General features: G+C 66.9%; 217 protein-coding genes, 2 tRNA genes and 5 pseudogenes (2 of these 224 only partly in view). 114 read left to right on the top strand and 110 right to left on the bottom strand.

What is annotated here, in order from left to right:
- From P1K32_RS04095 to P1K32_RS04115, 5 genes are all read left to right on the top strand, one after another.
- Positions 1–1,384, top strand: the 3' portion of a protein-coding gene (locus tag P1K32_RS04095; protein ID WP_276251442.1) for a beta-CASP ribonuclease aCPSF1. Its footprint begins 521 nt before the window's first position; the window shows 1,384 of its 1,905 coding nt (coding positions 522–1,905); its start codon lies beyond the left edge, outside the window; its stop codon occupies positions 1,382–1,384.
- A 253-nt stretch (positions 1,385–1,637) separates the two neighbouring features.
- Positions 1,638–2,054, top strand: a complete 417-nt coding sequence (locus P1K32_RS04100; RefSeq protein WP_379691352.1) for a disulfide bond formation protein B — start codon at positions 1,638–1,640, stop codon at positions 2,052–2,054.
- Positions 2,055–2,109: 55 nt separating this feature from the next.
- Entirely contained in the window at positions 2,110–3,141 is a 1,032-nt protein-coding gene (locus P1K32_RS04105) for an aldo/keto reductase (protein WP_276251444.1), read from the top strand.
- A 181-nt stretch (positions 3,142–3,322) separates the two neighbouring features.
- Complete coding sequence (locus P1K32_RS04110; RefSeq protein WP_276251445.1) at positions 3,323–3,991, top strand: helix-turn-helix domain-containing protein; 669 nt, start codon at positions 3,323–3,325, stop codon at positions 3,989–3,991.
- Positions 3,992–4,034: 43 nt separating this feature from the next.
- Positions 4,035–4,385: a HalOD1 output domain-containing protein gene (locus P1K32_RS04115; RefSeq protein ID WP_276251446.1), complete on the top strand. Its 351-nt coding sequence runs from the start codon at positions 4,035–4,037 to the stop codon at positions 4,383–4,385.
- 45 nt (positions 4,386–4,430) lie between these two features.
- Here P1K32_RS04115 and P1K32_RS04120 read toward each other — a convergent pair whose 3' ends face one another.
- Genes P1K32_RS04120 through P1K32_RS04130 form a run of 3 tightly spaced genes read right to left on the bottom strand, consistent with a single transcriptional unit; the run spans position 4,431 to position 5,899 of the window.
- Complete coding sequence (locus P1K32_RS04120; RefSeq protein ID WP_276251447.1) at positions 4,431–5,237, bottom strand: endonuclease III domain-containing protein; 807 nt, start codon at positions 5,235–5,237, stop codon at positions 4,431–4,433.
- 32 nt (positions 5,238–5,269) lie between these two features.
- On the bottom strand, positions 5,270–5,692 hold the full coding sequence (locus tag P1K32_RS04125; protein WP_276251448.1) for a DUF371 domain-containing protein: 423 nt from the start codon (positions 5,690–5,692) through the stop codon (positions 5,270–5,272).
- A gap of 39 nt (positions 5,693–5,731) precedes the next feature.
- On the bottom strand, positions 5,732–5,899 hold the full coding sequence (locus tag P1K32_RS04130) for a hypothetical protein (protein ID WP_276251449.1): 168 nt from the start codon (positions 5,897–5,899) through the stop codon (positions 5,732–5,734).
- A gap of 143 nt (positions 5,900–6,042) precedes the next feature.
- On the opposite strand from P1K32_RS04130, the gene P1K32_RS04135 reads away from it, so the two are divergent.
- The 3 genes from P1K32_RS04135 (at position 6,043) to P1K32_RS04145 (ending at position 9,774) form a co-directional block, all read left to right on the top strand.
- Entirely contained in the window at positions 6,043–7,887 is a 1,845-nt protein-coding gene (locus tag P1K32_RS04135; RefSeq protein ID WP_276251450.1) for a glycoside hydrolase family 2 protein, read from the top strand.
- Between the two features lie 246 nt (positions 7,888–8,133).
- A complete protein-coding gene (locus P1K32_RS04140) occupies positions 8,134–9,024 on the top strand; it encodes a coiled-coil protein (RefSeq protein ID WP_276251451.1) in 891 nt (296 codons plus the stop codon).
- A 39-nt stretch (positions 9,025–9,063) separates the two neighbouring features.
- Entirely contained in the window at positions 9,064–9,774 is a 711-nt protein-coding gene (locus tag P1K32_RS04145; protein ID WP_276251452.1) for a LysE family translocator, read from the top strand.
- Here the strand turns inward: P1K32_RS04145 and P1K32_RS04150 are convergent, their stop codons facing one another.
- Positions 9,775–10,491, bottom strand: a complete 717-nt coding sequence (locus P1K32_RS04150) for an HD domain-containing protein (RefSeq protein ID WP_276251453.1) — start codon at positions 10,489–10,491, stop codon at positions 9,775–9,777.
- Between the two features lie 452 nt (positions 10,492–10,943).
- Between P1K32_RS04150 and P1K32_RS04155 the strand changes: the two genes are divergently transcribed.
- Complete coding sequence (locus tag P1K32_RS04155) at positions 10,944–11,672, top strand: GNAT family N-acetyltransferase (protein WP_276251454.1); 729 nt, start codon at positions 10,944–10,946, stop codon at positions 11,670–11,672.
- Positions 11,673–11,758: 86 nt separating this feature from the next.
- On the opposite strand, the gene P1K32_RS04160 is transcribed toward P1K32_RS04155, so the two are convergent.
- From P1K32_RS04160 to P1K32_RS04195, 8 genes are all read right to left on the bottom strand, one after another.
- A tRNA-Gln gene (locus P1K32_RS04160) sits at positions 11,759–11,831 on the bottom strand.
- Between the two features lie 27 nt (positions 11,832–11,858).
- Positions 11,859–12,614 (bottom strand): HNH endonuclease, encoded by a 756-nt coding sequence (locus P1K32_RS04165; RefSeq protein WP_276251455.1) that lies wholly within the window; start codon positions 12,612–12,614, stop codon positions 11,859–11,861.
- Between the two features lie 57 nt (positions 12,615–12,671).
- Entirely contained in the window at positions 12,672–13,106 is a 435-nt protein-coding gene (locus tag P1K32_RS04170) for a metal-dependent transcriptional regulator (protein ID WP_276251456.1), read from the bottom strand.
- Entirely contained in the window at positions 13,103–13,585 is a 483-nt protein-coding gene (locus P1K32_RS04175) for a ferritin-like domain-containing protein (protein WP_276251457.1), read from the bottom strand. The genes P1K32_RS04170 and P1K32_RS04175 overlap by 4 nt, the downstream gene beginning before the upstream one ends.
- A gap of 366 nt (positions 13,586–13,951) precedes the next feature.
- Positions 13,952–15,163 (bottom strand): Fe-S cluster assembly protein SufD, encoded by a 1,212-nt coding sequence (gene sufD / locus P1K32_RS04180; RefSeq protein WP_276251458.1) that lies wholly within the window; start codon positions 15,161–15,163, stop codon positions 13,952–13,954.
- 2 nt (positions 15,164–15,165) lie between these two features.
- Positions 15,166–16,596 (bottom strand): Fe-S cluster assembly protein SufB, encoded by a 1,431-nt coding sequence (gene sufB, locus P1K32_RS04185; protein ID WP_276251459.1) that lies wholly within the window; start codon positions 16,594–16,596, stop codon positions 15,166–15,168.
- Between the two features lie 35 nt (positions 16,597–16,631).
- Entirely contained in the window at positions 16,632–17,564 is a 933-nt protein-coding gene (locus P1K32_RS04190) for an ABC transporter ATP-binding protein (RefSeq protein WP_276251460.1), read from the bottom strand.
- 124 nt (positions 17,565–17,688) lie between these two features.
- Positions 17,689–20,490, bottom strand: coding sequence for a DNA-directed DNA polymerase (locus P1K32_RS04195; protein WP_276251461.1), 2,802 nt, complete (start codon positions 20,488–20,490; stop codon positions 17,689–17,691).
- A 109-nt stretch (positions 20,491–20,599) separates the two neighbouring features.
- Here P1K32_RS04195 and P1K32_RS04200 point away from each other — a divergent pair, with 109 nt between their 5' ends.
- Genes P1K32_RS04200 through P1K32_RS04210 form a run of 3 tightly spaced genes read left to right on the top strand, consistent with a single transcriptional unit; the run spans position 20,600 to position 21,667 of the window.
- The gene (locus P1K32_RS04200; RefSeq protein WP_276251462.1) at positions 20,600–20,791 is read left to right on the top strand and encodes a DUF7331 family protein; all 192 of its coding nucleotides are present in this window, start codon (positions 20,600–20,602) and stop codon (positions 20,789–20,791) included.
- Positions 20,792–20,829: 38 nt separating this feature from the next.
- Positions 20,830–21,219: a DUF7322 domain-containing protein gene (locus P1K32_RS04205; RefSeq protein WP_276251463.1), complete on the top strand. Its 390-nt coding sequence runs from the start codon at positions 20,830–20,832 to the stop codon at positions 21,217–21,219.
- A 25-nt stretch (positions 21,220–21,244) separates the two neighbouring features.
- Positions 21,245–21,667 carry a DUF7346 family protein gene (locus tag P1K32_RS04210; protein WP_276251464.1) on the top strand — a complete coding sequence of 141 codons (423 nt, stop codon included), beginning with the start codon at positions 21,245–21,247 and terminating at the stop codon, positions 21,665–21,667.
- Here the strand turns inward: P1K32_RS04210 and rad50 are convergent.
- From rad50 to P1K32_RS04225, 3 genes are all read right to left on the bottom strand, one after another.
- Positions 21,664–24,345 carry a DNA double-strand break repair ATPase Rad50 gene (gene rad50 / locus P1K32_RS04215; RefSeq protein WP_276251465.1) on the bottom strand — a complete coding sequence of 894 codons (2,682 nt, stop codon included), beginning with the start codon at positions 24,343–24,345 and terminating at the stop codon, positions 21,664–21,666. The genes P1K32_RS04210 and rad50 overlap by 4 nt on opposite strands.
- A 10-nt stretch (positions 24,346–24,355) precedes the next feature.
- On the bottom strand, positions 24,356–25,660 hold the full coding sequence (gene mre11 / locus P1K32_RS04220; RefSeq protein ID WP_276251466.1) for a DNA double-strand break repair protein Mre11: 1,305 nt from the start codon (positions 25,658–25,660) through the stop codon (positions 24,356–24,358).
- Positions 25,661–25,721: 61 nt separating this feature from the next.
- The gene (locus P1K32_RS04225) at positions 25,722–25,979 is read right to left on the bottom strand and encodes a DUF7966 family protein (protein ID WP_276251467.1); all 258 of its coding nucleotides are present in this window, start codon (positions 25,977–25,979) and stop codon (positions 25,722–25,724) included.
- Positions 25,980–26,239: 260 nt separating this feature from the next.
- Between P1K32_RS04225 and P1K32_RS04230 the strand changes: the two genes are divergently transcribed.
- From P1K32_RS04230 to P1K32_RS04285, 12 genes and pseudogenes are all read left to right on the top strand, one after another.
- On the top strand, positions 26,240–26,758 hold the full coding sequence (locus P1K32_RS04230) for a DUF7310 family coiled-coil domain-containing protein (RefSeq protein WP_276251468.1): 519 nt from the start codon (positions 26,240–26,242) through the stop codon (positions 26,756–26,758).
- A complete protein-coding gene (locus P1K32_RS04235; protein WP_276251469.1) occupies positions 26,755–27,219 on the top strand; it encodes a DUF7311 family protein in 465 nt (154 codons plus the stop codon). Before P1K32_RS04230 ends, P1K32_RS04235 begins: the two co-directional genes overlap by 4 nt.
- Positions 27,212–29,048, top strand: a pseudogene (locus tag P1K32_RS04240) (ATPase, T2SS/T4P/T4SS family). The gene P1K32_RS04235 and the pseudogene P1K32_RS04240 overlap by 8 nt, the downstream one beginning before the upstream one ends.
- 546 nt (positions 29,049–29,594) lie before the next feature.
- On the top strand, positions 29,595–30,752 hold the full coding sequence (locus tag P1K32_RS04245) for a type II secretion system F family protein (protein WP_276251470.1): 1,158 nt from the start codon (positions 29,595–29,597) through the stop codon (positions 30,750–30,752).
- Positions 30,753–30,786: 34 nt separating this feature from the next.
- Positions 30,787–31,248: a DUF7283 family protein gene (locus P1K32_RS04250; RefSeq protein ID WP_276251471.1), complete on the top strand. Its 462-nt coding sequence runs from the start codon at positions 30,787–30,789 to the stop codon at positions 31,246–31,248.
- Positions 31,229–31,618: a DUF7285 family protein gene (locus tag P1K32_RS04255; protein ID WP_276251472.1), complete on the top strand. Its 390-nt coding sequence runs from the start codon at positions 31,229–31,231 to the stop codon at positions 31,616–31,618. Before P1K32_RS04250 ends, P1K32_RS04255 begins: the two co-directional genes overlap by 20 nt.
- Positions 31,615–32,487 (top strand): DUF7284 family protein, encoded by an 873-nt coding sequence (locus P1K32_RS04260; protein WP_276251473.1) that lies wholly within the window; start codon positions 31,615–31,617, stop codon positions 32,485–32,487. The genes P1K32_RS04255 and P1K32_RS04260 overlap by 4 nt, the downstream gene beginning before the upstream one ends.
- Entirely contained in the window at positions 32,484–35,492 is a 3,009-nt protein-coding gene (locus P1K32_RS04265) for a DUF7286 family protein (RefSeq protein WP_276251474.1), read from the top strand. The genes P1K32_RS04260 and P1K32_RS04265 overlap by 4 nt, the downstream gene beginning before the upstream one ends.
- Positions 35,493–35,606: 114 nt before the next feature.
- Entirely contained in the window at positions 35,607–36,035 is a 429-nt protein-coding gene (locus tag P1K32_RS04270) for a DUF5791 family protein (protein ID WP_276251475.1), read from the top strand.
- Positions 36,032–36,916, top strand: coding sequence for an SDR family oxidoreductase (locus P1K32_RS04275; protein WP_276251476.1), 885 nt, complete (start codon positions 36,032–36,034; stop codon positions 36,914–36,916). Before P1K32_RS04270 ends, P1K32_RS04275 begins: the two co-directional genes overlap by 4 nt.
- A gap of 48 nt (positions 36,917–36,964) precedes the next feature.
- On the top strand, positions 36,965–38,158 hold the full coding sequence (locus P1K32_RS04280) for a DHH family phosphoesterase (protein ID WP_276252162.1): 1,194 nt from the start codon (positions 36,965–36,967) through the stop codon (positions 38,156–38,158).
- 423 nt (positions 38,159–38,581) lie between these two features.
- The gene (locus P1K32_RS04285) at positions 38,582–39,670 is read left to right on the top strand and encodes an aldo/keto reductase (protein ID WP_276251477.1); all 1,089 of its coding nucleotides are present in this window, start codon (positions 38,582–38,584) and stop codon (positions 39,668–39,670) included.
- Here the strand turns inward: P1K32_RS04285 and P1K32_RS04290 are convergent.
- Both P1K32_RS04290 and P1K32_RS04295 read right to left on the bottom strand, forming a co-directional pair.
- Positions 39,667–39,837 carry an HVO_0758 family zinc finger protein gene (locus P1K32_RS04290; RefSeq protein ID WP_276251478.1) on the bottom strand — a complete coding sequence of 57 codons (171 nt, stop codon included), beginning with the start codon at positions 39,835–39,837 and terminating at the stop codon, positions 39,667–39,669. The two genes, P1K32_RS04285 and P1K32_RS04290, sit on opposite strands and share 4 nt — an antisense overlap.
- A 224-nt stretch (positions 39,838–40,061) precedes the next feature.
- Positions 40,062–41,609: a hypothetical protein gene (locus tag P1K32_RS04295; protein ID WP_276251479.1), complete on the bottom strand. Its 1,548-nt coding sequence runs from the start codon at positions 41,607–41,609 to the stop codon at positions 40,062–40,064.
- A gap of 850 nt (positions 41,610–42,459) precedes the next feature.
- On the opposite strand from P1K32_RS04295, the gene P1K32_RS04300 reads away from it, so the two are divergent.
- Genes P1K32_RS04300 through P1K32_RS04310 form a run of 3 tightly spaced genes read left to right on the top strand, consistent with a single transcriptional unit; the run spans position 42,460 to position 44,781 of the window.
- Positions 42,460–42,990 carry a DUF7109 family protein gene (locus P1K32_RS04300; protein WP_276251480.1) on the top strand — a complete coding sequence of 177 codons (531 nt, stop codon included), beginning with the start codon at positions 42,460–42,462 and terminating at the stop codon, positions 42,988–42,990.
- 25 nt (positions 42,991–43,015) lie between these two features.
- Positions 43,016–43,636, top strand: coding sequence for an NUDIX hydrolase (locus P1K32_RS04305; RefSeq protein ID WP_276251481.1), 621 nt, complete (start codon positions 43,016–43,018; stop codon positions 43,634–43,636).
- A 44-nt stretch (positions 43,637–43,680) separates the two neighbouring features.
- Entirely contained in the window at positions 43,681–44,781 is a 1,101-nt protein-coding gene (locus P1K32_RS04310; protein ID WP_276251482.1) for an NAD(P)/FAD-dependent oxidoreductase, read from the top strand.
- A gap of 33 nt (positions 44,782–44,814) precedes the next feature.
- On the opposite strand, the gene P1K32_RS04315 is transcribed toward P1K32_RS04310, so the two are convergent.
- Together P1K32_RS04315 and P1K32_RS04320 are read right to left on the bottom strand one after the other, a co-directional pair.
- Positions 44,815–45,291 carry an Hsp20/alpha crystallin family protein gene (locus tag P1K32_RS04315; RefSeq protein WP_276251483.1) on the bottom strand — a complete coding sequence of 159 codons (477 nt, stop codon included), beginning with the start codon at positions 45,289–45,291 and terminating at the stop codon, positions 44,815–44,817.
- Complete coding sequence (locus tag P1K32_RS04320) at positions 45,288–45,446, bottom strand: DUF7559 family protein (RefSeq protein WP_276251484.1); 159 nt, start codon at positions 45,444–45,446, stop codon at positions 45,288–45,290. The genes P1K32_RS04315 and P1K32_RS04320 overlap by 4 nt, the downstream gene beginning before the upstream one ends.
- 132 nt (positions 45,447–45,578) lie before the next feature.
- On the opposite strand from P1K32_RS04320, the gene P1K32_RS04325 reads away from it, so the two are divergent.
- The 5 genes from P1K32_RS04325 to P1K32_RS04345 all read left to right on the top strand — a co-directional run bounded on the left by P1K32_RS04325 (position 45,579) and on the right by P1K32_RS04345 (position 53,584).
- A complete protein-coding gene (locus P1K32_RS04325; protein ID WP_276251485.1) occupies positions 45,579–46,379 on the top strand; it encodes a DUF429 domain-containing protein in 801 nt (266 codons plus the stop codon).
- Positions 46,380–46,442: 63 nt separating this feature from the next.
- Positions 46,443–48,344 carry an ABC transporter ATP-binding protein gene (locus P1K32_RS04330; RefSeq protein ID WP_276251486.1) on the top strand — a complete coding sequence of 634 codons (1,902 nt, stop codon included), beginning with the start codon at positions 46,443–46,445 and terminating at the stop codon, positions 48,342–48,344.
- A gap of 129 nt (positions 48,345–48,473) precedes the next feature.
- Positions 48,474–49,856 carry a TIGR00341 family protein gene (locus P1K32_RS04335; RefSeq protein WP_276251487.1) on the top strand — a complete coding sequence of 461 codons (1,383 nt, stop codon included), beginning with the start codon at positions 48,474–48,476 and terminating at the stop codon, positions 49,854–49,856.
- A 48-nt stretch (positions 49,857–49,904) separates the two neighbouring features.
- Positions 49,905–51,620, top strand: a complete 1,716-nt coding sequence (locus P1K32_RS04340; RefSeq protein WP_276251488.1) for a radical SAM protein — start codon at positions 49,905–49,907, stop codon at positions 51,618–51,620.
- Positions 51,621–51,766: 146 nt separating this feature from the next.
- Complete coding sequence (locus tag P1K32_RS04345; protein WP_276251489.1) at positions 51,767–53,584, top strand: flippase-like domain-containing protein; 1,818 nt, start codon at positions 51,767–51,769, stop codon at positions 53,582–53,584.
- 259 nt (positions 53,585–53,843) lie between these two features.
- On the opposite strand, the gene yjjX is transcribed toward P1K32_RS04345, so the two are convergent.
- Positions 53,844–54,347 (bottom strand): inosine/xanthosine triphosphatase, encoded by a 504-nt coding sequence (yjjX, locus tag P1K32_RS04350; RefSeq protein ID WP_276251490.1) that lies wholly within the window; start codon positions 54,345–54,347, stop codon positions 53,844–53,846.
- Between the two features lie 209 nt (positions 54,348–54,556).
- On the opposite strand from yjjX, the gene P1K32_RS04355 reads away from it, so the two are divergent.
- The 3 genes from P1K32_RS04355 to P1K32_RS04365 all read left to right on the top strand — a co-directional run bounded on the left by P1K32_RS04355 (position 54,557) and on the right by P1K32_RS04365 (position 57,555).
- Positions 54,557–55,522, top strand: a complete 966-nt coding sequence (locus tag P1K32_RS04355; RefSeq protein ID WP_276251491.1) for a transcription initiation factor IIB — start codon at positions 54,557–54,559, stop codon at positions 55,520–55,522.
- Positions 55,523–55,608: 86 nt separating this feature from the next.
- Positions 55,609–56,496 (top strand): methyl-accepting chemotaxis protein, encoded by an 888-nt coding sequence (locus tag P1K32_RS04360; protein ID WP_276251492.1) that lies wholly within the window; start codon positions 55,609–55,611, stop codon positions 56,494–56,496.
- Between the two features lie 30 nt (positions 56,497–56,526).
- Complete coding sequence (locus P1K32_RS04365; RefSeq protein WP_276251493.1) at positions 56,527–57,555, top strand: DNA-methyltransferase; 1,029 nt, start codon at positions 56,527–56,529, stop codon at positions 57,553–57,555.
- On the opposite strand, the gene P1K32_RS04370 is transcribed toward P1K32_RS04365, so the two are convergent.
- Entirely contained in the window at positions 57,556–61,158 is a 3,603-nt protein-coding gene (locus P1K32_RS04370) for a right-handed parallel beta-helix repeat-containing protein (RefSeq protein ID WP_276251494.1), read from the bottom strand.
- Positions 61,159–61,411: 253 nt separating this feature from the next.
- Here P1K32_RS04370 and P1K32_RS04375 point away from each other — a divergent pair, with 253 nt between their 5' ends.
- The 4 genes from P1K32_RS04375 to P1K32_RS04390 all read left to right on the top strand — a co-directional run bounded on the left by P1K32_RS04375 (position 61,412) and on the right by P1K32_RS04390 (position 63,375).
- Positions 61,412–62,098: a type I 3-dehydroquinate dehydratase gene (locus P1K32_RS04375; RefSeq protein ID WP_276251495.1), complete on the top strand. Its 687-nt coding sequence runs from the start codon at positions 61,412–61,414 to the stop codon at positions 62,096–62,098.
- Positions 62,099–62,155: 57 nt separating this feature from the next.
- Positions 62,156–62,485, top strand: coding sequence for a DUF6517 family protein (locus P1K32_RS04380; RefSeq protein ID WP_276251496.1), 330 nt, complete (start codon positions 62,156–62,158; stop codon positions 62,483–62,485).
- Positions 62,422–62,823, top strand: coding sequence for a DUF6517 family protein (locus tag P1K32_RS04385; protein WP_473092379.1), 402 nt, complete (start codon positions 62,422–62,424; stop codon positions 62,821–62,823). The genes P1K32_RS04380 and P1K32_RS04385 overlap by 64 nt, the downstream gene beginning before the upstream one ends.
- Before the next feature lie 126 nt (positions 62,824–62,949).
- Entirely contained in the window at positions 62,950–63,375 is a 426-nt protein-coding gene (locus P1K32_RS04390) for a DUF7575 domain-containing protein (RefSeq protein ID WP_276251498.1), read from the top strand.
- A gap of 24 nt (positions 63,376–63,399) precedes the next feature.
- Here the strand turns inward: P1K32_RS04390 and P1K32_RS04395 are convergent, their stop codons facing one another.
- Positions 63,400–64,572 (bottom strand): 3-dehydroquinate synthase II, encoded by a 1,173-nt coding sequence (locus tag P1K32_RS04395; protein ID WP_276251499.1) that lies wholly within the window; start codon positions 64,570–64,572, stop codon positions 63,400–63,402.
- 55 nt (positions 64,573–64,627) lie between these two features.
- Entirely contained in the window at positions 64,628–64,894 is a 267-nt protein-coding gene (locus tag P1K32_RS04400) for a hypothetical protein (protein ID WP_276251500.1), read from the bottom strand.
- Between the two features lie 209 nt (positions 64,895–65,103).
- Between P1K32_RS04400 and P1K32_RS04405 the strand changes: the two genes are divergently transcribed.
- Positions 65,104–65,265, top strand: coding sequence for a hypothetical protein (locus tag P1K32_RS04405; RefSeq protein ID WP_276251501.1), 162 nt, complete (start codon positions 65,104–65,106; stop codon positions 65,263–65,265).
- Between the two features lie 26 nt (positions 65,266–65,291).
- On the opposite strand, the gene P1K32_RS04410 is transcribed toward P1K32_RS04405, so the two are convergent.
- From P1K32_RS04410 to trpC, 4 genes are read right to left on the bottom strand one after another with little or no spacing between them, the layout of a single operon-like run.
- The gene (locus P1K32_RS04410) at positions 65,292–66,095 is read right to left on the bottom strand and encodes a 2-amino-3,7-dideoxy-D-threo-hept-6-ulosonate synthase (protein ID WP_276251502.1); all 804 of its coding nucleotides are present in this window, start codon (positions 66,093–66,095) and stop codon (positions 65,292–65,294) included.
- A gap of 26 nt (positions 66,096–66,121) precedes the next feature.
- Positions 66,122–66,952 carry a tryptophan synthase subunit alpha gene (gene trpA, locus P1K32_RS04415; RefSeq protein ID WP_276251503.1) on the bottom strand — a complete coding sequence of 277 codons (831 nt, stop codon included), beginning with the start codon at positions 66,950–66,952 and terminating at the stop codon, positions 66,122–66,124.
- On the bottom strand, positions 66,952–68,214 hold the full coding sequence (trpB, locus tag P1K32_RS04420; RefSeq protein ID WP_276251504.1) for a tryptophan synthase subunit beta: 1,263 nt from the start codon (positions 68,212–68,214) through the stop codon (positions 66,952–66,954). The genes trpA and trpB (P1K32_RS04420) overlap by 1 nt, the downstream gene beginning before the upstream one ends.
- Positions 68,211–69,011, bottom strand: coding sequence for an indole-3-glycerol phosphate synthase (gene trpC / locus P1K32_RS04425; RefSeq protein WP_276251505.1), 801 nt, complete (start codon positions 69,009–69,011; stop codon positions 68,211–68,213). The genes trpB (P1K32_RS04420) and trpC overlap by 4 nt, the downstream gene beginning before the upstream one ends.
- A 137-nt stretch (positions 69,012–69,148) precedes the next feature.
- On the opposite strand from trpC, the gene P1K32_RS04430 reads away from it, so the two are divergent.
- Together P1K32_RS04430 and P1K32_RS04435 are read left to right on the top strand one after the other, a co-directional pair.
- Positions 69,149–69,502, top strand: a complete 354-nt coding sequence (locus P1K32_RS04430) for a hypothetical protein (protein ID WP_276251506.1) — start codon at positions 69,149–69,151, stop codon at positions 69,500–69,502.
- Between the two features lie 34 nt (positions 69,503–69,536).
- The gene (locus P1K32_RS04435) at positions 69,537–70,007 is read left to right on the top strand and encodes an MGMT family protein (protein WP_276251507.1); all 471 of its coding nucleotides are present in this window, start codon (positions 69,537–69,539) and stop codon (positions 70,005–70,007) included.
- On the opposite strand, the gene P1K32_RS04440 is transcribed toward P1K32_RS04435, so the two are convergent.
- Together P1K32_RS04440 and lonB are read right to left on the bottom strand one after the other, a co-directional pair.
- Entirely contained in the window at positions 70,008–70,844 is an 837-nt protein-coding gene (locus P1K32_RS04440; RefSeq protein ID WP_276251508.1) for a CPBP family intramembrane glutamic endopeptidase, read from the bottom strand.
- Positions 70,845–72,953: an ATP-dependent protease LonB gene (lonB, locus tag P1K32_RS04445; protein ID WP_276251509.1), complete on the bottom strand. Its 2,109-nt coding sequence runs from the start codon at positions 72,951–72,953 to the stop codon at positions 70,845–70,847.
- Positions 72,954–73,124: 171 nt separating this feature from the next.
- Here lonB and P1K32_RS04450 point away from each other — a divergent pair, with 171 nt between their 5' ends.
- The gene (locus P1K32_RS04450; protein ID WP_276251510.1) at positions 73,125–73,688 is read left to right on the top strand and encodes a nicotinamide-nucleotide adenylyltransferase; all 564 of its coding nucleotides are present in this window, start codon (positions 73,125–73,127) and stop codon (positions 73,686–73,688) included.
- Positions 73,688–74,443, top strand: coding sequence for an SAM hydrolase/SAM-dependent halogenase family protein (locus tag P1K32_RS04455; RefSeq protein WP_276251511.1), 756 nt, complete (start codon positions 73,688–73,690; stop codon positions 74,441–74,443). Before P1K32_RS04450 ends, P1K32_RS04455 begins: the two co-directional genes overlap by 1 nt.
- A gap of 683 nt (positions 74,444–75,126) precedes the next feature.
- On the opposite strand, the gene thsA is transcribed toward P1K32_RS04455, so the two are convergent.
- The gene (gene thsA, locus P1K32_RS04460; RefSeq protein ID WP_276252163.1) at positions 75,127–76,686 is read right to left on the bottom strand and encodes a thermosome subunit alpha; all 1,560 of its coding nucleotides are present in this window, start codon (positions 76,684–76,686) and stop codon (positions 75,127–75,129) included.
- A gap of 185 nt (positions 76,687–76,871) precedes the next feature.
- On the opposite strand from thsA, the gene P1K32_RS04465 reads away from it, so the two are divergent.
- The gene (locus tag P1K32_RS04465) at positions 76,872–77,690 is read left to right on the top strand and encodes an amidohydrolase family protein (RefSeq protein ID WP_276251512.1); all 819 of its coding nucleotides are present in this window, start codon (positions 76,872–76,874) and stop codon (positions 77,688–77,690) included.
- Here P1K32_RS04465 and P1K32_RS04470 read toward each other — a convergent pair.
- On the bottom strand, positions 77,687–78,580 hold the full coding sequence (locus P1K32_RS04470) for a glycosyltransferase family 2 protein (RefSeq protein ID WP_276251513.1): 894 nt from the start codon (positions 78,578–78,580) through the stop codon (positions 77,687–77,689). The genes P1K32_RS04465 and P1K32_RS04470 overlap by 4 nt on opposite strands.
- A 136-nt stretch (positions 78,581–78,716) precedes the next feature.
- Positions 78,717–79,430: a class I SAM-dependent methyltransferase gene (locus P1K32_RS04475; RefSeq protein ID WP_276251514.1), complete on the bottom strand. Its 714-nt coding sequence runs from the start codon at positions 79,428–79,430 to the stop codon at positions 78,717–78,719.
- Positions 79,431–79,631: 201 nt separating this feature from the next.
- On the opposite strand from P1K32_RS04475, the gene P1K32_RS04480 reads away from it, so the two are divergent.
- The 4 genes from P1K32_RS04480 (at position 79,632) to P1K32_RS04495 (ending at position 82,719) form a co-directional block, all read left to right on the top strand.
- A complete protein-coding gene (locus P1K32_RS04480) occupies positions 79,632–79,901 on the top strand; it encodes a MarR family transcriptional regulator (protein WP_220586596.1) in 270 nt (89 codons plus the stop codon).
- 113 nt (positions 79,902–80,014) lie between these two features.
- Positions 80,015–80,803 carry an MBL fold metallo-hydrolase gene (locus tag P1K32_RS04485; RefSeq protein ID WP_276251515.1) on the top strand — a complete coding sequence of 263 codons (789 nt, stop codon included), beginning with the start codon at positions 80,015–80,017 and terminating at the stop codon, positions 80,801–80,803.
- Positions 80,804–80,876: 73 nt separating this feature from the next.
- Positions 80,877–81,989 (top strand): hypothetical protein, encoded by a 1,113-nt coding sequence (locus tag P1K32_RS04490; protein ID WP_276251516.1) that lies wholly within the window; start codon positions 80,877–80,879, stop codon positions 81,987–81,989.
- 22 nt (positions 81,990–82,011) lie between these two features.
- The gene (locus P1K32_RS04495) at positions 82,012–82,719 is read left to right on the top strand and encodes a YkgJ family cysteine cluster protein (RefSeq protein ID WP_276251517.1); all 708 of its coding nucleotides are present in this window, start codon (positions 82,012–82,014) and stop codon (positions 82,717–82,719) included.
- Here the strand turns inward: P1K32_RS04495 and P1K32_RS04500 are convergent.
- Positions 82,716–83,117: a TRAM domain-containing protein gene (locus P1K32_RS04500; RefSeq protein WP_276251518.1), complete on the bottom strand. Its 402-nt coding sequence runs from the start codon at positions 83,115–83,117 to the stop codon at positions 82,716–82,718. The two genes, P1K32_RS04495 and P1K32_RS04500, sit on opposite strands and share 4 nt — an antisense overlap.
- Positions 83,118–83,349: 232 nt before the next feature.
- Between P1K32_RS04500 and P1K32_RS04505 the strand changes: the two genes are divergently transcribed.
- Positions 83,350–83,592, top strand: a complete 243-nt coding sequence (locus P1K32_RS04505; protein ID WP_220586591.1) for a DUF7123 family protein — start codon at positions 83,350–83,352, stop codon at positions 83,590–83,592.
- A gap of 91 nt (positions 83,593–83,683) precedes the next feature.
- Here P1K32_RS04505 and P1K32_RS04510 read toward each other — a convergent pair whose 3' ends face one another.
- The 5 genes from P1K32_RS04510 to metG form a co-directional block, all read right to left on the bottom strand.
- Positions 83,684–84,289: a winged helix-turn-helix transcriptional regulator gene (locus P1K32_RS04510; protein WP_276251519.1), complete on the bottom strand. Its 606-nt coding sequence runs from the start codon at positions 84,287–84,289 to the stop codon at positions 83,684–83,686.
- Positions 84,290–84,335: 46 nt separating this feature from the next.
- Positions 84,336–85,538, bottom strand: coding sequence for an SPFH domain-containing protein (locus P1K32_RS04515; protein ID WP_276251520.1), 1,203 nt, complete (start codon positions 85,536–85,538; stop codon positions 84,336–84,338).
- 159 nt (positions 85,539–85,697) lie between these two features.
- The gene (locus tag P1K32_RS04520; protein ID WP_276251521.1) at positions 85,698–86,297 is read right to left on the bottom strand and encodes an NfeD family protein; all 600 of its coding nucleotides are present in this window, start codon (positions 86,295–86,297) and stop codon (positions 85,698–85,700) included.
- A 25-nt stretch (positions 86,298–86,322) separates the two neighbouring features.
- Positions 86,323–86,679 carry a DUF7312 domain-containing protein gene (locus tag P1K32_RS04525; RefSeq protein ID WP_276251522.1) on the bottom strand — a complete coding sequence of 119 codons (357 nt, stop codon included), beginning with the start codon at positions 86,677–86,679 and terminating at the stop codon, positions 86,323–86,325.
- Between the two features lie 820 nt (positions 86,680–87,499).
- A complete protein-coding gene (gene metG, locus P1K32_RS04530; protein WP_276251523.1) occupies positions 87,500–89,611 on the bottom strand; it encodes a methionine--tRNA ligase in 2,112 nt (703 codons plus the stop codon).
- Between the two features lie 129 nt (positions 89,612–89,740).
- Between metG and P1K32_RS04535 the strand changes: the two genes are divergently transcribed.
- Positions 89,741–90,466 (top strand): helix-turn-helix domain-containing protein, encoded by a 726-nt coding sequence (locus P1K32_RS04535; RefSeq protein ID WP_276251524.1) that lies wholly within the window; start codon positions 89,741–89,743, stop codon positions 90,464–90,466.
- Positions 90,467–90,505: 39 nt separating this feature from the next.
- Positions 90,506–90,940 carry a DUF7344 domain-containing protein gene (locus P1K32_RS04540; RefSeq protein ID WP_276251525.1) on the top strand — a complete coding sequence of 145 codons (435 nt, stop codon included), beginning with the start codon at positions 90,506–90,508 and terminating at the stop codon, positions 90,938–90,940.
- A gap of 64 nt (positions 90,941–91,004) precedes the next feature.
- On the opposite strand, the gene P1K32_RS04545 is transcribed toward P1K32_RS04540, so the two are convergent.
- From P1K32_RS04545 to P1K32_RS04570, 6 genes are all read right to left on the bottom strand, one after another.
- Complete coding sequence (locus tag P1K32_RS04545; RefSeq protein WP_276251526.1) at positions 91,005–92,363, bottom strand: aryl-sulfate sulfotransferase; 1,359 nt, start codon at positions 92,361–92,363, stop codon at positions 91,005–91,007.
- A gap of 91 nt (positions 92,364–92,454) precedes the next feature.
- A complete protein-coding gene (locus P1K32_RS04550) occupies positions 92,455–93,033 on the bottom strand; it encodes a YqaA family protein (protein ID WP_379691362.1) in 579 nt (192 codons plus the stop codon).
- A gap of 286 nt (positions 93,034–93,319) precedes the next feature.
- The gene (gene mfnA, locus P1K32_RS04555; RefSeq protein WP_276251527.1) at positions 93,320–94,372 is read right to left on the bottom strand and encodes a tyrosine decarboxylase MfnA; all 1,053 of its coding nucleotides are present in this window, start codon (positions 94,370–94,372) and stop codon (positions 93,320–93,322) included.
- A 184-nt stretch (positions 94,373–94,556) separates the two neighbouring features.
- A complete protein-coding gene (locus P1K32_RS04560; protein ID WP_276251528.1) occupies positions 94,557–95,036 on the bottom strand; it encodes a redoxin domain-containing protein in 480 nt (159 codons plus the stop codon).
- Between the two features lie 94 nt (positions 95,037–95,130).
- A complete protein-coding gene (gene ppsA, locus P1K32_RS04565) occupies positions 95,131–97,440 on the bottom strand; it encodes a phosphoenolpyruvate synthase (RefSeq protein WP_276251529.1) in 2,310 nt (769 codons plus the stop codon).
- A 66-nt stretch (positions 97,441–97,506) separates the two neighbouring features.
- Entirely contained in the window at positions 97,507–98,412 is a 906-nt protein-coding gene (locus tag P1K32_RS04570; RefSeq protein WP_276251530.1) for a PhzF family phenazine biosynthesis protein, read from the bottom strand.
- A 129-nt stretch (positions 98,413–98,541) separates the two neighbouring features.
- Between P1K32_RS04570 and P1K32_RS04575 the strand changes: the two genes are divergently transcribed.
- A complete protein-coding gene (locus tag P1K32_RS04575) occupies positions 98,542–99,237 on the top strand; it encodes a phosphoribosyltransferase (RefSeq protein ID WP_276251531.1) in 696 nt (231 codons plus the stop codon).
- Between the two features lie 283 nt (positions 99,238–99,520).
- On the opposite strand, the gene P1K32_RS04580 is transcribed toward P1K32_RS04575, so the two are convergent.
- From P1K32_RS04580 to P1K32_RS04605, 6 genes are all read right to left on the bottom strand, one after another.
- Positions 99,521–99,793: a hypothetical protein gene (locus P1K32_RS04580; protein ID WP_276251532.1), complete on the bottom strand. Its 273-nt coding sequence runs from the start codon at positions 99,791–99,793 to the stop codon at positions 99,521–99,523.
- A 48-nt stretch (positions 99,794–99,841) separates the two neighbouring features.
- Positions 99,842–101,176: an FG-GAP repeat protein gene (locus P1K32_RS04585; RefSeq protein ID WP_276251533.1), complete on the bottom strand. Its 1,335-nt coding sequence runs from the start codon at positions 101,174–101,176 to the stop codon at positions 99,842–99,844.
- A gap of 81 nt (positions 101,177–101,257) precedes the next feature.
- Entirely contained in the window at positions 101,258–102,358 is a 1,101-nt protein-coding gene (locus P1K32_RS04590) for a site-2 protease family protein (RefSeq protein ID WP_276251534.1), read from the bottom strand.
- A gap of 135 nt (positions 102,359–102,493) precedes the next feature.
- A complete protein-coding gene (locus tag P1K32_RS04595; RefSeq protein WP_276251535.1) occupies positions 102,494–103,549 on the bottom strand; it encodes a segregation/condensation protein A in 1,056 nt (351 codons plus the stop codon).
- Between the two features lie 6 nt (positions 103,550–103,555).
- On the bottom strand, positions 103,556–107,140 hold the full coding sequence (gene smc / locus P1K32_RS04600; protein ID WP_276251536.1) for a chromosome segregation protein SMC: 3,585 nt from the start codon (positions 107,138–107,140) through the stop codon (positions 103,556–103,558).
- 20 nt (positions 107,141–107,160) lie between these two features.
- Positions 107,161–107,556: a DUF7518 family protein gene (locus tag P1K32_RS04605; RefSeq protein WP_276251537.1), complete on the bottom strand. Its 396-nt coding sequence runs from the start codon at positions 107,554–107,556 to the stop codon at positions 107,161–107,163.
- A 540-nt stretch (positions 107,557–108,096) separates the two neighbouring features.
- Between P1K32_RS04605 and gatB the strand changes: the two genes are divergently transcribed.
- The 4 genes from gatB to P1K32_RS04625 all read left to right on the top strand — a co-directional run bounded on the left by gatB (position 108,097) and on the right by P1K32_RS04625 (position 112,794).
- Positions 108,097–109,611 carry an Asp-tRNA(Asn)/Glu-tRNA(Gln) amidotransferase subunit GatB gene (gatB, locus tag P1K32_RS04610; protein ID WP_276251538.1) on the top strand — a complete coding sequence of 505 codons (1,515 nt, stop codon included), beginning with the start codon at positions 108,097–108,099 and terminating at the stop codon, positions 109,609–109,611.
- A gap of 106 nt (positions 109,612–109,717) precedes the next feature.
- On the top strand, positions 109,718–111,595 hold the full coding sequence (locus P1K32_RS04615) for a PAS domain S-box protein (protein ID WP_276251539.1): 1,878 nt from the start codon (positions 109,718–109,720) through the stop codon (positions 111,593–111,595).
- Positions 111,596–111,696: 101 nt separating this feature from the next.
- Complete coding sequence (locus P1K32_RS04620; protein WP_276251540.1) at positions 111,697–112,050, top strand: DUF7344 domain-containing protein; 354 nt, start codon at positions 111,697–111,699, stop codon at positions 112,048–112,050.
- Positions 112,051–112,062: 12 nt separating this feature from the next.
- Positions 112,063–112,794: a DICT sensory domain-containing protein gene (locus P1K32_RS04625; RefSeq protein WP_276251541.1), complete on the top strand. Its 732-nt coding sequence runs from the start codon at positions 112,063–112,065 to the stop codon at positions 112,792–112,794.
- An 11-nt stretch (positions 112,795–112,805) separates the two neighbouring features.
- On the opposite strand, the gene P1K32_RS04630 is transcribed toward P1K32_RS04625, so the two are convergent.
- Together P1K32_RS04630 and P1K32_RS04635 are read right to left on the bottom strand one after the other, a co-directional pair.
- Positions 112,806–113,342: a hypothetical protein gene (locus P1K32_RS04630; protein WP_276251542.1), complete on the bottom strand. Its 537-nt coding sequence runs from the start codon at positions 113,340–113,342 to the stop codon at positions 112,806–112,808.
- Positions 113,343–113,413: 71 nt separating this feature from the next.
- Positions 113,414–114,484 carry a pyridoxamine 5'-phosphate oxidase family protein gene (locus tag P1K32_RS04635; protein WP_276251543.1) on the bottom strand — a complete coding sequence of 357 codons (1,071 nt, stop codon included), beginning with the start codon at positions 114,482–114,484 and terminating at the stop codon, positions 113,414–113,416.
- A gap of 226 nt (positions 114,485–114,710) precedes the next feature.
- On the opposite strand from P1K32_RS04635, the gene P1K32_RS04640 reads away from it, so the two are divergent.
- Positions 114,711–117,194 carry a DNA topoisomerase I gene (locus P1K32_RS04640; protein WP_276251544.1) on the top strand — a complete coding sequence of 828 codons (2,484 nt, stop codon included), beginning with the start codon at positions 114,711–114,713 and terminating at the stop codon, positions 117,192–117,194.
- Here P1K32_RS04640 and P1K32_RS04645 read toward each other — a convergent pair.
- Together P1K32_RS04645 and P1K32_RS04650 are read right to left on the bottom strand one after the other, a co-directional pair.
- Positions 117,191–117,394, bottom strand: a complete 204-nt coding sequence (locus tag P1K32_RS04645) for a hypothetical protein (RefSeq protein WP_276251545.1) — start codon at positions 117,392–117,394, stop codon at positions 117,191–117,193. The two genes, P1K32_RS04640 and P1K32_RS04645, sit on opposite strands and share 4 nt — an antisense overlap.
- 258 nt (positions 117,395–117,652) lie before the next feature.
- Positions 117,653–118,015: a Rieske (2Fe-2S) protein gene (locus tag P1K32_RS04650; RefSeq protein WP_276251546.1), complete on the bottom strand. Its 363-nt coding sequence runs from the start codon at positions 118,013–118,015 to the stop codon at positions 117,653–117,655.
- An 85-nt stretch (positions 118,016–118,100) separates the two neighbouring features.
- Here P1K32_RS04650 and P1K32_RS04655 point away from each other — a divergent pair, with 85 nt between their 5' ends.
- Together P1K32_RS04655 and P1K32_RS04660 are read left to right on the top strand one after the other, a co-directional pair.
- Positions 118,101–120,554 carry a GAF domain-containing protein gene (locus tag P1K32_RS04655; protein WP_276251547.1) on the top strand — a complete coding sequence of 818 codons (2,454 nt, stop codon included), beginning with the start codon at positions 118,101–118,103 and terminating at the stop codon, positions 120,552–120,554.
- Between the two features lie 284 nt (positions 120,555–120,838).
- Positions 120,839–121,180 (top strand): DUF7344 domain-containing protein, encoded by a 342-nt coding sequence (locus P1K32_RS04660; protein ID WP_276251548.1) that lies wholly within the window; start codon positions 120,839–120,841, stop codon positions 121,178–121,180.
- A 27-nt stretch (positions 121,181–121,207) separates the two neighbouring features.
- Here the strand turns inward: P1K32_RS04660 and P1K32_RS04665 are convergent, their stop codons facing one another.
- On the bottom strand, positions 121,208–121,924 hold the full coding sequence (locus P1K32_RS04665; RefSeq protein ID WP_276251549.1) for a DUF547 domain-containing protein: 717 nt from the start codon (positions 121,922–121,924) through the stop codon (positions 121,208–121,210).
- A 150-nt stretch (positions 121,925–122,074) separates the two neighbouring features.
- Here P1K32_RS04665 and P1K32_RS04670 point away from each other — a divergent pair, with 150 nt between their 5' ends.
- The 3 genes from P1K32_RS04670 (at position 122,075) to aspS (ending at position 124,764) form a co-directional block, all read left to right on the top strand.
- Complete coding sequence (locus P1K32_RS04670) at positions 122,075–122,794, top strand: phosphoglycerol geranylgeranyltransferase (protein WP_276251550.1); 720 nt, start codon at positions 122,075–122,077, stop codon at positions 122,792–122,794.
- 21 nt (positions 122,795–122,815) lie between these two features.
- On the top strand, positions 122,816–123,148 hold the full coding sequence (locus tag P1K32_RS17765; RefSeq protein ID WP_379690839.1) for a hypothetical protein: 333 nt from the start codon (positions 122,816–122,818) through the stop codon (positions 123,146–123,148).
- A gap of 311 nt (positions 123,149–123,459) precedes the next feature.
- Complete coding sequence (aspS, locus tag P1K32_RS04685) at positions 123,460–124,764, top strand: aspartate--tRNA(Asn) ligase (RefSeq protein WP_276251552.1); 1,305 nt, start codon at positions 123,460–123,462, stop codon at positions 124,762–124,764.
- 413 nt (positions 124,765–125,177) lie between these two features.
- Here the strand turns inward: aspS and P1K32_RS04690 are convergent, their stop codons facing one another.
- The 7 genes from P1K32_RS04690 to P1K32_RS04720 all read right to left on the bottom strand — a co-directional run bounded on the left by P1K32_RS04690 (position 125,178) and on the right by P1K32_RS04720 (position 131,762).
- On the bottom strand, positions 125,178–126,017 hold the full coding sequence (locus P1K32_RS04690) for a bacteriorhodopsin (RefSeq protein ID WP_276251553.1): 840 nt from the start codon (positions 126,015–126,017) through the stop codon (positions 125,178–125,180).
- 84 nt (positions 126,018–126,101) lie between these two features.
- Positions 126,102–126,857 (bottom strand): aldo/keto reductase, encoded by a 756-nt coding sequence (locus P1K32_RS04695; protein WP_276251554.1) that lies wholly within the window; start codon positions 126,855–126,857, stop codon positions 126,102–126,104.
- Positions 126,858–126,899: 42 nt separating this feature from the next.
- Positions 126,900–127,304, bottom strand: a complete 405-nt coding sequence (locus tag P1K32_RS04700) for a DUF7344 domain-containing protein (protein ID WP_276251555.1) — start codon at positions 127,302–127,304, stop codon at positions 126,900–126,902.
- Between the two features lie 96 nt (positions 127,305–127,400).
- Positions 127,401–130,901, bottom strand: coding sequence for a PAS domain S-box protein (locus tag P1K32_RS04705; RefSeq protein WP_276251556.1), 3,501 nt, complete (start codon positions 130,899–130,901; stop codon positions 127,401–127,403).
- A gap of 134 nt (positions 130,902–131,035) precedes the next feature.
- Positions 131,036–131,296, bottom strand: a complete 261-nt coding sequence (locus P1K32_RS04710) for a KEOPS complex subunit Pcc1 (protein WP_379690843.1) — start codon at positions 131,294–131,296, stop codon at positions 131,036–131,038.
- Positions 131,293–131,427, bottom strand: coding sequence for a DNA-directed RNA polymerase subunit P (locus P1K32_RS04715; protein WP_166968497.1), 135 nt, complete (start codon positions 131,425–131,427; stop codon positions 131,293–131,295). The genes P1K32_RS04710 and P1K32_RS04715 overlap by 4 nt, the downstream gene beginning before the upstream one ends.
- Positions 131,428–131,450: 23 nt before the next feature.
- Positions 131,451–131,762 (bottom strand): 50S ribosomal protein L37ae, encoded by a 312-nt coding sequence (locus P1K32_RS04720; RefSeq protein ID WP_276252166.1) that lies wholly within the window; start codon positions 131,760–131,762, stop codon positions 131,451–131,453.
- Between the two features lie 81 nt (positions 131,763–131,843).
- On the opposite strand from P1K32_RS04720, the gene P1K32_RS04725 reads away from it, so the two are divergent.
- The 3 genes from P1K32_RS04725 (at position 131,844) to P1K32_RS04735 (ending at position 132,990) form a co-directional block, all read left to right on the top strand.
- On the top strand, positions 131,844–132,068 hold the full coding sequence (locus tag P1K32_RS04725) for a hypothetical protein (protein WP_276251557.1): 225 nt from the start codon (positions 131,844–131,846) through the stop codon (positions 132,066–132,068).
- A gap of 61 nt (positions 132,069–132,129) precedes the next feature.
- A complete protein-coding gene (locus tag P1K32_RS04730) occupies positions 132,130–132,771 on the top strand; it encodes a hypothetical protein (RefSeq protein WP_276251558.1) in 642 nt (213 codons plus the stop codon).
- A gap of 51 nt (positions 132,772–132,822) precedes the next feature.
- Complete coding sequence (locus P1K32_RS04735) at positions 132,823–132,990, top strand: hypothetical protein (protein ID WP_276251559.1); 168 nt, start codon at positions 132,823–132,825, stop codon at positions 132,988–132,990.
- A 1-nt stretch (position 132,991) separates the two neighbouring features.
- Here the strand turns inward: P1K32_RS04735 and P1K32_RS04740 are convergent, their stop codons facing one another.
- On the bottom strand, positions 132,992–133,723 hold the full coding sequence (locus P1K32_RS04740) for a DUF2103 domain-containing protein (protein ID WP_276251560.1): 732 nt from the start codon (positions 133,721–133,723) through the stop codon (positions 132,992–132,994).
- A gap of 328 nt (positions 133,724–134,051) precedes the next feature.
- Positions 134,052–135,413, bottom strand: coding sequence for a tRNA pseudouridine(13) synthase TruD (truD, locus tag P1K32_RS04745; RefSeq protein WP_276251561.1), 1,362 nt, complete (start codon positions 135,411–135,413; stop codon positions 134,052–134,054).
- Positions 135,414–135,640: 227 nt separating this feature from the next.
- On the opposite strand from truD, the gene P1K32_RS04750 reads away from it, so the two are divergent.
- On the top strand, positions 135,641–136,366 hold the full coding sequence (locus P1K32_RS04750) for a CPBP family intramembrane glutamic endopeptidase (protein ID WP_276251562.1): 726 nt from the start codon (positions 135,641–135,643) through the stop codon (positions 136,364–136,366).
- A 65-nt stretch (positions 136,367–136,431) separates the two neighbouring features.
- Here the strand turns inward: P1K32_RS04750 and P1K32_RS04755 are convergent, their stop codons facing one another.
- Positions 136,432–137,778, bottom strand: a complete 1,347-nt coding sequence (locus P1K32_RS04755) for an MFS transporter (protein WP_276251563.1) — start codon at positions 137,776–137,778, stop codon at positions 136,432–136,434.
- Positions 137,779–137,934: 156 nt separating this feature from the next.
- Between P1K32_RS04755 and P1K32_RS04760 the strand changes: the two genes are divergently transcribed.
- On the top strand, positions 137,935–138,093 hold the full coding sequence (locus tag P1K32_RS04760; protein WP_276251564.1) for a hypothetical protein: 159 nt from the start codon (positions 137,935–137,937) through the stop codon (positions 138,091–138,093).
- A 25-nt stretch (positions 138,094–138,118) separates the two neighbouring features.
- Here the strand turns inward: P1K32_RS04760 and psmB are convergent, their stop codons facing one another.
- From psmB to pth2, 3 genes are all read right to left on the bottom strand, one after another.
- On the bottom strand, positions 138,119–138,811 hold the full coding sequence (gene psmB / locus P1K32_RS04765) for an archaeal proteasome endopeptidase complex subunit beta (protein WP_276252167.1): 693 nt from the start codon (positions 138,809–138,811) through the stop codon (positions 138,119–138,121).
- Positions 138,811–139,545, bottom strand: a complete 735-nt coding sequence (gene psmA, locus P1K32_RS04770) for an archaeal proteasome endopeptidase complex subunit alpha (protein WP_276251565.1) — start codon at positions 139,543–139,545, stop codon at positions 138,811–138,813. The genes psmB and psmA overlap by 1 nt, the downstream gene beginning before the upstream one ends.
- Positions 139,546–139,615: 70 nt before the next feature.
- Complete coding sequence (gene pth2 / locus P1K32_RS04775) at positions 139,616–139,954, bottom strand: peptidyl-tRNA hydrolase Pth2 (protein WP_276251566.1); 339 nt, start codon at positions 139,952–139,954, stop codon at positions 139,616–139,618.
- Between the two features lie 199 nt (positions 139,955–140,153).
- Here pth2 and dcd point away from each other — a divergent pair, with 199 nt between their 5' ends.
- Genes dcd through P1K32_RS04795 form a run of 4 tightly spaced genes read left to right on the top strand, consistent with a single transcriptional unit; the run spans position 140,154 to position 143,208 of the window.
- On the top strand, positions 140,154–140,741 hold the full coding sequence (gene dcd / locus P1K32_RS04780; protein WP_276251567.1) for a dCTP deaminase: 588 nt from the start codon (positions 140,154–140,156) through the stop codon (positions 140,739–140,741).
- Positions 140,742–140,762: 21 nt separating this feature from the next.
- A complete protein-coding gene (locus P1K32_RS04785) occupies positions 140,763–141,659 on the top strand; it encodes a thiamine-phosphate synthase family protein (protein WP_276251568.1) in 897 nt (298 codons plus the stop codon).
- Positions 141,656–142,312, top strand: coding sequence for a class I SAM-dependent methyltransferase (locus tag P1K32_RS04790; protein WP_276251569.1), 657 nt, complete (start codon positions 141,656–141,658; stop codon positions 142,310–142,312). Before P1K32_RS04785 ends, P1K32_RS04790 begins: the two co-directional genes overlap by 4 nt.
- Before the next feature lie 35 nt (positions 142,313–142,347).
- Positions 142,348–143,208: a hypothetical protein gene (locus P1K32_RS04795; protein WP_276251570.1), complete on the top strand. Its 861-nt coding sequence runs from the start codon at positions 142,348–142,350 to the stop codon at positions 143,206–143,208.
- Here P1K32_RS04795 and P1K32_RS04800 read toward each other — a convergent pair.
- The gene (locus P1K32_RS04800) at positions 143,205–143,717 is read right to left on the bottom strand and encodes an HTH domain-containing protein (RefSeq protein WP_276251571.1); all 513 of its coding nucleotides are present in this window, start codon (positions 143,715–143,717) and stop codon (positions 143,205–143,207) included. The two genes, P1K32_RS04795 and P1K32_RS04800, sit on opposite strands and share 4 nt — an antisense overlap.
- A 222-nt stretch (positions 143,718–143,939) precedes the next feature.
- Here P1K32_RS04800 and P1K32_RS04805 point away from each other — a divergent pair, with 222 nt between their 5' ends.
- On the top strand, positions 143,940–144,101 hold the full coding sequence (locus P1K32_RS04805) for a hypothetical protein (protein WP_276251572.1): 162 nt from the start codon (positions 143,940–143,942) through the stop codon (positions 144,099–144,101).
- 195 nt (positions 144,102–144,296) lie between these two features.
- On the opposite strand, the gene P1K32_RS04810 is transcribed toward P1K32_RS04805, so the two are convergent.
- On the bottom strand, positions 144,297–145,220 hold the full coding sequence (locus tag P1K32_RS04810) for a sulfide-dependent adenosine diphosphate thiazole synthase (RefSeq protein WP_276251573.1): 924 nt from the start codon (positions 145,218–145,220) through the stop codon (positions 144,297–144,299).
- A gap of 103 nt (positions 145,221–145,323) precedes the next feature.
- Positions 145,324–146,118: a hypothetical protein gene (locus P1K32_RS04815; protein ID WP_276251574.1), complete on the bottom strand. Its 795-nt coding sequence runs from the start codon at positions 146,116–146,118 to the stop codon at positions 145,324–145,326.
- A gap of 84 nt (positions 146,119–146,202) precedes the next feature.
- Here P1K32_RS04815 and P1K32_RS04820 point away from each other — a divergent pair, with 84 nt between their 5' ends.
- Entirely contained in the window at positions 146,203–146,514 is a 312-nt protein-coding gene (locus tag P1K32_RS04820) for a hypothetical protein (protein WP_276251575.1), read from the top strand.
- An 8-nt stretch (positions 146,515–146,522) separates the two neighbouring features.
- Here the strand turns inward: P1K32_RS04820 and P1K32_RS04825 are convergent, their stop codons facing one another.
- Positions 146,523–147,197, bottom strand: coding sequence for a class I SAM-dependent methyltransferase (locus P1K32_RS04825; protein WP_276251576.1), 675 nt, complete (start codon positions 147,195–147,197; stop codon positions 146,523–146,525).
- A gap of 78 nt (positions 147,198–147,275) precedes the next feature.
- Here P1K32_RS04825 and P1K32_RS04830 point away from each other — a divergent pair, with 78 nt between their 5' ends.
- From P1K32_RS04830 to P1K32_RS04845, 4 genes are read left to right on the top strand one after another with little or no spacing between them, the layout of a single operon-like run.
- Positions 147,276–147,452 carry a hypothetical protein gene (locus P1K32_RS04830; RefSeq protein WP_276251577.1) on the top strand — a complete coding sequence of 59 codons (177 nt, stop codon included), beginning with the start codon at positions 147,276–147,278 and terminating at the stop codon, positions 147,450–147,452.
- A 43-nt stretch (positions 147,453–147,495) separates the two neighbouring features.
- Positions 147,496–148,545, top strand: coding sequence for an ABC transporter ATP-binding protein (locus P1K32_RS04835; protein WP_276251578.1), 1,050 nt, complete (start codon positions 147,496–147,498; stop codon positions 148,543–148,545).
- The gene (locus P1K32_RS04840; protein WP_276251579.1) at positions 148,542–149,372 is read left to right on the top strand and encodes an ABC transporter permease; all 831 of its coding nucleotides are present in this window, start codon (positions 148,542–148,544) and stop codon (positions 149,370–149,372) included. Before P1K32_RS04835 ends, P1K32_RS04840 begins: the two co-directional genes overlap by 4 nt.
- A gap of 60 nt (positions 149,373–149,432) precedes the next feature.
- A complete protein-coding gene (locus P1K32_RS04845) occupies positions 149,433–149,642 on the top strand; it encodes a hypothetical protein (protein WP_276251580.1) in 210 nt (69 codons plus the stop codon).
- Here the strand turns inward: P1K32_RS04845 and P1K32_RS04850 are convergent.
- The 5 genes from P1K32_RS04850 to P1K32_RS04870 form a co-directional block, all read right to left on the bottom strand.
- Positions 149,625–151,292, bottom strand: a complete 1,668-nt coding sequence (locus P1K32_RS04850; RefSeq protein WP_276251581.1) for an AAA family ATPase — start codon at positions 151,290–151,292, stop codon at positions 149,625–149,627. The genes P1K32_RS04845 and P1K32_RS04850 overlap by 18 nt on opposite strands.
- Positions 151,229–152,188, bottom strand: a complete 960-nt coding sequence (locus P1K32_RS04855) for a hypothetical protein (protein ID WP_276251582.1) — start codon at positions 152,186–152,188, stop codon at positions 151,229–151,231. Before P1K32_RS04855 ends, P1K32_RS04850 begins: the two co-directional genes overlap by 64 nt.
- A 1-nt stretch (position 152,189) precedes the next feature.
- Positions 152,190–152,933 carry a 4-phosphopantoate--beta-alanine ligase gene (locus P1K32_RS04860; RefSeq protein WP_276251583.1) on the bottom strand — a complete coding sequence of 248 codons (744 nt, stop codon included), beginning with the start codon at positions 152,931–152,933 and terminating at the stop codon, positions 152,190–152,192.
- 236 nt (positions 152,934–153,169) lie between these two features.
- A complete protein-coding gene (locus tag P1K32_RS04865; RefSeq protein ID WP_276251584.1) occupies positions 153,170–154,000 on the bottom strand; it encodes a pantoate kinase in 831 nt (276 codons plus the stop codon).
- Between the two features lie 79 nt (positions 154,001–154,079).
- A complete protein-coding gene (locus P1K32_RS04870; RefSeq protein WP_276251585.1) occupies positions 154,080–154,217 on the bottom strand; it encodes a hypothetical protein in 138 nt (45 codons plus the stop codon).
- A 225-nt stretch (positions 154,218–154,442) separates the two neighbouring features.
- Between P1K32_RS04870 and P1K32_RS04875 the strand changes: the two genes are divergently transcribed.
- The 5 genes from P1K32_RS04875 to P1K32_RS04895 all read left to right on the top strand — a co-directional run bounded on the left by P1K32_RS04875 (position 154,443) and on the right by P1K32_RS04895 (position 157,192).
- The gene (locus tag P1K32_RS04875; RefSeq protein ID WP_276251586.1) at positions 154,443–154,745 is read left to right on the top strand and encodes a UPF0175 family protein; all 303 of its coding nucleotides are present in this window, start codon (positions 154,443–154,445) and stop codon (positions 154,743–154,745) included.
- The gene (locus P1K32_RS04880; protein ID WP_220586518.1) at positions 154,742–155,254 is read left to right on the top strand and encodes a PIN domain-containing protein; all 513 of its coding nucleotides are present in this window, start codon (positions 154,742–154,744) and stop codon (positions 155,252–155,254) included. The genes P1K32_RS04875 and P1K32_RS04880 overlap by 4 nt, the downstream gene beginning before the upstream one ends.
- 109 nt (positions 155,255–155,363) lie before the next feature.
- Positions 155,364–156,401, top strand: coding sequence for a DUF4352 domain-containing protein (locus P1K32_RS04885; protein ID WP_276251587.1), 1,038 nt, complete (start codon positions 155,364–155,366; stop codon positions 156,399–156,401).
- A gap of 92 nt (positions 156,402–156,493) precedes the next feature.
- Positions 156,494–156,868, top strand: a complete 375-nt coding sequence (locus tag P1K32_RS04890; protein ID WP_276251588.1) for a prefoldin subunit beta — start codon at positions 156,494–156,496, stop codon at positions 156,866–156,868.
- An 87-nt stretch (positions 156,869–156,955) separates the two neighbouring features.
- On the top strand, positions 156,956–157,192 hold the full coding sequence (locus P1K32_RS04895; protein ID WP_276251589.1) for a DUF3194 domain-containing protein: 237 nt from the start codon (positions 156,956–156,958) through the stop codon (positions 157,190–157,192).
- A gap of 2 nt (positions 157,193–157,194) precedes the next feature.
- Here the strand turns inward: P1K32_RS04895 and P1K32_RS04900 are convergent, their stop codons facing one another.
- The 3 genes from P1K32_RS04900 to P1K32_RS04910 form a co-directional block, all read right to left on the bottom strand.
- Complete coding sequence (locus tag P1K32_RS04900) at positions 157,195–157,473, bottom strand: DUF8142 family protein (protein WP_276251590.1); 279 nt, start codon at positions 157,471–157,473, stop codon at positions 157,195–157,197.
- Positions 157,474–157,539: 66 nt separating this feature from the next.
- Complete coding sequence (locus P1K32_RS04905) at positions 157,540–157,971, bottom strand: hypothetical protein (RefSeq protein ID WP_276251591.1); 432 nt, start codon at positions 157,969–157,971, stop codon at positions 157,540–157,542.
- Between the two features lie 106 nt (positions 157,972–158,077).
- The gene (locus P1K32_RS04910) at positions 158,078–158,386 is read right to left on the bottom strand and encodes a DUF8081 domain-containing protein (RefSeq protein WP_276251592.1); all 309 of its coding nucleotides are present in this window, start codon (positions 158,384–158,386) and stop codon (positions 158,078–158,080) included.
- Between the two features lie 75 nt (positions 158,387–158,461).
- Between P1K32_RS04910 and P1K32_RS04915 the strand changes: the two genes are divergently transcribed.
- From P1K32_RS04915 to P1K32_RS04925, 3 genes are all read left to right on the top strand, one after another.
- On the top strand, positions 158,462–158,905 hold the full coding sequence (locus P1K32_RS04915; RefSeq protein WP_276251593.1) for a bifunctional nuclease family protein: 444 nt from the start codon (positions 158,462–158,464) through the stop codon (positions 158,903–158,905).
- A 101-nt stretch (positions 158,906–159,006) separates the two neighbouring features.
- Positions 159,007–161,073 carry a bacterio-opsin activator domain-containing protein gene (locus tag P1K32_RS04920; protein WP_276251594.1) on the top strand — a complete coding sequence of 689 codons (2,067 nt, stop codon included), beginning with the start codon at positions 159,007–159,009 and terminating at the stop codon, positions 161,071–161,073.
- A gap of 115 nt (positions 161,074–161,188) precedes the next feature.
- Positions 161,189–161,479 carry a HalOD1 output domain-containing protein gene (locus tag P1K32_RS04925; RefSeq protein ID WP_276251595.1) on the top strand — a complete coding sequence of 97 codons (291 nt, stop codon included), beginning with the start codon at positions 161,189–161,191 and terminating at the stop codon, positions 161,477–161,479.
- A 37-nt stretch (positions 161,480–161,516) separates the two neighbouring features.
- Here the strand turns inward: P1K32_RS04925 and P1K32_RS04930 are convergent, their stop codons facing one another.
- Both P1K32_RS04930 and P1K32_RS04935 read right to left on the bottom strand, forming a co-directional pair.
- On the bottom strand, positions 161,517–163,061 hold the full coding sequence (locus P1K32_RS04930) for a (R)-citramalate synthase (protein ID WP_379690850.1): 1,545 nt from the start codon (positions 163,059–163,061) through the stop codon (positions 161,517–161,519).
- Positions 163,062–163,201: 140 nt separating this feature from the next.
- Positions 163,202–163,567 carry a DUF192 domain-containing protein gene (locus P1K32_RS04935; protein WP_276251596.1) on the bottom strand — a complete coding sequence of 122 codons (366 nt, stop codon included), beginning with the start codon at positions 163,565–163,567 and terminating at the stop codon, positions 163,202–163,204.
- A gap of 135 nt (positions 163,568–163,702) precedes the next feature.
- Here P1K32_RS04935 and P1K32_RS04940 point away from each other — a divergent pair, with 135 nt between their 5' ends.
- The 4 genes from P1K32_RS04940 to P1K32_RS04955 all read left to right on the top strand — a co-directional run bounded on the left by P1K32_RS04940 (position 163,703) and on the right by P1K32_RS04955 (position 167,696).
- Entirely contained in the window at positions 163,703–164,404 is a 702-nt protein-coding gene (locus P1K32_RS04940; protein WP_276251597.1) for a DUF2270 domain-containing protein, read from the top strand.
- A 138-nt stretch (positions 164,405–164,542) separates the two neighbouring features.
- Positions 164,543–165,094 carry a DUF7097 family protein gene (locus P1K32_RS04945; protein ID WP_276251598.1) on the top strand — a complete coding sequence of 184 codons (552 nt, stop codon included), beginning with the start codon at positions 164,543–164,545 and terminating at the stop codon, positions 165,092–165,094.
- Between the two features lie 89 nt (positions 165,095–165,183).
- On the top strand, positions 165,184–165,753 hold the full coding sequence (locus P1K32_RS04950; protein ID WP_276251599.1) for a GMP synthase subunit A: 570 nt from the start codon (positions 165,184–165,186) through the stop codon (positions 165,751–165,753).
- A gap of 80 nt (positions 165,754–165,833) precedes the next feature.
- Entirely contained in the window at positions 165,834–167,696 is a 1,863-nt protein-coding gene (locus P1K32_RS04955) for a DUF2070 family protein (protein ID WP_276251600.1), read from the top strand.
- A gap of 324 nt (positions 167,697–168,020) precedes the next feature.
- Here the strand turns inward: P1K32_RS04955 and P1K32_RS04960 are convergent.
- The 9 genes and pseudogenes from P1K32_RS04960 to P1K32_RS04995 form a co-directional block, all read right to left on the bottom strand.
- Positions 168,021–168,105 (bottom strand) — tRNA-Ser (locus tag P1K32_RS04960).
- 73 nt (positions 168,106–168,178) lie between these two features.
- A pseudogene (locus P1K32_RS04965) lies at positions 168,179–169,812 on the bottom strand (hydantoinase B/oxoprolinase family protein).
- On the bottom strand, positions 169,809–169,946 hold the full coding sequence (locus P1K32_RS17655) for a hypothetical protein (protein ID WP_349682128.1): 138 nt from the start codon (positions 169,944–169,946) through the stop codon (positions 169,809–169,811). Before P1K32_RS17655 ends, P1K32_RS04965 begins: the two are co-directional and overlap by 4 nt.
- Before the next feature lie 461 nt (positions 169,947–170,407).
- Positions 170,408–171,792: pseudogene (locus P1K32_RS17665) on the bottom strand (hydantoinase/oxoprolinase family protein); the annotation flags it as partial.
- A 32-nt stretch (positions 171,793–171,824) separates the two neighbouring features.
- Complete coding sequence (locus tag P1K32_RS04975) at positions 171,825–172,235, bottom strand: GtrA family protein (RefSeq protein ID WP_276251601.1); 411 nt, start codon at positions 172,233–172,235, stop codon at positions 171,825–171,827.
- 6 nt (positions 172,236–172,241) lie between these two features.
- Positions 172,242–173,657, bottom strand: a complete 1,416-nt coding sequence (locus tag P1K32_RS04980) for a sulfatase family protein (RefSeq protein ID WP_276251602.1) — start codon at positions 173,655–173,657, stop codon at positions 172,242–172,244.
- A 215-nt stretch (positions 173,658–173,872) separates the two neighbouring features.
- Entirely contained in the window at positions 173,873–174,775 is a 903-nt protein-coding gene (locus tag P1K32_RS04985; protein ID WP_276251603.1) for a diacylglycerol/lipid kinase family protein, read from the bottom strand.
- Between the two features lie 55 nt (positions 174,776–174,830).
- A complete protein-coding gene (locus P1K32_RS04990) occupies positions 174,831–175,298 on the bottom strand; it encodes a ribonuclease H family protein (RefSeq protein ID WP_276251604.1) in 468 nt (155 codons plus the stop codon).
- A gap of 36 nt (positions 175,299–175,334) precedes the next feature.
- Positions 175,335–175,880, bottom strand: coding sequence for a PAS domain-containing protein (locus tag P1K32_RS04995; protein ID WP_276251605.1), 546 nt, complete (start codon positions 175,878–175,880; stop codon positions 175,335–175,337).
- Positions 175,881–176,075: 195 nt separating this feature from the next.
- On the opposite strand from P1K32_RS04995, the gene P1K32_RS05000 reads away from it, so the two are divergent.
- Positions 176,076–177,311: a PQQ-binding-like beta-propeller repeat protein gene (locus P1K32_RS05000; protein WP_276251606.1), complete on the top strand. Its 1,236-nt coding sequence runs from the start codon at positions 176,076–176,078 to the stop codon at positions 177,309–177,311.
- Between the two features lie 16 nt (positions 177,312–177,327).
- Here the strand turns inward: P1K32_RS05000 and P1K32_RS05005 are convergent, their stop codons facing one another.
- The gene (locus P1K32_RS05005; RefSeq protein ID WP_276251607.1) at positions 177,328–177,750 is read right to left on the bottom strand and encodes a universal stress protein; all 423 of its coding nucleotides are present in this window, start codon (positions 177,748–177,750) and stop codon (positions 177,328–177,330) included.
- Positions 177,751–177,970: 220 nt separating this feature from the next.
- Between P1K32_RS05005 and P1K32_RS05010 the strand changes: the two genes are divergently transcribed.
- The 3 genes from P1K32_RS05010 to P1K32_RS05020 all read left to right on the top strand — a co-directional run bounded on the left by P1K32_RS05010 (position 177,971) and on the right by P1K32_RS05020 (position 180,778).
- Positions 177,971–178,393 carry a DUF2267 domain-containing protein gene (locus P1K32_RS05010; RefSeq protein ID WP_276251608.1) on the top strand — a complete coding sequence of 141 codons (423 nt, stop codon included), beginning with the start codon at positions 177,971–177,973 and terminating at the stop codon, positions 178,391–178,393.
- 51 nt (positions 178,394–178,444) lie between these two features.
- The gene (locus tag P1K32_RS05015) at positions 178,445–179,677 is read left to right on the top strand and encodes a PQQ-binding-like beta-propeller repeat protein (RefSeq protein WP_276251609.1); all 1,233 of its coding nucleotides are present in this window, start codon (positions 178,445–178,447) and stop codon (positions 179,675–179,677) included.
- 81 nt (positions 179,678–179,758) lie between these two features.
- Positions 179,759–180,778: an NADP-dependent oxidoreductase gene (locus tag P1K32_RS05020; protein WP_276251610.1), complete on the top strand. Its 1,020-nt coding sequence runs from the start codon at positions 179,759–179,761 to the stop codon at positions 180,776–180,778.
- Between the two features lie 53 nt (positions 180,779–180,831).
- Here P1K32_RS05020 and P1K32_RS05025 read toward each other — a convergent pair whose 3' ends face one another.
- The 6 genes from P1K32_RS05025 to P1K32_RS05050 form a co-directional block, all read right to left on the bottom strand.
- Positions 180,832–181,593 carry a GTP cyclohydrolase III gene (locus P1K32_RS05025; protein WP_276251611.1) on the bottom strand — a complete coding sequence of 254 codons (762 nt, stop codon included), beginning with the start codon at positions 181,591–181,593 and terminating at the stop codon, positions 180,832–180,834.
- A 63-nt stretch (positions 181,594–181,656) separates the two neighbouring features.
- Entirely contained in the window at positions 181,657–182,589 is a 933-nt protein-coding gene (locus tag P1K32_RS05030) for a hypothetical protein (RefSeq protein ID WP_276251612.1), read from the bottom strand.
- Positions 182,586–183,656, bottom strand: a complete 1,071-nt coding sequence (locus P1K32_RS05035; protein ID WP_276251613.1) for a glycosyltransferase family 4 protein — start codon at positions 183,654–183,656, stop codon at positions 182,586–182,588. The genes P1K32_RS05030 and P1K32_RS05035 overlap by 4 nt, the downstream gene beginning before the upstream one ends.
- 79 nt (positions 183,657–183,735) lie before the next feature.
- Positions 183,736–184,113: a 6-pyruvoyl trahydropterin synthase family protein gene (locus P1K32_RS05040; protein WP_276251614.1), complete on the bottom strand. Its 378-nt coding sequence runs from the start codon at positions 184,111–184,113 to the stop codon at positions 183,736–183,738.
- A gap of 58 nt (positions 184,114–184,171) precedes the next feature.
- Positions 184,172–185,158: a zinc-binding dehydrogenase gene (locus tag P1K32_RS05045; protein WP_276251615.1), complete on the bottom strand. Its 987-nt coding sequence runs from the start codon at positions 185,156–185,158 to the stop codon at positions 184,172–184,174.
- A gap of 120 nt (positions 185,159–185,278) precedes the next feature.
- The gene (locus P1K32_RS05050; protein ID WP_379691367.1) at positions 185,279–186,148 is read right to left on the bottom strand and encodes an alkaline phosphatase family protein; all 870 of its coding nucleotides are present in this window, start codon (positions 186,146–186,148) and stop codon (positions 185,279–185,281) included.
- A gap of 89 nt (positions 186,149–186,237) precedes the next feature.
- Between P1K32_RS05050 and P1K32_RS05055 the strand changes: the two are divergent.
- The 5 genes and pseudogenes from P1K32_RS05055 (at position 186,238) to P1K32_RS05075 (ending at position 190,721) form a co-directional block, all read left to right on the top strand.
- Positions 186,238–188,219, top strand: a pseudogene (locus tag P1K32_RS05055) (aldo/keto reductase).
- Between the two features lie 41 nt (positions 188,220–188,260).
- Complete coding sequence (locus P1K32_RS05060) at positions 188,261–188,653, top strand: DUF7475 family protein (RefSeq protein ID WP_276251617.1); 393 nt, start codon at positions 188,261–188,263, stop codon at positions 188,651–188,653.
- Positions 188,654–188,790: 137 nt separating this feature from the next.
- Positions 188,791–189,555, top strand: a complete 765-nt coding sequence (locus P1K32_RS05065; protein WP_276251618.1) for a CDP-alcohol phosphatidyltransferase family protein — start codon at positions 188,791–188,793, stop codon at positions 189,553–189,555.
- A gap of 66 nt (positions 189,556–189,621) precedes the next feature.
- The gene (locus tag P1K32_RS05070; protein ID WP_276251619.1) at positions 189,622–190,089 is read left to right on the top strand and encodes a metal-dependent hydrolase; all 468 of its coding nucleotides are present in this window, start codon (positions 189,622–189,624) and stop codon (positions 190,087–190,089) included.
- Positions 190,090–190,145: 56 nt separating this feature from the next.
- Entirely contained in the window at positions 190,146–190,721 is a 576-nt protein-coding gene (locus tag P1K32_RS05075) for a phosphatase PAP2 family protein (RefSeq protein ID WP_276251620.1), read from the top strand.
- 440 nt (positions 190,722–191,161) lie between these two features.
- Here the strand turns inward: P1K32_RS05075 and P1K32_RS05080 are convergent.
- The 4 genes and pseudogenes from P1K32_RS05080 to P1K32_RS05095 all read right to left on the bottom strand — a co-directional run.
- Positions 191,162–192,172: pseudogene (locus P1K32_RS05080) on the bottom strand (ComEC/Rec2 family competence protein); the annotation flags it as partial.
- Between the two features lie 223 nt (positions 192,173–192,395).
- Positions 192,396–193,565 carry a tryptophan synthase subunit beta gene (gene trpB / locus P1K32_RS05085; protein ID WP_276251621.1) on the bottom strand — a complete coding sequence of 390 codons (1,170 nt, stop codon included), beginning with the start codon at positions 193,563–193,565 and terminating at the stop codon, positions 192,396–192,398.
- A gap of 293 nt (positions 193,566–193,858) precedes the next feature.
- On the bottom strand, positions 193,859–195,157 hold the full coding sequence (locus tag P1K32_RS05090; RefSeq protein WP_276251622.1) for a hypothetical protein: 1,299 nt from the start codon (positions 195,155–195,157) through the stop codon (positions 193,859–193,861).
- A gap of 287 nt (positions 195,158–195,444) precedes the next feature.
- Positions 195,445–195,954, bottom strand: coding sequence for a hypothetical protein (locus P1K32_RS05095; protein WP_276251623.1), 510 nt, complete (start codon positions 195,952–195,954; stop codon positions 195,445–195,447).
- A 360-nt stretch (positions 195,955–196,314) separates the two neighbouring features.
- Here P1K32_RS05095 and P1K32_RS05100 point away from each other — a divergent pair, with 360 nt between their 5' ends.
- From P1K32_RS05100 to P1K32_RS05145, 10 genes are all read left to right on the top strand, one after another.
- The gene (locus P1K32_RS05100) at positions 196,315–198,534 is read left to right on the top strand and encodes a type II/IV secretion system ATPase subunit (protein ID WP_276251624.1); all 2,220 of its coding nucleotides are present in this window, start codon (positions 196,315–196,317) and stop codon (positions 198,532–198,534) included.
- Positions 198,524–200,413: a type II secretion system F family protein gene (locus P1K32_RS05105; protein WP_276251625.1), complete on the top strand. Its 1,890-nt coding sequence runs from the start codon at positions 198,524–198,526 to the stop codon at positions 200,411–200,413. The genes P1K32_RS05100 and P1K32_RS05105 overlap by 11 nt, the downstream gene beginning before the upstream one ends.
- Complete coding sequence (locus tag P1K32_RS05110) at positions 200,410–201,129, top strand: DUF7289 family protein (protein WP_276251626.1); 720 nt, start codon at positions 200,410–200,412, stop codon at positions 201,127–201,129. The genes P1K32_RS05105 and P1K32_RS05110 overlap by 4 nt, the downstream gene beginning before the upstream one ends.
- On the top strand, positions 201,122–201,568 hold the full coding sequence (locus P1K32_RS05115) for a DUF7266 family protein (RefSeq protein ID WP_276251627.1): 447 nt from the start codon (positions 201,122–201,124) through the stop codon (positions 201,566–201,568). The genes P1K32_RS05110 and P1K32_RS05115 overlap by 8 nt, the downstream gene beginning before the upstream one ends.
- Positions 201,565–202,245: a DUF7263 family protein gene (locus P1K32_RS05120; RefSeq protein ID WP_276251628.1), complete on the top strand. Its 681-nt coding sequence runs from the start codon at positions 201,565–201,567 to the stop codon at positions 202,243–202,245. The genes P1K32_RS05115 and P1K32_RS05120 overlap by 4 nt, the downstream gene beginning before the upstream one ends.
- Positions 202,238–202,642 (top strand): DUF7262 family protein, encoded by a 405-nt coding sequence (locus P1K32_RS05125; RefSeq protein ID WP_276251629.1) that lies wholly within the window; start codon positions 202,238–202,240, stop codon positions 202,640–202,642. The genes P1K32_RS05120 and P1K32_RS05125 overlap by 8 nt, the downstream gene beginning before the upstream one ends.
- Before the next feature lie 79 nt (positions 202,643–202,721).
- Positions 202,722–203,243: a DUF7261 family protein gene (locus tag P1K32_RS05130; RefSeq protein ID WP_276251630.1), complete on the top strand. Its 522-nt coding sequence runs from the start codon at positions 202,722–202,724 to the stop codon at positions 203,241–203,243.
- A 379-nt stretch (positions 203,244–203,622) separates the two neighbouring features.
- Positions 203,623–204,807, top strand: coding sequence for a hypothetical protein (locus P1K32_RS05135; protein WP_276251631.1), 1,185 nt, complete (start codon positions 203,623–203,625; stop codon positions 204,805–204,807).
- A 462-nt stretch (positions 204,808–205,269) separates the two neighbouring features.
- Positions 205,270–207,171 carry a hypothetical protein gene (locus P1K32_RS05140; protein ID WP_276251632.1) on the top strand — a complete coding sequence of 634 codons (1,902 nt, stop codon included), beginning with the start codon at positions 205,270–205,272 and terminating at the stop codon, positions 207,169–207,171.
- A 179-nt stretch (positions 207,172–207,350) separates the two neighbouring features.
- Positions 207,351–209,147 (top strand): hypothetical protein, encoded by a 1,797-nt coding sequence (locus P1K32_RS05145; protein WP_276251633.1) that lies wholly within the window; start codon positions 207,351–207,353, stop codon positions 209,145–209,147.
- Positions 209,148–209,154: 7 nt separating this feature from the next.
- Here the strand turns inward: P1K32_RS05145 and P1K32_RS05150 are convergent, their stop codons facing one another.
- Both P1K32_RS05150 and P1K32_RS05155 read right to left on the bottom strand, forming a co-directional pair.
- A complete protein-coding gene (locus P1K32_RS05150) occupies positions 209,155–210,678 on the bottom strand; it encodes a flippase (RefSeq protein ID WP_276251634.1) in 1,524 nt (507 codons plus the stop codon).
- Positions 210,675–212,309, bottom strand: a complete 1,635-nt coding sequence (locus tag P1K32_RS05155; RefSeq protein ID WP_276251635.1) for an alkaline phosphatase family protein — start codon at positions 212,307–212,309, stop codon at positions 210,675–210,677. Before P1K32_RS05155 ends, P1K32_RS05150 begins: the two co-directional genes overlap by 4 nt.
- 333 nt (positions 212,310–212,642) lie before the next feature.
- Here P1K32_RS05155 and P1K32_RS05160 point away from each other — a divergent pair, with 333 nt between their 5' ends.
- The gene (locus P1K32_RS05160) at positions 212,643–214,229 is read left to right on the top strand and encodes an alkaline phosphatase family protein (protein ID WP_276251636.1); all 1,587 of its coding nucleotides are present in this window, start codon (positions 212,643–212,645) and stop codon (positions 214,227–214,229) included.
- 24 nt (positions 214,230–214,253) lie between these two features.
- On the opposite strand, the gene P1K32_RS05165 is transcribed toward P1K32_RS05160, so the two are convergent.
- Positions 214,254–215,300, bottom strand: coding sequence for a DUF1616 domain-containing protein (locus P1K32_RS05165; RefSeq protein WP_276251637.1), 1,047 nt, complete (start codon positions 215,298–215,300; stop codon positions 214,254–214,256).
- 386 nt (positions 215,301–215,686) lie between these two features.
- Between P1K32_RS05165 and P1K32_RS05170 the strand changes: the two genes are divergently transcribed.
- The gene (locus tag P1K32_RS05170; protein ID WP_276251638.1) at positions 215,687–215,824 is read left to right on the top strand and encodes a hypothetical protein; all 138 of its coding nucleotides are present in this window, start codon (positions 215,687–215,689) and stop codon (positions 215,822–215,824) included.
- A gap of 142 nt (positions 215,825–215,966) precedes the next feature.
- Here P1K32_RS05170 and P1K32_RS05175 read toward each other — a convergent pair whose 3' ends face one another.
- The 3 genes from P1K32_RS05175 to P1K32_RS05185 form a co-directional block, all read right to left on the bottom strand.
- Positions 215,967–216,761, bottom strand: a complete 795-nt coding sequence (locus P1K32_RS05175) for an HpcH/HpaI aldolase family protein (RefSeq protein WP_276251639.1) — start codon at positions 216,759–216,761, stop codon at positions 215,967–215,969.
- Positions 216,762–216,881: 120 nt separating this feature from the next.
- Positions 216,882–217,271, bottom strand: coding sequence for a secondary thiamine-phosphate synthase enzyme YjbQ (locus P1K32_RS05180; protein WP_276251640.1), 390 nt, complete (start codon positions 217,269–217,271; stop codon positions 216,882–216,884).
- Between the two features lie 62 nt (positions 217,272–217,333).
- Positions 217,334–218,524 carry an AI-2E family transporter gene (locus P1K32_RS05185; protein WP_276251641.1) on the bottom strand — a complete coding sequence of 397 codons (1,191 nt, stop codon included), beginning with the start codon at positions 218,522–218,524 and terminating at the stop codon, positions 217,334–217,336.
- A 211-nt stretch (positions 218,525–218,735) separates the two neighbouring features.
- On the opposite strand from P1K32_RS05185, the gene P1K32_RS05190 reads away from it, so the two are divergent.
- On the top strand, positions 218,736–218,921 hold the full coding sequence (locus tag P1K32_RS05190; protein WP_276251642.1) for a hypothetical protein: 186 nt from the start codon (positions 218,736–218,738) through the stop codon (positions 218,919–218,921).
- Between the two features lie 54 nt (positions 218,922–218,975).
- Here P1K32_RS05190 and P1K32_RS05195 read toward each other — a convergent pair whose 3' ends face one another.
- Complete coding sequence (locus tag P1K32_RS05195; protein ID WP_276251643.1) at positions 218,976–219,812, bottom strand: alpha/beta fold hydrolase; 837 nt, start codon at positions 219,810–219,812, stop codon at positions 218,976–218,978.
- Between the two features lie 75 nt (positions 219,813–219,887).
- Positions 219,888–221,339, bottom strand: a complete 1,452-nt coding sequence (locus P1K32_RS05200; RefSeq protein WP_276251644.1) for an aryl-sulfate sulfotransferase — start codon at positions 221,337–221,339, stop codon at positions 219,888–219,890.
- A gap of 198 nt (positions 221,340–221,537) precedes the next feature.
- Here P1K32_RS05200 and P1K32_RS05205 point away from each other — a divergent pair, with 198 nt between their 5' ends.
- Both P1K32_RS05205 and P1K32_RS05210 read left to right on the top strand, forming a co-directional pair.
- On the top strand, positions 221,538–222,353 hold the full coding sequence (locus P1K32_RS05205; RefSeq protein ID WP_276251645.1) for a helix-turn-helix transcriptional regulator: 816 nt from the start codon (positions 221,538–221,540) through the stop codon (positions 222,351–222,353).
- Between the two features lie 189 nt (positions 222,354–222,542).
- Positions 222,543–223,029, top strand: partial view of a carotenoid oxygenase family protein gene (locus P1K32_RS05210; RefSeq protein ID WP_276251646.1) — the start only. It continues 938 nt past the right edge of the window; the window shows 487 of its 1,425 coding nt (coding positions 1–487); it begins with the start codon at positions 222,543–222,545; its stop codon lies beyond the right edge, outside the window.

Genomic DNA, 223,029 nt, shown 5'->3' on the forward strand with positions numbered 1-223,029 from the left:
CCCGATGTCAAGCGAGGAGTGGGTCCGGGTGACCACGCTGGGCGGGTGCAAGGAGGTCGGTCGCGCGGCCTACATCATCTCGACGGCCGACACCCGGATCCTCGTCGACTGTGGCGACAAGCCCGGCGAGCGGACCGAGCAACCGTATCTCGACGTGCCCGAAGCCATCGGGTCGGGGGCGACCTCACTCGACGCCGTAGTGTTGACCCACGCACATCTCGACCACGCGGCGCTGGTCCCGCTGCTCTACGAGAACGGCTACGACGGCCCCATCTACTGCACCGAGCCCACGCGGGACCTGCTCGGGCTGTTGACCCTCGATTACATCGATTCGGCGACACAGACGGGCCAACAGCGCCCCTACGGCACCGAGATGGTCCGCGAAGCGGTCAAACACTGCATCCCGCTTTCGTACGGTGACGTGACCGATATCGCCCCGGACGTGAAGCTGACGCTGCACAACGCCGGCCACGTGCTGGGTAGCTCGGTCGTCCACTTCCACATCGGCGACGGGCTGTACAACGTCGCCTTCTCCGGCGACATCGACTACGACAGCAGCCGTCTGCTCGACGGCGCGGTCAACGAGTTCCCGCGCGTCGAGACGCTCGTCCTGGAGTCGACCTACGGCGGTCGCAACGACTACCAGACCGACCAGGACGACTCCGAGCGCAAGCTCAGAGAGCGGCTACAGGACATCGCCGAGACCGACGGGACGCTCCTGATTCCGACCGACGCCGTCGGCCGGCCACAGGAGCTGCTGGTGGTCCTCGAGGAGCTCATGGACTCGGGCGCGGTGCCGGAGATGCCGGTCTACTTAGACGAGATGATATGGGAGGCCACGGCGGTCCACACCAGCTACCCCGAGTTCCTCCGGAACGACATCGAGAGCCGCCTCCAGGCCGACGACGAGAACCCGTTCTTAGCTGAGCAGTTCACGCCGGTCGGGGACGACGAGGAGCGCCGCGAGCTCGCCGAGCGTGACGAGGCCAGCGTCGTCCTCTCGACCCCGGGCATGTGTACGCCCGGCCCGGTCCGGACGTGGCTCTCGGCGCTGGCCGACGACCCCGACAACACGCTCGTGTTCGTCGACAAACAGGCCCGCGGGACGCTGGGCAAGCAAATTCAGGGGGGGGCCGATTCGGTCACTATCGACGGAGAGCGCGTGCCCCTGGAGCTGCGCGTCGAGACCATCGACGGCTTCTCGGGCCACGCCGACCGGCAGGGCCTGGAGAACTTCGTGAAGACGATGCATCCCCGACCGGAGAAAGTCCTCTGTGTGGACGGCGACCAGTCGGCCACGCAGGACCTGTCCTCGTCGCTGTACCACGACTACAACCTCCGAACCTTTACGCCGGAGAACCTGGAGACGTTCCGGTTCATATAGTACCTTTTTCCCGGTCGGGTTTCCTCGCGCGCTCTCCGAGCGCGCTGTGGGAACCCTCCCGGCAAAAATCTACGCTAAAAAGGCCGGAATCGCGGCTCGGCCGCGATTCCGGGGAACCGGCGGCGAAGCCGCCGGATGCTCGACCGGACAGCCTGCCCTTCCCCGTCTGCCAGCGACGGAGCGCTGGCACGGCCACCGCGGCCACCGCGACCAGACGGAACGCTTTTTTCCGTAGCACAAGCCACGTCGGATGATGGACGTGCGGGAACTGCCGCGAGTCGACGTGCGGGGACTGCTCGGCGCGGCGACAGTGGTCGCGGTCGTCGCCACGGCGGGGAGCCTCTTCCTGTCGCTCGGGCTGGGGCTGGTGCCGTGTCGGCTCTGCTGGTACCAGCGCATCCTCATGTACCCGCTGGTAGTCGTGCTGGGCGTCGCGGCCGTCGAACGACGCGCGGCCGTCGCGTGGACGGCGCTCCCGCTGGTCGGGCCGGGCGCAGCGATTGCCGCGTACCACTCCTGGCTGCAGGTGAGCCAGACGGCCTGTGGTGTCGGTGCATTCAGCTGTGCGCGGGTCCAGTACCGGGTCCTCGGGCTGACGGTGCCGAACCTGTCGCTGCTCGCGTTCTGTCTCGTCGGCGGGTCCGTCGTGCTGGCCTGGCGGCGCGAATAAGCGTCGATTGCCGGCGACGCCAGCGCTTATCACTGTCGACCGTCTGGGGCCGGCTATGGAGTACACACGACTCGGTTCCACCGGGACGACGGTGTCACAGCTCTGTTATGGCACCTGGCGCTTTGGCCGGGAGACGGGCGGCGTCGTCGAGACCGACAAGGAGCAGGCCCACGAACTGCTGGACGCGGCCTGGGAGCGCGGTATCAACTTCTTCGACACGGCGAACGTCTACGGCACGCCGAACGGCAAATCCGAGCGCTACATCGGCGAGTGGCTCGAGGACCGCGACCGCGAGGACGTCGTCATCGCCTCGAAGGTGTACTTCCCCTTCGACGGCTGGGGCGAGCCCGGCCCGAACGACTCCGGGCTGGGTCGCAAACACATCCGCGCCCAGATCGAGGGGACACTCGACCGCCTCGGGACGGACTATCTCGACCTCTACTACATCCACCGCTGGGACGAAGCGAGCGACATCGTCGAGACGCTGCGGACGCTGAACGACCTCGTCCGCGAGGGCAAGGTCCACTATCTCGGCGCGTCGACGATGGCCGCCTGGCAGCTGACGAAGGCCCTGTGGAAGGCAGACGTCGAGGGGCTCGAACGCTTCGAGGTGACCCAGCCCCTCTTTCATGCCGGCTACCGCGACGACATCAAGGACTATCTGGACGTCTGTGCCGACCAGGACATGGCCGTCTGTCCGTACTCGCCGCTGGCCGGTGGCTTCCTCACCGGGAAGTACAAGCGCACGGACGACGACGACCCGACGAAGTTCGAGGGCCCCGAGGGCGCCCGGGGCTCGCTGTCGGACCGCTTCGAGGACTTCTACCTCTCCGAGCGGGGCTGGCACGTCCTCGACGAACTGCGCGCCGTCGCCGACGAACTCGACGCCACCCCGCCACAGGTCGCCCTGCGCTGGCTCATCGAACAGCCGGACATCACCTGCGTGCCCATCGTCGGCGCTCGCACCGTTTCCCAGCTAGACGAGAACGTCGGCGCGGCCGATATCTCGCTGTCGGACGAACAGTTCAACCGCATCGTCTCGGCCCGCTACGCCGAGGACGGCGAGCGGTGGGGCCACCGCGCCTGAGACGGGCAGTAGATACTGCTGGCTGTCACAGACAGGCGCACACGCCACAGTGGATATCCCCACGGACGTACCGCTGTCAGGATAGCTGTAGCCCGGCATCGTCGAGCCGACAGACCGACGGCCACCGGACGGCGCGACGACAGGGAATCGGCTTTTAATGTTAGAAAGTTAATTCGACAGTATGGCGACACTTGCCGATTTTGCCCTGCCACCTGACGCGTTCCCGCTCGGCGTCGTGTTCGATGAGTTCCCCGAGGCGGCTGTCGAGCTGGAGCGCATCGTCCCGACCAAGGACATGTTGCAACAGTATTTCTGGGTCGAGAACGTGCCCAGCGAGGCGGTGACCGAGTTTTTTCGTTCGCACACCGATATCACGGACGTGGTACCCGTAGATCGGCTCGAGGACCGGACGCTATTTCGGTACCAGAGCACCACCGAAGACCGACGCGGCGTCCTGGCAGCGCTCGTCGAGAGCGACGTGACGCTGCTGTCGGCGACAGGGACCCGTGTCGGCTGGCGACTCAACGTGCGTGGTGACCAACAGCGGACGATCGGCGACTTCGACGAGGCCTGCCGTGCAGCGGCGATTCAACCGACGTTGCGTGATATCCACGCGTCGGTCGGCCCCCCGGCGGACCGGCATCCGTCGGTGACCGCTCCCCAGCGCGAGGCGCTCGTGCTCGCCTACAAGAACGGCTACTACGCGGAGCCACGGGAGACGAACCTCGCGGAGCTCGCGGCGGAGGTGGGCATCTCGAGGCAGGCGTTCGCCCGGCGACTCAACCGCGGATACCGGACCCTCATCGAGTCACACCTCCGCCTCACCGGGGGTCATGAACGGGTTTCATAGTCAATCCGTCGCGCTATGTAGTCTCCCGGACGTGTTAGATACAATGGACGAAAACCAGCCAGCTTCGGGACGGCGGAACAGCGACATGCCGGCGGCGACCGGCGGGCTCTGTGCGTTCGACGGGGAGCGCACCGACGAGACGGGAACCACAGTGGTGGGCTACGACCACGAGGCCGACCCGCCGGGCATCGCCGTGCCGACGCTCGTCGCCCAGTGTGCCGGCGTCGACCCCCTCTCGCTTCCCTCGATGCACGACGCCATCGACGCGGAAGCGCTGGAGAAACTGTTCGACGGCCGCGACAGCGCCGCCGCTGATATCGGCGTCACCTTCCGGTACGCCGGCTACACCGTCACCGTCGGGAACCAGCTGCTCTCGGTGCGACCGGTCGAGTAGCGAGCGTGTGTGCCGACCCCGTCCGAACGGACGACACTGCTTGAGTCACGCCGTGTCTGCCGGGTCCACGACCGCACCGCTCGCCGGATAGACGCCCACCTGGTCACAGCAGTCGGCCAGCGGGCAGGCCTCCGGGTCGTCCAGACAGGCCGGTTTCCTCGCTTTGCAGTACTCGCGGCCGAACTGTATCATCGCCGTGTGGCCGAACCCGCATTTCTCGGCGGGGACGTCCCGCTCTATGTACTCCCGGACCGTCTCGTGGTCGGCGTCGGGCGGTGCCAGCCCCATCCGCCGGGCGATGCGATGGACGTGCGTATCGACGGGGAAGACGCCGCCCCGGCCGCCGGCAAAGAGGAGGACACAGTCGGCGGTTTTGGGACCGACGCCATTCATCTCCAGGAGGCGGTCCCGGACGACGTCGGGGTCGTCGTCCCTGACGAAGGCGTCGAAGCCCGCCTCGCCGCCGAACTCCTCGCGAATCTCGCCGGCGAGCGCGACGATGCGCTCGGATTTCTGGTTGTACAGGCCCGCCGACTGAATCGTCTCGGCGAGGGTCCCCTGGTCGGCGTCGGCGAGCGCGTCGACGAGGTCCGAATCTGTCGAGCCGTATGTCTCCATCAACGCGTCGTGGGCCGGCTGACTGGCCGTGTCGGAGGTGTTCTGGCTGAGGATAGTGCGCACGAGACACTCGAAGGCGTCCTGGCCGCCGTAGGTCTTCGTCCAGTACAGCTCGCCGAGGCGGTCGACGACGGCCTCGGCCCGCGTGCCCGCGGTGGCCGGGTCGAATCTGGCCTCGCTCCCCCCGCCCGACTCGCCGCCGCTGATGTTCTTCGTCGGCTCCCGGTCGGTCATGTGCGGGGAGAGGGGCGCAACGGGCAAAACAGTCAGGACTCGACGGACAGCGTCAGCGTCAGGTCGGCGCCGTTGGCCAGTGCGGCGACGAGGTCGCGGTCGATATCCCCGGCGGCGGCGTCGGCTCCGACCATCACCGTCCGGTCGTCGGTGTAGTCGCTGGTCCGGAGGACGTGACTGCGGTCGTTCTCGAAGGAGAGGTCCGGATGGCCCGACCCCTCGACGACGGCGCGGCGCCCGTCGGCTTCGAGGGTGGCCGTGATGGTCGCGTCGGCGGACTGGCAGGCGGTCACGAACGCGTCGTCGAAGTCGGCGGGGACGGTGTCGGCCTCGATACCCAGGATACAGTCGCCGGCGGGCGTGAGGAAATCGTCGCTCGTGACTTCGAGCGTGCTCGCGTGTTCGGCTGTGACGTACTCGTGGCCTTCCGCGCGGATGACGACCTCGTGGCTCATACCCGTCGTTCCCGACGGCCGTACTTATCGGGACGGATATCAGCGGGTGGACTCGGACCGGACGACGGTGACGGTCACCGCGCCACACGCACACTCGTAGGCCGCCCGGCGGCCGGCGTCGGTGTCGAACACCAGCTGTGGCTCGGTCAGTGCCCGATCGCAGCCGTCGGCGTCGCACGTGTTCTCACCGCAGAGGTCCTGTATCATACTCTTACGTTGGGCCTGGGGCTACCTTAATCCGAGCCGTCCCCGGAGTGAAAGTGAAAGTGACAGCCGACGGCCGGGTGGTCCGGTCCACGGCCGGCGGGACGGGGGTAAAGGATATGCCCCCGGGGGACGGGCCACATGGTATGTCGCTTTCGTGGCGCGGCGCGGCGGTGACGCCGGACGACGAGATGCCGTCGCCGGAGACGTGGGAGCCGGTCTCGGTGCCGGGCCGGCCGACGGCGTTCGCCGGCGCCGACGCCGTCGCCTACGAGACCACGGTCGCGGACCCCCGGACGGGCGCGGACGAGCACGTGGTGCTGGTCCTCCGGGGGGCCTACGCCCACACCCGCGTCTGGTGTAACGGCGACCACGTCGCCGACTCGGACAGCTACGTTACGCCGCTTCGGGTCCGACTGCCAGAGGCCGAGGAGTACCGCCTCGTGGTCGAGTGTCGGGCCCCCGAGGACCGCTTTGGCGGCCTCCACGACACCGACCAGCTGCCGGCAGAGCGGTGTGTCCCCGGCATCTGGTGGGACGCCTCGCTGGAGACGTATCCGGACCCCTACGTGCACGCGATGGGTGGCCGTCCGCGGGTCACCGAGGACGGGGCCGCCGTCGACGTCGAGGCCGAGGTGGTCACGAGCGAGCCGCTAGACGACCGTCTCACGCTCTCTATCCGTCCGACCGGCGAGGTCAGGGGCGGCGGTATGATGGACCGGGAACGTATCGAGACCGACGCCGGGCGCACCACCGTCACCCACACTATCGACGTGCGCGACCCGTCGCTGTGGTGGCCCCACGACCTCGGGACCCAGCCCCGCTACGTGGTCCGGGCGAAGCTCGGTGATACCGAGCGCTCGCTGACGACCGGGCTGCGGTCGGTCACATACGACCAGGACGAGGGCTTCGAATGCAACGGCGAGCAGGTCCGCGCCCGCGGGGTGACGTTGCTGGACCCGACGGTCGAGGACGTCGAACGGGCCGTCGCGGCCAACGCGAACCTCGTGCGGGTCCGCGCGCAGGGGGTCCCGCCGGCAGTCGCCGAGGCCTGTGACGAGCACGGCGTCCTCCTCTGGCAGGACCTCCCGCTTACGGGCCCCGGCGGCTTCGACATGGACCGCGGTCGCGAGCTGGCCGAGTCGTTCACCGAGCACATCGGCAACCATCCGAGCCTTGCCTGCGTCTCGGTCCACGACGAACCGGTCGACCCGTACGCCGACGGCCTGGGCTCTACGCTCGACCGGCTCCGCTATCGGTTCCGGGCCTGGCGGGCCGGCTACAACGAGGCGCCCGCGGCGGCCGTGGCCGAGCGGGTCGAGGGCGTCCCAACCGTCCCGGTCGTCGGACCGCCGGGTATCGACCCCGACGCCGTCACGCTCTACCCCGGCTGGCGCTACGGCTCGGTCGAGGACCTGGCGTGGCTCTGTGACCACTACGGCCTCGGCGACGTGGTCGCCGGCTTCGGCGCGGGCTCGCTGGGCACCGACGACCCGACCGACGAGACCGGGTTCGACAGGGCTGTCCACGACAGTCGCGTCGACGGTGACGCCGCCGACTCACAGGCGTTTCAGGCACGCGTCGTCCAGGCCGTCGCCGAGCAGTTACGGCAGCGCGACAGCGACGTCGTCGTCCTCGACAGCCTCCGTGACGTGGCCGACGCCGGGATGGGCGTCCTCGCCGAAGACGGCAGCGAGAAACGAGCCTACGCGGCGCTCTCGGACAGCTACCAGCCCACGCAGGTGTTCCTCTCGGACCCGACGCCCGGCGAGAGCGATATCGTCGCCTGCCACGACCGCCCGTCGGGGGGAACGGTCACCGTCGAGTGGGACCACAACGGCGAGCGCCAGCAAGAAGAGCGCGTCATCGGCGCGTTCGGCCGCGTGACGGTCGGTTCGCTGACACTCGAAGCCGGCGACGAGCTGACCCTGGCCGCCGCCGTCGAGGGACGAGCTGTCAAAAACGAGTACCGTATCGAGGCCCATGGATGAACGTCCTCGAATCCGTGTGAAGCCTTCACGCGCCCACAGACGGGTGTGTGAGAGGACGCCACGGTATCCGTTGCACCACAATAGTTAAACCCCGTCCGCCGGTAGATGTTGGTACCAGAACGCTTTCGCGTTCAGGCAGTATCGCACCGCGCCCAACATGAGAGGGAACCCTTGTTATTGGTGCCAGCCCCTCCATAGCGATATCCCTGCCTGTCCGAGAGCGGTGATGGCATAGAGGTTTCAACAATGGCAGACTCGATAGACGAATCAAAAAACGTTGCAGTAACAGAAGAGGATCTTGAGAACAAATCGAAGGGCGAGCTCATCAAGCTCGCCGGTCAGCTGCGGGACCGGCGAAACGAGCTCAACCAGATGGCCTCCGAGCGGGCCAGCGCCCGTGACGACCTGAACGCGAAGACTCGCGAGAAGGTCGACGAGGCCCAGGAACACCGCGAGAAGCGCGACGAGCTCAACGAGCAGGTCCAGGAGCACAAGGACAAGCGGAACGAGCTCAACGCCGAGGCCAACGAGCTGTTCGACAAGGTCGACAAGGTCAAAAACGACCTCGAGCTCGACGAGGGCAAGTCCGTCGACGAGCTCAAGGACGAGATCGAAGACCTCGAGTTCAAACAGCAGACCGAGGTGCTCTCCTCCGAGGACGAGAAAGAGCTCATCGAGAAAATCGAGGACAAGCGCGAGAAGCTCCAGAGCAAGAAGGAGAAACTCGACCAGAGCGGTGACCTCGAGGGGCTCAAGGAGGAGGCCGAAGAGGTCCGCTCCGAGGCCTCGAAACACCACCAGAAGGTCACGGAGCTGGCCGACGAGGCCCAGAAACACCACAACGAGATGATCGAGGCCTACCGCGAGGCCGACGAGATCCGTGACGACGCCGACGAGAAACACGAGGAATTCGTCGAGGCCCAGGAAGCGGCCGACCAGCACCACGAGGACTTCGTCCGCGTCCAGAAGCGCCTGCGCGAGCTCGACAAGAAAGAAGAGAAAGAAGAGCGCAGCCAGCGCGAGGAGAAACAGGAGGCCGCCCGCGAGGAGGCCGAGGAGATCTACCAGAAGTTCAAGGAAGGCGAGACCCTCGACACCGAGGACCTGATGAAGCTGCAGAAGGCCGGCAAGCTGTAATCGGCCGTTCTTTCTCTCTCCGTTTTTCACACCCAGTAGATGCATCCCTATCCGCTCCTCCAGTCCGGGGGACTGGTCGGGCTCGTCCCGACGGCGCTGGGCGGGGTCGTCTTCGGCCTCGCGCTGGCCGCACCGCCGGGGCCGATGAACGCCGTCATCGCCGAGGAGAGCGCCCTTCGGGGCTGGCGTGCGGGGCTGTTCGCGGGTCTGGGGGCGATGATCGCTGACCTCTGCTTTCTCCTGTTATCGGTGGTCGGCGTCGCGACGGTCGTCACCGAAACGCCCGGTCTCCGGCGGCTCATGGTGGCCGGCGGCGGGCTCCTGATGTGCTGGTTCGCGTACGGCGCGGTCAGGGATGCGAGGGCCCTGGCGTCGGTGGGTACCGACGAGTCGACCGAGACCGGCGAGAGCCGCGGCTTCCGGAAGGCGCTCGTACTGGCGCTCACTAACCCGTATCAGGTGGCCTTCTGGCTGACCGTGGGCGTCGGGCTCCTCCAGCCCGGGACCGTCGATGTCCTCGCCCGGCTCCCCGGCGTCGACACGTCGGGCCTGCTCGTCGTCCGGACGGGCCATCCCGTCCTACTGCTGGGGCTGTTCGGCGGTATCGCGCTGTGGATAACGGGATTTCCGGCGGCTATCGTCGCGGCTCGACGGCGTGTCGAACGGCTGACACCGGCCGTCGCCTACGCCAGCGCCGCCGTCCTGGCCGGCTCAGGCCTATTCTTTCTCCAGCAAGCGGTGGTCGGGTAGTTACGAGTCGCCCATACCGGTCGCCACGTCGTCGAGGCTCTCCTCGGCCTCCATCTCGGCGACCTCCATCTCCAGCCACTCCTGGAACCAGCGGGTTCGCTTGAGCCGCTGGTGGACGAGCGACTCGGCGGTGTCGCTCTCGACGCGCTCGCTGGCGTCTTCGCCGCGTTCGATGACGCGGTCGACCATCTCGGCCGCGTCCATGTGGGTCCGGGACTCATAGCCCATCCGTAACAGCATCAGCGCGGTCCCGTTTGCCCCGACCTTGTCGAGGATGTCCGCCTCGATGAGACACTGGGTCTCCAGGGGGAGGTCAGAGAGGTCCCCCTGATAGGAGTGGTCCTCGACGCAGCGACACACCTGTTCGACGAACGACTCCGGGTAGTCACCGTGGGCCTTGAGATACTCCCGCGCAATGCGAGCGCCGGCTTCGGCGTGGACGTCCTGTTCGGCCTCGAGTTTCGCGATATCGTGGAACAGAGCCGCAACCCGCGTTACGTCGACGTTTGCGCCCTCGCGCTCGGCGATGGTCGTCGAGATGTCGACGACATTCAGGATATGGTTGAACCGGTACTCCGCCGAGTGCCAGGGATACCAACGCATCCGGCCGCCCTCGTCCTCGTTCTCGACACTGGCAGCCAGGTAGTCGTGGACGAACTCCCGCATCGCGTCGAAGGCCTCGTCCGAGACTGGTGACTCCCTAATCTCGACGCCCACAGCGACACCTCCGGCGATAGGTTCCGGTAATCATCTTACAGACAAGAAGGTTCGTTCGACTCTTTAGCGTTACGACACCCTTAGCGGTCACGAATCCGAACGGATGTACGGAAAACAGCGGACCCGAGAGTGGCCGCATGGTTGAGCGAGCGTTCATCACGAGCGGGGACCAGATTCCGGTCCGGCGTCGCGTGGGACGCTGAGTGGCCATCTCGGCGGGCAGCCGGCAGGCATCGGCCGGCGAGACACGCCTCTCTGTTTCAGACAGTTATCCTCTCCATCTATGTCTGATAATCAACTCCTATGTGTAATTGTAGCTCATGCGTCCAAGAGTATAAGCTTTTCTTTGAAATATGCCATTCAAGGGATGGAGAAGTTATAGATAGCGACCGCCCCGGCCAACCTCTCAGTGGGACTGTACGTTTATGCCCGTCCGGGATGAGGATAGACGTATGGACTTCCGACGCGCCAGGCCGGCCGACAGTCCCGCCATCCGTGACGTCGCGCGGCGGTCGCTGGGAGCATCGTACTCGCTGGGCCCACAGGCGATCTCGAACGCCATCGAGGAGTGGTACGACGAGGACCGACTGGAGCGGATACTAGAAGACCCCGACCACGTGGTGCTGGTCGCGGACGACGCGGGCCAGGTCGTCGGCTTCTCCGAGAGCGTCGTCGCCGCGGCCAACACCGCCACGCTGCTGTGGCTCCACGTCGACCCCGCCCACCGCGGCGAGGGTATCGCAAGCGACCTGTTTGGGGCCACCGGCGAGGAACTGGAGCGACTCGACGTGATGAACCTCCGTGGCCGGGTGCTGGCCGAGAACACCGAGGGCAACGAGTTCTACGACGACCGAGAGTTCCGCCAAGTCGGCACCGACACCGTCGAGATCGACGGGGAGAGCTACGTCGAGAACATCTACGCCGAGGCCGAACAGTGGGGTCGCGAAGCCGTCGAAACCCCCGACGACCGCACCGTCTACGTCGACCACGACAACCACGAACGCGGCTCGAAAGCCCCCTTCCACGTCGTCTTCAGCGAACGCGAGGGCGACGACAGATACGGCTACTTCTGTAGCAACTGCAACACCCTCGCGCTCGTGATGGACTCGATGGGCCGCATCGAGTGTGATAGCTGTGGGAACGTCCGGAAGCCGGTTCGGTGGGACGCAGCATACTTATAGACTATATCATACTTATTCACAATCTACCGACAATCAGCCTTCTATTGGCACTTGAGCGGTGTTGAGTAAGTGTAATAAATTTGATATAGTCCCGGGCGGATTCGAACCGCCGTCATGGGCTCCAAAGGCCCATATGATTGGCCACTACACCACGGGACTGCAGTCCAGTGTTTGGGTGGGTTCGTTTTATCCCTTCCGGGATTCGGATTCTACAGTTAGATCAGGACAGCTCATATTACCCGTTTCTACGTTCCGGTGACATTTCCGACACAGTGCGATCACGTTATCGAGGGTGTGGGCATCCTGCGGGTCATCGAACGTCCGGATAGGGTCTATATGGTGTACATCGGGCTCGTGTCCGATTTCTTCACGTGTTTTTCCACAAATCTGGCACTCGTGATTGTCCCTATCTAATGCCTCGTTTCGAACCGAGAGCCAATCACCGTTATACACATTTGGCGGTCGATCACCCTCATACATCGACTCGGACATCCAGTTACAGAGACACTCGTGACTGCAGAATCGACAGGGGGTGTCTTCGAACCGCGTCTTGAGAACGTTGAAAGTCTCACTACAGTGTTCACATTCTGTATCTACTCGTGGAATATCTTTGTCAGCGTAACTCGGCGTGCCGAGAAACTCTTCAGCCTCCGCTACACACTCCGGACAGTAGACCCCGTTTTTATCCGAGGGATAGTACTCGAACTCGGCCACACATATCTCACATTCCGTCTGTTCTTTCGCACCCTTCCAGTTGCCGTTCTGCTCACCCGCCCCAGTGTAACAGTCCTCACAGTACGTCCGGCGCGCTTTCGGGTCGTAGAAATCGTCGCCGCATTCCTCGCAGGTCCGATTCGGCAGTGGATCGCCGTGGACCTTCGTATGGTGCTGGCGCATCCCCTGTTCGGTGTTAAGTGACTTCCCGCAGGTCGGGCAGTCCATACCATCCACAACAGATGGACTAGAATTAAATCCGACCCGCCCTCGGTGAAACTAAAACTAGTCGCTGCTCACTTCGGCCTCGACGTCGATGAGCCCGCAGACGTCGTCCTCGGCGTTGAAGCAGTCGGGACACTGGGGTGCGCGGTCGATGATGGTATCGAGGCGTTCGGCGACGGTCTCGTCGATGACGCCCTCCAGGGTCTTGGCCTCTGTCCGAAAGTCCTCGACCTCCAGCACTTCGATGAGAAAGCGCTCGATGATACAGTAGTTCTGTAAAGCGTCCCGTGCCTGTTCGATGCCCTCGTCGGTGAGGTCGACGCCCTTGTACTTCTCGTGGTCGAGCAGTCCGCGGTCTTCGAGTTTGCCGATCATCTCGTTGGCGCTGGCGGGGCTGACATCGAGGAGGTTCGCCACGTCGCCGGTCGATGCGGGGCCGTCGGCCTGTTGCTGGGTGAGATAAATCGCTTTCAGATACTGAGCCTGCGTGTTCATAGTCGAGCCTCCATGAGTTCGGTCACGTCTTCGACGCCCTCGGCTTCTTCCTCGCGGATGAGTCGCAGCGTCTCCAGCAGCCGGGTCCGGTCGACGCTGAACGACGTCTCGGACGCCTCGATAGATTCGATGAGGTCGTCGTAGAACTTGTAGGCCGTCTCCTCGTTACAGAGCTGGTCGTACAGCACCCCGTCGAAGTCCTCGTCGGCCTCGTACTGGGCCTCGACGAGCGTCTGAATCTCCTCGAAGGGAACGGTGTCGGCGTCGAGGTCGGCTAGAAGTTCCTCTAGCTGCCGGCGGTGCTGTGCCGACTCCGCCGACGCGTCTTCCAGCAGCCTGGCGAGGTCGGCGTCGGCAGCGTCATCTGTCTCTGCCGCGTGTTTGCCGGCCCGGGCCTCGACGACCTCTTCGAGGACGATACCGATCTGGAGCAACCGGGCCAGTTGGTGGTCCGACACAACCGGCTGTGTCAGGCTCACGTCGACACCTCCCGGCGACACGATACAGTCATAGGAAACTGTCGGGGAGGGCGGAACTTAAGCGGTTCCCTGTCCGGGCCGCGTCGGCGAAGAAAGCAGCAGACGAGCCTCCCCTCGTGACGCTAACGCGTCACTCGCGGGTCGTTCCTCCCCGCTCGAAAATCGAGGTCGCTACGCGACCTCGCTACTCGCGGAGACGCCGTGAGAGCTCTGCTCTCACGTGCTTGCGTTCATAGCCCTACGGGCTATTCACGCAACCGCCGTGGAATCACAGATTCCACGAGCCTTCGTTCGTAACCCTACGGGTTACTCACGAAGACGCCGCGGGAGCAAAGCTCCCGCGAGCCTGCGAGAGTAATCGTCCGATTACTCTCGCAGACGCTCGTAAATCAGCTGGTCGAGGTCCTCGCGGAGTTCGTCGACCGCGACCTCTTCCAGCACCGGGACGAAGAAGCCTTCGACGAGCATATTCTTCGCCTTCTCGGGGTGGACACCGCGGGAGGTCATGTAGAACATGTCCTCGGCGTCGACCTGACCCACCGTCGCGGAGTGGGAGGCCTCGGTGTCGTGGTTGTTGATGATGAGCTTCGGGGATGCGTCGGCCTCGGATTCGTCCGAGAGCATGAGGGTGTTCTCACGCTGGTAGGAGCTGGTGTCCCACGCCTCTGTGCCGACGTCCTGGACGCCCTCGTACACCGAGCGGGCCTCGTCGTCGAGGACGCCGCGGGTGACGAGGTCGGCGACGGTGTGTTCGGCCTCGTGCCAGACACGCGCGGCGATGTCGACGTGCTGGTCGTCGTGGCCGAAGAACGCGCCGACGATCTGGGACTCCGAGGAGTCACCGAGCAGGCGCGTCTCCACGCTGGACTTGGTCAGGCGGGAGCCGATGTTGCCCTCGATCCAGTCGATACTGCCGTAGGTGTCGGCGTGGCCGCGCTTGACCTGGTAGTTGTAGCTCTCCTCCGAGAGGTTCTGGAGGGTGCCGTACTGGACGTAGGCGTTCTCGCCTGCGACGGCTTCGACGACGCCGGAGTAGTACTGGTCGCCCTCGGTGTCTTCGCCGGTGGTCTGGCGCTCCAGGATGGTGACCGACGAGGACTCCTCGGCGACGACGAGCGTGTAGTTGAACAGCGACCGGCTGTTCATCGTCGTCCGAATCTTCACGTCCTCGGCGTCGACGCCCTCGGGGACGTAGACGACCGTCCCAGCGGAGAACAGCGCCGTCGACAGCGCCGTCAGGTAGTCCCGCTCGGTGTCCACGACGGAGCCGAAGTGGTCCTCAATGAGCTCGCCATGCTCGTCTAGCGCGTCTGACCAGGAGAGGACGTCGACGCCCTCGGCGTCGATTCGGTCCTTGTCCTGGGCGTAGTCGAGCGGGTCGACGAGCGTCTCGTAGTCGAGCGCGTCGAGGTTGGTCCACTTGCGGCCCGGCGTCTGGATGACGTCTGGCATCTCGAGGTCGTCCAGGGCCGCGAGCGCGTCCTTGCGCGTCTCCAGCAGCCACTCGGGCTCCCCGAGGTCTTCGGATATCTGTTCGACTGCGTCTTCGCTGAGTGTAGCGTGTACCTGCGTACTCATGATTATCCGAGCGACCCCTCCATCTCCAGTTCGATGAGGCGGTTCAGTTCGACGGCGTACTCGATTGGCAGCTCTTCCGTGATCGGCTCGATGAAGCCGGCGACGATCATCTGCTTTGCGTCGTCGTCGTCCAGTCCACGCGACTGGAGGTAGAAGACGTCCTCGTCGCCGATCTTGCCGACGGTCGCCTCGTGAGCGACGTCGACTTTCGACTCCTGAATTTCCATGTACGGCATCGTGTCCGACGTGGAGTCGTTGTCGAACATCAGCGCGTCACACTCGACGGACGTCGAGGAGTCCTCGGCACCGTCGGCGATGTGGACCAGGCCGCGGTAGTTCGTGCGGCCGCCGTCCTTCGCGATAGATTTCGATTCGATGGTGGACTTCGTGTCGGGCGCGTTGTGGTAGACCTTCGCGCCCGTGTCGATGTCCTGCCCTTCGCCGGCCATGGCGATGGTGATGTGGTTGTCAGTCGCGCCTGGCCCCTTCAGCACGGTGGAGGGGTACAGCATCGTGGCCTTCGAGCCCATGCTGCCCGAGACCCACTCCATGGTCCCCTCTTCCTCACAGATGGCGCGCTTGGTGTTGAGGTTGTACGTGTTCTTCGACCAGTTCTGCACGGTCGAGTACTGGACGTGAGCGTTCTCGCCGACGAACACCTCGACCCCACCGCTGTGGAGGTTGAACGCCGAGTACTTCGGCGCGGAACAACCTTCGATGTAGTGGACTTCGGAGTTCTCCTCGGCGATGATGAGCGTGTGCTCGAACTGGCCCATCCCCTCGGAGTTCATGCGGAAGTACGCCTGCACGGGCATGTTGACCGTGGTGTCTTCGGGGATGTAGACGAACGAGCCACCGGACCACACCGCGCCGTGGAGGGCGGCGAACTTGTTGTCGCTCGGGGGAACGCACTTCGTCATGAAGTGCTCTTTGACGAGTTCTTCGTGCTCCTGGACGGCCTTGTCCATGTCACAGAAGATGACGCCTTTCTCCTCCCAGCGCTCCTGCATGTTCTGATAGACAATCTCCGATTCGTACTGGGCGCCCACGCCCGAGAGGGCGTTCTTTTCGGCTTCCGGGATGCCCAGCTTGTCGAAGGTGTCCTGAATCTCTTCGGGGAGGTCTTCCCAGTTTTCGGCGCCGCCACGCGTCTCGATGTCGGGGCGGATGTAGGGGACGATGTCGGCGATGTCGACCTCCGAGAGGTCCGGCGCTCCGGGCCATCCCTCCGGCATCGGCATCTCCTGGAACTGCTTGAGCGCGCGCAGGCGGCGCTCGAGCATCCATTCGGGCTCGTCCTTGTCTTCCGAGATGACTCGCACTGTCTCCTCGGTGAGGCCCTTCTCGGTCTCGAAGGCGGATTTTTCCTCCTTCTTGAACTCGAAGCGGGCTTCGGTGTCGGTCTCTTTGAGGTGGTCTTGGTCTGAGCTCATGATATGTATGGGTTAGGGTTGTGTACGTATGGGTGTTATGCGGCCTCGTAGGCTTCCTCGCGGACCCAGTCGTACCCCTCGTCCTCGAGTTTCTCGGCGAGTTCCGGACCGCCGCTCTGGGCGATCTGGCCGTCGAGCATCACGTGAACGTGGTCGGGTTCGACGTAGTCGAGGATGCGCTGGTAGTGGGTGATCTGGAGGATGCCGGCACCCTGCTCGTCGCGCAGGGCGTTGATTCCTTCTGAGACGTCCTGCAGGCGGTCGATGTCCAGCCCGGAGTCGATCTCGTCGAGCACGGCGACGGAGGGCTCGAGAATGGCGGCCTGAAGGACCTCGTTTTGCTTCTTCTCGCCGCCGGAGAAGCCGGCGTTGAGATAGCGGGAGGCGAACTTCTCGTCCATGTCCAGTTGCTCCATCTTCTCCTGGAGGATCTCCTGGAACTCGGCGACGCCGACCTCGCCCTCGTCGGCGGGGCCCTCCATCGGGGAGGTGTCGTAGCCGGCGGCGTCCTCTTTGGTGTCCTCGCTCTCCGCTTCGGCTTCCTCCTCGTCCTCGTCCTCGAAGAGCTCCTCGCGCTCTTCGAGCTTGGCGTTGAGCGCCGTCCGGAGGAAGTTGACCATGGTCACGCCTTCGATTTCGGCGGGGTACTGGAACCCGAGGAACACGCCAAGGGCGGCGCGCTCGTTGGGCTCGAGGTCCAGCAGGTCCCAGGTCCGCAGGTCATCCGGAATCTCGAAGTCCTCGCCGAACTCGTCGTCTTCGAGGTGGATGAGGACCTCGCCGTCAGTGACTTCGTAGGCCGGGTGGCCCGCGATGACCTTCGCCGTCGTGGACTTGCCCGAGCCGTTCGGGCCCATCAGGGCGTGGATTTCGCCGGACTCCACTTCGAGGTTGACACCGCGAAGGATTGTCTCACCGCCTTCCTCTGCGACTTCCGCGTGTAGATTGTTGATTTCGAGTACTGCCATGGTAGTCTTAGGTCAACCGAAACAAGGTTGTTTTCCCCCATCAAGCTTTCGCATTGCTGCGAACTCGATTTCGGTATTCGGAAACAATATTTCTCTGCCGAAAAACCGGACGGCGGGCGGTCAGTTACATGAAACTGCCGAGTCCGGTCTGCTCCTGGCCCGATTTGACCTCGTCCCAGGAGATGTCCAGCGCCTCCAGAATCCGTGCGATGGGGCCCTTGAGTGTCTTATCGAGCATCTTGTCCCAGTCGACCTCGAACTCTTCGGGAATCTGGTCGGCGTACTCGAAGCAGATGACGTCGGGGTCCCGCCGGAACTCGCCGTACAGCGGGTCCCTAGAGGCGTCCAGGTCCTCCTCCGCCTCGACCCGGTCCCAGAAGTCCGCGTGTACGCGGTCGAGATAGAGCCGCTTGGGTTTCGACCCGCTCTTGAAGTTGGTGCCAAGCAGGAGGTTCGCGTACTTCGCGCCCCGGACCTGTGCGGTGTCGGTGTCGTAGTTGTCTAACTTTTTGCCGATACCGCCAGGGATGCCGACGTCGTCGTAGTCGACGTTGCCCGCCTGGTAGTCCTCGATGACGTCGCCGACATAGCTCTTGATGCTGTCGGCGTCCTCGCCGTGGACGATGCGGTCGATGACCTCCTTCTGGACGCGCTTCGTGATGGGCGCGATGTCCGAGCGCTGGTACTCGAAGCCCGTGATGTCGATGTCGTCTACGTGTTTGCCCTCCTTCCAGACGATGTGACCCGCGTACCGTTTCTTCTTGCCCGCCTGGAAGAACCGCCGGTAGAGCTTCTCGAACTCTATCTGGAAGCGGTGGTCCGTAGCGTTCAATCGCTCGCTGGCGAACTCGTCGTAGGAGGCGTTGATGACGTCCTCCAGCTCGAACCCCTTCTGGATGGTCGCCGCGATGAGTTCGAGTTCGCTCTCGTCCATCTCGGGGTGTTTCTCCCGCATCTCGTCGGTGACCTCGGCCTCGCCGTCGAGGTCGTCGGGGCCGACGTCGCCGAGCTGGAGCATGACGGAGTCGGTATCACCGTATACGACGCTGTAGCCCTCGTTTTCGACGACTTCGTCGGTGTAGTCGATGACCTCTCGACCGGTGGCCGTGACCGCCGCGCCCATCTCCTTGTCGTAGAGGCGAAAGCGGTCCCACCCAAGTACGCCATATAACGAATTCATAATCACCTTGACAGAGGCCTGTTGCCGGTCTAAGCGCTCATACTCCGGATTTCCAGGGTCGTAGCTGTTTCGTTGGACCTTCTTCTCTTCGCGTTCTGTCAGGAGTTCGTCGACCATCGACCGGATGACCCCGTCCGGTTCCTTCCGAAAGTGGGTCCCGTTGGGGGCGCGGTAGGTCTCGCCGTCGTAGACCTCAGGGTCGACCTTCGTCTCCGGTGAGGCGTTGGTCGTCACCATGCACATCGGATAGAGGCTCTTCAGGTCGAGCACGGTGACGTTTTCGCGCACACCCGTGATAGGGTCAAAGACGGCGCCACCCTCGTAGTCCTCGCTCTCCTGTTGGCCTTTCGAGGGGAGTGCGAACTCACCGTGGAGCTTGTGCAGGACGTACATGTCGACGGCGTCGCCCGGCGTCGTGGCGTCCTCCAGTTTACAGCCCACGAAGGTACGGACCTCGTCCCAGAAGTCGATGATGTCCTGCTCGCGGTCGAGTTCGACACACAGCTCCACGTCCCGGAGGTTGTACTCCAGCAACCGCTCGGGCTCTTGCTCCCAGAGGTCGCCGATGTCGCCGGTGTAGCGCTCCTTGCCGACGCCGAGTTCCTGTTCACCGACGGCGTCCAGCCGGTAGGACTCCAGTTCGGTGAACTGCGTGCGCTTGTACGCATAGAGCAGGTCGAAGACGACCCGGCCTTTGATGTCGGGACCCTGCCAGTCGCTGCGCCACACCTCGTCGACTCTCGATAAGCGGTCGATGTTCAGGTCGTAGTCGTGGTCGTAGCTCTGGAGTTGCTCGATGCGGTCGAGCAGGTACGGCGCGTCGAAGTCGTCGAAGTTCCACCCGGTCAGGACGTCGGGGTCTGTCTCCTCGATATACTCGATGAACGCGTCGAGCATCGCCGTCTCTTCCTCGAAGATGCGGACGTCGGCCTCGAAGTCGGCGTCCTCGCGAATGGGGTCGTAGGCGGCCAGCGCCTCCGGGCCTTCGATGCCGTCGGGTGACTCGTAGAGCCAGACGACGTACTCGTCGGTGTAGGAGTCGTGCGAGGTGAGACAGACGATAGTCTGCTCGCCGTCCTCCGGGAAGCCGTGGCGGTCGTCGACCTCGATGTCGAAGGTGTTGACCCGCGGTTCGGCGCTGGCATCGACCGGCTCGAGCTCCTCGTGGTGGACCTTGTAACTCCCGTCGTCGAGCTCGCGGGCCGGCACCCTGACGCCGGAGGTGATGTCTTTGTCGATGAGCAGCCGGTTAGGGAAGAGAATGTCCGCCTCGTAGTGGTCGAAGTCGTCCCGCATCTGGCCCACGTCGCGGGGTGTCTGGCCGAATATCTTGGTCAGGCGTTCACCCCGAATCGACTCGTAGGGTTCGCCGTCGTTGTCTGTCTCTTCCCATCCGGTAATGGCGTCGTACTGGCGGAGTCGGTCCTCGCTGACGCTGCTGGTCGGCGCGTAGAAGTACGGTTTGAACTCGTAGGCCCGGGCGTGGACCGCCTCGTTGTCCTCGGTTCGGCCGAAGACGTGGACGACCGGGAACTCGTCGTCGCCCCGGCCCTCGACGGTGTAGTCGACCTGCGTGACGACGAACTCGACGGTCTCCTCGACGTCGGGAAACTGGCGCTCGTCGATGTCGACGACGCTCGCGTCCCCGTCGCCGTTGCCCGCGATGGCCGCGGCCTCCGCCGCCGGCCGGTCGTCGCCCCCGTCCGATCCGAAGTCCCCGAGGGCGCTTTGACTCTCCTCACTCATTGTCCGCCCTTCGAGACGGTACATAAAAACGTCGGCGGTCGGTAGCGCACATCTTTGTCACAGGCACAAAGTATATGCTAAAGAGTGGCATACCCAAAGATGACCCCCCATGTCGCACCGCGCATCTCCCGACGGTGAGTCGGATAGGGCGAACGAGCTCCGGTCGGACCCTGCGCTCCCCGAGGCCGTGCAGACGACCGAGACTTACGAGACCGAGGAGGGGACAGTGTTCTACGACGCCCAGAATCCGCTCGCGTGGGTGCAGACGGATACGACTGTTTCACTCAGTGACCGGGCCTGAGAGAAGTCCTTTTATCTACCCCGGCCGACTGTCCGAGTGTGCTTGACGGTCCCGACGAAGACGGCCAGGGCGCACTCGGTGAGAAGAGCCCCTACGAACCCGAGGAGTTCGACCCGTCGAGCCTCGGCCCCGACATCCCGGAGGCGCCGGACCCACCCGAGGGCGCCGCTAACACCGAGGTGACTGCGCTATTCTGGAAGCTCGTCGTCGTGTTCAATATCGCTCTCCTGGCCCTCTCTGTCGGCCCGATGCTATACTACTTCGAGGGGCGGGTCGACCTGGGCATCCGCGTCACGCTCGCCGGCGCCATCGCCTTCGCCTACGGCTACTTCCGCTACCGGCAGTTCGTGAAACAGCGAGACAGCGACGAATCGGCCGACGAGGGTCCCGGGGACGAGGACGACGACCCTACGGACCACAACGGCTAACCAGCCCCGTCGGCTACGGCGGGATATGCGCACCGTCCGCGACGAATCGGGGACCCACTACGTCCTTCTGAAGCAGTCGAGTGAGTCAAGCCTGGTACGGGACCCTGCGACGGGGACCGAGAAACACGTCGCCAACGAGGCCATCGAGCCTGTCGACGGCGAGTCCCCGCTGGCCACCGCCGCGAGCGCCGTCCCCGAGGCCGTCCGGACGGCGCTGACCGCCGCCCACGACGACCGGGCGCTGGGACTGCTGGTCGAACTCGACCGTCGGGGGCCGCTCCCGGTGCATGACCTGCTTGATAGCTACGACCTCTGTGAGAGTGACCTCCACGGCCTGCTCGGGGAGTTTCGCGCCGCGGGGCTTGTAGACGAAGCGGACGTGTTCGGCCAGCGGGGCTACGACACCACCGAGACGGCCAGCGAGGCCGTCGACTCCCTCACCGACTAGTCGGCCAGCTCGGCGACCGTCTCCTCGATCCGCTCCACTCGGGAGACGTGCGAGCGGTTCGTCGTTGCGGACTTCTCGACCCGGACGAGGTCGTCGGCCGCACCGACGAGCTCCTCGTCGTGGCTGACGACCAGAATCTGGGCGACGCCGACCTCGTCGCGCATGTATCCCACGAGGTCGAGCAGCTGGGTGACGTGGCCCGAGTCCAGGAACACCGTCGGCTCGTCGAGGATGAGCGGCGGCATCGGCGCGGCCCCCTCGATACCCTCCGCCAGCAGCCGGTAGATGGCACAGCGCAGGCTGAGGTTGAACAGGGCGCGTTCGCCGCCCGAGAGCTGTTCGGGCTCCAGCGGGTCGCCGTCCTTCTGGTACACCGTCAGCTGGTACTCGCCGTCCAGTTCGATATGGGAGTACGAATCGTTCTGGTACACCAGCGAGAACGTCTCGTTCAGCATCCGTTCGAGCGTCTCGACGTTGCGCTGGCGGAGCTCCGCCCGAAGGGTGCCGTACATCTCCTGGAGCTGTTCGCTCTCCTCGTACAGCGCGTCGAGTTTCGAGACGGTATCGGCCAGTTCCTCGCGGCGGTCACGCAACTCCTCCAGCTCCTCGAGCTCGTTCGTCACGCCGCCGATAGCCGTCTGCAGGTCGTCGCGCTCCTTGCGCAGTTCCGCGAGTTTCCCGTCGGCCTTCTCGATGTACGCTTCGGCGCGCTCTCGTTCGTTTCTGGCCTCCTCGATACGGTCCTCGTCGACCTTCTCGGCGAGTTCCTGCTTGCGCTCGCGTTTCTCGGCCAGTCGCTCGCGGCGCTGCTCGTTCATCTCGGCCTGCTGGCTGCGCTTCTCGCGTAACTGCTCGATGTCGGTCGCCCGGTCGTCGATAGAGTCGAGTAGCTCCGTCACCCGCTCCAGTCGCTGAATCGACTGCTTGACAGTCTGTTGCTCCTGGTTGCACTCGCCGATGACCGAGCGGGCCTCGGCGGCCCGTTCCTCGGCCTCACTGGCGGCCTCGCGCTTCGCCTCGGCCTCGGACTCGAGTTCGTCAGCTGACTCGCGTAGCTGCTCGATACGCTCTTCATCGGCTTCCAGACCCGATTCCTTCTCCTCGATGAGCTGGACGACGTTCGTCCGGTTCGATTCCAGCGAATCGAGCCGGTCCGCGGCCTCGGCCAGCGACTCGGCCCGTTCCAGGTCGTCTTCGAGCGTCTCGACCCGCTCGCGGGCCGTCTCCAGGTCGCTCTCAAGTTCGGCGACCTGTTCGCGGTCGTCCTCGATAGATTCGACGTGGGGGGACTCGGCGACGTCCTGGCCGCACTCGGGACATTTCCTTTCCTCCAGCAGCGCCTCGGCCTCCCGGAGCGATTCGCGTTCGCTCTCGACTTTCGTCGCCAGTTCCGTCACCCGCTTTTGGGCTTCCTCTAAGTCGGTCGCGACCGAGTCACGGTGGTCCCCGGCGGCCTCGCGGTCGATATCGCTGTCCGCAAAGCGCGCTTCGAGGGTCTCGATGTCAGCATCGATGTCGTCGAGCTTCTCGCGGCGCTCGGCGACCGTCTCCCGGGCGTCTCCGAGCGCCGATTCGAGTTCCGCGGCTTCCTCTCGCTTGGCTTCGGCCCGCGAGGCGAGGTCCGCCGCCTCCGACTGGCGCGATTCTGCTTCGCTGCTGTGTTTCTGGGCCTCGACGCTCTGGGTCTTGATACGGGACTGGAGCTCCTCCGACCGCTCCTCGAGGTCGTCCAGCCGTTCCTCGACACGGTCCGGGTCGGGCTCAGCGAGGTCGGTCTCCGCAATCTTCTCGTCGAGTTCCGTCTCCAGCTCCGTCCGCTCGGTCTTCAGCCCCGAGATGCGCTCTGTGAGCGCCTCGCGCTCGCGTTCTGTCTCAGTAATCTCGCCCTCTAACTCCTCGATATCGCCGGTCAGCTCGGTGAGCTGTTCGCGGCGCTCCTCGTGCTCTTCGAGGACCGCAGTCGCCTGCTCCAGGGTCTCGGCAGCCGTCTCGCGCTGGCCTTCGATGCGTTCGATTTCGGCGGTCGTCTCCGAGAGGTCGCTCTCCAGGGCGTTCAGTCGCTCGTGGAGCCCTTTCTCCTCTTTCGCCTCTATCTGGTCGTCCAGCTGGTCGAGGCGACTCCGTTTGTCGTCACGCACGCGCTTGACCCCGACGCGGGCGTCGCTGGCCCGCTCGCGGTACTCCTCTAGCTTTCCTAACTGCAGGAGGTCGTCGAGCATATCCTGGCGGTCGCCCGCCGAGGCATTGATGAGCTTGTTCACCTCGCCCTGGCGGACGTAGGCGCAGTTCACGAACGCCTCGCTGTCCATCCGCAGCAGTTCGGTGACCCGCCGGCGGACCGCCCGCGCCCCCTCGAAGGTGCCCTCTGGCGTCTCCAGGACGCACTTGGCGGTCGTCGCGCGCTCGCCGGTGTTTCGCACGCGTCTGGTCAGGTGGTACTCCCCGCCCGCGTGGGTGAACCACAGTTCGACCGTGCAGTCGTCGGCGCCGATAGTGACCACGTCTTCTAGGTTCTCGTCGATGGCCTTCGAGCCGTACAGCGCGAAGAAACAGGCCTCGAGCAGCGAGGACTTCCCGCTCCCGTTGAGGCCGTGGATGACCGTCACGCCGGGGTCGAGGGTCAGGTCGGCGTCGTCGTAACACTTGAACGACTCCATCGCGACTCGCTGGAACCGCATCAGCGACACCTCACAGGAATTCCTCCAGCGACTGGTCCTCGCTGCCCCCGGCCGTATCCGTCTCCGGGTCGGCGGCGGCTGCATCTGTCTCCGGGTCAGCAGCGGTCGATTCCTCGTCTGTGTCGCCGCCGTCAGTCTCGGCGTTGGCGGCCGTGACCTCGGCGTCGGGCGTCGCGGTGTCGCCGTCGCCCGCGGGCGACCCGGCGCCGTCCAGCGCGTCGGGGTCGTCTTCGACCAGTTCGCGCACCCGGTCCTCGACCGTCTCGGCGACGTTCGCGTCGGCGACCTTCGAGGCCCGGACCGTCTCGTCGATGTCGCGGGCGGCCCCGCTCAGCCCGAGTTCCCGCACGCGTTCGGCGACGGCGTCGTCGGGGTCGGCGAAGCTCACGCTGGTCTCGCGCTCGTCGGCGGTCAGTTCCCGGTGGTCGGTGACGCGGGCGACGAGCGCCCCGTGGTCGAGGGCGTACTCCTCGATGCTCGCGGGGGCGATGGGCTCGCCGTCGCCGTCGATACTGACGATGACGACGGCGTCAGTGAGGTCGTACTGGCCGACCTGACTGCGGACCCGTTCGAGGCCCTCCGCGGCGTCGAGTTCCACGTCGACGAAGACGAACTCGCGGGTCTCGAGGCCGCGCCGGGTGATCTGTACGTCGTCGTCGAAGGAGACGATGTTGTAGCCGCGGTCCTCGCGCTCGCTGGCGCTCGCGCGCTCGGTCGACCCGCAGTAGGTGACCCACGCGTCTTCGACCGCCTGCTTGCCGGGCTTGTGGTTGTCACCCAGCAGCAGGGCGTCGAAGTCGACCGACGATTCGCTCAGTACCTCGCTCGCCTCCCAGTCGCCGTAGTCGAAGGGCTGGAACAGACCGTGGGTCACGAGCGCGGCGTAGTCGGCGTCGTGGGGTGCAAAGTCGTAGTCGAGGTCGTCGCGTTTCGAGCGCGGGACGAAGTCGAGGCCGTAGAAAGCCGTCTCACCCACGACGGTCGGTTCGTCGCCGAGGCGGGTTGCCAGCCCGAGCGAGGCATAGAGGTCGAGCCACTGGGCGTCCCGCTTGGCCTCGTGATTTCCCACGACGGCGAGAAACGGGATGTCGGCCGCGGCGAGCTCTTCGAGAATATCCAGTGTCCCCATGATGTCCGAGAGGGTCGGCCGGCGGTCGTGGAACAGGTCCCCGGCGTGGACCACCGCGGCCACGTCGTCGTCGATGGCGTCCCGGACGACGGCCCGAAACGCCGCGAGGAAGTCCTGCCGGCGCTCGGGCACGTGGTACTGCTGGTACCCGATGTGGGTATCGCCGGTGTGTATCACCCGTGTCATCTGTGCGGGCGTATGCCAGCCGCTCCTAAAGCCGTGTCGCCACCGCGGTGAAAGTAGTGGGTCACGCCTCGTCCGCCGCGGCCCGGAACCGCTCGAACGTCGCGAGCGCCTCGCGACCGTCGGCAGCCAGCCCGCTGACCTCGTATTCGGCCCGCTCGACCGCCCGCTCCAGCCCGCCGAGGCCGACCGACTCGACGAACGCGGCGGCCGCCTCGATGTCTCCGGTCGCGTCGACGGCCCGTTCGATGACCGCCCGGTAGTCGGTCGCCGCGCCGGCTCCACCCGAACACGCCTGCGCAGTCGCCCCTCTCTGCCCCATTCGAACGCCGTGCCCTGCTCAGGGGCGACTCCACTGCCGGTTCGCTCGTCCGGCGGCCCCTCGCCGTCTTCTGGACCGCCCTGTTCGCGTCGCTGCCGTCCGTGCTCCCCGGTCGCCGTGCCGTTGGCTGCCTCCCCGTTCGCGAGCGCTGCCAGCGCCGCCTTCACCTGTTCGCTCTCGGTCACAGGGTCGATGGTCCCGGTATCGCATATGAACGTTCGGCCGAGAGTTGAAGTACGGTGCCGGGAGCACGCCCGGCTATGACCGACGTGGAGACACTCGCAGAACGGGTCGACACGGTCGAACGGGCAGTCACGGATGGCGACCACGGCTTCCCGGCCGTCGACGACCTCGCGGAGCTGACCGAACGGGTCGAGACCCTCGAAGCCGAGGTCGCCGAGCTGAACGACCGCACCGACGAGCTCGAAGCCGCCACGCAGGCGCTCAGGGGGTACGTCGGTAACGTCCGCTCGGTCAACGAACGGGTCGAGGGACGCGCCGACGCGGCGCTCGCGGCCACCGAGCGGCTGGAACGGCGCCTCGACGCGGTCACCGAGGAGCGCCGACCGGCCGACGCTGGGGCTACCGAACCGGGGGTCGACCGCCGAGAGAAATCCCTCGACAGCGTCCCCGAAGAGCGGGGTGTCGGCGGACGGACAGAGGGCCGCTCCGGGGTCGACACCGACGGGTCAGCACGGGCCGAGAACGACGAGTCGGAGTCGTCGGAGGCCGACGGGCGGGACCCCGGCGTGCTCGAACAGATACGGTCCCTGCTGTGATACTCCGCGTCGTCCTGGCAGCGGTCCTGACCGCCGCGCTGCTTTCCCCCACACTCCCGGCGATGGCCGACGTCGGTGCGAACAGGGCCGACAGCACCATGGACCGCCAGCTTGGGAGCCTCAGCGAGGAGCTGGAGACGATGGTCGAAACTGACGACCCCACGGCGGGCCGTGGCGCCCGCCACGTCACCGAACTCCGGCTACCCGACCGGTCACTGACGAGCGCGGCCGTCACCCGCCTCCGCTTTGCCAGCCGCGAGGGGGTCGCCGTGGCCTCGTGGCAGGTCGGTGACAGCGCGACGAGTCGGACGCGCCTCGCCGGCACCCCCGTCCGCGGCGCTGGCGGCGGACCGGTGACTCTCCGCGAGCCGGGGACCCACCGGCTCGTCTTCGAACTGCGGGCCCGGGCCGGGAAGCCCGTCCTGACGGTGAAACGGCTGGGAGGTGAGCCCGATGCGTGAGTGGTTCACCGACGACGAGCCCGAGCCCGACTGTCGCTGTAGGACCGAGCGCGAGCGAGCGACGCTGACCGTCGACGCCGCGGACTGTCCCGGCGACGGGCGACTGAGTGAGTCCCCGGACTGCCGGGCGACCGTCGTTGCGGCGCTGGGCCACGGTGACGTCGATAGCGTCGTCACCACGAGCGAGGGGCTCGAACGAGCATATCTCGACGCCGACGCGGCGCTGCTGGTTGCGGCCGGGCGGTTCGCGACGCGGGTGGCGGCCACGGACGAGCGGCTGGCCGAGCGCGCTCGGCGGGACCCGCTTGCCGCCGCGACAGAAGCGACCGGCCGGGCGGGCCACATTGCCGACCTGGCGGCCGAGACCGGGTTGGCAGTCGCCGCCGAGGAGTCTCGCCCGAGCGCGCGCTTGACCCGTACGTCGGCCCAGCGGTCAGCGACGCTCGCATCGCCGCCAGTCCCCCGCCTCGGCGGAACTCAGGGACCGCCGAACCGTCGAGACCGGGGCGACCGTCCGCCGGTACGAGACGCCGTCTGGGGAACTGGACAGCTACCACGTCCGCCCGCGGGAACACGAGTTCGACGCGGCGACGACGGCGGCACTGGCCGAGGCCGTCGACCGGCTGGCGACGGCGACCGACGAGCCGGTCGCCCCCGAGGACGCCGCCGAGCGAGTCGTCGACGACGGCGGGACGGCGACCCGGCTGGCGAGCGTCCTCCGAAAACACACCGAGGGGCTCGGCATCCTCGAGGACGTCTTCGCCGACCCGCGTGTCTCGGACGTGTTCGCGACGGCCCCCGTCGCTGAGACCCGACTGCGGGTACGCGTCGACGGCGAGACCTACCGGACCAACATCCGGCTGACGGAGCGGGGCGTCCGGACGCTCGCCTCCACCTTCCGCCGAACGAGCGGCCGGGCGTTCTCCCGGGCCAGCCCGACGCTCGACGCGACGACGACCGTCGCCGACCGGCGGGTCCGGGTGGCCGGCGTCACCGAGCCGGTCAGCGACGGCGTCGGCTTCGCCTTCCGGGGCCACGACGAGGAGTCCTTTCGGCTCACCGACCTCGTCGAGAACGGCAGCGTTCCGCCGCGGGTGGCCGGCCTCCTCTCGGTCGCCGTCGAACGCGGCGCGGCGTGTCTCGTCGCCGGACCGCGCGGGGCCGGGAAGACGACGACGCTTGGGGCGCTACTGTGGGAGCTGCCACGGACCGTCCGCACGGTCGTCATCGAGGACACCCCGGAACTCCCCGTCTCGGCGCTGCAGGCGGCCGGCCGGGACGTTCAGCCGCTGCGAACCGAACGCGGTGACGGCCCGTCGGTGGACGCGACTGCCGCGCTCCGGACCGCGCTGCGGCTCGGCGACGGCGCCCTCGTTGTCGGCGAAGTCCGGGGCGAAGAGGCCGGCGTCCTCTACGAAGCGATGCGCGTCGGCGGCGGCGACAGCGCGGTGCTTGGGACCATCCACGGCACCGGCGGCGACAGTGTGCGAGAGCGACTCGTCTCGGACCTCGGCGTGCCCGAGAGCGCCTTCGCCGCGACTGACCTCGTCGTGACCCTCGACCCGCCGACCGCCGACGGCGGGCGCGGTATCGCGGCGGTCGAGGAGGTCCGCGGGCACGAGGACGGCGTCGCCTTCGAATCGCTGTTCCTGCGTGAGGGCCCCACGGCGACGGCGACCGGTCGCATCGACCGGGGCGCCAGTCACCTGGTCGAGTCGCTGTCCCACGCCGGGGAGTCCTACGCCAGCGTCCGCGAGACTATCCGTGACCGCACGGCGGCACTCGCCCCGCCGGACCTGGCGGCAGGGAGCGCCGAACCCGAACGATGAGCGAGCCAGCGACAGAGACAGCGGACGACGGTGCGGCCGAACTACTCGGGCGGCTGGTCACCGTGCCAGAGGGGTACGGGCGGGCCTGTCGGTTGCTTGGCCTGTCGACGCCGCCCGAGACGCTGCTCGCGGGGAGCTACGCGCTGGCCGTCGGCGTCTGGCTGGTCGGTGTCGCCGCCCTCGCGGTCGGCTCCGGACCCGTCGCAGTTGCCGTCGGGGCCGGGAGCGCGGTCGCCGCCGTCGGGGTCGCACTCGGCGGTCGCTACGGTGTCGGCCTGGCGGCACAGGCCCGGCGCATCCGTGCGCTGGGTGCTGCCCCGTCGCTCGTAGCGACACTCGTGCTGGGAATGACGCTGTGGCCCAGCGCCGAACGGGCGGCGGTCTTCGCCGCCAGCGCCGGCGACGGGCTCCTGGCGGAGAGTCTCGACACCTATCGGCGGCGAGCGGCTCGGACCCCGGAGCGGACTGGACGCGTTCGGCCGCGGGTGGGCCGACGAGTTCCCGGCGCTCGAGATTGCGATTACCCGTATCGAGCGGGCGGCAGGGGTGACGGCCGACGAGCGCGCCGAACTCCTCGAGGCGGCCCGCCGCAGCATCCTCCACGGGACCCGCGACGAGATGGCGTCGTTCGCCGCCGACCTTCGGGCGCCGGCGACAGCGCTGTACGCCTTCGGCGTCCTGCTCCCGCTCGCGCTGGTCGCACTGCTGCCCGCCGTCGGTGCCGCCGGGGTGCCCGTCGGCCTGCCGCTGCTGGTCGTGACCTACGGCATCGTCCTCCCGAGCGCGCTCGTCGCCGCAAGCGCGTGGCTGCTGGCACAGCGACCCGTCGCGTTCCCGCCGGCGCCGGTCCCGCGGAGCCACCCGGGCGTCTCGACCGGGCCGCTGGACGCGCTCGGCACCGGGGCGGCCGCCGCCGTCGGCGGCTGGCTCGCCGGGCGTCTCTTCCTCCCGGCGTGGGCCCCACCGATTGTAGCCCTCGGGCTGGGTGCCGGGTCGGCACTGCTCGTCTACTACCGACCGGTAAAGGAAGTGCGGGACCACGTCGGCGCGGTCGAGGACGGCCTCCCCGCCGCACTCTCTGCCATCGGGCGCCGCGTCGAACGCGGCGAGTCAGTCGAGTCGGCGTTCGACGCCGCGGTCGACGCCACGCCGGAGCCGCTCGCGGCCGTACTCGAGCGGACCGTCGAACGCCAAGTCACTCTCGGCGTCGACATCGAGACAGCCTTTCGTGGCGAGCACGGCACGCTGTCGACGCTCCCCAGTCCTCGACTCCGGCGTGCCGCTGTCCTGCTGGGTGCGGCTGCCGATATCGGCCCGCCGGCCGGCGAGACCATCGCGACCATGGGCGACCACCTGGAGGAACTGGCCGAGGTCGAACGGGGGACACGCCGGCAGCTCTCGCAGGTCACCGGCACGCTGTCGAACACCGCCGCGTTCTTCAGTCCGCTCGTCGGCGGGACGACCGTCGCCATGTCGGCCGCGATGAGCGGCGGCAGCGGCCCCATCGAGTCGGTGTCGACCGCGTCGCTCGGCCCGGTCATCGGCTGGTACTGTCTCGTGCTGGCGGTCGTACTGACGGCGCTCTCGACCGGCCTGCACCGCGGGCTCGACCGGCCACTGGTGGGCTATCGAGTCGGGATAGCGCTCTGTTCCGCGACGGCGGTGTACTGCGTGGCCGTGGTGGCGACGGGAGCCGTCGTGTGAGCGTTTATATCCGAAGCCGGGACCAGCCCGGCCCATGTTCGACACCAACGTCGACACGGTGTCCGTCTGGGTGGCCGTCGGGGCGGTGAGCGTCGCCGTCCTCGGCGTCGTCACGCAGCTGCCCACGTCGGCACCACCGGACGGCGCCGCCGCGGCGACGACGATAGACGAGGTGGCAACGGGTCCACCGGGGTCGGTCGCCACCCGCGAACTGCACGCGACCGAGTGGTCGCTTTCGGGCCGCCAGCTCGGCCTTCGCTCTGCCGGTGGTACCGTTCACGAGACGCTGTTACACCAGGTCATTCCGGCCGTAAACCCCAGTCTCACCGCTGTCCTCGAGGGTAAACGGCCCTCGAGCGTGTTCGGCTCGCCCGACGCGTTCAGGCAGGCAACGGAACGGGCACAGACCGACCGGGAACGGTGGCGAGCGGCACCGGACCGTCTCACGGCCAGACACGTCGCCTGGGGAGGGGTCGATGTCACGCTCGTCGGCTAGGGCGGCCACCGAGCCGCTGGCGGCGCTCGTCGCCGTCTTCGCCGTCACCGCCGGGCTCGCGCTGTACGCCGGCACCCTCGACGAGACACTCGCCGGGGTCGGTGGCGACCGGGACGTGGCAGGCCCCACCGCCGACGCCGTCGAACGGCGGGTGACCTCCGGCGGTGTCGTCGACCCGGAACGGGTGCCGGACGCGCTGGCAGCCGTGCCGTCGGGCTACGAGGGCAACGTCACACTGCGAGCCGAGCGACAGTGGTCCGCCGGGCCGACACCGCCGGCGACGGCCGACACCGACAACCGGACCGTCAGCGTCGCGCTCGGTCCGGCGACGGTCCGTCGGGGCCGACTCAGGGTGGCTGTCTGGCGATGAGCCGCGCGACCAGCACCGTGGTCGACGTGACCGCGTTTCTCCTGCTCGTCGGCGCCGCCGTCGCAGTCGTGGTCAACGGTGCCGCGGTCGAGCCGACGACGACCGAGAACCCGGCCGCCGAGCGGACGGAGCTGCTCACGACGAGCACGGCCAGTGTCGAGTACGCGCTGGCCGTGCCGGGCGACCCACCGCCCTGGACGACGAACGCGACTGCGGCCCGCCAGCGGACAGCCCACGGCACGCTCGCGGAGCTGCTGGCCGAGGCGACGATGAGTCGCGTCAGCTTCGAGGGCCACCGGCTCTCGCGGGCCGGGACCGGATTCGAGCGGCACGTGGCGACGACGACACGGAACCGCCTCCACGAACGGGGCCGCCGGACCGCCGTGCGGGCCCACTGGGAACCGTATCGCGGCGCGCCGCTCGAAGCCACCATGCGCGTGGGCGAGCGCCCGCCGCCCTCGGCAGACGTAGACGCGGCGACGACGACCGTCCCGAGTCCGGCGCCGGTCAGGAACGGTACGCTCCAGCGAGTCGCGAGGACCTCTGGGTACCGGGGCGTGGGGGCGGTGGTGGCCGGCGCCGTCGTCGATGGACTGTTCCCGCCACAGCGGGCCCAGCTTGCCCTCGACGGCGACTACCCCGACGGTCGACTGATGACTCGTCGCTACCGCCGGATGGGGGCGCTCACCCGCGCCGGCGAGCTCTCGGTCGAATCCACGTCGGCGGGTGAGCTGAACGAGGACCTGACGGGGGCACTGACGGAGCGGTTCGCGAGTGATATGCAGCGCCGCTTTGACTCTCCCGAGGCCGCCGCAGACGCCGTCCGAACTGGCAACGTCAGTATCACGGTCAGGACGTGGGAGCCATGAGCCGGGGCGTCTCGCTCGCGTCGGACCGGCGGGGCCGCGTGCCCTTCGCCGTGGTCGGTATCGTCCTGGTGGTGGCCAGTCTCGCGCTCGCGCCGACGCTGTCGACCGAGCCGGCCCCCGAGGAGACCGCAGTCGAGCGCTCGCTGTCCCAGGTGAGCGCTGCCAGCGCGACCGCCGTCCGCGACGGCGTCGCAACGGCCAGTCATCGGGCCGCCGCCTCCCCGGTCGTCGAACCGGCCGAGACACCCGTCGGCCGGGCACTGAGCGACGACCACCCGTTCCGCGACAGCCTTCGGTTGCGGGTGTATCTGCAGGTGCGTGCGAACCTGGAACGGCTCTCGGCGCGCAGTGACGGGGTGACGGCGACGGCATCGCTGCCAGCGGTGGATTCGACGGGCGAGTACGAACGGGCTATCGAGCGCGTACACGTCGAGCGCGCCGGCGAGAACGACACCGCCGTCCGGGCCACCGTCGAGAACGTCACGCTGACCGCCCGGCGTGACGGCGAGGTCCTCACCCGGCGGACCGTCGACCGGACCGTCGTCGTCCCGACGCCAGTGTTACACGCCCACGACCAGGTCGACACCTACGAGACCAGAGTGACGAACGGACTGACGAAACCGGGGCTGAGCCAGCGCATGACCGCCCGACTGTATCCCATCGCGTGGGCGCGTGGGTACGCGCAGTTCGGCGGCGCGCCGATCGAGAACGTCATCGCGAACAGACACGTGAGCCTGGCGACCAACGGCGCCCTGCTCGGCGTGCAGCGGTCGGTGTTCGGCCGGAGTGACCCCGAGGGGCGACAGGCGCTGAAAGAGGCGACGGCCGCCGTCGGCATCACCGATATCGTCGCCGGCTCCAACAGCCAGCTCGCTAAGGACATCCACAGCCAGACCAGCTACCGGCCGGCAAGCCAGAACATCACCACCGGTGGCGGGGCCGCCACGGGGCCCGACGACCCACTCCGTCTCGGCGTCAACGGGACCGCCGACGCCGCCTACCGGGAGATCGGGCTCCCGGACGCGCTCAACGCAACCGCCAGGGACGCCTACACCGTTGAGGCGACGGTCGTAACCGAGCGTGAGCACCGCTGGGGCGGCCGGCCCGACCGGCCCGAGTCGCCGGGACCCAACTGGACCGTCGCCAGAGATACCACCTCATCGACTGCGACCGTTGTCGGAACGGGCAAGAGCGAGATCGACATCCCGGACGGCTGGCACGCGTTCGACCGATGGGGACGGACCATCGATGTCACGCACACGCGCAAGGTAACGTGGGTAAAGGGAAACAGCAACAAGGTAACCAGAAACGAACGCACCGAGCGAGTCCGCGTGAGTCTCGCCCTCGTCGGCACACATCGGAACGACTCCCTCGCGCCGGTCCGTGGCATCGAGACGGCCCACGACGCGGGTGGGAGTCCGCTCGGGGGCGAGAATCTCGCCGACGTGGAACACATGGCCGAAGACGAGCTACTGAACCGGAACCGAAAGCGCACCGCGAAGGACGTCGCGCTGGCGGAGTTCGACCAGAAGACGGTGCGTATAACCGGGGAACGACCGGACTCGATACACACCTATATAGCCCGGGACCTGCGCGGGCTTCGCGAGCGCGTGCGTGATATCACTGTGACAACCGACCGGGGTACAGTTGGTTCCTTCCAGACGAACCCGGCCCAGCGGCTCCAGCGAAAGCTACAGCAGCGACGGGCACAGCTGATCGACGCGCCGGACACCTACGACAGTGCCGCCCAGCGGGCCCGTGTCGCGGCCCGGGTCGCGTTCCTCGACGCCGTCGAGCAGCGGCTGAGCGGGGATGCGGGGAACCACTCCGAGGTCGAATCCGACATCACCGACCAGCTTGAGGCGGTTCCGGGCGGGTCGATGACCGAACTCAGACGGGCCCTGACCGCCCGTGAGACGCGCGTGCCGCGGACGCGACCGACGCCGACCGGTCCGGCAGGGCCGGTCCGGACGCAGGTCGAAGCCCAGCCGCAGTACCTGACGCTGGCGTCGGTGAGCGAGTCGCGGGTTCCGGCCGTAAACGGTACCGAAAACCCGCTCGTCGCCCGGAACGTCAACGTGTTCTCTATTCCCTACGGTAACGCCGCGACCGAAGTGCTAGAGGCCGGCACCGGAAGCCGAAACCGGGTCGGCCTCGCGACGGCGGCGAAGACGCTGGCGGCCGCCGATGACACCGAGGCCAGTTCGAACGCGACCGTCCGCGAGCAGCGACAGCTACTCCGGACCGAGGTCGCCCGGGCCAACGACGCCGTCGTCGCCGCGCTCGTCGAACGGGTACAGACTGCGACAGACGCCGACCGGCGCGAAAGCGAGCGTATCGTCGAGGACGCGATGGGTCGGTGGGAGACGACGGCGGCGCGCGGGCTGGCGCTGGCAAACGAGTCCGCGGCCACCCGTGTCGCCGAAGTCGCCGGCAGCCGTCGGGGACTCTCCTCGCTGAAACGGGATTGGCTCCGGCTCAGACTCCTGCGGACGACGACGACGGCGCTGTCGACCGCCAGGGCGCGACCGCAGAAGGGGGTGGTGAACCGAACCGCCAACATCGTCCGCGACCGGGCGCGAAGCCGGGCCCAGAGCGTACTCGCGAACCGCACCCGAGAGGAGGTCGAACGGGTCGCGAAAAAGAAGCTGGGAGCGCAGGTGTTGCCCGCCGGCTTGCCACTCGCGCCGCCGTACCTCCCGTGGTATCTGACGGTGAACATCTGGTGGGTGACAGTCGAGGGAACGTACGCTCGCTTCAGCGTGACGGCCGACCACGGCCCGCCCGGGACGCCCGGCGCGACGGTGCGATACGTCCGCGAGGACCGAGCGGTCCACCTCGACGTCGACGGTGACGGCAGCAGTGAGCAGCTGGGGCACAATACGCGCATCTCCTTTCGCGCCGACACCGGTGTCGTCGTCGCGGTGCCGCCGAAGCCACGCGGGGTCGGCGACAAGGACGGCAACGCCGTGGAGACGTCATCTGGGTGGCCCGAGCCGGGATAGCGCCCCTCGGGATTGGCCCGGACCGCTCGAATGCGGGCCACCAGCGCCTTTCGATACCGATAGTATCAGCGGCGAAGCCAATTCCTATTACACCCCCGCCCCGTAGCCACGGCCATGCTCAGAGGGGAATTTCCGGATGCCGGCGAGCACTCGCCCGAGGCGCTGCTGTCGGCCTACGGGTCGGTGCTCGCCGAGACGGTCGACGCTGCCGGCGCCGACGCGGTCGTCGAGTCGGCGGGCATCGAGCGCGAGACAGTAGCGGCGGTTGCAGATGACGAGGTCGCACAGCTCTCGCTGTCCGACGCGATGGCCGTCCTCGCGACCGAGCCCGACCGGCCCGACGCCGACACCCTGCAGGCCGAGGCCCAGGACATCCTCCTGATGGGGATGACGACGGCCGTGATGGACGTCGAGGCGCTGGCCTCCGGCATCGACAGTCAGCTCGAACCCAAGGAGATACAGCAGAAGATAGAGGGTCGCTACCCGATGACACTCGGGGAGTACGCGCTCTTGCACAGCTACATCGAGAGCCGGAAACCATGAGCCGGGTCGCCATCCTGGGCTGTGGCTACGTCGGGGTGGAGCTGGGTCGGCAGCTCGCCGGCGACCACGACGTCGTCGGTGTGCGCCGCTCCGAGCGCGGTCTCGAGGCTATCGAGGACGCCGGGTTCGAGGCGGTTCAGGCGGACGTGACCGACGACGAGTCGCTGTCGGCGGTGCCCGACGCCGACTGGGTCGTCTTCGCGGCGAGTTCGGGCGGTCGGGGGGCCGACGTCGCCCGCGAGGTGTACGTTGAGGGGCTGGGAACTGCTATCGACCACTTCTGGACGCGTGCCGACGCACCCGAGCGGCTGGTTTACACCTCCAGTACCGGCGTCTACGGCGACCACGACGGCGCGTGGGTCGACGAGGCGACGCCACTGGACCCCCAGACCGAGAAGACAGAAGTGCTGGCGGAGGCCGAGCGGGTCGCTCGCGAGCGACCGGTCGAGTACGGCGGTCACGGCACCGTCGCCCGTTATGCCGGCCTGTACGGACCGGAGCGCTACCGACTGGAGCGGTATCTGGAGGGACCGGTGACGGCTGGCTATCTGAACATGGTCCACCGGGACGACGCGGCTGGCGCCGTCCGCTTCCTGCTGGAAGAAGACCATCGCGACGAGGCCGTCCTCGTGGTGGACGACGAGCCGGTCGAGAAGTGGGGCTTTGCGGACTGGCTGGCAGAGGCCTGCGGTGTCGCCTTCCCGCCGAAACAGACGACCGAGGAGCGTCTGTCCGACCCAGATCTCTCCGAGACGGCCAAGCGACGCATCCAGACGAGCAAGCGCTGTTCGAACGACAGGCTTCGAAATCTGGGCTATGACTTTGCCTACCCGACGTTCCGGGAGGGGTACCGGGCGGCGGTCGAATCCTACGTGGGGTGAGCGGGGGAACCTTCTTATTGTTTCCCGAAGCAGATACGGAATATGAATATGCTGGCCCAGGGGGACCTCGTTAGCCTGGCCGAGGGGGCCCCGGGCTACGCAAGCGAGAATCCAGTGCTGGTGGCCGGTATCGTCGTCGGCCTGATCGTGCTGTTCGGCGGCGGCTTCGCGCTCTATCGGTATCTGACGCGGTCGCCGGTCACCCAGCTCCAGTCGCTGCTCGCGGACTACGACGCCGTGACGGTGCTGATGCATCCCAACCCCGACCCGGACGCGATGTCGTCGGCCCTGGCCGTCGACCAGCTCGCGACCGCTGCGGGGACCGACACGAATCTGTGTTACTCCGGCGAGATCCGTCGGCCGGAAAACAGGGCGTTCGAGACAGTGCTGGACCTTGATTTCGACCGCCTCGAGTCGGTCGGCGAAATCGAAACGGAGGCAGTCGTGCTCGTCGACCACAACGAGCCCCGCGGCTTCGCCGGCGCCGAGAAGGTAGAACCTATAGCCGTTATCGACCACCACCCCGGCGGCGGCACCGGCTCCGATTTCACCGACGTGCGAACCGATATGGGCGCGTGTGCGACCATCTTCGCCGAGTACTTCGAGGACCTGGAGTGGGACTTTTTCGAGGTCGACATCGCACTGACCGACGGCGGCGTCGACACGGCCGACGTCCCCGGGGACGCGATGCCCAGCCACGTCGCGACGGGGCTCATCTACGGCATCCAGTCGGACACGCGGTCGCTGACGAACGGCTGCTCGTCGGCCGACTTCGCCGCGGCGGCGTACCTCTACCAGGGCGTCGACACCGACCTGTTGAACCGCATCGCCAACCCGCAGGTCGACGCCGAAGTCCTGGACGTGAAATCGCGGGCCATCAGCGAGCGCGAGGTGAGGGCCCCCTACGGCTTCAGCGACGTCGGCGAGGTGTCGAACACGGACGCTATCCCGCAGGCCGCCGACGAACTGGAGACCCTGGAGGGCGTCTCGGCCGTCGTCGTCATCGGCGAGAAGGAGGGGACTATCCGCATCGCCGGCCGCTCCCGGGACGACCGGGTCCACATCGGCCGCGCCATCGAGGCCGTCGTCGACGACATCCCGATGGCCGAGGGCGGCGGCCACGCCCGTATGGGCGGCGGGAAGATATCCGTCGACTATCTCGACGGACTCGGCCCCAGCGAGGGCGTCACACGTGAGGAACTCCAGGAGCGGCTGTTCGACGCCATGGCCGGCGACCGCTAGCAGAACCTAGGTGTGTTCCAGAAATCGTGAACAGCCAGAAAGCCCCGACTGGCTGAACTCGGGGGACTCGCTGCGCGCCTTGCCTCCCGGTGGTCGGCTTCGGTGCTTACGTCGTCCGCCGTCGTTCAGCCAGCCGCCCCTTTCAGTCCCACCCAGCCTTGTTTGATCAACCGGCTACGGGCGGGACTGAAAGGGGCCGACCGCTCGACGAGCGAGACGAAGTAAGCACGCGAACAGAGTGAGCGCGCGAAGCGAGTCGCAGCCAGCGAGGGACCAGCGGTCCCTCGAGAAGTCGGCGCTCCGCGCCGACGACGTCGAGCGGTCGGGGGCTTTCTGGCTGTTAGAGGCGGATTGCTGATAAAAAAAAAACATCAGTACTTAGCAGACCTCGCCCCTTTTACCCGTACGACCGCAATCTCGGGTATGGCAACACGTGAGGGGACGTGGGCGTACCGGGACGCCAACGACGACTTCGCACGCACCTTCTTCCGGCGCTTCGGCGACGGCGTCGCCTCCAGCATCGGCGTCGGGACGTATCTGGGTGACCCGACCGACGAGCGCGACGACGAGTATTACCAGGCCATCCGGACGATGCTATCGTCGGGGGTCAACGTCGTCGATACGGCCATCAACTACCGTCACCAGCGCTCCGAGCGGGTGGTCGGACGGGCGCTTTCCGACGCCGATATCGACCGGAGCGCGGCCGTGGTCGCGACGAAAGGCGGCTTCGTCCCCTTCGACGGCGAGCGGCCAGCGGACCCGGGTGCGTTCGTCCAGCGCGAGTACGTCGGCACCGGGCTGGTCGACCGCGAGGACCTCGTGGGCGGGCACCACTGCATCGCGCCCGCCTTCATCGACGACCAGCTCGACCGCTCGCTTGCCAACCTCGACCTCGACAGTATCGACCTGTATTACGTCCACAACCCGGAGACACAGCTCGCCGAGAACAGTCGGGGAGCGGTCTACGACCAGCTCGAAGCCACGTTCGAACGGCTGGAAGAACGCGCCGACGACGGTGACATCAGACACTACGGCGTGGCGACGTGGGACGCGTTCCGCGTGCCGGCCGACCACGAGAAGTACCTCTCTTTGCCCGAGGTGGTCGAGCGGGCCCGCGCCGCGGCGAAGTCGGCGGGCAACACCGCGACGCATTTCCGGGCGATTCAGCTGCCGTTCAACGTGTACATGGCCGACGCATTCACCGTCGCGGCCCACGAGGGGCCCGACGGGCCCCAGTCGGCGCTGTGGTTCGCCCACGAGGCCGGCCTGGACGTGTTCACGAGCGCCTCCATCATGCAGGGTCGTCTGGCGACGGAGATGCCTGACAGCGTGGAAGCGAAGCTAGCCGGGGAGAGCCGCGCCCAGCGGGCCATCAACTTCGCCCGCAGCGCGCCCGGTGTGACCTGTTCGCTGGTCGGGACCGGGTCGGTCGAGCACGCCAGAGAGAACGTCGATGCGGGTCGGTACGAACCGCTCGGCGCCGACGCGTTCGACGCCGTCTTCGAGCGCTAGCTCAGCTCCGTCCAGGTGCGTCCACACTCCGGACAGACCCGCTGTTTCCCGATTTCGTCGGGGTCGTTGTCCGTCGCCAGCTCCTCCTCGCAGGCGCTACACGAGAGCCGTCCGTAGCTGTCCTTCTCGACGTCCCCGCTCCGGAGGGCCTTTCTGACCGAGTCCATGTGCCTCAGTGTGACAGCCGGGCTTAAAAAGGCCGCGGCGTTCCGGAAGCGCCTTTGTAGTATCCGCCCAACGCCGGGTGTGTCCCGACGGTCCGTGTTCGGCTCGTTGCTCGGGGTGAATCAAGATAGACAACGACCATCCCGACGACGTGGGGGAGTCAGCCCGATATCGGCTACAGGAGGAGTCCGGCGTTACACTACTTCAGATGAATTGTTCTGTATTTTCACTGCTCCGGTTGTTCCACAGAGAGGGTGAAACTGCCAGTCTCAATTCCTGTCGCGGAGCCAGCCCAGACGATGAAGAACCTCTGTGGCCCGTATGGCACGTTGGCGACACCAGCGCCGTCCTTGCGCAGGCCTGGCGGCAAGTCCCATTCCTGGCCGACCGCATCCGTCACAGTCAGTCGCGGCTCGAACTCGTCGGAGTCCTGTCGGGCTACCGCAGTACCCGCTCCGTCACCTTCGACCAGGAACGGGATGGCGAGGTCGTTCTGTACCGGGTCCCGCGGCGAATCGTCCGTGATTTCGGCCGTCACACTCTCTCCGGCGGAGATGGTCCGCGCTTCGTCGGGAATCGTGCCTTCGAGGAGAGTGAGGTCGAACGCGCCAGCCAGCGACCCGGCCCTCTCGTGTCTGATTTTCGAGCGAACCCAGATGACGTACGTCCCGTCTTCGGGCAACTGTGCCGACATTCGGCTCCCGTCGCTGGTGATCGCAGTGCCGTCCATATCCGTCAGCAGCAACCACGGATCGATGAACTCGGTGTTGTCCAACTCCGCATAGAGAATCTGCCCCGCACTCCCATCGACCGTGTACGGTTCTGCGTAGCTATGATTTACGGGGTCTCGCGGCGCCTCCGTCTCAAGCTCACCAGTGAGAGTGTCTCCAGGGGAGATACTCGCTGCGTCTTCGACCCGCTCTGCAACCGGAATGGGCTCCCTGACAGTAACCGTGTCACCAACCTCAGTCCATATCATATAGGTCCCCGGTGAGAGCGTCATCTCCCCGTACTCACCGGTGAACTGAACCACCCCTTCGTCCGGCCTGCTGGTCGCGACGCGGGAGTTCTGGACAATATTTCGGCCGTCCACCGAAATTCGATGCGGACCGGACGGTTTTCCCTCCGCTGCCGTGACGGGGACGATACGGTCGTCCGTGACAACTGGCCAATGAGCGTCGATGCCGACGCGTTTCTGTTCGGTCAGCTCTACCCGTAGTGGAACTTTCAACGAGTAGGAAAGCTGAGATGGGTGGTTCGGGTCCGGGACGGCCGCGTCACCGTCGGTCGTCACAGTGTCGCCGAGAGTGACCGGTTGCGCGTCGGCAGTCAGCGCCGACGGGCCGGCAACCGAGAGCGTGAACTCGAACCCGGTGTCGAGGAATCCGTCGGCCCCGGCCCAGACGGTGTACGTTTCGTCCGGCGACAGGAGCGGCAGCAACATACTGCCGTCACCAGGCGGTTCGTCCTCACTCAACGACGAGCTACCACCGTTTCGCTGTAGGACGGTCCCGTTTCCATCGCCGAGGACGAGACCCGTGTCGTACCCGTCTGCCCGGTGGCTAATCTGGACACGCTGTCGCTCTTCGACTTCGAGTGTGTACGGTACTGCGGGTGTGTCCTGATGTGGGTCACCGGGCGCATCGTCCGCGAGTGTCCCCTGAACGGTCTCGCCGACGGAAATCGGTCCGCCGGACGAACTGGTCAGCTCCCCGGAATTGGAGTCACTGTTTGCCTCCGTCTCTTCGTCCGAATTCGCTTCCTCATCGTCCAACTGACTGTATATGTCCTGACTACATCCGGCAATGGCCACTGTCACCCCCAACGTGACTGCCCGCTGTATGAGCTGCCGTCTGTCGATTTTGTCGTCTGTCATCCGGCACCCGCTAACAGCCACACGTTACTTGCAAAAACAACCATAGTATGAGGAGGACAGTCGGATATTATATTAATTTTATGTGCTAGAAGTACTGTCTTAATTGGGCTACTCAATCACGTCTATAGTAACAATTGAAACGATTTACACACCGACCGCACTGCTGTCGTGCGGTTGGGTGTGCATTGACTTTCAATGGCTACTATAGTTCCTCGTAGTGGAATATCGATCGGCGCTAATTCGTAGCTGACACAGGAGTACTCACGGATTCTGTTGGTTTCAGCCAGTGACCGATATGCGTCCTGTATTCAGCACGGACGTCAGAAATTATAGCAATATGACAGTGTGTTCCGTGTTTGGGACGCAGTCGTATCGAGTGAACAGTTCACGCTCGGCTGGTAGGAAATAAGACCATGAGAGCTGCCATGATACGCCCGTTGCAGTGAGTATCCGCCGAGCGACCGTAGGGAGCGAGGCGGTTCACCGGACGCGAAGGAGCGAAGTCGTTCGAAAGGCGCGCAGCGCCTTTCGTGATGAGCGTGGGACTCGCAGAGTCCCACGAACCTGCGAACGGGCCTCCGGCCCGTGAGCAGATGACGAGAGAGCGAAGCTCTCTCGAACCACGACCGAGCGTCCGGCTTCTTTAGCGTAGATTTTTGCGCCGAGCGGTGGGCGAGCGAAGCGAGCGCACCCGAGGCGGAAAAAGGTACTCGGAAACGCTGAAGCCATTGGCCACACGCCTTGGGATATGGAGCTGACACCGGACGAACTCGCCGGGGTCGTGGACGTCGTGGGGCCGGTGACGCGCGAGGAGCTCGTCCAGGCCTGCGGGGAGCTGGCGTTCAAGCGGGGCGAGGACGTCGACAGTGATGCCTTCGAGGCGGCCATCGACGACGCGCTCTCGACGTACCACCTGGTCGCGGTCGATAGCGAGGCCCAACGGGCCTCGAAGCGAAGCGGTGAAACCGCTGAGCCCGACCACGACACCGAGGCCGACGCCTCCATCGTCGTCGTGGGCCCGGCGGCGTTCCCCGAAATCGTCGATGGGACTCCAGACCTGCCCCACATCCTCGACGTGCCCGACCGCGACCCGTCGACGGAGACGGTGGCCGCGGCGGCCGAACAGCGGTTCCGCGAGGACGCCGCCGAAGCGGTCCGGGCCGGCGACGGCGAGCGAATCCAGGCGCTGCTTGACGTGAGCTACGACCTCGAGGCGTGGGGGCCGGTGGAACTGGCGTCGGCTCGTGAGCTCCTCGATGAGGCCACCCAACCGAATTAAGAGCGTCGGCCCCGTCCGTACCGCTATGGACTTCGACCGGGTGGGTGCCCACGACCCCGTGACGGTCACGGGTGAGGAGCGCGAGGCGGCCATCGTCGTCCCGGTCGTCACCCGCGAGGACGGCGAGTCGATTCTCTTTACCAAGCGGGCCGACCACCTGAGCGACCATCCCGGCCAGATGGCGTTCCCGGGCGGCGGCCGCGAACCCGAGGACGACGACCTACTGGCGACGGCGCTTCGGGAAGCGAACGAAGAGATCGGACTGGCCCCGGCGGCGGTCCACGTCGTCGGCCGGCTCGACGACATCCGCACGATAACCAGCTACTCGGTGCGGCCCTTCGTCGGCCGTGTCCCCGACCGCGAATACGTGCCAAACGACGCCGAGGTCGCCGAGGTCGTGACGCTGTCGGTGGCGGCGCTGACGGACCTCGGCAACTACGAGTCCGAACACCGCGACCACCCCCACTACGGCGAGGTGCGCCTGCACTTCTTCTACGTCGACGGCTACACCGTCTGGGGGGCGACGGCGAAGATGCTGGTCCAGCTGCTCGAACTGGCGACCGACTGGGAGATGCCCCCGGAGCCGGACCGATACGCCGGCCCGGACGACGACCTGCCAGAGCGGGTCCGGGACGAGGTGCAGTGATGGGGCGGGCGAGTACGCCGACCGTGGCACAAGTGAACCGATAGATGCACGTGGGTATCGTCGGTGGCGGGGCGGTCGGGCTCACTGTCGCCGGGGACCTTGCCGAACGGGGCAGTGCGGTCACGCTGTACGAACGCGACGACCTCGGCAGCGGTGCGAGCGGTCGCGCGGCCGGTATCTGTTATGACGCCTTTGCCGACCCGACCGACGCCGCCGTCGCCACGCGTGCGCTGGAACGGTACCGCGAGTGGGGCCTGCTGTCGCCGTGTCCCTACGTCTGGGTCGCTCGCGACGAGCGGGACGCGAGGGCGGTCCGCGAGCAAGTCGCGGAGATGCGGGCGCTCGGCCTCGACGTCGAAGAACTCACGCCCGAGGCGCTCGGCGACCGGTACCCCGCCATCGAGACGAGTGGGCTGACCGCCTGCGCCGTCGCGAACGACGCCGGGACGGTGGACCCGGACGCCGTGGTCGACTACCTCACCGACCGGGCACGCACAGCGGGGGTGACCATCCATACGGAGACAACGGCCGCGTTGACCGACCCGACGACCGTCGCGACGCCCGATGGCAGCGAGACGGTACACGACGCCGTGGTCGTGGCCGCCGGCCCGGCGACGAAACCACTCCTGGCTGACCTAGATATCCCGCTCGCACTCGAAACGTATCGCGCGCAGGTACTGGTCGCCGAACCGGTAGCCGCCGACCTCCCGTCGCTGTACGACGCCAGCCGTGAGTTCTACTGGCGCCCCTGGGAGGGAGGGATCCTCGTCGGCGACGGTGCCCACGCGGTCGACCCCGATGCGTGGGACCCGACGGCCGATCCCGGGTTCGTCCGGTCGGCAAGCGAGCGGTTTCGAGTCGCGACAGCGCTGGACCCTGCCGTGGCCCGGTCGTGGGCCGGCCGCTGTACGGCGACGCCGGACCGCGACCCGCTGGTGGGCCCGGTCGCCGACGACTACTGGGTGGCGACCGGCTGGCAGGGCCACGGGCTGATGCGCGCGCCGGCTATCGGCGAGTATCTGGCCGAGCGGCTCCACGGGACCACCCCCACCATCGAGGTACCGCTTGCCGAGCAGTTCGACCCGACGCGCTTCGACGGCGACGAGACGTTTCACCCACTGGGCGATCCGACGGCCGAGTGGTGAATTGGGTGAAAAACGGCGTCGGCCGAGCGGCCCTTACTCCTCGGTCGACTCGTCGTCGGTTTCCGCGTCGGCGGCGGTGTCGGCGTCATCGCTTGCCTCGTGGGCCGTCTGTTCGTCGACCGGTTCGTCGGCCTCGTGGGCCTCGGCCTTCGGAATCTCGACGTGCAAGGTCCCGTCGCCTTTCAGCGTCGCCGAGGCGGCCCCGGCGTCGACGACGGCGTCCTCGGGCAGCGTGACCGAGCCGTCGAGCGCGAGCCCGCGGCCGGGATAGGTCATCTCGTAGTCGTCGTAGAACTCCCGGAACCGGTCCAGTCGGACCTCGACGCGGTCGTCGACGTAGCGCACCTGTAGGTCGCTGGCGGTCGCGCCCGGCGCGTCGAAGACGACGAGGTAGGCGTCGTCGGATTCGAGCAGGTCCGACGGCAGCGGTTTGTTCTCCTGGACCCGGCCCGCGGCCCGACCCAGGTTCTCGAAGATGGCCGAGCCGATGGACTCGCCGATACCCATCATAACTCGACCGCCTCCAGACAGTCCACGCCCCCGCAGTACGGGCAGGTAAAGTCCGTCACGCCCGTCTCGTCGGGCATATCGTAGGTGTAGTGGAGCTCGAACATATCGAGCGTGCAGTCGTCGTCGGTACAGACGACCTCCAGCGTCTCTGGCATGATATTTCGTTGGTCCGTCAGCGACAAACCGCTTTCGGCATTCGACAGTCGAGACCGGGACCGTCGCTCGACAGGACTCGCGACCGGGAGGCTGTCAGAAGACTGAAGACACTCGCTGTATACAGTCGGAGCATGACTGGTGACGTCCTTGGGGTCGACTTCAGTGGGGCGAGCGCGGCGGGGGACGCGCTCTGGGTGACTGAAGCCACACAGACCGAAGTCGGACTACGCATCGAGGACTGCTATCGGGCGACCGAGAAGTGGGGCCGCGACCGGGAGAGCGCCCACGCGGGGTTGGTCGAGCGTATCGCGGCCGACGACGTGCGCACGGCCGGGCTGGACTTCCCGTTTAGCCTGCCGCAGTCGCTGCTCGACGTCGAGTGTGACGGGAGCTGGCGTGGATTCCTGGAGTGGGTCGGCAGCGATGACGGGCCGGCCGACCCGGCGGCCTTCTCGGCGGTCTGTCGCGACACCGCAGCGGCGACCGTCGGCACGCGCGACGTGCGCCGCGAGACCGACGCCCGGCGGGGCGCGCTCTGTCCCTACACCAACCGCGTCCGGAGCATGACCTACCACGGCGCCCGTGACGTCCTCGGGCGACTCGCGACACACGAGGACACCGCGGTCGTGCCGATGCAGGACGACGCCGACGCCGAGACCGTCGTCTGTGAAATATACCCCGCAGCGACCTTCGGCTGGCTGGGCGCGTACCGCGAGGGGTACAAGAACACCGACGGCGCGCGAGCGCGCCGAGAGTACAATCTCGCGGCCATCGAGGACTGCAGCGTCGCCGTGGGTGAGCACCGTGAGACCTACCTCGAGAATCACGACGCGCTGGACTCGCTGGCGGCCGCGGTGTCGGCGGCCCGCGTCGACAGTGGTGCCCGGACGACGCCGGCGGGCACCCGCGAGGAAGGCTTTATCTGCGTCTGAGCCGCGGGAATACAATACTGGCCAGAAGCCGGGCATATTTGAGTTCGCAGCCGAAGACACTGTATGGCCGACGACGACGGCGGCTTCGAGGGCGTCCGCGAGAACGTCGACGGGAACCCGATACTGAAGCTCGTCGGTTACGCGAAGCCCTACTGGCTCCGGCTGACTATCGGCGTCCTCACCTCATTTACCACACGGTTTGCGCGACTGGTGCCGCCGATTATCGTCGCCGCGGCGATCGACCGCATCGTCCTCCGGAGCGGCGAGGCCGGCCTCCTCACACGGGCCGGCCTGCTCCCGCCCGGGGAAATCGCGACGGAGGCGGCCCGCGTCTCCTTCCTCCAGCGGCTCGTCGCCATCGCGGCGATAGCGTATCTCGTCAGGTCGGCGACGCGGTTTGCCTCCAGATATCTGTTGCAGTCCTCTGCCCAGAAGATACAGCGGGACCTGCGCAACGACACCTACGACCACCTCCAGCGGCTCTCGATGGACTTCTTCGCAAACCACCAGACCGGCGGGATGATGTCCATCCTCAACAGCGACATCAACAGACTGGAGTCGTTTCTGAACACGGAGTTTCGCCAGATAATCCGAGTGGTCGCGACGGTCGGCGGCATAGCCGTCGTCCTCTATACCTACTCGCCGCTGCTTGCCCTGGTCGCGCTGGCCCCGGTGCCGGTCGTCGGACTCGCGAGCTACCTGTTTCTGTCCTACATCGAACCGCGCTATCGCTCTATCCGCCAGACCGTCAGCCGGCTCAACACCCGACTGGAGAACAACCTGAGCGGCGCGCCGGTCATCAAGGCCTTCGACCGATACGGGTTCGAACGCCAGAGGGTCGTCGAGCAGAGCCAGCAGTACCACGACGAGAAGGTCGCAGCCTTGCGAATCCGACGGGCATTCTTCGCCGGCTTGCGACTGCTGACCGGCGTGGTCTTCGTCGCAATCCTCTACATCGCCGGGATGGACTTCATCACGAGCCCGGAAGGTGAGGCCGTCCTCAGCGCCGGTGGGTTCGCCGCCTTCTTCCTCTATCTGCGGCGGCTCTACTCGCCGATGCGCCGCGTCGGCAAGTCCGCCAACAAGTACCAGCTCGCGAAATCGAGCGCCGAGCGGGTGTTCGGACTGCTGGGGCAAGCGCCCACCATCACGGACCCCGAGGACCCCTATACGCCGGACAGTCTCGATGGCGCCGTCGAGTTCGACGACGTCACCTTCGGCTACACCGACGGCGACCCAGTGCTCCGGAACGTCTCGCTCGACGTGCCCGCCGGGGCGACGGTCGGGCTGGCGGGCGCGACCGGCGCCGGAAAGTCGACGCTTTTGAAGCTCGTCCCGCGGTTCCACGACGTGGATTCGGGCAGCGTCAGCGTCGACAGCGTCGACGTCCGCGAGTACGCGCTCCGGGCGCTGCGGGCCGATATCGCCGTCGTCGAGCAGAACCCCTACCTGTTCTCGGGCACCGTCGCCGAGAACATCGCCTACGGGGACCGCGACGTGCTGGACGGGGAAGCCGACGGCGACGAGAGCGCCCGCGAGCGGGTCCGCGAGGCCGCCCGCTCGGCCCAGGCCCACGAGTTCGTCGCCGAACTCCCGGACGGCTACGACACCGAGATCGGCGAGCGGGGTATCAAGCTCTCGGGCGGGCAGCGCCAGCGGGTCGCCATCGCACGCGCGCTGCTGAACGACCCCGAGATAATCATCTTCGACGAGGCGACCAGCGACGTGGACACGGAGACCGAACGCGAGATACAGGAAAGCATCGAGCGGCTGGTCGCCGATCGGACCGCCTTCGTCATCGCCCACCGGCTCTCGACCATCCAGGACGCCGACACCATCGTGGTGATGGACGACGGCGAAATCGTCGAGCGAGGCAGCCACGACGAGTTGCTTTCGACCGGTGGTGAGTACGCCGACCTCTGGGCGGCACAGGCCGACGAGCACCCGGTCAGCGCGGACGACTGACGTACGTTGAACTTACCCGTTCGGACGGCGACACCGGGCTGGGACACGACGGGCTTTCTGCCCGCCTCGGTGCGGCCAGACCGGATACCTGACGGCTACTTTTGCGAGTGCCGACCCACCCCATAGCCCATGCGACTGGTCCAGGTCGTCGTCCCTGACGAGAACGTCGACGACATCGTCTCGGCGCTCCGGGAGCGGGAACTGGGCGTCTCGACCACGCGAGAGACCAGCGGCGAGGGCGACCGGACGCTCGTCTCCTTCGTCGTCCCCGCCGACGCCGTCGAACACGTGCTCGAGGAACTCGACGACGTCGGCTTCAGCGACGAGTGGTACATCGTCTCTATCGAGACCGAGTTCGCCTCCTACGAGGGGGTCGACGAGGTACAGGACCGGTGGGCGAAGACGCCCAACAGGGTCGCGCCCCGAACCCTCAGGTCGAAGGCCAAGGACATGCGGCTCAACACCCGGTCGTACCTGTGGATGATGACCCTCTCGACGGTCATCGCGACGGCCGGGCTGCTCGTCGGTTCGCCGGCCATCGTCGTCGGCTCGATGGTGCTTGCGCCCATCGTCAGCCCGATGCTGACCGCGAGCATCGGTCTCGTTCGGGACGACCAGCGGATGGTGTTCGACAGCATCCGGATGCAGGCGGTCGGCCTGGGAGTGGCGGTCGTGGGCGCGACGGCGTTCAGTCTGTTACTGAAGTCCGTCTTCGTGGTCCCGGCCGAACTCGCCGTGCCGAACATGGAGTTGATAGCCATCCGGTTCTCGCCGAGCATGCTCTCGGTTATCGTCGGGTTCGCGGCCGGCGCGGCGGGCTCGTTCAGCCTCGCGACGAAGGGGCAGGTCACCATCGTCGGCGTGATGGTGGCCGCGGCGCTCATCCCGACGGCGGCCGCGGCCGGCATCGGCTTCGCCTGGAATCGCCCGGTCGTCGGCGTCGGGAGCGTCATCCTGCTGGTCGTGACCATCGTCGCGGTCAACCTCGGGGCCTTCCTGATGTTCAAGTACCTCGGCTACGAGCCCGACCACGTCGACCGGGGCGTCTTCTCCACCGACGGAGTCACGCAGACAGCCACGCTCGCGGTCACGGTCATCCTCGTCGTCGCGGTGGTCGGCGCCATCGGCCTGGGGACCTACCAGCAGGTGACCTACGAGCGGTCGGTCAACACGGCGACGACGGAGGTGCTCCAGCGGGACGCCTACGACGAACTCGGCGTCGTCTCGATAACCGCCGAGTACGTCGGCGTCGGGCCCCGGTTCGACCCCTCGACGGTGACAGTGACGCTCTCCCGGGCCAGCGATAGCGCCTACAGCCGACTGCCGGACGACCTCGCCAGGGCCATCGGCGACCGGACCGGCGAGCCCGTGCGGGTTCGGGTCCAGTACCAGGACTACGAACGCTCGAACGTCTCGAGGGCGGCGTCGCTCGGGGACTCCCTGGGCGGCGGGGGCTCAGCGGTGCCCGCGTCGGGCCACGGGAGCGTCGGGGCCGCGTCGACAGGCCGGTGACGAGGGCGACCAGACACGGTTTTAGGCGTCGAGATGCTACGCCGGGGTATGACTGACCCCGCCGAACTCGACGTGACCATCGTCGACGGCTACGTCGACGAACCCGCCCACTTCGGGGTCCCACCGTACGTCTCAACGTATCCCCGGTACGCCGCCGGGGCGATGGTCGACGCCGGCATCCCCGAGTCACAGATAACCTACCACACCATCGACGAGCTCCGCGAGGATACGCAGCTGTGGCGTGACGTCGAAGACGCCGACCTAATGGTGTACGTCGGCGGGATGACCGTCCCCGGCAAGTACGTCGGCGGGACGCCCGCCGAACCCGACGAGGTGCGCAAGCTGGCCTGGACCGCCAACGGGACCTCGATAATCGGTGGCCCCGTCCGCTTCGGCGTCGGCGAGGCCAACGAGGGCGCAAGCGAGACCGCCCGCGACGACCTCGACTTCGACTTCCTCGCGATGGCCGACGTGGAGGCCGCCGTTTACGACCTTGTCGAGTCCGGACTGGAGGGGTTCAACGACCGCTACCGGGACGTCGAGGAGGAGACCCGCTGGGCCCGCGCCGGCGCGTTCGTCGTCGAGCAACACCCGAACCACCCCGATTATCTCATCTGCGAGATGGAGACCTCGCGAGGCTGTCCGTACCGCTGTTCGTTCTGCACGGAGCCGATGTACGGCAACCCCGACTTCCGCCCGCCCGAGTCCGTCGTCGACGAGGTCGACGCCCTCTCAGACAGGGGCGTGGCGCACTTCCGGCTCGGCCGACAGGCCGACATCCTGGCCTACGGCGGCGACGGCGAGGCGCCGAATCCGGACGCACTGCGGCGGCTCTACGGCGGCATCCGGGAGGTCGCGCCGGACCTTGAGACACTGCATCTGGACAATATGAACCCCATCACCATCGTGAAGTGGCCCGAGAAGGCCCGCGAGGGGATTCGAATCATCGCCGAGCACAACACGCCCGGCGACACGGCCGCGTTCGGGCTGGAATCGGCCGACCCCGAAGTGATGAGCGACAACAACCTCAACGTCACCGCCGACGAGTGTTTCGAAGCGGTGAAGATAGTCAACGAGGTGGCGGGCTTCCGGCCGGGGGGAGACAGAGACAGTGCCCCCACCTTCGGCGACGACGCCGCCCGTCGGCTCCCCAAACTGCTGCCGGGCATCAACCTCGTCCACGGCCTGAAAGGCGAGCGCCGGGAGACGTTCGAACACAACAAACGGTTCCTCCAGCGGGTATACGACGAGGGGCTGATGCTCCGGCGCGTGAACATCCGGCAGGTGATGGCCTTCGAGGGGACGGACATGGCCGAGACCGGCGCCGACATCGCGAAAGACCACAAGCAGCTGTTCAAGCAGTACAAACAGGAGGTCCGCGAGACGATCGACAACCCGATGCTCCAGCGGGTCGCGCCGCCGGGCACCGTGCTCCCGGACGTGCATCTAGAGTACCATCAGGACGGCAAGACGTTCGGCCGACAGCTGGGGACCTATCCCTTGCTGGTGGGGCTGCCGGGCGAGCGCGAGCTGGGCCGGACCATCGACGTGGCCATCACCGACCACGGCTACCGCTCGGTGACCGGCGTCCCCTACCCGCTCGACGTCAACAGCGCGTCGATGGCCGAACTCGCGACGGTGCCCGGTGTCGGCAGAAGCCGGGCCGGCGATATCGTCGTCGGTCGCCCCTACGACTCCCCGGCGGAGGTCGGTGCCGACCTCAGACAGTTCGTCACCGCCGAGACACCGGAAGGCGCCGACTAATTCGTGTGCCCGGCCGTTCCCCCGAGCCGTCATTCGCGGCCCCTGTCGAGCGGTCGGCTTCTCGCGTCATAGGTGTGGTAAGGATAGTATAACGCCCGCAGAAGCGAACGGAAGCTACTTTTGTCTCGACCGCACAAAGAGTGTCAATGAACGATATCGAGGTGAGCGTCGTCCTCCCCGCGTACAACGAGGAGGACACCATCGAGCGGACGGTGACGGTCACACTCGATACCCTCGGAGACTTTCTGCCGGTGGACTCGTTCGAGGTCATCGTCGCCGAAGACGGCTGTGAGGACCGCACGCCGGATATCGCGACCCAGATGGCCGAGGAGGACGGCCGGGTCCGACATATCCACAGCGACGAACGGCTCGGCCGGGGCGGCGCGCTCGAATACGCCTTCGAGCGGGCCCACGGCGACACGCTGGTCTACTTCGACACCGACCTGGCGACGGACATGCGCCACCTCGAAGAGCTGGTCGAGAGCGTCCGCTCGGGCGAGTACGACGTGGCCACCGGCTCGCGGTGGATGCCGGAGAACCGGGCCGACAGGCCCGCCAAGCGCGGCATCCCGAGTATCGGGTTCAACACGCTCGTACGGACCGTCCTCCGGTCGGACCTGAAAGACCACCAGTGTGGGTTCAAGGCCCTCTCCCGGACCGCGTTCGAACGGCTCGGCCCGAAGGTCGAGGACGAACACTGGTTCTGGGACACCGAACTCCTGGTCAAAGCCCAGCGCGAGGGGTACCGCGTCAAGGAGTTCCCCGTCGACTGGGAACCCAAGGGCGACTCCAAAGTCGACATCGTTCGGGACGTCTTCGGCATGGGCAGCCAGATTCTCCGGACGTTCTGGGAGCTGTCGGTCAGCCCCCGTATCACCCGCCGAGTGTCGATGGGCGCCGGGACGATGCTGGTCGTCCTCGCCCTACTCTTGATGACCCAGTATCTGAACCCACAGAGAGTCCTCGATGAGATGGCCGGGGCCTCCCCGGCGCTCGTGGCGGTGTCCGCCCTGGTCTATGCGGTCTCGTGGCCGCTCCGCGGGCTTCGCTACCGCGACATACTGGACTCGATGGGCTTTCACGAGAAGTGGGGCTTTCTCACCGGGGCGGTGTTTATCAGCCAGACCGGGAACCTCGTCTTCCCGGCCAGACTCGGTGACGGGGTGCGCGCCTACGTCGTCAAGGCACGGCGCTCTATCCCGTATCCCTCCGGGTTCGCCTCGCTCGCTGTCGAGCGCGTCTTCGACCTGCTGACTATCACGGTGCTTGCCGGCACCGTCATGCTGGGGCTGGCTGCCACCGGGAGCGCCGGCGAACTGCTCGCCGCCATCACCGGCAACGCGGTCGGTGGCGACACCGCACAGAGCGGTCAGACCGCCGTCTACGTGGCAGCTGGCGTGGGGCTTGCCGCCATCGGCGCCGTCGTCGCGATCGTCGCCAGCGCCCGCACCGACGCCAACTTCGTCCGGGCGACCATCGGGCGCCTCTCCGACGACTCCTACGCCGACTACGTCGCCAGCATCGTCGAGGGGTTCGTCGCCGACATCCAGACCGTGACCGCCGACGGCCCCGCCTTCGCCCGCGTGGGCATCGGCAGCCTCGCTATCTGGGGACTGGACGTGCTCACCGCACTCGCTGTGTTTGCGGCCTTCGGCTACTCGCTGACCCCGTCGCTGGTCGCCGTCGGCTTCTTCGCGGTCAGCGTCGGGAACTTAGCGAAGGTCCTCCCGCTGACCCCCGGCGGCGTGGGCCTCTACGAGGGCGCCTTTACCATCATCGTCGCGCCGCTGACGCCCGTCGGCGTCACGGCCGCGCTCAGCATCGCTATCGTCGACCACGCCGTCAAGAACGCCGTCACAATTCTGGGCGGCGTCGTCTCGATGGCCTGGCTCAACGTCTCCCTGACGACCGCCGTCGAGGAATCCCGCAGCGTCGAGGATATCCAGCCCGAAGCGGACGACTGAAATTTGGTAGTTTTTGCCGACTGAGTTAGTTCGTCTCTCAACAGCCAGAAAGGGGCCGAACGCTCGACGAGCGAGACGACACAAGCACGCGAAGCGCGCGTGGTTCGAAAGGCGCACAGCGCTTTCGTTCATCACGAGAGAGCGAAGCTCTCTCGGACGACAGCAAGTCGCAGCACTCGAGCGCTCCGGGGCTTTCTGGCTCTCGGTAGAAACAGTGTTGAGCGTACACAGTACAGCTGCTCGAACTAGTCACCGACCGCTACGCTTCCCGAAGGAAGGGTCCAAACCCCCCAGCCACAGCGTCGACGAGCGCGTCCGTCCGGCCGACCCGGCCGGCGGTGTAGACGCCGATGGCGCCCTCCTGTCGCCCGAGTTCCTCGCGGCCGAGTTCGTCGTCGAGAGCGGGACCCAGCTCCTCGCCGTCCCGGAGGCGCTCGGCGACGGGGTCGGGGAGCCGAATCGACGGGCCGGCGCCGTAGTGTGTCCGGTCACCGTCAGTGACGGCGGCCCACATCACGAGCCACACACCGCCGGGGACCTCGCGCTCGGCGACGCCGCCCTCGATACCGACGCCGTAGTCGGCCTCGGTCGCCGCCAGCGCAGCGTCCGCGCGGTTGCTGGCGCCGCGGACCGTCTCCTCGCGGCCCCAGGGCTGTTCGGGGACACCCGATTCGACCGCCACAGCGACGGATTCTGCGTCGGGAACGACACGCTCGACTGCGTTCACTTTCACTGGGTTCTCGCTCCCGATGGCGACGTGCATGGACGGGGAAACTACCGGATGGTTCATGATGGTTGTTATTTGAATGGGCGTCTTCACCACACACAGACTGGTGGTAGGTGGCGTGAGACTGTCATCCGCCAGACGATACCGCAATTTTTAAATGTCTTTCGAACGGATGCAGTTTTACCGATTGCCTCCGGGTTCCTCAGCAGTGTACTGTACCCGGTGAGCGCCCGCCATCGCAACCAATGAACGAGCAAACACGAACGCGAAAGCGAACCGGAGAAGCGGAGACGGAATCGACAGAGTCGACCTCGACGGCTTGCCCGGAGTGTAGCGGCTCGCTGGTCATCGACGACGAACACGGCGAGACCGTGTGTGACGACTGCGGTCTCGTCGTCGAGTCCGACGAGATCGACCGCGGGCCGGAGTGGCGCGCGTTCGACTCCAGCGAGAAAGACCAGAAGTCCCGCGTCGGTGCACCCACGACGAACATGATGCACGATAAGGGCCTGTCGACCAACATCGACTGGCGCGACAAGGACGCCTACGGCAACTCCCTGTCGGGCAAGCAGCGCCAGAAGATGCAGCGCCTGCGCAAGTGGAACGAGCGCTTCCGAACCCGTGACTCCAAGGAACGCAACCTCAAGCAGGCCCTGGGTGAGATAGACCGGATGGCCTCCGCGCTGGGGCTGCCCGAGAACGTCCGTGAGACGGCCAGCGTCATCTATCGGCGTGCCCTCGACGAGGACCTGCTTCCGGGCCGGTCCATCGAGGGTGTCTCGACGGCCTCCGTCTACGCCGCCGCCCGACAGGCCGGCGTCCCGCGGAGTCTCGACGAGATCACCGAGGTCTCCCGCGTCGAGAAGAGCGAAATCGCCCGCACCTACCGCTACGTCGTCCGCGAACTGGGCCTCGAAGTCAAGCCGGCGGACCCTGAGAGCTACGTTCCCCGCTTTGCGTCGTCGCTCGAACTCTCCGACGAGGCCGAACACCGCGCCCGCCAGCTGCTCCAGAACGCCAAGGAACAGGGCGTCCACTCCGGGAAATCGCCCGTCGGACTCGCTGCGGCCGCCGTCTACGCCGCCGCCCTCCTGACCAACGAGAAGACCACGCAGGCCGCCGTCAGCGAGGTCGCGGACATCTCCGAGGTCACCATCCGCAACCGCTACCACGAGCTGCTGGAAGCCGAGCAGGACCTTCCCGTCGCGTAAGTTCGCAGTCACGTTTTCCGCCGGGGAGAATCAGGGCTGATAACCGCGGAGGTACGTTTAATTCGGTGGCCAGTTGCTTTGGGTACATGGCTACGGATTTCGGCAGTAGCGGCCAGGATATGGCCGAGTCGAGTGACACCGACAAGGAACTCGGGAGTGCTATCGACGAGTTACTTCGCACCTCCGAGAACGTCTCGGGGAGCTCACAGGAGATAAGCGACCTCGCGAATCAGCAATCGGACAATATGCGCGAGGTCGCAGGAGAGGTATCGAACCTCTCGGCGACCGTCGAGGAGGTCGCCTCCAGTGCGAACCAGGTCCAGCAGGTCAGCGAGCGCGCCCGGGAGCTTGCCGACCGAGGTCGGGACGTGGCCGACGACGCCATCGAGGCGATGGAGTCCGTCGACGAGGCCAACGAGATGGTCTCGGAGGACGTGAAACAGCTCCGAGGACGCATCGACGAAATCGACGAGATCGTCGAGGTCATCAACGACATCGCCGACCAGACCAATATGCTGGCACTGAACGCCTCCATCGAGGCCGCTCGCGCCGGTGAAGCCGGCGAGGGCTTTGCCGTCGTCGCCGACGAGGTCAAGTCACTGGCCGAGGAGTCCCAGCAGAACGCCACCGAGATCGAACAGCTCGTCTCGAATATCAAGGCCGACACCGAGGACACCGTCGAGAGCATCGACGAGGCCAACGAGCAGGTCGAGTCCGGCATCGACCAGGTCAGCGAGACGGTCGAAATCCTGCGCGACATCGACGAGTCCGTCAAGGAGGCCGCACGCGGCGCCGAGGAGGTCGCCTCCGCCACCGACGAGCAGGCCGCCTCCACCGAGGAGGTTGCCAGCATGGTCGACATGACCGCCGAGAACGCCGAGGAGGTCGCAAACGAGATCGAGGAGATCGCCGCGGCCAACGAACAGCAGACCGCGAAGATAAACGAGATACAGTCGCTTATCGACGAACGGTAACCACAAGGCAGAGGCACCGTATCGACCCGTATGGAGACGCGCCACCGGGCTCTCACCGGCGACGCCCGCGACCTGCCACTCGCCGACGATAGCGTCGAACTCGTCGTCACCTCCCCGCCCTATCCGATGATAGAGATGTGGGACGACATCTTCGGGGCGCTCGACCCGGATATCGCCGACGCGCTCGGTGCCGGCGACGGCGACCGCGCCTTCTCGCTGATGCACGACGTCCTCGATACGGTGTGGGCCGAACTGGCGCGCGTGCTCGCACCCGGCGGTATCGCCTGCATCAACGTCGGCGACGCCACCCGCTCGCTCGCCGACGGCTTCCGGCAGTACCCCAACCACGCGGAGATAACGAATCGGTTGACCGACCACGGCCTGCGCGCGCTGCCCGATATCCTCTGGCGGAAACCCACCAACAGCGGCGCGAAGTTCATGGGCTCGGGAATGGTCCCGCCCAACGCCTATCCGACGCTGGAACACGAACACATCCTCGTCTTCCGCAACGGAAAGCGCCGCACGCTGGAGCCGGGCGCCGACCGCCGCTACGAGAGCGCGTACTTCTGGGAGGAGCGCAACGAGTGGTTCTCGGACCTCTGGGACCTCCCCGGCGAGACCCAGGCCATGGACGACGGCCTGCGGGACCGCTCGGGCGCCTACCCGCTCGCGATTCCCCACCGCCTCGTCTCGATGTTCTCGGTCCGGGGCGACACCGTCCTGGACCCGTTCCTCGGGACGGGCACGACCACGCTGGCGGCGATGGTCGCCGGCCGCGACTCCGTCGGTATCGAGCGCGACGCGGACCTGCTTGCGGCGCTCGAGGACCGCGTCGACCGCGTCGGTGAGCGCTCCCGACGGATCGCCGAGGAACGTCTGGACGCACACCGCGAGTGGGTCACGAAGCGCCGCGCCGACGGCAAGGAACCGGGCTACGAAGCCGAGTACTACGACTTCCCCGTCAACACGAAACAGGAGCGCCGACTCCGCTTCTACGCGGTCGACGACGTCGAGCGGACCGACGAGGGGTACCGCGTCACCCACGCGCCCGTGGAGTGACTAGGGGAGGAGCGCCGAGAGCGTCTCCAGGGGCGTGTCTTCGTCGTCTGGTTCTGGCTCCGGCTCTGGTTCAGGAGTTGACTCGGGCGTCGGCTCCGGGGTCGGTTCAGGAGTTGACTCGGGCGTCGGCTCCGGGGTCGGTTCTGGTGTTTCTGTCGGCGTCTCGGTTTCCGTCGGCGTCGGCGTCTCGGCCTCCGTCGGCGTCGGCGTCTCGGCCTCCGTCGGCGTCGGCGTCTCGGTTTCCGTCGGCGTCGGCGTCTCGGCCTCCGTCGGCGTCGGCGTCTCGGTTTCCGTCGGCGTCGGCGTCTCGGCCTCCGTCGGCGTCGGCGTCTCGGTCTCCGTCGGCGTTGGTGTCTCGGTCTCCGTTGGCGTCTCGGTCGGCGTGGCCGTCGCAGTGGGTGTCAGGGCCTCTGGGACCACCGGCGCGTAGAGCCCGACCTCGGTGAGCTGGGCCGTGACACCGCCGTCAGCACTGGTCGAGTCCGCGACCGGCGCCCACGCGCTGCCGTCGTAGCGCCACAGCGTCGCGTTAGCCGCTGTGTCGGTACTGATGGTCGCCTGGACGGAGCCCTCGAGGGTCGAGACGTTCAGGCCGGGACCGGCGAGTGTCCCGTTGTCGACCGGTGCCAGCGCGCCCTGCTCGACGGCGTCCAGCGTGACGCCCTGGGCGTCGATACCGACCGTCGTCGTCTCAGCGAGTTGCAGGCCGGTCGCGTCGATTGACTGGCCCTGCACGTCGATTTCGACGCCGCTGTTCGCCTGGATGGCGGAATCCTGGATCGACACGTCCACCGCGGGGCCGGTCTCCGGGGTCGTGTTGACGCCGACGGCGTTGCCCTCGATTCGGGAGTCGACGATCTGGGCGCTCGTGTCGCTGCCGACAGCGACGCCGGCACCGCCGTTGTCGGTGACGACGACGTCCTGGAGCCGGCCCGTCTGGCCCTCGTTCGAGACGATGACGCCGGTCCCACCGTTGCCGGTGACGCGGACGTTCGTCAGCGTCATGTCGTTTGCCTGCCCGGCACTGACGCCGTTCTGGCCGTTGTTGCGGACCACGGAGTCGCGCAGCTCGGTCGCGCCCTCCAGCGCGGACATCCCGTCGCCGTTCTCCTCGATCGTCAGGTTCGACAGGCTGGCCTCGTCGGATTCGGTAAAGCGCAGTCCCTGGTCGTTGTTCGCGACCACGCTGTCCTCGACGGTGAGTTCCACGCCGGCGTCGAACGTCGGGAGCGTGCTGATACCCCACTCCCAGCCGCGGACCTCGACGTTGCGGACGGTGATGTTCTCGGCCCGGGATTCGGATGGGACCGAGATACCGGTCGACTCACCGCCGACGTCGGTCTCCGCCTGGGCGCCCTGGATGGTGTTCCCGTTGCCGTCGATGGTCACGTCGCTCGAGGTGATTACCAGACACGACGACAGCGGCTGGTCGGAACTGAGGTCCCCGCCCAGTTCGTAGCTGCCGGGCTCGGAGATGGTCCGACACGAGTCGATAACCGGGCTGACAGCGGTCGACTCGACAGTGATGGTCGTACTCTCGGCGCCGTTCAGCAGGACGGTCCGGTCCCCGGCGTCTCCAGTCACGGTGTAGTTACCGGGTTCGAAGGTCTCGGTGACGGTCTCGCCGGCCGGGACCGCGACGCTCTGGTTCGTTCCGTTCTCCGGGACCGCAGTCACGTTCACCGACGTGTTGCTCGGGTTCTCCAGGGAGACGTTCTGCCCGTCGACGGCGGCGGAGAGGTCGACTGGTTCGGTCGGCTGCTGGGTAGCTGTAGCGGTCGGTGTCTCGGTGGTAGTACCGGTCGGCGTCTCGGTTGGCGTGTCAGTCGGTGTCTCGGTGGGCGGCCCGGCGACCGTGACAGTCGCCTGGTCGGAGCCGTCGATCGGGACCGAGCGCCCGTCGGTGGTCTCGGCGGTCAGGGTGTAGTTACCGGGTTCGAGTTGCTGGCTCGCCTCGAAGTTGCGCGGGACCTCGAACTGGGCGACAGTGTCACCGTCAGCACTGACGGTGACCCGCACGCGGTCGTCGTTCGGGTTGCCGACCGTCAGCGTCCGATTGTCGACGGTCGCTGTCAGGCTCTGAACCGCCGCGCCGACCGAAAGGGCCAGTTCGTCGCGGCCGGCAATCTGGACGGTGTCGCCTTCGCTGGTCTCGGCGGTCAGCGTGTACGTGCCGGGGTCGAGGTCGACTGTGGTCGACTCGCCGGCGGCGAGGGTCACCGTCTGCGGGTTCTCGCCGCCCGTCAGCGTCACCGTCACGGCCGCGTCGTTGGGGTTCGCGAGGAAGATACCGTCGTCGTCGGCCGAGGCGAACAGGCTCCGGAGCCCGTCCTCGTCACCGTCGTCGGGCCGGTCCGATTCGACGGCGCCCGTGGCGTACACCTCGATTGTCTGTGCGTTGTCGATGTTTATCTCCGCGGCCGTGCCGGCGGCGTCTGCGGCCGCGCGTTCGGTCTGGACCTGAAGCTGCTCGACCGTGACCTGCTGGCGCTGTATGAGCGAGAGCCCGCCCTCGCCGGCGCCCTTCGCGGCCGACTGTATCTGCGTGACGCTCGCGCGCTGGAACTGTGAGATGGCACCGCTCGCGGCGCTCTGTGCGACGGTCTGTACCTGCACGACCTGTACCTGCTGTATCTGAACGACCGTCCCCTGGCTCGCGCCGGCGGCGGCAGCCTGTATCTGGGAGACCGACACTTCCTGGCCGGCCGTGAGCGCACCGCGGCAGGCGCCGCGAGCAGCGGCCTGAATCTGAGTGACGGACACGTCCTGGCGCTGGACGAGCGCGCCCGAGGCGGCACCCAGCGACGCCTCCTGGACCTTCTTTGGGTCCTGGTTGCCGGTGCCCGCGGCGCCGCCGCCGGCAGCGCCGAACGCCGCTGCCTGTATCTGCGTGACGGAGACGGACTGGGTCTGGGTGAGCGAGCCGTAGGCGGCGCCCTGTGCGGACTCCTGTATCTGCGTGACGTTTACCTGCTGGGACTGGGTCACAGCCCCGGCCGCCCCGGCGGCCGACCCGATTGCGGCGCGCTGAATCTGTGTCACGTTGACCCGCTGGGACTGTGCGACCGAGCCGTGGGCCGAGCCGTAGGCCGCCGCCTGGACCTGTGTGACGTTCGCCGACTGGGTCTGCGTGAGCGAGCCCGCGGTGCTCCCGTAGATGGCCGTCTGTAGCTGCGTGACGTTCGCCGACTGGCTCTGGAGCAAGGCGCCGTGGCTCGCCCCCGTCGCGGCGGCCTGTATCTGCTCGACGGAGGCGTTCTGCTGCTGGCTCGCCGCGAGGCGCGCGGCGTTGATGGCCGCCTGGCGCTGTTCCTGGGTGATGGTGACACCCTGGCGCTGGGTCAGGTTGATACCGGTCCGTGCACCCTGGGTCGCGGCAGTCCGCTCGGCCTCGGAGAGGTTCTCTGGCTGGTCACTCTGGGTCGCGTCGACCGACGCGACCGTGTCGAGCTGGTCGCTCACGGCGCTGTAGTCGGCCGAGCCACCCGCCTGGTTCTCTCCACCGACCTGCTGGGGGCCGTCGCCCCCGAGCAGGGTGGCAGACACCGCGACGACGCTGACGACCAGCAGGGCGACGAGTACGACTGTCCGCGTTCGTGTCACGGGTCGGCCCTCCGGTAGCCACTCCGCTTGGGCCCCACAACACTCCAACCGCGAGACGCGTGGCTCTGGTTCATGGCAGACGTTGTCAAACCGCTGTAAATAAATCCGACAGACCGTTCCCGAGTCCGGTCGACCTTACGGTAGCGATAGGGTCGGTGAACGACCGCACACCGTGACGCAGTGGTACGTAACCGGTGACGGACCAGCCGAGAGACACCGACGGTACTTTGCCCCGTTTCCGCGAATACGGGGTATGGATTTCAGTTCGTTTCGCCTGCTCGCGGCTGGCGCCGACCTCGCGATGGAGCCCCACGCGCGGGCCGACGCCGACGGTATCGAGCTGCGGATGGACTTCGCCGCCGACCCGCTCGACCAGCTGGCCGGCTACGACGGGGACCTGCCGGTGCTGGTGACCAACCGCGTCGGCTGGGAGGGCGGCGAGGCCGACGACACCGCCGAGCGGCTCGACCGGCTGGAGCGGGCCGTCGAGTTCGAGGCCGTCACCGCTGTGGACCTCGAACTCGCCGCGCTTTCGGGCGAGGGCGACCACGACGCCGGCCGGGTGGCCGACCACGCACGCGACCACAGCGCGTCGGTGGTCGTCTCGACCCACGACTTCGAGGCGACACCGGACCGGGACGCCATCGTCGACCGCCTCGAGCGGGCCTGTGAACACGGCGACGTCGGCAAGATGGCATCGACCGCACAGTCGGCCGACGACGTCCTGGCGATGCTGAGTGCGACACGCGAACTGACCGCTGGCGGCGAGACCGTCGCGACGATGTGCATGGGCGAGGCCGGCCGCCACTCCCGGGCCGTCGCGCCCCTGTATGGCTCGCGCATCGGCTACGCGCCGGTCGACCCGGCGGCCGCGACGGCGCCGGGCCAGTACGACCTGGCGACGCTGCGGTCGCTCGTCGACCAGCTCGAGAGTGAGTAACGCGCCGGGGATCACCCACCGCAACACCGAACCCGTCCCCGTCCATAGTAGTCAGTGATGGCAGACGGCTATCCGACGGTTCCAGATGAGCGACTCGCCGAAGGCGGCTGGGCGGAGCGCGTCCGCGCCGAGTCGACGGTGTTCCAGACCCCGACCGCCCGCATCGTCGGCCGGACGGTGCTGTACGACGACCGGGCGCTGCGGGACGCCCTCGAGGCGGCCGGGTTCGGGGACCTGCTCGCCGGCCGGGCCGAATCGAGCGGCCGCCGGCTCGTCGAGACGGGCGCAGACGGGGGTACTGGCGATTTTTCTTCGCGACGGCGCTGTCGTTCCGCCCGCCGCTTGCCCCAGGTATCGGCCCGGCCTCGATGCTCCCGACCGTCGTGACCGAGGCCCGGCGGACCTTCACTGACGACCTCGAAGCGCGAGGGTTTCGGGACGTGGAACGGGGCCGGAGCCAGCGGGTCCGGACGGAGTCGGGCGACCGCGCCCGGCTCGCGAAAGTCACAGCGAGCTATCCGCTCGAGAGCGACGCCGCCGACCGACTGGAAATCGAGGGGTGGCTCGGCGTCTGGCACGGCAGCGGCTTCCGCATCGCCGGCGGCGCCTACCCCGTGGACGGGCTGGAGGGGCTGCTAGCCGAGACGCCGGAAAGCGAGCGGCCGACGACGGACCCGAACGACTTTCGCTCGGCGCTTTTGGACCTGGTTCGGGCGGTCGAGTGAGCCAGCCCACAGCCGGTGTCGTACGAGCCCTCGGGGGGCATGGCAACTCGCCTCCGCGACCCCTGACGTCCGAACTGTCTCGCGCGTTCGGAAGATATAGGGGCGTTCCCACTAGATTCGGGGAGTATGACCGATACCGGACGCAAGCGGCCGTGGCTCGCCGCCCTCCTCGCGTTCATCTACCCCGGCCTGGGACACGTCTATCTCCGGGAGTGGTTGCGGGCGCTCCTGTGGTTCGGGCTCGTCTTCAGCTCGACGACGCTGCTCATCAACGACTCGCTGATGGCGCCACTGTCCGACGGCGTCTCGCTCGAGGCGCTCCTGACCGTCAGCCAGAACATCCCGATGGAGGCGTCGGTGGTGCTGTTCGTCATCACGGCCTTCTCGATGGCCGACGCCTTCTACATGGCCACGCGGGGGAACGCGGAGGCGGAGACCGAGGTCGTCGCGGGGGCGGACTGTCCGCACTGCGGGAAGGAACTCGAAGACGACCTGGACTTCTGTCACTGGTGTACGACGAAGCTGGACCGGGGCGCCGAGTCCGAAACGTAGCGCCGAACGAACGGAGTCGAGCGACTACTTCTCGATGATGCTCTCTTCGATGTGCTCGCCGAAGTGTGTCGCCGTGTCCTCGTAGTGGACCAGAATCTCGTCGCCCACGTCGAGGTCGGTGACCGCTTTGCGCCCGTCGCGGGCGTGGACCTTGATGGTCTCTGCGTTCTGCAGCAACGTCTCGATGCGGTCGCCCTCGGCGGTCTCGGCCTGCACCCGGAACATCGGCCGCTTCTCTATCTTCGCGCGGCCGACGATGGCCTCGCGGGTGTGGCCCTGCTCGTCGACTATCTGGACCTCGTCGCCGGATTGGAGCTCAGAGAGGTACTTCGTCCCGCCGTCGGGGGTGCGGACGTAGGCGTGGACGGCGCCGGCGTTGACCCGGAAAGGTCGGGAGGCGACGTAAGGCGACTCGGCCGTCTCGGCGTGGACGAAAAAGAGGCCGCGGGCCATCGAGCCGACGAGCATCCCCTCGTCGTGTTCCATCAGACTGCCGGTGTCGATACAGACCCGGTCGGCGGAGCCGGTCTGCTCGATGGCGGTGACTTCCGCGTACTCCAGCTCGACGCTCTCGCGGCCGGCCTCGTCCCGGACCTCGACGGTCTTGCGAATCTCGTCGACGTCGTCCGTGTCCAGGAGGACGCCGTCGGCGCCCAGCTCCAGCGTCTCGTAGGCGGTGCGGGCGTCCTCGGCGGTCTGGACGCCGGTGATGAGTTCGGTCTCCTCGCCGACCCGGGCGATGAGGTTCTCCAGCGGGATTATCTGCCAGTCGTCGCCGATGACGATGGTGTAGTCGGATTCGGCCGCGACGGCCTCGGCGAAGGCCTCGTAGTCCTCGTCGAAGATACGGACGTAGCCGCCGTCGGTCGCCGTGCCCGCACGCCGGAGCGCCGAGAGGTCCGCGGAGCCCGAGAAGTCGGTCGGGAGGTCGACAGTGCCGTCGCCCTCGCCGTCCTTCCCGACGATAGTCGCGTCGGCGGTGGACTCCTCGTCCTCGCCCTCTGCCTCCATGACGTGGACGTCGCCGTTCGCGAAGGCGGCGACGTTGACCTCGCCGAGTTCCCGTACGTTCTCGACGTCGCTCTCGTCGACCAGTACCCAGTCCACGCCGGCCTCCAGCCCGGCGGTGATGCGTCGTCTGCGTGTCTCCCAGTCGCCGACGTCGCTGTCGGCCTTGAGCCAGACGGTTCGTGTCATACGCCCACGATTGCGACGGTGGGGCTTGAACGTGGCGGAACCGGAGGGGTGCCGGTTAGTCTGCGTCGACCCACTCATCCGGGAAGACGAGCGTGACGACCAGGACGAGACACACCACGCTGCTTGCGAGTCCGACACTGTAGGTCAGCATGAACAGCGCCGATGCCCCGCGGAGCGTGCCTGGGGCCCGACCGTCCGGTACGAGAAACTCCGGTCCGAAGCCCCACACCGGAACGACGAACAGACACAGCACGGCGATGGTGCCCGACAGCAGCGCTACGAACAGTTCGCCGTACGCGCTGAACAACGAGCGGGCGTTCATGAGTCAGTCACGAGTGATCGGTTCACGGCCGGCGCGGAGGGTCGAGCCGACGTCGCTGTCGGCCTTGAGCCAGACGGTTCGTGTCATACGCCCACGAGTGCGACGGTGGGGCTTGAACGTGGCGGAACCCGCAGCCCTCCCTGACAGCCCGTGGTGTGGGGCGTGGCCAATTGCAGAAGGGCCTTGACCCCCTGTTTGCTTGAGGCGGTATGAAACGCGGAACGCTAGTGTGGGTCGCCCTGGTCGTGGTCGGCGCGCTGCTCGTCGCCACTGCCCCGCCCAGCCCCAACTACCTCAGTGTGCTCATGCCACCCATCGGCGGAGTCCTGATTCTCGCGGGGTCCGGACTGGCGGCGTATCGGCGCCAGTAGCGTCTCTGAAAAATATAACCGCGGCGTCAGGCCTCGACTGCCAGCCCGGCCTCGCGCAACGCGGCGTCCGCTTCCGCGTCGTCGTGGACGACACTCGCGACGGCGCGTGCTATCTGCTCCGGTTCGTCGTGCTGGAAGATAGACCGCCCCATCGAGACCCCCGACGCGCCGGCGTCCATCGCACCCCGAACCATCGAGAGGGTCTCCTCGTCGGTGCCCTTCGAGCCGCCGGCGATGACGACCGGCAGCGACGTGGACTCGACGACGTGCTGGAAGCTCTCGGCGTCGCCGGTGTAGCCGGTCTTGACGATGTCCGCGCCGAGCTCCTCGCCGAGGCGGACGGCGTGGCCGACGGCCTGGTTGTAGTCGTCGGCCTCGGGGTCGATGTCCGGGCCGCGGGCGTAGGTCATCGCAAGCACCGGCAGGCCGTAGCGTTCGGCCTCGCTGGTCATCTGTGCGAGGTCCTCTATCTGTTCGCGTTCGTGGACGCTTCCGACGTTGATGTGCATGGAGACGGCGTCGGCGCCGGCGCGGATCGCGTCCTCGACGGTACCGGTCATCCGCTTGTCGTTCTCGTCGGGGCCGATGACGGTCGAGCCGTTCAGGTGGGCGATGTAGCCCGCGTCGTTCTTGTTCGGGTGGACGCGGTCCGCGACGCCGCGCTGGGTGAGCACCGCGTCGGCGCCCCCGCGGGTGATGGCGTCGACGGTCGATTCGAGGTCTTTGAGCCCCTGCGTCGCTCCGAGCGTGATACCGTGGTCCATGGGGACGACGACGTAGCGGTCGTCTGTCCCGATGCGGTCGAGTCGAGCGCGTGTCCCTGTGTTCATGTTATGGGAATCTGTGGCAAGAACGATTAAGTTCGTTCCGGTTGCGGCCGTTCCTGTGCCCCCCGCAGCGCGCCTGCCTTTAACTCTCGGGCCAGCGCTTCGAGTCGACCGGCCACCTCGTCGGTCGCGTCGCCGTTCTCGTAGCCCTCGGCGACGATATCGACCAGCGCGGAGCCGACGATGACGCCGTCGGCACCGGCGCCGACGATACGCTCGGCGTGGTCGCCGGTCTTGATACCGAAGCCGACGGCCTTTGGCACGTCCCAGTCGGCGATGCGGGCAAGCGACTCCTCGGTGGCGTCGTCGACGTCGTCGCGCGCGCCGGTGACGCCCAGACGGGCCTGGACGTAGACGTAGCCGGAGACCTGCTCGCGCATCCGTTCGAGCCGTTCGGACGTGGTAGTCGGCGCGACGATGAAGACCAGGTCGAGCCCGAACTCGTCACACGCGTCCCGGAGCGGGCCGGCCTCCTCGGCCGGCAGGTCGGGCACGACGAACCCTTCGAGGCCAACGTCAGCTGCCCGCTCGACGAAGGGTCGGGGACCTTCCGCATCTCCATACTGATAAATCAGATTGTAGTAGGTCATACAGACCAGCGGGACGTCCACGTCGAGGTCTTCGACGAACTCGAAGAACCGCTCGACGGTCATCCCCGACTCCAGCGCGCGGACGATGGCGTTCTGGATGGTCGTCCCCTCGGCGATGGGCTCGGAGAAGGGGAGACCGAGTTCGATGGCGTCGGCGCCACCGGCAGCGAGGGCCTCGACGTAGGCCAGGGAGTCCTCGTAGTTCGGGTCGCCCGCGGCGAGATACGGGACGAAGGCGGGCTCGTCCCCGAAGGCCGATTCGAGCCCCATCAGAGACCACTCCCGCCCATCCGCTGGAGGATTGACATGTCGGGCGCGATGTCCAGGTCGCGCTTGGTCGTCTCCTCGATGACAGTTTCGAGGTCCTTGTCGCCGCGACCGGAGACGTTGACGACGACGGTGTCGCCGAGGTCGTCGTGGTATTTCTCGAGATAGCCAAAGGCGTGGGCGGTCTCCAGCGCCGGGATGATACCCTCGTCCTGGGAGAGGCGGTGGAACGCCTCCAGTGCGATGTCGTCGTCGACGGTGACCGGCCGAACCCGGTCCTCGTCGACGAGATGGGCGAGTTCCGGCCCGACGCCGGCGTAGTCCAGCCCCGCAGACACCGAATGTGACTCCATAATCTGGCCGTCCGAGTCCTGCAGGAGCTTCGTGCGAGCGCCGTGGAGGACCCCCTCGTCCCCGGTCGAGAGGGTCGCCGAGTTCGGGGCGACACCCTCGTCTTCGTCGACCTGGAGCGAGGAGCCCCCGGCCTCGACGGCGTGCAGTGCGACGTCCTCGTCCTCGACGAACTCGGCGAACGCGCCCATCGTGTTCGAGCCGCCGCCGGCACAGGCCACCACGTCGGTCGGGAGCCCGCCGGTCTGTTCGATGGCCTGCTTGCGGGCTTCCTCCGAGATGACCGACTGGAAGTCCCGCACCATCTTCGGGAACGGGTGCGGGCCCACGACGGACCCGATGACGTAGTGGGTGTTCTCGACGGTGGTCGCCCACTCCCGCATGGTCTCCGAGATGGCCTCCTTGAGCGTCCCCCGGCCCACGGTCACCGGCACGACCTCCGAGCCGTTTATCTTCATCCGGAAGACGTTGGGCCGCTGGCGGGCGATATCGGTCTCGCCCATGTATATCTCGCAGGGCATATCCAGATGGGCCGCGGCCATCGCCGTCGCGGTGCCGTGTTGCCCGGCGCCGGTCTCAGCGATGATTCGCTCCTTGCCCATGTACTTCGCCAGCAGGACTTGCCCGAGCGCGTTGTTCAGCTTGTGAGCGCCGCCGTGGAGCAGGTCCTCGCGTTTGAGATAGACGTCGGTGTCGTAGCGCTCGGAGAGCTGGTCCGCGTACTGCAGCGGGGTCGGTCGGCCGCCGAAGTCGGCCAGTCGCGACCGGAACTCGTCCATGAATCCGTCCTCGTTTTCCAGTACGTACCGCTCGTAGGCGTCAGCCAGCTCCTCGATGGCCGGCATCAGCGCCTCCGGTACGAACTGTCCGCCGTACTCGCCGAACTTGGGGTCGTGTGCGTCGTCTGTACTCATGTCTGTGTGTCCGTCTGTGTCGTGTCCGTCAACCGCCGGGTGTTCTCGGTCACGTCCGAATCGCCGCCGTGGTCCATGATGGCCGAGCCGACCAGCAGGGCGTCGGCCCCGGCCGAACGCATCCGGCGGACGTCGTCCGGTGAGCCTATGCCGCTTTCCGCAATGAGCGTGACGGCTTCGGGCGCCGCCGTGGCCGCCTCGGGGAACGTCTCCAGGTCGACTTCGAGCTTCGCGAGGTCGCGGTTGTTCACGCCGACGATGTCCGCGCCGGCCGCGACCGCTCGCTCGACTTCCGCGGCCGTGTGGGCCTCCACGAGCACCTGAAAACCTCGCTCACGGGCCGCCGAGAGCAGGTCTTCCAGAGAGTCCGTGCCGTCCTCTTCCAGAAACCGGACGATGAGCAGGATAACGTCGGCTTCGACCACGTCCAGCTGGTCCTCGTGGAGGATGAAATCCTTCCGCAGCACCGGGACGTCGACGGCTTCGCGGACCCGCTGCAGGGTCTCGGCCGAGCCCCCGAAGTGGTCGGGCTCGGTCAGCACCGACAGCGCCGCCGCGCCGCCCGCGACCATCGCCTCGGCGAGTTCGACCGGGTCGTCGGTGCGCTCGCCGTCGGCAGTCGGGCTCGTCGGCTTGACCTCCGCGATAACCGGCACGCGACCGTCAGCCTCGGCCGCCTCGAACGCAGCTGGCAGCGACCGCGCGTCCACCGAGACGCGGTCGCCGCCGCCCCCGCGCTCGCGGGCCGACGCGAGTATCGACTGTACTTCCGGCGCCATCTGCCCGTTGGACTCCATTACTGAACACTAACGTACAGAAGTGTACATAAGTGTTGTCGTCCGTCGTCCCGCCACCACCGGAGCGAGGTCCCTGGAAGCTGGCCACACCCACCCACAGTGGGCTTTTTACTGGCCAGACGGTTAGGCCACGTAGCGTGGTCGAGACATCGCTCCCACGGCGGTACCGGTTGCTGGCCGCGCTCGCGCTGGCAGCGGTGACCGGCCTGGCGGTTACTGCCGGCTGGTCGGTCCCGCTGCTTGCCTTCGTCCTCGTCGGGACAGCCGTCTTCGCAGTCGGCGTCAGCGAGACGGTGGCCGAGGTCGCGCCGTGGTACTACGTCTTTCAGAGCGCCATCCTCAGCCTGTTCGGCGTCGGGCTGGTGTTGACCGGGTACGGGACGCTGCCCGTCCTCGGACTGACAGCCGCGTTCGCCCTCCTCGGCGTGCTGTCGGCGCGCCGGTACAGCCGGCTCCGTCGGACGACACCCCAGCCGGAGACGGACCCATAGCCAGTTACAAGAGCCGGCCAGCCGTTGGTCCGCCATGGAGACACCATCGGGAGACGCCGGCATCTACGCGCGCGAGTCTGCGTATCTCGACCGCCACGTCCAGTTCGGCGAAGCCGGGGACCGGATACTCTCCGTGTCGTTCCCGACACAACCGGATGCAGACGCCGACGACAGCCACCAGCTGCTCGACCGCATCGAGGCCTATCTCGGCGGGGCGACGGAGGAGTTCGAAGACGTGACCGTCGGGCTGACGGTGCCGACCGACCAGCGCAACGTCCTCGAAGCCGTCCAGCAGATTCCCTACGGTGAGGAGGGGTCAGTCGAGCAGGTCGTGATGATGACACAGGGACTGGGGTCGGACGAGCAGGACGACCAGCAACAGGTCCGTGAAGCACTCGCGGCCAATCCCGTCCCGCTGTTGATTCCCGACCACCGCGTGCGCGACGGCCCCAGCGGCGCCCCGCCGGCGGTCGAGCAGAAGCTTCGGTCCGTCGAGGGGCTCTAACTACGACCCCAGCCGCCTGACCCCCAGCCCCTCGTGGACGCAGAGCTCCAGCGCGTTGACGAGATAGTGGGCGACGACGACGGCCAGCAGGCTGTTCGTAAGCACGAAGAGGGCACCCAGCGCCGCCCCGAGCGCGCCCGTGACGACGACGCCGACCCGTCCCTGGGCGCCGTGGCCCAGCGCGAACGCCACCGAGGAGACGACGACCATCGCCCACGCGGGCGCGTCGAGCCCGGCGACGGGGACGCCGATAGCGGCGGCCCGGAAGAGCAGTTCCTCGACGATAGCGATTATCGGCAGGACGACGCCCAGCAGGACGACCCAGCCACCGGCCGAGTCGGGTGCGAGCAGTTCGCGCAGGGACTCGTCGACCCCGATACCGAAGCCGTCGGCGACCGCCGCGGCGAACTCGTTGCCGAGCCAGAAGCCGACGCCGGCCGCCAGCCCGATACCGACGGCGGGCAGCCCCGTCGAGAGTGCGTCGGCAGTAACGCCGAAGGCGGCGAGGGGTATCTCGAAGAAGAACGCACCGCCAAGCAAGAGCAGGCCGAACAGCCCCTGCGTGAGCGCGACGTTGGCCAGCAAGGCACCCGTCGAGAGTGTCTCGCTCGAGAGCTGCCCCTCGATGTGCCGGCGCTCTCTGGCGGCCCGCGTCGTCTCGAACCGCGGGTACGTGTCGTCGGCGGGGCCGGCCGTCGAGAGTCGTTCCAGCCCGTCGGTGCGGGCGGTGACGCCGCCGCTTTCACCCGAGAGCGCGCGCTGGGAGAGTTTCGAAAGCCCGAGTAACACTGTCAGCAGAAAGCCCGTGAGGCCGACAAAGGCGGCCCACTGGGGCATCTATTGCGGGCTGGGACTGCCGCTGCCCTGTCGCCCGACCTCGTGTTCGAGGGCTTTGCCCGTGATGGACTTCAGCCGGTCGACCAGCGAGTCCTTCTCGGGCTCGCCGGCGAGTGCGACCTCGAGCACTTCCGAGATGTGCGAGACCGGGACGATCTCTATCATCTCCTCGTACTCCTCCTCGATCATCACGTCCTGGGTGTTGGCCTCGGGGATGATGACCGTGTCGAGGCCGGCCTTGGCGGCCGCCTCGATCTTGTGGGTGACGCCGCCGACCGGGAGCACGTCACCGCGGACCGACAGCGAGCCGGTCATGGCGATATGCTGTTCGATGGGGACGTTCTCCAGTGCGCTGATGACCGCGGTCGCGACCGTGATGGAGGCGGAGTCGCCGTCGACACCGCCCTCACCAGCCTGCACGAACTGGATGTGGACGTCCTTCTCGGAGATGTCCTCGTCCGAGAACTTCTTGATGATAGCCGAGACGTTCTGGACGGCTTCCTCAGCCATCTCCTTGAGCTGGCCGGTCGCGATGACCTGGCCCGGGCCCTGCGAGGGCGTGACCTCGGCCATCACCGGGAGGACGATACCGCTGTCCTCGCCCATGACAGCGAGCCCGTTGACGCGGCCGACGACGTCGCCGTCGTTGACCGTGAGCTCGTAGTCTTTGCGGCGCTCGATGTAGTTGTCTGCGAGCTGTTGCTCGATGGACCGGGAGCGACGCTTGGCCTGCAGCACGTCCTCGCGGGTGGTGCGGTCCTTGTCCTCGGCGCGGGCAATGTCGCCCGCGACGCGGACCAGCCCACCGAGGTCACGGAACTTCAGGGTGAGATGGCCCTTGCGGCCCGCACGGCGTCGAGCTTCGAGGATGAGCTCCTCGACAGCCTCCTCGGTGAAGTGGGGCAGGCGCCCGTCGTTCTCGACCTCCTGGGCGACGAAGCGGGTGTACTTCCGGCGCATCTCGGCGTCGTCCTCGATGGTGTCGTCCATGTACACCTCGTACCCGTACCCCTTGATACGCGAGCGCAGCGCGGGGTGCATATTCTCCATGGCGTCGAGGTTCCCCGCCGCTATCATGATGAAGTCCGTCGGGACCGGCTCCGTCTGGACCATCGCACCCGAAGAGCGCTCGGACTGGCCCGTGATGCCGAACTCGCCCTCCTGGATGGCGGTCATCAGCTTCTGCTGGGAGCGGATGTCGAGCGTGTTTATCTCGTCGACGAACAGCACGCCCTTGTTGGCCTTGTGGATGGCACCGGGCTCGACGCGGTCGTGGCTCGGCGTCTCCATCCCACCGGACTGGAAGGGGTCGTGACGGACGTCGCCAAGCAAGGCACCGGCGTGGGCGCCCGTGGCGTCCTCGAACGGCGCGGTCTTCTGGCTGGCGTTGTTGACCAGCAGGTTCGGAATCATCGAGTCGCTGCCACGCGAGCTGTAGCGGAAGGCGAGATAGATGACACCCGCGGCGAGAATCCCCAGCAGAATCTGCTGGGCGATAATCAGCGAGTAGCCGATGACGATGGCGATGATGATCCACATCAGGAAGGTCCGCATCTGGTTGCGCTTGCGGGCCTCCTCCTTGTGGGCCTCGACGATCTGTTCGCCCTTCCCGCCGGGAACGGTGCGAACCTTCGGCTCGTTCCCATCGTCGGGGTTGTGATAGACCAGCACGTCCTGCAGTTCCTCGCGCGGGAGCAGCTGGCTCATCGCCTTCGCGAGCATCGACTTGCCCGTCCCGGGCGAGCCGATCATCATCACGTGGCGGCGCTGCTTGGCCGCCTTTTTGATTACGTCCCGTGCGTGGTCCTGGCCGATGACCTGGTCGACGAGGCGGTCGGGGACCTCGATCTCCTCGGTCGAGTCGATGTCGAGGCCGCCAAGCAGTTGCGCTTCGTCGTCCTCGAATTCGGACCCGCCCTCAATCTCGACGTCGCTGCCGAGCGTCGTGTCCGACGTTGCTCCGTCGCCGGTGTCAGGCGCCTCGCCCTCGGAGTCGGACGCCTCGTCGTCGGCCACGTGCTGGCCGGCGGCGGGCGTCTCTTCCTCCTCGGGTTCGGTCGCCTCCCGGTCGGCGTCGGGAGCCGCGTCAGTGTCGGTGTTGTCGCTCATACAAACGTTGTTAACATCGGTTTGGAAGGCCTGTCCACTGATATACTTTCTCCCCGAGGGCACCGTTACCACACCCACGTAACCGCCAGACAGCGGCGGTTCGGGCCGGGGTAACTCCACACCGGTCGAAAGCCCGTCGGGTTTATCAGACCACCAACCGCATCTTCCCGTATGCGCGGGTTCTACATCGGTCGGTTCCAGCCCTACCACGACGGCCACCACGCGATGGTCGGGCGCATCGCCGAAGAGGTCGACGAACTGGTACTGGGCATCGGGAGCGCCGACGATTCGCACACGACACACGACCCGTTCACCGCGGGCGAGCGCATCATGATGATAACGAAGGCCGTCGCCGAGTTCGACCTGCCCACCTACGTCGTCCCGCTGGAGGACATCAACCGCAACGCCGTCTGGGTGAGCCACGTCGAGAGCATGTGTCCGGACTTCGACGTGGCGTACTCGAACAACCCCCTCGTCGTTCGGCTGTTCGAGGAGAGCGGCATCGAGGTTCGCCAGTCGCCGATGTTCGACCGCGACCGCCTGGAGGGCAGCGACATCCGACAGCGGATGATCGAGGACCGCGCATGGCGGGACCGCGTCCCCAACCCGGTCGTCGAGACCATCGAGGAGATTAACGGTATCAAACGGCTCCAGCACGTCTCCGATACGGACTCGCTGGCCCGCTACGTGGCCGAAGACGAGTCACTCGAGGAAGCGGACCTCGGTGAGGACTGATGATAACGCTCGCCACCGACTTCGGTTCCCCCTATCCCGCGGCGATGAAGGGTGTCATCTGCCAGCAAAGCGACGCCCGCCTCGTGGATATCGCCCACGACCTCCCCAGACAGGACGTGCGGGCGGCGGCGTTCTGGCTGACCCAGACGCTGCCGTATTTCCCGCCGGCGGTCCACTGCGTCGTCGTCGACCCCGGCGTCGGCACCGACCGTGCCGCGCTCGTCGTCCGCGCCGGCGACCACGCGCTCGTCGGTCCCGACAACGGCGTGTTGCTCCCGGCCGCCCGGAAACTGGCCGACGAAATCGAGGTGTTCCGCTGGGCCTACGAGGACCCCGAGAGCTCGACGTTCCACGGCCGGGACGTCTTCGCCCCCGCCGCGGCGACCGTCCACAACCACGGCGTCGCCGGGCTGGACGAACTGCCGCGTGCGTCCCGGACCGACGGCTACGTCGACCGCCGCTTCCCGGACCCGACGGTCAACCGCGACGGCGCTCGCGGGGAAGTACTCGTCGTCGACGAGTTCGGCAACGCCATCACCAACGTCTCCGGCGAGGAACTGACGGCCCACGGCGGCGAGACGGTCACGGTGAACGGGCTCCGAGCGCCGGTCCGACGGGCCTACGCCGGCGTCGAGGTCGGCGAACCGCTGGTCACCGTCGGGAGCCACGGCAACGTCGAACTCGCCGTCAACCAGGGCCGCGGCGACGACGCCTTCGGCGTCACGGCGGGCGACGCCGTCACCGTCGAGTGGTGACAGTTGTTTTAGGCCCACCGAAAACCGACAGTTTTTAGTATTTTAGGTGTGCCTAAAACAATGTATGCCGGACGAACAGGCATCCCCGCTGACACGTCGGAGGCCCCCGAGAGGTCGGAGCGAGCCTGCTCGCCGGACTGCGGTCACCGAACGCGCCACGGGAGGTGAGACCACGACGAACTGACACCAGCGTCGCGGAACTGTTGTCCGCCGTGTCCGGCCACCGCCGCCCCCGGGTGGCGAGGGCCGCGACAACGGGCAACGGTCCCCGGCAAACGGTGCCATCTGTTACTGCGGCGACGTACCGTGGGCATGGTCGTCGGTCACACCGACGCTGTCGCCGCGCCACGAGCTCCAACTCGTGTCTGTCCCTTTCGCTGTTCGTCACACTCGACAGCCGACGGCTCGGTCAGTCGCCGGCGTCTCGCGATAGTCGAAAAGGACCGGTCGACGACGAATCAAAAAACCGACCAGTGCGTACGACGGACTCGAACGCCCGTCTACCGAAGCCCTCGCGCTGAAACGCTCGGGTGGTTAGCTCACGGTTCCACCGTTCGCTTCGAGGTCGCGAGGCGACCTCGCTGCTCGCGGCTGTGCCGCTCGCCGACCGAGTTCGCTACGCGAACTCTGGCTCTCCTCGAACTCTAGTCGAGTTAGGACCTCGCGACGAGACGCTCGGTTGTCTAACTCGACGAGATGACGTCGTCGATGCGGACGATCATCGTCGCGGCCTCGGTGGCCGAGTCGACCGCCTCTCGCTTGACCGCGGCGGGGTCGAGGATACCGTACTCGATGGGGTTGTCGACGACGCCTGTCTGGCCCTCGCTGATGACGCCGGCGATGCCCTCGCTCTCGTGGCGCGAGCGCAGGTCGACCAGGGCGTCGATGGCGTCGAGGCCGGTGTTCTCCGCGAGCGTGCGCGGGAGGACGTCGATGGCGTCGGCGAAGGCCTCGACGGCGAGCTGCTTGCGGCCCTCGATGGAGGCGGCCTTCGAGCGGATGTGGTCGGCGGCGGCGATCTCGGTCGCGCCGGCCCCGGGGACGACACCGCCGGCGTCGAGCGCGGCGATGGTCACGTCAAGCGCGTCGTTGAGCGCGCGCTCGATCTCGTCGACGACGTGCTCGGTCGAGCCACGCGCGAAGACGGTGACCTTCTCCGCGGCGGCGCCGCCCTGGATGAAGGTAACCTCCTCGTCGCCGTGCTTCTCGACGCCGACGGACTCGGCGAAGCCGAGCGCGTCTTCGTCGACGTCCTCGACGGAGCCGACGCGCTTGGCGCCGGTGGTCTCGACGATGTCCTTCGCGGTGCCGGAGCTGACGCTCTCGACGGCGAGGACGCCGGCTTTCGCCAGCTGGGAGGCGACGCGGTCCGCGACGTCGTCGGTGACGAAGACGACGTCGGCACCCGAGTCGACGACCGCTTCGGCGTAGCCCGACAGCTCCTCTTCCTCGGCGTCGAGGGCGGCGTTGAGCTGGTCGACGTTGGTGACGTTGTACTGGGCGTCGACGTTGCTCTCCTTGACGTCGAGCTCGGCGTCCAGCACCGCGATGTCGGCCTCGGCGACCGAGGTGGGCATGTTGTCGTGGACGGGCGTGTCGTCGATGATGACGCCCTCGACGAGTTCCGTCGCGGAGGTGGCCGCGCCGGTCTGTGTGTGGACCTCGATGTTGTCACGCAGGACCCCGTTGTCGGTCTTGGCGTGGCGGACGGCCTCGACGATGACCTCGGCCAGGCGCCCGGCGTCGACGTCGCCGGTGCCCTTGCCGGTCATGGAGGATTCAGCGACCTCGACGAGGGTGTCGTCGTCGAGTTCGACGTCCAGGATTTCGCCCTCGATGGCCTCCTGGGCCAGACCCGCGGCCTCGTGGTACCCCTCGACGATGGTCGTCGGGTGGACGTCGTCGTCGAGCAGGTCCTCGGCCTTCGCGAGCAGTTCACCGGCCAGGACCGAGGCCGTGGTCGTCCCGTCGCCGACCTCGTCCTCCTGGGTCTGGGCGACCTCGACGATCATCTGTGCGGCCGGGTGCTCGATGTCCATCTCCGAGAGGATGGTCGCGCCGTCGTTCGTGATGACGACGTCGCCGCTGTCGGAGACGAGCATCTTGTCCATCCCGCGCGGGCCGAGCGTGGTGCGTACGGCCTCGCTTACGGCTTTGCCGGCGGAGATGTTCGACGACTGTGCGTCCTTCCCGTGTGTGCGCTGGGCGTCCTCGTCGAGAATGAAGAGGGGCTGGCCGCCCATGCGCCGCTGGCCAGATGACATAGTGATGTGACCTCACCTTATTCATCGCAAGCGGTTCTATATAAAACTATCGAACGAGCGGCCGGGCCGACCGACGGACGCGAGTACGATACGCCCTCCCATCGGTGGGTCTCCGGCCGATACGCCCCGATGATTTATTAGCGGGTTCATCCCATGTGATATAGATGCTGGAGCTGGAGCACGGCTTTCGAGTAGTGGACGTACACGCACGCGTGGAACCGGACGAGGAGCGCCGGCCACGACCCGGGCTGGGCGACCCCGAACAGCTCGAACTGGAGATGCACCAGGCCGGGGTCGTCCGTGCCGTCGTCTACCCGGGCGCCCGCGAGGGCGATTATCTGACGGCCAACAACGCCGTCGCGCGGATGTCGGTCGGCCGGCCACTGGTGGCCTTCGCCCGTATCGACGGTGCCCGCGAACCGGGCGGCGGCGCCGGCTCGCGGCTGCGGAACCTCACCAACCGGGGCGGCGGGGACCACACGACTCCAGAAGATATCGAGCAGTACGCCTACGACGACCGCTTCTACGGCTTCAAGCTCCACCCGGGGAAGGACGGTCTGCCGACCGATGCCGTCCTCGAACAGCTGGCCGACGTCGCCCTGCCGGTGCTCGTCCACGGCGGTGAGGAGGTCCCTCCGTCGACTATCGCCGACGAACTGCTGGGCTATGACATCCCCGTCATCCTCGCCCACTTCGGCGCCCACCCGCTTCGCGTTGAGCTGATGGACGAGGCCATCGCCCTGCTTTCCGACCACGACCGGCTCTATCTGGACACGAGCGTCGTCCGCTACCGGGACCCGCTGGAGCGGGCGATTCGCGAACACCCCGACCGGGTGCTGTTTGGCAGCGGCTCGCCACACACTCACCCGAATGTCGCGGTGATGGAAATTCTCACGCTGGACGTCCCCGAAGACGCGATGAAGAAAGTGTTCTCGAACAACGCAGGCCGGGTCGTCGAACCGCTCGCCCCCCGGCAGTTCTAGCGCCAGTCGTACACTGCAACGGCCCGGTCAGCCCGGACCGACCGCCCGTTGGGGTTCTCGCCGCCCCGATACCGTACGAGGAGGCCGTCCTTGCTGCCCGCCCCCGCGCCCCCGATGACGTCCCGTCCGGTCGAGAACCACTGCGACGGGGCCGTGTTCCCCTTTGCGACGCCTTTCAGGGCCTCGACGGCGTCGCTACCGGCGTGGCTCAGTATCCGTCGAGCCACCGTCGGCCGGACGCCGTAGTTTTTCACCAGCCGGTAGGAAAGCGACCGGTACTTCCAGTGCCAGTCCCGTTCGCGGATACCGCCGTCGGCCTCGAACTCCCGGCGCACGCACATCCCGCTGTCCCAGCCCACCGTGTACTCTCGCTCGGCCAGGCGGTGGGCCACGTCGCGGGAACTCCCTATCTGGAGGTACTCGTCGAAGCCATCGAGCGCGTCGAGGGCCTCGCGCCGGAAAGCGACGTTGCCGGCGTTGAAGTAGGTGACCGAGCGCCCGGCGATGGTCCGTGACTCCTTGGACTCGGTCGTCATACCGGCGGTGAGTTGCTCGTGGGTCGGCCCCGTCACCGCCGCGTGCTCGTCGATGCCCGACCGGACGGCCTCACCCCACCCGTCCTCGACGGAGAGGATGTGACTCACCAGCGCCACGACGTCGCCCGTCGCCCGGTCGAGCCCGGCGTTGCGGGCGACGGTGACCGACCGGGCCGCGATTTCGACCAGTACGTCCACGTCCGACCGGTCACGGACCATCCCGGTCGTGCCATCGGCAGAGGGCCCGTTGACGACGATGACCTCGGCGTCGGGCACCTGCTCGGCGAGTGCGTCCAGACAGCCGGCCAGCTCCTCCCGGCCGTTTAGCGTCGGGACCACTACCGATAGCTCCATGCTCCACGATTCGATGCCGGAACCGCATAAAACTCGCGGGCGACGGGACACCGTGGGACTGGACAGCACAGTCGGCGGACGTGGGCAACTGTCCGACGGCGGTGCGGACACCTGTCTGCCAGGGCCCCCTGGACCGCTACTGCGATGAGACGTGCGTGTTCCAGTAGGAGACCGAGGCGAGTTTATCGCCCAGTGGCGTCCCGCCGATGGCCGTATCGATAGAGCGGAACGAGGAGGCGAGCTCGTTGGGAATCTTCCGGTAGAAGCCGTAGGGGAGCACCCAGTCGTGGTCTTCCGTGGCGAGTTCGAGGTCGGCGCCGTCGAGCAGGCGGTCGATCTCCCAGCGGGAGTACAGTCGCGACCCCATCGGGAGCGCCCAGTTGTACAGCGAGCGCGTCGAGAACCGGTTGAACGTGTCGAAGAAGACCTGCTCCTTGGCGACCCGGCGCATCTCCGCGAGGAAGGCCGCGGGGGTGTCGGCCAGGTGGAAAAACCGCATCGCCAGCACGGTGTCGAAGTGGTTGTCCGGGAAGGGGAGCCTGGCGGCGTCGCCGCGCATGAACTCGACGTGGTCGTCGACGCCGGCGGCCTGAGCCTTCTCGCGGCCCTGCTGGAGCATCGGCCCGGAGATGTCGAGCCCGGTGATGTCGGCGTCGCGCTCGGCGAGCATCACGGTGAAGCGCCCGGTGCCGCAGGCGACTTCGAGCACTTTCTTGTCCGCCACCGGACCGATGGCCTCAAGAACCGCTTCCTTCTCACGACGGTCGATGAGCCGGCCACCGCGGGAGAATCGCTTGGCCTCGTACTCTTCGGCCACGGTGTCGGTCTGGTACCACTCCTGCCCTTTCACGCACGATTGTGCCCACCGGGGGAATAAAACGATACTGGAATCGCCGTTCGGCCCCCGAACTGTGCCGGAGTCGACAGCTCGGGGAGCGGAATTTCTCTATTCGAGTATTGTATAAGGAGACATTAAACATACTATAGTGTCCGTATTGTTTGGTCATGAATATAGCCAAGTTTTACCAGTAGTACTTGGTTATCGGTCAGTATGAGTACGACCACCGAGGATATGTCGGCGTCACCGTTCGCTCAGGAGGACTTCCGGGAGCGGCTCCGTGAACTGCCACCGAGCGCGAAGCTCGTCGCGAAAGTGCTGGAAGACGACGCGCCTCTCTCACAGGGCCAGCTCGCCGAGACCTCACTGTTGCCCGACCGAACCGTCCGCTACGCGCTGAACCGCCTGGAAGAGTCCGAACTCGTCGACTCCCGATACAGCTTCACCGACGCGCGAAAGCAGGTCTACTTCCTCACGGCCTGAGACGGTCGAGTGGGCACCGAGGGCGCCATCCGGGGGCGGGGAGTAGATATGGGGATACCAGCTCACAGTTCGAGTCGCCGGAGTTTTCAGCGGCGCCCGCGAGCCGATAGCCGATGGACTGGCGCCGGGTAGACGTCGCCGTCGAAACGCGTGCACCCACTGGCGAGACCGCCGCGTATCTGAGCGACGGCCCCGACGCGCTGCTGGTCGACCCCGCGGGCCGGACGCCGACGCTCGACGACGCGGTCCGAGCCACAGACGTCGCACACGTCGCGGTCACCCACCACCACCCGGACCACGTCGGTGCCGTGGCCGACTACGCACGGGCGACTGGCGCGACCGTCTGGGCCCGCCGCGGTCGTACCGAGTCGTTCGAAGCCGCGACCGGTATCGCCCCGGACCGCACCTTCACCGAGGGGACGACGATTCCGGCAGGCGACGGCGTCACCGTTCTCGACCTCTCCGGCCACGCGCCCGAACACGTGGGTTTCGTCACCGACGCCGGCGTCGTCAGCGGCGACGTGGCCGTCGCCGAGGGTAGCGTGGTGGTGGGCGCGCCCGAGGGCGATATGCGGGCCTATCTCACGTCGCTACGGCGACTCCACGCTCGGAACCCCAGAACGCTGTGTCCCGGCCACGGGCCGACGATTGATTCGCCTCGGGCCGTCTGCCGGGGACTCATCGAGCATCGGCTGGAGCGGGAACGCGGTGTCTGGGAGGCCGTCGCATCCGGCGCAGCGACGCCCAACGCCATCGTCGACCGGGCCTACGAGAAGGACCTGACCGGGGTGCGAGACCTCGCGCTCGCGACGGTCCGCGCCCATCTGGAGAAACTGGCCGTCGATGGGGCAGTTCGGTGGGACGGACGCCGGGCACGCCCGGCACGAGCGTCCCGGCGGTGACTCGGGCCTGGTATCCCAGGGCACCAGACTCCGTGAGCAGTGGTTTTATTGTTGGCATAGGCGAAGCGTAATTATGGCCCACGGCTCCGGTCCGACGCCAATCGAGACGCTGTGTCGCCGGTACGGTCCCGGCCGGCTCCCGCTCGCAGACCGCCGCGTGGTCGCCACGGGGTACGCGTTCGCCACCGCGGCGCTGCTCTCGACGGTGATCTTGGTGTTTCTCGCCGGTGGTGCGGTCACAGTCCTTCTCTCCTACCATAACTTCAGGTTCGGCGGTGGGAACACGCTGAAACTGGTCTGGTCCAACGGGCCCGACGGACCGCTCAACCCACTCCTGCTTGCCGGGTTCATCTCCCTGCTTTTCATGTTGTCGGCGTTCCTCGCCGGGGCAGCCGCGCGATACCTTCCAGCGCGACTGCGCCGTCGCGGCGCTCTCACAGGGACCCTCACGATGGCCGGCGCGTACATTGTGGGCGGAGTGCCAACCGGTGTCACCCTCATGCTGGACGGTGAGGGTTTGGGCCCAGCCGGGTCGCTGCTCGTCGGATTCATCATCAGCCTCGTTGCGTTCCCGTATAGTGCCTGGCTGTCGCTACCCGTGGGCGCCGCCGTCGGTCACGTCCACCAGCGTGCCGTGGGCGACTCGGTTCACCGCGGTGTCGCGTCCCGTCTCGGCAACAGAGTGCGAGCGGCCGCCACGAGAGCGCTCGCTCCCCTCCGCGACCGAGTCGTCTACGGGTGGACGCGCTACGGCCTCGGTGGGCTCCCCGGCGGCACCCGCCCGGCTTTCGGGGCGGGCTACGCCTTCGCCGCTGTCGCCGGGGTGCTAGCCCTCGTTTTCATCGGTTTCGCTCTGCAGTTGGAGGCACCCGAGAGTCGCTGGCTAGCCCTCTCCGCGGTGGTGTTCGTTCCTGTGGCCGCCGCCGCAGGCACGCTCGTGTGGTCGCTACTTCCCGACGACTTCCCCTACCGCGGCCCCGTCGGTGGGACGGGGGTGATGGCCGCCACCCTGCTGGTCGCCGGTAGCGTCGTCCCCCTGCTGTACGGGGTGCCGGAGGTCACCGTCGCGACCAGCATCGAGCCCGGCATTAGCGCCCTCCTCTATTTCGGCTGGCTGTCGCTACCCGTGGGGGCCGCCGTCGGCTCCGTCCACGACCGGGCCCTGGCCACGACGCACGTCTTTTGACTGTCGACGCCCAGTGTCGGGTATGGACTCACTCGAAACCGAACTCGACCGCGCCCGCGAGCTGGACGTGAGCGAACTCGCGGACGCCATCGAGACCATCGGCTTCGAGTGTACGCGCTGTGGGGCCTGTTGCAAGAGCGAGGACGGGGGATGTGGTGGGGACGAAACGGAGCGCGGCGATGACGACACGGGCGTCGATGACGACGACTCCGAACCACACACCGCGACGGTGTTTCCAGACGAGATACGGCGGCTCCAGGCGGCGGGCGACTACGACTTCCGGGACGTAGCCCGGCCGATGCCCTACGGACTAGAGGAGACGCCCGACGGCCCCGAAGGCGAGACCTTCGAGTGGGCGCTCCAAACCGACGGCTGTGGGGACTGTACGTTCTACGACGAGAGCGACGGCGTCGGCGCCTGCACCGTCCACGAGGACCGCCCGCTCATCTGTCAGACCTACCCCTTCTCCGTCGCCCTTGGCGGGACGAGCCAGCCGATGGGCGACGCGGTTGATTCGGAGGGAATGGTTCGGGCCCACGAGTGCGAGGGATTAGGGCGAGACATCTCCCGAGACGACGCCGAGGAGCTGGCCGCGGCGCTGAAAGAGCGAGCGGTCAGAGAGCTAGAGGAGGCCATCGGCGTCAGAGAGAACTACGAGCCGACGGACGTCGAGGGCGTCGTCGTCCACGACTCGGAGGGGCAAAAGCGGCCCGACGGACGCGAGCTCTAGACGTCCTCGTCGAGAATCTCGCCGACGGCGAAGTTGGACTTGACCTCGGTGACCTCTATCTTGACCCGTTCGCCGATGTCGGCCCCGGGGACGATGATGACGTAGCCGCGTTCGACGCGGGCGATGCCGTCGCCCTGCTTGCCGATGTCCTCGATTTCGACGTAGCGGGTCTCGCCCGGTTCGACCGGCGGCTGTGGCTGGTCCGGCGGTGTCTCCGCCGCCGTGCTCTCGTCGGCCTCGGCTTCGATATCCGTGGAGATGAGCGCGACCCGGTATGTCCCGCCTGCCTCGACGGCGCCCGCCTCTACTTCGCGTCGGGGCACTTCGACGAGATACCGGTCATCCTCGGCAGTCACGTCAGCACTGAACAGACACAGCAGTTCGTCCGAGATTTCCATAGTGATAGACCTCCACTTGCCATACTAACCGGCCACGATTAAAGAACTGCCGGAGCGGGTGGTCCGACGCGTCTCCCGTCCCGATCGCGTTGCCCCGCTGTACCAACCGAGCCGTGACGGCCCGGTCAGCGGTACGCGACGCGACTGGTAAGGCGAGCAAACCGCAAGACAGCGGCCGGTTAACCCACCGTACCAAACCCCCTAAGGGCGGTTCGGTCGAACTACCGGGTACATGAGCGCAACCGCACAGGCGACCGACAGCCCGCTCTCGGAGAAACAGCGACGCATCCTCGAGTACCTGGAGGCCAACGCCGACGAGCAGACTTACTTCAAATCGCGCCTCATCGGCGAGGAGCTGGGACTCTCAGCCAAAGAAGTCGGAACGAACATGACGACCATCGCCGACGGGGAGTTCGCCGTCGACGTCGAGAAGTGGGGCTACTCCTCCTCGACGACGTGGATGGTCGACGCCTGAGACAGTAACAAACTGACGTACTTCGGCACCGCGAATATCTGTACGAACTGACAGCCACCAGTAAGAGACCAGCGGACGTCGCCGCCGTCAGTCAGGGGTCATAGCGCAGCAGCGAATCGGCGTCGGCGGCGAGGGCGGCGGCGCCGTCACCGAAGGAATCGGCGTACCGAATCAGCAAGGTCAGGACGGTCTCGGGTTCGACGACGGCGTAGCCCCCGTCCCGTGAGAGGAGGCCGGCCGCCTCCAGGTCCTTCGCGTGCTTGCTTATCGTGGGTCGTGACACCGACAGCCTCGTCGCAAGCTCCGAAGCCGTCACCGATGGGTCCCGGAGCAGGGCGACGAGCATCCCGCGAGGCGTGGCCCGACGCAGGTAGCCAAGCGTCACCTGCTCGAACTCGGAGAACTGACCCGCCGGAAAGTAGCGCCGGTAGTCGCCGTCTTTCCGGGAGGCGACGGCGTCTTCCTGTTCCAGGCGGTGGAGATGGTGCTGTGCCTCGCCGGTACCCAGTTTGAGGTCGTCTCGGAGCTTCGAGAAGTGCGTCCCCGGGCGGGCCGAAACGTAACCAGCGATGGCGTCGGGCGTTTCGGAGTCGCTGTCGTCGCTGGCCAGACCGACGAAGGGGCTGGCGGCGCCGAGGGCGGCAAAGCGACGTAACGTCGCTCGCTTCTCCTCGTCGACCCCCTCGTCGCCAGTCATATGTTTCTCAGGAAGTAGTTCTGCTATAAAACGGCTTCGGGTCCGTTTATTTACCAGTTTCGCTGTCGCCGTCCCCCGGACCGCCGGTGTCGTCGGGGCCGCCGGCGATATCGGTCTCGCCGCCGACGCCGTCGTCGATCTCGGCGTCCATCTGTTCGATCATGTCGTCGGCGCTGTCCAACCCGGCGTCTTCGCCCTGTTTGATCTTCTGGGCCTCTTCCTCCATCGCCTCGACGTCGACCTCGGCCTCCTCGTCTATCTGGCCGAGTATCTCCTCGATATCGTCGAGGCCGAGCATCTCGCGGGTCTCGTCGGTGAAGTCGAGGGCCTCGAGGGTGTGGCCGTTCTCCTTCACGTCGGAGCCCTGGAGGTGCTTGCCGTAGCGGCCCACCAGCGAGGTGAGCTCCTGGGGCAACACGAAGGTGGTGGACTCGGATTTGCCCATCTCGCCGAGCGTCTCCATCCCCTTGTCGATGACGGCGCGTTCGCCCATCGACTCGGCGGATTTCGCCCGGAGGACCGTCGAGATAGCGTCACCCTGGGCTTCCAGAATCTGGCTCTGTTTCTCACCCTGGGCGCGGATGATGTTGGACTGCTTGTCACCCTCCGCGGTCTCGATAGCGGAGCGCCGTTCACCCTGCGCTTCCAGAATCATGGCACGGCGTTTCCGCTCTGCAGAGGTCTGTTGCTCCATGGCCTGCTGGACGTCCTTCGAGGGGTTGACCTCGCGGACCTCCACGCTCTCGACCCGGACACCCCACTCGTCGGTGGGTTCGTCCAGTTCGCGTCGGATGCGGGAGTTTATCTCCTGGCGCTTGTTCAGCGTGTCGTCCAGTTCCATGTCACCCAGCACGGCACGGAGCGTGGTCTGGGCGAGGTTCGAGACGGCGCGCTCGTAGTTGTCGACCTCGAGGAAGGCCTTCTTCGGGTCCATCACCTTGATGTAAACGACGGCGTCGGCGGTGACGGGCGAGTTGTCACGCGTGATGGCTTCCTGCCGAGGCACGTCGAGCGTCTGGGTCCGCATATCGAAGCGGGTGACGTCGGAGACGAAGGGATAGATGAAGTGAATCCCCTGGTCGAGGATGCCGCGGTAGGTCCCAAGCACCGTGTAGGCGCCTTTCTGATACGGTCGGATGATAACGACACTGGAGTACGCTACAGCGATAGCCAGCACCAGCAACACCATCGTGACGAACACGAAGACGCTGCCAGCGAGGAACTGTAGCGGTACGAGCGGGATTGTCATGGCACATCGAACTCCGGTCGGCTGAAATAAAAGCCTTCGGTGACTGTGTCACAAACTACCGATATTCAACACAGCGATAGCGGTAGTTCTGGCCACCATTTCCGGACAGATTCGACGGATTGGCGGGCAGATGCTGACAAAACGGCACAACAGTACCGCTCAGGCGTGCTCGGACTCGGCGTCGGCCTCCGGCGCCGGTCGCTCCTCGCGGTCCCGCTCCAGCGCCCGGTCGATGTCGTCGTCGCTGGTCGCCGTGGCTTCCACCTTGAGGACGTTGCCGCCGCCGGGGTCGACGACCAGCACCTCGACCCCCTCCTCTATGTCCCCGCCCACACTGCGGGCCTCGTAGTAGGGGTTGAACCCGCCGTCCTCCAGCTTAACCTGGCCCGCGCTCTTCGTGACGCGTTCGGTGACCGTTCCGAACTGTCCCTGGAGCGAACTCGAAGAGAGCGACTGCCCCCGGCCGGGCGCCGAGAAGTCTATCTTCCGGTAACCCCACAGCGTCAGCGCCGTCGTCAGGAGGACCGCCACGGCGAGGATGAGCGGCGCGAGCAGCCCCAGGCTGGCCGGGATGAAGAAACCGACCAGTCCGGCGACCAGCAAGGCGGCACCGAGGACGAAGAAGTGGGTCCCCGGCGCGAACGCCTCGGCGACGATGAGCGCCGCACCGGCAAGGAAGAGGACGGCGGATATCGTCGTACCGAACAGCGGTTCGAGCTGGGCGGGCACGAGAGCGAGCGACCCCACGGGAACGTTCATGCCGGCATATAGGGCCGCTGACTGATTAAGTGTCGGGGGTCGTCCGCACGAGCACACCGTAGCAGACGGCCGTCGTGAGGCCGACGGCGGCAAAGACCGTGGCGACCAGCATCAGGCTCAGCCCGACGACTGTGTCCGCGAGCGCGAGTATCGTGAGAAAGACCCCCAGTGCGACGAACAGGGTGTTCTCGGGCGCGGGCGCCTGTGGCGTCACCTCGATATCCGGGGCGAACGAGCCCGCGACGGCTCCCTCCTCCTCGTCTTCCTCGGCGTCGTCTCCCTCGGCCGTTGCCGACGGCTCGGCCTCCTCGATGATATCGGCCGCTGTCGCGTGCTCGTACTCCGCGACGAACTCGTCCTCGTCGCTCCCGTCGGCAGACATGGCCGGGGCTAGGACGGGGAACTACAAAAAGGGACGGCGACTAGCTTTTGTGAAATTTATTTTAGCAGCGATTGGGGCTGAGAGCCAGAAAGCCCCCGAGCGCTCGATGTCGTCGGCGCTGTGCGCCGACTGCCTGAGGGACCTCCGGTCCCTCTCTGGCTGCGACTCGCTGCGCGCTTCCTTCGCTCGCTCAGTCCAGTGCTTGCGTCGTCTCGCTCATCGAGCGCTCGGCCCCTTTCAGTCCACCCGTAGCCGGTTGGTCAAACAGTGCTGGGTGGGACTGAGCGGAGCCGAGGGCTCCGCGAAGGTCGGGAGACGCGAAGCGTCTCCAGGGACTGAAAGGGGCGTTCGCGGGCGGCTGTGCCGCCCGCGAGCTCGGGAGACCTTCGGTCTCCCGGTGGCCAGCTAAACGAAGGCGGCCGACGTCCTCGCGAGAGCTTTGCTCTCGCGGGAGTGAGCGAATCGAAGATTCGCGATCTCCGAGGGAACTGCGTTCCCTCGCGATGATGAAAATCGCTCCGCGATTTTCAGATCACAAGGACCGCAACGCAGTGAGGACCGTCGTTCGAAAATCGAAGATTTTCGTGATCACGAAAGGCGCTGCGCGCCTTTCGGACGACAGCGAGGTCGTTCGAGAGAGCTTCGCTCTCTCGTGATGTCGTCAGAACTCGGAGAGTTCTGACTCCAAGCGGGAAATCTTCGATTTCCCGCAATGACGAAAGACGGCTCCGCCGTCTTTCGAACCACCCCCGGGTTTAGCTGGCCGGGGCTTTCTGGCTGTTTGCAGTCCAGTTCAGATTCCAGACAACGACGCCAACTCTTACTGCACCCGCGTTCCGAGCGGAGCGTCCTCGTGGGTGGTCAGCAGGTCGGCCTCGTCGCCGGCGGCCAGTACCATCCCGTTGGACTCGACGCCGAAGATGGTGGCTTGCTCCATGTTGGCAAGCAGGATGACACGGGTCCCGGGGAGCTCCTCGACGTCGTGGAGTTCGGCCAGGCCAGCGACGACCTGGCGGACCTCGTGACCGATATCGACCTCGAGTTTGAGCAACTTGTCGGCGTCCTCGACGGACTCGGCCGTGACAATTTCGCCGACGCGCATGTCGACACCCTCGAAGTCCTCGAAGCTGATGCGGTCGGTTTCGAGCGGTTCGAGGTCGACGTCGGCCTCGTCGGCGTCGTCGTCCTCGTCGTCGCTCGCTTCCTCAACCCGGTCCTGCAGCTCCTCGTTGAGCTCGGCGATGTGGTCGTCCTCGACCTGCTCGAACAGCTGGTCCGGCTCGTCGAAGGTCTCGGGCGGTGCCTCTAACGCGGTGTCGAGGGAGACGTCGGCGACGGAGCCGGCCTCGCCCAGCTGGCCCCACAGCCGCTCGGCCTTGCCCGGCAGCACCGGCTGCATGACCACGGCGACGGCCTTGGCGAGCTGGACGCAGTCGCGGATGACCTGTGCGGCCTCCTCGGGGTCCTCGTCAAGGAGGTGCCACGGCTCGGTGCGCTGGATGTACTCGTTGCCGTAGTTCGAGAGCTCGGTCGAAAGCTCCGCGAGGGTGCGGACGTCGTACTCCCGGACTGCCGCCTCGAACGCAGCCAGCGTCTCCTCGATGCGGTCCCGGACGTCCTCGCTGACGTCGGCGTCGGGCGTGCCGTCGTAGTTGCGGTGGGCAAAGAGCAGCGCGCGGTTGATGAAGTTCCCGACGTTGCCCACGAGCTCGCCGTTGACCCGCTCGGCAAAGCGGTCCCAGGAGAAGTCCACGTCAGTTTCGAGGCCGGCACCGGTGGCGATGTAGTAGCGGAACAGGTCCGGGTGGAAGCCGGCGTCTAGGTACTCCTCGGCCCACACTGCCCGGTTCCGGGAGGTCGAGAGGGCCTTGCCGTCGATACCGACGAAGCCGGTGGCCAGAATCGAGCGGGGTTCGTTGTAGCCGGCGCCACGCAGCATGGCCGGCCAGAAGACGGCGTGGTGCTGGATGATGTCCCGGCCGATGACGTGGACGATGTCGCCGCCCTCTGTGGTCCACTCGTCGTCCCACTCGGTGTCGTGGCGTCGTTCGCCGTCGAACGTCCAGACCCGTTCCCAGTCGTACTCCTCGGCGCCCACGCGCTCTGAGTACTGCTTCGTGGAGGCGACGTACTCGATTGGGGCGTCGACCCAGACGTACAGCACGAGGTCCTCGGCGTCACCGTCCTCGCCGGGATAATCGATACCCCAGTCCATATCCCGCGTGATACAGAGGTCCTGGAGCTCACCCTCGACCCACTCGCGGGGCTGGTTTTTCGCGTTGTCGGTGCCCTCGATGCGGTCGAGGAAGCCCTGGAGGTACGCCTGGAAGTCCGCCAGCCGGAGGAACTTGTGTTCGCGAGTGCGGTACTCGGCAGGATTGCCCGTAATTGTGCTCACTGGGTCCTCGATGTCACCGGGTTCGAGGTGGCGCTGGCAGCCCTCGTCGCACTCGTCCCCGCGTGCCTGCTCGCCGCAGTATGGACAGGTCCCCTCGACGAATCTATCGGGCAGGGGCTGGTCCTCCTCGGTGTCCCACGCCACTTCGATCTCCTTCTCGTGGACGTGGCCCTCGTCGACCCACGAGCGGACGAACTCCTGGGTGAGTTCGGTGTTGGTCTCGTCGTCCGTGTGGCCGTAGTTGTCGAACTCGACGTTGAACTGCGGGAACGTCTCGGCGTAGGTCTCGTGGTACTCCATGGCGAACTCGCGGGGCTCGACGCCGTCCTCGGCGGCGTTGACCGCGACGGGCGTTCCGTGCATATCGGACCCGCAGACGAACGCTGTCTGCTGGCCGATGCGTCGCAGCCCTCGCGAGAGGGCGTCGCCGGCGACGTACGTCCGGAGGTGCCCGACGTGGAGGTCGCCGTTGGCGTAGGGGAGCCCACAGGTGACCACTGCCGGGTGGTCCGTGGGAAAGTCGTCGTGGCTCATACCCGTTCTGTGCTCCCGACGGGTCAAAAGGAGGGCGGTTTGCCGTAGCCGCCACCCAGGTGTGGCCAGCCATCCCGGCAGTCCCGACCGGCAGCTACGGTTATATCTATAGCGGGGCTACTGCTGGTGATGACGGCCGACGGGGCACCGGACGGAGAGATAGGCGGACGACTGACAGCTGCCAGACCGAGGCGCCAGCTGGTGTTTCACTCCGACGCGCTCGCCGAACCGTTCCGCGAGCTGTGGGACGGCGACGTGGCCATCGACATCAAATCCGTCGTGCAACTCGAGGACGGGAGCTCCCTGCAGTACTGGACTGTCACACACCTGGAGCCCCAGCGGTTCATCGAGACAGTACAGCAACTCCCGATGACCCTCGATGCGGGGCTCGTGAGTACGGTCGACGACACCCATCAGTTCGAGGTCCACAGGTCACGGGAGTCGCTGTTCGGGGCGTTCGACGAGTTCGACGGAATCACGCTGGCGGCCACGTATGATACCGACGGCGTGGCGGTCGTCGGGGAGTTCCCCGGTGACGTGGATACCGACTCGGTCGTGGCCGCAGTACGGGACGTGTATCCGGACCTCGAACTCGTCGACAGCTACACCGTCGAGACGCTCGACGTCTTCCGTCACCTGGTCAGGAACCGACTCACCGAGCGGCAACTGACGGTCCTGCAAGTCGCCTATTTCAGCGGATACTACGAGCGCCCGCGGCGCCGCACCGGCACCGAACTCGCCGACCGGCTCGGCATCTCGAAACAGGCGTTCCACGACCACCTCCGAAAGGCCCACGCCACCGTCTTCGAGGTCCTGCTCGAGAGCGGGAGGGAGTTCGACGAGATTGACAAGTAAACCGTTTGGTTGATATGTTATCCGTTTGTCTTTTTGTCCATGGAGAAGGAGCCGGATGACGGTCGCTCGGGCGATGAAACCCCATCGAACGTACACGGCGGCTCCCCTCAGTTCCCCAGGTCGGTGCTGGAACGGGAGCACGTCTACGAATCGCTCGCAGACGTTCGCCGCAGGTATCTCTGCTACCTGCTGTGTGGCCGCTCGGAGCTCCGGGTCGACGAGGCCGTGGCCGCCATCGCCGAGTGGGAGACAGACGATGGAGCGGAGATAGCAACGTCGACCCGCGATCGCATCCGTCTCGCCTTGCTCCACAGCCACATCCCGAAACTCCGCGAGCACGACGTCGTCGACTTCGACCAGCACAGCGGGACCCTGGTGCCCGACGAGAACGCCGATGCGGTCCTGACGGCACTGAAAGCGGTCGGGACGAGGCTCTCTTCGGAGCCGACCTGCACAGACGGCGAATCGGCGTGACGGTCCCGCGATCCCGGTCACAGCGAGCACCGACGGGCGCGCCAGGATCGAGCGACTGCCCACCTCAGCGGACGACCGCGACCAGCCGCCGGTGGACCCCCCGCCAGTACAGTTCGGCGCCGAGCCAGACCAGCACCGTGGCACCCAGTCCCAGCGCGACGACGAGGTCGCCAAAGCGCATCCAGCCGGGCGCGACGTACAACAGCCCGTTGACCGCCGGGCCGGTGACGAAGGCGACGAGCCAGGCGAGTCCGGTCGTCTCGTCGCCGGTCGCCGACTCGACGGCGGTCTCGTTCGTCAGCGCCTGCCTGCTCGGGCCGTTCGCGCTCTCATCGCCCGTCCCGAGTCGTTCGGCCTCGTAGGGGGTCGGGACGGAGATGCTCCAGACGACGTCACCGTCCGCGTCGACTTCGAGAATCCGGTCGCCCTGTGAGTCCGTCACCAGCGTGTGCCCGTTGGGAAGCCGGTCGGCGTCCCGTGGCCACCGCAGCTGGCCGTCCTGCCACGTCCAGGTCTGGCGCCACCCGTCCGCGTCGCGCTGGTACTCGACGACTCGGTTGTTCTCCGAGTCCGCCACCAGCACGGCCGGCCCGCCCTGTGACGCGGGAATGTAGTCCGGGTTGTGTTGCTCGTAGAGGATGCCGTAGGCGTCCTCCGCACCGAGCGTCCAGTTCGACTGGAGGCCCTCGCCGGGCTCGATGAAGACGACCCTGTCGTGGTTGCGCAGACTCGCCATGACGCGACCGTCCTCGAGTATCTCCACGTCGTTGACGTGCGTCCAGTCGCCCGGCTGGCCGCCGCTGTCCTCGCGGTCGAACGCCTCCTCGGCGCGCCACTCCCACTCGACGGCGCCGGTCGTGGTGTTGAGCGTGAACACGCGGTCTTCGGCGATGTCCGCGACGACGAGACGGTGCTCGTCCAGACGGTCGACGTCGTGCCAGATGTCCCACTCGGTCACCGCCGTGTGGAGCCGCTCTGTCTCGCCGGTCGTGAGGTTCGCGCGTTCGATGACCACCTCCGCACAGCCGTCCTCGAAGCTCCCGTTCTCGCGGGCCGCAAGCGTGTCGGGACAGTCGTCGTAGCGGGTTCCGGCGACGTAGAGGACGGACCGGGAGCCCGGTGGGTCCGGGTCCACGTCGAAGTAGTTCCCGTACGTGTCGTTGTGGTACAGCGTTCGGCCGTCGTCGGTGTAGGCCACGATGGCGGCGGTCCCGGTGTTGCCGCCGGGCGGGTCCGTCGTCACCACGGTGGCGTTCGGTCGCTCGGGCACGACCTGGTCGCGCTCGGAAAGCGGCGTGTCCGTCTGGTTCGCCGCCGCGGCGACGGCGTCTGGCGGCGTCTGCTGCCAGGACACGAGCAGCGTTAGCGACGCGAGGACGACGATAGCGGCGAGTCCCCCGCGAAGCAATGTCCGTCGACGCATCTCAGGGCAACACCCCACCGACACCGACGAAACAGCGATACATAGCAGTTCGCAGCGACGACTTCGTATTAAACGTTGTCAGCCCGGCCCGCTACAGCAACGCCAGCGTCCCGCCGGCCAGCCCCAGCGTCACGACCAGGCGGCCCGCGCTCCCGAAGAAGGTCGCGGCACCGAAACGCAGGTAGTCCTCCTCCAGCACGGTGAAGGCGTAGATGGATATCGTATCGGGGAAGAAGGGGACACACAGCGCCAGCGCGAGGCCGACGTAGCCGTACTTTTTCGCGATCTGGACGGTCGTCTTCTCGGACCACTCGATAATGTCGAACCGCGAGGCCTTGATTCGCCGGACCAAGGGCCCGTACTCCTTTGCCTCCTGACCGATGTGGAACGCGAAGAGACTCCCCAGCGCCTTGCCCAGGGCGCTGACGAGGATGATCGCGACGAGGTTCCCGTTCGTCGACAGCCCCAGTCTGAGCGTCTCGGCCGGCACGAGCACGACCTCGCTTGGCAGGGGCAGTATGAAGGCGATGAGAAAGGAGTAAGCGGCGATGATGCCAAGCCCCGTCGGCCCGGTCGCGGTACAGACGGCCTGTTCGATGAGGGCGAGCGACCCGCCGGCGGTTCCACAGTCGCTGAGAAACGCCACCGGCAAGGGGAACGGGAGGGCCAAACTCACACCGTCCGATAGCAAACAGTGGGTCCTAAAGCTTGATATTTTTACTCGTGACGCCTACTGAGATGGCAGTTTAGCGGTGCCCTGGTCGTGAAATGAAACGCGCCGCCGTTCAGTACCAATCAAAATCTGCGACAAAGGACCGCAGCATCGACCCCACCTTTTTTTGCCTCGGTTCGCTCCGCTCACCGACCGCTCGTTGAAAAACGTGAGTGAAAAAGGCGGCCCCTCACTGCGTTCGGGACCGTGAACCCCGTTCACTCCGTTCACGCGGACAGAAGCGCTAGTACCAGTCCAGATCAGCCACAAACGACCGCAGCATCGACCGGGTCACGTGTGGCATACACACCACCCGCATCTCGCCGGCGCCGGTCTTGGAGACGCGCCAGCCCCGTTCGCGGAGTTCGTCGGTCATCGGCACCGAGAGGTCGGCTGCCACGAGCGGGAGCTCGGGCCCGACGACGTCGTGACCCCGGGCCCGTAGCTGGTCGGCCAGCCACTCGGCGTTGTCCATCGAGCGGTCGTACTGCTCGCGGTAGCCCGCGGGCCAGAGTTCGTCCATCGCCGCGACGGCGCTCGCGACGCCGGCGCCCGACCGCGTGCCAGTGAGCGTGAGCTGGCTCGTCGATTCGAGATAGGGGGTCTCCACCGCCAGGTCGTCCAGCAGCGAGTCGTCCCGGGCGAGCAGCCCGCCGGCCGGCACCGCGGCCTGGCCGACCTTGTGGGGGTCGATTGTCATCGTGTCGACGGCGGCGTGGCCGAAGTGCCAGCTGTGGTCGGTAAAGGGCAGATAGAAGCCGCCCCAGGCGGCGTCGACGTGACAGAGCGCGTCGACGTCGTGAGCGAGCTCTGCGATGGCGGGGATGGGGTCGACGAAGCCGTACTCCGTAGAGCCGGCGACGCCGACGACACAGACGGTATCGTCGTCTATCAGCTCGGCCACGGCGTCGGTGTTGGCGCGGTAGTCGGTGGCCGGCGCGGTCCGGAGTTCGAGGTCCAGCACGTCCGCCGCTTTGGTAAACGAGAAGTGGGCGTGGACCGGCGCGACGACGTTCGGGTCGTCGGTGTCGGCCCGGTTGCGGGCGATGCGCAGAGCCTGGATGTTTGCCTCGGTGCCGCCGGAGGCGACGTAGCCCGCCGGGTCGGTCAATCCTGTGAGCTCGCCCAGGGCGTCGACGGCCTCGTCTTCGAGCTCGGCGACGGTCTCGTAGGTGCCGGGGTCACCGGGGTTCGTCGCCAGAAACCGCTCGGCCGCCTGGCGAGCCACCGGATGGGGAACGGTACACATCGAGGAAAGTACCCGTTCGAAATCCTGTGGCTCGGCCCGCTGGCGCATTCTGTGCGGAATGTTGAGCGCGACCGGTTTAGCCGTTTTGTTCGGGCCGGGTCAGGGACAGCCACCAGTTCGAGAGGGAGTGCCACTGGCCCGCCGGGGAGGAGACGACACACCGCGACTGCTGGGCGTGGCGTCGAGTGCCGGTGACAGATAGCCGCCGGTACAGTTCAAAAACCGTCCCAGGTCAGGGCCGGAGCCCGTCGAGCGCCTCTTTCAGCGCCTCCGTCGTCTCGTGGTCCCACGCTTCCCAGTTGTCCTCGGCGACCCACCGGTACTGGACGACGCGGTCTGAGTCTACGAGGAACAGCGCGCGGCGAACGCCCGAATCCAGGCCCTCGTCGTGGACGCCGTACGCCTTCGAGACCTCGAACTTCGTGTCCGAGAGCAGCGGAAACGTAATTCCCTTCTGTCGGCTGTACTCCCGGTGGGAGTAGACGTAGTCAGGGGAGATGCCGAACATCGTGACGTCCTCCTCGAACTGGAACAGGTCGATGTCGTCCAGGTCGCACATCTGGTCCGAGCAGACGGGCGAGAAATCGTTCATGTAGAAAGAGAGGATGACGAACCCTTCGTCGGTGTACTCCGAGAGCGTGTACTGCGAGAGCAGCTGCCCGTCAGTCCCCCGAAGCGTGAAATCAGGGGCGATATCCCCGGTCCCTACCATCGGCGAATACTCTTTTTTCATTGATTATGAAAGTATCCCCCAAACTGGTGGGGAGAGCCACGCTCGGGGACGCCCGGGCTATTGGCCGTCGGCGTCAGCGGACCGATTCCAGCAGCAACCGCTGTTCGACCCGCTTGACCTCGTGCTGGACGTCCCGGACGGCGTCGATGTTCGCGGAGATGGAGCTGACGCCCTCGTCGACGAGGAACTGCACCATCTCGGGTTTCGAGGCCGCCTGCCCGCAGATGCTCGTCGCCACGTCGTGCTCGCGGCAGGTCCCGATGACCTGCCCCATCAGCTCCAGGACGGCGGGGTGGAGCTCCGAGAACCGGTCGGCGACGTTGGTGTTGTTGCGGTCCACGGCGAGCGTGTACTGGGTGAGGTCGTTGGTACCGAAGGAGGCGAAGTCGATACCCGTCTCGCACAGTTCCTCGATACACAGCGCGCTCGCGGGCGTCTCGACCATCACGCCCCAGTCGCGCTTCTCGGGGTCGATGCCCGCCTCCTGCATCATGGCCTTCGCCCGGAACACGTCCTCGGCGTCCGTCACGAGGGGTATCATCAGCTCGACGTTGTCGTAACCCAGTTCGTACAGCCGGGCGAACGCGCGCAGTTCGAGCGCGAACTCCTCGGGCCGGTCCAGCGACCGACGGACACCGCGGTAGCCAAGCATCGGGTTGTGTTCGGCCGGCTCGTCCTCGCCGCCCTGTAGCTGGCGGAACTCGTCAGAGGGCGCATCGAGGGTTCGGACCCGAACCGGCCGAGGGTAGAAAGCCTCGGCCACGCCCCGAACCCCCTCGACGATCTCGTCGACGTAGGCGCGTTCGCCGTGGTCGTCGACGTACCGCGTGGGCGTCTTGTCCGTCGAGAGTATCATGTGCTCGATGCGCAACAGACCGACGCCGTCGGCGCCGGTCGCCGCGGCCCGCTTGGCCGCCTCCGGGATGGAGACGTTGACCTTCACCTCGGTGCCGGTCATGGGCTTGACCGGGCTGTGTCCCTGGTCCGTCGGCGCTGTCACGGTGGCGTCTGCCGGAGCGGCGCCGCTGTCAGACGCCGCGTCGTCGCTCTCCGACGGCTCGGGCTCACCGACCTCGACGGTGCCCATCTCGCCGTTGATGGTGACCGTCTGGCCGTCCCGCAGCCGCTCGGTGGCGTCGTCGGTGCCGACCACGGCGGGCACCCCGAGTTCGCGGGAGACGATGGCGGCGTGGCTCGTCATCCCGCCCTGGTCGGTGACGATACCCGACGCGCGTTTCATCGCCGGTACCATGTCCGGCGTGGTCATCTCCGTGACGATGATATCGCCGGTCTCGACCTTGTCGAGGTTGTCCAGCTTGTCGACGATGCGAACGGTGCCGGATACTTTGCCGGGACTGGAGCCGATACCCGAGAGCCGGACGTCGTCGGCCGGGCTCTGCATGGCGCCGCCGTCGGCCGACGCGCCGGTGCCGACGGCGGGCTCGGCGTCGTCGATAGTGGTGATGGGCCGGGACTGCAGCAGGTACAGCTCCCCGTCGCGCATGGCCCACTCGACGTCCTGCGGGCAGTCGTAGTGAGCCTCGACGCGGTCGCCCAGCTCGATGAGCCGACGGAGCTCGGACTCCTCGAGCACCTGCGCGTCGCGTTTCTCGTCGGGGACCGACCGCTCGACGGTCCGGCCGTCCTCGCCGCGGACGCACATGACCCGTTTCTCCGCGACGGTCACGTCCGTTACCTCGCCGCTCTCGCGGTCGAGGACGTAGTTGTCCGGCGAGACGGTGCCGGAGACGACGGCCTCGCCCAGCCCCCAGGCGGCCTCGACGATGGCCGTCGGCGCCCCCGTCGAGGGGTGGCTGGTAAAGAGCACGCCCGATTTCTCGGCGTCGACCATCTCCTGGACGACGACGGCGATGTCGACGGCGTCGTGGGGGAACCCCTGTTCGTTGCGGTAGTAGATGGCCCGCTGGGTGAAAAGCGACGCCCAGCACTCCTTGACCCGGTCGAGCAGGTCCGCGCGCTCGACGTTCAGATAGGTGTCCTGCTGGCCGGCAAAGGAGGCATCGGGGAGGTCCTCAGCCGTCGCCGAGGACCGGACAGCGACGGCCCCGTCACCGAGTTCGTCGTACGCCGCGAGTACGTCCTCGCGTACGTCGGCCGGGACCGCCGTTTCGAGAATCAGCTCCTGGGCGCGCTCGGCCGCCGCCGCGAGCGCCGCCGAGTCGTCGCTGTCGATATCGACGGCCTCGAACAACGCCGTCTCGATGCCCGTGTCCTCGATAAACGACCGATACGTCCCGGCGCTCACGACGAACGCCGACGGGACGGGCAGCCCCGCGCCGGTCAGTTCTCCCAGGGACGCTGCCTTGCCGCCGACCCGGTCGAGGTCGTCGGCACCGATCTCCGCGAGCCACAGTGTGTGCATGGACTCGCCTTATCTTTCATTAACGTCCATTAAGTTCGTTGCGGTCTTATGGTCGGTAAGGCCACGCTAGATTTCGATGATGTCGTCGTCGGCGGCGGCCTCGGGAACGGTCATCGACCCGTCCATAGTCGTCACCGCCCGCCCGCCGACCCACGCTTCCAGCCCGTCGGTGTCGACCCTGACCGTGCCGGGCCGGTCGAGGAAGTGGCCCTGCTCGACGACGACTTGGTCGATGGTGTTGTCGAGTGCCCCCTCCCGACGGACGTAGGCGGCACACGCGCCGGCGGCGGTGCCGGTGACAGGGTCCTCGCCGACGCCGCGCGAGGGGGCAAAGCCCCGGCCGTGCAGCGTCGCCTCGCCGCCGATGGTGTCGAAGGTGAAGGCGTACAGCCCCACCGCGTCGACCCGCTCGCACAGTTCCTGGATGGCCGGCAGGTCCGCGTCGATACGGCTGACGTGCTCGAAGTAGTTGACCGGGACCAGCAGCCACGGCTCGCTCGTGTCGGCGACGACCATGGGCATGTCCGCACCCACGTCCTGCAGCGTCGCAACGTCGATACCCAGCGCGTCGGCCACCTCGTCGTGGCCGAGCGAGACCGCCTCGAAGCGGGCCTCGCCCTGTTCGAGCCACACCGTGCCGTCCCCCTTGACCTCGACGTCCCGGGTCCGCCCGATGGTCTCCATCTCGTACTCGCCCGCCTCGAGGCCACCGCGCTCGAACAGCGCCGCGAACGCGGCGACGGTCACGTGGTCACTCCGGTCGAGTTCGCCAGTGGGCGCGAAAAAGCGCAGCCGCCGGTCGGCCCGGTCACTCTCACAGACGAACGCGGTCGCGCTCGCACCCAGTTCCCCCGCGACTGCCGCCATCTGGTCGTCGGTCAACTCGCCCGCGTCCAGTACGACCCCGGCCGGGTTCCCCGCCATCGGCTCCGCGGCGAAAGCGTCGACGAGCAACACGTCCCGTGTGTCCATGGCCCCCTGTTGTGCCAGCCCCCGGATAACAGTTACCCGAAAGCGCCGACGAGAAGCGACCCCAGTCGCTCGCCGACAGCCCTCGCGTCGTATTAAAAGCGTTAAACCCACGCACTCGTCTGTGACGATATGGGCGAGCTACCGGCGGAGTTCCCGTGTACCGTCACCAACTGGGACTACATCTACGACCTGTGTCGCGACGTCGCCGACGACGTGAAGTCGGCCGAGTTCGAACCCGACGTGGTCGTCGCACTGGCTCGGGGCGGGTGGTTCGCGGGCCGGTGTCTCTGTGACTTCCTGGGGCTTGACGACCTCGCGAGTCTGAAGATAGAACACTACGTCGGCACCGCACAGCAGGGCGACGAGCCCGAGATTCGCTACCCGCTTGCCGACGGCGCCGTCGAGGGGAAAGACGTGCTCGTCGTCGACGATATCGCCGATACGGGCCAGTCGCTCCAGACTGCCGCCGATTGCGTGACAGAGCGGGACCCGTCCAGCGTCCGGACGGCGACGCTACAGCTGCTCGACACCAGCGAGCACGAGCCGGACTTCGTCGGCGAAGGGCTCGAGGAGTGGACGTGGGTCGTCTACCCGTGGAACTTCATCGAGGACATGACCGAGCTCGTCTCGGGCGTCATGGAGAAAAGCGACGAGGACGTCCACTCGGTCGACGACGTCCGCCGGCTCCTCAACACCTACCACCAGGTCACGCCGACGGCGCTCGAAATCGCACAGCCGGACCGACTCGACGAGGTCATGGCCGAGATGGTTCGACGGGACGTGGCGACGGTCGCCGACGACGGCTGGCGCCGCACCGATTCGTGACACTGCCGGCCGGACAGTGCGACCACGCAGCTGGGGCGCCGGCGCATGGACCGCCGCGGCGACCCGCCACGACAGCCCGTCTCAGCGGCGGTGCCGACGACGACCGTCGTCGCGGACGTACTCCAGCGCGGCGACGAACCGCTCGACGTCGACGCGGTCGCCGGATTCCGCCAGTCGCTCGCGTATCTTTGTCGGCGTCATGGCTAGACGTACCACAGAAGAGCAGATAGCGGTTGTTCCGAGACTGCTAGGCCGTACTCGCGACCTGTTCACCAGCGCCGTCTCATTCGGTGTCGGTGCCGGGCTGTTCGCCGTGGAGGTCGAACCACTCCCGGAGGGGACCGCGAATCCCGTCGAACGTGACGGTCACGTCGCCGTTGAACCGCCACGTCGCTCGCGGGGAGCCCTCGCCGAAGTATATCGGCACGTCCACTTCGAGGTCCTCGACGGCCACGTCGAGCGAGTCGTCCCGGTCGACCGTCTCGTCTAGGAGCCGTTCGACGGCGGCCTGTAGTTCGTCGATATCCGGTTCCGGCATCCCCGTGCTCTGGCTCATACAGTCGGCTACTGGCTCCACCTATCTCTTTGTTTCCCCCGCGGAGGGCTACTCGAAGACGTACGCATGTCCCTCCGGGACGCTGTCAGTCCCACCGGCGCCAGGCGCGCCGACGAGTGCTGTCGTCCCCTCATCGTCCAGTGCGACGGCCGTGCCGAACTCGTCGTCCTCCCCGCCACCGGCCGAATCCAGTTTGGTCGTCAGCGTCCAGCCGTCCCCATCGTCGGTGGCCACGTAGGTCGCGCCACCCCTTCTGCCGTTCGGGTCCTCGTCGGTGGCGGCACCGACGAGCGCCGTCGTCCCGTCGGCCGGGAGCGCGACAGAGGCACCGAACTGGTCATCGCTGTCACCGTTCGGGTCGGCCAGTTTCGCTAGCTGGCTCCAGCGCTCCCCCGCGTCGGTGAACACGTACGCCGCACCGATGCGTTCGTCTGTATCCGCGGCGCCGACCAGCGCCGTCGTCCCGTCAGCCGAGAGCGCGACTGAATTCCCGAAGAAGTCCCCGCCCTCGCCCTCGTCGGCAGTCAGCTCATTCTGCTGGCGCCAGCCGTCGGCGTCGGGGGCGAACACGTAGGCCGCCCCGGTCGCGTACGTCCCAGAAACGGTGGCGCCTTTGGCGCCGACCAGCGCCGTGGCCCCGTCGTCCGATAGCGCGACCGCGGTCCCGAATTTCGCGTACGGCCCCATATCGCCGGTGAGCGTCGTCTCGGCCGTCCAGTCCCCGTCGCTGGCCGTGAAGACGTGTGCCGACCCAACCTGTCGCTCGTCCGGGCCATCCACGTCCGGCGCACCGACAAGCGCCGTCGTCCCGTCGGCCGAGAGCGCGACCGACGACCCGAAATGGTCCTGAAACTCGCCGTCGGGGGCGGTGAGTTCCGTCTCTCGGGTCCAGGCTCTGCCGGCCGCCGAGAAGACGTAGGCCGCGCCGGCACTGGTGACGCCATTCACCGGTCTGCCGTTCGCACCGACGAGCGCCGTCGTCCCGTCAGCCGAGAGCGCGACCGAACAGCCGAACCTCTCGTCCCCGCGACGGTCCGGGGCCGTCAGTTCGGTCTGTCGCGTCCAGTCACCGTCCTCGCGGACGAAGACGTAGGCCGCACCAATCTCGAGATGGTCGCTGGTTCCGTCGCCCGGCGCGCCGACCAGCGCCGTCGTTCCGTCGCTGTCGAGGGCGAGTGCCGAACCGTACCTGTCGAAGCCGTCCGCCTCGTCAGCGGCCGGTGAGAGCCGTGTCGTCTGCTGCCAGGGCTCCTCACCGGTCGAGCCGCTCGTCGGTGTCGGCGTCGCCGTCTGCTCGCTATCGGAATCGCCCCCGCGACACCCGGCCACCAGCCCTGTGGCCCCCGCCGCCAGCGCCGCCAGATACCGCCGTCGTCGTTGCATAGTTTTCGTCGCTGACACCAAAATATAATTCTACCCATGGAGTGCCGTATATTACAGACCGAGGGGGAGCTGCGTCCCTCGTCACACCGAGACGACGATGGGGACCGGCACGAAACAGAGCGCGCCCAGCACGAGCGTCAGTATACCTAACGCCCGCCGTCGGGGGCCCAGCGGCGTCTCCACCAGCGGCGTCGCCGTCCCCGCACGAGAAAAGAGCAGCGCGATGACACCCCAGAACCCCCACAGCGGGGCGCCCCGGCCGCCCTCGAACAGGAACAGGTACCCCGCCAGACAAAAGAGGAGGACGGGCACGACGAACTGCACCGCGTCCATGCGCTCGCCGACCAGCGAGCGGCTGATGTGGGCGCCGTCCAGTTGCCCGACCGGGATGAGGTTGAGGAAGGTGACGAAGGCGCCGACCCAGCCGCCGATGACCACGGGGTTGGGCAGCAGGTTCGGCTCGTCGTAGGTGAGCGGCTCGCCGACCAGCGCGGCGATACCCTGTATCAGCGGCGGATACCCCAGCTCGATTCTGGTGATGAGGCCGCCGGCCACGTATATCGGGTCCAGTGTGACGCCAATGGCGGTGACAACGACCGTCGCCACCAGTCCCGAAAGCGGCCCGGCGACGCCGATGTCGAACAGCGCCCGCCGGTCGGGAATGTTGTCCTGCATCCTGATGACGGCGCCCAGCGTGCCGATGACGTTGAACGGCAACGGGAGGAAGTAGGGCAGGCTGGCCTGGACCTCGTGGTATCGCGAGAGGGCGTAGTGGCCGAACTCGTGGACCGCGAGGATGCCCAGGACGGCGGCGGCGAAGGGCCACGCCTGCCAGATGGCTGCGGGCTCCTCTACCACCGAGAGGCCGTACCACCGCGTCCCCGCGTACAGCGTCGAGAGCAGCGTCAGAAGCGCCAGCGTGACGTTGATCCATGGCACGCCGTCGACGCCCAGCGAGCGCTCGCTCGCCACCAGCACGTGCCCGTCGGACTCGGTCCGCAGGCGCACGCGGTAGCCGTGCTGGCGGAACGTCGGTCCGACCTGCTGGATGACCTGCGCGGCGTCGGTCACCGGCTCGCCGTAGTACCGGATATCCCCCTCTGTGAGGTCGATGTCACGGACGCTGAAGACGTCGGCGAGGCGTTCGGGACCCGGCGGCGACTGACCCGACTCCTGACCCATCACCGACACGTACGGCCGCGAGCGTTTTGAACCTGTTTGCGCTCGGACGCGACTCATACTGCTGGCTGTAAGTTCGTACAGATATTCGCCACCCCGGGGGTGGCGAATTACTTCAGTTTGTTACAGCCGGCAGTATCAGTCCGCGACGGCTTCCCCGGACCCGGTTGCCGCGTTGGGGTCCTGAATCCAGAGGTCACCAAAGAGGTCGTCCTGCTGGAGGACGACCCGGCCACGGTGGGCCAGAAAGAGCAGGCCGAGGAACGTCTCGACGCGAGAGCCACCCGCCGACTCGACCTCGCGGTAGAGCACTTCCTCGCGGCCCTTGTCGTACTGCTCGCGTACGGCGGCGTAGACGTCCTCGATTATCTCGTCTATCTGCTCGCCGTGGGCGGTGCCGGTCACGTCGGCGGCGGAGGGCTCGTCGTCCAGCCGCATATCGTCGGCCCCGCGGTAGTCCAGTTCCTGGGTGCCCCGCTGGAACCCCTTCGGCGAGCCGCTGGTGTCGTACTCACGGGACTCCTTCCACCAGTTATCGCGCTCGGCCTCCCGCAGGTCACGGACGAGTTCGTCAAGCGTCTGGGGCATCCCGCGGGCCCGACGCCGTTCCAGCCGGCGGTCCATCTCCGACTCCAGGGCCGCGAAGGGGTCGGGCTCGTCGATGGGGTCGTCGCCGGACATCGCCTGCTCCCAGGGCTCGACTGGTTCCTCGTCGGGCTCGTCAGTGCCCAGCATGGCGTCGCTTTTCATCCGGACCAGCACGGAGGCGTAGAACAGCGCCCGGCCGGACGTGCGCAGGTCGCTCCCGTCGATTGCGTCTAAGAACTTGTCGGTCACCTTCACGACGTCGATGTCCCACGGGTCTATCTCGCCGTCGTCGGCCAGCTGGACCAGCACTTCGACAGGTTCGGGAGCGTCATCATCTTCGCTCCCGTGGGGTTCGGGAGCGTCGTCGTCTTCGCCGGCGTCAGGGCCGCCCTCGCCCGCGCCACTCTCTGGCGCCGGGTCGACCGCGGCCCCGGCGTCGACGCCCGCCTCGCCGGTCAGGAGGTCCACGTCGGACTCCTCGCCCGGCGGCTCGCTCCCTGCTCGCGGGTCGTTCCTCCCCGCTCGCTCGTCCGAGGGCCGCTCCCGGTGGTCGCGGTCCTCGCGGTCGTCGTGGCCCGTGATGTCGAGTGGGATGTCGTCAGTCATGTGTTGTCAGTCGTCGGCGAGCGCTTCCTCGTCTGGCCCCTCCTCCGAGAGGTCGATACCGGTCACGGCCGAGACGTTGTCGCCCTGCATCATAACGCCGATGGCCCGCTCGGAGCGTTCCAGCAGCGCCGAGCGGTGGGAGACGACCACGAACTGGGCGTCGCCGGCGAGTTCGTCGACGAGCTCGCCCACCAGGTCGGCGTTTTTCGCGTCCAGGAAGGCGTCGACCTCGTCCAGGGCGTAGAAGGGCGCCGGGTTGTGCCGCTGGATGGCGAAGATAAAGGCCAGCGCAGTCAGTGACTTCTCGCCGCCGGACATCGCGGCCAGGCGCTGGATGGGCTTGTCGCCGGGCTGGGCCTTCATCGTCAGCCCGCCCTCGAAGGGGTCCGCCTCGTCTTCCAGATGAAGGTGGCCGGTACCGTTCGAGAGGCGCTCGAAGATGTCCTGGAACTGCTCGTTTATCTCGTCGAACGACTCCATGAACGTCGCCTTCTTCTTCTGTTCGTAGGTGTCGATGCGCTCCCTGATGCCGTCGGCCTCCTCGACGAGCGTCGCCATCTTCTCCTCTAGCTCTTCGAGGTCGTCGGCCACCCGGTCGTACTCCTCGATGGCGCGCATATTGACCGGCTCCAGAGCCTCCATCTCGGCGGTCAGGCGCTCTATCTCGGACTCGACGGTCTCGTGGTCGGGGACGTTCTCGGGGTCGTAGTCGCCGACCTGGGCTTCGAGTTCGTCTATCTCCCACGCTAAGCGCTCGCGGTCCTCGCGCTCGTCCTCGAGGTCGCGTTCGACGTCGGTGACCAGCGATCGCTGCTCGTCGCGGGACTCCTTCGCGTCCTGCAGGCCCTCGCGCAGCGCCTCGCGCTCGCCCTTGAGCTCGGCGAGTTCGCTTTCCAGCTCCTCGACCTCCTGTTCTTTCTCGGCTTTCAGCTCGCGTTTCTCGGCGACCTGCGCCTCCAGGTCCGCGATGGTCTCCTCCTTCTCTGCCTTGCGGTTTTGTGCGGTCTCGATATCGTCGTGGAGCTCCTCGATGGCGTCCTCGGCATACTGCTTTTCCAGTTGCAACTCGTTGAGCTTCGCGTCGAGGTCGTCCTCCCGGTCTTCGAGCGCGTCTATCTCGTCCCGTATCGCCTCGCGTTCGTCGGTCAGGTCCGGCAGCTCGGAGTCGGCGACCTCGCTTTCCAGCTCTTCGATGTCGGCCTCTATCGTGGCGATGGTCTCGTTTGCCGCCTCGATGTCGGCCTCTAGCTCGTCCATCTCGTCGGCCACGTCCTCGCGCTCGGCGGCGATCTCCTCAATGGCCGCTTCGAGGTCGTCGATGCGTTCGCGGGCCTGTTCGAGTTCGGCCTGCTTGCGCTCGATGCTCGTCTCGATGTCCCGGAGCTGCTCGGTTGCGTCGGACTCGCGGTCGCGGGCGTCGTCGAGGCGTTCCTCCACGTCGCGAAGATCCTCTCGCACGTCGGCGCGTTCGTCTTCCAGTTCCTGGATGCGCGTTGCGACCCGTTCGAGCTGGCCGGCGCCGCCCGAGAAGGAGTACCGGGTCCCCGACGAAGAGCCGCCGGTCATCGCGCCGCTCTTCTCGACTAAGTCGCCCTCCAGCGTGACCATCCGGTACTCGCCCATCAGGTCCCGGGCGGTCTCCATCGTGTCCACGATAACGGTATCGCCAAGCACGTACGAGAAGACGCCCGCGTACTCGGGGTCGAAATCGACCAGATTGTAGGCGAAGTCGATGACGCCCTCCTGGTTCGGCAACGAGGGCAGCGAGCGATTCTGCATCTGCGTTATCGGCAGGAAAGTCGCCCGGCCGGCGTTGCGCGATTTGAGGTACTCGATACAGGACTGGCCGACCCCGTCGTCGTCCACGACGACATGGGCGAGGCGGCCGCCAGCAGCGGTCTCACAGGCGGTGGCGTACTCGGGGTCGACCCCGCCAAGTTGCCCGACGGTGCCGTGGACGCCCTCGCGACCGGCGTTGAGGATGGCGGTGACCGCACGGCCGTAGGAGGAGTCGCCGTCCTGGCCCGCCTTCGCCTCGAGTTCGGCGTACTCCTGTTGCTTGGCGCTTATCTTGTCTTCCAGCGAGTCGAGGTCGGACTGGCGTTCGCGCTTCTCCTCGCGCAGGTCGTCGACGACCTCGCCGATGGTCTCCTTGTTCTTTCGGGCTTTCTCCAGTTCGGCCTCAAGGTCCTCGATAGCGGCTTCGAGGTCTGGTATCTCGGCCTCGGCGTCCTCGATGGCCTCGCGTTTCTCGTCTTCCTCGTTGGAACGTCGGCGGGCCTCATCGAGCAGGCGGTCCTGCTCGCGCTGGAGGTCGTTGCGCTCGGTCTTTTTCTGTTCGAGCGTCTCCCGCTTTGCTTCCAGTTCGTCCTTTATCTCCTCGAACTCCTCGCCGATGTCGTCGATGCGGGTCTGGACGTCGGCGAGCTCACTTTCCGTGCTCGCGATGTCCGCTTTGACGTTGGACTTCTCGACTTTCGTCTCGCGGATGTCGCTCTCTAACTCGTCGATGGTCTCCTGCTTTCGGTCTATCTGGACGAACGCCTGCCGTCGCTCGTTCTCGGCGGCCTCGACGGCCTCCTCGGCGTTCGCTATCTTGTCTTCCAGCCGCGAGATATCGCCCTTTATCTCCTCGATGTCCCGTTTGATGGCGAGCTGTTCGTCCTCGCCCTTGCGCTCTATCTCGTTGTTCAGCTCGTGGAGCTCGTCCTCCAGGCGGACGACCTTGCCCTGCCGGCTGTCAAGCTCTGCTTGCAGCTCGGCGAGTTCGCTCTCGAGTTCGTCGATGGCCGCTTCGGTGTCGGCCAGTTCCTCACGCTTGTCCTCCAGTTCGGCGGCCTTGCGGTAGCCCTCGTACTCCTCTTTCTCGTCGCGCAGCTCCTGGTACTGCAGGGCCGTCTCGCGCTCGTCTTCCAGCTGGTCGAGGCGCTCCTGTTTCTCCTCGATGCGGAGTTCGGCCTCGTCGATGCGCTCCTGGACGACCTCCAGTTCCTCGAAGGCGTCTTCTTTCTTCTGGTCGAACTGGGCGACGCCGGCGATCTCGTCGATAATCTCACGCCGGCTCCCGGCGGTCATGTTGATTATCTCGGTGACGTCGCCCTGCATGACCACGTTGTACCCTTCCGGCGTGACGCCGGCCTGGGCGAGCAGGTCCTGGATGTCCGAGAGATTGACCGAGCGGCCGTTGATGTAGTAGTAGGAGTAGTAGTTGTCCTCGGTCTCCTTGACACGGCGCTTGATAGAGATCTCGTCGACGTCGCCGACGTCCTCGGTGCCGGCGGCGTTGACCACCTGCGCGCGCTCGACGGTCCGGCCCTCGTTTGCGAGGATGACCTCGACGCTTGCCTCGCGCTCGCCGCTGTACTCCACGTCCTCGTCGGCGTGGCCCGGATTGTAGATGAGGTCCGTCAGCTTCTCGGCGCGGATGCCGGAGGTCCGGGCGAGGCCGAGCGCGAAGAGGACGGCGTCGATGATGTTGGACTTGCCCGAGCCGTTCGGACCCGAAATAGTAGTAAAGTCCTCGTAGAACGGGATTCGGGTCTTCCGCCCGAAGCTCTTGAAGTTGTCGAGGACGAGCTCTTTGATGTGCATACGGTGAGGGAGCCGCCCGTCTAGGCGACGATGATGTCAGAGCCCGAATCGTCGTCGGCCTCCGACTCGGCGTCGGCCTCGGGGTCGGCGGTGTTGTCAGTCTCCTCGGGAGCCTCCGTGTTAGATGTACCGGCCTCGGCCGTTGCGGTCTCGGAGCTCCCGGCCTCGGGAACCAGAATCTCGCTCTCGGTCGAGCCCTCGTCGGCCGTCTCTTCGGACGCGTCGGACTGCTGTTCGCTCGGTCGCTCGCCCGCCTGTTCGGGCGGCGCCCGGCTGAACCCGTTTTGCTCGTCGACGGTGTTTTCCAGCTCGCGGATGCGGACCTTGCACTCGACGAGTTCGTCAGTCAGTCCCTCGACGGAGGCTTCCAGTTCCTGAACGCGCGTTTCCAGTTCCTCGACGCGGTTGCCACACATATGCCACACAGTGACGTTCCGCCCACATAAACGTGCGTCAGACAACAGTACGGATTCCGATAGATATCGTGTTCGCGTGCGCTGGCGGATGTGCGGGCCAGTCGTGGGGTGATGGCCTGGCGGACCGATACTGTTGCTATCTGGAGTGGAAACGCGGGCTAGGAGTGGTGAGCGTCTCTTCCAGTATCGTTTCGAACGAGAGTCGGATTGTAAACAGCCAGAAATCCCCGCTAGCAGTGCAGGGTAACGGCACTGCAAACAGCCAGAAAGCCCCACCCATAGCCGGTTGGTCAAACAGCGCTGGGTGGGACTGAAAGGGGCGGCGGGCTCCGGGAAGGCGGGCGACGTAAGCACGCGAGCGGAGCGAGCGCGCGCAGCGAGCCCCCCGACCGGAGCCCGCCGGGGCTTTCTGGCTGTTAGCAACACTGTCGACCCAAACGGCTAGCGGGGCATTCTGGCCGTAGAAAGACGAACCCGCACTCTCAACCACCGTCGCTAGGGGTCGTTACGCTTTAGCCGGGGGGCCCCGAACCACGGGTAATGACTGCACAAGCCGCCGAGTCCCGCGAACTCGCGGCCGTCATCGGGCTGGAGGTCCACGTCCAGCTGGAGACGGAGACGAAGATATTCTGTGGCTGTTCGACCGAGTCCAGCGAGGAGCCAAACACCAACACCTGTCCGGTCTGTCTGGGGCTGCCCGGGGCGCTGCCGGTCGTCAACGAGGGGGCCGTCGAGGCCGCCGTCAAGGTCGGCAAGGCCATCGACGCCGACATCCCCGAAGAGACTACCTTCCACCGGAAGAACTACTACTACCCCGACCTGCCCAAGAACTTCCAGATAACGCAGTACGACGCGCCCATCTGCCAGGACGGCGAGCTGGAGTTTGCCGTCGAGGGCGACCGTCGCGCGGTCGACATCCGGCGAGCTCACCTCGAAGAGGACCCCGGCTCCATCAAGCACGTCCGCGACGGCAGCGGGCCCCTGGAATCGCGCACCACCTCTATCGAGCGGGCCGACTACACGCTCGTCGACTACAACCGCGCCGGGACGCCGCTGATGGAGATCGTCACCGAGCCGGACTTCCGCGCGCCCGGTGAAGTCCGGGCGTTCCTCGAGAAACTGGAGGAGGTCCTCGAATACCTGGGCGTCTTCGACGCGACCCGCGACGGGAGCCTCCGCATCGACGCGAACCTCTCGATGGTCAACGCCGACGCGGTGGGCGAGGACGGGCACATCGACGACGAGGTGCTCGAAGCAGCCAACCGCACGGAGGTCAAGAACATCTCCAGCCACAAGGGCGCCGAGAAGGCCCTGGCCTTCGAGGAGTCCCGCCAGCGCAAGCTCGTCCAGTCGGGCCGCGCGGTCGAGCAGGAGACCCGCCACTTCAACGAGACCCACGGCAACACGGTCTCGATGCGCTCGAAGGAAGAGGAGAAGGATTATCGGTACTTCCGCGAGGCCGACATCCCGCCGCTGCAGGTATCGGGCTGGAAAGACGAAATCGCTATCCCGGAGCTCCCCGACGCCCGCCGCGAGCGGTTCGTCGCCGAGTACGGGCTCAGCGACGAGGCCGCCTCGAAACTCACCAGTACGAAACAGGTCGCCGACTTCTTCGAGAGCGTCGCCGAGCAGTTCGACGCAGACCTCGCCGCGACCTGGGTCGCCGACAACCTGCTGGGCGAACTGAACTACCGGGATATGTCCATAACGGATATCGACGACCGCTTCGAGGAGGTCACCCGGCTCGTGGAGCTCGTCGACGAGGACGAGATTACGGCCAAGAACGCCCACGAGACCGTCCTCCGCGAGATGCTCGACAAGGGCGAGGACCCCGACACCGTCGTCGAACGCGAGGGGCTGGGCAAGACCTCCGGCGATGCGGTCCAGGGCGCCGTCGAGGAAGCCATCGCGGAGAACCCCGACACCGTTTCCGACTACTACGACGGCGAGGACAACGCCCTGAACTTCCTGGTCGGCCAGGTGATGCAAAAGACCGGCGGGAGTGCGGACCCCGGCGAGGTCAACGGACTGCTTCGCGAAGAACTGGCCGAGTAAACACTTCGAGACCGTCGGCTTCCGGACTAGCACGGTTCTCCCATCCGTATCAGAACTGATAATTCCTGAACAGCCCTTATAAACCAATAGTCTACAATCAATGTAGATGACGATTGGTGAAGACCTGAGTCGTTTCGCCGAGGACGAACCCACCGCTCTCACGGCGGGGCTACTCGATGCGGTCCAGGACATCTTCTACGTCTGCGATAGGGACGGGACCGTCGTCGACTACAACGAACGGGTGCCGGAAGTGAGCGGCTACGCGGCCGAGGAGATCGAGACGATGAAGATGTGGGAGTTCGTCCGCGAGGACGATCGAGCCCGGATCACCGAGCGCGTGACCGAGATTGTCGAGGACGGCGAGCGAATCCGAACCGAGGGGCACTTCCTGACGGCCGATGGGGACTCGATTCCGTACGAGTTCTCCGGGTCACCGTTACGCGGTCAGGGCGGCGACATCGTCGGGTTCGCGGGTACCGGTCGAGATATCGCGGAGCGCAAGCAGCGCAGGCGGGAGCTGGAACGCAAGACCCAGGCCATCGACGCGGCGCCGGTCGGAATCACTATCAGCGACCCCACACAGAACGACAACCCGCTCATCGATGCCAACTCCAGTTACGTACAGATGACGGGGTACGACGAATCGGCGGTGCTCGGACGGAACTGCCGGTTCCTGCAAGGCGAGGACACTGACGCGGTACCGGTCAGGAAGATGCGTGAGGCGATCGCGGAGGCGGAGCCGGTGACCGTCGAACTCCGAAACTACCGGGAAGACGGCGAGCAGTTCTGGAACCGCGTCTCCATCGCACCGGTCACGGACGAGGACGGCACCGTCACGAACTTCGTCGGGTTCCAGCAGGACGTGACAGTTCGGAAGGAGCGCGAGACGGAACTGGAGCGCCAGAACGACCTCTTCGAGAAGGCACAGGACATCGCCGACGTCGGCGCGTGGGAGTACGACCCACACTCGGGGGAGACGTACTTCACGGACCAGGTGTACGAGATATACGGCGTCGGCCGGGACCACGAACCGGAGCCCGAGTCGGATATCCAGCAGTTCTACCATCCGGCGGACCACGACACGGTTCGGGACGCCGTCGCAGGGGCCCTAGAGGACGGCGAGCCGTACGATATCGAGGTCCGCATCACCGCCGCCGACGGCACCGAGAAGTGGGTTCGCACGCGCGCAGATCCGCAGTTCGAAGACGGCGCCTGCCAGCGCGTCCGCGGGACCATCCAGGACGTCACCGACCGCAAGGAACGCGAGCAAGAACTCACGAGACAGCGCGATACCCTCGAACTGCTGGACCGGATGGTCCGTCACGACCTTCGCAACAACCTCCAGGTCGTCTCCGGGCACGCGGAGGCGCTCGCCGACCACGTCGACGAGGCCGGTCGGGAATCGGTCGAGAAGATACTCCACAACGTCGAGACGGCCGTCGGCCTGACGCGGTCCGCCCGAGACCTCGCGGAGGTGATGCTCCACGACAGCGACGCCGAGGGGGCGTTCTGGCTCCGGCCCGTCCTCGACGCCCAGATAGAGGAGGCCCGCGCAACCAGCCGGAACGCGTCCATCACGCTCGCGGGACCGGTGCCAGACGTCCGCATCACCGGCGATGACCTGCTCCCGTCGGTGTTCAGGAACCTCCTGAAAAACGCCGTCCAGCACAACGACAAACAGGTGGCCGAGGTCGTCGTGTCGGCGACCGAACGCGACGAGATGGCCCGTATCCAGATAGCCGACAACGGCCCGGGCGTCTCCGACGACCGGAAGGCGGAGATATTCGGGAAAGGCGAGATGGGTCTGGAGAGCGACGGGACGGGAATCGGGCTCTATCTGGTCAAGACGCTCGTCGATAGTTACGGCGGAACGATTCGTATCGAGGACAGAGCGGACCGGAATCGCTCGGGCAGTCAGTCCCAGGCCGACGAAAACGACGCCGAGGGAGCCGTGTTCGTCGTCGATCTCCCGCTGGCGGCGTAGTCCACAGACCCGGGCAGTTCGGGCTGCATTTTTTATTCGGACCCCGCCCCAATTAGTCAACTAAGAATACATATTTCACGTGTGGTAGTGCAGGTACTGTTATGCCAAACGACAGGTCGACGATGGAGATAGAGGCTGCAGTCGGGCAGGGGAACGAAGCGGTATCGGCGTCGGTGTCCTCGGAACCGTACAGCCGGTATGTCCTCCGCTACCTGCACGAGCATTCGACCGCCAGGCAAGAGGAACTGGTAGACGTCGTCTTCGGGGCAGAGGTGGCCGAGTCCGACAGTATCGCGACGCCCGCGAACCGGGAGCCGGTCCGGTTCTCGCTGCGTAACACCGTCCTGCCAGCGCTCGACGAACGGGACTACGTCGATTTCGACCCCGACGAACAGACCGTCGCCAGCGCGGACGTTCCGGATGAGGTCTTCGCAGCGATGGGCATCGACGAGTGAACTGAGACTGGGATGGAGGCACTCAGCGACCAGCTCGAGGCCATAGAGAGCCGACGCAAGACGCTCGACGTGTACACGGATAGCGCGGCGACGGTCGCCGAGTTGGCGGCACAGTTCTCGACGCGGAACGTACAGGTTATCCAGAACGAGTACGCAGTAGGTGCCGACACGGAGTTCATCGTCGTCCGGAACGGCGACGGGGACCCACAGGGCGCGCTGGGGGTCGAGCAGTTCCGGGCGCTCATCGCGCCCGACGTCCAGCCGCCCTGGAAGCGCGCCGGAACGGCAGCGGACCTCGCCGAACTGTTCGACTTCCTCGATAGGACGCTGTTTACCTCGTTCAGCCGCCGGCAGATGCTGGCGGTGTCACGCGAAATCGAGGAGCGCGCGTGGCGCGTCGACGCGGGAGTGCTGTACGTCGGCTTCCAGAACGCGACCGCAGTCGACGCACAGGCGTCCGTCTACAATCGGTTCGCTCGTCGGAGCGCCGTCGGGCTGCAGCTGTTCATCGAAGACGAGTTCGACGGGCGGCTCGACGTCTCTATCGACGTGGTGTCGGGCGGTGGCGAGGAACTCGGTCGGTTCTGGTTCCTGCTGTTCGACGGCGGCGGCGCCGACCTGTCGAAATGCGGGCTCCTGGCCGAAGAGCGCGAACCGGGCCGGTTTTACGGGTTCTGGACGTACGAACGCGAAATCGTCGACGAAATAATCGAGTATCTCCGGGCCACGTACGACGCCCGCTGACACGCCGTCGTTCAGCTCTCGCTGGCCTCTGTCTGCTCCGCAGTCGCCTGCCGGCCACCCGTCACGACCGCCGGGTCCATCCGCAGCAGCGTCACAAAGAGGACGATGGCAGCGGTCTCGACCAGTTTGATAGCGCCCTCGACCGGTTCGGTGTCGAAGTGCGAGAGGATGAGGAAGACGGTGTTCTGACTGCCGTGACTGTGTCCGCCGCCGCCCGACGCGGGGGCCGGGCCACCGCTCAGGAACGCGCCGTGGCCGGTGGCGTGCCAGGTGACCCAGGCGGCGATAGAGCCGACGAGCAAGAGCGCGGCACCGGCGTAGGCAGTTCTGAGCGAGATGACGTCGAAGCTGACGAGATACGGGCCCGCGAGCAAGACGGCAGCGAGCGCGACAAAGAGGAACGGGCGCGGGTCCGGCGGGACGCCGGTCCCGAACGCGTCGAGGTAGACGAGGCTCCGGGGGAACCCCCACCAGAGGTGGTACGCCGCCGTCACGAAGACGAGCGCGGCGGCGACCGCACGGAAGATACGGGCGGTTCGTCTGTCCATGGCGGTACTGAGACCGTCGAAGACAAGAGCGCGTCGGTCTCCTCGCCCGGGGGAACCGGCCGGGAACCGCCCTACCGTTCGGTGAAGAAGCCGCTCTTTTTGACGTCGTCGTCGTCGGTCCCCCACGGTGGGTCGAACGACTCGACGGCCAGCGACGGCAGCGGCGGGTCCGTCGTGACCGTCGCCGCCTCGACATCCATCAGGACCCACTTTTTCGTGCGGTCGACATCGGTGAGGTCGGTGGCACCGGCGACCTCGTCGAGTAGCGTCGCCCGCCCGGAGACCCGGACGATAGCCTCCGTGTTCCACCAGTCGAGGAACGTGAGCGTCGCGACCCCGCGCTCTCTGATGTTGCCCATCGAGGCGTGGATGCCGTTGCCGCGGTACTCCGGCCACGCCAGCGTGTGCTCGTCGAGCACCTGAACGAATCCCGGGGGGCCGATTCGGGGCGAAAGGTCGGTCTCGCCCTCGCTGTCGGCCGTCCCGAGGAAGGAGACCACCTGGGTCCCGATGAACTGCTCGACAGCGGGGACCAGCCGGTCGTAGGTCGTCCGGCTGGGCGCGATGTCGGGGGCGTCGGGGGCCTCCTCGTCGACCGTCAGCTCCGGGATGTGTTTCGCACAGTGGATGTACGCCTCCTCGATTTCGAGGACGTACCAGTCCGTCACGGGCCCGTCCCAGGAGACGCCGACAGGCGGCGCCACTCGTCTGTGTGCCGACCCGTTGATGTGGAGACCGACGGTCGTGTCCCACCAGTCGACGGTCACCAGTGAGAGGAACCGCTCCTCGTTGGGGCCGACCAGCGGCCCGCTGCCGTCGACCATCGCCGCCGCCGGCCACGCGATTCGGTCGTCGGCGAGAATCCTGATGAACCCCTCGTCGGCGAAGCACGGCTCCGTCACCGGACGGTCGCCGTCGAGCGCGCTGACAAAACCCATCCACCGGTCCCTGACGAACGACTTCATCTGGCCGGTCAGGGCGTGTTGCATAGCCGTGTCGTAGAACGCCTCGGCCCGGTCGGCTGTGCCCAGCTCCGTCTGCAGTTCGTGCTCTCCCCGACTCCCGGGCCGGTCCGCTCGTGGGTCCCGCGTTTCGTCCATGCTCGATTCCTCCGGCCCCGACGTGTTGCTTCCTGCAGTCATCCCCGCTCTATCACATTCGTTCGCCTAAATTACAGATAAATCTTTGTCTATAAATATGAAAGATATTCGGCGTTCGTCCGCCGACTCGGTTCCGCCGCTCCGGCGTCGCGTAGTCGCGCCCGGGGCCGCAGGCGCTCGCGTACCCGCGCTGTAGGCCGATTCCCCGAAAGTCTTTAGAACGACTCCGAGCGTAGCGACCCCTAATGAGCACGACAGGTGGTGTCCGATGGAGCTGATAATCACGGAGAAGGACAACGCCGCCCGCCGTATCGCCGAGATTCTCTCAGAGGGGAGCGCGGAGGCCGAGCGGCGCAACGGGGTGAACGTCTACCGGTGGGGGACAAAGCGAGTGGTGGGGCTGTCGGGCCACGTCGTCGGGGTCGACTTCCCGCCCGAGTACAACGACTGGCGCGACGTCGAGCCGGTCGAACTCATCGACGCCGAGGTCACGAAAGAGCCCACCCAGGAGAACATCGTCACGACGCTCAAGCAACTCGCACGGAAAGCCGAGTCCGCCGTCATCGCGACTGACTACGACCGCGAGGGCGAACTCATCGGCAAGGAGGCCTACGAGCTCATCCGCGAGGTGACCGACGTGCCCGTCTCCCGCGTTCGCTTCTCCTCTATCACCGAACGCGAGGTCCGCGAGGCCTTCGCCGAGCCCGACGACATCGACTTCGACCTCGCGGCCGCGGGCGAGGCCCGCCAGATTATCGACCTCGTATGGGGCGCCGCCCTCACCCGCTTTCTCTCCCTCTCGGCGCGGCAACTGGGCGACGACTTCATCTCCGTGGGCCGGGTCCAGTCGCCGACGCTGAAGCTCATCGTCGACCGCGAGCGCGAAATCCAGGCCTTCGACCCGGAGGACTACTGGGAGATATTCGCCGACCTCACCAAGGACGAGGTGGCCTTCGAGGCCCAGTACTTCTACGACGACGACGGGAGCGAGGCCGAGCGCGTCTGGGACGAGGACGCCGCCGACACGGCCTACGCCGACCTCAGCGGGGCCGACGCCGCGACGGTCACGAGCGTCCGCCGGCGCACCCGAACCGACAGCCCGCCGACGCCCTTTAACACGACCGCGTTCATCTCGGCGGCCAGTTCGCTCGGCTACTCCGCCCAGCGGGCGATGTCCATCGCCGAGGAGCTCTACACCGCGGGGTACATGACCTATCCGCGCACTGACAACACGGTCTACCCCGAAGACCTGGAAGAGGACGAACTGCTGGACGCCTTCGTCAGCTCGCCGGACTTCGGCGAGGACGCCCAGTCGCTGCTCGAACAGGACGACATCGTCGCCACCGAGGGCGACGAGGAGACCACCGACCACCCGCCCATCCACCCGACCGGCGAGATACCGCCCAAGTCCGAACTCTCCGAGGACGAGTGGGAGGTCTACGAGCTCGTGGTCCGGCGCTTTTTCGCGACGGTCGCCGAGGCCGCCACCTGGGAGCGCCTGCGCGTCGTCGCCGAGGCCGCCGGTCGCTCGCTGAAGGCAAACGGCAAGCGCCTGGTCGAGCCCGGCTACCACGCGGTCTATCCGTACTCCAGCGCCAGCGAGAACCACGTCCCCGACGTCGAGGAGGGCGAGGCACTGGCGATGAGCGACGTCACCCTCGAAGACAAACAGACCCAGCCGCCCCGCCGGTACGGGCAGTCCCGACTCATCGAGACCATGGAGTCGCGTGGGTTAGGAACAAAGAGCACGCGACACAATAGCATCGAGAAGCTGTACGACCGGGGCTACATCGAGGGCGACCCGCCCCGCCCGACGACGCTGGCGATGGCCGTCGTCGAGGCCGCCGAGGAGTTCGCCGACCGCGTCGTCAGCGACGACATGACCGCCCAACTGGAGGAAGACATGACTCGCATCGCCAACGGCGAGGCCACCCTCGACGAGGTGACCGACGAGTCCCGCGAGATGCTCCAGAAGGTGTTCGACGAACTCGCCGACTCCCGCGAGCAGATCGGCGAACACCTCCAGGATTCCCTGAAAGCCGACAAGACGCTCGGGCCGTGTCCCGAGTGTGGCGAGGCGATGCTCGTGCGCCGCTCTCGCCAGGGCTCGTATTTCGTCGGCTGTGACGGGTTCCCCGAGTGTCGGAACACGCTCCCGCTGCCTTCCACCGGCGAGCCACTCGTGCTGGACGAGGCGTGCGAGGACCACGAGATGCACCACGTGAAGATGCTCGCGGGCCGGGACACCTTCGTCCACGGCTGTCCCCGCTGCGAGGCCGAGAAGGCCGACGAGAGCGACGACGAGGTCATCGGACCCTGCCCGGACTGTCACGAGTCGGACGGCGGCGAACTCGCCATCAAGCACCTCCGCTCTGGCTCCCGGCTCGTGGGCTGTACGCGCTACCCGGACTGTGAGTACTCGCTGCCCCTGCCCCGCAACGGCGACATCGAGGTCACCGACGAGTTCTGCGAGGACCACGACCTCCCCGAACTCGTCGTCGACCCCGACAGCGACGACCCCTGGGAGCTTGGCTGTCCCATCTGCAACTTCGAGGAGTACCGCGCCAGAAACGCCGTCGAGGAGCTAGAGGACTTGAGTGGTATCGGCGGGGCGACCGCCGAGAAGCTCGAAGCGGCCGGCGTGGACTCGCTGGAGGCACTTCAGGAGGCAGACGCCGACGTCGTCGCCGCCGAGGTCCAGGGCGTCAGCGCGAGCCAGGTCCGAGACTGGCAGACCGAACTCGAGGCCTAGCGCTCTATCTTCACTGTCTCGCTGGCGGCCGCGACCAGCCGCTCTAAGCTGTCGCGCAGGCCCACGAACTCCCGCTCGAAGTTCGTGTCCTGTTGCAGGGCCTGTCGTTTGGCGCGTTCCTGCGTGTACCAGTCGCTCATCGTGCCCTCTGCGATCCGCTTCTCGTAGTCTGCCGGGAGGTCGTAATCGTGTCTAGCCATTTGCTGTACCTTTGGTCGGACAGGTCACCCACACTCGGCGCCGCTGTCGACCCACTGCCGACGGGAACGGAGTTTAGGTCCCAGCCACTTTCTACCTGTTACTTGGACGCGTGTCACCTAAAGTCTTTTTCTCCACCGTTTTTGCTACACAATTGCGATGAGAAGTGAAAATTTTGGCCGCATTTATGCACAATCATACAGCAGTGGATAGTGCAGGCGAGGACCGTTGCAAAACGCCCGCAGAATCGATTTATCACCTCATAACTGCAGATTCGACGTCGAACTCGGCCCGCCGTCGTCGATGAGAAAGACGGTCTCGCGGCGCTCGGCGATGTTGCTATCCGGCATCGTCGTCCCGGCGGCCTCGCCGTTGTCACAGTCACCCGGGCAGGCGTCGAACAGCGAGCCGTGGCGCGGGCAGATTATCTCGCCGTCGCGCATCGGCACGCCCTGTCCAGTGTCGAAGCGCTGGTCCTCGTGGGTGCAGCGGTTGACCCACGCCTCGACGCCGTCCTCACAGGGCACCACGATTACCTCCTCCGGGTCCCCATAGGGGTCCTTGGCGGTAAACAGGTACGAGCCGTCCTCGTGGACCGCCTTGACAGTCGTCAACTGGTGCATAGTCGAGAGAGTGCCAGGAGCGCCTAAAACGTACGCCACCGCACCCGGGCCGGGTGTTTTTATTCCCCGCTTACATGTTGGTGGTATGAGCGACCTCGCCTGTTCGAACGAGGACATCCTCGGCGCACTCGCCGGACTCGGCCCGGTGACGACGGGCGAACTCGCCGGGATGGTCGACTGTTCGGACGAGGCACTCGAGGACAGCCTCGACGCCCTCGTCGATGCGGGCGTACTGGAGACCAGGGCCGTCGACGAGCGCAGTCGGCTGTGGTGGCGCACGCGGGACGACGAGGAGAGCGTGGACACGTTCCGCGCCGAGCTCGCCGAGACGCTTCGGCCGCTGACCGACCCGGAGGAGATCCAGCGCGCGGCCGGACAGGCCCTCGCCGAACGGCTCGACGTCGACCGGGCGCTGTACCTCGAGGTGTTTCCCGACGACGAGACACTCCAGGTCCGGGACGGGTATGCCCGCGAGGGGCTCACAGAGGTCCAGACCAAACACCGATTCTCGGACTTCGGGGGCGACGTCAGGGACAGACTCCGGCGAGGGGAGCCACTGGTCGTCGACGACGTGACGGCCATCGAGGGCCAGTCCGACGAGCAGGAAGCGGCCTATCTGGACGTCGACATCTGCGCGTATCTCACCGTGCCGTTGCTGAAATCCGGGCGTCTCGTCGGCCTGTTCACGCTCCACCAGACGACCCCTCGCGAGTGGAGCGACACCGCCGTCGAGCTGACCAGGGAGACGGTCGAGTCGACCTGGGCGGCCGTCGAGCGGGCCCGTGCCGAGCGCGAACTGGCCGAAACGAACGGTGTCCTCCGGCGGCTCACAGACGCGAGCCAGGCGTTCAACGACGCCGACGTGGCCACACTGCGAGAGCGCGTCGCCGAACTCGCCCGGGCGGTCGTCGACTGTACGTCGACGACGCTGTGGCGCTACGACGAGGGGGAACTCCGGGCAGTCGACAGCGAGACCGACCCCGGGCGCACGACCCCGGAGCGGCCGTCGGACCAGCGCAGCGAGTGCGCCTGGGCGACGTTCGTCAGCGGGGAGCCGACCGTCGAGAGCGAACTCGACGCCCCCGGGGCGGTCCCCAGTGAGCCGGCGGCCGAGCCGATACGGAGCCGTCTCGTGGTCCCGCTGGGCCGCCACGGCGTCCTCGAGGCGGCCTCGACCGAGCCAGGTCGGTTCGACAGCGGGACGCTGGACCTCGTCGAGACGCTCGCAGCGACCATCGAGACAGCGTGGGACCGCGCAGCGGGTGAAGCGGCCCTGCAGCGCCGGAATCGGGAACTCCAGGAGCTCGACGAACTGAACACCCTCATCAGGCGAATCGATCAGTCGCTCGTGGAAGCCGACACCGTCTCGGCGATCGACGAGACGGTCTGTGAGCGCCTGGCCGAGTCCGAACGGTACCAGTTCGCCTGGGTCGGTGGCTACGACCTGGAGGCCGAAGCGGTGACCCCACGGGCCTGGGCCGGGGTCGACAGCAGTGCCATCGAGTCGCTCACCGCCACCACCGATCCGACCGCGGACGACAGACTCGGGTCCGGAACCCCCGCGGCGGACCCGTTCGTGACGGCCGTCCAGTCGGACGAGATGCAGACGGTCGGTGATATCGCGACCGATGTGCGGGCCACACCGTGGCGGGAGGCGGCCCTCGAACGCGGTGCACGCTCCTGTCACTGTATCCCGCTGGTCTACGAGAGGTCCGTCTTTGGCGTGCTGGTCGTCTACGCAGCGACACCCCACCGGGGAAACCGCGACGAGGCGGTCCTCGCAGAGCTGGGCGGGACCATCGCCCACGCGATTCACGCTGTAGAGGTCACCGCGACCCGCCAGGGCGCGAGTGTCGTCGAACTCACACTCCGGGTCACGGACGCAAAGACGCCCCTGTGCCGTCTCTCACGGGAGACCGGATGCGTCATCGAGTCCGACGGGATGGTAGTCGGCGGCGGGGCCGAACCGACGGTCGTGTTCACAGTCAGTGGCGTGACCCGGGGCGCGCTGACGGCGGCCGCCGAGTCGTCCCTGTCCGTCGATAGGCTCAGGGTCCTCGCGGCGAGTGAGGACGGTACGCTGTGCAAAGCAGAGATAGCGGACGACTCGCTCGCCACGCGATTGCAGCGCGACAGCGCGACCGTTGGGTCACTGACAATCGACGCCGGTGTCGCGACGGCCGTCGTCACCCTTCCGGAGACGGTGGCTGTCCGGGCGTACCTCGACGGACTCACGACCACCGGTCCAGAACTGGAGCTGGTCGCCCGCCGCACCCGGGAGCGGTCGCCCGACACCACCCAGCGGCTGCAGACAGCGTTCCACGAGCAGCTCACCCCCCGGCAACAGGAAGTGTTCGCGCTCGCGTACCGCTGTGGGTTCTTCGAGTCGCCGCGCGTCCAGACCGGTGCCGAGCTCGCGGACGCGCTCGGTATCGCGCAGTCGACGTTCAATTACCACCTGCGAGGTGCCCAGCGACAGCTCTGTGCGGCCGTCTTCGACCCGGCCAACGGGGCAGCGCAGACAGATCACCATTCGTAAGGTTGACCTGTGGCCTGTCTCGACCGATAGTCGCAATAGTGCGACTGTAATCCGTCGAGGACCGCAGTATTGAGACACGGCCCTTTCAATGCTGACAGTGCAGTTTCATATATGGACGATATCACGACACCCGACAGCGGCGCCCGCTCGCCGGTCACTCCGCAGGCAGGCCGCGGTCGGCGGCGAGTGACGCGGACGAGTGCCCCCGCGTCGGTCACCCAGTGGGCCACGCCGGTGCGGTGCGTTCGGCACGCGGCCGCCTCGACCAGGGGGTATGGGGACCAATGACCGGACAGGAGACACGAACCCGGTCATCGATGGACGCCGCCCTGACCGCTCTCGCCGACCGTATGCGCCGCCGAGTCCTGGTCTCGCTGTTCGATTCCGGGCCAGAGAGCCCGTCACCACCCCTGCACCTGACGGACCTCCGCCGAGCCGGGACGGAGTCGCAATCGTTCGAGATAGATATGTGTCACGTCCATCTCCCGAAACTGGCCGACGAGGGGTACATCCAGTGGGACCGAGACACCGGCGAGATAGCGCGGGGACCACGCTTCGACGAGCTCCGACCACTCCTCGATTGTCTCGTCGAGAACGCCGACAAACTCTCCGGTGACGTGTTCTAGCCCAGTCGCGACCGAGTGGGCCACTCGTCAGTCGGCGAACGTCGGCGTCTCGCGCGACCAGTCCCAGTCGAGATACTCGACGTCGACGGACGCCTCGGGCAGCTGGTCGTACCGGCGGAGGAACGCCCGAATCCCGGACCGGCCGCCGAAATCGCCCGGGAACCAGTGGAAGACCCGCGGGACGGTGACCACATCCGCGTCGTGGTCGTACTCGACGGTGGCGTCGAGATACGACCGGGTCGAAGTGTCGAGCTGGGCGTCGACGACGGCCGGCTCGTAGGCGCGAACCGCTGGACAGCTCGCCGCGCCGCAGTGCAGCGCGAAGTGGATGCGCGGGTCCACGGCGGCGAGCCTGTAGCGGTGTTCGAAGCTGTCGGGGAGCAGCCGGGGCAGATACCCCAGCCCGTACTTCGAACGCGAGCCCCGCAGGATGCCGTGCTCGATGGCGTCCAGCCCGAGCGGGTGGCCGGCGACGGAAAGCGCCGGTGCGCGGAAGAAGCGCCAGCGAGCGTCGTACAGTTCGGGCCGCTCGGCGAGCAGGCGCGTCGTCCCCGCGTTGTAGCAGTTCAGCCAGAACGCGAGCCCGGTCTCGTGGTCCTCGCGGACGGGCGCGAGGGCGTCCTCCGAACAGTCAGCCAACGCCGACAGTAACGGCTCGGGCTCGCCGTCGGTCCGCAACGCCACCAGCAGCTCCGCGGCCAGTTCCGTCGGCCTGGCCCCCGCGTACTCGCCGGTCGGTTCCATGGCACGTCGGACGGCCGCGGGGCGAAAAAGGCTTCCGCGAGTGTGTTCGGACCCTGCCAGCGCTCGCAGTCTCGCCGATGGTGTCCTGGGCCGACGCTCCTGTTTCGCCCATCCGAAGCCGTTATGCCGACAGACGAACGTCCCATCCGTATGAGCGACTGGGCGGACTGGGACCACATCACCAAAATCGACCCCGACAAGACGCTGTACGCCGACGAGACATACGAGGACGTGGCGGCGACCGGGACCGACGCTATCGAGGTCGGCGGCACCACCGGGATGACCGAAGAGAAGATGAAACGGGTCGTCGACGCCTGTGGCAAACACGATATCCCCGTCTACATCGAGCCCTCGAACCCCGCGTCGGTCGTCCACAGCGACCGTCACGACGGCTATCTCATCCCCGTCGTGATGAACGCCGGCGACGTCACCTGGATTACCGGCGCTCACAAGGAGTGGATACGCATCGACGACGAGATAGACTGGTCGCGCACCTTCACGGAGGCCTACATCGTGATGAACCCCGACGCCGCCGTCGCCACCTACACGCAGGCCAACTGCGACCTCGACGCCGACGAAGTGGCCGCCTACGCCGAGGCCGCCGAACACCTGCTCGGCCAGGAGATTATCTACGTCGAGTACTCGGGCATGCTGGGCGACACCGAAAAGGTCGCCGCGGCGGCCGATATCCTCGACGAGGCCACCCTCTTCTACGGCGGCGGCATCCACGACTACGACTCCGCCCGCACGATGGCCGAACACGCAGACACCGTCGTCGTCGGCGACCTGGTCCACGACGAAGGCGTCGAGGCGGTCCGCGAGACCGTCGAGGGCGCACAGGACGCGAAAGCGGCGAAACCGACCGAGTAGCCGAGTCTATCGCTATCTCCGATGATCCAGTCGGCCACGACCGAATCGACCGTTTTCCTCGCGGGCATGGCCGTGATAGGTCTCTCGCTAGTCGGATTCGGGGTTCACATTCATCGTAGTCAGGACCTCTCGCTGGTCGCCGGCGCCCGCGGGGAGACGGTCACCGACACCGCGGGGCTGACGGCGCTGGTGGGAACGGTGACAGTTGCTGTCGGCGTCGTAACGATTCTCGTCGGCCTGCTCGACCCGCTAGTTTCCGCGCCCGAGCGTGGCCTGCTGTGGGGCGGCTACATCGTCGCGACGCTGGCACTCGCGGGCTGGGCACACTGGCGGTCGAGAGCGTACACAGAGTAAGCGGCAGTGTGCCACAGCCCGGCGTGTGACGCGGCCGTCGTCGCGTACGGCTAGCGCTTCGAGACGTGACTCGCTGGGCTCGTTACCGCCCGCCCCGCTTGACCCACTCCGTCCCCCGTTCGCACTAACGAGTTGGCTCGCCGCTCGACTGTCGCTTCGCTCCCCGCTCGCTTTCCGAGGGTTCTCACTTCGCTCGAACTCTCGCGCTCCGCGGCTCCCTGCGGCCACCGCGTCGCCTCGGGGTCGCTCTTGGCGTCGCGACCCCGCTCCGAAAGACTGTCCTTAAGTCCCACCCATCAATAGCTGCTTCCATGGACGACCGTACCTACACCGCAGACGCCGAGCCGGGCGACCACGTCACCGTCGCCGGCTGGGTCCACGAGATTCGCGACCTCGGTGGTATCGCCTTCCTCATCCTCCGGGACACCACCGGAAAGATCCAGGTCAAATTCGAGAAAGACGAGATGGACGACGAGCTGGTCGAGACCGGCCTCGGCGTCCAGCGCGAGTCCGTCATCTCGGTCACGGGCGAGGTCGAAGAGGAGCCGCGCGCGCCGACCGGCGTCGAGGTCACGCCCGAGTCAGTCGACGTCATCTCCGAGGCCGACCCGGAACTGCCGCTCGACCCCTCCGGCAAGGTCGACGCCGAGCTGCCGACCCGGCTGGACAACCGCACGCTTGACCTCCGCAAAGAGGAGGTTAAGGCCATCTTCGAGATTCGCGCCGAGGTGCTGCGCTCCGTGCGCGAGGCCTTCCGCGAGCTGGGTAGTACGGAGATAAACACGCCCAAAATCGTCGCCACGGGGACCGAGGGCGGCACCGAGCTGTTCCCCATCACGTACTTCGGCCGGGAAGCGTTCATGAACCAGAGCCCGCAGCTGTTCAAACAGCTGATGGTCGGCTCCGGGCTGGAGCGAGTGTTCGAGATCGGCCCGATCTTCCGCGCCGAGGAGCACAACACGCCCCGCCACCTCAACGAGGCCACCAGCATCGACTTCGAGTCGGCCTTCTACGACCACACCGAGGCGATGGACGCCTGCGAACACGTGGTCAAGGCCGCCTACGAGGGCGTCGCACAGAACTGCGCCGACGAGCTGGAAGCGCTCGGGCTCGAAGACGAATTCGAGGCTCCCGAGGGGGAGTTCCCGCGGCTGACCTACCAGGAGGCCATAGACGAGATCAACGCCACGGGCGAGCTGGACGAGCCGCTGGTCTGGGGCGACGACCTCTCGACGGAGGCCGAACACGTGCTGGGCCAGGAAGTCGGCGAGCACTACTTCATCACCGACTGGCCAAGCGAGATCAAGCCGTTCTACATCAAAGACCACGACGACGACGAGGAGATATCGACCGGCTTCGACATGATGCACCCGTCGATGGAACTGGTCTCGGGCGGCCAGCGTGAGCACCGCTACGACCACCTCGTCGCCGGCTTCGAACAGCAGGGCCTGGACCCCGAAGCGTTCGAGTACTACACCAAGATGTTCAAGTACGGTATGCCGCCCCACGCCGGGTGGGGCCTCGGTGGCGAACGCCTCGTCATGACGATGCTCGGGCTGGAGAACATCCGAGAAGCTGTTCTGTTCCCGCGAGATCGCCAGCGACTCTCTCCGTAGAGTCGCCCGATCTCGCAGCGGCTCGAGATCGCCAACGTCTGAGCCCATAGCGAGGGCGCGACCGCAGGGAGCGACCCCGGATTGCGAACGGAGAGGGACCTCCGGTCCCTCAAGCAGTCGGGCGGCGGTGCCGCTCGACGACGGCGACCGCAGGGAGCCGTGGCGGCGAAGCCGTGAGCAGCGAGTCTCGCAGGACCGCCAGCGGCTCTCTCCGTAGCGTCGCTCTGTCTCGCAGCGGTTTGAGGTCGCCAGCGACTCTCTCCGTAGCGTCGCTCTGTCTCGCAGCGGTTTGAGGGCGCCAGCGACTCTCTCCGTAGCGTCGCTCTGTCTCGAACAGTCCTATCGTCTCGCTACCGGACAGGTCGTCGCCTCACCCGGACCGGGTCAGCGCGGTGAAAATCGGCAAGAGTCGGTCAGTCGTCGACCGGTGCGGCACCGCCCGTCTCCGGGCCCGCCGTCGTGCCCGACTCGGAGACGACGCCCTCGTTGGCCGCGACCCAGCGCAGGAGCAAGAACGCGAAGACGTACTTCGCACCGATGTCGAGCGCCGAGTAGCCCCAGGAGGTGAGGCCGACGCTCTGGACGAGCGCGAGCCCCTCGACGCCAAGCGCCCAGATTATCGGGTAGCCCAGCCACAGCACGACAGTCAGTGCCCGGAGGGTGCCGAATATCTCGTCGGTGTCGGCCGCGGCGGCTGATTTGGGCCACTCGACGAGGATGGCGTACAGCACCACGATGAAGAACGCACAGCTGATGACATAGAAGAACCATCGGAGGGCATAGGACGAGGTGACGAGCGCGGCCGCGAGGCCGGTGATACACATCCCGATGTCGGCGACGATGACGGTAAAGAGACTAGGGGTGTCGACCTTCGCCAGGAGACCGAGCGCCAGCAGTATCATCGGCGTCGACAGCGCCCAGGTCAGATAGCGGCCCCACTGGCTCATCACTTCTTCGCCGGCCAGCGCGTGGCCGGCCGGCATCTCGATGAATCCGACTGTCAGCCCCGAGAGGAGCCCAGTGTAACTCGAGATGGAGACCAGCGGAATCATCAGCGTCGCCGCGAAGATGAACTTCGCCCGGGGGTCGGTCACGTTCCTGCCCATGTACACGAACAACAGCGCCGAGAAGCCGGCGAGGGCGATGTTCACCCAGAGAGACGACGACAGTAACACGTCGTTCTGGATGGCCTCTACGGCCTCCGCCTGCGTGGCCTGGAGCAGTGCTGCCGTTGCCGTTGCTGAAGCTGACATACACCGGTTATAGACATCGAGTACTTATAGTCGCCTACCCCAACCCAATAGGTACGGCTGTCGATTTTCCGGTTCGGAACCGACTCACTCCGGGAACAGCTCAACTTCCCGGTCGATGGCCTCGATGGCGTCGATATCCTCCGGCGCCAGTTTCAGCCGGGCAGCCCCGAGGTTCGCTTCGAGATGCGCCCGCGAGGAGGCTTTCGGGATGGTCACGACGGTGTCGTAGCTCGTGACCCAGGCGATGGCGACGGCGGCGGGCGTCGTCCCGTGCCGCCGGGCGATAGCCTGGATAGTGGGGTCCTCGAACACCAGTCCGCCGGCGAGCGGCGAGTACGCGACCAGCGGGTAGTCCTCGCGCTGTGCGTGGTCGAGCAGCGCCTCGTCCCGGAAGAAGGGGTGGAACTCCACCTGATGGGCGGCGATGTCGTCGAGGGAGTCACTGGCCGTCCGGAGCTGCTCGAGCGTGAAGTTCGAGAGGCCGATACCGTCGGCGAGTCCAGACGCCCGGACCCGTTCGAGCGCGGGCAGCGTCGTCGCGGGGTCGTAGTCGCCGCGAGGCCGGTGGACGTACAGCAGGTCCAGGCGGTCGAGTCCGAGGCGGTCGAGGCTCCGTTCGGTGCCGGCACGCACCGCGTCGGCGGCGAGGCTGTCGGTCCAGAGTTTAGTCGCGACGACGCAGTCCTCGCGGTCGCCGGCGGCGAGCCCGTCCCCAACGACGGCTTCGTTGTCGTATATCTGGGCGGTGTCGACGTGGCGGTACCCGACATCGAGGGCGGCGGCGACGACGCTCGGGTCGTCGACGCCCATCGTGCCGAGACCGACCGGCGCAAGGTCCATGCGTGGTGGAGGGCCGACGGGGACCTACGACTGTCGGTCGTGTTAGAACTCGTCGCGCTTGGTGACGGCGTCGGCGTGTTCGGCCCACTTCTCGACGGTGGCGTGGCCCCAGTAGTGGACGGCGCGGCTCCGTTCGTCGAAGTCGAGCAGGCCGAGACGGTCTAGTTCGGGCAGGTGGGTCTCGACCAGGGCCTGCTCGACGGCCTCGACGGTGGCCTCCGCGTCTGCCACCCCGCTCGCCTGGGCCCTTCTGGCCACAGCAGTCGCCAGTGTGTCGACGTCGACCCCTGTGTCGTCGCAGGTCACGAGGTACCGACAGACGGCGCGCCGTCGCCAGTCAGACAGCGCCGCGAACACGTCGTCTATCATCGGTGTCCTGAGACCCCGGTCCCGTGGAGTCATCCCCCGCCACTGCTCACCGCGCGGACCCTTTTGCTGGTCGCTCATTTCGCGTATTGTACCAAGAACCGGCGGGGGCATCAACTGACAACCTAGACAGCTAGGTAGCTGCTGAACGTCCGAATCTTCTAGGTAACGTGACCCTCACATATCAAGTAACCTGTCCAACAGGTTGCGCTCGGCCCGTCGGAGATGCTGGTGTAACGTCGACGAGGCAATGTCGAGCGTCTCAGCCAGTTGCTCGGCGGTCGTATCCCGGGGCCACTCGTAGTAGCCCGCGAGATAGGCAGAGCGGAGTACCTCCCGTTGCCGGTCGGTCAGTTCGTCGCTGAGAGAGAGACTGTCGCCCTCGTCCGTCGGCTGGCGGTCCCGGGCCTGCTTGACGACCAGCTCGAACCCGGGTGCGTGCTCCGATAGCGTATCGAGTATCGTCCGCGGCTCGGCGTCGAGCGGGGCCTCGACGGTGATGGTGAGGACCTCGCCGTCCGCGACGAGGTCGACGGGCCTGACGCCGACATCGAGGAGCGCGGACTGATAGGACACAGGCGCCCTGAGTTCGATGACACCGCTGTCCCCGTCGGCGCGGATGACCCGTCCGTCCGGAACACGGTCGTGGTCGAGGAAATCCGGTAACACAGTCTCCGGCGGTGCGTCCTCGACAGTTATGTACGCAAGCACCTCGTCACCGAGGTCGACGCTCCCAGAGCCCCGAAGAACGCAGTCGTGTTTCGCGGCTACGCCCAGTGGGTACGCCTCCGGCGACGTCGACTGGAACTCCATCTCGACGACGCGGTCGTGGGCCAGGAGCTGTCGGTTCTGGACGGCCGTGTAGGCAAAGCCGACCATCTCGCCCAGCACGGTGAAGGCCTCGACGGCGCGCTGGCTGAACGCCTCGGGACGGTTGGCGTAGACGGCGAGAACGCCGTGGATGGCCTCGTCGTGACGCAGCGGGACCACGAGCGCCGACCGGAACTCCCGAGCGAGCGCCGCGTCCCGCCACGACGCGACCCGCTCGTCGGTCTCGATGTCGTGGACGACCTGGGGCTCACCGGTTCGAATCGCGTCCGTGCCGGGGTTTTCGTCGCCGGCGTCGGAGCGCTCCGAGACGATGTCGATGTAACTGTCGTCCTCTCCGGCAACGGTCTTGCGACGGAGCTGCGTGCTCGCTCCCTCTCGCTCGCCGATGCACGCGAACTGGTAGAGGTCGGACTCGACGAGGCGGTCACACACCGTCTCCTCGATGGCGGACCGGGTCGCCGCCGACCCCAGCGCGCCGATGACGTCGTGGATGAGGCCGTGGACCTGCGCGAGCGTCGCCAGTTCGTCGCGCTGTGATTCGAGTTCGCGCTGGCGCTCCTTGCGCTCGGTGACGTCCTGGTGGATACCGACGGCGCGCAGGGGCTCGCCGTCCTCGCCGCGCTTGACGACGCGCCCGACGTCGCGTATCCACCGGTAGTCACCGTCCCTGGTCCGCAACCGGTGTTCGCACTGATAGATGTCGGTCTCGCCCTGGAAATGCGAATCGATAGCGTTCCAGACCCGGTCGAAATCGTCGGGATGGACCAGTTCCTCCCAGGTCTCGAGTCGGTGGTCGAGCTCGGCGGCGTCGTAACCGAGCATCCCGGCCCAGCGCTCGTCGAAGGTGACGTCGCCGGTCTCGACGTTCCAGTCCCAGACGCCCAGTTTGGCCCCCTCGAGCGCGAGTTCGAGCCGCTCGGTCGTCTGTTCGAGTTCCCGCTGGCGTTCGGTGCGGTCGGTGATGTCCCGGTAGAGCCAGATGTTCGCCGGTCCGGTGGGGAGGTCGACCGGGAGATAGCTGCGCTGGAAGACGCGCCCGTCGACCAGTTCGAGTTGCTCGTTGAGCCGGCGTTCGCGCCGGTCCGGCAACCGCTCCAGCGCCGACAGAAACGCCTCCTGGTCGGCGACGGCCTCGGCGACGGCCTCGGCGTTGTCGGGACAGTACGTGCCGACGAGGTCCGCAGGCGACTGGGGGATATCGAACAGGTCGACAAAGCGCTGGTTGACCGCGAGGACCTCCCGGTCGCTGTCCTCGACGAGGATCCCCACCGGGAGCGCATCGAAAAGCGTCGACAGCAGCGTGTTCGACTGTTCGAGCTCGCGTTCTCGCTGTACCCGTTCGGTGACGTTCTGAGCGAGTGCCATCCCGGAGACGACCGTCCCGTCGCTGTCCCGTATCGGAATCGTCTGGATCTCGTAGTGTCGGCCGGAGACGGTGGCGTGGAAGGAGCTCCCCTCGCCGACCAGGGCGTCCCGGTGGGCCTGTTCGAGCCGGTCGGCGTTCTCCGGCGGGAACACCGCAGACGGCGTCTGGCCGAGCACGTCCGACTGGTCGAGCCCCACCCGTTCCAGTTCGTCGCCGCCCGCCATCGTGTACCGCAGGTCGTCGTCGAAGAGGAAGACGGCGCCGTTGGGGAAGTGGTCGACGATACCGTCGAACAGCTCCTTGCGACGCTCCAGTTCCCGCTCGCGCTCGATTCGCTCGGTGATGTCGCGAGTGACACCCATCAGGCCGCTGTAGCCGCCGTCCTGGTCGTACAACAGCGTGTAGTGGATGGATATCTCGCGTTCGGTGCCGTCCTTGCGCTGGAAGGTCAGGTCGACCGTGGTGCTGTCCGACTCGGAAGAGAGCAGCTCCGCGATGGTCCGCTGACCCTTCTCCAGTTCGCCGGGTGCCAGCGTCCGCTCGGCGTGTTCACCCCGCAGTTCCGCCGGCTCGTAGCCCAGGTTCTTCGCGAACGACTCGTTACAGAAGTCGATGACGCCCCGTTCGTCGAGCGTGTAGAGCCCGTCCTGTGCCCGCTCGGTCAGCAGTTCCAGCATCGAGAGCCGGGCGTCCCGCCCGGCCGTCTCGGTGACGTCTCTGACTAGGACGAGCGACGTCGCCCCCGCTCCGTCGGGCAAGGGATACCGCTGCAAGAGGAGATGGCGCTTGTTGGCCGCCGCCCCGGTCCGGATAGTCGCCGGCTCCGGCGGGTCCGAGCGGAACTGCTCGACGGTGGTCACGCCGCTCGAATCGTCACAGAGGGCGGCCAGCTGCTCGTAGATATCGTCGGTCGGCGGCAGGTCGCTGGTCCCGACCAGCGCGACCAGCGAGATACTGGACCAGACGATATCGCCGTCCTCGACGAGGAACACCGCCTGGCCGGTCTCGGCCTGCCGGCTCACGCCGGCCAGGGCCTGCTGCAGCGCGTACTCGCTGCGTGCAGTCGGCGTATCGACCGTGCTGACGACCTTCTCGGCGAGGAAGCTGCCACGCTCACTCGACCCCTTCTCGACGACCGTCCGCATCGCGCCCGCGAGCGGGTCCGCAAGCTCCGTCGGGTCTCGCTCCGTGTAGACGATGACCGGTGCGTCGACGACATCGAGCAGCGGGCCGACGTCGGCCAATCCGACCGGATCCACGACCAGACAGGTCGGCGGCGTCGCCGTTGCCACCTCGATAGCGGCCTCGACGGTGCCGACACTCGCGACGGAGAGGTCGGACCGCTGGTCTGCCATCGCAGCCCTTGTCCGCTCGCGGACCGCCGCCTCCGCGTCGACGTACAGTACCTCGACGGCGCCGCTCGGTGCGGGCGTGTCCGCGCCGCCGACTATCAGTTCGCGACTGGTGGATTCGTTCGTCATACTACAGCGACAGCTCGTTGATAGCAGTACGGACAGAGCCGACGAACTATAGCGTACCGGTGAGTATCAATACGGATTCTGGTAGCTGTGTCCCGGTAAACGCCGTGACCGGTACGAGACTACAAGAATCCGTATCAGTCCTGAGCGGCCGCCTCGGCGACCGACGAGAGTGTCAGCCACGTGTTACAGCCCGCCCGCAGGCCGACGAGGTCCTCGGCCGCGACGGTCACGCGGACCGTCGCACCCTCGCGGGCCAGCCGGGCGGTGGTCCGGTCCCCCTCGATGTCGCCGATTTCGGGCCGGAGGCTCCGCTCGACGCGGCGAGCCACCGACTCGTCGGGATAGTCCAGCGTAAAAACAGTGCGGTGGGGCGGGCCCGTACGCTTGGGCGTCACTTGACGTCGATTTCTTTGACGTCGGGCGAGCGCTCCTTCAGCAGCACGCGGTGACCACAGTACGGACAGCGGACGCCACCGTACTCATCGAGTGTTACGTCGCGCTTACAGCGTGAACACTTGTAGCTCATAGCTGACAGATGGGGTTCGAGCTTTATTCCTCGTCGTCTTCGGCGAGGGCGGCGCGGATGGAGCGACGGACTGTCTTGCCGCCGGGGGTCTCGGGCTTGTAGCTCCCGCCGGTGTACTTGTAATCGCAGTAGCTACACTGCCAGATACCCGTGCCCTGCCGGTCGACCTGGTCCTCGCCGCAGTTCGGGCACGTGTGGTCCTCGTTCATCTCCGCCTCGATCTCCGCGACGCGACGCCGCGAGACGCGACCGTAGCGAGCGCCGAATCGGCCGGAGCTGCCGGTCTTCCCGCTCTTGCTAGCCATAGTACCCATTGGTCGGCCCAGCGGCCACATAAGCCCTTCGAGATACGGCGTTGTCGGGGGTGCCATCCACAGCGATTAACAGGCTCACCGGCGAGCGCCCGCGACGACGCCATGGACGAAGTACTGGAAGTCGTCGACGTCGTCGCTGACTCGGGCTTCGAAGGTATCGCCACGTGGGTGCTCCGCCTCGTCGGGCTCGTACTGCTGCTCGCCGGGCTTGGTCTGTGGCTGTTCACCGAGATGGGGCTACTGGTGCTCCCGGCACTGTGCATACTCGCCGGCCTGGTGTTGCTGGTCGCACCCAGCGTCCTCCTGCTGGCCGCCGAGTTCGCCTGAACTGCCTCGGTCCCCGGAGCCTGTAGACAGCCACAAGACCGTTCCGGTCTAACGGCCGCCGATGGCTGTGACCGACGGCGTTCGCGGAGTGCTCCGGCGCGTGGCACCCGCCACCAGCGCTCGCTTGGACGAGTCGACGTTCCTGTTCGCCGGCGCGACGGCCGGCCTGCTCGGCTGGGGCGGGACGCAGCTGCTTTCGTGGGTCGCCGTGCCCGACAGCGCCCTGCTCGCGACCGCGCTGTGGGCCGTCCTCGTCGGCGGCTTCGTGGGTCTGACCGTGCTGCACGGCCCCGACGCGGTACGGTTCTCCGACGCGATGCTCGGCTGGGGCCTCGTCAACGGGACTGCAATGGCGCTGACCGTCGGTGGCCTGGTCGGCGTGGTCCCCGCTCGCCTGGCCTTCTGGACCGCCTGGGTCGGGGCGGCCGCGCTGGGCTACCTGTGGACCGGCGGGCTGCTCGTGCGAGCGGGGGCCGGTCGGCGCGGCCAGGGGTATCTGGCTGCGGGTGCCGTCGCGCTTTCAGTGCTCGGTCTCGGCACGGTCGCCTTCGACGCCGTCGTACCGGTCGCGTTCCTCCTGCTGGCGGCGCTGCACGCCGTCCCGCTGGTGCTCGACGCGACGACGGAGCTGTCGGCGGTTACTCGCGGCGTGGTTCTCGCACTCGTGGTCGGCGTCATCGTCGCCGCGGGAACGACGGTCTGACCGACAGCCAGCAAAACGGATTTGCCACGGGGCGGTCTACGCTCGGGACGGATGCGCCACAGCCAGATTGCGATGCTGGCCGTCTCGGTCCTCTCGCTCCTGCTCGGTGGCTACTGGCTCTACAACGGGCGGGCACTCCAGGCCGTGTTCTCAGTCCTGACGGCAGTCCTCGCGTTCTTGACGTTCCGACGGCTGGAAGACGCGCCGCGAACGGTCTAGCTCACTCGTCCTGCAACTCGGCCTCGACCAGCGCCTCGTTGAGATCCGCCCGGACGTGTTCACCGAGTTCCCGGTCGCCCGCCGTCGTCACGACGCGGTTCTCCTGGACGCTGGAGCCGTCCCGGATGAGCACCCGGACGTTCCCGTTGGCGTCGGCCCGTGTCGCCTTCGCCCGCACGCCCGTCGGGGAGGACGCCCCGCCGGCGTCGATAGGCCCCGGAATTACCTTCTTCACGTGTGGATGGCCGGCGACGGTGTAGATGACCCGCTGGCCCGCCCGGCCGCCGATGAGCGTCGAGTGGCTCCCGCCCAGCTTCGACTCGGGCGGGGCGTCCACGACTTCCAGCGCCGGCTCGCCCTGCCGGTCGATGACCCGCTGGACGGGGTCCTCGCCCTCCACCCGGAAGAACTCGTGGTGGAGCTGGCCCCTGACCGCGCCGATGACCGCCCGGTCGCCGGTGACGTACACCTCCTCGGGCCGTTTCCGTTGCACTTCGTCGGCGACGAGGCCGGCGAAGTTCCGCAGCTCGACGACCGCGTTCTGGTCGCTTCCCGACCCTTCGGGCGTCGTCGTCACCGTCCGTGCGCCGACCACCTCGCCGTCCAGCAGACAGGTGACCGTCGCCCGGTCGCGCTCCAGTTCGAGGACAACGGCATCGGCGTTGGCAGTGCGACAGACCAGGCAGTAATCGCCCGGGCGGTCGAGTTCGCTCGCACACTGCCGGCAGTCCATACCGATTGATAGGGAGGCTGGCGCGGATAAGCGAGGCGGTTCCTAGTTGTGAGTACAGTGGACTACTTCAGGAAAAAGACGAACAGCCAGAAAGCCCCGCTCGCAGTTCGAGTGACCGTCATTGCCAACAGCCAGAAAGCCCCACCCGTAGCCGGTTGGTCAGCCGGCATGGGTGGGGCTGAAAGGGGCCGAGCTATGGACGAACCCCGGCGAAGTAAGCACCGCAGGCCGAAGGCCGAGGAGCACAACGAGCCGCGGGAGTCCATAGCTCGGGGGCTTTCTGGCTCTCAGGGACAGTAGCTGTGCGGTTTCCAGCTGATGGTACAACTTACGCAGCAGGGTCGTTCTTGCGGAACTCCCGGAGCAGCACCGTCGCGTAGCTCCCCTTGGGCAGAGCAAAGTCGAAGGTCAGGTCGTCGCCGTCTCGCTCGACGGCAAGTTCCGTCCGGACCTGCACCGCCCGTCGCGTCCCCGAGCTGTCGAACTCGCCGGGGAGCGCGAAATCGCCGGGTTCAAGCCCCACGTCGTCGAGCACCGCGCGCTCTATCTCGCCCGGCTCGCCGTCGGCCAGTTCGGTCTCGGTGCCGACCAGTGGGGCAGTGACGAACGCGCGCCCGCGCTCGCAGTGGCGCTCGACGGTCCGCAGCCGCTTTCCGGAGACCCGCTGGATGCGGTCGGTGTCGGGTAGTGGGAGGTCGGCGGGTGCCTCGTTATCTTTGAAACACACCACGTCGCCCTCGACCGGTCGTTCGAAAGGCAGGCCCCGCGACAGTCGTTCGGAGAGAATCTGGTTGAAGACGTACGACTGAGCGGCGTTGACAAAGAGCGTCTGGAGATTGCTCGGGAGCGTCTCGACAGCCTCGCGGAAGTCCTCGGCGCTGTCGGCCCCGTTTTCCACCAGCGTGTGACACATCGACCGCTCGTAACCGAGCGCCCGCGGGAGCCGCTCCAGGGCGCCCTGCCAGTCTTCGGTCTCGTCGACGTACGCGCGGGCCGTCTGCGTGGCCTCGGGCTCGCGCTCGTGTGGGTTGCCCACGTAGGCAAGGACGGCCTCTTTCCAGTCCTCGCGGACGATGGCCAGACCGACCTCGTGGGTGACCGGCCGGCGCGACCCGAAGCGCTGCTGGCCGAAGTAGTTCGGGACGGCGGCGGTGACCGGCTCGTCCGGGAGCGATGGGCCAGCGCCGACTTCCTCGCCGGCGAAGTCCCGCAGGTCCGAGAGGACCGATGCGGCGTTCTCGGGCGCCTCGCAGTCCCGAACGGCGATTTCGAAGGCGTTGCCGGCGAGGTCGCCAAAGAGGATGGGGCGGCCCGCGCGCCCGACGACGTCGACAGCTGCCCCGTCTAGTTCCGGCAGGTCGTCGGGGTCGATACCTTTCACCGAGAACAGCTGGCGGGTGACCGCCCGCTTGTCCTTCGTCCCGGCCCAGGAGACCCGTTCACGGGAGATACCGAGTTTGTCAGAGAGGGCGCTGGCGAAATCGTTGGTGTCCCAGTTGTGGAGTTGTGCCCGGAAGACGAGATGGGGGTACCCGCCCGTGTCGGCGTCGACCGGCGCGGTGTCGAACGACTCCAGCTCGGTGACCCGGAAGTCCTCGGGGCTCGCCCGCAGGTGGCCGCCCACGCCGTCGGCGTCGCTGACGTAGTAGCTCATGCCGACCACGCGCTCGATGGGGTGGGCCTCGCGCATTGGAGGAGTGTTCGTCGGGTCGGATTTAGCGTTGGCGTTCGCTCTCTGTCCGGAGCTGTCCTGCGTACGACGTTGCGCCAGATGAGGAAGTTTTATTTTCGACTCGTCAGCATTCGAACCTGTTGGCAGTTCCCCGCTGTCGGCACCGCTTGACCGGACTGTCCCACCTCCACGCCGTCGGCGGCTGGCACGTCGCCGGCCGCCCCCACTGAACGCCACTACCAGCAATGAGCGACGACAGAACCTCGACAGATGCACAGGAGCAAACGGGGGCCGCCGTAGTGCAGGGTCCCGTGGCCATCGTCACAAAACTATCCCGGATGCCAGCAGTGACCTGGCTCACGCTCGGTGTCGCGCTGCTGGCGTTGCCGGGGCTGGTAACTCTCATCGATGTCCTGGGGGTGTCACTCGGTCCGCTTGTCCAAGGCGTACTCCAATGGGCCGTCGCGCTCGCGGTCCTCGGTGTCGTCGTCGGCGTCGAGGACCGGTCGCTGGCCTCCGTGGGGGTCAGGCGACCGACGTGGTGGGACGTCCCGTACCTGATGGGGACGGCCATCGCCGTGCTCGCCGTCTTCATCGCCGGGCCGGCGCTGCTTTCGGCGGCCGGGTTGCCCGTCGCGGACGGCCTCAGCAGCCTGGAGTCGACACCGGGACTCGGTGTCTCGCTGTTCGCTGCAGTGACGACCGGCGTCGTCGAGGAGATGCTCTATCGTGGATACCCGCTCGAACGGCTGCTCGAATACACCGACAGTCCCGCCATCGCCGGGAGTCTCACAGTGACCGTCTTCACGCTCGCCCACCTGGTGACCTGGCCCGTCGGCACCGTGCTACTGGTCGGGATGGTTTCGGCTGTGTGGACGGCGGTGTACCTCCGGCGACCGACGCTGGTCCCAGTCGTGGGGTCCCACGTGGGCATCTGGGTCGTCGCCGTGCTGGGGCAGTACTTCGCCTGACTGGCTCGCGTGCCGGGAGTCACCGGGCTGGGGAGCTGCCACCGTGAGGCCGCGGGCTACTATCGTCATTCGTACGGTTCGAACTCCTCGCCGAAGACGACGAAGTAGACGACCCCGAGGACACCGATAGCAGTCGCGACCGCAAAGGCGAACCTGGGGCCGGCCTGGACCGTCACGCCGCCCAGTTCCAGCGACCACTCGGCCCCGTAGAGCCACCCGCCCAGTGCGGCGCTCGGGATGACGAGCGTGTTCCGGACGAGGTAGTAGCTCCCGGTGACGCGGCCGCCGGCGTCGCGCTCGGCGGGCCCGACGATGAGCGCCTTGTGCGCGGGCAGCCCGGCAAAGCGCAACCCGGAGTAGGCAAACAGCAAGAGCAGGACCCACTGGTTCGCGGGCGCGAAGATGAGCAAGAGCGGGAAGAGCGCATACACCGAAAAGCCCAGCGCGACGGCGGGCTTGAGCCCGGCGTACTCCGCGAGCTTCGAGACGGAGGGCATCGAGAGGATGGCGACGACCATCTCGACGCCCAGCAACACGCCGAAGAAGGCGTCGGGCCGCAGGTCGAAGCCGAAGCCGGTGAACCCCACCGAGAGGAACTCCGTGACGACGATGACGAAGAAGACGTACACCATCCCGTTGGCAAAGCGCACGAGCGTGTCGGCGACCAGCAGCGGGCGCAGCGTGGCGGGCATCTCACGGAGGTCCGTGAGCACCTGGGAGACGCCCTCGAAGGACTTGCCGATAGTGTCTTCGCTGGCGTCGTAGAGGGAGTGCTGGGCGACGGTGGCGACGGCGCCGAAGGCGACGGCCACGAGCAAGACCAGCTGGAAGCCATCGATGAAGCCGGCCGTCGAGGCGAGCAACCCAGCGGCCAGCAGCGGTCCAAGCAGGAAGCCAAACCGCCTGAACACCTCCGTGCTGGCAAAGCCCATCGCCAGCCGGTCGGGTGGGACGCTCTGTTTGACGATGGCGAACGTCGCACCCAGCCCGAAGGACTTCCAGGCCTGGGCCAGAAAGAGGCCGAGGAAGACGAACGTCCAGGCGGGCAAGGTCAGCGGCCCCACGGCGACGGAGCCGACGACGGCGGCGAGATACCAGACGGCGAACCCAGCGGTCGCGAGGACGCCGAAGGCGGTCAGGGCAAAGCGCGAGCCGAGCCGGTCCGAGACCGCACCCCCCGGATAGGGGTAGACGGCGCTGATGAGGTTGCCCGCACTCCCGTAGAGGCCGATGACGCTCGCGCTGGCCCCCAGCACGCGCATGTATTCGGGCAGGTAGCGACTCGTCATCTGGAAGGCGAGCGAAAAGGCCAGCATCGACAGCGAGAGGACCAGAACGTCCCGTTCCAGCGCGAAGAACTGCCGGAACGAGTCGAGAGGGTCGACATCCTCGTCGGCTCGGTCGGCAGCCATTATCGGAAGCTGTGCACGCTCGCATTTATACCTACCAATGAGTGGGCACCCGCCGCTATGGAGGGTTGCTGTGTGGTACTGAGTCGGTGCCTACCCGGTCGTAGGCGGAGGATAACGAGAACGGCCGGGTGGCGACTGTCCGACAGGTGTCGTCACGTGGCCGAACACGATAGCGTACAACAGGACGAGCGCGAACCGACCGACTGGTGGCAGGGTACCGACGTCGAGATAGAGGAGTTCGGCGGTATCAGAGTCGCACACCTCCCGGAGGCCGACGACGCGTGGATATCCGGCTGGGTCGAGGTGCCACGTTAGGGCGAAAAACGAACTGAGGGGCCGCTTACTCGGCCGATTCGTAGTCGTCGAAGCGGTCGATGTCGACGCCCTCGTCGGTGATTTCGGCGAGGACGATACCGTTCCCGGAGCCGGTGTCACGTTCGGCCGCGGCTTGGACGGCGCGGATGGCCAGGCCACGGGCCTCCTCGATGCTCATCTCGGGGTCGTAGTTACCCTCGATAGTCCCGGTCGCGACCATCGTCCCGGAGCCGGTGACGGTGTAGTCGTCCTGGAGGACGCCGCCGGCCGGGTCGACGCTGTAGACGTGGCTGCCGTCTTCGTCGACCCCGCCGATGATGGGGTTGATGGCGAAGAAGGGGCCGCCGCGGGCGAAGTTACCCGCCAGCGTCGCCAGCGCGTGGATGCTGAGTGGCTCGTCGCGACGGACCTCATAGAGGTTCGCCTCCGAGCGCAGCGAGCGGATAAAGGACTGGGCGCCGCCGACGCTGCCGACCAGCGTCATCGCCGCAGTCGGGTGAATCTGCTCGACCTTGGTGACCGACTTATTCGAGACGAACCGGCCGCCAAGCGAGGCCCGCCGGTCCGTCGCGATGACGACGCCGTCTTCGGTCGAGATACCGACCGTGGTCGTCCCGGTCTTGGTCACGTTCTCCTCGTCGCGGCCCTTTGCGTCCGAGGGGATGGTACCCACTTCGGGCTCGTAGGCGTCGGTGAGACGGTTCTCTGGGTCGTACATCATTCCTCACCTCCGAGTTCGAACTCGGCCAGGCGCTCGGCGATGTCGTCCTCTTCGAGCTTGCTGAACTGCTGGCTCTCGACGTCGATGGTGGCGATGTCGACGCCCGTCGCGTCGAGCCCGTCGTCGTTGACCGACGCGAGCGCGCGGAGTGCGAGCTCGACGCCGCCTTCGAGGTCCATCTCCTCGGCGTACTCGTCTTCGAGGTACGTCTGGATGTCCTCGCGGGAGCCGCCGATGGCGACGGCCTGCCACTCGTAGGGCGTCCCGGAGGGGTCCGTCTCGAAGAGGCGCGGTTCGCCGTCCTCGATACCCGCGACAAGCAGCGCGACGCCGAACGGGCGTGCACCGCCGGTCTGGGTGTACTGCTGGATGTAGTCGGTGACCTCCTTGGTCAGCGACTCGACGCTTGCGGGCTCGTCGTAGCGCAGGCGGTTGACCTGGGCCTGTCGCCGGGCGACGTCGATGAGCTGGCGGGCGTCGGCGACGTGGCCGGCGCTCGCGACGCCGACGTGGTCGTCTATCTCGTGGATCTTCTCGATGCTGTCCCGTTCGATGAGCGGTGACCGAGCGTGGCGGTCGGCTGCCAGCACCACGCCGTCGGCGGTCCGAACCCCGACGCTCGCGGTACCGCGTTTGACTGCCTCGCGTGCGTACTCGACCTGATAGAGGCGTCCGTCCGGGGAGAAGATCGTTATCCCGCGGTCGTAGGCCTGCTGTTCGTTTCCTTGCATTGTGGGTGTGCTCTATTGTTCACCTGAGGTTAGTGTTTCTGGTATATAATCGCATCGGCGCTCGCTGCCCTCAGTACAGCGAGAGGTCGCCAGTGATTCGGTCGACCACGTCCTCGTCGGCCGGCCCCACCGCGAGTGCGGTGACGGTACCGGGCTCCAGTTGCGTGTGGCCGGCGTCTCTGACGACGGCATGTGGCAGGCCAGCGCGTTCGGCCGCGTCGGCGAGTTCGAACAGCTCGGACTCGCCGTTCGCCTTGAGGACGACCTTCTTCTGGCCCGAGCCCTTCCAAGACGTGCGGACCTGTCGGCCGGTGTCCTCGTAGGCCGACAGCGACGCGTGGGCGACCTGGGCGGCGAGTTTCCCCTCACCCATGCCGATGTCGGCCCGCGCCACGATGGCCTGCTTCATACTCCCACCATAGCGACCGGTACATAAACCCCCGTCGGAGTCCCGCCGCGGTTGCACGTACCACAGGGCACTTACCGGATGGGCGCGGATTGAGACGCTCGACATCAACTTTGTGGGCGATAGCGGAAACGCGACGGGAGCCGAGGACTGCCAACCCGAGACAGGATACTTTAGGTGCCCCACGCCGGTACGTCGGGTAATGATACTCTCCGATGCGGACATCCTGCGCCGGCTCGAGGAGGGCGACCTCGTCGTCGAGCCCCTCGACGACCCCGACATCCAGATTCAGCCCGCCAGCGTCGACCTGCGGCTGGGCCAGGAGTTCCTGGAGTTCCAGCGGACGAATATCTCCTGTATCCATCCGAACAGCGAGGAAGAGGTCTCGGAGTACGTCGATGAGACGTACGTCGAGGACGGTAATGAGTTTATTCTCCATCCAGGGGATTTCGTGCTAGGGACGACCTACGAGACGGTCGGTATTCCCGACGACCTTATCGCGCACGTGCAGGGTCGTTCCTCGCTCGGCCGACTCGCAGTAGTCATTCACGCCACAGCCGGCGTCGTCGACCCGGGGTACCGAGGTCAGATAACCCTCGAACTGTCGAATCTCGGCACGGCACCCGTGGCACTCACACCAGGTATGAGGATTTCTCAGCTGATCCTCACGGAACTGAAGACGCCCGCTGACCGTCCGTATGGCGCCGAGCGGGGCTCGAAGTACCAGGACCAGTCCGGGCCGCAGGCGAGCAAGATACAGGGCGATAGAGAATTCGGTGGGGACCAATGAGCGACAGGGGCGGTCAGTAGCATGCGCTTCATCGAGGAGGTCGTCGTCGACGAGTTCCTGCCGACGTATCGCTCGCTACTGGCCGAGGCGCTGCGCGAGCGAGGGCTCACTCAGTCGGAGGTCGCGGAGCTGCTGGGCATCAGCCAGAGCGCGGTCTCGAAGTACGTCCACGGCGAGGTCGAGCGCAACGAGCGGTTGCTCGACCACCGCGGGCTGGCCGAGCTGGTCGAGCGCATCGCCGAGGGGCTGGCAAGCGAAGAGATGAGCTCCACCCAGGCGCTCGTCGAGACGGAAGTGTTCGTCCGCGAGCTCGAACAGGGCGGCGTGCTCGCTCGCCTCCACGAGGAGGCCGTGCCCGAACTGGCGGACTACGACGGCGAGTTCGCGGTCCACGACCCCGACTCCCAGCTCCGGGCCGCCGAGCGGACGCTGTCGGCGGTCCGGCGGGGGCTCAGAGTGCTCGAGAACACGAGCGGCTTCGCGACGCTCATCCCGGCGGTCGGGTCGAACCTCGTGCAGGCGCTGCCCGACAGCGAGGGCATCGACGACGTGGCGGCCGTCCCGGGCCGGATTCTGGACGTGAAGGGACGGGCGACCATCCCGGCCGAGCCGGAGTTCGGCGTGAGCGAACACGTCGCCTCCGTCGTCCTGGCCGCGCAGGCGGCTGGCAGTCCGGCCCTGGCGGGCCTGAACGTCCGCTACGACGAGTCCGTCGTCGAGTCACTCGTCGCGGCGGGCCACACCGCCGTCGAGTTCGACGCGGAGGAAGCCGTCGAGCCGGCCATCGCCGACGCGCTCGCGGACGACCCCGAGGCCGACGTCGTCTACCAGACCGGCGGGATGGGCGTCGAGCCGGTGGTCTACCTGCTCGGTCCGGACGCCGTGACCGTCGCCGAGCGGACCCGCGATATCCTGTGAGCGGGGAGTTCTACGAGCGGTGGGCAACCGTCTACGGCCGGGTCGACAGGCTTCCCGGACTGCGCTCGTGGCGGGCCGGCGCCGTCGACGCGCTGGCCCTCTCACCGGGCGACACCGTCGTCGAGATGGGGACGGGCACAGGCGCGAACGTCCCCGAGCTACGCGAGCGAGTCGGCCCCGACGGACGGGTCGTCGGGCTCGACATCACGGCCGAGATGCTGCGGGCGGCGCGGCGCCATCCAGAGCGGACCGGCGCCGGCGTGGACTATCTGCGGGGTGACGCCACCCGACCGCCGGTCCGGGGCGTCGACGCCGTGCTGGGGACGTTCGTGGCCGGCATCTTCCCTGACCCCGCGGCCGCGGTGGACGCCTGGTGTGACTGCGTGGTGCCGGGCGGGCGGGTCGCGCTGTTGAACTTCCAGCGCAGTGGCCACCCCCTGGCCCTGGCGCTGAACCTCGCGTTCGAGGGGTTCGTCCGGCTCTCGGCGCCGGGCGCGCGGCTGTCGGCGCGCTCCCAGGCCGACGCCTTCGAGGCGCGCGTGGCGGCGGCCCGGCGGCGGCTCACCGAGCGCACGGTCGACCGGCGCTACGAGACCTTCGGGGGCGGCTACCTGGGGCTGGTGTCCGGTACCGTGCCCGACGGCGCCGCATAGTAACCGCTTTGTGGCATCTGTCAGTCCGGTATCGTATGTCCACCGGCAGGCTCGTCCCGGCCCTGGCGGTCGTCGCCCTCCTCGTGCTCGCGGGGTGTGTCGGCGTCCCGCTCGGCGAGTCGGACACCACCACGGCATCGCCATCGAACGAGACACCGACGGCGTCTCCCACCCCCAGCGAGTCGGCGTCGGTGACAGTCGACGACGCCGTCACCGTCGAGAACGGAACACTGCCGGTGAACGAGACGCTGACGTTCAACCGGGTCGAAGCAGTGACCGGCACCGACGTCGACCCGTGGCCGGTCCGTGTGCGGGACCTCAGCGAGTGGCGGGGAAGCGTCCAGCAGGTCGGTGCCGTCCCGCTGAACCGGGCGCTTGGCTTCGAGAACCTCTCGGCGGCCTACGAGGCCGCGCCGCGGACGACCGAACAGGTCATCCACAACGAGACGCCGAGCGAGGAGCCGCCGGCGAAGCTACCGGTACGGAACCGGACAGCCGACCGGAGCAGCTGGGAGTTCGTCCGAAACGACACCCTCGGTGAGATGACCACGAGAGCCACGCTCGATACGGAACTCGACCGCGAGCGGGCGGCCGCCGCGGCGGCCGGGTGGGGCAACGACCGACTACTCGCCTTCCAGCACGCCACGAACGACAGTCGGCGCGGATGGGTCTGGGTCATGCGCTGGGACAACGAGACCGAGACCGACGAACTCGAAGATGCGCTCATAGAGTACACGGACACCCGCGGCCAGAACAGCGACGCGGCGTTCAACTACCAGGCGCTCGACGACACGACCGTCGCAGTCGTGTTCGGTGACGCCGAATTCGCGAACGCGGCCGACCTTCGGACTGCTGACGGAACGGTAAGCGTCATCGTCTCCGCGTCGGACGACTAGCTCGTCGGTCGTTCCGTCGCCGGCAGCACCGCGTCGGTGCCCGCGCCCGTCGGGGTCCGTTCCTCGCCGGCCTCTAGCGCGTCCAGGAACGCCGGAATCGTCCAGGTTTTCGTCCCGTCGCTACAGGGGTAGATACCGACCAGGTCGCCGTCCTCGTAGGCGGCCGCGAGCAGCATCGGCGTCGTCAGCACGTCCTCGCTGTCGCCGACCAGCAGCGAGGCCGTCCGCGTCTCGAAGGGCGGCCGCAGGCTCAGCCCGCGGTCGGCGGCCCAGTCCTCGAAGCCGGCTATCGTCTCGAGCAGGTCATCCTGCGTGTCGTCGCCGGTCAGGGCGATCTCTTCCGGCCAGGTCGTCACCGAGAACTCGTCTAACACACCGGCCGTCCGCAACGCGCTCAGCCGGTCGATGACCGTCGTCCGCGGTCCACACACCGGCCGCCTGACCCACAGGTCGACAACGAGGCCGCCGTCCGAATCGCGGTCAGTCGTCTGTTCGGTTTCGTTCGACATAGTGTGGTAATCACACGCCTATTTCCGACTGAACCGGAAATATGTATGTATTATCGTGATATAAGTGTTTCAATAGGAATAATGGCTTCCGGGGCAGTGCCCGGCAGAACGGTGAGTCGCGGTCGACTGGAACGAGGATTCTCGCTGCGCTCACTGCGTTCGACTGTCGGAGGCTTCGAAGGAAGCGAGAAGTCTCGCTACTGGCGGGTCGCTGCACTCGCCGTGCGCGTTTACCGAGACGTCTCTCTGCTCGCGGGTCACTACGCTCGCGGTTTCACCGCTCGCTGGCGAGGCGCCTCGCTCTCCCTGCTGCGCTTTAGCGAGGAACTGAGCGAAGAGAAGTTCCTCGCTAGTCTCGCGGGCTACGCCCGCTCGACGTTGTAAGCGATTCCTCGCGCTGCTCGGAATCGCTCTGCTCGCGGGTCGCTGCGCTCACGGCTTCGCCGCTCGCTTTCGAGGCGCGCCGCGCCTCGCTCTCCCCGCTCGCAATCCGAGGAATCTCGCTTCGCTCGATTCCTCGCTCGTCTCGCGGCTGCGCCGCTCGACAGGTCAGAGACTTCTCGCTCCGCTCGAAGTCTCTCAGTCGTCAGCGGGCGCGGGCCCACTCGTCGAGAGGGTCACGTCGGGCGCGTCGACCTGCAGCTCGTCCAGGGCGGCCTGGGCGGCCTTCTTCCCGGAGACGAGCATGGCGCCGAAGGTCGGACCCATGCGCGGGAGGCCGTGGGTCGTCGCTGTCGCCATGCCGGTCGCGATGAGGCCGTCGTGGACCTTCCCGGTGTGTTCGACGACGGCGTCCTCGCTCTCGCCGACCCACATCGAGTCGTGGCCCGGCGAGTCGTGGCCCGGCGCGCCGTAGGTGTCGCCGCCGGTCTGGTCCATCCCGGTGTCGCCCGCTTCGGGGCCCTCGCCCTCGAGGACGCCGCGCTCGTCGAGCTTCTTGACCGCCATCGCGTCGTGGCCCGTCGCGTCGATGACGATGTCGGACTCGACAGCGATGGGGTCGACACAGGTGATTTCCCGGGGGAGCGCGTGGACCGGCGTCCAGTTCATCACGATGCCGCCGACGCGGTGGTCGTCGCGGATGACGATGTCGGTGAACTCGGTCATGTTCTGCATCTTCGCACCGGCGTCACAGGCGGCCTTGATGAGGCCCGAACACGCCTCGGGCCCGTTGGCGACGTAGAGACCGTCGGTCTCCTCGGACTGGAGGTAGTCCACGTCGAGGTCCTCCAGAATCTCCTGGGCCGGGTCGCGCACGGTGACCTTGTTCATCAGGAAGCCGCCGAGCCAGAAGCCGCCACCGAGGTAGTTGTTCTTCTCGACGACCATGACTTCGACGCCGCGCTCGGAGAGCTCCTTGGCCGCCATCAGCCCGGAGGGGCCACCGCCGATGATGATGACCTCCGTATCGGAGTAGTCCATGAACTCCTCGGTCCACTCCTGGCCGATGGCACGGGTCACTTCCGCTTCGCCGACGTCGCTGAACTGGTCAAAGTCTTCCATACCACCTGGTGGTATTCGGCCGTGGTAGAAAGTCGTTTTGGTGTCAGGACTGCGTCGCTGTCGAGCTGGGGCAGGAATCAAAGAGGAGCGGCTGAATTCGGCTTTAGGCCCAGGCGTGCAGTCCCGCTTCCCTCAAGATATCCGCGCCGCCGTCGGGCTGGCAGACGGCCCACCGGGTGGTGTCGGCCCCCCGGGGAAAGAGGTGTTCGGGGACGATGGGCATCGGGACCGGCGCGTAGCCGCCCCGGCGCATCGCCGTCGGGCCGGGGAACCGCTCGACGACTTCGTCGCCCTCGGTCACCTCGAAGCGGCCGTCCTCGGCCCGCCGGTAGGCGTACTGGAAGGCGTGCCGTTCCGGCGCGGCGAGCGCGTCGACGTGCTCGAAGACGGCGACGATTTCCGTCCCGACGGAGAGCTCCAGCCGCGGCCGCCCCTCGTCGACACGGACCTCACGCCACTGGAGGTCCGACGCGGGCGCACGAGCGCAGGCGTAGCTGCCGTCCGACAGGGGCACCCGGTCGGGGCCCTTGTAGAACTGCCGACCGTCGGGCTCGTCGGCGGCGACACAGGCCGGTTCGCCGAGCACCGTGGCGACGACCTGCGTGAGCGTCGTCCCGGTGTCCTCGGTGGATGGGACGACGAAGAGACAGTCGCGGTCCTCGCGCAAGGCATCGGCGAAACGGGGGACGAGTCCCGCGGGACCGATGTCGGCCTCAGTCAGCGGTTCGATAGCGACGAGGCGTGGCTCGCTGGGCTCGACGAGCCCCACGGCGTCGGCGGTCGGGTCGGCCAGCGCCGGCGGGCCGTCGAGGCTCCGTTCGGGCCGGACCGTCACGTCGTAGCCGGCCCGCTCGCACAGCGCGACGGCGTGGTCGCGGACCGAAGGATAGACGGGCATTCCTCTGAACGGAGAGCGCGCGAGGGCAAGAAGTGTTCGCCCGCTGAGCGCAACTGGTTAGACGGACGCGCACCGAGTCGAGGTATGCACGACGGCACGACCGGGGACTCGCTCGTCGCTCGCCTCGAATCGACGGTCGAAGCCCGACTCGCCGAGGGCACGGACTGGGGCGTCAGCGGCGACGCGGACCGCGCCACCGTCTCGCTCCCCGACCGCCGGCTCGTCGTCCATCGCCGGGACGGCCCCGAGGGCGTGGACCACTGGACGGTCGAACTCGCGGCCGACGGCGCCACCGTGAGCAAGTTCGGTCCGTTCGAGTCGGTCGAGGCCCTGACCGACCGGGTCCGGACGCTGCTGGACAGCGAGGTCCGTTATACCGTCTGCTGTGACGGGTAGCCGGCGTTTTAGCTCTCCTGTCGCGCGACGACAGCGTAGAACGGGTCCGCTCCGGGCTGTTCGCGGGTCACGCGTGTTCCCCGCTCCACTCGTTCGAGGCTTCTCCCTGCGGTCGAAGCCTCGCGATGTTCGCGAACGATATCGGTCACGGTGAGGCCCGCGGCCCGACAGTACGAATCGACGAGACTGGCCCGGCCGTCCATTGACGCCGTGCGCCACGCCCTGACTGCCTTCGTGGGAAACATCCGGTTGGTGAAGCTCACCACGAGGATGCCCCCTGGAGCGAGCGCGCGGGCGAACTCCGAAAACACCGCCTCGGGGTACTGGAGGTACTGGGCCGACAGCGCACACAGCACCGCGTCGAAACTGTCCTCGGTCAGCGGGAGGGACTGGTCGCTGTTGAAATCCTGCAGAAAACACTCGTCCAGTCGGTCGTTCTCAGCGAGTTCGGCCTCGTTGAGGCCGTGGCCGACGACCCGCGAGTAGGACTGGTCTGGGAGGTGGGACACCCAGCTGCTCATCGCGTCGAGGACGCGGTCGCCCGGTTCGAGGACGGCGGCGTACAGCTCGGTCAGTCGGGCCTGGAAGGCGTCGTCCGCGTGTGTCACGAACCGGGGGCTGTCGTAGAACGCGGCGTCGTCGCCCGAGTCGAGCTTCGAGCGCTCGCGGTCCGAGAGAGGCATACCAGCGGTACGGGACTGCCACGGAAGACCCTCTCGCCGGCACAACTGACTATAGGGACCGCCACGTACCGTGTCGGCATGGGTCAGTGGAAAGACCACCTCGTCAACGGTGTCGTCTCGCTCGTAGTTAGCGTCGCTATCACGGTCTGGCTGGCCGACGACGGCGACGGTCCGTGGGACCTCTCGGATATGGCCCTGACCGCCGGCATCTCCGGGTTCTTCTCGGGCTTTTTCACCAGCTACTTCGCCAAGTAGCGGGCGGCTGTAGCTTATCCATCTCGGCCCCCTAGCCGTGCCGATGACAACCCGAGAGGACGGGGTCGTACCGGACAGTCCCGCGGGCGACGCGGCCGCGCGGTCGGACACCGGAACCCGCGAGGAACACGGGAGCGGCGAGACGGCGCCCCCCGCCGTCGCCGTGGAGGGGCTCCGGAAGACGTTCGGGACGGGCGAAGACGCGGTGACGGCCGTCGACGGCGTCTCTTTCGCCATCGAACGGGGCTCCATCGTCGGGCTTCTCGGGCCCAACGGCGCCGGCAAGACGACGCTCATCAAGTGTATGCTCGGGATGGTGTTGCCCGACGAGGGCGACGTCCATATCGGCGGCGTCGACACGCGTGCGGACCCGCGGGCCGCCTACGCGCAGGTCGACGCGATGCTCGAGGGGGCCCGCAACGATTACTGGCGGCTCACCGTCCGGGAGAACCTCCGCTACTTCGCGACCATCAGCGGCGTAGAGCCCGACTCCGTCGCGGCGCGCCACGACCGCCTGCTGGAGCGGCTGGACCTCGCGGAGAAGGCCGACGTGGCGGTCCGTGACCTCTCGCGGGGGATGAAACAGAAGGTCTCGCTCGCGAGCGTGCTGGCCGGCGGCGCGGACGTCGTCTTCCTGGACGAGCCGACACTGGGCCTGGACGTGGAGAGTTCTCGCACCCTCCAGCGGGAACTCCGGCGGCTCGCGACCGAGGAGGACCTGACGGTGGTGCTCAGCAGCCACGATATGGACGTCGTCGAGACGGTGTGTGACCGCGTCGTCATCGTCTCGGAGGGCACAGTTGTAGCCGACGACAGCGTCGACGCGCTCGCCCGGACCGACGACACCCACACCCTCCGGCTGACGAGCGGCGACTTCGACGAGGCGCTCGTGAGAGCGTTGCGCGAGCGGTTCACCGTCACGGCCGTCGAGCGCCGCGAGGCCGGCACACGCCTCGAGGTGCGGGCCGACAGCGACGACCTCTACGCGCTGATGGCACGCCTGCGGGACCGCGGCGTGACGCTTACCGACGTGACGACCGTCGAACCGGACCTCGAAGACGTGTTCGTCGATATCACCGGAGGGAGCCGATGAGCTCGCACAACGGCGACGGGCCGGCGAGTTCGTCCGACGGCGACGGGCCCCGGCCGGCGGGCTATCGCCACCTCGTCCGGGCCGTCCTCTACCGGGAGTACCTCGTCTTCGTGCGCTATCCCGCAAACGCCGTCGGCGGCATCGTCGTCGCACTGTTTTTCTTCGGCCTGCTGTTCTACGGCGGCCGGATGGTCGCCGGCCGGGCGCTGACCGACTCCATCGAGGGCATCATCGTCGGCTACTTCCTCTGGACGCTCTCGGTCGGTGCCTACTCCTCGATTTCGAACGATATCGGCAGCGAGGTCCAGTGGGGGACCCTGGAACGGCACGTGATGACGCCGTTCGGCTTCGCGCCCGTCGCGCTGCTGAAAGGCGTCGCAAAGCTCGTCCGCACCTTCCTCACCTCGACGGTCATCCTGTTCGTGATGCTACTCATCACTGGCACCACGCTCAGTCTAAACGTCTTTACCGTGGTCACTATCGCCGGGCTCAGTATCGTCTCGGTGCTGGGGCTGGGCTTTGCCGCGGGCGGTATCACCGTCCTCTACAAGCAGGTGGGCAACTGGCTGAACCTCCTGCAGTTCGGGTTCATCGTGCTCATCTCCGCGCCCGCGTTCGAACTGGGCTGGACGCGAGCGCTGCCGCTGGCCCACGGCAGCGCCTTGCTCCAGCGTGCGATGCTGGACGGGACGCGGCTCTGGGAGTTTGCCCCCGCCGACCTCGGGCTACTGCTTGCCACTGCCGTCGGCTATCTGGGCGGCGGCTATCTGGTCTTCCAGTACACGACGCGACGGGCACGGAGACTGGGCGTGCTGGGCGACTACTAGCGGGCGTCGCCGGCGGGACCAGCACAAACCACTAGCCGTCCCCGCACGTAGCGTGAACCCATGGAACACTGGCAGAAGTCACTCCTCAACGGCGTCCTCTCGGGTGCAATCAGCGTCACGGCACTGCTGACGGTAACGGACGACGACGGGCCGTTCGGGCGGTCCGACGTGGCGGGCGCGGCCGCAGTCGCGGCGTTTTGCTCGGCCGTCGTCGCGAGCGTCGCCGTGCGGTCACCGGCCGTCGACGCGGGGTTAGCGGCCCAGTTCTGACGTGAGGTCGTTCTCGGCGTACCGGTCGGCCTCGCCCCAGTCCTCGATGCTGGAATGGGTCTCCCACACCGCCGTCTCCAGATGTTGCTGGCGAATCTCCGACCCGTCACGCAGCGCGTGGCGCGCGGCGTCCTCGGCCAGCAACTCGATGTCGCTTGCGGCGTAGCCCTCGGTCGGCTCGATGACGGCGTCCCAGTCGATGTCGTCGGCGATAGGGCGGTCCGAGAGGTGTATCTCCAGAATCTCCCGGCGAGCCGTGGCGTCCGGCGGGGGCACCTCGACGCGCTCGTCGAAGCGGCCCGACCGGCGCAGCGCGCTGTCGACGTCCTCGACGAAGTTAGTCGCGCCCACCGTCACGACGTCGTGTTCGGCGGCGCCCTCGACCTCAGTCAGGAGTTGGTTGACCAGCTGTTGCTGATTGTCGCTGGTCGAGCCCCGGCGAGAGCCGGCGACGCCGTCTATCTCGTCGATGAAGAGGATACACGGTGCGTTCGCCCGCGCGATTTCGAACAGGTCGGCGACGTTGCTGGCCGGTTCGCCCATCCACTTGCTGGAGAGGTCAGCCGGCGTCACCTCGATGAAGCTGTGGCCGAGTTCGCCGGCCAGCGCCCCCGCCAGATGGGTCTTCCCACAGCCCGGCGGGCCGTACAGCAGCAGGCCCGAGAGCACGTCGATACCGTACTCGTCGTAGGCCTCGCGGTTGTGGACCGGCTCGATGACCGTATTTTGCAGCCGCTCTTTCAGCTCTTCCATCCCGCCGACGGAGGTGAAATCCCGTCCCGGCTCGGGGTCGACGAGGTTCGTCGCCTGCAGGTCGACGCCGTCGGGCTGGACCACCCCGCCCTCGGCGGCGTCGGCCGGGTCTATCCAGTCCGGGATGCTCGTCGAGGACTCGTCGGCGGCGGTCTGCAGGTGGTCGGTTCCGATGGGTTCGTCCTCGCGCAGTGCCTGTCGAGCGGCGTTCTCGGCCAGCAGTTCGAGGTCGCTGGCGGCGTAGCCCGCCGTCGCCTCGACGACGGGTTCGAGGTCCAGGTCCTCGGCGGTGGGCCGGCCGGCCAGGTGGAGCTTGAGAATCGACCGGCGGGCCTCGGCGTCGGGCTCCGGCACCTCGACGCGCTCGTCGAAACGGCCCGACCGGCGGATGGCCCCGTCGACGTCCTCGACGAGGTTCGTCGCGCCGACGACGACGACGTCCTCCTCGGAGATACCCTCCAGCTCGGTCAGGAGCTGGTTCACCAGCTGCTGCTCGCTGGAGTTCATGTTCGAGTCGCCGTCGCGGTCGCCGGCGATACCGTCTATCTCGTCGATAAAGAGTACACAGGGGGCGTTGGCCCGGGCGATGGCGAACAGTTCCTCGACCTTCTGGGCCGGTTCGCCCATGTACTTGCTCGTCACGTCGGCGGGCCCGACCTCGATGAACGCGTGGTCGACCTCGCCGGCTAAGGCCCCGGCGACGTGGGTCTTCCCACAGCCAGGCGGGCCGTGAAGCAAGACACCGTTGACGACACCGATTCCGTACTCCTCGAAGGCCTCGGGGTCCGCCAGCGGGCGGACGACCTTGTGGTTGAGCGTCTCGAGCAGGTCGCTCATCCCGCCGACGTCGGCGAAACTCCGGTCGGGGTTCGGGTCGACGACGCTCGTGGCCTCCATATCGACGCCGTCGGGCTGGACGACCTCGGGCTCGCCGTCGGACTGGCCGTCACTCGCGCCCTGGCGGTTGACCGTCGGGGCGCCCGAGGAGCCCTCGCCGCTGGGCTCGCCGCCACCGGTGGGGCCCTCTCCGCTGGCGCCGGCGCACCGCCCGTCTGCCCGACGCGTTCGCGAATCGCCCGCTCGACGCGGTCGGGGTCGGCCTCGTAGCCGAAGGTGGCCAGCCGCCGGGGCTGCTCGCTGACGAAGGCCGAGAGCCAGCCGTGCTGGCGCATCTCCTCGGCGGAGGCGTCGGGGTCCCGGAAGGAGACCAGCGCGATGTCGGCCGAATGCGGCGAGTGGAACTCCGCCAGCCAGAACGGGAGGTAACAGCGTTCGATGTCGGTGACCGCGTCGAACCCCTCGGGGTCGAAGTCGCCGGGGAGGCCGTACGAGTCCCGAAGTTTCCGCAGGAAGACGTTCGCGGTGGTGCCCTGCTGCTCGCGGTACTCCTCGATACGTCGCGGGAGCAGCGACTCGGCCTCGTCGGTCGGCACCTGGAACTGCATGAGCACCGAGCGGCCGAGGGTGGGCGTGTTGGCGCCGAAATCGTAGTCGCTGGTGGACCGCCGGACCAGCTCGTCGGTCCCCTCGGCGTACCGGGACAGCTCGGCGTCGTTGTCCTCCCAGAGGCCATCGAGTAGCGCGGTGGCCGTCTTCTCCTCGGTTCCGAGCAGCTTCCCCTCGCCGGTCTCGTAGCGGTACTCGACACGGAAGACGGGGTAAAAGACGCGGTGGAGGCGTTCGAGCTGTTCGTCGTCACCGAACTTCGTCAGCGACCGCCCGGCCAGCGTCTCCCTGACCGCCTCCTCGTCGGGGAGGCGGCGGTCGGCGTAGATATACGGTGCAAGCCCCATCTCAGGCACCCCCTCGAATCGCCGCTTCGGCGTCAGTAAGCGCGGTACTGGCGTCGAAGCTGTCGATGGCCGCCCGCTGTGCGTCCCGGTCCGCCTGCAGCTCTCGCGCGTGCTCGGTGATGGCCGGGATCGCCCGGACGATGTTGTCGACGATAGGGACCGTCGCGACCTGTGCCGACCGCGAGAGGGGGTTGAGGTCGACGACGAGTTCGGTCTTGCCCATCTCGCCCAGCGCCTCGGCGCGGTCGCCGTCCTCCAGGGGAACCAGCACCACGTCGGCGTCGCCGATGCCGTCGGCGTCGATCTTCGCGCGCTCGTGGTCCAGCCCCGGAATCCGGCCGTCGGCGGTCAGTCCCTTGACCTCCTCGGCGCCGTGCTCCCGGAGGTACTCGGCGATGCGTTCGATTCGCTCCTCGGTCCGGTTGAACAGGTTCACCTCGAGGTCGGCCCCCGTCGCCTCGCTCAGCTCGACCAGTTCGCCCGGAACGAGCGCCGCGGCGTTGCCGTTGACCGAGATGACCGCGTGGTCCGCCGAGAGGAGATAGGCGGCGGCCGCCCGCTCGGCCCGGTCGGCGCTGTCGATGGTCTCCTCGCCCAGCAGGTAATCGTACGCTTCGCCTCGACCCTGTGCGATGAGCCCCTGTCGGGACGTGATACCCATATCCACTCCCGCCTCGATGCGGTGGCGAGTCAGCAGTGACTCGTACCGCGGGTGACTCTCCGGCACGTCGACGTCGTCGCTCATATGGTTCCTACTGTAGGCACGTGTAGAAAAGTCCACCGTACCTGCGTCACGGGGTGGCATACCGGCAGACTGCGCGATGCAACAAGTCCCTGCGGTCGGTCCCTCGCTACTGCTCGCGGTTCACTCCGTTCTCCGTTCGCTTTTCGAGGTTCCTCACTTCGTTCGGAACCTCGCTACTGCTCCACGGGTCACTACGTTCGCCGTTCCGCTTCGAGGCCTCCTTTCAGTCGGCCTCGCTACCCGTCCAGCGTCGCGCCGGCGGGGTAGGTGGCACACGAGCGGGCGTCGTAGCCAGCGTCGGTCAGCCCGGTCCCCAGCGCGAACACCGTCTCGCCCAGCATCGCCATCGCGGCGTCGCCGCCGGCCTCGATGACGTCCGCGACGACCGCCTCCACGTCGTCGGTCAGCAGCTCCGCCTCGCGAGAGAACTGCCGGGACGCTCGCATGACTGTCGGCAGCGTGGGTTCTTTGACTACCATCGAGAGCGCGCGCTCGCCGGCGGTCGTCAGCGCTTCGGTGTCGCCGCCGACGACGTCCGGCGTCGACAGTTCGCCGAGCGTGTAGTACTCCACGCGGGCCCGCCCGGGGACGGCGTCGACGTAGTTGTACTGGGGGCCCCCGGGTTCCAGTCGCAGCGGGACCCCGCCCCGTGCCTGTGCGACCACGTCACCGAGTCCGGTGCCCGCCTGCACTTCCGCACCGTGGGCGATGGTCACGAGTTCGTTGTACGAGAGCCCGCGGTCGAGGGCGGCGTTGGTCGCAAGCGCCGTTCCGAGGGCCATCGCTCCGGAGACGCCAAAGCCCGCCCCGAGGGGAAGGGGCGTCTCGGCGGAGACGTGTGCCTCTGCCCGCAGTGCCGAAAGGACGCGCTCGACGGCGTCCATCTCGACCGCCTCGCCGTCGAGTTCGACCGTCGTCTCCGTGGCCGGTTCGACCGTCACCGAGACGCCGTCCGAGAGCGCGATGCCGCCGCCGCGAGAACCCGTCTTCGTCGGGTCGTCGCCCCGGTCCACGGTGAAAAATCCGGTCACGTGGCCCGGCACGAACGCCCGTGCGTCGTCGCTCATTGGGACTCATGCGGGGCGCCGACGGGTAAGCGTTGGCGGTTCGGCGCGGCAGCGGTCGGCGCGGCCGTCGACGAGTCGGCTATCGGACCAGGCGCGCCGTCGAGGTACGCTCACAGCCGGTACAGACGTACGTACCACTCGCGGTCTTCCGGACGGGCTCGTTGCAGTCGGTGCAGTTCAGCGGCAGGTTGCCAGTCGTCTGATTCGTGCTGGACATAGTGGCTAGATATTCCAGTATATCATAAATATATCGACTGTTTAGGCAGTGTAGCGCCATATTACTTCATATTTAAGATATTATACGGATTAATACCAGACGTTCGGTCAGGCTAGAGAGTTTGTCCCGCGTCCCGTCGCGCTGGGGTGTTCGACCGGCCGGTGGCACTCGGCTGTCGCCACCCCCTACATTGATGTGTGTATACGATACATTACTACGCATACGATGCCGACCATCAGCGCACGACTCGGCGACGAAGAGAAAGCGGAGCTCGACGACGTGGCCGACCTGCTCTCGGAGGACCGGTCGACGACCATCCGGAAGGCCCTCGGCGAGGGTCTGGAGACGCTGCGCGTGCGGGTCGCCGTCGAACAGTACCAGTCGGGGGACGTCTCCGCGGCCGAGGCCGCACAGATAGCGGACTGCTCTATCGCCGAGTGGCTGGACGTGGCCCGCGAGCGGAACCTGACGACACAGCTCCAGCTGTCGGACCTGGAGCTCGACGCCGACACGGCCGCGGAGCTATGACGCGCATCTACGTCGGCCCCACCTCGCTGTACAGCCTGGGGCAGGTGGGCGAACTCGCCTTGCTTTCGGCGTTCGACGGCGACGTCGTCGTCCCGGCCCCGGTCGCCGACGCCGTGGACGTCGAGCCGGCCGCCACGAACCTCGGGGAGTACCTCGACAGCGGGGTCGAGACGGGCGTCGACGAGGCGTTCCTCGACGGCGCGCGGGCCGTCCTCGGGGCGAAAGACGTTGGCCCGGCCGAGACGATACTCGCGGGCGTGCTGGCCCACCGGGACCAGCGGGACCGCTCGGCCGTCGCCGTCGTCTCCGAGGACCGCACCGTCCGCCGCACCGCGCAGGGACTGGGCGCCGAAGTCACGAGCAGCTTCGGCGTGGTCGTTCGCGCCGCCATCGAAGATAAATACCTGAGCCCGACCCAGGCAAAGCGTATCGTCCGGCGCATCGATCAACACGGGATGCACCTGACCGGAGAGCTGCGCGAGCGGGCCGTGGGTGAGATTGCGGAGTAGCTACTGGACAACCGTGAGCGAGCTGTGGGTGAAATCGCGGAGTAGTCGGGTCCACCCCGGGCTGGACCCCATCCCAACTTATATTGGCATGACTGAGAAGGGTAACTATATGCATATGGACCGCCGCAGGTTGCTGGCACTCGCCAGTTCGGGGCTGGCACTGGGCATCGCGGGCTGTAGCGAGGAGGGGACTATCGGGACGCCAGACGGCGAGGACGAGGAGGAAGACGACCCGGCGGATTCGACAGCAACGGAGGAGGCCAGTGAGGCCGACAGTTCGACGTTCGAACTGGGCGAGACAGCGGTGTACCGGGAGAGTGACGACGATGAGCTGGCGTTTACCCCAAGGGACGCGGACCTCAAGGACGCACTCGTCTACTCGAACTCGAGTTCGCTTTACTCGGAGGTTCCGGACCAGTCCGGGCGGACGTTTCTCAGGGTCGAGGTCGAGGCCGAAAACACCGGGAGCGAACCGGTAGACGTGCCCGCCGACCCGCCCCTCACGATCGATGGCAAGCAGTACGAAACGACGTTCACCAGCGCGTACTCCAACTCGTCGTACGACCAGTTCCAGGAGATACAGCCGGGCGCGTCTGTCTCGGGCTGGCTCGTCTACGAAATCGAACCCAGCGACGGCACCGGGGAGCTCATCGCCGACTTCGACCAGTTCTCCGAGTCGACGACCGCGACGTGGCGCATCGACGTGGGCTCGCTAGAGCGGGAGACGTACGACTACCCGGACCTCTCGGCGGGCGATACCCTCGAGTTCGGGACCGAAGACCGGCGGTTCTCCATCGGCCCGACCAGTGTCGAGGAGGCCCAGTCCTACACCTACTCCAGTTCGGACTACACATTCGAGGAGGAACCCGACAGCGGGGACAAGTTCGTGTTCGTGACGCTGTCCGCGGAGAACGTCGGCGACGAGCGAGTGACTGTCCCGTCTACGTTCGATATCTCGCTCATCGCCGGCACGTCGGAGTCCGACGTCAGCTACTATTCAGGCGACCGTACTGAGTACGAGGGCGGCGAGATATCGCCCGGCATCGCCCGCGAAGGTATCCTCCTGTTCGAGGTCGACGAGAGTGCCACCTCGTATGAGCTCGCGGTGGAGCTGACGTCCGAGATCACGGCTCGCTGGAATCTGTGAGCGGCGCGCAACAGCCCCGCGAGGGCGGCCTCGGGGGCCGGGTTGCGACGTAGATGCGTGGGTTTAACAGTCCGGACCCCGACCGGGCGAGTATGCAGGGTAATCTTCCGCCGGAAGCACAGGAGAAGCTCGAGGAGCTGCAGGACCTTCAGGAGACCGCACAGCAGGTCGCGACACAGAAACAGCAGGCCGAGTCGACGCTGCAGGAGTCCGAGACGGCGCTGGACGAGCTCGACGACGTCGACGCCGACACCACGATGTACCGAGAGGTCGGCGAGCTGCTCGTCAAGACCGAGCTCGACGAGGCCCGCGAGGACTTAGAAGAGAAGGTCAGCAACCTCGAGGTCCGCGTCGAGACCCTCGAAAAGCAGGAAGAGCGCGTCCAGGAGCAGTTCGAGGAGCTCCAGAGCGAGCTACAGCAGATGCTCGGCGGCGGCCCGGCAGGCGGCCCCGGCGCCGGCGCGTAATAGTGATTATTGTAGATTATTTCCGGATAGCGCCGACCCCGGGGTCGGCGCGTCCCGGTAAATCGCTACAGGAATCACTATAAGCCGATGCCGACCGACGACGAAGTCGTTGAAACGGCCGCCGACGCGGCCGAAAACGTCATTTTTGCTCGGCTCAGCGTGAGCGATATCGACGACTACGACGTGACCGTGACCTTCGAGGAGCAGATGCTCGACGTTGACGTCTACGTCAAGGCGCCCGACGCGAGCGCCGACGAGGAGCGGGTCGCCGACGACGCGGCACTGGCCGCGCGCGGCGCCGTCGACGAGCTGTTCGACAGCTAGCGTCAGGTCCGGTCGCTCGCGAACCCGGTTCTGAAAGCGATCCAGCCGAGGACGCTGATGAACAGAATCGGCGGCAGAATCATAAAGCCCCACAGCGGGTCCAGCCCCCACCCGAGTAGCAACACGAGGTTGAACAGACCGATAGCGACGAACGGCCCGATGTACTTCGTGGCCGTCCATCGGTCCATCCCCTCGACGAGCCCGTCGTCGTCGTCCTCCAGCAGGTCCGCCGTCGTCCGCTCGGTGGGCTGGTCGAGGCCGGACTCAGCGGTGTCGTCCATACCGTGTCTGGGGCCGCCAGGGCCAAAAGTATCGCGTTCGCGACCGCACGCGTCAGCTGGGGGACCTCACGCGTCGGCCTGCGCGGTCGGGGTGGCGTCGGGCGTGCTCGACTCGTTGCCGTCGGACTGGTCCGCGTCCTCGTCGTCCGGCGTCAGGTCGCTGAGCCGCTCGCCCAGGGAGCCGTCGCGGTCGCCGTCGAGGAACTGCCCGATGGTATCGTGGACGTCACCGACGAAGTCGGGGACCTGGCTCGGGAGGTCGGCGGGCGGCCCGCGCGCCGCGCTGTCGGGCGCTCCGCCGCGGTCAGCGCCGCGGTTGGGTGCGTTGTCCGCGGCCGCCGACTCGTTGCCGTCGTCGGCGTCGGTCTGTTCGGTGTTCTCGGCAGTCTGTTCGGTGTTCTCCTCGGCCTGTGCGGGCGCAGCGCCGGGCATGGCCGCGGCCGTGCCCGTGACCATGAGCAGGGCCAGCGCCACGCCGGCTATCTTGGTGAGTTGCATCGGTTGTGCCTCCGCTCGATGCTGTGGGCTATTGGCACTTCAAGCGGGGACGCGCTGAAGTCGGATTTCGCCGCTTTGCGGCCGGTATTCTGAGAATTAAGCCGAATTAACTCGGTTTATCTCGGCGCGCGTCGTCGAGGCCGGTGAGAGTCGCCTGGTGGCCCGACCGCTCGGCGCTCGCGTCGCGAAAGCGGCGGCCGACCAGATAGCCGTCGGCGTCGCCGGCGGCCCAGGCGGGGGCGTCCTGGACCCACACCGTCGCGCCGGCACTGGAGCAGGCCCGGGCCCACTCGCGGGCCAGGGGCTTCGAGTCGAACAGCCGAGTGGGGCCCTCGCTGTTGACCCACTGGCCAACGCGTGCGCTCACCATGCGCGCTGACGGTTTCACGGCGACCAGATAGCCCTTCTCGGTCACAGGAGAGACACACGCCCTCGGCCGGTAAAACGACGGCGGGCTAGTTTTTCATACCTACGCGCCGAACCGATTTATATGGAACACGAGGCCACGGTCGAGGGGGTCGGCGTCGGTGTCAGCGAAGAAGGGTCGGGGACGCCGGTGGTCCTCCTGCGTGCGCGCGAGGAGATCGTCCCGATATTCGTCAGCACCGACCAGGCCCAGTCGATGCAGCTGGCCATCGACGGCGAGCCCTTCGAGCGGCCGCTGACCCACGACCTGCTGGTCGAGATGGTCGCGGAGTTCGGCGGGGCCATCGACCGTGTGCGCATCGACGACCTCACCGACGGCACCTTCTATGCGAAGGTGGACACAGAGCAGTACCTGGAGGACCGGCGCAAGGAGATGGTGTTCGACGCCCGCCCCTCCGACGGTATCGCCGTCGCCCTGCGGGTTGACTGTCCGCTGATAGTCTCCGACGAGGTGATCGACGCGGCCGGCCGCTCGCCCGAGGAGTTCGACGCCGACGAGGGGCTGTAGGGGCGACCGCCACAGCCGGCGTGACTACCTGCACCGGTCTGGTACGTAGTCGGCGCCGAAGCTGAGAGTATGCTTTCGGTAGTCAGGTCCCTGAAGCGTCTATGGAGAACTCCGGTAGGGAGCCACGGGTGGACCACGCGACCAACGCGTCGACATCACCGCCAGGGCTACTCGACCTGCTGATTACGCGACTGGCCGAGCCAGCGGTCGTGCTGGACGATTCCCTGACTATCGTGTCGACAAACGATACGTTCGCGACACTCGTCGGCACCGACGACACACCCGTTGGCGAGCCGCTCACAGCGGTCGTCTCAGGACTGACCGCCGGGACAGTCGAAGAGACTATCGAGCAGTCCGGCGAGTACGTATCGGTCCGAATCGGTACTGCGCCCGAGCGGTGGGCCGAGTTCGGGTTCGACCGCCACGGCACACATATCCTCTGTGTCGGCCGGCAACGAGGGGCCGACCGCCGCGTCGAAGCACAGCGGAACCGGACAGCGGTGACCGACCTGCAGCGGGCGACGCGGGACCTGCTCGCCGCCGAGAGCAGGGAGGCCGTCGCCGAGTCCATCGTCGAGACGGCGACCGACGTGCTGGGGCTGTCGGGCGCGACGCTGTATCTGTTCGACGCCTGCCGGAACGTGTTGTGGCCGGCGGGTGTCGACGGAACGCCGGGCGCCGACGCGCGGGCACCCGTCGGTGGCGACGACGACGGTGTCGTCCGCGAAGTGTTTCTCGAGGGTGCGGCCACGACTGTCGAGGGCGGCGACCGCTACCAGCCGCTGGGGGACTACGGCGTGCTCCACACCGTGGGCGGGACAGACCAGCGTGACCGCCCCGGCACAGACAGCGGTCGGCGCCGTGGACCGGGCAAGGAGTGTACGGGCAGTGGGGTCGACCGGCTCGCCGAGAGCGCGGCCGCCGCGCTCGAACGGGTCGACCGGGAAGCGACGCTCCGGGAACGCGACGCGGCCCACCGCAAGCAGGCCGAACGCGTCACCGCGCTGGAACGGGAGCTGTCGCTGGTCCGCCGAGTCCACCGAGTCCTCGTGGACGCCGACACCGTCGCCGACATCGAGTCGGGCGTCTGTACGGCACTGACGGCGTCGGACTGGCTGTCGTTCGCGTGGGTCGGACGGGCCAGGGACGGCAGTGTCGAGCCCCGGGCCTGGTCGGGTACTGGATCGGACTACCTGTCGACCGTCTCGCTCTCGACCGACGGCCCCCAGGCCCCGCCAGCCGTCCAGACAGCCGCCTCGAACCGGCCGACGACCGTCGACGCCGTGGCCGAAGATATCGGGGCGCACCACTGGCGCCGGGCGGCCATCGCTCGGGACTTCCAGGCGACCCTCAGCGTCCCGCTCCGGGCCGATGGTGTCAGCTACGGCGTGCTGACGGTCTACGCCAACCAGCCCGTCGAGTGGGACGACTCGCTCGCGTCGGTGTTCACCGAACTCGGCGACAGTGTCGCGACGGCCGTCCGCGACCGGGAGCGCGGGGCCCATCTGGCCGCCGACACCGTCGTCGAACTGGACTTGCGCGTCACCGACCCGGACGCCACACTGGCGCGATTGGCTGGCACACTCGGGGCGACAGTGTACTGTACGGAGGCGATTCCGGTCGATGCGGAACGGACGCGACTGTTCCTCACGATTCCGGACTTCGACGACGACGCCGTCGGCGGGGCCGCCCAAGCGGTCTGTGGCGTCGATTCGCTGGCGGCCGTCGACGACGGGGACCGCTACGAGCTGGTCGCCTACGAGCCGACCGTCGTCGGTCGGGTGGTCCGCCACGGCGGGCACCTCGACACGGCCTGTGTCACGGACGAGGAGGTCGCGCTGACGGTCACGCTCGCCGCCGACGCCGACGTTCGCGCGTTCCTCGACCGGCTGGCGGACGGCCGCGCGGACATCACGCTGACGGCGCGGCGCTACCAGCCGGCAGGGACTCGGTCTCGCGACGGGATACGCAGCTCGCTCGAGGCCGTCCTGACCGACCGCCAGCTCGAAGCGCTACAGACAGCCTACGGCAGCGGCTTCTTCGAGTGGCCACGGGAGACGACCGGCGAAGGGGTCGCCGAGATGCTCGGGGTCGCACAGCCGACAGTGAACCGCCATCTCAGAGTCGCACAACGGAAGCTGCTCGAGCTGGTCTTCGAGGACGAGTAGCGTGACAGCGAGTCACAGAACTATACTCGTAGTGTCGCCCCGCGGGCGTGGCTACCCTGGTAGCCACAACCGGCTTTATCATCCAATCGGTAGGGAGAGTCAGCGAGTTCAAATAATGACAGGTAACCTTACTGACCGGGTCATCCCAGAAACGGAGCCGCTGAGCCACGCCGTCGTCGTCGCCGTCGCCGAGCAGAAGGGTGTCGACCCGCTCGACCTGAACGAACGCCTCTATGACTGCATCGACCCGGACGCGTTAGACGCGCTGTTTACGTCCACCGGACAGGACACCTGCGGGACGGTCCAGTTCGCCATGGCCGGCTGTCAGGTGGAAGTGTCGGCACAGCGTCGGGTGACTGTCGAGCAGTTCCACGAGGAGCCCTCGACTGCCGAAGCGCGAGTGTAACGCGGAAAACGGTCCCAGCTTCTGTCGAATTCGTCCGCTAGTCGTCGGCGACCAGCGTCTCGCTGTCGTCAGAGACGAGGCGGTCCATCGCGTCGACCATCGCCCGCACGGAGGCCCGCGTAATGTCGGAATCGCTGGCCGAGACGGCGACGCTGTCGTCCCCGCGTGACATCTCTATCTCGACGGTGACGATGGCGTCCGTCCCGCCGGTGATGGCGTCGACGTGGTAGTCATCGAGCGAGGCGTTGGCGGTATGCGAGAGGGCGTCCTCGGTGGCGTTCATCGCGGCGTCGACGGGACCGGAGCCGACGGCCGCGGCCTTGCGCTCCTCGCCGTCGACGGAGAGGCGCACGCTCGCGGTCGGCGTGTCGGAGCCCGAGACCGCAGTCAGCCCGAGCAGTTCGACGCGGCGGTCCTGGGACTGGCCCGTGACCTCGTCGGCGATCGTCAGTAAATCGGCGTCGGTGACCCGCTTGCCGCGGTCACCAAGTTCCTTCACGCGGCCGACGATGTCGTCGAGCTGCTCGTCGGTCGCCTCGACGTCGTGTTCGTCGAGTGCGGCCTCGACGCCGGCGCGGCCGGCGTGTTTGCCAAGCGCGAGGCGGCGCTCCCGACCGACCTTCTCCGGCGGGTAGGGCTCGTACATCGCGTCGTCTTTCAGGGTCCCGTCGGTGTGGATGCCCGACTCGTGGGTGAAGGCGTTCTGACCGACGACGGCCTTGTTGGGTGCCAGCTGGATGCCGGTGCGGTTGGCGATGAGCTTCGCGAGGTCGTACACCTCGGTCAGGTCCATCGACTCGACGCCGTAGCCGTGGTCCAGGGCGATGGCGACCTCTTCGAGGGCGACGTTGCCGGCCCGCTCGCCGATACCGTTTATCGTCCCGTGGACCAGGTCCGCCCCGGCGGCCACGGAGACGAGCGCGTTCATCACGGCCAGCCCGAGGTCGTCGTGGGTGTGGGTGCTCACCGGCCCCAAGTCGGCGAGCCGGGAGACGCATTCGAGGGCGCGGTCGGGTGTCGCGTGCCCGACGGTGTCGGCCCAGCAGATGCGGTCCGCGCCGGCGGAAAGCGAGGCCGCGAGCAGCTCTTCGAGGTAGTCGAGGTCCGCCCGCGAGCCGTCTTCGCCGATGACCTCGACCCACAGCCCGTGGTCTTTCGCGTACTCGACGAGTTCCACCGTCGACTGGACGTTGTCCTCGCGGGAGGTCCCGACCTTGTCCTCGACGTGGCGGTCACTCGCCGGCACGACGAGATTGATACCGTCGACGCCACACTCCAGGGCGAGGTCGATATCGTTCCGGATGCCCCGACAGAAGCTCGTCACCGTGGCATCCAGGTCGAGTTCGGCGACCCGCGAGATAGTCTCGCGCTCGCCGGGGCCCGTACAGGCGCTGCCGGCCTCGATAACGCCGATGTCTGCCGAATCGAGCGAGCGGGCGATGGCGGCCTTGTCGTCGGGGGTCAAGGAGACGCCGGGGGCCTGCTCGCCGTCGCGCAGCGTGGTGTCCAGGAACTGTACGCCGTCTACCTCGTCGAGGGGACGCGTCGCTGGGTGGTCCCCGAACAGTGTGTGGTGGCTCACAGAAGATTCACTTCCATCACTCGGGGCGAATTTCACACCCAGTCGCCTCGCGGCGACTTCCTCTATCCTCCGTCGGGTGTTCCGACATAGTAAAAGGTACTGGGACGTTCATGGTCTTTAGTCTGGCGGATGCAGTCCGGTCAGGACTCGACGACCACCGTATCGCCCACCTCGACGTCGTCGGCGGTCCCAGCCGGCAGTTCGATGACGGTGTCGGCCTTCGCGTAGTCGACCGAGCGCCACGGATACATCGTCCTGGCTTTGCGGACCTCGTCGTCGGCCAGCCAGACCACGTCTGTCGGGAAGCGAACGAACAGCATATGGATGACCCGCCGACGCACCGCACCGAAGGGCCAGGAGGGTTCGAACGGAAAGACCAGTGCGTAGTCGTCCGGAATCGACCGGCGGCCCATTAGCCCCTTCGACTTTGCCAGCATCGAGTCGGCCGTGTGAACGTTGGTGGCGAGGACGCGACGTTCCCCGTCAGGGTCGTGGACGATGCGCATACGCTCGCGTGGGTACGTCGCCACGTAAGCGTTCCGTCGGCGCGTTCGGCGTGTCTCGAACGATATCACTGGTTCAGCCCCGATTAAAAGTCAGACCGTTGAACTATTTTCACTGCTGGTATCGTACCGCTCTGTATGGTCGATGAACCGCCAGACGAGTCAGACGTGGCATCGGAACCCAAGCTCGGCAGCGAGATAACCGGGCAGAGCACGGAGATGATCTCGATACTGGGCGATGCCTATCGCGGGGAACTGGACCGGGAGACGACGTGGCGGTCGCGCCTCGACCAGACGACGACGTGGGGGGTGACGGTCGTGGCCGCGATTCTCACGTGGGCCTTCTCCAGTGGCGATAACCCACATTACATTATCATCGTCGGGATGCTGGCTGTCTCGCTGTTCCTGTCCATCGAAGCACGGCGATATCGCGACTACGATATCTATCGGTCACGGGTACGTCTCTTCCAGCAGAACTTGCTTGCGGACGCGCTCGAGCCGTCAGAGGGGCTCAAACACGAGGACTGGCGGGGCAAACTCAGTCGGGATTATCGGACACCGACGCTGAAAGTATCGCCATCGGAAGCCCTCGCAAACCGGCTTCGGCGAATTTACCTCCCGCTGCTGGCCGTGTTGCTCGTCGCGTGGCTGTTCCGAATCACGGCGTTCGCGCCGAACGAGCGTCTACTGGAGACTGCCACTATCGCCGTCGTTCCCGGCGTTGTCGTCGTCGCGCTCATCGCGCTGTACTACACAGCCGCCATCGTCCTCGTCCTCTGGCCGCGCGACCGGGAAGCGAAAGGCGAGTTCGAGGAAGGGGACCCGAAAAAGTGGAAATAGCGTAGCCGATGCAGGTGATGGCAGTTGCGTGGGCAACGACTCGAAAACTGAGGCTGTCGGCGATGGCGAGCGGCGCGGCCCCTCGATGAAAACGGTGGAGAGCCAGATTGAGGTAGCTGGCGGTCAGAGACGCCTGACATGGAGAAGGCACCGGGCGGGACGAGCGTCGGCGTCTCCGACCCCTACGACCACGTCGACCGGTGTGACTTCGTCACCGACGAGGGGAAGTGCCGGTGGGCGCGCGAACACGGCCACCACGACCCGGAGTTCGCGAACGCCCGCAGCGCCGAGGACTTTCGCTGTCCGGCCGCTGTGGGGCCTGATGAGGACCCAGACAACGCCGAGTGGAACTGGGGCGACTGCCCGCACTTCCGCTGTCGCAACCGGGACCGCGAGTGTATCCGCTGTGGGCTCGAAGAGCGTCGCAACGCGTTCGACGACTCGCGGCCGCTGCTCGAGGAACACCACCTTTCCTACGGCGAGTCGGCGAGCGAGGACGACCTTGGCCACGAGATAACGGTCTTTCTCTGTCGGTGGTGCCACGCGAAGGTCCACAACGCCTGGGCGCGCGTCGACGACGACGCCAGCCCCGACCCGGAGGCCATCGCCGAACAGGAGGGGCGAAAGAGCAAGGAACGCACCGAACTGGGGTTCGAATCCGCCGCCGACCGGTACGACGACGGGGGATAGCTGTCGCAGCTGTGCCGGGGGTGTGGCCCCGGACAGTGGGCCGTGATGTATCAGGAGATATATAGGCCCAGCTAGCCTCTCGCCTACCAATGACCCACATCGTCGTCATCGACAACCACGGCCAGTTCACCCACCTGGAGCAGCGAGCGCTCCGGGACATGGGCGTGGACGTGGAACTGCTTGACAACGACACGCCGCCCGAGGAGATCGACGCCGACGGCATCGTCCTCTCGGGTGGCCCTGACATGGACGACATCGGCAACTGCCCCGATTACCTCGACCTGGACGTCCCGGTGCTTGGCATCTGTCTGGGGATGCAGCTCATCGCCGACCAGCTGGGCGGCCGTGTCGGCGGCGGCGAGTACGGCGGCTACGCCGACGTGACCGTCGAGGTTCTGGACGAGGCGGACCCGCTCATCGGTTCGCTCGCCCCGGAGACCCGCGTCTGGGCGAGCCACGCCGACGAAGTGAAGGAGGTGCCCGACGGCTTTGCCCGCACCGCGACCTCCGACGTCTGTGGCGTCGAGGCGATGAGCGACACCGACCGCGACCTGTTCGGCGTCCAGTGGCACCCCGAGGTCGCCCACACCGAAGAGGGCGAAGCCGTCTTCGAGAACTTCCTCGCGGTCTGTGACCAGCAGTCGGCGCCGCGGCAGTAGGAAGGCCTGCTGTCGGGCGATTTCGAGGGTGCCGACCGGAGCGGCTGGATTTATATAGCGCGACTGGATGTGATGAATAAATGACTGCCACACAGGGGAATCTTGCGAGCCTCTCCCGGTTCATCTTCCGGGCGCCGAACTGGTACGCCAGCCTCGCATTTGCCCTGTTCATCGCTGCGCTGACCGGCGTCGCGGCCTTCGACTCGCGGTTCGTCCTCGACGACGCCTGGCAGGGAATCTTCTTCATCGGGCTGCCCACGGCCATCGCCGGCGCGGTGACGCCGTGGGTCGACCGCCGGATGGGCGGCCAACTCACCCCGAACCGGGCCTCGCTGCTCGCGCTCGTCTGTGAGTGTATCACCATCGCCTTCCTGACGGTGGCGGGCGTCATCGCCCTCGTCAGCGCCCGGCTCGGCGCGAACTTCGTCTTCGACGTCTTGCTGGTCGCGTTAGCCTCTATCTTCGCGTTCCGGCTGCTCATCCTGCTTGCCGTCTCCCGATACAGCTTCCTGCAGGCGGTCGTGCCGGCCAGCGTCCAGACCGTCGCCGCGGCGGGGATGCTCGCGGTCTACGGCGGAGCGACCACCTACATCCTGGACGACCCCCAGCTGAGACAGCTGCTGGCCCGCTCCGAACAGGCGCCGCCGGCGTTGCAGGGGTTTATCCCGGCCGATTTCGTCCTGCTTGCGGGCATCTGTCTGCTGTACGCGCTGGCCGTGTGGGTGTTCCTGGTTGCCATCGACCGCCCGTGGCGCTCCTCGCTTGGCGTCTCGGCGCTGGATTTCCTGCGGGGTTTCGTCGGCTACCTCGCGGAGGGCTCGGACGAGCTAGAGACGTTCTTCGAGGACATCGGCGAGGAGGCCATCGTCCCCGTCACCGTCCTCGCGGTCCGGCGACCCGACGGCGAGGAGAAAGCCCGCTTCGTCCTGCCGATGATACACCCGGGGCCGATGGGTGAGATAGGCGGGGGCAACCTCCCCAAGCGGGTCGCCGAGGTCGCCGACGGGGTCGCCTTCCCGCCACACGCCACCGCGGGCCACGACTTCAATCTCGTCACCGAGAACGAGGTCGACACAATCCTCGACGCCGCCGAGCGGGCCTTCGAGACCATCGAGTACAGCGCCGAGGCGACGGCGGGTCACCGTCACGATGAGGGCGAGGCGAGCCTGCTCGGGCAGGCCTTCGGCGAGGACGCCATGGTCGTGACAACCTACTCGCCGGGCTGTGCCGACGACGTGGACTACGCGGTCGGCCTCTCGGCGATGTCGGAGGCCCGCAGCGGCGGGTTAGACGACGTGTTGCTGGTCGACGCCCACAACTGCAACGACGGGCTGGAGGGCGAGGACCTGGGCCACGTCGTCCCCGGGAGCCAGCGTTCCTTCGACATGATACACGGGGCCGGCCAGCTCGGCGAGACGCTGGCCGACGCCGAGCGGGGGCAGCTCCGCTGTGGCGTCGCCTGGGCGGAGACCGACTGGGTCCCCGAGGAGGGCATTGGCCCGCTGGGTATCCGGGTCGCCGTCTTCGAGGTCGGCGAGACGCGGACGGCGTACGTCCTCGTCGACGGGAACAACATGGAGCCCGGCCTGCGCGAGCGCATCCTGGAGGCCATCGAGGGTGTCGACGCGGTGGAAGTGATGACCAGCGACACCCACATCGTCAACACGATGGAGGCCGAGAACCAGGTCGGCCAGGCCATCCCCGAGAGCGAGGTCATAGAGCAGATAACGGCGCTGGTCAACGACGCCATCGACGACCTCGAACCGGTCGAAGCCGGGATGGCGAGCGAACGGGCCGAGGTCACGGTGTTCGGCAACGACCGCACCGAGACGCTAGCCTCGACGGCCAACGCGATGGTGTCGATGGGCGGCGCGCTGGCGGCAGCGTTCATCCTCGCGGTGATGGCCGTCAGCGTCCTCATCTTCCTCGTCGCCGGCGTGTAGCGGCCCGGGGCTCTCTTTGTGCCGACTCGCTGCGCTCGTCGTATGTGCTGCACACCGAGGAGGAGATTTGAACGAGCCGAGACGGTCCCCTCGCCTCACTTCGTTCGGCTCAGGGCTGCGACTCGTCGGCGCAAATCTCCACTGTACCGCTCACCGACACAGCACTCGCTACGCTCGTCAGATTGCGCCAGTAAAACGCCGAGGAGGAGATTTGAACTACGCCCAGACGTGCTCGCACACTGCGCGCGACTGGTCTCATTCAAATCTCCACTGTATCGCTCACCGACACAGCACTCGCTCCGCTCGTGAGTTGTGTCGGTGAGACGCCGAGGAGGAGATTTGAACTCCTGAGTCCGTGAGGACAGTTGCTTTCGAGGCAACCGCCTTGGCCAGGCTAGGCTACCTCGGCTCACTCTCACGTTCCGCCGTCTGCTCTTTAGGCGTTTCGATTGGCCGAGAGAATCGGTAGCACGCGCCAGCCGCTACTCGCTCGCGTCGCCGTAGCCGCCCCCGCCCGGCGTCTCGATGCGGACCGTCGTGCCGGCGTCGACCTCGCGGGTCACCTTCGCAGGCACGGCCTCGCCATCGACGTGATTTCGGCCCACGGCGCCGTCCTCGCCGCCGGCCAGCCCCACGGGGCGTGTCGTCGGCGCTCGGTCAGCAGGGAGACGGTGGCGTCGGTCTCGACGGTGAGCTCGCGGACGAGTCCGTCGCCGCCCGTCTGCCGACCCGTCCCGCCGCTTCCCCGGCGGAGTGCGTAGGCCTCGACACGGAGCGGGTAGGCGACTTCCAGCGCCTCGACGGGCGTGTTCAGCGTGTTCGTCATCCCGACCTGGACGCCGCTGGGGCCGTCCCCGTCGCTGCTGGCGCCCATCCCGCCGCCGATGGTCTCGTAGTAGCTGAAGTCGCTCCCGCCGACGACGAGGTTGTTCATCGTCCCCTGACCGGCGGCGGGGACCCGGTCGGGGACCGCCTCGGCTAACGCCCGAAAGACCACGTCGGCGACGCGCTGGCTCGTCTCGACGTTGCCGCCGACGACGGCCGCCGGCGGCTCGGGGTTAAGCACCGTCCCCGCGGGCGCGTGGACCTCGATAGGGGCATAACAGCCCGCGTTGGGCGGCACGTCCGGGTCGGTCACCGAGCGGACCGCGAAGTACACCGCGCTCTTGGCGACCGAAAGCGGCGCGTTGACGTTGCCCGCGACCTGCGGGGCAGTGCCCGAGAAGTCGACCGACAGCGTTGGACCCTCCACGGTGACCGTCACCTCGATGGGCACGTCGGCGTCGGAGACGCCGTCGCCCTCCAGCTGGTCCGTCGCGGTGTAGGTCCCGTCGGGGAACGCGGCCAGTTCCGCCTCGACGCGCTTGCAGGAGTACTCCCGGACGGCGTCGAACGCCGAAAGCAACACCTCGCCGTGGTCGGAAAGCAGCTCGCCGACGCGTTCCGCGCCCCGCTCGTTCGCGCCCAGCTGGGCCCGCAGGTCGGCCCGGCGCTGGGCCGGGTTCCGGACGTTCGCCGTGATGAGGTTCCAGACGGCCTCGACGCGCTCGCCGGCGGCGACGAGCCGGGTCGGTGGAATCCGGAGGCCCTCCTGCTGGATGTCCCGAGCGCCGGCGGGCATACTTCCCGGCGCCATCCCGCCCACGTCGGCGTGGTGGGCCCGGGAGACGGCGTACCCGACGATTCGGTCGTCGGGGTCTCGCGGACTGAGAGACGGCTCCGCCGTCTCCGTCGAGGCGGTGTCACCGCCTCGCTGTCCGCTCGACTTCTTCGAGGCGCAGTGCGCCTCGCTGATAGGCGAAACGAGTGTCACGTCCGGCAGGTGGGTTCCGCCGGCGAAGGGGTCGTTCAGGACGAACACGTCCCCGGGCTCGGGCTCGCGGTCCAGCACGGCGTCGACGGCTTCCGGCATCGCGCCCAGGTGGACCGGGATATGCTCGGCCTGGGCCACGAGCCGGCCCTGGGCGTCGAACAGCGCCGTCGAGCAGTCCCGTCGCTCGGTGATGTTCGGCGAGAACGCCCCCCGAACCAGCACCTCGCCCATCTCTTCGGCGACGCTCTCCAGTTGATTCCGGAGGATTTCGAGTTCTATCGCGTCGATGTCGTGGTCGGTCATAATTTTGCCTCCAGTCGAAGCGTCTCCCGCTCGTCGACGGTCAGTGACCAGCCCGGCGGGACGACGACGGTGCTCTCGCCACCGGCGACGATGGCCGGGCCGTCCGCCGTGTCGCCCGCGCCGAGTGCCCCCACGACAGCACCGGCGTCTCCCTGAACTCGCCGTCGAAGGAAACATCACGTGTCCGTCGCTCCTCATCGTCTCCACCCGCCTCGTGACCGATGGACGGTAACTCGTGACCGACCGTCGCAGTCGCCCGGAGCGTGACGAGTTCGACGGCCGCATCCAGCCGGTAGCCGTGGGCGCGCTCGTGGGCCGCGTGGAAGCGAGCGTCGAGGTCGTCGGGGTCGAACTCCCCGACTGCCACCCCGAGTTCGTGGCTCTGGCCGGCGTAGCGGCAGTCGGCCTCGAACGCGACGGTGGCGGCTCTGGGCTCGGCCGTCTCCGCAAGCACCCGAGTTTCGAGGTCGTCCAGTACCTCTCGGACGGCCTCGGGGTCGGCCGCGTCGAGCGTCGTCCGGTAGGTGCGGACCGCGTCGTGGCGCTCGTCGGCCGCCAGTAGCCCGAGCGCAGAGAGGACGCCGCTTGCCCGTGGGACGACGACCGTCTCGACGCCCAGTCTGTCCGCGAGCGCGGCGGCGTGCATCGGGCCGGCGCCGCCGAAGGCCGCGATGGCGAACTCGCGGGGGTCGTGGCCCCGTTCGGCGGTGACCGAGCGGATGGTCCGGGTCATCGTCGCGTTGGCGACCCGGTAGACCCCGCGGGCGGCGTCGAGCGGGCCGTCCAGGTCAGCCTCGCGAGCGAGGTCGGCCAGGGCCGCCCGGGCCGCGTCGACGTCAAGGGAGACGTCGCCGCCCAGGGTCGTCTCGGGACCGAGATACCCCAGCGCGAGGGCGGCGTCGGTCACGGTCGGGTCGGACCCGCCCCGCCCGTAACAGGCCGGCCCCGGCTCCGCGCCGGCCGACTCGGGGCCCACACGCAGCGCGCCCCCGAGTCGACCCAGGCGATGGAGCCCCCGCCGGCACCGACGGTCTCGACGTCGACCATCGGCACGCGAACGGGGCGGTCGCCCACGTCGGCGTCGGTCGTCCGCTCGACGCCCCCGTCCCGAACGAGCGAGACGTCGCTCGAGGTCCCGCCCATGTCGAAGGTCACGAGGCCGTCAGCGTCGACGGGTTCGAACGCGCTGGCGCCGACGACGCCCGCGGCCGGCCCCGACAGCGCCGTCGTCACGGCGTTGTCCCTGACGGTCCCGATATCGGCGATACCGCCGTTGGACTGCATCACGCGAGGCTCTGGCAGTCCCAGCTCGCGGGCTTCGGCCTCGAGGTGTCCGAGATACGTCGAGAGCACCGGCGTCACGAAGGCGTCGGCCACCGTCGTCGCGGTGCGTTCGTACTCCCGGAACGCGCCAAGCACCTCGTCGCTGGCCGAGACGGGAGCATCGAGTTCCCGGCGCAGAATCTCGGCGACGCGGCGCTCGTTCTCGGGGTGGGCGTAGGCGTGTAGCAGCGAGACCGCGACCGCGTCGGCGTCGATATCGGCCGCGAGGGCACGGACCGCGTCGGGATCGACCGGTTGCTCGATACCTTCGGGCGTCGCTCGCTCGTCGAGTTCGTACCGGCGCGCGTCGGGCACGAGCGGGTCGGGCCGGGCGACCGACTGGTCGTACAGATCGGGCCTGGCCTGCCGGCCGATGGCGAGGACGTCCCCGAAGCCGGCCGTCGTCACCAGCGCCGTCTCGGCACCGTCCGTTTCGAGTAAGGCGTTCGTCGCGACGGTCATCGCGTGGCGGAACCGGTCGACGTCACTGGGCTCGATATCGGCGGTCCCACAGGCCGCCTCGATACCTCTGACGACGCCCTCGTGCTGGGGTGTCGTCGAGGGGACCTTCGCCGTCGTCAGCCCGTCTGGCCCGACCGCCACTACGTCGGTGAAGGTGCCGCCGACGTCGACGCCGACACGTACCGAATCGTCCATGGCCCGTCTGCGACCGCCCGCGATAAAAACGCCTAGTTCCAGGTCCAGGCCGCATCGAGGGCGTACCGGTACAGCCCGGTGACGCCGATGGCGACGGCGTTCCCGATGAGGTACTCGGCGGTGCCCATCGTCACCAGCACGTAGAGGATGCCAAGCTGCAGCGGGATGGCCGTCCCCCGGACCAGGTTCGTCTTGCCCAGTCCGACGGCGTACTCGCGCATCGAGGAGTGACGCGAGCGGTGGAACGTCCAGGCGTTGTTGAGCACGTACTGAAACAGGATGGTCAGTTCGATGGCGACGAAGGCACCGACGAGGTAGTTCGCGCCAGCGATGTCCACGAACAGCCACAGGAGCGCGAGCTGGATACCCGCGGCCGTACAGCCCACGAGGAAGAACCGAACGAGTCGCTCCCGTCGCGGCGACGTGGCGACGCCAAACGACATGAGGCGCTATTTATAGCCGAGCGCCTTTAACCGTGCGGTTATTTCCTCGGATTCGCCGCCGGAATCGTCGCGTTGGCCACCCTCTGGCGCCGAGTCCAGCCTGTCGACGTGGTCGGCGACCGCCGCGGACAGGCGGTCGATGACGGGCGGCGGAGCCTCGTCGTCGGTCTCGTCGGCACAGAGGTCGACCTGTTCGTCGGGGTCGGTGCGCCGGTCGTACAGCTCGCAGTGGTCCGATTCCGTGTGTTCGATGTGCGTCCAGCGGGCGTCTCGGGCGCTGACGAGCAGTTCGCCGTCCTCGCGGTGGCGGGGAATCGGCTGGGTCGTCACGCTCTCGCCCCGGACCGCGACGGAGATAATCGGCCCGCGCCCGTCGATAGCCTCGCCGTCGAGGGCCGGTGCGACGCTCTGTCCCGCCCACGCGTCGGCCGGGTCGACGCCGAGCAGGTCACACACCGTCGGCGGAATCACGTCGAGCCCGACGGGTTCGTGGACCGTGCCGGACTCGCCGTCGGGGTGGGTAACGAAGAGAGGGACGTCGATGAGTTCGCGGTAGAGCTTGGGGTAATGCGAGAGATGGCCGTGGTCCAGGAACTCCTCGCCGTGGTCGCCCGCGACGACGATAGCGGTGTCGTCGGCGATACCCTCCGTTTCCAGGGTCGCAAGCAGCCGGCCGACGCTCGCGTCGACCTGCCTGACGGTCCCATCGTACAGCGTCCGGAGGGTGCCGAGGGTGCGCTCGTCGACGTCCCACCCCATCCCCGTCCGGAAGTGCGACCACAGCATCCCGAACAGGCCGAAGTGGGTGTCCGACACTTCCCGGAGGTGTCGCGGGGCCGGGACGTATGGGGTGTGGGTGTCCATGTAGTGGACCCACAGGAAGAAGCCGTCGTCGGAGGTCTGCAGAAACTCCGTCGCGTGGTCCTCGAGTTCCCCCATCCGGGACGCGTCGGCGACTGGCCGGTCGTCGTCGCCGCCGCCGAGGACATCGGCGACCCGCCGGAACGGCGAGGTGCCCAGTTGCACCCACCCCTGGATGGTCGGGTGCCTGGCGAGGAAGCCGCTCCCGTCGACGAACGGCTCGAACTCGTCGAAGCCTCGGTCGTACCCCCAGTGGTCGGTCAGGAAGCCGTTGGCGGCGTTGAATCCCCCGGTTCGCAGACCGGCGTCGGAAAGCTGCTCGGCGAGCGTCGGCGAGGCGGCCACGCCGATGTCAGGCCCTTCCTCGAAGACGGGGCGGGAGCCATGTATAGAGGGAAAAGAGAAGGGCGTCCAGTTGCCCTGGGCCATGGCGTTCTCGAAGTCGACCCCGCGGGCGGCGAGGTCGTCGAGCACCGGCGAGGCGGTGTCCTCGCCGCCCAGTGCGTCCTGTCGCAGGGAGTCGATGGTGACGAGAACGACGTTATCCACGGCGGCCGGCATCTAGCGCACCTCCAACCGCTGTCGGGGAGGGTCGGCGACGCGACGAACCGCCGGGTCTCGTCGCACAGCACAGCACGAAGCGTTCATACGGACCTACATTGGACACGCGATACTGAAGCTTCTGGTTGTACCGGCCCCCCGGTGATGAAACAAAGTGTCCTGTGGCCAGTAGCGCGGGGCAGCCAGCTTCTGGACCAGTCATCGGGTGAGATATGTCACCGTTGGTTGGGGTCGTAGCCCGGACCGACTCTGAGATCTAATGTTCGTTCGCGCACGCGGATATCCAGCCGCTCGTGCTCGGTGACTTCACCGTCCCGGCTGAAGGTGACCGGGTCGCCGTGGCCGTCGACGGACAGCGCCGTCGCACGGACGTGCGTGACCCCCTCGGTGTCGGTCGCCAGCAGCCGGTGGCCAATGGCCTCGGCGACGAGGTTACCGGTCGGCATCCGTTCGACGATGGCGACGTCTAGCAGTCCGTCTTCCATGTCGGCCTGGCCGCCCCGTTCGACGAACTTCCGGGCGTTGCCCACGAGCAGACACGTCGCCGAGCCGGACCAGCTGACGGGGCCGTCTTCGCCGACGGCCTCCAGGGCGATATCCAGCCCGTCGAACTCGATGGCTTCCTGCGCGCCGGTCACGAGGAAGGCCAGCGTCCCGAACCGCGACTTCAGGTCGCTGGAGGCCGCAAGACTGGCCTCGGCCGGCAACCCGGCGATACAGGAGACGAGAAACGGCTCCTCGTCCGCAAAGCCCACGTCGATGGTCCGCACGTCGCCGGTGTCGGCGACCTCGACGGCCTGGCGGCGGTCGGTGACACCGATAGTCCCCGCCAGCAGGTTCGCGGTCCCGACCGGAATCACTGACAGCGTCACCTCGTCGAGGTGGTCGGCCCGGGCCAGCCCCCGGAGGACCTCGTTGACCGTGCCGTCCCCGCCCGCGACGGCGACTTCGGACGCCCCGGCCTCGCCGGCCGCCCGGCCGAGGTCGAGCGCGTCGCCCGGGCCCTCGGTCCGGGAGACGGCAAAGCCACGGGCCGAGAGCAGCCGCTCGACGGCGTCGGCGTGGTCGCCGTCGCCACTGACGGGGTTGAGGACGGCGCGCCGCGTTCCGATCTGCATATCTACACGCAGCGGACAGCCGTATTTATACTAGTTGCTCAGCGGTTCAGACGGGTCATCGATGGCCCGCCCGCGCGAGTCGGTGTGCCCGTTCGTTCTCGCCGCGGCCGACGACGCGATAGGTGACGACCGGAATCTCCGCGACGGCCTCGCGGATGGCCTCGACCCGGGTCCGACAGACCCGGTCGCCCGGCGTCGCCGGGTGGTCTGGGTCGACCGACCGAATCACGGCGTCGGCGTCGCCGTGGACGTGCAACGACGCGACCCGGTCGTCTGTCGCGGCGACCGCTCGCACAGCCTCAAGCAGCGCCCGGTACTCCAGATGGGCCGGTGAGACGAACGCGTCGACCGACAGCGACCGCTCGATGTGTGTCGTCGCGCCGCTCTCGACGAGAAACCCCACCGCCGCCGAGGTCGGCGTCGCGTTGTCGGGCCCGTAGTGGACGCTCGCGTCGAAGTACAGCGACAGCGACGGGGCGAACGTCGAGCGCGGCGAATCGCTCCCGTCGTCTGAAGACACCATAGCGAACGGTCGGGCGACCGAGCCAAAGACCCGTCGCTACCGCTCGACGCGCTCCTGGAGCCCCGCCCAGTTCGCGAGCATCCCGTCGTCGTCGGGGAGCGGGACCAGCGAGACGCGGTTGCGAAAGCGCTCGCCGTCGGCGCGGTAGTTCCACAGCTCGACGGTCACGGGTTCCCATATCTCGACGGCCTCGGACAGCGCGTCGACCGCGTCGGACTCGGTGTCGGGACCCTGCAGCAGGCGGAGATTCTCGCCCCGGACCGCCGACAGCGAGTAGCCCGTCAGCTCCCGAAACGTCTGGGTGACGTAGATGACGGGATTGTCCTGGTAGACGGGCCCGGCCAGGGTGATACCGAGCGGTGCGCGGTCGAGCACCCACAGCCGCCGGCAAAGTTCGCGCTCGTGAGCCGATAGCGAGGTCACCGCGGCCGGCGGGAGGTCGACCAGTGTCGCGAGGTCGGCCTCGGCCCGGTCGACCCGTTCCGGGTCGCCGTCGTGGGCCGCGAGGAACGACCGTGCCGCCGACGGGAACACCGACTCCACACACGTCAGTAGCTCCCGGAGCCGCTCTCTGGTGGACATCGCCTGTCCCTACGGCGAATATCCTCAAATCGCTGTTGGATAGGCACGGCCCGCGACGGTGACGGGCGTCCTACTGCCGGCAGTATAAGCGAGCGCTACCGCCACAGATACGTTTCGTAGTATACGCCTACCACGGCGCCTGTCGAGTCGTGAACAGGACGAAGTGTTTTTATTTGTAGACGTGACTGTCGGAACATGGACAGTCGACGACGCTCGTTTCTCGCGGGAGTAGGTAGCGTCGTGACTGGAGCGCTCGCCGGCTGCCCGGGGTTGCTCGGCCGCGATACCGGAGGGAACGGCAACAACACGACTGCAACCGCGGTCGAAGGGGCCGAGGTCCGGGTTCCCGAAACCGTCGAGAAGACGTATCCGCAGTACCAGTACGACGCCGCGAACTCGGGGGCCGTCCCGGACGTCTCCGGACCGACGGGAGCGATCACGTCGCTGTTCGAGTTCGGACAGGCAAGCTTCACCCCCGGCCACCGGATGGGGTCGCCGTCGCTTCGCGACGGCCGTCTGTACCTGACCGAGGGGCGCATCGACAGCACTGGTGACAGCAAGACGTTCGTCTACGCGGTCGACGCTGTCGACGGGACCAGGCAGTGGGCGACGATGTACCGGGGGACGAACGCCGCCGGCCCCACTGCCGTGACCGACGAGCGGGTCCTGGCGACAGCCGGTGACGAACTGGTCGGGCTGGACGCCGCGACCGGCATCGAGCAGTGGTCGTTCGACCGCACGGTCACGTCGGGTATCGCCGTCGATGGCGACACCGTCTACGTCGTCGGTCGGGAGGACGGGAGCAACGCCCTCTATGCCCTCTCGGTCGGCGACGGCGCGCTCGAGTGGTCGACCCCAGTCGACGCCGGCACGGACCCCGTGACCCCCGCCGTCGACGGCGAGACAGTCTACACCGGTGGAGAGTCGTTACAGGCGGTCGACACGGCCACCGGGGAGACGCGCTGGCGCGCCGAGTACGGCGTCACAGCGCCGGCGACAGTCACCGGCGAACGGGTCGTCGTCGGCTCCGGAACCGACGTGCGCGTGCTCGACCGAGCCGACGGGAGCGAACTGTGGAGCAACGACGTCGAGACGTACGGCAACCTGGAGTCGCCGTCGGTCACGAACCCGCCCGCGGTGACCGACGAGACCATCTACGCCGTCGCCGACAGAGGGCTGACGGCGCTGAGCCTCACGGGGAGCCAGCAACGTTACAGCGTCGAGATGGGCGTCAACGGCACGCCCGTCCTCGCCGACGGCTTCATCTACCTGTTCGGCCCCGGGCAACTGACCTGCCGGGACGCGAGTGACGGGAGCACCGAGTGGACCTACGGGACACACCAGCGGAACAGTCCGCAGGGGGCCGCGCCGGTCATCGCCGACAACGTGGCGTTCTTCCCCGCCGAGCGGCTGTACGCCATCGCGGGGTAGGGCGACGAGCCCACGGTCACACCGGAATGACCGGAACGGGCGCCTGGCGGAGCACCCGATTCGTCACCGAGCCCAGCTGGGGCGATTTCACCCCCGCCGCGCCGCGTTTGCCCATGACGATGACGTCGATGTCCTCCTGGTCGGCGTAGCGACAGATAGTGTCGTGGGGGACGCCACGACGGACAGAGAGCGTGGTGTCGATACCGCGCTCGGTCGCGTCCTCTACGATATCTTCGGTGAGGTCTTCGGCCTGCTCCTCTAGCTCCTCCAGAAACGCCTCGTAGCTGCTAAGGGCCGGCGTCCCACCGTAGACCGACTCGTCGACGACGAAGAGGACGTGAAGCTGCGCGTCGTTTTCGGCCGCGAGGTCCATCCCGTAGTCGACGCCGCGGTCCGCGTGGTCGCTCCCGTCGGTCGGGACGAGAACTTTATCGTACATGCCACAGATTTGGCAGCGAGACAACAAAAGTACCGTCTCTGTTCCGGCAGATAGGGGCGGGTTAGCGGTGGTCGGCCGGATTGGCGCCCGGCTACCTCGGCGATTCGAACCGCCAGATAGCTTCCGAATGGCACGCAACTCACACCGATTTCGGCGTCGGACCGCTGGGCGATTCCGTCCGGCCGAAACTATATAACAATTCTGCAACAAATTCATCGCCATGGACTTCGACGAGTTCACCGGCGAGGTACAGCACCGACTGGAACTGGCCGGGACCGGCGAGACGCTCCGGGCGATTCGGGCGACGCTGTTGCCACTGGGCGAGCGGCTCCCGGCGGGCCATGCCGAGGACCTGGCCGCGTCCCTGCCCATGGAGGTCAAGTGGTACATGACCGGCGGCGTCCACGAACACGGTCAGCGCTTCGACTGGTCGGCGTATCTCACCCGGGTCGCCGACATCGAGGGCGTCGACCGCGCCGACGCGGCCTACCACGCCCGTGTCGTCGTGGACCTCGTCGAGTCGGTGGTCCCCGAGTCTGACTTCCAGCAGCTTCGGGACGCACTGCCCGAGAGCGACGACGACGAAGGGTGGGGGAACCTCTTCGAGGTCGTCGACGCCGGCGGGTGGCACGAGCACAGCTGACCGCGGCGTGCCGACGAAGGAGTTATAATCGAGTCGTTCGCCGGTCGAATTATGCATCGACGACGTGCGGTCCTCGCGACAGTCGCGAGCGGCGTCACCGCCACACTGGCCGGCTGTGGGGGCGAGAGTAGCGCTGCGGACACAGCCACACCGACCAGCGACGGGACGCCGACGAGCGAAGAGACCCCGACCATCGACGCGGTCGACGAGGCCTTCCCGCAGTTTCAGTACGACGCGGAAAACAGCGGGTCGGTTCCGGATGTGCGCGGACCGACCGGCGACGTCGGCCCGGCGTTCGAGTTCGGCGGTGGCGGCGTCGAGTCGGGCCACCAGCTTGGGTCGCCGACGCTCGCCGACGGGACGGTGTACGTGGCCGAGGGAACCATCGACGACAACGACGAGGCCGAGACCGTCGTCTACGCGCTCGACGGCGTCGACGGGTCGGTCGTGTGGGAGCAGTCCTACGGCGAGACCAACGGCGCCGGCCAGACTGCCGTGACCGACGACGTCGTCCTCGCCGTCGTAAGCGGCATGGTCGTCGGCCTCGACCGGTCGACGGGCGAGAAGCTGTGGTCGGTCTCACGGGACCTCGACTCCGGTATCGCCGTCGCCGACGGCTCGGTTTACGTCGCCGGGAGCACCATCGACGAGCGACGTGTATTCTCGCTGTCGGTCGCCGACGGGACGGTCCAGTGGCAGACCGACATAGACGCAGAGTACTACTTTCCGACGCCGGCGGTCGCCGACGGCACCGTCTACGTCGGCGGACGCACGCTACAGGCGCTGGACGCAGAGACGGGCGAAGAGCGCTGGGCCGCATCGCCACAGGCGACGGTGACGGCACCGCCGACGGTCGTCGACGACACCGTCGTCGTCGGGGGCGAGGACACCCTCCGCGCCTACGCTCGCAGCGACGGGACCGAACAGTGGGCGGCCGAGGTAACCGGATACAGCGCCAACGGCGGGGCGACGGTGACTCACTCACCCGCCGTGGCCGGCGACCAGGTCCACGTCGTCGCCGCCTGGGGCCTCTCTGCGTACGACCTCGAAACGGGGGAGCGCCGGTACACCACCGAGACCGGTCTCGACGGCACGCCTGTCGTCGCCGACGGCCACCTCTACGTCCCGGGACTGGGGGAGCTGGCCTGTTTCTCGACCGCGGACGGGAGCGAGGTGTGGCGCTACGGGACTGACCAGTCGAGCGGGGCCGGGAACCGCGCGCCCGCCGTCGTCGACGGCGTCGCGTACTTCCCGGCGGAGAAGCTGTACGCCATGACAGTGTGACAGGCCCCGGTCGCCGGCACGACGCGACAGGTCGAGCCGTCGAGTCCCAACCTTCACCCCTCGCGAGCGCGATGTTCGATCGTGACTGACGAACAGACCCGACAGTGGCGACTGGCGAGCAGACCGACCGGCGAACCCACCGACGAGAACTTCGAGCTGGTGACCGTTTCCCGCCCCGAACCAGGCCCCGGCGAGGTGCTGGTCCGGACGCTGTATCTCTCGGTCGACCCCTATATGCGCGGGCGAATGCGCGACGCGGAGTCCTACGCCGAGCCATGGGGCGTCGACGAGCCCATGGAGGCCGGCGTCGTCGGCGAGGTCGTCGAATCGAACCACGACGGCTTCTCGCCCGGCGACGTAGCCACCGGGAACCTGCTGTGGGCCGACCACGCCGTCGCAGACGGTGACGAGCTCCGGCAGGTCGACCCCGACCTGGCGCCCGTCTCGACCGCGCTGGGCGTGCTGGGGATGCCCGGTATCACCGGCTACTTCGGGATGACCGACGTCGCCGACCCCGACCCCGGCGACACCGTCGTCGTCTCGGCAGCCGCCGGCGCCGTCGGCTCCGTCGCGGGCCAAGTCGCCTCGATAGCGGGCGCCCGCGTCGTCGGCGTCGCCGGCAGCGACGAGAAATGTGACTGGCTCACCGACGACCTTGGCTTCGACGCGGCGGTGAACTACCAGACGACCGACGACCTAACAGCTGCGTTCACAGAGCGCTGTCCCGACGGCGTCGACTGCTACTTCGACAACGTCGGCGGCCCCATCACCGACGCCGTCTGGGGGCAGTTGAACCGCAACGCTCGGGTCGCCGTCTGCGGGCAGATTTCCATCTACAACGCGACCGAACAGCCGACCGGGCCGCGCAAGCTCGCACAGCTCATCCAGACCCGCGCCAGCGTCGAGGGCTTTCTCGTCGGTGACTATCAAGACCGCTGGGGCCACGCACTGGAGCGGCTGGGCGGGTTCATCCAGACCGGCCAGCTCCAGTACGAGGAGACCATCACCGAGGGGCTGGAGAACGCACCGGACGCCTTCCTCGGGCTGTTCGAGGGCGAGAACGTCGGCAAGCAGCTCGTGAAAGTCGGCGAGCGGAGCTGAGGCCGGTGGGGGCGTCAGTATACGCGGGCCCCGTCGCGCGGGGGACCGACGCCCTACCAGCCGAGCTCGACGGCCGTGCCGTCCTCCCGGCAGCGTTCGAGTTCGTGTTTGGCGGTCATACCCGCAACCTGTGGGGTTCGTGACCGGCCGACGCCGACCTTTAGCTCGACGCCGACGGCGTCGTGAACGTGGTCGATAGCGTCGCGGTAGGCCGCCCTGTCCATGGCCGAGCAGACGGCGATGACGTTGTCGCCGCCGACGAAGAACGAGAGCGAATCGTGGGCCTCGCGCATGTGTTTCATCAGCTCTGCGTACCCCTGTTCGATCTCGATGAACGTGTCGAACTCGTTGAGCTGGTCGGTGTACTTCCCGGTCGCGTCGTCGACGTCGAAGTGGGCGATTTGGACGTCGGAATCGGTCCGGTCGGCGTCGGCGAGCGTTTCGCCCCGGAGCACTTCGCGCCGGCCACTGTCCTGGGCGCTCCCGGATTCCTGTAGGCGGCGCGAGGCGACGCCAAGCGCCGCGGCCGGCGTCTCCCCGGTCGCGATACTCACGCTCGAGGTCACGGGATAGCGGTTCCCGAGCGACGCCTGGATTCGCTCGTGTTCGGCACGGTCCAGCCCGTTCGTGATGGCTACCATGTTGTCGAACCGCCCGAAGAAGGCGTATCCCTCGCGGGCGCCGACCAGCTGGGCAACGTCGGCAAAGAGCCGCGACTGCAGCGTCTGGAGGTCGACCTCGCGGCGGGGTTCGGGCGTCGTCGTCCAGGGGCCGTAGTTGTCTATCTGGATCAGAGAGACCTGCGTGTTCGTCACGGTGACTGCTCAGGAGTGCGCTCGTATCGGTGTTTGGGAAACGGCCAGCCCCACCGCTTGCCCTCAGCCCGCGAGCGCTCCCGGCCGCTCGACGCGACCCAGAAAATCGAGCTGGTGGGTCACGTATAGCAGTTCGCCGTCGGCGACCTGCTCGCGGCGCCGGGCCAGCCAGTCGTCGAGCCCCTCGGCACCGCCTAGCTCGCCGACCGCTCCCTCGACGGTGTCGAGGATGTGCCGGAGGAAGTACGCCTCGTCGCCGGGGTAGGTCCCGTCGACGGGTCTGACGACCCAGTCCGAGCCGGCCACCCCGAGCAGCGTCGCCCCGCCGAGGCGCTGGAGGCGCTCGAGGACGGCCCCGCCCGCGCGGCTGTCCCCGCCCGGCTTCGCGTCCATGTGGTCGTGGTAGCGGCCTTCGACGGCGCTGTCAGCCGGATGTGGGGGCCGGAACCGCGTCGCTCCGTCGAAAGTGATAGGAAAGTAGTACAGCCCGCCGGGGGCCACAGTACCGAGGAGCGTCCCCAGCGCCTCCCGGTCGAGGATGTCGAGCAGCGCCGCCCCGACGAGGAGGTCGTACCCGGGACGACCGCCGTGGCCCACCGCGTCGTGGCCGTCGGCGTAGTCGATAGCGTCGGCGACGACGGATTCGACCGTCACCTGTCGCGTGCCGTCCTCGAGGGTGATGGGCGCGTCGTCGTCGACGGTCACGTCGCTGTCGACGGCCCACTCGGTCAGATAGCCGGCCATCGCGGCCACGTTGTCGGCCTGGACGTCGAGTGCGACGTACTCGACGTCACACTCGGGGAGGACGTCCCAGTCGAGAAACCGGGTAAGCATCGTCCCGATGCCGGCCCCGATTTCGAGGACACGCAACGGGCCGCTGTGTTCGGCCGCCCGCGCCGCCAGTTCCGCGCGGAGCGACTCGACGAGACGACGGTCGAGTGCGCGGTCGTCTACGGTCCGTTTCGCGCGGAGATACCGCTGGAAGGAGTCAGTCACGCTACCGCCTCCACGTCGACGTCGGCAACAGCTGACAGCAGCCCGCGGACCCGAGCGGTCGTCTCGTCCCAGTCCGGATGGCTCTCGTATCGCTGTCTGGCCGCCCGACCCATCGCGGCCAGCCGGTCGCGGTCGCCCGCCAGCGTCTCGATGGCCGCGGCGACGGCAGCCGGGTCGTCGGGGTCGACGAGCGCGCCCGTCTCGCCGTCGGTGACGACGTCGCTCGCACCGCCGGCCCGCGAGGCGAGCGCGGCCAGCCCGAAACTCATCCCCTCCAGATAGACGATACCGAACCCCTCGTACCGGGACGGGAGCGCGAGGGCGTGGCCGGCATCGAGGGTCGAAGCCAGCGCGTCGTCGGACAGACGACCGGTGAAGCGGACCCGGTCCTCGAGGCCCGCTTCGTGCACTCGCGACCGGACCGACCGGGCGTAGCGCTCCTCGACCGGGCGGCCCACGACCGTGAGTTCGGCGTCGGCGTCGGCGGCCGCGAGCCCGTCGACGAGCGTGTCCAGCCCCTTTCGGTGCTCGATGTTGCCGACGAAGACCAGCCGAAGCGGCCCCTCGTGTGCCCGTGTGTCGATTCGCGCCGGGTCGATAGCGGGGTCGAAGCGGTCGCCGGCCGGTGGGGCGACGACGGTCGACCCGGCGTCGACGCCGAGGTCGGTGACGACGGACTGCGTGGTCGTGCTGTTGCAGACGACGCCGTCGACGGTGTCGAGGTAGCGGCGCTCGACAGCGCCGTAGAGTGAGCGGAAGGGCCGGGGTTCGCTCGCCCGCAGGTGGTGGACAACGCTGACGACGGGATAGCTGAGGTGGCGGTTCGTCCGGACGAGCGACGGGTGGGCCAGTTCGTCCTGGAGCATCACGTCCACGTCCACGTCGAGTCGCCGCCGGAGGTCGCGCGAAGCGTTGTCGAGCAGCCCCCGGCCGTAGTCACGCCAGGGGAGTTCGACCACCTCGACGGTGTCGCCGGCCCGACGCAGCCCCGCCACGAGCTGTCGGTCGTAGCGGAACCCGCCGGAGCGCTCGTCGAGACTGCCATACAGCGTCAGCCCGACCCTCATACGGTTCGTTGTAGCGATTCACCGGGACGCGCCGGCCTCGGGGTCGGCGCTATCCGGACATACGCTACAGTACTCCGTCTCATAGGGCGGCGTCGTAGCTCGCGGCGGCCTCGTCGTCCTCCCAGACGGTGACGGCCAGTTCCGTGACGGTGTCGTCGGTGACGATCTCGGTCACGCGTTCGAAGATGACGCGGGCGAACCGCTCGACGCTGGGGTTGTCCCCCGAGAACTCCGGGAGGTCGTTGAGCGTCGCATCGCGATACCGGGCCTCGATACCCGACAGCGCCGCTTCCGCGTCGTCGATGTCGACGAGGTAGTCGTACTTGTTTAACTCCGGGCCGCGAAAGCACAGTTCCACCTCGTAGTGGTGGGAGTGGGGCTCTCCTTCGGGGCCGGGGTCCGGGACGGTGAGATAGTGCTGTGCCACGAAGTCGGCCAGCACTGTGGTCGAATACATACCCGAACCCAGGGACGCGAGCCTCCTAAATCTGGAGGAAGAAGCGTCGGTCCGAGAGTCAGTCGTAGGTGAGCGTGACCTGAACCGCGTCCTCGGGCCGCTCGTCGAGCAGGCGGTACGCTTCCGGCGCGCGCCCGACGTCGAAGGTGTGGGTGTGCAGCGCCGAGAGGTCGGCCTCGGCCAGCCAGTCCCGCACCTCGTCCAGCCGGCGGTCCTTGTCCCAGCGGTCGGCGTGGTCCGGGTCGATGCGGCTCACCTGACTGGACCGGACGCGGATGTGGCTCCGGTGGTAGGCGTCGCCGAGGTCGAGCGAGACGTCCTTCGTGCCGTACCACGAGCCGACGACGACCTGGCCCGCGTAGCCGGTAACGTCGATAGCGTCGTCGAGGGCCGACGGGTTCCCCGACAGCTCGAAGGCGACATCGACCGGCTCGGAAAGCTCGTCGAGGTCGCCGGGTGCGACCGCTCGGTCGGCGCCAAGCGATCGCGAGAGTTCGCGACGGGGGCCACAGGGGTCGACCGTGACGAGCTGGGACAGCGGGAACTCCCCGAGCAAGGCGGTCGTCAGCAGCCCGACCGGGCCCTGGCCGAACACCGCGACGCGCGCGCCAAAGCGCGGCCGGCCGTCCATCACGAAGTTCGCCGCCGCCTCGGCGTTGGGGATGAGAACCGCTGTGGCCGGCGCGAGCGTCGTCGGAACGAGCGTCTCGGGGTCGGCGAGAAAGTGGCTTTCGTGAGGGTTGAACGCGAAGACGCGGCGGTCGAGCCAGTCCTCGGCGACCCCCTCACCGACGGCGGTGACGCGGCCGACGGCGGCGTAGCCGTACTGCAGCGGGTACGAGAAGGTGCCATCGAGGGCGTCGATGGTCTCGTCGGTCGACAGCTCCGAGGAGACGTCTCCGCGGTACACCAGCAGCTCCGTCCCGGGACTGATACCCGACCGTTCGGTCCGTACGCGGACCTGGCCGGGGCCGGGGTCGGTGATGGGGCGCTCACGGACCGCCACCGATTCGTCGCCGGTGAAGTACAGCGCCCGACCGGTCATCGGTCGCTCGGCGGGCTCCGGAGTGGGGTCGGCGAGCTGGCGATGCCGGACTGACAGCGACGCGTTGAAGGCACGTTTGCATCCAGGGCTTCCCCGACTAAAAGCTATCTTCCCCGGCGATTAGAGATAGCCCAGCGCGTCGAGCCGGTCGCGGTCGGAGTCGGCGCCGTACACCCGCGAGACGGGGAGGGTCTCGGGCGGTTCGATCGAGGGCACCCGACTCGCGCGGTCAACGCCGGTCGTCTCGGCCCACGGGACGGCAAGCAGCGCCGGGACAGGCGTCTGCATCGGGTGGCCGTACAGTCCCCACTCGCCAAACAGGTTACCGTGGTCGGCCGTGACGGCGACGCGGCCGTCGACGTTGTCACACAGGGTGGCCACCTCCTCAAGGACGTACCGGAGGTTCGCCTCGTAGGCGGCCCAGACGCGCGCTGTCGTCAGTTCTCCCTGTCGCAGCGACACCCACGGGTTCGCAGTGTTGCTGTGGCTCCCGGTACGGGCCATCCCATCGTCGCCATCGAGCGGGTCAGGGACAAACGGATGGTGGGGTTGCATGTAGTGGACGACCAGCCACTCGGGGTCGCGCTGGCGGCCTGCGGCGATGGCGCGGTCGGTGACCGCCGCCGCCGGCACCGTCCCAAGGTCGTCGTCCCAGGCGTACTTCCAGACCTCGTCCAGCGCAGCGAACTCGTCGGCGTCGAGATACCGGTCGGTCCAGGTGTTCCCGGTGACCATCACTGTCCGTCCGGTCTCTGGACGGCCGAGAAACGTGTTCTCCAGCCACTCGGAGGAGGAACTGCCGACCGAGCGGACAGTCTCGACGGCGTCCAGAAAGTCGATGTCGGGGGCGACCGACTCCAGGAGGTCGGCCCGACAGGCGTCGAGTACCACGAGGACGTCCCACTCGCGGTCGAAGACGCTGGTGCCGTAGTCGAGCCGTCGGCCGACGGCCTGCAGCACGCGCAGGTAGGCCGTCCCGAGCCGGCTCATCCCCGGTTCTCTCACGGTCCCCGTTGGGTTCGTACCGACAAAATCCCACCGGCGGGAACTCTATGTACCTCCCGACCCCCCGTTCCCGTGTGCACTGTCTGTTCGTCGGCGCTGGCGCGATAGCCGACGCGTACGCGGCCGGCCTCGCGGGGAGTCCGCTCTCGCTCGCCGGCGTCTGTGACCTCGACGGCGACCGCGCCGCCAACCTCGCCGAGTCCCACGACTGCCCCGCCTTTACCGACCTCGACGCCGCGATGGCCGCCGTCGACGCGCCGCTGGTCGTGAACCTGACGAGCCACGCTGCCCACGCCCCGGTGACCCGCACAGCGCTGCAGGCGGGCAGGCACGTCTACTCCCAGAAGCCGCTGGCGCTCGACGGCGAGACGGCCGGCGAGTTGCTCGCGCTCGCCCGGGACCGGAATCTCGCACTGGGCTGTGCGCCCGGCACGCCGCGGGCGCCGTCCCAGCGTCGGGCGGGCCGACTGCTCGCCGACGGCCGGCTCGGTCCCGTCCGCCTCGGCTACGCCCACGCCCACGTCGGCCGAGTCACCGACTGGCACGACCGCCCCGACTCCTTTCTCGACATCGGGCCGCTGTACGACGGCGGCGTCTACCCGCTGGCCCTGCTGGTCGCGTGGTTCGGGCCCGTAGCGCGGGTCCGCGTCGCCGACGCGATAGAGCCCTGGCCCGACCGTGAGCCCCGTCGCCCGTCGGTACCGAGCCACGTCGAGGCGACGCTCGAGTTCGCCTCGGGGCCGGTCGTCCGGCTGACCGCGAGCTTCTATGCCCCCCACCGAAGTCGGGAGTTCTACGGGCTGGAGCTCCACGGCGACGACGGCTCGCTCTATCTCGAAGGCACGGGCGCGATGACCGACAGCCCCGGTGCGCTCCGGTTCGGTCGGGTCGGTCGGGCGTACACGAACGTGCCTGCACAGACGCCGACGCGGCCCTACAGGTACGTCGACGCCGTCGAACGTGTCGCAGCGAGCGTCGACGCTGGCCGTCCGTCGCGGGCGACCGGGAAGCGCGGCGCCCACGTCGTCGCCGTCTGCAACGCCATCGAGCGCGCCGCCGAGACGGGCGGGCCGGTCAGTGTGAATGCCTCCGGCGCGACGAGCGAGCCGGTGCCGGCTCCAGTTGTGTCGCCGGCGACGCGGGAGTCCCCGTCCCCACCCACGCCGTCGGCGAACTCGCTTCGCCTGCCACCCGTCGGCTTTGGCTGTTCGCGCTACCGGGACGGGGAGTACGTCGACCGGGTCGACTCCGTCGCGACGGCGCTGGACGCGGGCTACCGCCTGCTCGACAGCGCCGAGCTGTACGGCAACGAACACCGCATCGGCGACCTGCTCGCGCGCCGGGGAGCCCCGACCGCGACACGCTGTTCGTCCTCGGCAAACCCTGGCGCACGAACCACCGCCGCGAACACATGCTGGCGGCGGCTCGCGGCAGCCTCGCCGAACTGGGCCTCGACGCGTTCGACTGCTACGCCTTGCACTGGCCGGAAGCGTGGGCCCACTGCGGCCCCCTGGAGCGGCTGGCCGAGAAACCCGTCGAGCGTCAGGAAGCGCTGACCTTCCCCGAGGGCGCGGACGGCGCCATCGAGACGGTTGACGTGCCGCTGGCACGGGCGTGGGAGAACCTCGAAACGCTGTACGAGCAGGGACTGGCGCACACGCTGGGCGCCTGCAACGTCTCGACGGCCCAACTGGAGACGGTGCTTGCGACGGGGACGGTGCGGCCCGCGCTCGTCCAGGTCGAGCGCCACCCCTACCAGCCACAGTCCGACCTGGTCACGTTCTGTCACGATCGGGGCATCCGGGTCGTCGCTCACTCGCCGCTGTCGGCGCCGGGGCTGCTGGACGAGCCGGTGCTATCTGATATCGCTCAATCCCGGGGCCTCTCGCCGGCCGGTGTCGTCGTCGCGTGGAACGCCACACAGGGCGTGGTCCCTATTCCGTCAAGCACGAAGTCGGCACACGTCGTCTCGAACCTGGCCGCCGCCGGCGAACGCCTGTCTGAGGCGGAGATGGCCCGCATCGACGCGCTGCGGGACCCGACCTTCGAGCGGTGAGCCGACCGCACCATTATACTCGTGAGTGCCCACTGTCACGTATGGCCACGGCCGACTCGCGGGGACTGTCCCTGGACGTAGCGTCGCTGACCGGACTGCACTGGCTGGGCATCGTCGCCGCCGTCGTGTCCGCGGCGGTCCATCTCCTGCTCGGTGTCAGGATGCTCCCCTCGGGGATGGGCATCAGCTTCGTCCTCGCCGGACTGGGGTTTCTGGGCGCCGTTGCACTCGTTCTGCTCGATTACCGTCGCCGGGCGGTGTACGCCGTCGGCGTTCCCTTCACACTCGTCCAGATACTGCTGTGGTACTACGTCAACTTCGTCTCGCTCGGGAAGTCCTTCCCCGCCGACGTCGGCACGCTCGGCGCCGTCGACAAGGTCGCCCAGGTCGTCCTGCTTTCCGTGCTGGTCGCGGTGCTCCGGGAGTCGGCGTGAGCCGCGATTTGGGTGTGGGCTTAAGCCGAGTCGGTCGTTACCTGTGGACGAATCCCCAATGAGTGCGACGATTGCCGCGACCCGTCGCGAGCGGACGCGTACGGGTCAAAGACTGACTGGGCGACCGGGGGGCGTCGATGGCCGGGCGCCAGGGTGAGCGGCCGGCACTGCTCGGGCTGCGCTTTGGCCTCCCGGTCGTCGGTGCGCTCTGTCTGGGCGCTGCAGTCGGCGTCGCCTTCCCCAGCGACGAGCCGAGCTACTGGGCGCTCCATCCGGCGGCCGTCGCCGGCTGTTGCTGGGCCGGCCAGTTCTGGCTCGCCGGCCGCGGCCTCGATATCACTCGCATCCCCGGCTCGCCGTACCGGCACATGTTCGGCGTCGCCAACAGCCTGACGCTCCTCCGTGGCGGGCTCTACGCAGTCGTCGCTAGCTTCGTCGTCGTCCCAGCCACGACCACGCTCGCCTGGGTCCCGGCGCTGTGTTACGGCACAGGCGTCGTGCTGGACAAACTCGATGGCACCGTCGCCCGGACCCTCGGCGAGGAGACGGCCCTCGGCGAGCGCCTCGACATGGCGGTCGACACTTTCGGGTTCGTCGCCGCCCCGCTCGTGGCAGTGCTGTGGGGCCGCCTGCCCGTCTGGTACCTCACTATCTCGGCCGCCCGGTACGTCTATCTCGCCGGCATCCACTACCGGCGCCGCCGCGGCCGACCGATACACGACCGCCCAGACAGCGACCTCGGGAAGTACCTCGCAGGTGTCCAGATGACCTTCATTACTATCGCGCTCGTTCCAGCCGTGCCGAGCGGCCTGGTCTTCGCCGTCGCACCGGCCGTCCTCGCCCCGTCGCTCGCGGTGTTCGCAAGGGACTTCTGCTACGTGAGCGGGCGGCTTCCGCGTTGACGCCCCCACAGAGCCAGTCCACGAACGCAGACAGCCCTCATATACGACGACACCGTATCCGAGACCATGCTCTTCCCGACGCATCTACTCGCGGCGGCGGTACTGGGCCGTGTCTCGCGGTTGTCGCCGCTGTGGCTGGTCGTTGGGACGGCACTCCCCGACGTGGTCGACAAGCCGCTGGCGATGGTCGGGGCCGTCGACCTGTACCACTCCGTCGGCCACTCGGCGCTGTTGCTCGTCGTCGCCGTCCCGGTCGCGCTGACCGGCCGAGCGGGCCTCGCGCTGGCGGTCGGCTGGGCGCTGCATCTCTTCCTCGACGTCGTCCACGTCGTCGTCAACGGTCGGCCGGTCGACGCCGTATTTCTCGGCTGGCCGCTGGCCGTCCCGACCGAGCCGCTCGCGCTCCCACCAGGGTCCTTTTTCGTGTACTATATCGGGTCGCCGTCGTTCTATCTCGAAGTGACGTTCTGGCTCGCGGTTGCCGGTGCCGGCCTCGTCGAGTGGTACAGCGGGAACGCCCCACTCGGCCGATGATGAGCCCCCGGCCCGTCGGTACTATAGAGCCGCGGCCGATAGGGTAGACATCCCCGATGGACCACCTCGTCGCCGACCTGTTCGACGCCCTTGGGCGACTCGACGCCGTCACGATGGACCGTCTCGTCGCCCTGCGGAGCCCGCTCGCGACGAAGGTCCTGACCTCTGCGACAGGCCTTGGCTCCGCGACGGCTGCGCTCGTCTTCGTCGGCCTGTGCTATCTCGCCGGCTGGGACGAGGAATACCGCCACGCACTGGTCGCGCTGGCGCTTTCTGGCGTCGTCGTCGGCACGCTCATGATGACGATACAGCGCCCCTATCCCCCACAACCAGTCTGTCTGACCGGCGGGGGCGAGACAGTCGCGTCGTCGTTCCCGTCGGGCCACGCCGCGGCCGTCACGGTGTACGCGATGACTGCCCGACGCTCGGAGACGCTGCCGTCCGGTGTCGTCGCCGCGCTTGCGGTCGTCGTCGCGGTCTCCCGCGTGTATCTCGGGACGCACTACCTGTCAGACACCGTCGCCGGCGTCGCCATCGGTATCGCCGCGTTCTGGCTGGCCGCGTGGCTGCTGGGGCGCGAGGACGTGCGGGCGCTGGAAGGGCGCGTCCACGATACCGTCGGGCGACGGTGAGTCGAGTTCTCGAACTCCAGCGACGCCGAACCGAAATACTTGCAACCGCTCCAGTACCGCTCGTCGTATGCGCACCGACGTGGCACAGCTCTACTCGGACGTGTTCACTCCAGAGCTGTTCGTTTTGATCTGTGGCGTGTTGCTCATCGGGGTGCTGGCCGGTCCGTGGGCCGGCGCGCACGTGGCCCCAGTCGGTCGCTGGACTGCTCCTGGGCGTCGTCTTCCTCGCGGGGTATCTGCGCTACGGCAATGGCCAGCGGCGTCGTTCCGGGGACCGGTAGTCGACGGTCGCTGTGTCACCCCCGCGTGAGCGGAGCGAGCCCGGCCAGGCCGCCGCGTCTCACACCGCGACAACGGCGCTGTCCTGTCTGAGTTTCGGCAGCGCTCCGTTATCCGGTCGATTGGTTCTGTACGGCCGCGGGCGCCGCGAGGAACGTCTCTCGGACGGCGAGTTCGCTACCGTTCCCCGGGGCGACGGGCGCACCGTCCCGGAGCTCGAGTGGTCCAGTCGGGGCCGCCCGCCGCGTCCGGACCGTCACCGACTGGCCGTCAGTCACCAGCACGATATCGCCGTGTGTCGCGGTCCAGTACGTCGGAATCGACCTGCTGGCCAGACGCAGGAGGACGTCCGGATGCGGGTGACCGTACTCGGAGTCGTACGCGCTCGAGACGACGACACGGCGGGGGCTGGCGGCGTCGAGCAACGCTGGACTGGTCGACGTCGTCGAGCCGTGGTGTCCCGTCTTCAGCACCGTGGTCCGGAGCCGGTCCCCGTACCGCTCGACCAGCTGGGCCTCCTGGTCGGCCTCGGCGTCGCCCGTCAGGAGATAGGTCGTCTCGCCGTATTCGAGTTTGAGCACGACGCTGTTCTCGTTGCGAGTCCGGTTGTCGAGGTACGGCTCCGGCGGCCCGAGAGCGCTGACACCGACGCCCTCGAACGGAATCGAGTCCCCCGCGCGCGTCTCGTAGAGCGGGACGTCGTGTTCCTCGACGGCGTCGAGATACTCGCCGTAGGTCCGCGTGCTCGCGGCGATTCCGGGGTCGTAGATAGCCCCGATGCCGTCGGCCTCCGTCTCGTAGTAGTCGATTATCGCGGCGTTACCGCCGATGTGGTCGGCGTCGTTGTGGGACACGACCAGATAGTCGATGCGGTCGATATCTCGGGCCCGGAGAGACGCCAGCACGTGCTCGCCGTCGTCGCTGAAATGTCCCGTATCGACGAGCATCGTCTCACCCGTCGGGCCGACGACGAGCGTGCTCTCCGACTGGCCGGTGTTGATGAAGTTGACCGTGGCGGTGTCGGTGGCGCCCGCGGTGACTGGCGACGGCGTAGGACGTTCCCGAGATGCGGCCGTCTCCGTGGCCGGGGTCGGGGCCGTCCCCACACAGCCGGCCAGGACGATGGCGACGACCAGACAACCGACCCGTAGTGACGGGGCCTCTAACTGCATCGTATCCGGACAGGGACGCTGCGACAATAGGTGTGTGGCCTGTCGAGGACGGTCGGCAGACGCGCATCTGTCCCGTGTTCGCTCGGCACGTCACCGGCGCGTGCGAGGGGGCGGCGCCACACCGCCGTGGCCCGCCTGGCGGTCGCCAGTCTGTTGCCGGCTTCGGTATCGTCGGCGCGTCTCCTCCGACACCGACAGGCGGTGCCGTTCCAAGGGCGGGCGGCTACGGCGCCAGGTCGAACTTCTCGGCGGCGGTCTCCATGTCCTTGTCGCCCCGACCACAGAGGTTCACGAGGATGGTGTCGTGTCGGTCCGCCTCGGCGAGTTTGATAGCCAGCGCGATGGCGTGGCTCGGCTCCAGGGCCGGGATGATACCCTCTGTCTCGCTCAGTTCGCGGAACGCCGCCAGCGCCTCCTCGTCGGTGATGCCGTGGTACTCGGCCCGCCCGAGCGACTGGAGAGCGGCGTGTTCCGGGCCGACCGCCGGGTAGTCCAGCCCGGCGCTGACGGAGTGATTCTCCGTCTGTTCGTCTATCATCTTCGTCTTCATCCCCTGGAATATCTGCGGGTCGTCCTGTTCCGTCGCCGTGAGCGCCGCCGAGTGCTGGCCCGAGTCCAGCCCCTTGCCGGCCGGTTCGGCCCCGTAGAGGGCCACGTCGTCGTCTCTGAACGCGTGGAACAGGCCGATAGAGTTCGAGCCGCCGCCGACGGCGGCGACGCAAGCGTCGGGCAAGTCGCCGTGCATATCCTGTATCTGTTCGCGGGCCTCGCGACCGATGACCGACTGGAACTCACGGACCATCCGCGGGAACGGGTCCGGCCCGACGGCGCTGCCGACCAGATAGTGGGTCTCCTCGGTGTTTGCGACGAGGTCCTCCATCGCGGCGTCGACGGCCTCGGCCAGCCCCTCGTTGCCCCGGGAGACGGGCACGACTTCGGCGCCCATCAGGCGCATCCGGAAGACGTTCATCCGCTGTCGGCCGATGTCTTTCCGACCCATATACACCGTGGTGTCTATATCCAGCAAGGCACCGACCATCGCCGTCGCGGTGCCGTGCTGACCGGCACCGGTCTCCGCGATGAGACGTTCTTTGCCCGCCTTCTTCGCAAGTAATCCCTGTCCCAGCGTGTTGTTGAGTTTGTGCGCGCCGCCGTGCAGCAGGTCCTCGTGCTTGAAGTAGATATCCGCGTCGTAGCGCTCGCTCAGCGTCTCCGCGTAAAACACCGGTGTCGGTCGGCCAGCGAAGTGTTCGAGCAGGTATTCGAACTCCTCTCGGAACTCGGGGTCGTCTTTGAGTTCGTCGAACGCCCCCGCCAGTTCGGCGAGCGGTTCTTCGAGCGGTTCAGGGACGTGTCGGCCGCCAAACCCTTCGAATTCACCGGGTGAAGACATATATCCATCATTGAGAAAGCAGCGTGCTAAAAGCTATTGGCGTCTGAGACCAGCGTGTTCAGACCGCTAGTTCCTGAAACACTGTGAAAACACAATCGTACGTCGTTTCGGGGGACCCGCTGTTCTGCGTCGGCTTCGACCGAGAGCTGGAAAATCAAATCGACAAAGAGCCAACTGCCTACCGGAATTTTCACGTCACAGCCGAACGGCCCAGTCAGGTGACTATACGCCAGAAATAGTAACCAGTGTATCAGTCCTCCGAAACCAGTGTTTCGTCTCGATGCCCCAATCACTCACTCGATGAGAGAGACGATGGAATCGGACTCGGCGACGTCCAGTACAGAATATCCTGCGACCAGCTGCGCGATGATCCGCTCGTCTTCTTCGATCGGGATCTCGAGTCTGAACAGGTCGCTACCCGGCGTAAGACACTCGAAAGCCCCCGAGGAGTCGTTGTCGATGGTGACCGTCGTTGTCTCTCCGATGCGTTCCTCACCAGAGAGATCTATCATCGGGTTCGGTTCGGGACCGTCCGGACTATTTCTAACCGGAACAGTCCCCAGTAACGTCGGTGCGATGCTGGCGTTGCCACTGTCCCAGCCGACCGCGAGTTCGTCGTTAGAGAGACAGATTTGCTCGTTGGTCTTATCGAGCGTTGTCGAGGCCGTCGCTGGGCCCTCGATGTCTCCATGAGCTTGATACAATCTGAGCTGTGGATCGAATACCGGCTGTTCTGAGCGGGCGGCCAGTTCGATATCGACCGCGTCGATCAGGTACGTGTCGTCGCGTCCGTCCTCCTGCCTGACATCGAAGTCGATTGATTCGATCGAGGCCTCGCCGGGGGGGATTGCCACGGAGAACTCGGTCTGACTCGTCGTCCCCGTAAGCTCGACTGTCCAGTCGAACTCCCACCTGCCCGGTCGAGGGACGCCGCCGTTATGTTCGAGCAGCAACGCCCCATCTCGTACCGTTCCGTCCATCCCGTAGCCTCCATCGAACGTCGGATGGGAGGCACTCACACTGACTGTGTCGATGTCGTCCAGTGCGATCTCCGTCGGGTTCTCGACACGGTACCACCAGTCGCCGTCCTTCCGAAACGCTGGCTCGGCAGTGACCTCTGCGTCAGTGAACGTTCTGGGATAGTCCCCGGGATACCACGTGAAATCCTCTCGTATCTGGAGTTTCTCGCCTTCCTCTGTCTGTGCCGACCTGACGCTTCTGTCGTAAATCCTGATTTCCCGCGTCTCATCTGGTCCGATATTGAAAACCATACCTTCGTTCGACGAATACGAAACCCACGTAGCCGCGAGTCGTTCGCTGTGTGTGTTGCGGATTTCGGCCTCGACGTACAGTTCGTCACGATCCAAGCGGTCGTCGTTTTCGACTTCGGTGATGATGGCCTCGATAGGCAGGTCTGTGTCGTTTTCAGTGACGGTCTCTTCGGACTCGGGTTCCTCAACTCGCGTCTCGGTTTCTGTCGGTGTGTCCTCGTTTTCCCGCCGTTGCTCAGATGCGTCGTTATTTGTACAGCCGGCCAACCCGGAAACCCCGATTAGTATCCCATTGGCGACAAACTGACGACGATTTACCATGAGATACAGTCCCCTTTTGATGACTTATATTTTCGTATATGACAGAGAAGCGATAGTGAATCTAAGAGTGGTTGAGTCGAGAGCCGAGTCGAATTCACACCGAACAGCCGCGTTTGAAAAATAAACAGTGCCCCAAAATATATCGGGATTGACACCAGTGTGATGGAAGAGTTCGGCTGCTCGCGTATCCTCGGCCGAATACAATTTGCCGCAGCTGTGCGCGGCTGAACGCACTCGTTTCCGGTCACGTACAATATTTCACTTCGGTTCCGCGAAACGTAGCGGTATCAGGCTTCTTCCCAGTCGATACGAAACGTCACTTCCGTCTCGGGGTCGGTCGTCGTACCGAACAGGGACGTATTATCGAGTAAAACACTCACCGACGGTTCCATCGGAACGACATCCGAGAGCGACTCGTCTGTCGCGCCGAGAGCGACTAGTTCCGGGTAATACGGCGAGTCGTCTTCTTCCCCATACAGATACGTCACCGTGTCCTCGTACGAGGGGTTTTCTTCCCCCTCAGCGTAAACGTCCAGGGCGTCCGAGTTCAGTACGAGCACATCGACGCTATCTGATTCGACGGTCTCGACTTCTATGTCGAGGTGTATGTGACGTGGCCCGATCGGATCGATCTCCCACGCGGCGTATTCCCCGACAGGGAGTATCCCTTGGCCGGTAATCGACCCGGAGCTGTCACTCGAAGTGTCCTCGAATTGCTCCCAGGAATCGGTTTTTTTCGTCGGTACAATACTTTCGGTGTCCCCCGTTTCAGTGGAGGAATCACGGGTTTCTGACATGCAGCCGGCGACTAGCGAAGCGCCCCCGATAGAGCCGAACGACTGAAGATACGAACGCCGATTCATTGATAGTAGTAGATAGCTATCAGAAGTGTAGTATGATAGTAATTGGGATAGGTAGCGGCCGGAGAGCGACACTATTTCGGGTCTGACGGCGATCACCCGCCGCAGAGATGGCCGGAGCCACACGGTGTCGCGATGGATCAGTAAACAGCGATGTCAGGCAAGCAATTCGGGAGTCAAGCGGGGCAGAAAGCACCGTACGGACAGGTTCGAGTGATATTTTGCTTATTGACTAGTATCTAACTCAAACTAGTTTGGGCGAGATTTTAAATACTGAAACTCGCCCAAACCCGGCAAATGAGTGTGCGAGCAGCCGGAGACCGACGGCCGACAGTCCCGGCACCGGTCCCGCCGGACGACCCCGACGCGTGGTACGCGCCCGACGTGTGCGAACAGGACGAGATTCATCCGGGCGTCGTCGTGACCGTCCGCCAGGCAGAGGGCTTCCGCTACGAGGTCCGGGAACCGGTGCTGTCGCCGAGCGACCGGGACGCGCTCGAGACTGTCAAGTCCCACTTCGACGGCGCGAACATCGAGCGGCCACGCACGCGTGAGGGCGCCATCGAACGCATGGAGCGGGGGTTCGACCCAAAACACCGGCGGGTCATCGACCGGCTCGTCGACTGCTCTCCGGCGGCCCGCCGGCGCATGGCCTACCACGCCCTGTGCTCGCTGGCCTGTCTGGGTGAGCTGACTCCCTACGCGCTGGACGACCGCATCGACGTCGCCGACGTGACCGAGGACAGCGTCGTCGTCCACACCGAAGACTACGCGCCGGCCGACACGGATCTGGAGGAGCCCGAGTTCATCGAGCGCTTCGCCAGCGAACGCGTCGAGCGCCACACCGTCACCTTCCAGGGATTCGAGATACCCGTCATCGTCTATCGCGAGCACCTGCTGGGCAGTGACCCCTTCACCACGAAGTACGCCGTCCGCGAACCGGACCTGCTGCCGGGCGACGAGGAACTCATCGCGGCCTGCAAGGAGCGGGTGTGGGAGACAAGCGTCGACGGCGTCGTCGAGGACCGCGTGGGATTTGTCCGCGAGCGGGCCTCATCGCTGCTCGCGCGACAACTGACCGTACGCAACACAACCGAGTGGGTCGACGCGGTGGCCTACCGGGTGCGGTCGGCGCTGGCGGAGCTGGACCTCGCCGTGCCGCCGCTGGACCAGCGGTTCGCCGACGACCGTCGCGACGACCTGCTGTACTACGTGCTGCGCGATCTGGTTGGCTACGGCAAGCTCACCGTCCCCATCCGCGACCACACGCTGGAGGACATCGAGGCCAACCGCGTCGGCGAACGCGTGAAGGTGCTGCCGAGAGCGGACCTGGGCCACGACGGCCGCGTCCCGACCAACCTCTCCTTCGAGGACGAATCGGCCTTCATCAACGTCGTTACACAACTAGCGGCCGACGACGGCACCGAACTCAACGCCTCGAACCCCAGCGCGAAGGTCAACATCGACCCCGAGGGCGAGGGTATTCACGACGCCGAGGAGACCATCCGCTGTGCGGTCGCCTTGCCCACTATCAGCGAAGACGGCCCGCACATCTCCATCCGCAAGCAGTCCGCCGACGCCATGACACCAGTCGACCTCGTACACCGGGACTCGATGCCGACCGAACTCGTCGCGCTGCTGTGGTTGCTGTATGAGTCCCACGGCGTCGTCCTCTTCTCGGGACCGACCGGGGCCGGCAAGACGACGCTGATGAACGCCCATATGCCCTTTATCCCCTATCAGGACCGACCAATCAGCATCGACGAGGGGTCTCGCGAGGTCCAGATTCCACACGAGACGGGCGTCTCGCTCACTACGCGGGAGCACGAGCGCGACCACCGTCGGGTGACAATGGCCGACCTCATGACCCAGTGCAACTATCTGAACCCGGACGTCGAGGTCATCGCCGAAATAAACACACAGGCCTCTTTCGAGACGTTCGCCGAGACGCTGAACACAGGGCATGGAGTGCTGGGCACCACCCATGCAGCCGATGTCGAGACACTCGTCAACCGCATCATCGAAAAGGGCGTCCCGACCTATTTGCTGAGCGAAATCGACCTCATTGCCTTCCCACGCCACGTCGACGGGGAGCGTTACGTCGGCGAGGTCGTCGAGTTCCTCGACGAGCCACTGGACGGGGACCGGAGCGACACCATAGAGAAAGACGGCGAACGGATTCACTACAATACGCTCTGTCGACACCGCTCAGACGGCTCGTTCGAACTGGCGTACGACCACCCACAACTGGGCGACAGCTACAGACGCGTCGAGACGGGTATCTTCGACCGGCTGGCGCGGCTCCGAGACGAATCGGTCGAGACCGTCGAAGAGACCTTCCACCGTCGCCACAGATACGTGCAGTATCTTGTCAGGGAGGGGATAACTGACTTCCAGGAGCTGTTCGGCGTCCTCGCCGACCTGGAGACCAACGAGGCAGCGACGGTCGAGCGGCTCCGCCGACAGGGCGGCGAGACGGAGCCGCTGCACCTGGAGGTCGAGACCGATGACGACTGAAGCTCGGAACCTCGGACTTGTAGACCGCGGGCTCTACGCGCTCTTTGCCCACCATACGGACGACGACCGACACACGACGACAAGGGAGCGCTACCGGGCGGCCCACCCCGACAGCGGGTTCGGGCTGTATCTCGCGAGAGTGTACGGGCTGGCGTGGCTCGCGCTCGTCGTCGCCAGCCTGGCGACGGCCGCGCTGGCACTGGCGCTGCCGGCGAGCACCTTCGACCGCCTCGCCGCGGCACTGGGACAGTCCGTCCCCGTCCTCAACCGACTGGCATTACCCACCGTCCCCCGGCTGGCTCTCGCGCTCGTGGTGTCGCTCGCGGTCGGCGTCGGCTCGCGGTGGGCCGTCTTGGTGCTTGGCAGCCGTTACCTCTCGTGGGTCGCCCAGGCCCGTGCGGTCGACATCGCGACGACGCTGCCCGGTGCCGTCAGATATCTCCGTGTGCTCGCGTCGGGGACCCACGACCGAACCGAAATGCTCCGCGCCGTCGCCGAGCAGGAGGCTTACGGGGAGACGGCCGTCGAGTTTCGCCGGACCCTCAACCGGGGGACGCTGACCGGAAGTCTCGACGTCGGGCTCGAACAGGTCGCAAGCGAGACGCCCTCGCGAGACCTGCTGGCACCGTTCCTGCTGAAATTTCGCGAACACGCCAACCAGAGCGCCGACGCGCTGGAAGGGTATCTGGAGATGGAGGGGCGCCTGCTCTCACACGAACAGAGCCGCCGGCACGAACGAGCGACCGGCTATCTGGAGCTACTTGCAGAACTGTTCGTCGTCATGTTGGTGGTTCCGGCCTTAGTCGTCCTCATCGTCACAGTGATGAGCGTCCTCGCGCCGGGACTCTCCCAGTCCATCACGACGCCGCTTGGCGCGACCTCCGTCCGTTCGGTCGTCGTCTATAGCAGCGCCATTTTCGTGCTGTCGACCGGCGTCGTCGCTGCGTTCATCGTCACGAGCCTGCGGCCACGCAACACTGCCGTACCGAGCTACCGACTCCCCAACACCGCCGTCGGCGTCCTTCGGACGAGTACATCGAACCCTGCGAGTGCGCTTGCGGCGTGTCTGCCGCTCGGACTGGCACTCGCGTTCGGGCTCTGGTGGCTGGGATATCGCCCCGTGAACGTCCTCTTGCTGTCGTACGTCGGTGTCAGTCTCCCCGTCGGGCTGGTAGCCGTCCAGCGCGCTCGCCGCGACGACGCGAAAGACCGGGAGATGCAGGACTTCGTGCACGCGGTGGCCGGCCACGTCGCGCTCGGGCGACCGTTCCCCGAGTCCGTGCGCCGGGTCGCCAAGGAGGTCCAGCTGGGCGCCCTTGCCGAGGACGTCGAAGCGCTCGCGTTCACGCTCTCGCTGGCCGACAGCCCGAGCGATGCGGCCGACGACCGCCGGGCGGCCGCGCTCGACCAGTTCGTCGACCGCGTCGGGACGCCGATGGCCGAACAGACCATCGGGCTGGTCGTCGGGGCGCTCGATGCGGGAAGTGATGCGGAAGACGTGTTCGAAACGTTACAGACAGAGATAGGCCGGCTCTACCACCAGCGGAAATCGCTCCGGTCGGCCCTGCTCGTCTACGTCGCCGTCGGCTGGACGACGGCGCTGCTGGTGGTGGGCATCACCGTCGCGATGAACGTCTACGTCCTCTCGGAGTTCGCCCAGCTCTCGACGGTCGCCAGCAGCCAGACAATCGCCTTCGACCCGTCGGCCATCGACCCCGCGAAGGAGCGCTACCGGTTCTACGTCGTGACGCAGGCGACGATGCTGGCCTCGGGCTGGTTCGCCGGGACGGCGAGCCGGGGGTTCTACGAGGCGCTGTTGCACTCGGGCGCGCTGGTGCTCGCCAGCTACGCCATCTACGCGGGGGTGGGACTGCTGTGAGTGGCCGTGCCCAGTCCCATGTCGTCGGGATCGTCCTCCTGCTGGGTATCACAACCATCGCGCTGGGCGGCCTGACGACAGTGGTCGGGAGTATCATCGACGGCCAGACGTCGACGGCCGACGAACGCCGGGTCGCGAACGCCCTCGACAGCGAGTTCCGCCCGGTCGAGCAGACCGGGCCGAACCGCGTGGACGTGGCGTTCAGCGAGGGCGAACTCACCACGGTGGATCGGGAGCTTCGGGTGCTAAACGACAGCGGCGTCCGGCGGGAGGTCGATATCGGCGGGCTGGTCTACACCTCGGGGGCGAACCGCGTCGGCTTCGTCGGCGGTGTCATCACGCGAGGGCAGCCAGGCAACGCATGGCTGGTTCGGGGACCGCCGATGACGGTCACGCGGGACAACGACACGCTGGTGGTCGGCGCCGTCACACTTGGCGAGCGCGGGACGACCGTCAGCGGAAGCGGCGGTGTCACCGCCCGGCTGCGGACCAACGTCACCCACGACCGGACGGCGCTCCCGCGGGCGGACTACCGCATCGCTATCGAGACGACCACGCCCGAACCGCTGGTCCGGTATCTACGCGACCGCGGACTGTCGACGTCCACGCGGGATATCGACGGCGACGGCGTGCCCAGTGTCATCGCCGATGTCGAGGGCCAGCAGGCGCTCCAGCTGGTCGTCCACCGGACGAACACGGAGGTGGCAGGTGGATAACCGCGGGCTCAGCACGGTCGTCGAGAAGCTGCTCTCGCTGTCTATCGTGGTGCTGTACATCACGCTGTTGACGACGGTGCTGTACGGCGGTTCGATTCCGTCCTATCATGGGGCGGTAGGAGCACAGCTTGGCGAACGGGCGCTGGCGGAAGCGACTGCCGAGGTCGAGCGGGCGGTCCCGCCGCGGGGCCGGAGCGTGGCCGCCAGCCAGCGGGTCGCCCTCCCCGCGACCATCGACGGGTCCGCATACAGTATCCGGGCCAACGGCACCCATCTGCTGCTTTCCCACCCCGACGACGAGGTCGGCGGCCAGGCGCGACCGGTGCTGCCCGACCGGGTCGAGAATGTCACGGGAACGTGGGACTCCGGGAACGACACCGTCGTCATCGTGAGTGGGTCGCAGGAAAACCTGACTGTGAGACTGGGGGCGCGAGGATGACGCGCCGTCGCTGGCCCCGAGCGCAGACGACGCTGCCAGCCGTCGCCGTCGCGCTGGTCCTGCTGACGCTGGTGACGGCGCTCGGACTCGGGCTGGCCGACTCGGCCATCACGAGCGCCGAGCGGTCGCCCGACGAACGCCGGGTCGCCGCGGCCACGGCGGCGCGACTCGTCGCCGCGGACGGCCCCGTCGCCGAGCGGGCGAACGTGCTGAACGGGTCGCGAGTCGACGACTTCGACGCGGCGACGCTCCGTGGGGCGGTGCCTGCGACCGCGGGCTACGCCGTCGACGTAGACCTCGGGGACGACACCGTGGCGACGACCGGTGACGCCGAGAGTGGCACGACGATTCGCCGACTCGTCCTCGTCGAGTGGACCGACACGCGGAGTATCAGCCCCGAGAGCAGGCGGATTACGCTCCCGCGACGGGCCACGAGCGCGACAGTGCGGTTCTCGCCGGGCAACGGGACAGCAGTTCGGACGATGCGGGTCAACGAGCAGGTCCGCTTGCACAACGACAGCGGCCTCCGGGGACTATACGAAGTCGACCTGACGTCGTACCGGACGACGCGAATCGAGTTCCAGACGGCCGGTCGCGTCCGAAACGGGACGGTCCACGTTGCTTACGAGACGCCCCAGACGACCAAGACGACGCTTTCGGTGACCGTCGATGCCTAGGGCACAGCTCCCGCTGTCGCTCGTCGAGGTTGCGCTTGGGGCGACACTGATTCTGGGCGTTGCGCTGGGCTTTGCACTGGCGACGCCGGCCCCGGACACGCGGGGGGCACAGCTGTCAGCTTACGCCGAGGACACGGCCACCATCATCCAGACCGACCCGGCCAGACACAACGGGACGACGCGGCTGGGCGAGGTCGTCGCCAGCCAGCGGGCCTTCGACCGCGAGCGCGGGGACCTGGAGCGTCGCGTCGAGCGAATCCTCCCGGCGAACGTGCTGTTCAACGTCCGGACCCCCTACGGCTCGGTCGGGACGGCGATACCGAAGCGGACGACGACCGGGACGTCGACGGTGCGGACGGGGTCGGGAACGGTTCGAATAGAGGTGTGGTATGCATGATAGGCATCGTTGTCCCAAGTGTCCGGTACGCCTCGACCTGGGCGTCGGGGCGGTCCGGAACTGACGGAGAAGGATGCTGATGAACGAGCGCGGCCAGCTCGTCCTCGTCGCCGCGGTGCTCGTGGCCGTCGCGCTCGCCCCGGTAGTACTCGCGTATCTCCAGCTGGGCTATCACGACGACGTCCGCGCGGGGAGTGCAGTCGACGAGCCGACGGGCGACACCGTCCGCGTCCTCGACCGCGCCGTCACCCGGGAGAGCGAGTCCGTGCCCGGCACCTACGCGTGGGCCGAGCGGGAGCAAGCGGTGACGGCGTTCCGCGATGACCTCGATCCGGTGCGTTCGCGCCTCCAGACCTCGGAGATGGAGCGTGGCACCGTCACCGAGATAACTTACAACGCGACAGCGGCCAGCGCCTGGCAGTCGGGGAACTGTCCCAGCGGCTCGGGTCGGGAGTTTGGCGCCTGTACCACCGACCGGGGCGTCGTCGTCCAGGACCGCGTCGACCGCACGCACGTGCTGGCGGTCGGCTTCGACGTCACGACGACGACGGAACAGGGCGAGACGACGGTAACGGTGGTCCTCGAGGGCGTCAGTGACTGAGAGGCGAGCCGCCGTGTTGGGCCACGGAGACAGACGATAATACGCAGATACCTTTTGCGGTCGGTTTCGGAAATCCGACAATGACTACCGGAGGATCACCGCAGCGACTCACAGCGAGTACACGAGTGGTATGGAGCGTCGACGACAGCGTTTCGAGGTGCCGGCCACGATGAACCGTCGAGAGTTTCTGGCCAGTCTCGGTGCAGTCGGCTCGCTCGGGGTACTGGCTGGTTGCCCCGGCACAGATTCACCGCCCGAGACTAGTGTCGGGAAGACCGAGCGAAAGAAGACAGGGGTGAACGGGGCGAGCATCCCGGTTACGTATGCCGATCGGTTCGGGACCGTCGTCAACATCACGAGCGCGGGAGCTGAAACCGGTGTGTCGAAGCCGATCAATTCTGCGCTGGAGGACGTGGCCGGAGACGACACGCTCGTCTACCTCCCACCTGGCCGGTACCGGATGGACGAGGCGTGGTCGCAGATGGAGTTCGAGAACTTCGGCATCTACGGACCGGACGCCACGCTGGTGCCACCGAGCGGCTACGACGACGACCTGTTCGTCCTCGGCAACCAGCGGTCGGCCCGGCGTCTACTCCTCGACGGCCTCACGTTCGACGTGTCAGCGACGGGGACCGGTCCCCGAATCGTCCACGCAACCGTCGCTGATGGTCTCCTCGTGCGGGACGTCTCCGTTACCGGACTGCAAGATACGGGGCGCGGACTCACACGGTTCGACGTAACAGACCCGGACGGCCGCGGCCAGGTCCAGCGACTGGAGCTACCGGACGGCGGGGCTCCAAACGGGCGGGCAACCGGGTGTCTCGTCGGCCCACAAAGCGAGGGGCGTATCGCGTTTCACGATTGTACGATTGTGGGGTTCCCGGACAACGGGCTGTACGCCTCGCCCTCACCTGGCATCGTCGATGTCTACGGCGGACGCTACGCCAACAACGGTATCGCCAGCGTGCGTGTCAGCGGTGGAGGGGTCGTCAGCGGTGTCCATGTAGTCTGTGACGAATCTCGCGACGGGGTCGAGAACATGCGTGGTATCCGCCTCCGGGGGGGCAGTGGGACAATCGTGCGGAACTGCCGAATCGAGATCACGGAGGTGACAGACAGCGGCGGCGCGATGACGCTATCGAACGCGATGGGGTCGGCTACTATCGAGGGAACCGTAATTCGGGTTGACGCGGAGGGTGTCCCCGCCATACGTGCCAAGAGACCCAGTGAGGCCGGCGAAAACGGAGCGACGAACCGACTGGTCTGTGAGAACGTCGCTATCAGTGGGTCCACGTCAGAGAAGTATGCCATCAGGGTGGTCGGCAGAGAAGGGTCGAAGTTCCGCAATCTCTGTGTCCGACAGCTCGGCCAGAACCGTGACGGCATCGTGTTCGTGCAGTCGGACGGGTCGGCCGTGACGCACTCACAGCTGAACGTGACCGGTGACCCAATCGTCGAGGACCAGTCACAGGTCCGGACCAGTGGCGTTGATACGGGAGGGACGAACAGTTGCGAGGGTTCGCCGTTCTCGGCTCGGACGAATAGTAGGGCGAGTGCCGAGTGACGGGGAGACCTCGAAACAGGACCGAAGTCCCTCAAGCGGTCGGGCGGCTTTGCCGCCCAACGTCGCCGGCCAGCTGAAGCGGTGGAAGGGAGCGAGGCGCTGTGGTGGACAGAAAGCGGTATCAGTATCACGCTCTGGAAGAGCGTCCGCCAAACTGACGCACAAATATAATCTGAATCACATAAACACGTATTGTTTTCGTGTCAATAGGTGAGCAGTGCAGAGTTTTCGGTTTAGAATCTGGCAGTAGGTGATAACTATGTGCTGGTAACTTCCCTGATACCGATTATCAAGCTGTGACTTCACTTAACTCAGTTAAGCAGACCATAGCACTCGATGGCAGGAAATAACGGTTCAGACGATAGACAGAATACTCACCTTACCGACCGTCGCGGCTATCTGAAACTCGCCGTTGGTGGGTTGGTAGCAGGAACAGCGCTTTCGTCCACAGCCACTGGGAGCGTGTCGGCGACAACGCGGACCGTCGACCTCGGTACGGAGGGCTTACAGGCCGGCGACGTCATCGACGACTACCTCGACGAGCACCTGGAGGATGGGACCAAGGTCACCGTCCCCGCCGGGGAGTACGAGTGGCGAGGCGACGGCCTGGACGGCCGATACGAGGACGCGGCGCTCGTCGGCGACGGCGAGGTCACGTTCCGGTTCGAGGGCGATTACTGGAACCTGAGCATCTTCGCCGTCGGCGGCGGCGACTTCACCATACAGAACGTTACCGTCCGTGGCCCCGTCGAGTCCGAGGAGAACAAGAGTCGGTTCCGGTTCGACGCCCGCGACCCGGACTCGACAGTGCGGCTCGATAACTTCAACCTACCCGACGGCGACGTGGGGTATGGTCGGGCTATCGGCATCTACGTCGGCCTCGATCACGAGGGAACGGTTCACCTGACGAACTGTCACGTCGAAGGGTTCCCGAACAACGGCCTCTACGCGGGCCCGTACGGCAAGTCCGACGGGGGCGGCGGGAGAGTCCTCGTCGAGCGATGTCTGTTCGTCAACAACAACATCGACGGCGTCCGCCTGGGCGGCGACGGCGACACCATCCGCGACAGCGTCATCGTTCAGGAGGACGTGCCGGCCTACGTCAACGGTGCCAAGAGCGGGCGCGGGCTCCGTATCAGGTACCCCGGCGACGACATCACCGTTGAGAACGTCCACATCACCTGTGACACCAGCAAGCCGTTCATCGTCCCGGACCGCGCCGAGGGCCCGAGTGGACAGGTTTCGGGCCTGTTCATCGAGAACAACACGGAGTCCAGCGCGGCGGTCGTCGAGAGCGGCACCTTCTCGGCGGACAACGTCCACGTCACTGGGAGCGGCGACAAAGACGTCACCGGATTCGACTCAGCCACGAACGTCTTTACGGGCTCGGAGGCCGAGTCGCCGGCCACCTCGCTTGCCGAACTCGACGGCGACGACAGCACGTCGGGAAACGAGGACGGCGACGACAGCACGTCGGGAAACGAGGACGGCGACGACAGCACGTCGGGAAACGGGACTGAGGAGGACACGGAGGACGCGCTCGACCAGACACTGACGGTCGACGGTACCAGTTCGGCCGAGAAGTCCTACACCTTCGAGGTCACTGGCGAGGTCCGGGCGGGCGACAATATCAATCCCGACGATACGGTCAATGAGAGTTCAGTCGACGGGACGATGTTCTCGAGCAGCGACAGCTACCAGTTCTCGGGCGAACTCGTACGCTTCGAGAGCGACGCACTCGACGAGATGACAGTCCTCGTCAACGGGAGCCCTATCGACCCGACGGCGCTGGGTGAGGATTCGAGCGAGACGACCTCGAGGGAACTCACCCTCACGGGGTCGACCCGGGAGCCAAAGGCGTACTCGTTTACCGTTTCGGAGTCGGTGACAGCCGGCGACAACATCAACCCTGACGACACCATCTCGGAGCGCTCGGTCGAGGGGGTCGTCTGGTTCAGCACTGACAGCTACACGATCACCGGGGAGCTGCTCGAACTGACCGTCGACTCGCCCGACGACGTGACGGTCACGCTGGACGGCGAGACGATCGACCCGGAGGCCGTCGGCGACGAGACGAGCACCGACGACGGCACTGATTCGGGTGACGAGGAGAACCAGCTGCCAAAACGCCTCGTCGTCGATGGCACGGGAGACCCGGGCCCGGCGACGTACACCATCGAAGTGAGCGAGGCCATGGAGCGTGACACCGAGCTCGACGACACCGAAGCCGACGACACAGTCACCGGTACCGGCGTCAACGGGACGCTGGGCGACGACATCGATAGCTATCGGTTCGCTGGCCACCTCGTCTCGATGCGGGTCACCGGACAGGCAACCGTGACCATCGAAGAGGTCACAGAATAAATCGGCCGCGGCATCGGACGGCCCTCGACACGGAGCCGACCAGGTCCCGGGGACCGCACAGGAACGGCCAAACGGGCCGGCAGCTCTGTGTCCGCTGTGGCCCGACGGCGAAATCCGACCATAACAATGCACGCGGTGGGTGAGGAACTGGTATCTCACGCGCCCCTTCCCGTGTACGCATGTTGTCAGACTGGTCACGCCCGTCGAAAGGCTCACTCGTTGTCGGCTACCTTGCGCTCCTCATCGGCACGCTGGCGGCGTACGAATCGCCGGCGACCGGGTACGAGCTCTCGGTGTACGCGGCGACGCCGACGCTGTACTGGGTCAGCGTGGCCGTCGCTCTCACCGTGAGCCTCGGTGTCGCACTCACCCACATCGAGTCGCCACCACTCCGAGACACTGCACTCTTGCTCGGCGGTCTCTCGGTTCTGACAGTCGTCGTGTTGCCGGCGATTCGCGGCTACTACCACTACGGGAGCGGCGACTCGCTCAGCCACGCCGGGTGGACGCAAGACATTCTGGCGGGGCGGCTCGAGCCGGTCGAGATGTTGTACCCCGGTATCCACACGATGACCATCTTCGCGAGAAAACTGCTCGGCGTGCAGGTCGGCCAGGCACAGATAGTCGTCCTGGCGGCGTTCGTCGCGGTCTTTTTCCTGTTTACCGCCCGCTGTGTGTCGTTCCTTGGGGAAAACAGGTACACCGTTCCGGTCGGCGTGTTCGCGGCGCTCCTGCTGTTGCCGAACAACAACGTCAGCGTCCACCTGATGGCCCACCCTATCACCCAGAGCCTCCTGCTCTCACCGCTCGTGCTCTACCTGACGTTGCGGTACGTCTCCCAGTCCGACGACACGCCGCCCCGGCGACCAATCGCCACGCCCGTCGGGGTGGCCCTCGTCGTCGCCTCGCTCGCGCTCATCCTCGTCCATCCACAGGGGGCATTGAGCGTGCTCGCCGTCCTGCTAGCCATCGCGGCGTTTCAGCTCGCCGCTCGGCGCGTTCGCCCAGACAGCCGCGTCGCCGACCACAGACCGGTATATGTCCCGACGGCCGTCGCCGTTGTCGCTTTCGCTGTCTGGACGCCGCGCCACCCTCGCGTCCAGCGGACCATCAACACAGTGCTGACCCGGGTGCTCCAGGGGTCGACGCCCGCCGACGAGATAAGCCAGCGGTCCGGCTCACTGGAGCTGCTCGGCGCGGATATCGGTGGGTTGTTCGTGAAACTGTTCCTCGTGTCGGCTATCTTCAGCTTCCTCGCCGGGGTGCTCGTGGTGGCCCTGTCAAGCGGCGCTCTCGACGACCGGCTCGCCGAGCGCAACGCCCTCCTGAGCTACGTGGTCGTGGCACTGGTGACGCTGTCAGCAGCCTTCGCCGTGTTCTTCGCGTCCAGCATGACCACCCAGCACTTCCGGTACGTCGGGTTCGTCATGGTGCCGGTGACTATCCTCGGAGCGATGGCACTCTCGATGGGGGCGTCGCGCCTGCGGGCCGTCCTCGGCGGACGCCGTGTCCGGCTCGGGCTGGTGGTGGTGTTCCTGCTCTTGTTCCTGTTCCCGCTGGCCACCGTCCACGGGGCCCCGTTCATTTACCAACCGACCAGCGACGTGACCAAGATGGAACTGTCCGGTACCGACACCACCGCCGAGTACATGGACCGTGAGGTCGCCTTTGCCGGAGTTCGTAGTGGGCCCCGACGGCAGCTCGATGCGACACGAGGGACGGTCGGGTCCGAGCGGCTCGGGGTCACCGGGGAGCGAGCCAGCATCCCCGAGGCCGTGTTCGCTTCGAACGTGACGACCCACTACGACTCGCCGCGGTACGTCCCCGTCTCTCAGTCCACCTACCAGCGCGAGGTCGTCCTCTACGACGGATTCCGCTACCCGAAACGTGGCTTCGAGCGCCTTCGGACGACGCCCGGGAGCAACCGCGTCCACACGAACGGCGGCTATCAGCTCTATCTCCTGACAGCGGAGTAGCGTCGCGCTATCGCTGCGGGAGACAGCGGCGGATGAGCGGGACTCGCAGGCCGATACGTTCCTCGACGAACTCCACGGCGATTCTGTCTTCGGGCTGGAGGCAGCCAGTCACCGAGACGACAGTGAGAGTGGCGAGCCCGACGAGAACGAGGAACGGTAGCAGCGTCACGGCCGTCAGGGTGAGGACCTGTGAGAGCGCGTAGACGATCGGGGCGACAGCGACGGGACAGACGAGGTAGGTTCGGACCGACCACGAGGAGAACGGGGAGATGTCGAACCGGTGAATCAGGACGCCCGACACGACCAGATTCATCACCAGGAAGGAAGCGGCCGACGCGACGGCCGCCCCGACCAGCCCGTAGGCGGGGATGAGCAGGAGATTCGCGACCACGTTGGTGACGAAAGCGAGCGCGTTGCTACCGAGCAGATACGTCGTCAGGCCGAGCGCGGACAGCGTCTCGCGGTTTCGCCCGAGGACGGCGTTGACAAAAAAGCCGAGAGAGAGGACGACCAGGGCCGGCGCGCCGCCGGTGTAGGCCTCGCCAAAGAATACCCGCAACACGTCCGCGGGGAAGCAGACGAACGTCAGGAACGCGGGGAAGGTGACGACGAATATCCACTTCGTCGTCGTCTTGTATATCCGGTCCATCCGCTCGCGCTTCGCGTCCGCGTCGAGCCGGGACATCATCGGCAGGTAGAGGAACCCGAAGGCCGACAGCGCGATCAGGATGCCGCCGGCCAGGGGTCGCGCTGCGTTGTACATACCGACCTGGTAACTGTCGCTCAGCGCGCCGAGCATGATAGTGTCGGTCCGGGTGAGCAACTGGCCGAGGATTCCGGCGACCACCAGCGGCGCCGAGAATTTCAGTAGCTCCGTGACGTGGGTCCTGCTCGGGCCAAACAGCGGTACCAGCCGGTGAAAGAGGTAATTAGCCAGCAGACAGGTGGCCGCCGCGGCGAGGACGTACGCGTAGCTCACTCCGACGAGGCCGTACCCCGCCGCCACCAGGGCGACAAACAGCGCGATGCGGCTGAGCGGGAACAGGAGGTCCCGGACGAGGGTTCGGTAGACCGTGTTCTCCATGCCGCGAATCCCGCCGAGCCCGAGCCGCATACCGACCATGAGCGGGAGCGCGAGGACGAAAGTCCGAACGACCGCCGGCGCGCCGGAGCTGTCGAACAGCAGCGCCGCGATGTCGGGCGCGCTGTGATACAGCACGGCCGTGAGGCCGACCGTCGCCACGCCGGTCACGGCGACCGCGCTGAGCCAGACGCCGCGCCGATCGGCGGGCGAATCGAACCGCGAGATGTACCGCGTCACACCCTGGCCGAATCCGAGCATCGAGAGTGTCGCCCCCAGGCGGATGATGGCGATGCCGATACTGGCCTCGCCGAACGCGTCGGGCGTCAGCAGGTGGCCGATAATGACCCGTTCGAGCAGCGTCGACGCGGAGTAGACCAGACTGCCTACGGCGACGAGCGTCGCGCTCGACAGCAGTGCGGAGATGTTCTCCTCGACCGTCTCGCTCATATGTATCCGAGGTCCGAGAGGGCATCAGTCACGTCGTCGCGAGCATCCGCGACGGTGCGGTCGCTGCCGAACGGCACCTCGCCGTAGTCGGCCCGCTCGACCGGCGCCTCGAGCAAGCCACTCGGGACCGTCCCCGTCATCCGCTGGGGGACCGGGTGACCGAGCGCGGCCATCACGACCGGCGCGACGTCGGGCAGGGCAAGGCGGTCGACCGTCGCGTCGTGGTCGAAGCCTGGACCGTAGGCGGCGAAAACGCCCGTCGGGTCGTGGTCGTGGACGTCAGCGGGGAGGAACGGACGGCCATAGAGGCTGGTCGAGAGCACGTGGTCGTCGTTGCGCGGCCGGAGGACGATGTCGGGAGCGGCGTCGACGTGTGGCCCTTCGTAGACCGCCTCACGGGGTAGCACCGAATCGAAGGCGGGGTACCCGTCGGGCGTTTCCAGCTCAGACAGGAGCGAAACGAGCTCCCCCCGGACAGTCTCGTATGCCGCCTCGGAGACGACACCCGCCGGTTCGCGGCCCGCAAGGTTGATTCGGACGCCGAGGCGCGACTCGGAACGGCAGTACGCCATCGACTCACGCCAGTCTACCCCTTTGCCGACGGACTGTCGAACCGAGTTGGGGACGATATCGAAGAGGATGTCCTCGACACCGATGGTCTCCGCAACGCTGTACAGCCGACCGGGCGTGAGGCCGACGCGCGACAGGAGACGTTCGGCGGTCGTGGCGCCGGCCGTGACGAGCGAGCGCCCGTCACTGGCGTCCGCGTCGGCCCCGCTGTGTTTTCGCTGTTTCGCCTCGCCCAGCGAGACGGTCTCCGAGTCAGTCGTTGCCGTGAGATACCCGGCGCGGTGTAATACGTCGTTGAGCTGTATCTGGTACCCCTGTTTCCGGCCCATCCCGTGGTCGGAGCAGACGACGACGTTGCAGGGTTCCTCGACGGTGTCGAGCGCTGCAGCCGCGAAGTCGTCGGCCGCCTCGTAGACGGCGCGCCACGCGGACTCGTCGTCGAAGTTGTGGAACACGGCGTCTGTCTTCTGGACCTGGACGATAGCCAGGTCCCAGTCACGGTTCGACAGCAGTTCGACGGCCGCCCGCTTCCGGAGGTCGATGAGGTCGAGATACCCCGCCAGCTTCGTCGCCGGGTCGTCCGACGATTCACCGCTCGAGTACACTCGGTACTCCTCACCGAGCGCCGCCGAGAGTTCCTCACGGACGCCACGGGGGTAGCCGGCGTCGTCTTCGCCGGCGAGATACCCCGGAACCAGGACGCCCTCAAGCGGCTCCGCGGGATGGGTGACCGGGACGTTCAGCACGACCGATGGGGCGCTGACCTCAGTGAGGTAGTTCCAGAGCGCCGGCGCCGCAACGTCGTTCCGCGTGACAAGGTCGCCCTCGTCGGGGTAGTCGTAGTCGAAGAAGCCATAGACACCGTGGTGGCTCGGATCGGTTCCGGTGTACATCGACGGCCACGCGCTAGCGGTCCAGGGCGGCACTGTCGAGTCGAGCGGGGCCGAGATACCGGCCGAAAAGAGCCGCGACAGCGTCGGCGTCACGTCGCTGAACAGTTCGAGATACTGACTGTCGAGAGCGTCGAATCCGAGGACCAGCGTCCGAAGGCCGTTGCTCATTCGACTCGCCTCCCGGGGTCCCGAACGGCCGTCGGCGCGCCGGACAGACGATGAAAACCGGTGTGCATGTGCCGGCTCTTACCGGTCACCCAGTTTTGTTATCACCATATTATCAGACCCGGAACCAGACGTGCGCACCTGGACACCGACGCGTGTCACGCACCGCGGACGGGGGGAACGAAGTCCCCGGACAACGACAGTTGCCGTACCGTGACGGCGTATTAAAGCTATCCAATTGGTTATAATTCCTGAGTAACAAATGCCACTCTCTGAAATCACGGCATATGCTGTGGGCTACTGTTATCCTCCATGGTGACAACCGGAGGGTCAACGATGTCTGACGAACAGACCGGCGCGAAGCGGGCATTCGTCCTGGGCCTCGACGGCGTCCCGTGGGGGAAGCTCAACGACTGGATCGACGAGGGCCACCTCCCGAACTTCGAGCGGCTCCGAGCGTCAGGGGTGTCCAGCGCCTGTGAGAGTACGATGCCGCCGAACACTGCCCTCGCGTGGCCGTCGATTGCGACCGGCGTCTGGCCAGATACACACGGCGTCTACGGGTTCCGACGGGTCACGAGCGAGTACGGCCACGAGATGTGTACGAGCCGGGACGTCGATTACCCGACGCTGTGGGAGCAGGTCCGTCCCGCCGTCGTCGCCAACGTTCCGATGACCTACCCGGCGACGGAGATAGACGGGGAACTCGTCTCGGGGATGATATCCCCCGAGATGAACGAGCAGTTCACCCACCCGCCGGCGCTCTGCCAGCGGATTCGGGAGGAGATTCCCGACTACGAAATCGGACTGACCTGGAGCGAGTACACCGACAGGCCCGAGGCGTTCCTGGCGGCGCTGGAGGGCCACGTCACCGCCCGGCGCGAGCTGATGCGGCTACTGATGGAGCGAGACGACTGGCGGCTGTTCTTTTTCGTCTACACCGCCCCGGACCGCCTCCAGCATCTGCACTGGGACGAGACGGTGCTGGTCGACCACTATCAGACGCTCGATGAGATACTAGGCGAGGTGATGGCGTACACAGAGGAGCGAGGCGCCAACCTCTTTGTCGTCTCCGACCACGGGTTTGGACCGAGCGAGAAGCGAATCTCGGTCAACCGATTGCTCGAACGTGAGGGGTATCTCAAGCGACGCGACACTGAGGGGGTTCGGAAATTACTTGCGAGCGCCGGACTCCAGAAAGACGACGTCCTCTCGATGCTCGAGGCCGTGGGTGTCACCGAGAAGCGACTCCTCAGGTATCTCCCCGACCGACTGGTCGAGACGGCCGCGAGACAGGTCCCCGGGTCGCACATCCTCTTCGACGTGGACTTCAGCCGCACACAGGGGTTCGTCCACGGGTCCGGCTGCGTCTATGTCAACGACACCGACCGGTTCGAGAACGGCGTCGTCGACCCAAACGAGCGAGACCGGGTCAAGACAGAGTTAGCGGAGGTGTTCAGCACCTACACCGACCCGGACACCGGCACGACAGTACTGCAGGTCTTCGATGGCGACAGACTCTTCGAGAAAGACGAGCGGTCACCCGACCTTATCGTGCGTCCAGTACCGGGCTACTCGAAAGCGGTCGGGCTCAATGAGCAGGTAGTCAGCCCACTCGAACCGCACGATGTGAGTGCGAACCATCGGCGGGAAGGGATTTTCTTCGCCGCGGGGCCGTCTATTACCCCAGATACCACGCTCGAATCGTCGGCTGTCGTAGACGTTGCGCCGACGGTGCTCCACAGCCTGGGCGACCCGGTTCCCGCCTCTGCCGACGGCCAAGTCCTCACGAATATCTTCTCTACCCGCACGCCGGTCACCCGTCGGGCGGTCGCTACCCCTGAGGCAGCTGACGGAGACGGCACTGGCGACGACTTCGAGGGCGTAGAAGAGCGTCTCCGCGGACTGGGCTACCTGAACTGAGGGGATACGTCCCGTCGAAGTCCGCTACGAGCCGGGCTGGCGTGTCGGGACGTCCACCCAGACGTGAACGTACCGGTACGACGAGTCGACAGTCGGTGTCGCGGGCGCTTCGCCCCGGTAGACGTAATAGATGAGTCGCAGGTCCTCGCCGGCGATGCCTGGGGCGACCGTGTGTGAGCGCGTCCACGACCCGCCGGCGTTCAGCGTGGTCGAGGTCCGTAAGACGGTCTGGCGCCTGAATACCTGGTTCGACGACCGGTCTACCCGCTGGAGCTGCCCGACGACGGTGTAGGTGGTCTGTTCGCGCTCGTTGTTCTCCAGTCTGATGACGAACTCGTTGCCGGACGCGTCGAGGCTCTCGGGATAGTCGTTTGCGACGAGCTCACCCTGCGAGCTTTCCGTCAGGAGTGTCGTCGACGTGAACCTCTCGGCGTTGTTCGGGACGGTCATCGCGTAGCCGACGCCGACGAGCGAGACGAGGACGACCACGGTGAGCGCGACGTTCAACGCCGCGTCACCGCGTGCGGGGCGGCGATACAGTCTGCCAATCAACTCGCGGCCGAGTGAGCGGTAGGGAACGCAGAACCGGCGGTGACTGGGGACACTGTGCCGGCGGACGATGGCGACGGTGACGAACAGCACGGTGACGCCACCGAGGGCTATCGAGATACTGAGTAACGTGTACTCGGTAGCGAGCAACGAGAGCCCGACGGCGACAAGCGGTTGGAGCGCGACGCTCAACCCGAACGCCAAGACGAGCCGCCCGCGCCAGCCGATCCGCCGGTCCGTCGACAACAGCCTCCTGCCCGTGCCGTCCGTGTTGAGAGACTCGACCGCTGTGTCCCCGAGTCGGTGGGGGAAAAGTGCCGACACCAGCGCATACCCGGGGAGAAAGAAGAGTAGCGGGAGGCCGACCAGTAAACGGACCACCGGCCACTGTGCCGCGGGTGAAAGGAGGGCGCCCGTCGCCATCCCCACGGTCACGACGGTGGCAGCGAGGTCTGCGGGAATTGCCAGCGACTGCAGTGATGCCCCACTCCACCAGCGGTCGTCAGTCGAGGGGCCCCTCATCGCTGGTGCCACCGCGGTGCAATGACCCGTACACTTCCGCGACCAACCTCCGGGGGACCCGAGAAAGGAGCCCGATAGCCGGACATATTATAGCCGAGATTCCCCGCTCGGTCACATTGTTATACCGAGATTATGCTGTCGAACCACGTACGGGCCTGAGTCTCACGCTGTGGCTGTTCCGGGTACCGTCGGGAGGCACGTCGACCGCCGACCGACGCGCCGTACCTCGAACGAGCGTGGTTCAACGAGGCCGACACCGACATGAATCAGGCCGGAGACGAGCCGTTGGACCTCTTGGACCCGTTCACCGTCCTCTCACCTGGCGATTACGGCATCGATGTCTGCGTCGCACGCGAGAACATCGCATCGAGACGAACAAGCTCGGGTTGCTGGTCTCGCTCGGCGAGGCGGCACGACACGACGAGGGACTGGACACCCGGGCCATCGAGTCCGCACTCGACACCCTCGCCGACCTTGACGACACTGAGGCCGTCGACGCATACATCCGAGAGAACCTGCTGTAGCCTGCGGGTAGACAGGCGCAACATCGGCCGGGGCTTTGAGGAGACGGACTCATGGACGTGGACTATCAGCGCCAGCAGGGCAACGCGCCAAAGGCTAATCGACTCCGTATTGTCCGAACGGAGGGCAACCACCACACCTACGTCACGACCGCTCGCCCTCGAACCCGTCGAGCCAGTCCTCGATTGCCGTCTGGAGCGCCCCGGTCGTGCTGCCCAGATGGAGAATCTGGTAGCCGTTGGCGGCCTTCTCGTTGACGTCGTCCATCCCGAAGCCCAGGCCACCGACGGGGACGCCCGCGTCGACAGCGGCCGAACGGACCGTCTCGACGGCCTCCTCGACCTCCGGGTGGTCGAGTTCGCCCGGGTGGCCGAGTGACACCGACAGGTCGAAGGGCCCGATGAAGACGAAGCCCAGTTCCGGGACGTCGAGAATCTCGTCGATCGCGTCGACCGAGTCGCTGGTCTCTATGGTCACGCCGACGAGCGTCTGTTCGTCCTCCCGCTCGACGTACTCCTCTGTGAGTCCCCAGCGACTGGCCCGCGGGGCCGCGAGACCGCGGTCGCCGGGCCCGCCGTCGTAGCGGTATCGTGCGGAGCGGACCGCCCGGCGGACCTCCTGGGCGCTCTCGACGCGCGGGAGAAACAGGTTCCTGACGCCCAGGTCCAGGGCCTTTCGGACGAGTGTCGGGTCCGTATCGGGGAGCCTGACGAGCGGGTCGATACCCGTCCGTTCGGCCGCCAGCAACAAGTGTTCGAGACTGTTGGCGTGCCACGGGTCCGGCCCGCCGTGTTCGAGGTCCAGCCACACGAAATCGAGCCCGAGTTCGCCACAGAACTCCATGACCGTCGGACTGTACGTGCTGTCGAGAAGCCCCAGGGCCACGTCGCCCGCCTGCAGCGTCGCCGGGAGTTCGTTGGCCGCACCTGAAGATTCCATGACACATATGTCGGATTGCTAACCGATAAGTGTAGGGGCGTTGTCATTCGGGCCGGGCAAGCGCAGTGGACGGCGTCGGCACCACGCCGGCGACTGGTATCCGACCCGACGGCGTCCTCCCTACGACGTACAGGTAACAGTCACCGACCGCGTCCGCGGGCCGTCACAGTCGAGAAGGAGTATCGACTGCCACGTGCCGACGGCGAGCGTCCCGTCCCGAACCGGTACGGAGACGCTCTCGTCGAGCAAGAGCGCCCGCAGATGCGAGTCGGCGTTCCCGTCGAGCGCGTCGTGGGCGTAGCCATCCTCGTCGGGCACCAGCTCCCCCAGATAGCGCTCGATATCGCCGAGCAGCCGCTGTTCAGCTTCGTTGACCACGACGCCGGCGGTGGTGTGCTGGACGAAGACGGTACAGAGGCCGTCCCCGAAATCGTCGGGAATCGCGGCTTCGACCTCGTCGGTGATGTCGACGATGTCGAGGCGGTCGGTCGTCTCGACGTGGAAGGGCATACGCCGACTTCAGGTGACGGCGATAAGATTCCGACGGTGTGGCCCCGGGGCCGACAAGCGGGTCAGTCCTGCGGGGCGCTCCCGTCGTCGTCGTTCGCGGCCTCCGCCTCGCCGTCGGTGGTTTCCTCGTGGAGGTCCTCCGCCGGCGCGCCCAGCTGTGCTGCGACGTCCGCTGTGGGGTCTATCGACTCACCGTGAAGCAGTTCCGGGAGGACGATACGGACCGCCTCGATACCCAGGACGAAGACGATGGGCATGAGGAAGAAGCCGTACCAGCCGAAAAATATCGGCCCCAGGATGTACGCGAACAGCAGGATGAGGGGGTCGAGATGGTGGCCGGTCACGTACGGCTGGAGGAACGTCTGCGGGAGGATATCGAGGAGGAGGAAGTACGCGACCAGCACTGCGGCGACAAAGGGCAGCCCCCGCCCGCCGGTCCCCATCGCTGAGAGGCCGAGGTAGGCGACCACCGGGAGGTAGATCACTTTCCCGACGACGATGGGAAGCAGGCTGGCGAGCCCGGTCAGAAAGCCAAGCGGGAGGACCAGCGGGACGTGGAGCCCCGGCGGGGCCAGGGCGTTCGTCCCCGCGTAGGCGGCCGTCGCGACGACGGACATCGCGAGGACGAACAGGAGGTTCCCGTAGAAGATGGACTCGAGGTCGTCGTCGACGGCCAGCGTGTAGGTGTAGGCGGTCGTCTCCCGGCCGCCGACGAGGGCCGCGAAGACCCTCGCGAGGACATCGTCGTACCGCAAGAGTGCGTAGGCGAGCGTCGTCGCGAGCGCCAGCAGCAACAGCGTATCGAAGGCGGTGCCGAGCAGCCCGAGCGCCCGTTCGAGACGGGGGCCGGAGAGGAACTGCGTCAGTTGTGCGAGGGAGGGCGGATTCGCCAGGAAGCGCTCGAGACTGGAAAACAGCCAGCCGGGAACCACATCGAGGTCACCGAAACGGGCGGTAAGCAGCGACACGACACCGTCGTCGAACCGTCTTCTGACCTGCCGGAGTATCTGGAGGCCGGCGTAGATTGCGACGAGGAACACCGGCACCAGGACCGTCAGGACGGTCACCGTGGCCGCGAGTCGGTCTGACTCTACCACGTTTCCGACGCGGTCGGCTATCGGTCTGGTCGCGTAGTAGCCGAAGAGTCCGAGCGCGAGGAGGTCGATGAACCTGTGTCCGATGAGGGCGGCCAGAACCGCGAGGGCGGCGACGTAGCCCCACCAGCCGAGCCGGTTCCGAGAGAGCGCGTTCACGACGCTCTCCGGATGTTGTCACGGCACGGGCACTGGTCGGGCGGCGAGAACGCCGTCGGTACCACTGTGCGCACAGGTGTGACTGCCACAGAGTAATCCGCCGTGCCTGCCACTGCAAGCCCGTCGACTGCGGACCGCCACGCACCGGCCATGTGTGACCACCGTGCCCGACAGGCCAACTTCTTTCTCATTTGCTGACATACTGACCGGCATGGCAGACACACTGACCTGCCCGGACTGTGGGAAAGACATCGAGACCACGGACGACCTCGAGGAGGGCGAAGAACTCACGGAGATAGCAACGGAGGAGGGGACCATCTCCCCGTACAGCGATAAGACGGGTAACCTGTTCCTCTGTGGCGGCTGCAAGCGGCCCCTCGGGTTCGAGCGCCACTGACCCGCTGGAACGTCGAGCGAAGCCTGTTTTCCGGCCCGCGATGGGGGTGGTCGCTCAGGTGAGAAAGTCGGCCAGCTCCTCGCGGTACCGCTCGGGGCGGTCTTCCATCACCCAGTGGGTAGCGTCGTCTAGACCGGAAAGCGTCGTGTCCTCGATGTCGTCCTCCAGGCGGTGGGCGGTCGCTATCGGCTGGAACTCGTCGTCGGCGCCCCACAGCAACAGCGTCTCCGCAGTGATACTCCCGGGGTCGATCTCGGTCGTGTGGTTGGTGTTGGTCGCGATGGCGTCCCGGACCAGCGACGTCACGCCCTCGTCGGACGCCCACGGTGCTTTCATCCCCTCCAGGAACGCCTCGTCGGGGTCGTCGCCGACGAGCGTGTTCCTGAACATCTTCTCCAGCAGTTGCTGGATATCTTCGACGTCGTTCTCTCTGGCAGTTTCGGGCAGCCCGAGCTGTGTAATCGTCTCGATGGGCCAGGAGTCGTAGGCGACCCCGTTCGAGATGACGAGCTGGTCGACCAGCTCGGGCGTGTTCGAGGCGTAGCGCAACGCGACGCCCCCGCCGAGGTCGTGGCCGACGAGCGAGACGGTGCCGAGGTCGAGTGCCGAGACGAGCTCCCTGACCATCTGCTCCTGTATGCGAATCGAGCGGTCGAACGTGTCCGCCATCGAGGAGTTGCCGTAGCCGAGCATATCCGGCACGATGACTCGCCGCTGGGCGGCTATCGGCTCGACGACGTCCCGCCAGAGAAAGGAGTTGGTCGGGATGCCGTGGACGAAGACGACGGGGTCGCCCTCGCCCGCGTCGTAGTAGGCGACGTCGAGGGTGTGGCCGTCGACAGTGACGGCGGCGTGGTCCTGCTGGGACTTCCAGTCGGCGTACGTTGACACAGTGAGTTCCTCCGGGTCGAAGCTGGGTGGCCGGACGGAAAGAAATAGTGCCTGTTAAATACTTTCTCCGGCGCGTCACTCGCGGGACTCCGAGCCCGCCTCGTCAGCGGTCCCGCCGTCCTCGACGCGAACCTGCTCTCGGGCCGCCCCGTCGGGGTCGCGAGCGTCGCCTCGCGCCCGGTACACCGGCAGTCGCAAGCCGACCGGCAGCGAGCGCCACCGGAGTTCGAGCAGGAGCCACGTGAGGATAGCTGCCAGGCCCAGCACTGTCGCGACGGTTTCGGTCACGCCCACCCACACCGGCGCGACGTAGTAGGCCGCGTTAAGCCACCGCGGCGGGACGACCTGCCGGAGGAGCTTCGCGACGGCGACGACGGCGTCCCGGTCGCTCTTGGCGTTCGAATCGCTCGCCTGCTGGCCGCCAGTCCGCGAAGTGAGGTTCGCCTGCCGGGCGCTCTCCCCGCCGGAACTCCCCTCGCCGGTCCCCAGCCGCTCGGCGTCGTAGGGATGGGCAAGGGGGACCGACCAGACGACGCTGCCGTTGGGCGCGACCTCTAGTACGCGGTCTCCGTGGGTGTCGGTGACGAGCGTGTTGCCGCTGGGCAGTCGGTCGGCGTCCCGGGGCCACTGGAGCTGCCCGTCGGTCCAGGTCCAGGACTGCTCCCAGCTCCCGTTTGCTCGCTGGTACTCGACGACGCGGCCGTTCTCCGAGTCGGCCACGACCACGGCTGGGCCACCTCGCGCTTCGGGGATGAAATCGGGGTTGTGCTGCTCGTGGAGGATATCGTGCTGGTCGTCGGCCCCGAGCGTCCAGTTCGACTGGATACCGGTCTCACGCTCGAGAAAGACGACCTGGTCCTGGTTGCGAAGACTGACCATGATTCGGCCGTCGTCCAGCAACTCGACGTCGTTGAGATGGGTCCAGTCGCCGGGGTAGGGGCCGCCGCCGGTGACCGGGAACGCGTTCTGGGCGTCCCAGCGCCACTCGGTCAGTCCCGTCGTCGTGTTCACCAGCAGGACCTCGTCGGCGTTCATATCCGCGACGAGAATCTCGCTCTCGCTGACTCGGACGTGGTCGTGCCACTCCGCGGCCGTCTCCGTGTCGTCGTATCGGGACCGTATCACCGTCGTCTCGCCGGTCGTGAGGTTCGTCCGCTCGACCAGGTTACGGGCACACGGCGGGGCCCGGCAGTCGGGACCCTCGGTGTGAATCGTGTCGGTGGCCGTGTACTCGACGGTCGCCGCCGTCCCCGCGACGGGGTCGACGTCGAAGTACTTCGTGTGCTCGTCCTCGTAGTAGAGCCGGCTGCCGTTGGGGTGCCAGGCCATGATGGTGCCGTAGCGGGCGGACTCGGTCGCGACGGTGATGCCGTCGCTCGGGGGCGCCTCGGGCACGTCCGCAGCGGTCCCGGTCCGCGGGGCCGTCGCCGCGCCCTGGAGGACGACGAGCACCGAGAGCGCGAGCACGGCGAGCAGCGCCAGCCTGAGTCGGCGGCGGCTCACCCAGTCGGGGACGAAACGGCTCACACGGACTGGCCTGCGCGGGGCGATATCAGTATTGACGTGTTGTCCCTGAGTAAGGGTCTGCTGGCGTCGGTAGCAAGTGCTTACCGGGCTATCGCCGTCGGTCACTGCCGCTGGTCACAGGACCGACGTCCCCCTGTGTCACCGGCCCACACAACCGTACCACTAACAATCCTGGCTCTCGAAAGCCTGCCAACAGCAATGCCACAGGACCAGGCGGTGTACGGGGACATCCAGTTTCTCACCGGGTCGCCACACCGTCGAGCGGTCCTCGTTGCGCTCTGTGAGGAGCCGGCCCGTCCCCACGAGCTGTGTGCGGATATCGACGCCACGCGGACGACAATTCAACGCATCCTCGCAGGCTTTCGCGAGCGACAGTGGGTCGTCAAGCACGACGGGGATTACCGGGCGACGGTGACCGGACGGCGCGTCTGTGAGCACTACGAGGCACTCCACGAAGAAGTCACGCGAGCCCGCCGTTGCGGCCCCCTGGCGGCGCATCTGGGGCCGGTCGCCGACGACATTCCGGTGGGCGCACTGGAGTCGGGGCGACTCACGGTCAGCGAAGACGGGAGCCCGCTGGCCGTCCTCAGCCGGTTCACCGGGTGGCTACAGGCGGTCGAGGGGAAGTTTCACGCCATCTCGCCGGTGGTCGCCCAGCCGTTCAACGAGATCGGCGCCGAGCTGCTGAGCGGGGACATCGACATCGAGTTCGTCATCGACTCGGCGGTGCTGGAACAGTCGAGAGACCAGTACGAGGGGGACCTGGAGTTCGGCGCGGACCACGACGGCATAACCATCTACGTCCACGAGACACCCATCTCCCTCGGGGTGGCCTTCGACGACGAACGCTGCTGTGTGGTCGCCTACGACGACGGCAACAACCTCAAGGCGATGCTCGAAGCCGGCGAGGGTGACCTGTACGACTGGACCACCGAGGTGTTCGAACGCCACCGCGAGCGCTCGGTCCCGCTGGCCACGCTGTACGACGCGGAGAACACGGTGGGGGACCGCTGAGACGGGGACGGGCAGCGCGTCGGTGCGCTGCCAGCTGTGGAGGGCCGAAGCGGTCGGTGCCGGGACCTGGGCAGGCTCCCCGGTAGGAGGCTCAGACGCTGGCTCCCTATACTTATCCGCTGATGGATGTTACAGGAGCTGTAACACCTTCGGCCACAGGTTCTTCCCTCGGGGCCGCCGAGATACTGTGTGACAGTCCCGCACCGCCACGGCTTCGAGACACAGCGCGAGGAAGTCACGAACGAACGGCTCGCCGTCGAGGGCGACCTACCGGCGTGGCTGACCGGCCGCTACGTGAGCAACGGCCCGGGGCAGTTCGAGGTCGGTGACCGGACGCTCGGGCACTGGTTCGACCCGCTGGCGCTGGTACGCGGGTTCGCTATCGACGACGGCGTCACCTACACGAACCGGTTCGTCCGCAGCCGGGACTACGAGTACGCCCGCGAGCGGGGGCGGGTCCGCACGCAGTTTCCCGGGACCGCGCCGGACCGGCCGGTGTGGACACGGATTCGACAGGCCCTGACCGGCGTGTTCCCCGACAACCCGGTCATCGGTATCGCTCGCATAGACGGGGAGCTGGCCGCTATCACGGAGTCGCCGGTCGCGTTGACGCTCGACCCCGAGACCCTCGAGACGACGGGGCGCATCGACCTCACGGCCGGCCTCGACGCCGACC

It is taken from the genome of Haloarcula rara (genome assembly GCF_029338235.1).
GTDB classification, from domain to species: Archaea; Halobacteriota; Halobacteria; order Halobacteriales; family Haloarculaceae; genus Haloarcula; species Haloarcula rara.

What these genes read in the sequence shown, in the direction of transcription:
- trpB (WP_276251621.1), bottom strand. Translation starts at nt 193,565, where the DNA reads ATGTCTTCACCCGGTGAATTCGAAGGGTTTGGCGGCCGACACGTCCCT.
- P1K32_RS04640 (WP_276251544.1), top strand. Translation starts at nt 114,711, where the DNA reads ATGGAGCTGATAATCACGGAGAAGGACAACGCCGCCCGCCGTATCGCC.
- P1K32_RS04290 (WP_276251478.1), bottom strand. Translation starts at nt 39,837, where the DNA reads ATGGACTCGGTCAGAAAGGCCCTCCGGAGCGGGGACGTCGAGAAGGAC.
- P1K32_RS04195 (WP_276251461.1), bottom strand. Translation starts at nt 20,490, where the DNA reads ATGAGTGAGGAGAGTCAAAGCGCCCTCGGGGACTTCGGATCGGACGGG.
- P1K32_RS04835 (WP_276251578.1), top strand. Translation starts at nt 147,496, where the DNA reads ATGACAACCCGAGAGGACGGGGTCGTACCGGACAGTCCCGCGGGCGAC.
- pth2 (WP_276251566.1), bottom strand. Translation starts at nt 139,954, where the DNA reads ATGAAGCAGGCCATCGTGGCGCGGGCCGACATCGGCATGGGTGAGGGG.
- P1K32_RS04465 (WP_276251512.1), top strand. Translation starts at nt 76,872, where the DNA reads ATGCTGGAGCTGGAGCACGGCTTTCGAGTAGTGGACGTACACGCACGC.
- P1K32_RS04260 (WP_276251473.1), top strand. Translation starts at nt 31,615, where the DNA reads ATGAGCCGCGCGACCAGCACCGTGGTCGACGTGACCGCGTTTCTCCTG.
- P1K32_RS04875 (WP_276251586.1), top strand. Translation starts at nt 154,443, where the DNA reads ATGCCGACCATCAGCGCACGACTCGGCGACGAAGAGAAAGCGGAGCTC.
- P1K32_RS04690 (WP_276251553.1), bottom strand. Translation starts at nt 126,017, where the DNA reads ATGTCAGCTTCAGCAACGGCAACGGCAGCACTGCTCCAGGCCACGCAG.
- metG (WP_276251523.1), bottom strand. Translation starts at nt 89,611, where the DNA reads ATGAGCCACGACGACTTTCCCACGGACCACCCGGCAGTGGTCACCTGT.
- P1K32_RS04655 (WP_276251547.1), top strand. Translation starts at nt 118,101, where the DNA reads ATGAGCGACCTCGCCTGTTCGAACGAGGACATCCTCGGCGCACTCGCC.
- P1K32_RS04170 (WP_276251456.1), bottom strand. Translation starts at nt 13,106, where the DNA reads ATGAACACGCAGGCTCAGTATCTGAAAGCGATTTATCTCACCCAGCAA.
- mre11 (WP_276251466.1), bottom strand. Translation starts at nt 25,660, where the DNA reads ATGACACGGGTGATACACACCGGCGATACCCACATCGGGTACCAGCAG.
- P1K32_RS04935 (WP_276251596.1), bottom strand. Translation starts at nt 163,567, where the DNA reads ATGCGCATCGTCCACGACCCTGACGGGGAACGTCGCGTCCTCGCCACC.
- P1K32_RS04750 (WP_276251562.1), top strand. Translation starts at nt 135,641, where the DNA reads ATGAGCGACGACAGAACCTCGACAGATGCACAGGAGCAAACGGGGGCC.
- P1K32_RS04980 (WP_276251602.1), bottom strand. Translation starts at nt 173,657, where the DNA reads ATGCCGGCCGCCGTGGATAACGTCGTTCTCGTCACCATCGACTCCCTG.
- P1K32_RS05130 (WP_276251630.1), top strand. Translation starts at nt 202,722, where the DNA reads ATGAACGAGCGCGGCCAGCTCGTCCTCGTCGCCGCGGTGCTCGTGGCC.
- P1K32_RS04945 (WP_276251598.1), top strand. Translation starts at nt 164,543, where the DNA reads ATGGAGAAGGCACCGGGCGGGACGAGCGTCGGCGTCTCCGACCCCTAC.
- P1K32_RS04320 (WP_276251484.1), bottom strand. Translation starts at nt 45,446, where the DNA reads ATGCCAGAGACGCTGGAGGTCGTCTGTACCGACGACGACTGCACGCTC.
- P1K32_RS04620 (WP_276251540.1), top strand. Translation starts at nt 111,697, where the DNA reads ATGCCAAACGACAGGTCGACGATGGAGATAGAGGCTGCAGTCGGGCAG.
- P1K32_RS04905 (WP_276251591.1), bottom strand. Translation starts at nt 157,971, where the DNA reads ATGCAACTCACCAAGATAGCCGGCGTGGCGCTGGCCCTGCTCATGGTC.
- P1K32_RS04670 (WP_276251550.1), top strand. Translation starts at nt 122,075, where the DNA reads ATGAGCGACTGGGCGGACTGGGACCACATCACCAAAATCGACCCCGAC.
- P1K32_RS05035 (WP_276251613.1), bottom strand. Translation starts at nt 183,656, where the DNA reads ATGAGGGTCGGGCTGACGCTGTATGGCAGTCTCGACGAGCGCTCCGGC.
- P1K32_RS04495 (WP_276251517.1), top strand. Translation starts at nt 82,012, where the DNA reads ATGGACTCACTCGAAACCGAACTCGACCGCGCCCGCGAGCTGGACGTG.
- P1K32_RS04300 (WP_276251480.1), top strand. Translation starts at nt 42,460, where the DNA reads ATGGAGCTGACACCGGACGAACTCGCCGGGGTCGTGGACGTCGTGGGG.
- P1K32_RS04250 (WP_276251471.1), top strand. Translation starts at nt 30,787, where the DNA reads ATGTTCGACACCAACGTCGACACGGTGTCCGTCTGGGTGGCCGTCGGG.
- P1K32_RS04810 (WP_276251573.1), bottom strand. Translation starts at nt 145,220, where the DNA reads ATGGAAGACTTTGACCAGTTCAGCGACGTCGGCGAAGCGGAAGTGACC.
- P1K32_RS05145 (WP_276251633.1), top strand. Translation starts at nt 207,351, where the DNA reads ATGTTGTCAGACTGGTCACGCCCGTCGAAAGGCTCACTCGTTGTCGGC.
- P1K32_RS04380 (WP_276251496.1), top strand. Translation starts at nt 62,156, where the DNA reads ATGGCAGACGGCTATCCGACGGTTCCAGATGAGCGACTCGCCGAAGGC.
- P1K32_RS04635 (WP_276251543.1), bottom strand. Translation starts at nt 114,484, where the DNA reads ATGACTGCAGGAAGCAACACGTCGGGGCCGGAGGAATCGAGCATGGAC.
- yjjX (WP_276251490.1), bottom strand. Translation starts at nt 54,347, where the DNA reads ATGCACGTCGCCATCGGGAGCGAGAACCCAGTGAAAGTGAACGCAGTC.
- P1K32_RS05005 (WP_276251607.1), bottom strand. Translation starts at nt 177,750, where the DNA reads ATGTACGATAAAGTTCTCGTCCCGACCGACGGGAGCGACCACGCGGAC.
- P1K32_RS04785 (WP_276251568.1), top strand. Translation starts at nt 140,763, where the DNA reads ATGCGCTTCATCGAGGAGGTCGTCGTCGACGAGTTCCTGCCGACGTAT.
- P1K32_RS04280 (WP_276252162.1), top strand. Translation starts at nt 36,965, where the DNA reads ATGCTGGCCCAGGGGGACCTCGTTAGCCTGGCCGAGGGGGCCCCGGGC.
- P1K32_RS04155 (WP_276251454.1), top strand. Translation starts at nt 10,944, where the DNA reads ATGGACTTCCGACGCGCCAGGCCGGCCGACAGTCCCGCCATCCGTGAC.
- P1K32_RS04895 (WP_276251589.1), top strand. Translation starts at nt 156,956, where the DNA reads ATGCCGACCGACGACGAAGTCGTTGAAACGGCCGCCGACGCGGCCGAA.
- P1K32_RS04405 (WP_276251501.1), top strand. Translation starts at nt 65,104, where the DNA reads ATGAAACGCGGAACGCTAGTGTGGGTCGCCCTGGTCGTGGTCGGCGCG.
- P1K32_RS04355 (WP_276251491.1), top strand. Translation starts at nt 54,557, where the DNA reads ATGAACGAGCAAACACGAACGCGAAAGCGAACCGGAGAAGCGGAGACG.
- P1K32_RS05105 (WP_276251625.1), top strand. Translation starts at nt 198,524, where the DNA reads ATGACGACTGAAGCTCGGAACCTCGGACTTGTAGACCGCGGGCTCTAC.
- rad50 (WP_276251465.1), bottom strand. Translation starts at nt 24,345, where the DNA reads ATGCGGTTCCAGCGAGTCGCGATGGAGTCGTTCAAGTGTTACGACGAC.
- P1K32_RS04955 (WP_276251600.1), top strand. Translation starts at nt 165,834, where the DNA reads ATGACTGCCACACAGGGGAATCTTGCGAGCCTCTCCCGGTTCATCTTC.
- P1K32_RS04915 (WP_276251593.1), top strand. Translation starts at nt 158,462, where the DNA reads ATGGAACACGAGGCCACGGTCGAGGGGGTCGGCGTCGGTGTCAGCGAA.
- P1K32_RS04100 (WP_379691352.1), top strand. Translation starts at nt 1,638, where the DNA reads ATGGACGTGCGGGAACTGCCGCGAGTCGACGTGCGGGGACTGCTCGGC.
- P1K32_RS04395 (WP_276251499.1), bottom strand. Translation starts at nt 64,572, where the DNA reads ATGACACGAACCGTCTGGCTCAAGGCCGACAGCGACGTCGGCGACTGG.
- P1K32_RS04230 (WP_276251468.1), top strand. Translation starts at nt 26,240, where the DNA reads ATGACCGACGTGGAGACACTCGCAGAACGGGTCGACACGGTCGAACGG.
- P1K32_RS04145 (WP_276251452.1), top strand. Translation starts at nt 9,064, where the DNA reads ATGCATCCCTATCCGCTCCTCCAGTCCGGGGGACTGGTCGGGCTCGTC.
- P1K32_RS04825 (WP_276251576.1), bottom strand. Translation starts at nt 147,197, where the DNA reads ATGCCTCTCTCGGACCGCGAGCGCTCGAAGCTCGACTCGGGCGACGAC.
- P1K32_RS04270 (WP_276251475.1), top strand. Translation starts at nt 35,607, where the DNA reads ATGCTCAGAGGGGAATTTCCGGATGCCGGCGAGCACTCGCCCGAGGCG.
- P1K32_RS04665 (WP_276251549.1), bottom strand. Translation starts at nt 121,924, where the DNA reads ATGGAACCGACCGGCGAGTACGCGGGGGCCAGGCCGACGGAACTGGCC.
- P1K32_RS04880 (WP_220586518.1), top strand. Translation starts at nt 154,742, where the DNA reads ATGACGCGCATCTACGTCGGCCCCACCTCGCTGTACAGCCTGGGGCAG.
- P1K32_RS05010 (WP_276251608.1), top strand. Translation starts at nt 177,971, where the DNA reads ATGGACTTCGACGAGTTCACCGGCGAGGTACAGCACCGACTGGAACTG.
- P1K32_RS04545 (WP_276251526.1), bottom strand. Translation starts at nt 92,363, where the DNA reads ATGCGTCGACGGACATTGCTTCGCGGGGGACTCGCCGCTATCGTCGTC.
- P1K32_RS04325 (WP_276251485.1), top strand. Translation starts at nt 45,579, where the DNA reads ATGACTGGTGACGTCCTTGGGGTCGACTTCAGTGGGGCGAGCGCGGCG.
- P1K32_RS04650 (WP_276251546.1), bottom strand. Translation starts at nt 118,015, where the DNA reads ATGCACCAGTTGACGACTGTCAAGGCGGTCCACGAGGACGGCTCGTAC.
- P1K32_RS04135 (WP_276251450.1), top strand. Translation starts at nt 6,043, where the DNA reads ATGTCGCTTTCGTGGCGCGGCGCGGCGGTGACGCCGGACGACGAGATG.
- P1K32_RS04560 (WP_276251528.1), bottom strand. Translation starts at nt 95,036, where the DNA reads ATGGTAGGGACCGGGGATATCGCCCCTGATTTCACGCTTCGGGGGACT.
- P1K32_RS04540 (WP_276251525.1), top strand. Translation starts at nt 90,506, where the DNA reads ATGGAGAAGGAGCCGGATGACGGTCGCTCGGGCGATGAAACCCCATCG.
- P1K32_RS04500 (WP_276251518.1), bottom strand. Translation starts at nt 83,117, where the DNA reads ATGGAAATCTCGGACGAACTGCTGTGTCTGTTCAGTGCTGACGTGACT.
- smc (WP_276251536.1), bottom strand. Translation starts at nt 107,140, where the DNA reads ATGCACATCAAAGAGCTCGTCCTCGACAACTTCAAGAGCTTCGGGCGG.
- P1K32_RS04275 (WP_276251476.1), top strand. Translation starts at nt 36,032, where the DNA reads ATGAGCCGGGTCGCCATCCTGGGCTGTGGCTACGTCGGGGTGGAGCTG.
- P1K32_RS04255 (WP_276251472.1), top strand. Translation starts at nt 31,229, where the DNA reads ATGTCACGCTCGTCGGCTAGGGCGGCCACCGAGCCGCTGGCGGCGCTC.
- P1K32_RS04625 (WP_276251541.1), top strand. Translation starts at nt 112,063, where the DNA reads ATGGAGGCACTCAGCGACCAGCTCGAGGCCATAGAGAGCCGACGCAAG.
- P1K32_RS04335 (WP_276251487.1), top strand. Translation starts at nt 48,474, where the DNA reads ATGCGACTGGTCCAGGTCGTCGTCCCTGACGAGAACGTCGACGACATC.
- P1K32_RS04125 (WP_276251448.1), bottom strand. Translation starts at nt 5,692, where the DNA reads ATGAGCCACGAGGTCGTCATCCGCGCGGAAGGCCACGAGTACGTCACA.
- P1K32_RS04985 (WP_276251603.1), bottom strand. Translation starts at nt 174,775, where the DNA reads ATGCAGATCGGAACGCGGCGCGCCGTCCTCAACCCCGTCAGTGGCGAC.
- ppsA (WP_276251529.1), bottom strand. Translation starts at nt 97,440, where the DNA reads ATGCACACACTGTGGCTCGCGGAGATCGGTGCCGACGACCTCGACCGG.
- P1K32_RS04845 (WP_276251580.1), top strand. Translation starts at nt 149,433, where the DNA reads ATGGAACACTGGCAGAAGTCACTCCTCAACGGCGTCCTCTCGGGTGCA.
- dcd (WP_276251567.1), top strand. Translation starts at nt 140,154, where the DNA reads ATGATACTCTCCGATGCGGACATCCTGCGCCGGCTCGAGGAGGGCGAC.
- P1K32_RS04130 (WP_276251449.1), bottom strand. Translation starts at nt 5,899, where the DNA reads ATGATACAGGACCTCTGCGGTGAGAACACGTGCGACGCCGACGGCTGC.
- thsA (WP_276252163.1), bottom strand. Translation starts at nt 76,686, where the DNA reads ATGGGCGGCCAGCCCCTCTTCATTCTCGACGAGGACGCCCAGCGCACA.
- P1K32_RS04730 (WP_276251558.1), top strand. Translation starts at nt 132,130, where the DNA reads ATGGCTGTGACCGACGGCGTTCGCGGAGTGCTCCGGCGCGTGGCACCC.
- P1K32_RS04375 (WP_276251495.1), top strand. Translation starts at nt 61,412, where the DNA reads ATGGATTTCAGTTCGTTTCGCCTGCTCGCGGCTGGCGCCGACCTCGCG.
- P1K32_RS04700 (WP_276251555.1), bottom strand. Translation starts at nt 127,304, where the DNA reads ATGAGCGACCAGCAAAAGGGTCCGCGCGGTGAGCAGTGGCGGGGGATG.
- P1K32_RS04740 (WP_276251560.1), bottom strand. Translation starts at nt 133,723, where the DNA reads ATGGACTGCCGGCAGTGTGCGAGCGAACTCGACCGCCCGGGCGATTAC.
- P1K32_RS04925 (WP_276251595.1), top strand. Translation starts at nt 161,189, where the DNA reads ATGACAGGTAACCTTACTGACCGGGTCATCCCAGAAACGGAGCCGCTG.
- P1K32_RS04210 (WP_276251464.1), top strand. Translation starts at nt 21,245, where the DNA reads ATGCGCACCGTCCGCGACGAATCGGGGACCCACTACGTCCTTCTGAAG.
- P1K32_RS04455 (WP_276251511.1), top strand. Translation starts at nt 73,688, where the DNA reads ATGATAACGCTCGCCACCGACTTCGGTTCCCCCTATCCCGCGGCGATG.
- P1K32_RS05100 (WP_276251624.1), top strand. Translation starts at nt 196,315, where the DNA reads ATGAGTGTGCGAGCAGCCGGAGACCGACGGCCGACAGTCCCGGCACCG.
- P1K32_RS04885 (WP_276251587.1), top strand. Translation starts at nt 155,364, where the DNA reads ATGCATATGGACCGCCGCAGGTTGCTGGCACTCGCCAGTTCGGGGCTG.
- P1K32_RS04105 (WP_276251444.1), top strand. Translation starts at nt 2,110, where the DNA reads ATGGAGTACACACGACTCGGTTCCACCGGGACGACGGTGTCACAGCTC.
- P1K32_RS04645 (WP_276251545.1), bottom strand. Translation starts at nt 117,394, where the DNA reads ATGGCTAGACACGATTACGACCTCCCGGCAGACTACGAGAAGCGGATC.
- P1K32_RS05180 (WP_276251640.1), bottom strand. Translation starts at nt 217,271, where the DNA reads ATGCCCTTCCACGTCGAGACGACCGACCGCCTCGACATCGTCGACATC.
- P1K32_RS04305 (WP_276251481.1), top strand. Translation starts at nt 43,016, where the DNA reads ATGGACTTCGACCGGGTGGGTGCCCACGACCCCGTGACGGTCACGGGT.
- P1K32_RS04705 (WP_276251556.1), bottom strand. Translation starts at nt 130,901, where the DNA reads ATGACGAACGAATCCACCAGTCGCGAACTGATAGTCGGCGGCGCGGAC.
- P1K32_RS04505 (WP_220586591.1), top strand. Translation starts at nt 83,350, where the DNA reads ATGAGCGCAACCGCACAGGCGACCGACAGCCCGCTCTCGGAGAAACAG.
- P1K32_RS05120 (WP_276251628.1), top strand. Translation starts at nt 201,565, where the DNA reads ATGACGCGCCGTCGCTGGCCCCGAGCGCAGACGACGCTGCCAGCCGTC.
- P1K32_RS04920 (WP_276251594.1), top strand. Translation starts at nt 159,007, where the DNA reads ATGGAGAACTCCGGTAGGGAGCCACGGGTGGACCACGCGACCAACGCG.
- P1K32_RS04285 (WP_276251477.1), top strand. Translation starts at nt 38,582, where the DNA reads ATGGCAACACGTGAGGGGACGTGGGCGTACCGGGACGCCAACGACGAC.
- P1K32_RS04200 (WP_276251462.1), top strand. Translation starts at nt 20,600, where the DNA reads ATGTCGCACCGCGCATCTCCCGACGGTGAGTCGGATAGGGCGAACGAG.
- P1K32_RS05045 (WP_276251615.1), bottom strand. Translation starts at nt 185,158, where the DNA reads ATGACCGGTCGGGCGCTGTACTTCACCGGCGACGAATCGGTGGCGGTC.
- P1K32_RS04435 (WP_276251507.1), top strand. Translation starts at nt 69,537, where the DNA reads ATGGAGACACCATCGGGAGACGCCGGCATCTACGCGCGCGAGTCTGCG.
- P1K32_RS04830 (WP_276251577.1), top strand. Translation starts at nt 147,276, where the DNA reads ATGGGTCAGTGGAAAGACCACCTCGTCAACGGTGTCGTCTCGCTCGTA.
- mfnA (WP_276251527.1), bottom strand. Translation starts at nt 94,372, where the DNA reads ATGCGCCAGCGGGCCGAGCCACAGGATTTCGAACGGGTACTTTCCTCG.
- P1K32_RS04590 (WP_276251534.1), bottom strand. Translation starts at nt 102,358, where the DNA reads ATGGGTCAGGAGTCGGGTCAGTCGCCGCCGGGTCCCGAACGCCTCGCC.
- P1K32_RS04605 (WP_276251537.1), bottom strand. Translation starts at nt 107,556, where the DNA reads ATGTGTGGCAACCGCGTCGAGGAACTGGAAACGCGCGTTCAGGAACTG.
- P1K32_RS04490 (WP_276251516.1), top strand. Translation starts at nt 80,877, where the DNA reads ATGGCCCACGGCTCCGGTCCGACGCCAATCGAGACGCTGTGTCGCCGG.
- P1K32_RS05050 (WP_379691367.1), bottom strand. Translation starts at nt 186,148, where the DNA reads ATGAGCCGGCTCGGGACGGCCTACCTGCGCGTGCTGCAGGCCGTCGGC.
- P1K32_RS04585 (WP_276251533.1), bottom strand. Translation starts at nt 101,176, where the DNA reads ATGCAACGACGACGGCGGTATCTGGCGGCGCTGGCGGCGGGGGCCACA.
- truD (WP_276251561.1), bottom strand. Translation starts at nt 135,413, where the DNA reads ATGCGCGAGGCCCACCCCATCGAGCGCGTGGTCGGCATGAGCTACTAC.
- P1K32_RS05150 (WP_276251634.1), bottom strand. Translation starts at nt 210,678, where the DNA reads ATGAGCGAGACGGTCGAGGAGAACATCTCCGCACTGCTGTCGAGCGCG.
- P1K32_RS04840 (WP_276251579.1), top strand. Translation starts at nt 148,542, where the DNA reads ATGAGCTCGCACAACGGCGACGGGCCGGCGAGTTCGTCCGACGGCGAC.
- P1K32_RS05070 (WP_276251619.1), top strand. Translation starts at nt 189,622, where the DNA reads ATGCTCTTCCCGACGCATCTACTCGCGGCGGCGGTACTGGGCCGTGTC.
- P1K32_RS04860 (WP_276251583.1), bottom strand. Translation starts at nt 152,933, where the DNA reads ATGAGCGACGACGTCGACGTGCCGGAGAGTCACCCGCGGTACGAGTCA.
- P1K32_RS04975 (WP_276251601.1), bottom strand. Translation starts at nt 172,235, where the DNA reads ATGTCGTTTGGCGTCGCCACGTCGCCGCGACGGGAGCGACTCGTTCGG.
- P1K32_RS04400 (WP_276251500.1), bottom strand. Translation starts at nt 64,894, where the DNA reads ATGAACGCCCGCTCGTTGTTCAGCGCGTACGGCGAACTGTTCGTAGCG.
- P1K32_RS04470 (WP_276251513.1), bottom strand. Translation starts at nt 78,580, where the DNA reads ATGGAGCTATCGGTAGTGGTCCCGACGCTAAACGGCCGGGAGGAGCTG.
- P1K32_RS04190 (WP_276251460.1), bottom strand. Translation starts at nt 17,564, where the DNA reads ATGGCAGTACTCGAAATCAACAATCTACACGCGGAAGTCGCAGAGGAA.
- lonB (WP_276251509.1), bottom strand. Translation starts at nt 72,953, where the DNA reads ATGAGCGACAACACCGACACTGACGCGGCTCCCGACGCCGACCGGGAG.
- P1K32_RS04485 (WP_276251515.1), top strand. Translation starts at nt 80,015, where the DNA reads ATGGACTGGCGCCGGGTAGACGTCGCCGTCGAAACGCGTGCACCCACT.
- P1K32_RS04575 (WP_276251531.1), top strand. Translation starts at nt 98,542, where the DNA reads ATGGGCGAGCTACCGGCGGAGTTCCCGTGTACCGTCACCAACTGGGAC.
- P1K32_RS05060 (WP_276251617.1), top strand. Translation starts at nt 188,261, where the DNA reads ATGGCCACGGCCGACTCGCGGGGACTGTCCCTGGACGTAGCGTCGCTG.
- P1K32_RS04820 (WP_276251575.1), top strand. Translation starts at nt 146,203, where the DNA reads ATGCACGACGGCACGACCGGGGACTCGCTCGTCGCTCGCCTCGAATCG.
- P1K32_RS05040 (WP_276251614.1), bottom strand. Translation starts at nt 184,113, where the DNA reads ATGTATTCGACCACAGTGCTGGCCGACTTCGTGGCACAGCACTATCTC.
- psmA (WP_276251565.1), bottom strand. Translation starts at nt 139,545, where the DNA reads ATGCAAGGAAACGAACAGCAGGCCTACGACCGCGGGATAACGATCTTC.
- P1K32_RS04850 (WP_276251581.1), bottom strand. Translation starts at nt 151,292, where the DNA reads ATGGAGGCCACGAGCGTCGTCGACCCGAACCCCGACCGGAGTTTCGCC.
- P1K32_RS05075 (WP_276251620.1), top strand. Translation starts at nt 190,146, where the DNA reads ATGGACCACCTCGTCGCCGACCTGTTCGACGCCCTTGGGCGACTCGAC.
- P1K32_RS04865 (WP_276251584.1), bottom strand. Translation starts at nt 154,000, where the DNA reads ATGAGCGACGACGCACGGGCGTTCGTGCCGGGCCACGTGACCGGATTT.
- P1K32_RS04815 (WP_276251574.1), bottom strand. Translation starts at nt 146,118, where the DNA reads ATGCCCGTCTATCCTTCGGTCCGCGACCACGCCGTCGCGCTGTGCGAG.
- P1K32_RS04265 (WP_276251474.1), top strand. Translation starts at nt 32,484, where the DNA reads ATGAGCCGGGGCGTCTCGCTCGCGTCGGACCGGCGGGGCCGCGTGCCC.
- P1K32_RS04345 (WP_276251489.1), top strand. Translation starts at nt 51,767, where the DNA reads ATGAACGATATCGAGGTGAGCGTCGTCCTCCCCGCGTACAACGAGGAG.
- P1K32_RS05000 (WP_276251606.1), top strand. Translation starts at nt 176,076, where the DNA reads ATGGACAGTCGACGACGCTCGTTTCTCGCGGGAGTAGGTAGCGTCGTG.
- P1K32_RS04440 (WP_276251508.1), bottom strand. Translation starts at nt 70,844, where the DNA reads ATGCCCCAGTGGGCCGCCTTTGTCGGCCTCACGGGCTTTCTGCTGACA.
- P1K32_RS04330 (WP_276251486.1), top strand. Translation starts at nt 46,443, where the DNA reads ATGGCCGACGACGACGGCGGCTTCGAGGGCGTCCGCGAGAACGTCGAC.
- P1K32_RS04340 (WP_276251488.1), top strand. Translation starts at nt 49,905, where the DNA reads ATGACTGACCCCGCCGAACTCGACGTGACCATCGTCGACGGCTACGTC.
- P1K32_RS04390 (WP_276251498.1), top strand. Translation starts at nt 62,950, where the DNA reads ATGACCGATACCGGACGCAAGCGGCCGTGGCTCGCCGCCCTCCTCGCG.
- P1K32_RS04890 (WP_276251588.1), top strand. Translation starts at nt 156,494, where the DNA reads ATGCAGGGTAATCTTCCGCCGGAAGCACAGGAGAAGCTCGAGGAGCTG.
- P1K32_RS04720 (WP_276252166.1), bottom strand. Translation starts at nt 131,762, where the DNA reads ATGTGGCCGCTGGGCCGACCAATGGGTACTATGGCTAGCAAGAGCGGG.
- P1K32_RS04365 (WP_276251493.1), top strand. Translation starts at nt 56,527, where the DNA reads ATGGAGACGCGCCACCGGGCTCTCACCGGCGACGCCCGCGACCTGCCA.
- P1K32_RS04140 (WP_276251451.1), top strand. Translation starts at nt 8,134, where the DNA reads ATGGCAGACTCGATAGACGAATCAAAAAACGTTGCAGTAACAGAAGAG.
- P1K32_RS04995 (WP_276251605.1), bottom strand. Translation starts at nt 175,880, where the DNA reads ATGTCCACCAGAGAGCGGCTCCGGGAGCTACTGACGTGTGTGGAGTCG.
- sufD (WP_276251458.1), bottom strand. Translation starts at nt 15,163, where the DNA reads ATGAGTACGCAGGTACACGCTACACTCAGCGAAGACGCAGTCGAACAG.
- P1K32_RS05125 (WP_276251629.1), top strand. Translation starts at nt 202,238, where the DNA reads ATGCCTAGGGCACAGCTCCCGCTGTCGCTCGTCGAGGTTGCGCTTGGG.
- aspS (WP_276251552.1), top strand. Translation starts at nt 123,460, where the DNA reads ATGGACGACCGTACCTACACCGCAGACGCCGAGCCGGGCGACCACGTC.
- P1K32_RS05165 (WP_276251637.1), bottom strand. Translation starts at nt 215,300, where the DNA reads ATGAGGGGCCCCTCGACTGACGACCGCTGGTGGAGTGGGGCATCACTG.
- P1K32_RS04120 (WP_276251447.1), bottom strand. Translation starts at nt 5,237, where the DNA reads ATGACCGACCGGGAGCCGACGAAGAACATCAGCGGCGGCGAGTCGGGC.
- gatB (WP_276251538.1), top strand. Translation starts at nt 108,097, where the DNA reads ATGACTGCACAAGCCGCCGAGTCCCGCGAACTCGCGGCCGTCATCGGG.
- P1K32_RS04695 (WP_276251554.1), bottom strand. Translation starts at nt 126,857, where the DNA reads ATGGACCTTGCGCCGGTCGGTCTCGGCACGATGGGCGTCGACGACCCG.
- P1K32_RS04450 (WP_276251510.1), top strand. Translation starts at nt 73,125, where the DNA reads ATGCGCGGGTTCTACATCGGTCGGTTCCAGCCCTACCACGACGGCCAC.
- P1K32_RS04990 (WP_276251604.1), bottom strand. Translation starts at nt 175,298, where the DNA reads ATGGTGTCTTCAGACGACGGGAGCGATTCGCCGCGCTCGACGTTCGCC.
- trpA (WP_276251503.1), bottom strand. Translation starts at nt 66,952, where the DNA reads ATGGGGCTCGAATCGGCCTTCGGGGACGAGCCCGCCTTCGTCCCGTAT.
- P1K32_RS04800 (WP_276251571.1), bottom strand. Translation starts at nt 143,717, where the DNA reads ATGTCGAACGAAACCGAACAGACGACTGACCGCGATTCGGACGGCGGC.
- P1K32_RS04755 (WP_276251563.1), bottom strand. Translation starts at nt 137,778, where the DNA reads ATGGCTGCCGACCGAGCCGACGAGGATGTCGACCCTCTCGACTCGTTC.
- P1K32_RS04795 (WP_276251570.1), top strand. Translation starts at nt 142,348, where the DNA reads ATGTCCACCGGCAGGCTCGTCCCGGCCCTGGCGGTCGTCGCCCTCCTC.
- P1K32_RS17765 (WP_379690839.1), top strand. Translation starts at nt 122,816, where the DNA reads ATGATCCAGTCGGCCACGACCGAATCGACCGTTTTCCTCGCGGGCATG.
- trpB (WP_276251504.1), bottom strand. Translation starts at nt 68,214, where the DNA reads ATGAGTACAGACGACGCACACGACCCCAAGTTCGGCGAGTACGGCGGA.
- P1K32_RS04900 (WP_276251590.1), bottom strand. Translation starts at nt 157,473, where the DNA reads ATGGACGACACCGCTGAGTCCGGCCTCGACCAGCCCACCGAGCGGACG.
- P1K32_RS04630 (WP_276251542.1), bottom strand. Translation starts at nt 113,342, where the DNA reads ATGGACAGACGAACCGCCCGTATCTTCCGTGCGGTCGCCGCCGCGCTC.
- P1K32_RS04595 (WP_276251535.1), bottom strand. Translation starts at nt 103,549, where the DNA reads ATGACTGACGACATCCCACTCGACATCACGGGCCACGACGACCGCGAG.
- P1K32_RS04515 (WP_276251520.1), bottom strand. Translation starts at nt 85,538, where the DNA reads ATGACAATCCCGCTCGTACCGCTACAGTTCCTCGCTGGCAGCGTCTTC.
- P1K32_RS05175 (WP_276251639.1), bottom strand. Translation starts at nt 216,761, where the DNA reads ATGGAATCTTCAGGTGCGGCCAACGAACTCCCGGCGACGCTGCAGGCG.
- P1K32_RS04225 (WP_276251467.1), bottom strand. Translation starts at nt 25,979, where the DNA reads ATGGGGCAGAGAGGGGCGACTGCGCAGGCGTGTTCGGGTGGAGCCGGC.
- P1K32_RS04570 (WP_276251530.1), bottom strand. Translation starts at nt 98,412, where the DNA reads ATGGACACACGGGACGTGTTGCTCGTCGACGCTTTCGCCGCGGAGCCG.
- P1K32_RS04110 (WP_276251445.1), top strand. Translation starts at nt 3,323, where the DNA reads ATGGCGACACTTGCCGATTTTGCCCTGCCACCTGACGCGTTCCCGCTC.
- P1K32_RS05155 (WP_276251635.1), bottom strand. Translation starts at nt 212,309, where the DNA reads ATGAGCAACGGCCTTCGGACGCTGGTCCTCGGATTCGACGCTCTCGAC.
- P1K32_RS05090 (WP_276251622.1), bottom strand. Translation starts at nt 195,157, where the DNA reads ATGGTAAATCGTCGTCAGTTTGTCGCCAATGGGATACTAATCGGGGTT.
- P1K32_RS04950 (WP_276251599.1), top strand. Translation starts at nt 165,184, where the DNA reads ATGACCCACATCGTCGTCATCGACAACCACGGCCAGTTCACCCACCTG.
- P1K32_RS04525 (WP_276251522.1), bottom strand. Translation starts at nt 86,679, where the DNA reads ATGTCTGCCGACGGGAGCGACGAGGACGAGTTCGTCGCGGAGTACGAG.
- P1K32_RS04360 (WP_276251492.1), top strand. Translation starts at nt 55,609, where the DNA reads ATGGCTACGGATTTCGGCAGTAGCGGCCAGGATATGGCCGAGTCGAGT.
- P1K32_RS04310 (WP_276251482.1), top strand. Translation starts at nt 43,681, where the DNA reads ATGCACGTGGGTATCGTCGGTGGCGGGGCGGTCGGGCTCACTGTCGCC.
- P1K32_RS04615 (WP_276251539.1), top strand. Translation starts at nt 109,718, where the DNA reads ATGACGATTGGTGAAGACCTGAGTCGTTTCGCCGAGGACGAACCCACC.
- P1K32_RS05065 (WP_276251618.1), top strand. Translation starts at nt 188,791, where the DNA reads ATGGCCGGGCGCCAGGGTGAGCGGCCGGCACTGCTCGGGCTGCGCTTT.
- P1K32_RS04580 (WP_276251532.1), bottom strand. Translation starts at nt 99,793, where the DNA reads ATGAGCCAGAGCACGGGGATGCCGGAACCGGATATCGACGAACTACAG.
- P1K32_RS05095 (WP_276251623.1), bottom strand. Translation starts at nt 195,954, where the DNA reads ATGTCAGAAACCCGTGATTCCTCCACTGAAACGGGGGACACCGAAAGT.
- P1K32_RS04725 (WP_276251557.1), top strand. Translation starts at nt 131,844, where the DNA reads ATGGACGAAGTACTGGAAGTCGTCGACGTCGTCGCTGACTCGGGCTTC.
- P1K32_RS04940 (WP_276251597.1), top strand. Translation starts at nt 163,703, where the DNA reads ATGGTCGATGAACCGCCAGACGAGTCAGACGTGGCATCGGAACCCAAG.
- P1K32_RS04410 (WP_276251502.1), bottom strand. Translation starts at nt 66,095, where the DNA reads ATGAACACAGGGACACGCGCTCGACTCGACCGCATCGGGACAGACGAC.
- P1K32_RS04520 (WP_276251521.1), bottom strand. Translation starts at nt 86,297, where the DNA reads ATGAACGTTCCCGTGGGGTCGCTCGCTCTCGTGCCCGCCCAGCTCGAA.
- P1K32_RS04715 (WP_166968497.1), bottom strand. Translation starts at nt 131,427, where the DNA reads ATGAGCTACAAGTGTTCACGCTGTAAGCGCGACGTAACACTCGATGAG.
- P1K32_RS05160 (WP_276251636.1), top strand. Translation starts at nt 212,643, where the DNA reads ATGTCTGACGAACAGACCGGCGCGAAGCGGGCATTCGTCCTGGGCCTC.
- P1K32_RS04115 (WP_276251446.1), top strand. Translation starts at nt 4,035, where the DNA reads ATGGACGAAAACCAGCCAGCTTCGGGACGGCGGAACAGCGACATGCCG.
- P1K32_RS04855 (WP_276251582.1), bottom strand. Translation starts at nt 152,188, where the DNA reads ATGGGGCTTGCACCGTATATCTACGCCGACCGCCGCCTCCCCGACGAG.
- P1K32_RS04510 (WP_276251519.1), bottom strand. Translation starts at nt 84,289, where the DNA reads ATGACTGGCGACGAGGGGGTCGACGAGGAGAAGCGAGCGACGTTACGT.
- psmB (WP_276252167.1), bottom strand. Translation starts at nt 138,811, where the DNA reads ATGTACGACCCAGAGAACCGTCTCACCGACGCCTACGAGCCCGAAGTG.
- P1K32_RS05190 (WP_276251642.1), top strand. Translation starts at nt 218,736, where the DNA reads ATGGCAGACACACTGACCTGCCCGGACTGTGGGAAAGACATCGAGACC.
- P1K32_RS04535 (WP_276251524.1), top strand. Translation starts at nt 89,741, where the DNA reads ATGACGGCCGACGGGGCACCGGACGGAGAGATAGGCGGACGACTGACA.
- trpC (WP_276251505.1), bottom strand. Translation starts at nt 69,011, where the DNA reads ATGGAGTCCAACGGGCAGATGGCGCCGGAAGTACAGTCGATACTCGCG.
- P1K32_RS04480 (WP_220586596.1), top strand. Translation starts at nt 79,632, where the DNA reads ATGAGTACGACCACCGAGGATATGTCGGCGTCACCGTTCGCTCAGGAG.
- P1K32_RS04165 (WP_276251455.1), bottom strand. Translation starts at nt 12,614, where the DNA reads ATGGACTGCCCGACCTGCGGGAAGTCACTTAACACCGAACAGGGGATG.
- sufB (WP_276251459.1), bottom strand. Translation starts at nt 16,596, where the DNA reads ATGAGCTCAGACCAAGACCACCTCAAAGAGACCGACACCGAAGCCCGC.
- P1K32_RS05205 (WP_276251645.1), top strand. Translation starts at nt 221,538, where the DNA reads ATGCCACAGGACCAGGCGGTGTACGGGGACATCCAGTTTCTCACCGGG.
- P1K32_RS04315 (WP_276251483.1), bottom strand. Translation starts at nt 45,291, where the DNA reads ATGATGGGTATCGGCGAGTCCATCGGCTCGGCCATCTTCGAGAACCTG.
- P1K32_RS04735 (WP_276251559.1), top strand. Translation starts at nt 132,823, where the DNA reads ATGCGCCACAGCCAGATTGCGATGCTGGCCGTCTCGGTCCTCTCGCTC.
- P1K32_RS04660 (WP_276251548.1), top strand. Translation starts at nt 120,839, where the DNA reads ATGACCGGACAGGAGACACGAACCCGGTCATCGATGGACGCCGCCCTG.
- P1K32_RS05015 (WP_276251609.1), top strand. Translation starts at nt 178,445, where the DNA reads ATGCATCGACGACGTGCGGTCCTCGCGACAGTCGCGAGCGGCGTCACC.
- P1K32_RS04870 (WP_276251585.1), bottom strand. Translation starts at nt 154,217, where the DNA reads ATGTCCAGCACGAATCAGACGACTGGCAACCTGCCGCTGAACTGCACC.